Genomic DNA, 230686 nt, shown 5'->3' with positions numbered 1-230686 from the left:
CGCATCTCCGAATATGCTTACCTGTGTTTCTAACCCCTTATCAAATCTTGTACTTTCTGTAACTGTTGATTGAGATTCTATAGGAAGTGAAATATTTTTTTCTTTAAATACTTCATTTGCTTTTTCTAATGCAGCAAACACTCTCGGAAATCCTACATAAGGAGAACATTGATATAATGCTTCTTTTATCTCTATAGGACTAACTCCAATATTTAAAGCTGTTTCTACATGAGGTTTTATCATATCAGTACCTTGTGATGCTGTTAAAGATACTAATGTTACAAGCTCTCTTAATTTAGGATCTAATGTTCCATGATTATAAACTTCTCCATAAACAAAATTATTAAATATACTTTCTAAATCTGCATCATTAGTTTTAGTTATAGATGCATCTCTTTTGAGTAATTCATTGTATTTAGTTTTTGCTTTTTCTGTCATAGTTAAACTTTCTCCTTTGTTTTGTGAATTTGCTATGCATGAAAATACTATTACTAGAATAGATAAAGATAAAATAATTTTTAATGTTTTTTTCATTAATGACCTCCTTAATTTTTTAATATTTCAATTTTAATAATTGCTTTATAAAGTCAGCATCATCATTAAGAAATATGATGTTTTTATTATTATCCAAAGTTTTTATAATATTCATATCATTATCATCTAATGTGAAATCGAATATTTTTGAGTTTTCTATTATTCTATCTTTGTTTACACTCTTTGGAATAATTGGTATATTTCTTTGAGTAAGCCACCTTAAAATAACTTGAGCTATAGTCTTATTATATTTTTTGCCTATAGTTTTTAATATTTCATTATTGAAAATATTATTTTTTCCTTCTGCCAAAGGTCCCCAAGATTCTAATGTAATATTATATTCTTTCATTAAGTTTTGCTCTTCCCATCTTTGAAAAAATGCATGAGTTTCTATTTGATTAATTGCAGGTGTTATTTTAGTATGTGATGCAAAATCAATTAATCTATCTTTATAGAAGTTGCAGCAGCCTATAGCTCTTATATATCCAGCTTCATACAATTCTTCCATTGCCTTCCAAGCTGCATAATAATTACCAAAAGGCATATGTAGTAAATATAAATCTAAATAATCTAATCCTAATTTTTCCATAGACATTTCAAATGCTTTCTTTGCCTTATCATAATCTGCATCCTGTATCCATAATTTGGTAGTGATAAACATTTCTTTTCTGTTGATTCCGCTTTCTTTTATAGCATCTCCTACAGCTTTTTCATTAAGATATATTGATGCAGTGTCTATATGTCTGTATCCTGCTTCAATTGCATTTAGTACTGCTTTTTTGCATTCCTCATAATCTTCTACTCTGTATACTCCAAACCCTAGAATAGGCATTTCAACATTATTATTTAACTTTATACAATTCATAATGTCTCCATTTTTTATAAATATTATTCTGTTATTATTTTATTTCCTTTATCACTTTGGCAGGATTGCCTCCTACAATTGTACCACTTGGCACATCCTTATTTACAACAGCACCGGCAGCAACTATTGAGTTTTCTCCTATAGTAACTCCAGGAAGTATAATAGCAGCTGTTCCTATCCATACATTTTTCTTTATTGTGATTTGTTTTGGAATCAATATATTTCTGTTATTATAATCATGATTAGGAGTTATTATGCTTACATTATGTGCTATCTGTACATTGTCTTCTATAACTACCCCTCCAATATCCATAATGGTGCAATTCTTATTTATAAATACATTCTTTCCAAACTCAACATTTCCTATATCTATATGAAAGCTTGGCATTATAATTACAGATTCATCTAAATTAGTTTCAAATATTTTGTTTAATATATCTTTGTTATTTTTGTAGCTTTGAAAAGTGTTGTTATACTGCCATAATAATTTTTCTGTCTCTTGCATTTTGTTATATATAATCTGAAACTCTTCAGAAAACATATTTATCTCTTTTCCATTTTTATAATTTTCTAAAAACTCTTTAACGTTCATAAGTTATTATTCTCCTTTTTATTTTTTCAATTCATTTAATTAACCCTTTCAATGCGTATATCAAAATTGCCTTTTATATTTGAAAGCTTTTCTACATCTGAAGTATTTTCAAACTTGCCTAAATAAATTAAATTATTTGAGTATCTAAAATTTTTATAAAATATAGCAATGTTTCCCCAAGGAGCATAATAGGTGATATCGCCTGCTTTAGGGTTTATGCCGTCTGGTTCATTTTCTATATTTAATTTCTTGCTTAAATAAAATATTTTTTCTGTGCTGTTAAAATCTTCTGCTTTAACGCTTAAAGGAAGAAGAGATAAAAAATCATTTCCTGCTTTTGAATTTGTTATTACTGCATATATTTCATTGCCTTCAAAAGTTAATTTTATTCTTGTGTTTTGAGCAAATGCATTCATAGCGAATAATCCTATAAAAAAAGTTATAATAATTTTTCTCATATTCTAGCCTCCTATATAACCATCATGATTGATTTTATTTTAATTAGAAAGAGAAATATATCAAATACTTATGTCTTATAATTAATTATAACTAAAAAGCATAATATAGATTTTTTAATAATTAATCAAAATATAAGTATTCTATTAAATAAAAAATATAAAAAACTTTCTAAATCATTTGACATTGGAGCATACTCTAATGCTATAATATAATTAATAAAAATAAATAAGAGGTTATAAAATGAGTAAAAAAGTATTAATAATATCATCTAGCCCAAGAAGAGGAGGCAATTCTGATACATTATGCGATGAGTTTTTGAAAGGTGCTAAAGAAGCTGGACATAATGGAGAAAAGATATTTTTAAAAGACAAAAAAATTAATTACTGCGAAGACTGCGGAACTTGCTACAAAAATAATAAGCCTTGCGTACAAAAAGATGATATGAAAGACATTTTAGACAAAATGCTTGAGGCTGATGTAATAGTAATGGCTACACCTGTTTACTTTTATACAATGAATGCCCAGATGAAAACTTTTATAGACAGATGCGTTACTAAATATTTAGAGATTAAAAACAAAGATTTTTATTTTATTGCGACTGCTGCTACTGAAGATGAAAAAGAAATGGTTAGAACTATTGACGGCTTTAGAGGATTTTTGGATTGTTTAGAAGATGTGAGAGAGAAAGGAATTATATTAGCACATAGTGTTTGGAATAAAGGCGAAATTAATGATAAAAAATTTATGCAAGATGCATACAATATGGGTTTAAATGTCTGATTATTTTAATTTTATAAAATCATAAACAATTTCAATATAAAAATTGGTATATACTTAAAAAAGGTATGCCAATTTATTTTTTTAATATATTTTTTAAGTTTATTAATTTTTATATTCAATTCTCCATTCATTAAAAGTTATACTGATAAATATTTAACGCAACTATATTAAATATTTATGTCTTATAATAAATTATAACTAAAAAGCATTGATAAAAATATATAGTATGTTAGTATAAAAGTAAGGTAAATATATTTTATAAATTTATCTATTTTTATAGATGTATTATCAACTTTTTTGCCGCTCAAAAAAGTTGCAAAAAACGCAAATACTACTACATTATATTTTTTAAATATAGTACAATTCATAAAAATTCGGCTATATTTAAAAATTGATTTATAAAAATGCAGCCTTTTTGGTTCTTTGCGGCAGCAAAAGAACTGGGGGCGTGGGGGCAAAGCCACCACAAATAAAAAACTTAAAAATACATCTATAAATCTATGAGGTACTATAATGGACATAAAAGCTTTGAAATATTTTCTAATTTCGGCAAGAGAAGGTAGCATCACTAAAGCCGCAAACTCTCTTAATCTTACCCAGCCTAACCTATCAAGACAAATATCCAACTTAGAAAAAGAAATAGGAAAGAAATTGTTTATTAGAAGCAACTACACCATAAAACTTACAACCGACGGAATGCTTCTAAAAAAAAGAGCAGAAGAGATTATTGACTTGATGGAGAAAACTAAAAAAGAGTTTAAATCTTCTGATGATGTTATAGCAGGCGACATTCATATAGGAAGTGCTGAAACTTATTATGTTAAACTTATTGCTGATGTTATAAAAAATATGAGAGATGAATACCCTAATATAATTTATCATATACATAGCGGTGCATATTCAGAGATTACAGAAAAACTCGATAAAGGGCTTTTAGATTTCGGAGTTGTGATAGGCAATTTTGACTCTTCCAAATATGAATGCTTGGATATACCATACAAAGAAGTTTACGGTATACTAATGAAAAAAACTTCACCTCTATCGAAAAAGAAATTTATAGAAAAAAAAGATTTGCTTAATATACCTATAATGTGCCCTAAGATATTTTTTAACAATAAAATACAAACTTCAAAGTTCGATGAATGGATAGGAAAAGACTTTGACAAATTAAATATTATATTAACCTACAATCTTATTTACAATGCTGCCATTATGGCTGAAGCAGATATTGGATATATTTTAACTATGGATAAACTAGTAAACAATTCGGAAAGATTTTGTTTTGTTCCATTAAAGCCGAAATTGGAAATAGAATCAAGGGTGATATGGAAGAAAAACCAAATATTTTCAGAGGCATCAAAAGTGTTTTTGGGCAAGCTAAGAAATAGATTATAATTTAATTTATTTAAAAATAGAATATTTGTTAGGCTTTACCCAATATCACATTTGCACTTTTTGGTTCTTTTGACGAAGTCCGCACAGCGACTGAAAGGAGTACCTTTAGGTGCGAGCTGCTGGAAAAAGTTGAATAAAAAACTCATATAAAAATAGTTATTTAAGAATATACTTAAAATTTCAACTTTATTTATTTTTATTATTTGCAGGGACTAGCCCCCACAAACAATAAAATAAAAAATCTTATAAATATAAAAACTTATCTATTCTTTTTATAAGCATTATATTCTTCATCTGTAACATGCTCTAACCAAGTTACATTATTTCCGTCTTTATCGCCTGTTATAGCAATATGCTTCATTTTGCAATCCGGTGAAGCTCCATGCCAATGCTTTTTATCTTTAGGGCAGTATAATGCCTCTCCTTTGTGAAACTCTAAAACTTCTCCACCCTCTTCTTGTGTGAGCCCTATTCCTTCAACTACTATTAAGTGCTGACCGCAAGGGTGTGTATGCCATGCTGTTCTTGCACCTGGCTCAAATGTTACATAGGCTACAGAAAAATGCGAGTCTTCATTAGGCTCTGTGAGAATCTCTACTTCAACATCGCCTGTAAAATATTCTTTGGCTCCTTTAAACTTTTTGCCTTCTCCATTTTTTATGAATATAGTTTTTTCTGGTGATTTTTGATATTTATAATCTGGCATTTTATTTTCTCCTTTTTGTTATACTAAAAATTTTTAACTTTTTCAATCTTTTTCTTGTTCTTTTTCCCGCCGCAAAAAGAACCAAAAAGTGCAAATATAAAATTAGTATTAAACTGTACTAATAATGTTCAAAATATAGAATAAAACTATATATTTTAGCTAAAAAATAGCCTTTTTGCTTCTTTGTGGCAATACCGAAGGCACTTCCTACGGTCGCAAAAGAAGTGGGGTCTGGGGCAAAGCCCCAGTTATCAAAATAAAATATAACTTTAATTTTTAACAAATTATAATTGTTTAGGTATATTTTATTTTTACAAATATATCCTTAATCCATTTTCTTATTTCACTCTCAGAACTTGACGCAGAGCTTCCATATACGCTTAATATTTTACCTACTTGTTTAGACTTTGATTCTTTTTCTATATCTCTTTTAATGCTTCCACACCCTCCGCCTCCATGCGTACAGAAAGGCATTATTATTTTATTAGAAAAGTCAAAACTGTTCAAAAACGTATTTAACGGAGGAGCCATTGTGTTCCACCAATTAGGACTTCCTGCAAATATAATATCATAATCATCTATGCTCTTTATGGTGTTTTTTAATTTTGGTTTGTAACCGCTGTTTATATCTCTTTTAGCTTCGTTTAATACGGTGCTGTAGTTTGGCGAATATGCTTTTTCAGGCTCTGTATTAAAAAAGTCTATTTGTACATTTTGTGATTCTTCTTTTATAATTTTTGCTATTGTATCAGCAAGTTTTTTAGTGTTTGCTGAATGCGAATAATAAGCTATCAATATTTTCATCATGAGCTCCTGTTATTTTTTTATTTAATAGACTTACTTCAAAACTGCTTGATAAAATTATTTAATATTCAAAAAGTGTATAATTAATTATAATAAACATGCAGCCTTTTTGGTTCTTTGACAAAATCCGTAAAGCGTAGTTGAAGGAAAAGAACAATAATTTTTTGTTATTTGTGGTGGCGTTGCCCCCACACCCCCACTTCTTTTGGTGACCCAAAGAAGCAAAAGGACTGCATTTAATAAAGTATAGCTTTTTATGTATATACAAAATATAAATATTTATTAATCTGTTTTCAAATAAATCTAAAACTTATAAAATTATTTTCCTACTATCTCCATATGCTCCTTCGGATACCTGTCGCCCTCTATTGTTATTTGTGATATCGCTTCATTTATCTTATTTAATTCCTCCTTACTAAAATCCACATTAACAGAATATGCATTCTCTTTTAATCTCTCTATCTTGCTTGCTCCAAATATAGGCACTATAAAAGGCTTTTGATGAAGTACCCAAGCTAATGCTATTTGAGCCTTTGATACATTTTTGGCTTTAGCAATCTCTTCCAAAATATCAATCAATGATTTGTTTTTATCAAAGTTCTCTTTTTGAAATCTTGGTATAGAGCTTCTAAAATCATTCTTTGAAAACTCGCTGTTAAGCTTGCCTGTTAAAAAACCTTTGCCAAGCGGTGAAAAAGGCACAAAACCAATATTTAATTCTTCTAATAATGGTATAATCTCTTTTTCCGGCTCTCTCCAAATCATAGAATATTCGCTTTGTATGGCTGTGAGTTTGCATACTTCATTAGCTTTTTTTTATGCTGTTTGCTCCTGCCTCTGAAATGCCCCAATGTTTAATTTTACCTTCTTTTATTAATTCTTTCATTGTGTCTGCAGCTTCTTCAATAGGAGTGTTAGGGTCAACTCTATGAAGATAATACAAATCAATATAATCAGTTTTCAGTCTTTTTAATGAACCTTCTACTGATGATATTATAGTCTCTTTTCTGCCGTCTAACATAGGCTTTCCATTTACAGTTTTTATTCCGCACTTTGTAGCTATTACAACTTTATCTCTTATGCCCTCTAATGCTTCCCCTACAATCTCCTCGTTTTTGTATGGACCATAAGCTTCTGCTGTGTCAAAAAAATTAATGCCTAATTCTATAGCTTCATGTATAACGGATATTAATTGTTTTTTATCATAATTCTCATCATACACTACACCATAACCCATACACCCTAAACCAACGGCCGAAACTTCCAAATCTCCAAGTTTTCTTTTTTGCATATTAATAACTCCTTATTATTATTATTTGTTTACATAATTTTTATTAATACCAATCATACTTTTCATTGCGGTTAAGTTTTGATATTTTTCTCATCTCATCATCGCTCAATTCAAAATCATATAATTCTGTATTTTCTATTATATGAGCCCTATTGCTTGAACCGGGTATTACAATAACTCCCCTCTGTAAATGCCATCTTAATATAATTTGAGCAACTGACTTATTATGCTTTTTAGCTATCTCTTTTAATACACTATCATTTAAAAGCTCTCTTTGATGACCTCTTCCCCCCAATGGATACCATGCTTGAACAGCTATCCCCAAACTTTGAATATATTCTACAACTTCAGTATCCTGATAATATGGGTGTATCTCATTTTGAACCAAAGCAGGCATAATATTTATTTTTGGCAAGAACTCTTTTAATTCTTTTATATACCAATTAGAAAGACCAATAGATTTTATCTTTCCTTCTTTTACAGCTTTCTCTATTGCCTTATACGCTTCAACATCATTATTTCCCGGGTGATGAAGAAGCATCATATCAATATAGCCTAATTTTTTTAACGCTTCATTTATGGCATTTTCTGCATCATTATACTGATTAGGATATAGCTTTGTAATAACAAAAATATCTTTTCTATCAATCTTAGAATCTCTCACAGCTCTTGCAACCTCCTCTTCATTGCGGTATATATAAGCCGTGTCAATTAATCTTACCCCATTTTGTAAAGCATAAAGCACAGAGTTGTAGCAAACCTCATTTAATAAGCTGTATGTGCCTATTCCATTTAGAGGTATTTCATAACCATTATTTAGTGTAACAGTTTTTGTATTGAAGTTAAAATTGCCTTTCATATTATTAGCCTCTGCTTTTATGTTTATTGATGTTATAAAGATTAGTAATAAAGTTATAAAAGTATTTTTCATTATTAGTCCTTTTATAAACAATGCACTTATCATGCATAAAAATAAGATACAGTTATATTTTATATCTGGGGCTTTGCCCCAGACCCCACTTCTTTTGTTGCCACAAAGAAGCAAAAAGGCTATTTTTTTATTTAAAATAATTTATTCTATATTAAAATAATTAGTATGATTTAATACTTTTACTGAAGCTATTCAAGAATGAAATCAATATAATAATAAAAAATACTAAATCTTATAATTGCATAAATATTTCACTGTCTCAATATCTGTGTGCGATAAAAATAAACTCTGCTTAGTGTCTAGTTTGGAAATTTCTTTCATGTCATTATCGTCCAACTCAAAATCAAACACATTAAAGTTTTCTACAATCCTCTCTTTGTGTACGCTCTTAGGTATCACAACAACATCTCTCTTTATAAGCCAATTTAATATAACCTGAGCAACTGTTTTATTATGTTTACTTGCTATTTTTTTAAGAACCTCATTAGTAAACATATTATTCCTGCCCTCAGCAAATGGTCCCCAAGACTCTATTTGAATATTATACTCTTTCATAAGTTTATTGTCCTCTTCCCTTTGAAAGAATGGATGCGTTTCAATTTGATTAACCATAGGAGCTGTTTTATTATGCATAACAAAATCTAATAATCTATCAGGATAAAAATTGCAAACCCCTATAGCTTTAATCTTTCCTTCGTTATACAAATCTTCCATAGCCCTCCAAGAGCCGTAATAATCCCCAAAAGGCTGATGTATCAAATATAAATCCAAATAATCTAAATTAAGCTTATTCATAGAAACTTCAAAAGCCTTTTTAGCATTATCATAACCGCTGTCGCTTATCCATAATTTTGTAGTGATGAATAATTCTTTTCTATCAATTCCGCTTTCTTTTATGGCGTCTCCAACTGCCTTTTCATTGTTATATGCTGATGCTGTGTCTATTAATCTGTATCCTGCCTCAATTGCATCCAGTACCGACTTCTTACATTCCTCATAATCTGGTATTTGAAAAACACCAAAACCTAGTATAGGCATTTCAAGCCCATTACTTAATTTTACTTTTTTCATATAAAACTCCTTGAAAAATCCTCTTTTATGCATGAACTTATTTTATGAACTTAATTTTTTTTAAATTAAGTTTCAAAAACTAGTTCGCACTAAAAGTTATTTCTATGCTTCCCCTTCCAAGTGAATCTTTTAAGCCGTCTGTATTTTCTATATATCCAATTTTAGTGTAGCTGTATGATGTTGAAAAGCTTTCATAAAACAAAACCAAACAATTATTGCCGTATAACATAAAGTCGCCTCTTTTTATACTGCCTACCCTTTCACTTTTTGTTGTAAGTGCTGAACTTAAATTATAATATTTTTCATTGCTGTTTAAATCATTCATTGTAATAGTTAATGGAAGCATTTTTAGAAAATCTCTTGCCGTGTCATTATCATACAATATTAACTTGTATTCTTTGTTGTTTATTTTTAAATTAACATAATTATTTAAAGTGTTCATCATAGCAGAACTATCTCCATAAATAGAATTGCATGCTGTCATTATAAAAATTAAAAAGCTTAATAGTATTTTCATTTTTATCCTCTTTATTTATCATCTCTTTGATAATTTTATTTCACACTCTCTCATCTTTGTATCATAATTATTTATTTTGTAATTTAATTTTTCTAAAGTCTCTTTAAGCTCATTAATTTTACTTTCTATTATATCTCTTTGGTCTAATAATAATTGCTTTCTAGCCTCTATTGTAGCATCGCCTTTGTTGTAGAGTTTTATATATTCTATCAATGACTCTATACCCATGCCGGCACTTCGCATACATTTAGCAAACTCTATCCAGCCTATATCATAATCAGTATAATTTCGTATACCGCTTTCGGTTCTCTCCACTTCTGGTATAAGCCCTATTCTCTCATAATACCTCAAAGTGTCGGTTGATAAATCTGTCTTTTTGCTTACTTCAGCTATTGTCATAATTTAAGCCCCTAGTCTTTTTTGTTTTAATTATAGCATTAGAGTATGCTCCAATGTCAAGACTTATTAGTAGTTTAAATTATTATAGAATTATATCAAATACTTATGTTTTATAATTATTTATAACCAAAAGGCATGGAGGAGTATATCTTTTTTAGTTGTAATAAAATATAGATATTATTTTATATATTCCAAAAAGCTAAAACACTAGCACTTTCGCGAAGCGTACCCGAAGGGTAAGGCTCGCAGTTGACAAACTTCAATTTTTTTAGTATATATTAGTGATTATATTTTATTAATTTTTTTATTGTTCTTTTTCCCGCAGCTTACGCGGTGCGGACTTCGTCAAAGAACCAAAAAGTGCGAGCGTTTTTAGCTTTATATTTGGAATATATAAAATAATATCTATGTTTTCGTATACATAAAAAGCTATGTTTTATTAAATGCAGTTCTTTTGGTTCTTTTATACCAATACCGAAAGGTACCTACTTGGTAAAAGAACTGGGGTGCGGGGCAAAGCCCTGCAAAATAAAAATACTTTTAAAAGCTTAAAAATTTTTAGTATGTAGTTAAATAACTATATTTTGTTATGTAATTTTTTTTCAACTTTTTCCCGCCTTCGCTTTGCGGACTTCGTCAAAGTTGCAAAAAGTGCAAATGTTTTTTACTTTATATGTATGAATATCTATAAAATATAAAATAATATTTTTTGTTTATACCTAAAGGTTGATTGAATTAAATGCAGTTCTTCGCGAAGCGTACCAGAAGGGTAAGGCTCGCAGTTGACAAACTTCAATTTTTTCAGTATATATATAGCATATTTTTATGACAAAACGGAAAACTTCAATATGGAAAATATTAATGACGCTTTAGATTATCTATACTCTTTTATGAATAAAAAAAATCTTCATAAAAAAAATAATAATCATATAAGCAATGTAGAAAATATCTTAAATATATTAGGCTATAAACAAAACTTCAAAATAATACACATTACAGGCACAAAAGGAAAAGGCTCTGCTACTTTGAGTTTGGCTCATATGCTTAGTGCGTGCAATTACAAAACAGGTGCTTTTATATCTCCGCACATCATAAACGAAAGAGAGAGAATATCTATTAATGATGAATGGATTAGCGAGAATGATTTTATTTCTATAGTAAAAAAGATAAAGAATGTAATAGAAGAAAATAAACTTGATGAGAGTATAACCGTTTTTGAGTTTTTTACTATAATAGGGCTTTATTACTTTTTTATTAACAAAGTAGATTATGCTTGTATAGAGGTTGGCATCGGGGGGAGGTTTGACTGTACTAATATTGTAAACTCTTCTATTAGTATATTAACTTCTATCTCTTATGACCATGTTGATATATTAGGAAACACCATAGAAGAGATAACTTATCAAAAGGCTGGCATTATAAAAAATAATTCTATAGTAATATCAGCAATGCAAGAGAAAAACTCTATTGAAATAATAGAAAATGTGTCAAAAGAAAAAAATAGCACACTATATACATTTGGTAAAGATTTTTATTCTAATATCATAAAAAACACAAGTGAAATATTAGAGTTTGATTATATAGAAAAAGAAAATAAATATCATTTTACAACCACACTTTTAGGAGAACATCAAAGCGAAAATATAGCATTATCATTCAAAGCTTTTACACTATTAGAAAGCAAAAAAGAAAATATAAAAAAAGCAATAGACTCACTTCGTAATTTTAATATAAAGGCGAGATTAACTTTTATAGAGAGAAATCCAGACATTATAGTAGATGGTGCTCATAATGCTAAATCATTAAGCAGAATATTAAAGACTATTTATAAATGGTATGATAGTGTTGTGATATTATTTGCTCCTATAAGCGAAAAAGATGTAGGCGGAATGTGCGAGGTATTAAAAGAAAACAAAGATATTATTATAATAAGTTCTGCTAAGACAAAGTATAAAGATTCTGACAGTTTTAAGACTTATGAATATTTAAGAGAAAAAGAGAATGTGTATCATATAGAGAGTTTTGACTTGGCAGTAGAAGAGATGAAAAAGATATCTAAGGAGAAGAATATACCAGCATTGGTGATAGGTTCTCTTTACAGTGCTAGCGACTATATAATTTCGCAAGATGGGTGAAGTTATATTTTTTGATGTATACTAAAAATTTTTATGTTTTTTATTTGCAGGGCTTTGCCCTTAACGAAGCAGACACCGTGCAGCACCCAAGTTCTTTTGCCGACGCTCTGCGTGCCGTAGGCAAGGCACCTACTCGGTATTGGTATAAAAGAACCAAAATAACTGCATTTAATAAATTATAGCTTTTTACATATAACAAAATATATATTATTTTATATATTCAAAAAGATAAAGTTAGAACACTTACATTTTATTTAATAATAATTTTTTTAGTCGTCGAATTTCTGACCCATTAATTGACCATCTGCTGAAATATATAATTCCATCATATTATTGAGCTTTACTTTGTAATTACCCCACTCTTTCTCTATTTCTATGATTATAGATGAAGGATAAGTCTTCTCAACTACATTCGCTATATTGGCAGGAAGCACACTTTTAGGAACTCCCATATATTCACCGTCAATGCTCTTCCAATCGCCATTCATAAAAAAGTCTATAGAAACACCATTAGATAAATCCACCTCAAACTTTCCGTCATCACGCTCAACCTTCCATATTGTAACACCCGGATAGGCTGAAGCAATAAAGTCCTGTGCTTTTTTTGGCAATGCAGAAGCAGGAAGCATCCAATCATCGGCAAATAATACAGAAGATAGCATTACAAAAACGATAATTAGAAGTGAATATCTTTTAGCCATCAATAATAAACTCCCTAACTATAATATACAAAAATTATCAAGAAATGTCAATATTTATTTACATTTTTTTACTATTTGTTTACAGTTTACTCTATAAACTATACTTTTTATACTTAACAATTAAAAATCGTAATAAAACCATATTAATTATAATAAAAATTAGAAAAAAATTTACAAAAAATCATAAAATCCAGCAAATTAAGCTTATAAATCATTATAAAAATTGAATTTAGTATAAAGAAAATTTATTAGAGGTGTTTTTATAATGAATAATAATAATAATAATAATAATAAAGACAAAAAAAATTATTATGCCATAATACCCGCAAACGTTAGATACGATAAAAGATTAAGCCCTCTCACAAGACTAATATACGGAGAGATTACAGCCCTCAGCAATGAGAAAGGCTACTGTTTTGCCACAAATGCCTATTTTGCTAATTTGTATTCTATGAGCAATGTAAGCATATCGAGATGCATATCAGAACTAAAAGAGCATAATTATATAAGGGTTGTTTATGATATAAAAGAGAAGAACGTAGACAAGAGAAAGATATATATAAATAATCTTGAAAATAAAAAATTAGAAAGCGAAGAATTAAATAAAAAGAATGAAAAGTTAGAAAATGAAGAATTAAAAAACAATGAAGAAATCACTAACAATGAAGAAATTAATATAAACATTCAAGAGTATAAAGAAGATATTAATAAAAATAATAATACTAATAAAAATGATGATGCTTTCTCATTAGCAAAAATAAAATTAGTTAATAGAATTAAATTAAATGATGATACAGATTTATCAAATAATATAAAAGAGTATAATCAAAATTGCTTAGATGGTATTAAAGAAAAAGTTAAATATAATAATATAATTAATAATACAAATAATAATATAATTAATAGTAATTTTCTTCTCTCAGAGTTTGATTCTTTTGTATTAGAATTATGCCAAGTATTTAATAATTTTACTTACAACAATGCTTCCAAAATCTCTGAGTTATACGGTTTTAAGAGTAAAGAAAAACAAGAGCTATTATTAAAGATTTTTAACGAGAGAAAGTATGATTGGAGAGAGTGTATTAAATATGCCAAATTAAAAGCAAAAGATAAAAACAACATACCAACATTATGGCTTGATTTTTTAAGTTTTTTAAAAATCTATTTAAGAGAGGGAGACAAAGAAAAACTCATAAAGCCCTATTATACAGAAGAGCAATTATTAGAAAGAGCAAGAATACTACAGAAACAAAAAAGGGAGAGAGAAAAAGCATTGCTTGAAGAGAGTAAAAAGATGGAGGAATTAGAAAGAGAGTTAGGCAGAGAAAACATGACATTAGACGAGATAATAGAAGCAACCAAGGAGCAGTTTAAGCACTTAAAGAGGAAGTGAGAGTTATTGTATTTATTATATACTAAAGATTTTTATATTGTCTAAAATTCTAGTTTTTAATTATAAATTATTTGCAGGGCTTTGCCCCTGCGAAGCGTACCCTTAGGGTACGCACCCCACTTCTTTTACCAAGTAGGTACCTTTCGGTATTGGTATAAAAGAACCTTATATCCTTCGGATACGCTTCGCGAAGAACTGCATTTAATGAAGCCTAACTTTTTATGTATAGACAAAATATAAATATTGTTTTATATATTCCAAAATATAAAGCTAAAACACTTGCGTTTTTTGCAACTTTTTGACGAAGTCCGCACAGCGAGAGCGACAAAAAAGTTGATAACATTTATATAATATACATAAGTTAATAAAATACATTTGTTTTAGTGTATATTAAAAAATTGAAATTTGTCAAAATATTTTTTAGATTTTTTATTGTTTGCGGAGACTAGCCCCTTGCGAAGCACACACCGTGCAGTACCCCCAGTTCTTTTGCGACCGAAGGGAGTCCTTCAGGGCGACCGTAGGAAGTACCTTCGGTATTGGCACAAAGAACCAAAAAGACTGCAATTTAATAAAATATATCTTTTTAGGTAGATAGAAAAATATAAACATTATTTCAGATTTATATATTCAAAAAAATATTAGCTATAGTATATGCACTTTCGCGAAGCGTGCCCGAAGGGTAAAAACTTTGACGAAGTCCGCAAAGCGACCGTAGGAAGTGCCTTTGGTGCGAAGGCGGGAAAAAGTTGAATAGAAAACTTAAAAAATATTTTTGACAAAATATAAAATCTTTAGTATATTGAACTCTCTAATAAATTATTAACCGCATCACAAAAAAACATTAAAAAACTTTTAAGGAGATTTTTGAAAATGGAAAAGCTCATAAACAAAAGCGTGTTAGATTATATTAATGATGTAGATTCATCATTGCCTGCTCCTGGTGGCGGAAGCGTTACTGCTGTTGTTGCTAGCTTGGCTTGTGCTTTGGCTGGAATGGTCGCTCATCTCACCGTAAACAAAAAAAAGTTTAAAGAATTAGAAACAGAAAAACAAATTGCTTTCAATAATGCTGTAGAAAATATAAAACAAATAAAATCTCAGTTAATAGAAATTGTAGATAAAGATGCTGATATGTTTCAATTAATTATGGACGCATACAAATTGCCTAAAGATACCGATGAACAAAAAGAAATAAGAAAAAATGCTATCTCTGAGGCAGCAAAAAAAGCATTAGAGCCTCCTCTTCAAACGCTTAAAAGCTGTTATGAGTTATTAGAGCATTTTGAGATAATTCACAAATATGGCAATGAGGGCGTTATAAGCGATATAGTATGTGCATATACAATACTATATGCTGCGGCAAAATGTTCTATAGTAAATATTAATATAAATTTATCTTCTATAAACGATGAAAACTTTTTACATAATACCAAAAATACATGTTTATATTATTTGAGGGGTATGAAAAAAACATATAAGGAGGTAAATTTTGCATTATTGGACATATAAAATAGAATAATATTTCATATATTAGGGAACTAATTCTTTTTCATATTGATATTTTTTTATAATGTGTTATATTGTCCCCTTAAAATATGATATGAATTAAATGGTATTTTTATATTTTTCTTTGTGTTTTTATGTTATATGTATTTAAGTTAAAAAATAATTTTTAGCTTAAACAATATCTTTTTTAAAATTAGCTGTTTTAGTATTAAAATTGGAGGTTTAAAAAATGAGTATAACTACTAAACACATAATATCTTTAAAAGAGGAAGAAAAACAAAAGATTAAAGACTTTATTAAAAATGAAGGTAAATCTAAAAGGTTGATATCAAGAGCAAACATTATATTAGCTTTAGATGATAAAAAAAACACTGGGCTTACACATACTGATATCGCTAAACAATATAATGTAACATATCATACCGTAGTAAACATAATAAATGAATTCGTTGCTAAAGGATTAGATTCTACTCTTACTTATAAAAGAAATCCAAACAGCAACAGAAAAAAGAAAAAAGCTAATTAATAACTAAATAATAATTTTGTGTGTTAGGTATTTTCTCTCATTATCTTTAATACCTTAGCACATGAAATTATATCTGGTTCTATATTTCTAAACATCTCTTTTACATTCTTATAAATATTGCTTGTAAGATTTATACCGTAATTGATAGTGCTCTCAATCTTTCCTGTCATAACGAGGTCATCTGTAATAATCACCCCTTTAAAACCCATATCTTCCTCAAGTAACTTTCTATACTTTTCTGACATGCTAGCAGGAAGTGTATCATCTATATATTTATTTTTTATATGCGAAACTAAAACCATCTCAGCACCCAAATCTATAGCCTTTTGAAAAGGTATTAATTCTTTATTTTTAAGCTCTTCTAAAGTTTTATCTATAATAGGAAACTCACTATGCGAATTAACAGCAGTGTCCCCATGACCAGGAAAATGCTTAACAACGCTTATAATACCGGCATCTTTCTGAGCTTTTATTGTAGCTTCCACCATCTTTGAAACCATCTCAACATTTGTAGAAAAGCTTCTATTGTATATATAAGAATCTTTGTTGCTTGGCACATCGCATAACGGACCAAGTATCATATTAATACCCATATCTTTTAGAAACTTTGCTTTGTTATATGCTATGTTGTATGCATATTCAATGCTGTTGCTGTCGCCTATCATTTTGGCTGAAATGTCTTTGTATTTGTCGAAAGGTATTCTAAAGACTTCGCCTCCTTCTTCGTCTATAGAAATTAACATATTTTTGTTAACATATTTCTTTAAATCTGATGTGAGTTTTTTTAATTGTTCCTCGTCTACTATGTTGTAATTAAAAAGTATAACTCCAGAAACATGATTATCTTTTAATGTCTTTATGGTCTCTTTGCTTAATACTGTGTCAGTGATGCCCACCATAGTAAGAAGCCCTCTCCTCTCTTCAATGCTCATACTATTAACTTCATCTATATAGTTAGACAAATAAGAATATTTTTTTTTCAATTCCAAAATATATTTTTCATCTTCTGTGATGCTGTCTTTTTTTTGTGCAAGAATTAATAAGTAAGCCAATAATCATAACACTAAATAAAATTATAATCGATTTAACAACTTTGAAATTTTTACGCATAATTCACTATCCTCTGTTTTAATATTTTTTATCTTTAGCCTGTTTGCTTTATAAAACCTATAATCAATAACATTAAGCAAATTAGTATTTATAAGAGAATATTTATTAATATAATCACTCATTACAACGCCTTTAAAATGAAGGCTATTAAAAAGATAATCTCTGTATAATTTTTCATTTTTAATATGGCTCATCACAAAAAAGTCGCTTTCTATTGCCGACAAAAATGTTTGTTTTGAGTCGATTATATTTTCAACATTTTTTATATTATCTTCTATATATAACTCATCATTATAGTATTTTGGAAAATATTTTGCGGCGGTGAGAACGCCACTGTCTTTATACGCCTTAATTGTTTGAGATATTAACTTTGAAGCAATTTGTTTATCGCCGCTGAAGATATGCTCTTTTAGATGAGATTTTTCATTACAGAGAGTATTTACCACAGGAGATAAAAACATATTAACGCCAATATCTTTAAGAGTGGACGCTCTTTTTTTAGCAATATTGTAGGCATAAGTTTCGCTTTGCCTCTCACCAATATAGCTTTGATAAACCTTAAAGTGCTGGTTAAAAAATAAATTATGCGTAGGCTTATAATCTTCATCTAATGCTATGAATATTTTTTTGTTTAGATTTTCTTTTATATTTTTTATTAGTTTTTCAATTGTATTAATGTCAGCTATGTTAATTATTATTCCTTTAACATCATCATCTTTTATTATGTTAATTAAGTCATTATCATAAGTTTTAACAGCGAGCATTATTTGCAGATTATTATTTATTTTTTTAGTGTTATGTATTTTTATTTCATAATAGAGATAGCAGAAAAGGAGAGCTATAATAACAATAATCAAACTAACAAAAATATAAAACACTATGATTACTCAATTTTAATTTTTTTATTGTCAAATATTTGCAGGGCTTTGCCCCGCACCCCACTTCTTTTATTGGTATAAAAGAAGCAAAAGAACTGCATTTTATAAAATATAGCTTTTTATCTATAACAAAATATAAATATTATCTTACATTCATTTACACATATTAAACAACATACAACCGCTTATCCCTAAACTCAGTTGCTCTCCAAATACCTAAAAATATTCTTAGCAATATATAAAGCGTCCTCCTCTTTAAGTGTGCTGTATAATGGCAAAGTTACTTCATTCTTATACAAATTAAAAGCATTTATATAATCAGCATTTACATAATCTTTATAAACTTTGTGAAAAGGAAGAGGCAAATAATGCACATTAAGCACTATGCCAAGCTCTGCCATCTTCTCTATAAGCAAATCCCTATCAGCCTCCTCATAGTCTTTAATTCTTAATAAATACAAATGATAAGATGATTCAGCCTCATCGTCTTTGAATACAGGAAGTATAACTTTTTTGCTCGCACTCAAAACACTGTTATATATATTCACAATGTTTTTTCTGTTTTTAAGCATATCATCATATCTCTTTAATTGCGATAAACCAATAGCCGCATGAATATCACTCATATTGCATTTATAACCTGCAACCTCAATATCATATCTCCAGCTTCCTAATTTAGTTTTATCTAAAGCACTTTTGTTCTGCCCATTCAAAGCCCAAACAGACACTTCTCTATAAATCTCATCAGCGTTAATATTTCCAATATCATTAAAACTCAATCCCCCGCCCTCAGCAGTTGTAACATTCTTAACAGCATGAAATGAGAAAGAAGAAAAATCAGCCTGACTTCCTACCCTATTTCCTTTATAAAAAGCACCAATAGAATGAGCAGCATCAAGCAAAAACAAAGCCCTGTTTAATTGCTTTTGATATTTATTAGTTTCTAATGCAGTAAATAAATCTTTTTTCTTTTCTAGTATTTTTATAATGCCGTCATAATCGCAAGGCTTACCGCCAACATCAACAGCAATAACAGCTTTTGTTTTACTAGTAATAGCCTTTTCAAGTTTCTCCAAATCTATATTAAAGTCATTATCAGCCGCATCAATAAACACAACCTTAGCCCCCAAATGTATAGCCACATTAGCAGTAGAAGCATAAGTGTACGCAGGCACTATCACCTCATCACCCTCAGTAACTCCGAATATTTTTAAAGCTAGCTCCATAGCCATAGTAGCACTAGACAATAGCTTTACCCTTTTAACATTTATATATTTACAAAGCTCCTCTTCAAGCTCTTTGTTTACAGGTCCGCTAGTAATCCAGCCGGATTTTAAAACATTAACTACAGCCTCAATTTCATTGTCTGTAATATCAGGCGGCGAGAAAGGTATAATTTTGTTCATTGTGATTTTCCTTATTAATTTATTATATTACTATTTTATTATAATTTATTATATTTTATTATATAATTTCAAATAAATATGTTAATTAAATTATGTTTACTATTATAAGCCTAATAAACTATAAAATCAATTGCTATATAAAATTAGAAACTTATTTTTTATTATGAAGCAATATTGAATATACTATTTTTAGAGAAATTAATTTAACTTTACTTAAATAATATTTTTTAAAGAATGATTTTTAAAGAATAATTTTTTTTAATTGCATCACCTATTGCATACAGGCAAAAATCTACAACAAAACCTATATGCAATAGGCAAATACAAGTTTTACATATTAATATTTATAAACCTCAATGCCCTCTCGGAAGCATCTTCTATCAAATATTTAGAATTAGCAATTGCCTCCTCAAGCGGCATAGCCCTCTTTAAAGCAGGCATAATGGAATCTATACCCATCTCATAAACCGCCTCAGCACCCTCTCTTATATCTCCCACTATAGCAATAACAGGAATATCTTTATTTAATTTTTTAACCCTCCTTGCAACACCAACCGGCACCTTTCCTTTTTTGGTCTGTCCGTCAATAGCTCCTTCCCCTGTAATAACCAAAGAAGCACCCTCTAGCTCTCTCTCAAAATTAATTATATCAAGCATAGCATCAATTCCGCTTTTTATCTCAGCATTACAAAAACCAATAAGCCCGCCTCCTAAACCTCCGGCAGCACCAGCACCCTCTATAAAGTCAATCTCTTTTTTGTATTTTTCTTTTATTAAGCCTGCAATATTTTTAAGCCCATTGTCAAGCACATCAAAACTCTCTTTAGTAACTCCCTTCTGTTTGCCGTATATAGCAGTAGCTCCATCATCGCCATAAAGCACATTCTTAACATCAGAAGCTACATTTATTTTTATATCAAAAAGTCTTTTATCAACATTACTGTCATCTATGCTTTTTACTCTTATCATATTCTCAGCAATACTTTCAAGTTCTTCTCCTTTCTCATCTAAAAACCTATACCCCAAAGCATTAGCCATACCAATACCGCAATCATTAGTAGCACTGCCCCCAATTCCAATAAGTATCTCTTTTACTCCTCTATTAATAGCATCTCTTATAAGCTCTCCCGTTCCATAAGTAGAAGATTTTAATGGGTTTCTCTCTTTCTCATCAACCAAAGTAATACCCGAAGCCTCAGCCATCTCTATAACCGCCTGACTACTGTTAATTAATCCATACTTAGCACTTACAGTTTTTCCTAAAGGGTTTTTTACATCAACTTTTATAAACTCTCCGCCCGCAGCATAAATCACACTCTCAACCGTACCCTCACCGCCATCTGCTATAGGAATCTTTTTAATAACAGCATCTTTAACTGCCTTTAATACCCCTCTCTCTATACATTCAGCAACTTCTAAACTGCTCGCACTTCCCTTAAATGAATCTGGTATTATTATTATCTTCTTCATAAATAAAATATCCTAATATTAATTTTTTTATTATTCACATTGTAATTGCAATAACATATCTTTATAATACTCAAATTTTGTGTCTATATTATTTGTATCCGTAGTTATAGTTTGTATTACTAATCTGTTAGTATTAGAATCAAAAAATGATAATTGCAAAGAATCAAAAGTTTCATTATTTTTTAATATCCTAAAAATACTATGATTTGCTGTAATTCTTGACCAAGAAAAATACATATTATCATTTATTTTTTCTAATTCTAATAATTGGTATAAATCATTTTTATACTTCTTATTTTTAACATTAAACTGCCTTTTATATTCAGTTATATAGTCATCAATAGAATTAATCTTACAGCTTTTTATCCATCTTAAAACCATACTGGAATCATTTTTCTTTATGGCAGAAGAATCTATCTTTACAAAACCATTGTCAAATTTAAAAGGCATCTGATTATTAATAAATATATCCCAATTATTAGGATGTTTAATTTTTATACCATAAACACTAAAAGTCATTGTATTTTCAATATTTTTGTTCATAAATATACCGTAAGTTTATAATTAAAGAATAGATGCAATTTTTTTATATTTTTGCATCTATTCAATTTAATTACATATTATTTATTTACTATATTAGATAAAGAATCTTCTGTTATAGAAGAAGTTTCAGCACCAGAATATATAATAGAATCTAATCTATTATGGAACTTCACTACAACTTCCTCAGGACATTTAGTAACAAGACTAACTATTACAAATAAAATAGTATTAACAACTAAAGCCCATATAAGAGCAGAGAAACCTAAAGGCGGAGCTACAAAGAATGTAAATACTATGGCAGTTATTAATCCTCCTATAGTACCAATTATAGCACCCTCTTTAGTACTTCTTCTCCAGAATAAACCACCTACAGTTTCTGGAAGTATCTGAGCAAAGAAAGGTGAAGACAATTTATAAGCATAATCTGTAATAGAAGCAGGTCTTATAGCTACAATCACTAAAGTTATAATCATTAATCCAAATAATACTATTCTTCCAAAAGTTACAACATCTTTAGAAGAAGTAGTAACATCATTTTTAAATTTATGTAAATAAATATCCCTAGAAGCAATAGCAGAAGCAGATAACAATAAAGAGTCAGCAGTAGATACACCAAATGCAAACAAACATAATAAAGATATGAAAGATACAAGAGGCGGAGCATACTGTGTAGATAAAACAGCCACAACATTATCAGGTTTAGGGAAATTAGGACCTAATATAGCAGGAGCCAATATAGCACCTATAAGAACTATAGGAGTATAAACTAAAACATATGATAAAGGCATAGCCCAAGACATTTGTCTAAAATTATCTTTATTAGCAGCTACAAAAGTTCTCATAAATATATGCGGCCATACAACAGTAGCTATAGCTCCGGTTAAAGCATTACCTATCATACCTTGCCAATTAAAAGCACCTCTAGGTCCAGGCATAGATAATATAGAAGCAGTTTCAGGGTTTTCCATTATAATTTTTACAGCTTGAGCAAATCCTCCGTCAGGGAAATGTTTAATAGTAAGATATGAAATCAATACTATTAAAGTACCAAATCCTAATATCATATGGAAAGTATCCATCCAAGCTACACCGCCCATACCGCCGCCTATAATATGTAATGATACTACTATAGTACCAACAGCAACAGCTATTACATAAGGAACTAAACTATTAGTAGTTACAACTACAGCATCACCTATAGCTATTAATTGCATTGCTACATAAGGAACTATAAATATTATTAATACTAAAGCTATTAATATACCATAAAACTCAGAATAAAATCTAGACCTCAAGAAATCAACAGGAGTACTATAACCATACTCTTTACCCAATATCCATAGTCTATATCCAAGTATTACAAACATTAAACCAGCTACCATTCCGCCAGTATTAGAATAAAACCCTATACCGTCTCTATAAATTCCAGCAGGAGCTCCATAAAAAGCTAAAGCAGAAAATACAGATATAGAAGTAGTACATAATAATATAAATGGATTTAATCCTCTATTAGCAGTAAAGAAACTTTCAGAAGACTTGCTAGTAGTTTTAAAAGTTCTAAATCCATGGAAAACTATAAATACAGAATATATTAATATACCAATAGAAATAAGAATTGAATTTATCATAGTTTTTTATCTCCCAAATTATTATTTTTTTGAATAATTAACATGCTCTTGTGTTTTGAAGAATGCATTAAAATACAATCCCCAAACTATAGAAGCAGGCACAGGTAAAAATAACAATATACAAAGCTGAAGCGGCAACCACCCAAATAATATAGGATTAGGTATAATTGTTACTATTACATAGTCAAATAGAAAATAGCAAATATTAAATAGTATAAACAATATTTTTGTACTTTTTTTCATAATTATATCCTTGAATAATGTTTATTTATAATCATAAAATCCTTTCCCTGTTTTTCTTCCCAAATTACCAGATTCCACTTTTTTCACAAGAAGAGGACATGGTCTAAATTTAGAATCTTTAAACCCATCATATAATGTATTCATCACAGAAAGTACTGTATCAAGCCCGGCAAAATCTGCTAACTCTAAAGGTCCCATAGGTAAATTAGCTCCATATTTCATGGCATTATCTATATCTTTTGGGTCTATCCCTTCCATAACCAAAAACATAGCTTCATTCCACATAGGAACAAATATTCTATTAACAATAAAACCTGGAAAATCTTTAGCCGTTACCGAAATTTTATTTAGCTTATCAGACACCTCTTTAATAACATTTAAAGTTTCCAATGAAGTATTAATAGAAGGTATTATCTCAACCAATTTCATAACAGGTGCTGGAATAAAAAAATGCATACCAATAACTTTATCTGCTCTATTAGTTACAGATGCTAAAGAAGCTATAGATAAAGTAGAAGTATTAGAAGCAAGTATTGTTTTTTCATTACATATACTATCTAACTTTCTAAAAACTTCTTTTTTTATCTCCATATTTTCATTTACAGCCTCTACAACCAAATCACTATCTATAGCATCATCATAATTAGTAGAAATTTTAATTCTTGATAAAGCAGCATTTTTTTCATCAGCAGAACATTTATTTTTTTCTTACCATACGCTCTAATTGTTTTTCTATATTACTCAAAGCATTTTCTACAAAACTTTCTTTAATATCAATTAAAACAGTATTAAATCCAGAATATGCAAACACTTGAGCTATTCCGCTACCCATTAATCCTGAACCTATAACAGAAACTTTCTTTTCCATTATTTCTACTCCTAATAAGTATTATTATTGTAAATTTCTAAATATAGCAGAAATTCCTTGACCGCCGCCTATACACATAGTTACCAAACCCAACTCAGATTTTCTTCTCTTCATTTCATGCATCATTTTTACAGTTAATATACATCCAGTAGCACCAACAGGGTGTCCATGAGATATAGCTCCCCCATTAACATTAACTATACTTTCATCTAAACCAAGGTCTCTGATAACTGCTACACTCTGAGAAGCAAAAGCCTCATTTAATTCTACCAAATCAATATCTTTAATATTCATATTAAGTTTTTTCAATAATTTTTTAGTAGACAAAGCAGGACCAAAACCCATTAATTCAGCTTCATTACCAGCTACAGCATACCCCACAAACTCCATCAAAGGTTTAGCTCCCAATTCTTTAGCCATATCTTCAGTAGTTAATACAACAGCAGCAGCACCGTCATTTATACCAGATGAATTACCAGCTGTAACAGAACCATTCTCTCTAAAAGCAGCTTTTAATTTAGATAACTTTTCTAGAGTAAGACCTCTCTTAGGGTGCTCATCTGTATCTATAATCATAGTTTCTTTTTTTGTCTTTACTTCTACAGGTATTATTTCTTCTTTAAACTTACCTTCATCTTGTGCTTTTATCATCTTTTCCTGACTAGATAAAGCAAACTTATCTTGATCCTCTCTTGTTATTGAATACTTATCAGCAACATTCTCAGCAGTAGTACCGTTATGAAAAGGTCCTAAAGGCCAAGTTAATATATCTATAAGTCCATCTTCTAATTGCTGATGTCCCATTCTATAACCGCCTCTAACATTAGTTATATAATACGGAAGTCTTGACATATTCTCTGTACCGCATGCAACTACAACATTAGAATTTCCAGTCATTATTTCTAAAGCACCATCTACTATAGCCTGCAATCCGCTTCCGCATTGTCTATTAACGCTATATGCAGTAGTTTCTTTTTCTAATCCAGCCTTAAACATCGCAGCTCTTGCTATAAATCCGCTGTCAGCTATCTGTCCAACATTACCAACTATAACCTCATCTACTTTTTCTTTAGCTATTTTAGCTCTATTTACAGCCTCTTTAATAACAATACCCCCTAAATCTATTTGATTTATAGAGCTAAGGCCTCCCATAAACTCACCAATAGCAGTTCTTACCCCGCTAATTAATACTATCTTTTTATTCATAATAATAACTCCTTTTTATTTATATAAAAATTATAATATCATTCCACCGCTAACTTCTATTATCTGTCCATTTATATAAGAAGCCTCATCAGATGCCAAAAAAGCAACCATATTGCCAACATCTTCAGCACTTCCAGCTCTTCCTGCAGGTATCTTACTAATCATTATATCCCAAACTTTCTCTGGTACGCCTCTTGTCATATCTGTCTCTATAAAACCAGGACAAATAGCATTGCAAGTTATACCCTTAGAAGCCAATTCTCTAGCAGCAGTCTTAGTAACTCCAATAACTCCAGCCTTAGAAGCAGCATAATTAGCCTGACCAATATTACCAAGCCAACTCATAGAAGAAATATTAATAATTCTTCCATATCCCTTCTCTCTCATTATCTTAGCAGCCTCTCTAGTCATATAAAAAGTTCCTGTCAAATTAACTGCTATAACATTATCCCATTGTTCATCTGTCATCTTATGAAGCATAGCATCTTTATTAATACCCGCATTATTTACTACTATATCAACACTTCCATATTCTTTAATAGCAGCAGCATATATATTGCAAACATCTTCTAGCTTTGCAATATTACAAGCAACACATAAAGCCTCGCCTCCATCTCTTTTTATCTCTTCAACACACTCTTTAGCATTATCTATAATTACATCTGAAACTACAACCTTAGCACCTTTCTCTGCTAATTTCTTTGCTATTCCCTTTCCCAATCCTCTTCCAGAACCTGTAACTATAGCAACTTTACCTTCTAAAATCTTAGACATATCTAATTACCCCCTATTTTTTTATTAATAATTTTATCTTTTAAATTAGATTTACCTTCTATATTAAATAAATCTAAATCCATTACTTTTAAATTCTCAGCAATAATAGGCTTAAAATCCATAAGATCCAATATATCCTTTTGTAAATCTATACCCGGAGCTATCTCTGTAAGTACAACCCCCTCTTTTACAATCTCAAATACAGCCCTCTCAGTTACAAAAACAACCTTCTGTCCTTTAGCCCTAGCTATTTCTCCATTAAAAGATATCTGACCAACCTTAGAAACCATCTTTCTAATCTTGCCCTCTTTTACTATCTTTAATTTATTATTCTCAAATGAATACTCACAGCCAGAAGCAGTAAAAGTAGCACAAAATACTACCTTCTTAGCATTTTGAGTAATATCTATAAATCCGCCAGCTCCAGTACATCTGTCGCCCATCTTAGTAGAATTAACATTTCCATATTGATCCAATTCACCAGCACCCATAAATGTAACATCAACACCCGCTCCATTATAATAATCCATCTGTTCATGATGCGTAATCATTGCATATAAATTCTTTCCTATACCAAAATCTATACCGCTAGCTTGTACCCCGCCATATATTCCAGATTCTACCGTAATCATAATATCATCAGCAACTCCCTCTTCATTACATATCTTTCCTACAACATCATTAGGTATTCCAGTTCCTAAATTAATAATATCTCCAGCCTTTATTTCCATACAAGCCCTGCGTCCTATAAACTTCCTAACACTAAACTCTAATGGCTGAATATTGCTTTGAGGTGTTCTCAATTGACCGCAATAAGACGGATCAAAATACCAAGAAGATGTTTGTCTATGATCTTCAAAAGGATTATCACAAACTACTACATTATCTATAAATACTCCAGGTACTGTAACGCTCTTTGGATTTAATGTTCCTGTTTCTGCCACATGCTTAACTTGTGCTATTACCTTTCCTCCAAATCTCTTTGTAGCTAAAACAGCAGGTAATACTTCCAACTTCATTGCCTCTTCATCTGTTGTCAAGTTACCCATTTCATCGCATACAGTTCCTCGTATTATACAATAGTCTATAGGTATAGATTTGTACAATATATACTCTTCATTATCTATCATAATAATCTCAGACATCTCTTTATCAATTTTTTTAGTTCTGTCATTCATTTTTCCGCCCTCAACTCTAGGGTCAACAAATGTCTTTAAACCAACCTTAGATATCTTACCAGGCAAGCCACAAGCCATACTCCTATAAAGCTGTGCTATCTGTCCTTGAGGCATACAATAAGCATCTACTTTATTGTTAGCAATCATTTCCATCCATCTAGGCTGCAATCCCCAATGTGAACCAATAATTCTTGTAACAAAACCTTCATGAGCAAAATGTTGTATACCGTCTTTCCTATCACTCTGACCACAAGAATGTAATAAAGTAAGATTACTAGGGTGCTTAGTCTCTAAAAATCTCTTTTCTAAAGCTTTTAATATAGATTCGCTCGCACTTACTAATGTCATACCTATAGTACATATAGTTTTATTATCTTCAATTATTTCTGCCGCTTCTTGTGCTGTTATGAAATTATTTTTTAACATACAATCCTTTCCTTTTTATTTATTAAAAATTTTTTTATTTCTTTTTTGTCTACTTTACCATTCGCAGTTTTTGGCAACTCATCTGTAAATATAATATCAACAGGAACTTTATATTTAGCTAAATTCTTAATCAAAATATTATAAAAGTCCTCATAACTATAACTATATCCAGACATAAGTTTTACCATGGCAACAGGAACTTCCCCATATTTATCATCTAATCTTGCCACTACTGCTGATTCTAATACCCCCTCAATCTTAGATATCTCATTTTCAACATCAAAACTACAAATCTTCTCACCGCCCTTATTAATTAAATCTTTTTTCCTATCCACAACATATAAATAACCATCATCATTTAAATACCCTATATCCCCAGTCTTTAACCAGCCATCTACTATACTATCACTCTCTAAATTGTAATATCGCTCTAATACAACAGCTCCCCTAACACATATCTCACCAATCTCACCAACATTACATTCATTAAAATCTTCATCTGTTATCTTTATATCAAAACCAGGTATAGCTAGTCCAGATGAACCTATATATTTACTGTCTGCTGCCCCTATAGGAAATATAGTGCCTGGAGAAGATGTCTCTGTTAAACCATATACAGTGTGAAAATCTACTTGAGGAAGCCACTCTTTTATTTTTAAAATGTTATTTGGTGTCATATTGCTGCTTCCGCAAGCAAAACTTCTTAAGCTAGGAAGAGATGGAAAACTATCCATTAACTCTATAAGAAGGGCAAATACAGTAGGAGATGCATGTATAAATGTAATTTTTTTCTCCAATACAGTATCCAATACTTCTTTGGCATTGAATGTTTTTTTCAAAAATAAAAGACCGCCGGAATAAATAAAAAGTCCAAATAATGCTATGATACCTGTTATATGATAGATAGGTGTTGCTATTATAGATATGTCATTTTCTGTGATAGATAAAATCCTATTATAGCTGATAATCGCATGAACTAAATTATAATTCTTTAATAATACTGCCTTGCTCTTTGAAGTAGTTCCAGATGTGAACATTATAATAGCATCGTTATATAAATCTCTTGAAATTATATCCTCATTACAAAATGAAAAATTATCTTCATATATATAACTAAATCCATAATTATTATTACTGCCGCATACTACTTTCTGCAATTTATCTTCGTCAGAAAAATAATCTAAATATATATCCTCTACAATTAAACAATCTATACAAATCTTCTCATATAATGACTTAACTTCAGATGCCTTATATTTAGATGGAAATATCACAGAAATAGATGATAACTTAGATAATGCCATAATACTAATACAAAACTCTACCCTATTAGATAATAATATACCAACCTTATTTGCTCTGCCTATACCAATACTCTTATTTAAATAACAAGCAAACTCATCTACAAGATTTAATAATTGAATATAAGAATATTCATTACCAGAACTATCAACTATAGCTATTTTATCTCTATACTTATCAGCGCTATCTAATAATATATCATACATACTATTAGGAGCTTCTTTATATGTATATACTTTCCTATCGCCTATTGATATGTAGTCCATATCTCTTTTTATATTATCATCCCAAAATGATTCACCGGATATCATAAAATACCTCACATATACTTAAGGATAATTATATATAAATCAATTAGAATTCTAATTGATTTATATATAATATAGTCAAAAAATATTCTATTGTCAATAAAATATTGAATTTCATAAAATATTTTTTATTAATTTTAATTTATAGAAAAATTTATTTTGACAAATTAAATAATTTTTTATATAATTCAAAAAAAGATTTTAGGAAGTTTGTATATGAATACTAGTAATAGTTTAAAACTTGTTGTAATTTTATCTAAGGCTCATAACTCATACATAAAAAAAGTAAAAGCTAATATAAAATCTTTAGGTTTTTCAGGAAGCGAGTTCGGAGCTTTAGAATATTTATATAATAAAAAAAGTGTTGTAAATGTACAAGAACTATCCGAGAAAATATTGCTGACTACAGCAACAACAGCATATACAATTGACAAACTCATAAAAAGAGGATTCATATCTAAAAAAGAAGGGGAATTAGATAAAAGATTTGTAGAGATTTCTTTAACAAAAACCGGTAAAAAAATTATGCAAAATGTATTTCCTGTTCATGCTGATTTCTTAGAAAAAATTAAATCCTTTAACAGATAAAGAAAGTGAAGAATTAATCATTTTACTTAAAAAGCTAGGAAAAGCAAATAAATAAAAAATATTGAAAAACTATAAATAATATATTATTAACATAATTCCGATAAATTATAAATATAGTATATTGATTTTATATGGTTAATATAATATTATATTTGGAGTAGGAAAATTGAATTATGATAAAAAACAATATATTAATAATAGATGATGAAGAAGATATTTTAAATGCTTGTAAGAATGTATTAGAAGATGAAGGATATGATGTTGATATTGCTAAAAACTACGAAGAAGCTTTAAAAACATTTGAGAGTAAAAAAGTAGATTTAGTATTTTTAGATGTATGGCTTCCTAATGTAGATGGTTTGGATATATTATCAAACATAAAAGAGAAATATCCTGATACTGCTGTGATAATGATGAGCGGACATGCGGGGGTTGAAACTGCTGTAAGGGCTACTAAAATGGGGGCTTATGACTTTTTGGAAAAGCCTATTAGTGTAAGCAAATTATTATCTTCTTGCGATGAAATATTTAAAAAGAATGAAAACAGCATAGAAAATAATACATCAAACAACAACAATACACATCATCATAAAACTAATAATAAATATAAAGTAAAACAAAGAACTATTGCTAAAAGTATAGTAGTAAGCGGTTTTGCTCTAATGGAAGGAAGAAAAACAGCTCTTACTTTAGTACCTGCTGAAGTAAATACAGGCATAGTTTTTGTTGATATCAATACAAATACTCAAATAAAACTAGACCACACAAATATACTTTCAAAAGATAAATCAGGAGCGGTAAACTCTACTGCATTGGTGGCAGGAAACAGATATATAAAAACAACTGAGCATTTCTTAGCGGCACTTCATATGATGGGAATAACAAATTTAATAGTAAAATGCGACGGAGAAGTTCCTAATGTTGATGGTTCTGCTTTGGTATTTTGCGATGCTTTGAAAGAGGCTGGTTTTGTTGAGCAAGATGATTATATAGAGCCTATAGTGATAGATGAAACTCTTACTTATGGCAATGTTAATGATAATGAAACTTACATAATACTTTCTCCATATAATGGTCTTGAGGTGAGCTTGCGTATAGATTTTGCCGGCACTATTGGTGTTCAGGAGTATACATACAAGTTTGACAATTTCGAGCAGTTTACTGAGGAAGTAGGAAGGGCTAGGTCTTTTAACACTATAGACAATATTGATTATGCTCAGAAGATGGGTATGGCTGGAAGCGGTATGATAGGAAGCCATATACTGCTTTGCGACGGAAAGGTTATTAATACTAAACTTCATTTCGATAATGAGTTTGTAAGACATAAGATTTTAGATATAATAGGAGACTTGTATATATTAGGAAGACCTATAATAGGAAGGGTTGTGGCTAATAAATCTTCACATTCCTTTAACCATTCTGTAGTACATGACCTTGCTAATAGATATTTATAAAGGACAGCATAAAATTAATGCCAAATAGTAGAACAAAGAGTAATATAGAAGAAAATAATAATATATCCTTATATTTTGCAGATGCCAAGAGAGAGAAACTTCTTACTAGAGAAGAGGAAATAGAATTAACTCAAAGATTAAAAAAAGGCGATTCTCAAGCTAGGGCTAAACTTATAAGAAGCAATTTAAGGTTTGTAATAAGCATTGCCAAGCAGTATAAAAACAGCGGTTTACTTTTAGAGGATTTGATAGGCGAAGGCAATTTAGGTCTTATAATAGCTACAGACAGATTTGACCCAGACAAGGGATATCATTTTATTTCTTATGCTGTTTATTGGATAAGGCAGAGCATATTAAGGGCTATAAATGAAAAATCAAGACTAATAAGGCTTCCTTTGAATAAGGCTATGGATTTGGTGGATTTGGAGAGGGCTGTTCATCAATGCTACTACAAAACTGGTCATATGCCTGATGTTGAGGATTTGGCGGCTATATTAAAAAAAGAGCCTAGAGAAATTAGAAATATTATGTCTATGAATAATGAATATGTGTCGCTTGAAAAAGATTTTAATATGGACGGTGTTAAAGATAGATTGGCTGATGTAGTTGAAGATAAAAACAGCAAAACTGTAGAAGATATATTATCTGATAAAGAGCTTACTGAAGAATTAAAAATCGCTATGGAAGAGCTTTCTGATATAGAAAAAGAAATAATCAATGCAAGATACGGTCTTGACCAAGAGAAAAAAACATTAAAAGAAGTTGGAGAGAAGTATTCATTTACAAAAGAGCGTATAAGGCAGATAGAAAAAAAGGCTCTTAAAAAAATGCATTCCAAAAGATATAGCTCTCTTAAAGATTTCTTAAACTAATGTCAGGCCTCTACATTCATATACCCTTCTGTACATACAAATGCAGCTACTGCAATTTTTTTTCTGTTGTTAATATGAATGAAAAAGAAATATATAAAAACTATGCTGATGCATTAATTGAAGAATTAAAATTAAGAATAGATGATTATAATGAAGAGATAAATACAATATACTTTGGAGGAGGCACGCCTTCAGTATTAAACACTAATTTACTTAAATATTTATTAGACAACATATTAAACATTCTTAAAAATTATCAAGACATAAAACTAATAAAAGAAATAACAATAGAATCAAACATTAATGATATAAACAGTGAATATATTAATTTTTTAGAAAGTATAGACAATATAAGAATATCTCTAGGTCTTCAAACATTCAATGAAAAATCTTTGTCTCTTATAAACAGACATACAGAGTTAGAAGAAATAGTAAATGCTCTAAAAATAATAAATAATTCTACTATAGAAAATATATCCCTTGACTTTATATCAGGTCTCCCTCTAAATGATAAGCTTCAAACAAAAAAAGACATTCTAAAAGCATTAGAATTACTCCCCAAAACAAAACATATATCTCTTTACTATTTGGAGCTAACAAAATCACTTGAAGAGAAATGGAGAGATTATCTGCCTAAAGAAGATGAAAGTGTAGAATATTATGAAATATCTTCAAACACATTAAAAGATTTGGGCTTTATAAGATACGAAATATCAAACTACTCTATTAATAATTATGAGTCAATACATAACTCAAACTACTGGAAACTAAAAAATTATTTAGGCTTAGGAGCTTCTGCTGTAGGATACTACAACAGAGAAAGATACGAAAATATAAAAAATGTAAAAACATATATTGAACACATTAAACAAAATAAAAAACCTATTAAAGAAATAGAATATATAGACAGAGAAACACAAAAAAAAGAGTTTATATTTCTCTCTCTAAGAACAGTAAAAGGCATAAATATAAATAATTATAATAAAATGTTTAAAGAAGACTTTAAAGACAAATATTCATCAATTATAAAAAACAACAAAAATTATTTTCTTATAACAGATGAATATTTATCTATAAAAGAAAATTATTTTAATTATGCAGATGAGATTAGTTTATTATTTTTATGATTTGTTTAAGGATTCTTGAAACTCTTTATTGTTCATTAGGTATTTATCAACTATAACTGCCAAAGCACTATCTTGTTTTTTTAATTCTCTTGCCCCTCTTGTAATGGAACAGAGACTAGCATTCAGACTTTTTGCTATTTCATATTGAGGCATTTTCCTCCTGAGCAAGGTGACTATCCTTAGCCTTTGCTGAATCATATCCTGCTCATCTTTGGTAAAAAGTTCTGAAAGTAAGCTTTTAATAAACTTCTCATCATTTTCTGTTGCTAAAATATGTGCTAATAAGTCCATTGATACTCCTATATATATATTATTAATTATAATATTACTTTTTATGATATTTATATATAGTTAAGTATAGAACAAATATAATTTTTTGCAAGTGTAATTATGTTTTTATCTTAAAAATATGCTTTTTATTTTGGTATTCCTGGAAGTATATAGTCAAATAAAGTATAGCTTCCTTTAAATAAAGTATTCATATCTGAAGCATTTATTATATTAGGGTTTACAGCATTGTTTTTAATATATCTGTAAGAATCTATAACGCCATTATCAAAGTTCATATATAAATACTTCATAGCTGTATAATAATCGCCTGATAAATCTGTGCTGTATGTAAACATTAATTTATTGTTGCTTCTGTCGCTTAAATACTTAAATATATCAGCATTTCTAGCAGGAGAGAGGAATATATCTTCTTTATTGTAAGGCTTATTGTAGTTGGTGTCTATTCCTATATAGTGAGTGAGAGGCACTTTTCTTTTTCCATCAGCATAACCAACAGCTAAACTCTCTAATGATGTGTAAAAATTAGTTTGAGTGTTTAATTTAATATTAGCCTTACCTACATTAATAACGTCCATAGGCACGTACTTTAACTCTCTTATCTTTATAACATCAGCATTCTTAAAGTCATTAAAATAAGCAAAAGGTATAGTAAATAAATTAGGATAAGAGCCTGTAATATAAACAGTATTCACCCTTGATGCATTTTTGGATACATCTGAAGGAAGCATTTGGGACTCTATAGATTTTAATGCTTTCATTCTTTCATTAGCATTAGGAGCATTTGTAAATGCAGTTAAACTATCTCTTAATTTGTCAATAGATACAAGAGAAGATTTTTTTACTTCATTATCACCCACAACATAACTATAAGAAGTGTATTTATCATCTTCATAAGAATAGAATATAAACATAGTATTAGTGTTTTCATTACTAAATATGTTATATGCATTATAAATATTCTTTCTAAAATCGCTCTCAGGCACTCTTATTTTATTTAGAAGTCCGTATATATAACTTGGCTTATCCTTATAAAGCGAATAGAATAAATTAGCAAATGATGAAATAGTATTAGCTTCAAATATATACTGATTGCCGTAAATATAATCCATAGTTAAGAATATATTAGCTTCATTTGTAGTTTTATTATCTAATATTGTATTTGCAACTGTGAGTATTTGATTTGTATTTGTCATTAGAGTGAGTAAGTTTGTTACTTTATCTAAAGGAGTTTTAGCATATATCAAATCATAAAGCACTGCTATTTCTAATATTTTATTTTTATTTGTGCCTGTAGTTCTCTGTGCTATATAATTTACGTATCTTACATTATTTTCTACAGTTTCGCCTGATTTTAAGAATCTTGATAATGTGCGAGGAGTAAAGTATTCATCTATTAAATGATAATTTTCATTTGTGTATAGATACATAAAATGCAAAGCTCTTCTAGCACCCTTAACAGCCCCTTCATCTCCAAGTCTTCTATAAACAGGAAGCATTGCCTTCATAAAGTAGTATGCATTAGAATCGCTTATATTACTGTAGGAGGAAGCAAAATATTTATATCCGTCTTCAGAGAGATTGTATGCAGTGTTGGTGTCTTTTGCATTATATCTATCTTCTATAAAATAAGCATAATTGTCCATAACCTCATTAGGAGACTGTGAATAGCTTATAATATTAGAAATCATGCTAACAGAAGGCGTTTTTTGGTATGATGCAAGCAGACGGCTTTTGAAATTATAAGTTTCATTTGAAAGAGTTGTCATGCTGTTATCTGGCTTTCCGTATACTGTAAATAGATTGTTGTCATAGCCTTTCATGCTCTCTTCCAAAGAATTGCTTACAAGACTTTGGAAATAATTAGTATAAAACATTATTCTTGAATATGTATTAGAATTTCCTACTACTAATGCTATATTATTAACTTCTTTTAATACTTCTTTATTTTCATCAAAAGTTTTCTTGTCTGCATAAAGGATATAGAAATTCTTTTTCATTAAGTTTGATATATCAGAAGCCTTAGCATCTGTGATATCTACAACCAAAGGCACATAGGCATTAGTTAATAAATCATTAAAAGGCACAAACCTAAACTTTCTCACTCTATTAGTAGCTTGAACAGTGTTAGTAGCTTGAAGAGTATTAGTAGCTGCATTGTTTGTAATTATATTATTGGTATATATATTAGTGTCATCTTCATTATCTACATAATTAACCTGCATCACTCTTACATCATTTTTTATATAATCATTTTCTCTATAATCATTTGCATTATCTGCATAGTTTACATTATTTGTAAGAAGAGTGTTGCTTGCAGAAGAGGCAGTCATATCTATATTTTTTCTGTCATTTCTATTAACCTTATAAAAAGAAATTAATCTGTTATCAACATAGGCAACCTTTGGAGGAAGCATATATTCAGTAGAATCATAAAGCTCGCGTACAAAGGCATTATTATTACTCATAACAATAGGACTCTCACCAATATGAGTAACATAATCTTTTGTTTTTATTAAGTCATTAGTTTGATAATAGAAATAAGTCTTTTTGTTCTCCCTCACAAATCTATAACCCAAATAAGTATCCCATATTAGAGTTTCATCACTACGCATTGATTTATCTATATCAGTAGCCTTCACATCGCAAATTACTATATTTTTTATAGGCGTATTTTCAAAAGTTTTAATAGCCTCTTTTTCATATTCTGTAATTTCTTTTAGAGATGATTCTTCAAGCTTTTTGTCATAATTAGCTGTTACTGCAGACAAATATTTTTGATAAGCATAGAGAGCTTTTTCATATAGTTTATAATAATCTCTAAGATAATAATTATTCTCTCCGAGTGTATAGAGTCTTTTATCTAAAAACTTCCTACGCATGTCTATTGCATCAAACATAGCAAGTATATTAATGCTCGCATCAGGATAATTGCCTTCCAAAAACTCTATTACTTTATACCTTGCTTCTTGCAGTATGAGATTATTTTCTTCTACAAAAGTAATCATAAACACACTTTCTCTTAATCTCTGTAATATTCTAAACACATACATTACAGGCTCATCAAGACTGTCAGGATAAATATCTCTATACTTCTCACTAAAATCTATTAAAGTAGTAAGTATAGCAATCTCCTCAACTGCAAAAGCATTAACTTTAGCCTTAGAAAAAGCAGATATATATTCCCTCGCAGCCTCTTCAATATTTCCCGCAAGCTCATAGGCTTTAGCTAAATTGTATCGAATAATAATTTCAGTCTTTAAGTCCACAGGGAAGTTTGAGTTTGATGAGAGAATATATTTATATCTATCTATAGCATTTTTTAGCATATAAAGTCTTTGAACATTAACATCATGCATGCTCATATCCAAAGAGCCGTCATTATTTTTCTTTCTGTTAAGCATTAAATCATTAGCTTCAGAAGTAAGCTTCAAAGCCATTATATATTGAAAAGCTGCTATATGTGAATATAATAATAATCTGTCTTTAGAGCTTACGCTGTTATTTGTAGAAAGCACCTGAAGAGTTTTTGTAGTGTTAAAGAGCTCCATAAAAAACTCTCTTCTTATAGCAGTTAAATCATTTTGAGATAAATATCTTAAATAAAGCGATGATAAGCTCAAATAGTTTTTAGCATCATTTTGAGCATTTTCGTATATTAAACTAGGATTATTATTAAGGGCATTAGAGTTTATAGTTTTTCTGTATTCTTCTATAGACTTTCTAAAAGACATAATAGAATTAGAAACAGAGCCCTGCCTATAATATAAATAACCTTCATTGTTGTAGTAGGTAGCAAGCATTAAAGGCTGTATTGATTTTTTAGGCTTATCTTTAATAATATAATTTCTATAAGAAGATAAAGCATCTCTTGACTCTGAATATCTTCCCATCTTCTCATAAAGCTCTTGATATATAGAATAAAGCATCTGCTGTTTATCAACATTAAGAGGCTCACCCGGTATATATCCTCCAAAAGAAGCTAACCCTAAGTTTACAACATTGATATTAGCACCATATAAAGTAATACTTACATAATTTGGATTATATGAAGAAGAATCCAAACTATCTATTTTTGCCTTCACATTATCACAGTATTTTAATGCATTGTTATAATCTTCAAGTTTTAAGTAGCAAGCAGCAATAAGAAGTTCATTAAGTTCATTTTGCTCTACATTATTTGTAATTATAGTATTTCTTTCTAATAATGATTCTATAGCTTTAGTGTAGTCTTTTTGTTCAATGGCTGCAACTGAAGTATAGCCTACTATTTTGTATACTGCTTCACTGTCTCCAAGTCTTTCAAAAATCTCTCTGGCTTTATTATATTCTCTATAAGCTCCATTAATATCATTGTTCATCCACAAAGAATATCCATAGAAGAAATGATACCAAGCCTTACTCTTATCGCTTCCTACACTGTTTAATAAAACTTCAGCTTCTTTATATTCATTAGCCGCATCAGAGTATCTGCCGTTTATTAAGTAAGAGTTTGCAAGCATTATAGATACAACATTAGGCTTAGTTTTTATCTTGCTTTTAGCCATTATAAGAGAATCAATTATTTCGCTTTCTAAATTTGGTGTTTGAAGAGTTAATTGATTGTATCCTATATATTTATCATTATTTACATTATTGTCTTTATAGCTTGGCACTAATTCCATTATGCTTTTATATGTTTTATCGCTTTGAAGAACCTGCATCTTTAGAGCTTCTGCAAATGTAAGCATTTCAGCCTTTTTTATATAATAATTCTCTTCATCAGGATAAAGGAATATAGCAAAATCCATATAAGAGACTGCTTTATCTACTATAGTATTAAAAGACTTATTCAAATACAAATAAAATCCGTCTTCTCTTTTTTTCTCGCTAAGCACATACCTTTCGCTGTCATATTGTTTAGACATAGCTATGCCGTAATATCTATTAGCCAAATAATAATAAGCATTAGCAAGCTCTGCATGTGCTGCATGCTCTGAATATCTTGTAGATAAAAGAGTTCTCTCCCTCTCTGCTATGGTTTGTTCAAGTGATTCTATAGTGCTGTATGCCCTAAGTCCGCTTTCAATAATTCTTGAAGAAGCATTGGCATCATTAGGATTATAAACTAAAACTTCTTGATAATTGTCATAGGCAATATTGTATCTCTCTTCATTATAAGCATTATCCGCTAAAGTTCTATAATAGTTGGCAAGTATTCTTTTTGATTCTTTTGCTTCATAAGTAGGCTCAAAGTTTTTGCCTCCGCTTTTTACGGCATTTACTAATAATTGATAAGCTGCATCATCTTTTTTGTCTAATAATATTTTAGCATTAGCATAATAACCCAAAGCAAGCATTATATCATTTTTTGATTCCATATAGGGCTGAAATAAATTTGTAGCTTCATCATAATTTTTAGCAAGTATAAGTCCGTCTAAATATATAAGTCTGCTTGCTACAGATAATGGTGCATATGGGTGAGAGTTATCTATTATAGTTTGATAAGGAATCTTTGAATCTTTTATAAAATCTTTTGCTATTTCAAGTCTGTCTGCAAATATTAAATCTTTTCTTCTGTAAGGTTTATTATACAAGTCCTCATCTGCAGGATATTTATAATTATTATCTTCAAGCGAATGAGAATATAATTTTGATATTAATACATATAAATCTTTGCTGCTGTCATAGTCTATTATACTATTTAAAATTTCCAATGTTGAAGCATTTGTGTTATTTTTATTATATTTTTCATTAGCAGATATGTATCCTGCCCAAGATAAAGCATTTACTATATTTTCATTGCTTGTGATAATTGATTCATTTGTAGTATAATATGAAGCACTAAGCCAATTATCATTAGTGTCAAAATTTTCATCTATCTTTAAAGCCAAAAATCCGTAAAAAGTGTTAGTATATTCTGTTGTTAGAACATTTTTTGAAGTATTGTAAATATCTATGTTTTTATTAGTATAGGCCTGATACATTACATCAAAATAAGCCTTTGATACATTACCCCTATCTTCATCTGAAGGGAAATACTCTGAAAACTTCTCTATTACTTCAACTTTTCTATTGTAAGGCAAAGCAACAAAGGTATTATACATATCATTGGCATTAGCATCTTTAATGAAATATTCTTTAGTAGAGCCCATAGTTACTATACTAGTGCCTGAAGTGCTTAATACATAGCTTCCTACCAAAGCAGATTCATATGCTACATTAAATGTGCTTAAACTTGTATTTTCTTCTAATACATAATATTGTCCTGTAGACAAAGAATAAGACATTAATCTTCTTTTATCATTATATGTTAAATTGCCGTCTTTATCAGTATCATTTGCTATTTCAAAATAAATTATAGTGTCATTGTTGTAGAATGACGGATTAAACTTAAAGGTTTTAGTATCAGTTAAAATCATCAAATTGGTTTGAATATCATTTGTGATGTAGGAGTTAGCTTGCAAGTCTACTACTGCTAATTGAGAATAAGGCTCTCCTATTTTAGAAGTAATAAAAGCAATATGTCTATCATTAAAAGAGAATGTAGGAGAAGCGGCTTCTATATCTGCTCTTTTAATTATTTCCTTACCATTTGGCTTAACTGTGAAGAGTTTTTTAATATTATCTTCTCTGTCTGAAACAAAAGCTATCATATCGGCATTATGAGAGATTTCTGGGTCTGTATCATAGCCTTTATAATCTGTTATTCTTACTACACTTTGCTCTAGATTTTCTAAATTATTTTTTGAAGTTCTAATACCAAGATTAACTAGCTTGTATAAGTAAATATCAGAAAAAGCATCATCTCTAGTAGAAGAGAATACCAAATATTTTGATTTACTATCCACAGAAACAGAAGAATCTACTCCTGGGCTTCTTGTGAGTCTAAAAGTTTCAAGCGTATAAGAATCTACAGCAAATATATCTGTATTTCCTGCATTTTCTCTGGAATAGTATACCCAAGTTCCTTCTCTGTCTATAACAGAATCTAAAACAGGGTTACCCTCTCCGGAAGTTAGAGAGTATCTTTTATACTCTCTTAAGAAAGGTCTGCTATTAAAAATAGAATCTGCACTCTTTTGACTGGATGCACAGGATAATAAAATAAATAATGGTAATAATAATAGCTTTAATTTCATAAACCTTTTATATAAGTAATAATAATTACTACTTTACAAACAAAACATTCAAAATATTTTAGAATGTAGCTAAAGCATCATCAACGCTGTCAAAAACTTCAAATAAATCTTCTAAATCTACAGTTTTTAATATTTTCTTTATTACATCAGGTACTGAAGCTAAAACAAGTCTTCCGTTTTTATCTTTTATCTTTCTCATCATATTAATGAATACTCTAATTCCGCTTGAGCTTAAATATTCAACTTTAGATATTTCTAAAATCAAATTAATACTTCCAGACTCTATAAGAGCATCTAATTCGCTTTCTATAGATACAGATAAATTAACATCTAATTTACCTTCTAATTTTACAACTTTTGCTTTACCTTTATCTTCTATATTTAAACTCATAATATATTTTCTCCTTCAAAGACTTAATTAGAATATTATAACAAACATAATATTAAAGTCAATAATTAATAAAAATGCTAAATAATATTTATTATAATAGAAGTAAAATTTTATTATGTTTAAAACACCGCACGCACGGCGTAGAGGTTATAAAATATAATAAAACTGCATTATTAATTTATTTAAAAACATTGTTTAGCTTAGCGTGCGTTGTGCAAACTACAAATTTAAAAAAACTTGGGCGGGCAGCTAAAATAACAGTGTAAACAAAAAAGGAAAATCAACACATAAACAAAAGAAAAGACAAAAAGCCTAAAGGGCGGGAAAATGTAATTAAATTTTTATTTTAAATAATGCTTAATTTTCCGCACGGTAAAAAGATTTTGAAATATGATAAAAACTGCATTATTAATCGATTTACAAACCTTGCTTAGTTTAGCGTGCGTTGTGAGAACTATAAATTAAAAAAACTTGTGCGGGCAGCTAAAATAACAGTGTAAACAAAAAAGGAAAAACAACACATAAACAAAAGAAAAGGCAAAAAGCCTAAAGGGCGGGCAAGTGTAATTAAATTTTTATTTTAAATAATGGTTCATTTTCCGCACGGTAAACTTATTATTAAACATAACAAAAATTATATTATTAATTGGTTTATAAACCTTGCTTAGTTTAGCGTGCGTTATGTAAGCAACAAATTTAAAAAATCTTGGGCGGGCAGCTAAAATAACATAGTAAACAAAAAGGAAAAACAACACATAAACAAAAGAAAAGACAAAACGCCTAAAGGGCGGGAAAGTGTAATTAAATTTTTATTTTAAATAATGCTTCATTTTCCGCACGGTGAAAAGATTTTTTAATATAATAAAACTGCATTATTAATTGGTTTATAAACTTTGCTTAGTTTAGCGTGCGTTGTGCAAACTACAAATTTAAAAAAACTTGGGCGGGCAGCTAAAACAACAGTGTAAACAAAAAAGGAAAATCAACACATAAATAGAAGAAAAACAGAAAACCTAAAGGGCGGGGAAAGTTAATTAAATTTTTATTTTAAATAATGCTTCATTTTCCGCATGCTAAACTTATTATTAAACATAACAAAAATTATATTATTAATTGGTTTATAAACCTTGCTTAGTTTAGCGTGCGTTGTGCAAACTACAAATTTAAAAAAACTTGGGCGGGAGCTAAAACTAAAGCGAAAACAAAAAAGAAAAATAACACATAAATAAAAGAAAAGACAAAAAGCCTAAAGGGCGGGAAAATGTAATTAAATTTTTATTTTAAATAATGCTTCATTTTCCGCACGGTAAACTTATTATTAAACATAACAAAAATTATATTATTAATTGGTTTATAAACCTTGCTTAGTTTAGCGTGCGTTGTGCAAACTACAAATTTAAAAAACTTGGGCGGGCAGCTAAAACTAAAGCGAAAACAAAAAAGAAAAACAACACATAAATAAAAGAAAAAACAGAAAACCTAAAGGGCGGGCAAGTGTAATTAAATTTTAAAACTTTTATTACATTCCCCACCCATTATTTTTGATTGTTTTTATTTATAATTTTAACTTTTATTTTTTATTTGCTTAAACAGAATTCAAAAGCCCCACCCTAGCATCGTTTAAAATTATTGTATATATACCGCACGCAAAATAAGTTTTTAACCCTAAAATAAATTAATAATTTAAATTCAATTATATATAAAATTTCATTAACCGTGCGTAAAAAGAATTTTTAAATTATTTTTTAATTAATACACTTAAATTATTTTAATAAGAAAATTTTAATCTTTTATCCTCTTTAAAACTATTTCTTGAAGGATTGCCTTCCGCTCTATATATCTTTTTATCCCTTATAGAATATATACTTGACCAAATTGTATCAATATCATCTTTCTTATCATACTGACACATAAAACCATATTTGCCGGATAATAATTCTTTTGAAAAATATAAATTATATTTATAGTTTTTAAAAGCATTTTCTAATGTATTATATCTTTCATGAGAATGCACATCATCTTCCAAATCTGTTTGATAAACTCTCATACATTCACTTGCAAAATGATTGGAAGTAAATACATAATCATTTTTTATTATATGCTTTTTATCACAGTTACATTCAACTAATGCTATATTATAATTTCTATCTGCTATAATAATATTTTGTGATGATGATATAGGCACTTCTTCTAAAAAAGACAAAGCTTCATTTACATCATTGCATTTTTCTAATATATATCTCACAAGCATACCAGCATTAAAACCATAATTTATTTTTACAGGATATACAAAAGTCAAAGCACAGGCAAGACCATTTTCATTAATACCATCTTCCATTTCAATAAATGCTGTTGTGTTTGCTATAAATGAATAGGAGTCAATTAATTTATAATATACGCTATCACAATATTTTTTTATGCTTTTTATAAAATCACTGTTTTTTGCTAAAATAATATCATCATCAGTTTTAAAAGCAAAAGAAGAACATTTATTTTCAAATGTAAAAGCATATATTGTAAATAAAAAATCTGCTATATCTTTATAATTTGTTTTTATATTATTGCAGCTTAATCCATCAGCTATTCCTTTTATTTCTTCTATTATTTCAGGAAAAAATTCTTTATATATTGGCAGGCATTTGTCAGAAAAATCCTTACACTCTTTTGATATCTTTATTTTACTTAAAGGGTTTATATTATTTTTAGAAAGTATATTTCCATATTTGAAGCCAGCCTCATAATGACTTCCTTTAAATCTTGAATGATACATACTGCCTCCAAAAAATTAACTTTAAAAAGGCTAGCATAATAAAAATTTAAAGTAAATATGAATAAAAATTTTTTAAAATAGAAAATAAAAAAGTAGTTAATAACTATAAAATAAATTATTAACTACTCTATATTCTTTTACCTAATTACCGTGCGTATTAAATAAATTTACTCTCCAAAAATGCTTTTCACTATGCTGTAAATTGATGAAGCAAATCTTTTATTAACTTTTAGAGGATTAATCAAAGTCTCAATGCCGTCATCAATCTCATAAAACTCAATATCTCCAAAACTAACATCTTCATTAGCGTCCATTCCAAAATACATATAGTCAAATGAAATATGAACAGATATGTTAAGGTAAGTGTCTTTTAATATGTACTCAGAGAAACTTCCTCCGTCCATACTCTCACCTCTTGCCATATCGTATTTGCTTGCTAATGACATTAACACTCCTGCTTTTATTGTTTTTGAATTAAGAGAATTAATTCTATCTTCGGCAATGTCTTTTTCTGTAATCTCTTCATATTTTAAATTAAGCTGCTCTATCGGCTGAACTATCTCATAATCGGATAATTGAGTTTTCCATTTCTCTATAGTGTTAGAATCTAATTCTAAAGGGTGAACTAAAGTTATTAAGCTATCTTCTTTTAGAGTGTATTCTTCTTCATCGACTGTATTAAATGTGCCGTCTTCCATATACCTAAAACTTTCTATTAAATTGTTGTTTTCATCATAAGCACCCCAAATAAGTTTCAAAGCAAATATGTTCATTATTGGGTTTTCTACAAATACGGTTTTGAAATTGTTGTAAGTCCATTTTCTGCCGTTTAATAACACTTTTTGAAGCCTTATTTTCTGATTCTGTATCAAAGTCTTTATTTCTTTTTTGAGGGTAGTATATTCTTTTTTGGCACTGTCTGCTTCTGTTTTATCGTCTTTGCTGTTTGGGGCAGGAAGTGATTTTATTATCTTTTCTTTCTCATTGTCTGTAATTGTAAGTTCAAGATTATTGTTTATTGATAATGTGAATGTTCTTTTAGCTTCTCCGCCGTAGTTTAAAACTCTTTCACCCTTTTGATTAAATCCAAAATTAGGTATTATTCTATCTGAAAGCTCATCGGCGGTCATATCAAGCATATAAGCAGCATTCTCCATTGTCTCTATTGCTACTTCTTTTATTTTTGCAGTAGGAGCTTTTCTTGTAAGCCCGTCTACCAATATTAAGGCATAGTTTTTTCCGTTTAATGCCATACACTTTATAATAAATCCTGCCATAACAGTACGTGAGCCTTTTGCAAACTCTTTTATAAGCGGATAAACCTTATCTATTTTCAAATCATCAGAATATATCAAATAAGGTATTAATATATTTTTCTTTGCAGCTTCATAGTTAGAATCGCTCCAATAACTATAAAGACTCTCCAAAGCATCGGCAAATGAAGAATCATCAAGAATATCAACAAGCATGTCGCAGTCCTTTAATCTTGCAGGCTCCACTAAATTCATATACTCCATAATAATATATTTAAATACTCTCTCATCAGCCTCTTTGCCGTTTTTGTATAAAACTTTTGTAAACTTAACATCATCTAAAAACTTTATATTTTTCTCATAGTTTTTATTGTAGTAAGTGTCAATAAACTCCAAAGCCTCATCAATACTTTTGAAATTGTCGCCGTATTTTTTTAAGTTCCAATTCTTAATAATATTTTTTAAAGCTCCTTTAAGCTCTGAAGATTTTACTTTTTCAGACATCTTTTCAACATAATCCCTTGTAATAGCTTCATTGTTGGAAATAAGTTTTAAACAATATCTTTTAACCTCTGCCCTATTTGTGTTTTCAAGAACTTTGTAAACTATATTATAATCATTAATCTTATTATATATACTCTTCAATAAATCTAATGCCGCATTTTTGTTTGGTGCTATATTATCTTTTATAAACTTATCATCATTTAATATATTTAGCACTTCATCAAAATAGCTTTTAAATAATTCATCTTTCACACTGTTTATCACAACATTATTATTTTCATCTAAACATCTAAGCTCATGATAAAGCGTAGGCAAACTTCTTCCATCATTATAATAATATCCCGAAGCATCTCCCGCATAATCAAAATAATATGATAATAAAATTTCTTTTAATGTAATATTTAATTCTTTGTTGTTTAATAAACTGTCAATAACTTCTTTTAGAGTTTTATTTCCTATAGAGGCTTGAACTTCTATATATTTTCTTATTCCAATATGAATAGGCAAATATTTCAAAACATCAATAGCAAACTTTTTGTATTTTTTTGTTTTCATCACTGTCATAATTAAATAACGGATATATATAACAAAGCTCTGAATTAAGTCTTATTTCTGGAGCAGTATCCCATCTGCTGTAAAGCACATAAGCATTTTTTTTATCTGTATAATATTTAATAAGCTCATCAAAGTTTTTATTTTTATCTTTATCAAATATCTCTTCAATATTTTCTGTAGTAGAAAAAAGAGGAAGTTTCCTATAGCTGTCAGTATCCTCTTTTGTAAAATGATTCACTATTGTTTGTAATACAGCTGAAGCTTTTTTTAAATTATTATTGTCTATTTTTTTATCATTATGTTCTAATAAAACACCGCTAAGCACTAAAAATATTCTTTTGTTTCTATCATTATTTCTATTCTTATTATACCTATCACTATTTAAACTGTTTCCTACAAAATTATAAATTTTATAAAAATCTTCTTTATGATTCAAATATAAATCTCTTGCCCCATAAATAAACTCATAATGAAAATAATCTTCAAAATGCTGTGCTATAAAGGCAAAATCATTGGGATAATTTATTGCATTAAAGAATTTCTCTTTAGCTTTATAAGGATTTGTATAATCTAATGTTCTTAAATAATATCCAAGTATAATATTCATGTCAATGATATATTCTTCATTTTTATTAAGCACTTCTATAAATTTATTTTTTATATCTTCATTTTTATCCAAAAGAGCAGCAATTACATTTAGAGTATCATAAACATTAGGAAGAACATCGAATGATTTTATAGCCGCATCAATATATTTTTTATCACAGTCTTTATTATTTTTTATCACAGAACATATTGCAATCAATGGTATTACAGCATCTCTGTCCATTTTTTTTAATATTTTTTTATTATCATTGTTATTAATAATATCAACATATTTATCTGTGTATTCATAAAACTCTTTACTGAAGTATTTATTAAAATCTTCAAAAACTGTATATATTAAAGTTTCACCATTTAGAGTTCTTGAATACTCTTTATATTTTTTATCATATTCATAGGTAAGATATCTAAGCGACTTTTCAAAATCTCTATTAACTATATAATCAAAAATAACATATCTAGTTCCGCCTTCTCCTTCCTTATCTTTTCCATAAATAAGTATCTTCATAAAATGTTCGTATCTTTTTTTTAACTTCTCATCTTCTATAGAAAAATAATCTTTCAAAAACTCATTTTTATAATGAAAATAATCATAAGGACTCCTTCTTATTTTACTGAAATCATTTGTAGCTTCACATTTTGCCATATCATCTTCTATAGCAGAGCCTTGATAATATATTGCAAGTTTTTTTTCTAAGTCCATAGCATCCTCCATAATTTTTTATTATATACATTTTAAAAAATTATAAAATATAAAAAAATATATAAAATTATAAATTACTCTTTTAAAGAATAGCACTTTCTCTCTGTAACAATATCCAAATCGTTTACATTGCTTCCAAGAATAGGAGAGTTTGTAATATTACTTTTTTTGTTACTATTAGCATAACAGTAAATGCAATCAGATAAGCAAGTGTTGTAAGCCCCTATGTCAATACTTTCAATACAACCGCAATTAAGCCTTTGGTTTTTATCTTTCTTTGCTTTTATATTATACCCTACTATTTTTGATATGAGATTCTCATCAATGCATTTACTTTTAGAAATATTAGGCAAATCCTCACAACAAGCCTCTACAGTTATATTATAATATTTAGCAATATCGCTAATAAAAGAAGATAACTCAAAAATATGCTCATCATCTTTTTTAATATTTATATCTTTTATCTTGCTTTCTATTTTTTTATAGATATCAACAAAACTTATTATGCATTTTTTGGTATAGTTATGAAGCTCTTTTATTAAATATTCAAAATGTTTTTTATGATAATCAAGGCTATATTTATCGCTTAAAATAATAGGGTCATATCGCCACAAAACTTTTTCTTTTCCTATCTTCTCTGAAAGTCTTTTAAACGAATATATTATCTTCTCTTTTCTCTTTGAAATAACATTTTCTATATCTTCACCGTATGCATTAATTGTAAATTGAAAATAGTATTTATAGTCTTTAATCAAATATAATTTATCAATCATAGGAGAGACATCTTTAGTCCAAAACACTATACAATCAACAACATCAGTCGACAAATCTATCTTACTTACCTGATGACTGTTAAAAGGATTTCTTACTAAACAATACCCCTCTTTTATTCTATCAAAAAACCAATCACAGTAATAACAAGGAATATCAGTTCTTCTGCTTGCACTTATTATCATAATAATTATTGAGTTATTTTAATATATTCTATTAAAGCTTCTTTTGATGATTTGAAAGCTAATTTGTCAAAATCAATATTCTCTTTTTTTATAAATACCACTTCAGATGCATCATCAGAAGGTTTAACATCAGGAACATAATCTATTTTAGCATAAAAAAACATATCAGTAGTAACATACATCATACCCTCATAAATATACTCATTACTTCCGCTTATAAGAAAATGTATATTATCTATTTTTATATTAGTCTCTTCAAAAAGCTCCCTTCTAACGGCATCTTCTATTCTCTCATAAGGCTCGCAAAACCCGCCCGGCAAATCAATATAGCCCTTCTTAGGCTCAAACTTTCTTTCAACAAATACAATGCCTTTAGGTGTTTCAACAACCATTCCGCCCGCAGAAGCGGGATTGACAAAATAGCTCCTCCCGCACTTTGAACAGTTAAATATTTTCACGCCGTTATATATAAAAGAATCTTTCTCTCCGCAATAGGGACAGTATTTAAATTGATTTTTAATATGCTCTTTCATAACTTCTATTTATATAAAACAAACTAATATCTTTTACCTTGCTTATAAATATGTCAGACTCTGCCCATATTCCAAAAGGTGCTTTCCTAAAAAATAAATTATCTTTGTTTGATAAGTTTACGCTTTTATGATGATAATTGTTAGGGTCAACATTGTAATAGTCGTATATATAATAATACTCTATATCAAGCTCTTTCATTTTTTCTTCTATTACAGTTTCCATCTCTTCTATTGTGTTTGCTACTATATAATATGTAGAAACAAAAGATACAGTCTTACACTTTCCAAGACAGCGAACAGTAACATTCCACCATTTAGGCTCTTTATTTATGTTTTCATCATCATTAATCATCACAAAACCAAAACTATGCTTTAAATTATTAATAATATCATAATAATCAAATATATATTCATAAGTTTCGCTATAGCTCTCATAAGAAACTATAGAAGATAAAGAATAATGCCAGTGAACATCAGAACTAATAAAAACTGGAGTCTCATCTAAAAGATTAAAAGAATCTAATATTCTGTTAATCTTTTTAATATTTTTAAAAGGTGTGTTTATAATGATTTCTTTATCTAAATTAATAAAAATCTCAAAATCATTATATTCATCAATAATCCCAAAACCAACAAAACCGCATTCTACCCAAAGCTCATTATATTTTTTAAACACTCTTCTAATCTCGCTCAAAGATATATCAGGGTCGCTCATAAGCACGTCAAACTCTCTGTTTATATCCTCGCTTTTTCTTTCTATCACCATAGTAGCGTAATATGGGAATAGTTTTATTAATTTGAGAAATAAATCTGAAAGCCTATTTGCTGATATTGAAATACTGTAAGAATACATATCAGCACTGTCCTCAGAAGTTTTTAATTCTATACTCACGCCCTCTTTAGGTTTGGAAGATTCTATAGGCACTATACCTAAAGGAACATAAAAATCATTTATAATTATTCTTTTTTCTTTAATTTTATTTAATATACTTTTTCTCTTCTTATTTTTTTGAAAATAGCTAATCACAATATTCTCTCTCCATAAAAACTAATAAGCATAAAAAATATTTGTGATATGATAATAAAAAAACGTCTGTATGTCAAGTATTAATATTTATGTAAAAGAAGATAAAAAAAGAATATTTCTTGACACATATTTTTTTTGTTGTATACTTTTGGTGCAATAAGGGGAATGAGGGTGCAAATCCCACGCTGGCCCGCAACCGTAAAGCTTAGTTGTAAAAAACTAACGAAGTCGGAATGCCTTATTGTAATAATAAAACAATTGAGTCGAGTGCACTATATTATGAGTTTTATTCTTTTTTAAACTTATAAACTTTTTTATGTATTCGCTCCTAATTTTAAAGGAGTTTTTTTATGCAAAAATATTTTATTCTATTACTATCATTTATTATTTTTTTATTATCATGTACAAGCCCAAATAATCCAAATGAGCAAAACAACAACAACAATAACAATAATAACAATAATAATAATCAATCACAAAGAGGAGAATATAAACTTCTCACAGATAAAAATATTCTAAGCCTAAGCTGGAGCGATAAAAACAAGCAAGAATATTTTAGAACAAACTGGCTAAATACATTCACAAACCAAATAATAGTACCTGCAGGAGTAACAACTGCCACAAGGGAAACAGATGAAAAAGGCACGTATTTAGAAAATGGAGAAGTGTTAGGTAATTTTATATACGCTACAAATATAGAATGGAAAGGCACAAACTGGATAGGAGCATTATATGAAGACCCTAGAAGACAAGGTCAAGATTCAAGATGGATGCTATTTCATATAGATACAGATGGAAACTTTATGCTTGGTTCTGCTTTCGGTTCAGGTGCTACAGGTAAAGAGCCTCCTACAGAAGAATATTGGAAACAATTAATGGGAGAAGGCGGATACGGCTCATTTAAAACTGGAACTATAAAAGATTTTAATTATAATCAACAACAATAAATTATTATGAAACGTTTTATCATATATTTCCTTTTTGCTTCTATAAATATGCTTTATTCTCAAACATACCTTATAAGAGAGCTTAAAGGAGGTATATGGGTTACTTCAAAGGTAGAAATAACAAATAATACTCAAACAAATAATGAGTATCCAAATGTATCAAAAAAAATCCCTATAAATGTAAATAACAAAACCATCACCTCTGAAGAAATAGAGAGAATGGGCTACAACAATGCTAAAGAAATATTGGAAAATCAGGCTGGCTTTGTAAATAAGGGTAATTATATGGGTAATGAAGTAGTAGACCCTGCAGGAGGAAGTGCTGACAATATAAAAATATATATTAATGGTGTTTTGATGAATACTGCTAAAGGCAATGCCGATGCAGGTGTGGATTTAAGAAGAATACCTTCAAACCTCATAGAAAAAATAGAAATTATAGGCTCTTCAATTTATATCACAACAAAAACTCCAAAAGAAGATATTATACTTTTATCATTATCATACGGCTCATACAACACAATAGCCCCTTCAATACTCTTTTCAAAAAATATAGACGACAATCAAATATTTACCTTTACAGCAGATTCTTATTATAGTGATGCTAATTATTATTATAACTTCACAAACCTCGCAGGCAAATGGATTAAAGGAAACATTGAAGACAATAGACAATTTATAATAAACTCTTCTGCCAACTATAAATATATATTTAAAAATAAAAATTATATAAATGCATTTGCAAATATATCTTATTCAAGTTCAGCCTCACAGTACCAAATCCCCCCAATAAGCTATACAGATTCTTGGTTTAATTTTACAACTTTAGCTTCATCTATATCATACAACGGATTTTCTGAAGTGCTGGATTATAATATAAATCTCTCATATTTGTTTGACTCATTTGTAGACAGACCATATTTCAAAGAAGGTAAATTTGTATCAGACTATAAATCTCACGGACTAGCAATAAATACAACACTAAAAAGAATGGACGAGTTTATACCAAATACCATTACATTATACAATCAGCTAACCCCCGAATATAGATACGATATACTTACAGAAGAAAAAAATGCCTTAGAAACTAATTTTAATCATAACCCTCAAAGACATTCTCTAAATATAAAATATGAAATGCAGCTTTCCTTCGGATACTGGGATAATAATACTCCAATATTCACACTCATGCCAAGCATAAAATATGAATATCAAAATGAGTTTTTTACAAATCAAAAACATAATAATTATTTAGCATATAATGCAGGATTTAACCTAAACTTTTATAAAGGCTATAGTTTGTATTTTGCCTATATGAGCGATTATACAAGCCCAACATTTAATGATTTGTATTACGGCAATTTTAGTAACCCAAACTTAAAGCCAGAAACATATAATCAAATACTCACAAAAATATCATTAGAGCCTATAACAAACTTAAAAATAGAATCCTCATACACATACACTACCTACACAAATAAAATAATATGGTACAGCAGTATTCCAGAAAATGCAGACACTGCTATATCTCATATATTCTCTTCGAGCATAGGCTACGATATTTACTTTTTAACCTACAACAAAATAAAAGCAAAAATAGAATATTCTTATCAGCTTGCATATCTCAACGAAGAAAAACTTCCAAAAATAGGTTTGCCTAATAATGTTGTAACTGCACTGCTTGGGTATGATTTTGTTTCAGATGGTAAAATATTAAGCTCATTATCTTTTAATATTTATTATATATATTCAAGCCCAAGAGCAATGACATCAAATTATCCAATCTATTATTCAGAAGAGTTTCATAATTTGAATATATCATTTTATTCTATATGGTTTAAGCATTTAATATTTTCTATGCATTTTAAGAACATATTGAATAAGACGCCTATATTATCAGCCTATTCAGTAGCAAAGCCATTTACCTTTGAATTTGAAGTTGGATATAATTTTTAGTTTATATTGAATACTTGTGTTTTGTATTTTTTTTATTATTAGTGGTGGCTTTGCCCCCTGCGAAGCGTGCCCTTAGGGTACACACCCCCAGTTCTTTTGCGACCGAAGGAAGTGCCGGAGGCGTGCCACAAAGAACCAAAAAGGCTGCATCTTTTAGCTAAAATACATAATTAATATTATTTAGTATTATTTTCTTATTTGCACTTTTTGCAACTTTTTGCGGCGGGAAAAAGTTGAATAAAAATAAAAACATAAATTATAGTTGTTTAATATATACTAAAAAAATTATTTCTTGTTCTTGAAATAGTCGCAATACTGTGAAACCGTACATTCACTGCATAAAGGACTAATGGGCTTACACAAGTTCTGACCATAAACAACTAATGTATCATTATAAACACGCCAATATTCTTTTGGAAGCTTTTCTCTCAATGCAAACTCTGTCTCTTCCGGTGTCTTTGTGTGAACGTAGCCGAATCTATTTGATATTCTATGTACATGCGTGTCAACACATATGCCGTCTTTGTCAAAAGCCTCTGTAACTACTAAATTCGCAACCTTTCTGCCTACCCCTTTGAGTTTTAAAAGCTCATCTATCTCATCAGGTACTTCTCCATTATAATCATCAATAATCATATGAGAAACTTCAAGTATATTTTTTGCCTTTACATTATAAAAACCCACAGGGTAAATAAGCTTAGCAATCTCTTCTTCTGTAAGCTTTATCATCTCTTTGGCATTTCCTGCTTTTTCAAACAGCCTCATTGAAGCATCTCTTGTTGTAGGGTCTTTAGTTCTAAGAGAAAGCATAGTGGAAATTAATATTTTATAAGCATCTCTGTTTGTAATAAGCTTTATCTCTGTTACCACAGGCATAGGCATAGACTTGGTAACTTTTGTAAGCTCTTTCATTATAGGGTGTATATCTTTATCATTCATAAAACAACTCAACTATTCAAATAAATACATAAATACAGAATCTTCTTTTACAAAAGGCTTTAATTCAGAATATCTAAACTCTATTTCAATAATACCATGAGCATAATCGGATATCTTATAAGCAGGCCATATAAACTTTATACCTGTTGGAGTAATATCAAATGTATCGCTTAATGTAATACTATTAAAATCAAAGAAATCAGATTCTGACATATTCTCTGTAAGTTTTATACGCATTAAATTAATTAAATCAATATCTGCTACATCTTCTATTAGTTCCGATACACTTAAACCAACTCTTTTTCCATTGGATATTAAATATATATTAGGCTGAATATTATATATGCCATGAGCACCGCCTGCATAAGAATAATTATATAGAGAAAATGATATAATATTCTCATCTATAAATGATACTTCAATATTTCTTTGCATATTAAACTTATCATTAATGGCTTCTTTCCAAGTATTATATTGAGATGAAATTAAATTATTAAGCGTAGTTGTAATATTTTCTTCATCTATCGATTTGGTTTCATCAACATCTAAAGATATTCTATTTATTGCTTTTACTTTTTTCTCATTTGCTATAATAACCGCATCTCTGCTTGCTTCAAAAGTGCCATTATCTTCTTTAACATTTAAGCTTGCATTTATAAACCTAATTTTATTGATAGGATAATTATTGTCTATATAAAAAGAAAAACTAAAAGTATTATTTTTGTCAGCAGAAACCCAATTACCAGTAAAAACCATTTCACCGCTAATTTCACCGTCTAAAGAACCTATCACTCTATCATTAATGCTCTCTTCAAGATGAAAACTATTTCCGTTAATACTTCCCTTTATATTAATAATTTGTTTTATAGTATCATAATAATATTTACCTGAAAGATTATTATTATTATCTATATATAAATACATACTTATAGGAGTACTTCCGATATTTCCCTTAAGAAAATAAAAATCTTTTTTTGATATATCTATATTTTGACAAAAGAGCAAAGAAGAAAATAACAAAAAAACATAAATAACTTTTTTCATTTATAAACCCATAAATTATATTGTCACTATAATAATACAAATGAAAAAATAAAACAAGGGGGGACTTAATCCCCCCTAAGCAAATAAAAATTATTTAATAATTTACTTAGCTATATAATTAACTATTCTAGCGAACTTGTCAGCAACTAATGAAGCACCGCCAACTAAAGCACCATCTATATTAGGCATATTAAGCAAATCATCAGCATTTTTCTCATTAACGCTTCCGCCGTAAAGTATAATCATGCCTTCAGAAACACTCTCATTATAAATAGACTTTAATGTGTCTCTTATAGTTTTATGTACATCATCAGCATCTTGAGGAGTAGCAGTTTTACCAGTACCAATAGCCCAAACAGGTTCATAAGCTATTACAACCTTTTTAGCCTCAGCTTCACTTAAACCCTTGAAAGCCTCTTTTACTTGACTGCTTACTATATCAGAAGTAATGCCTTTTTCTCTCTCTTCTAAATGTTCGCCTACACATAAAACAGGTACCAAGTTTTTATCTAAAGCTCTTTTTACTTTTTTGTTTATAAGCTCATCTTTTTCACCAAATATATCACGGCATTCAGAGTGACCAACTATAACATATTCACAGCCTACAGACAAAAGCATATCAGCAGAAATCTGACCAGTAAAAGCACCCTTCTCTTCAAAATATAAATTCTGTGCTCCTAATTTTATATTGCTTCCTTTAATAGCATTATTAACATCGCTCAAGCAAGTAAAAGTAGGTGCTATCATAATATCTCTGTCTTTAACATCTTTTACTAAATCTTTTAACTGATTTACTAACTCCAAAGCCTCTTTGTTAGTATTATTCATTTTCCAGTTACCAGCTATAAGTTTTCTTCTCATAATAATTATTCTCCTTATTATAAAATATTACTGATTTTTTAATAAATTACTTAAATCTTTAAAATTAGGCACTTTTGAACCCTCTATAAATCCAAAAAGAACCATCTCTGTACTTATAATATTAGCCCCCAATTTCCTCATCTGTTCTAAACCAATTTGCTTATCATTATCAGTTCTAGAACCGCAAGCATCAGCAACCACATAAACATTATATCCATTTTGAAGCAAATGATAAACACTATAATATACGCATACATGTGTCTCAGCTCCAAATACTATAATATTCTTTTTATTTAAATTATTAAACTCCTCAACAAAATCTTCGCTAGCAAATACACTAAAATTAGTCTTAGCAAATAATTTATGATGTTTCGGAAGTATTACCCTCTCATCAGTAGGTCCTAAACCTTTAGGATACTGCTCAGTAACTAAAAGAGGTATATTGTATATCTCAGAAGTTTTAAGCAATACATTAGACTTTTTTATAAGTGTATCTAAATTATCTATTGCCGCCAATAATTTACCTTGCAAATCTATACAAATATATAAAGAATTATTTCTATCTAAAATAGGTTCATTCATTAATTTCATAAATAAATCCTTAAACAAGATTATATAAATATCAAAGAATACAAAGAACATAAATAAGGGGAAACAACATAAAATTTGCTTCCCCTTAAAAACTTTCAAAACTCGCTTAATTATTATTGAGCAGCAGTTTCTTGAGTTTGTGTATTTTGAGCTGCACCAGCATCTTGCTGAGCATCGCCGCCATTAATTCTTCTTTGTTCTAATTGTTGTAATTCAGCAGCTTCACGAACTCTAGCATTTTCAATAGCTTGTTTTCTTTCGTTTTCAGTTTTTAATAACTGCCAAGTAGCTTCATCGTCGATATCTTCTTCGAAATCAACAACTACTACGTCATATTCCATAGTTATATCTTTAACATAAGTAATGAAATCGCCGCCTTGAGTATCTTTAGTTCTATAGAAACCTAAAGAGTCTAATTTTACAGAAGGAATCATTTTAGGATAAAGAGGTTTTCTTACTAATACTCTGTCGCGAACATTAGCTAAATACTCTCTGTTTTCCCATTTTAATTGTCTCCAACCGCTGAAATAAACATTACCCATAGGATAAGATTTTAATTCACCTAATTCGTTTTGTAAGTTGATAAAGTAACTAACTAAATAATTACGTCCATATACCCAAGAACTAATAGATTTAATTTCACCAACGTTGTGTATTACACCTTTACCGTCTGTATATTTTGTACCATCAGTTCCACCATACATTTCAAGCTGAAAAGCAGGTTTTACTAAAGCATAGCTATTCCAAGATTGTAAAGGGAAATGTACTCTTATACCAAGAACTTTTCCTGCTTCCCAAGCACCGTTATTACCTTTACTATCTACGTTAGTAACATATGAATTTCTGCGATTTTCTGTTAATCTAGCAGATTCATTTAACCATACTACCCAGTTATCATTGTAAAGATTTTGTTGAACAGAAACTGCTTCATTTGTATCATCTCCTGCAGGCTGCAAGTTATCAGCATTACCTGTTATAGCAAAATCAATTAAAGTTGAATTTGTTACACCGTAAGCAGATGCAGCAACAAAAATAGAAGCTAATACTGCGAATAACTTTTTCATAATTTATTGCACTCCTTGTACTAATTAATAAGCATAATAATATTATTTTATACACTAAATTACCCAATTTGTCAAGTAGATTTAATAAAAATAGCTAAATCTATAAAAATAATGTGTAATTTTAGTTGACATAATCTTTAAATTAAAATACAAAATGGAACTTATTCAATAATCATATTTTTTATTAAATTTTATATAAAAAATTTTATTTAAAAAACTCCATAAATGGATTTTTTATATTAAATTTAAACTTCTTTTTATCTCCTGATTTTTTGGCATTAGGTATATTAACTTTAGTAGCCTCATCTAAACTCATCATAAGTATACCAATAACTGCTGAATAAGCAGGGTTATTAGCAATATCTGTAATGCCGTAAATATTATTAGGAACACCAATTCTCGCTGTTATAGGCATAGCTCCTTTTACTGTGCTTTGATATGCTTTAGCTAATTCCACCAAACCAGGAAGCAATGCTCCTCCTCCTGTAAATACCATGCCCGCAGATAATGAATCTATATATTTCATCTTCGATAACTCTTTGCCGCATAAACTAAGTATCTCTTCTACCCTAGCCTGTATAATTTCTGTTAAAAACTTCTTAGGTATAGCCTTAGTTTTACCATTTGTAGTAGGTACTTCAACTATCTCTCTATCTCCTACCATATCAACAAAAGCAAAACCATATTCACATTTTAATTTTTCTGCTGTAGGAATAGTTACTCTTAAACCTTCGGCTATGTCATTAGTAATATGCTGACTTCCTATAGGTATAACAGCAGTATGCCAAACAGAGCCTTCCAAAAACACCATTAATGATGTAGTAGAATGCCCTATATCAAACACAACTACTCCAAGCTCTTTTTCATCTTCTGTAAGACAAGCCTCAGCACTTCCGCGTACGCTAACTATAAAATCTTTACCGCTGAATTTCATTTTATTTAAAGTTCTTCTTAAGTTTTCACTTACATATTTAAGCCCAGTGATAAGATGAACCTTTGTTTCTAATCTTGTTCCAGACATTCCTATAGGGTTTTTTATTTCATCTTGACCGTCTAAAGAATATTCCTGCTCTATAGTCTCTATAATCTCTATATCTGAAGGCAAACGAACATTTTTAGCACTTTCTAATACTCTCTCTATTTCTAATGGAGTTATCTCTTTATCTTTTGTATTTACACCTATAACCCCTTTACTATTCATACCCTTTATATGGTCGCCGCCTATAGTAGCTATAACATCAGGAGCCTGAAGACCTGCCATATCTTCTGCTTTGTTGATAGATTTCTCTATAGCATCAGCAGCAGCATCTATATTTACTATAATACCCTTTCTAATGCCGTCACTCTCACTCTCCCCTATACCTATAATATCAAGTTTATCCTCATTAACCCTTGCTATTACAGTTTTTATTGATGAAGTGCCGATATCTACACCAGCTATTATTGGCTCTTTCAAGGTTAAACTCCTAAATATAATATTATGTTAATATTTTCGGAATATTATGATTTTCATTAATATTTTTTTAAATTAATACTTTTTATATAGATTTTTAATATATTGATGATTTAATTAATAAAGAGTTTATAAAAAAAATCAATTAATAACCCATTTATTATTTTCTTGCTCCATAACGAATGTCTGTCTCATATTGGCAGTGGATTTATTTACTCTATCATAAACAGAAGTGCCTACATCTATATAAGCATTTTTACCCTTTAACTCTATGCTGTAAACTTTATCTATCTTTGTTTCAAACTCAAAATCTAATGAAGGATTAGAAGCAACATACTCATCTGCATTTTTTACATTGCGTGTCTTAGCTAAAACCTCTTTATAGCTAGATGAATAAAAATTATCATAAGCCATCTTTACGCTCTCTTCATCATAAGGCAAAGACAAAAACTCTTCTAAAGATTTTAAGGCAGATGTTTTTAATGCCTCCTCATCATAATTTTTTATCTCAACAGCCTCTTTGTTTTCATTATCGCTTAAAACAATTTCTACTTTCTCACTCCCGCTACCGCAAGAAACAAATAATCCAAATAAACTAAATAAAACAAATAAAAAAATTAGTTAAAATATTATTCATAAAAATTAAAGCCCTTCCAATATCTCTTTTCTATTGTTTTGAGGAGGTATAGATTCTTTTTCTCTTATTCTAGTTTGAGAAGTAGTTGTAATATTATTCATATTTATATATTTAATAATACTAGGACGCTCTAATATAATCCTATTATCCCCATTCTGCCAAGAAACAGTTTCTGCATCCAAAAAAGCTCCCTTGCCGTATTTAGCAGACAGAGAAGATAACAACTCTAAAAAATCAACCTGATTGGGCTGAAAATATATAGTAATAGAATATAAAGAATCATCTTTAAAAATAAAATATCCGCTCTTATAAAACTTATTCTCTTCCAAAGACAAAAAAGTAGCACTCTCCTCAGAAGCCAAATCAACCCCATCAGTATTAAGCATATACTCTTTAGGAAGCATCATAGTATTATCTTCTAGTATTGCTTTAATTGTATCTTCTCTAGTAGAGCCTAATTTTATATTTTTAAATCCTGTAATAGGTATATTAATCACTGCAGGCTTTCTTCCAACTACAGCATCGTTAGTTATATAGCTTTCTTCTTCTGTTGCTGCTGTATTGTTGTTATTATTGTTTTGCGGAGGTGTATAGGCATCATTTGTCGCGTATTGGCTAAACAAATTGGCACAAACCAAAAACATAATTACTAATATATATCTCATAATACTTTACCTACTTTAAACTATAATATAATATCGACTATATTTTTAATTTAATTATTTTTTTTACATACACTTAAAAATATATATTATATTATTTATATAATAAAACCTGTAAAATTATCTATTATAAAATTATTTTAGTTATAAAAATAGTTTTATTATAATAATTATGTATACTAAAATTTGAAAATATTCTAAAATATATTATATTATAATATGAAATATTCTGTAAGAAATTTTTTTAATGTAGGTGGTTATGAAAAAAAATAATAGAGTAACTATAATATGCGGGCACTATGGAGCGGGGAAAACAACATTCTCTATTAACTATGCTATCTATTTAAGAAAACAAACAGAAAAGCCTATATATATAGCAGACTTGGACGTTGTAAATCCATATTTTCGCTCAAGAGAGCATGCTCAAAACCTAAAAGATAAAGATATAAAAATAATAGGAACATATCTTCCTCAATCTGGTTCAGATTTGCCTGCTGTATCTGCCGAAGTTTATTCTGTATTTAACAACAAAGATATTGTAGGAATAATAGATATGGGAGGAAACTCAGTTGGAAGTTTATCTTTTGCAACTTTTAGAGAATCTGTTCAGGCTGATGAAACTGATGTATTTTTTGTTTTGAATGCAAACAGAAAAGAAAACTCTACTTTTGAACTAGCTTTAGGTCATCTTATATCAATAGAAGCTACGCTTGCATTAAATGTTACTGGGATAGTAAATAATACTCATCTTATGAATGATACTACTTTAGAAGATATTATGAGAGGAGAAGAGATAGCTGAAAAAATCTCTAAAGAAAAAAATATAGAGGTTATATGCAGCTGTGTTAATAGTAATTTAATTAAACAAAACATAAAAACAAAATATGAATTATTTAATATAGAATATGATATAAAAAATATAGGAAACGTTATATAAGTTAATATATGGAATATTGTTATAGTAATAAAAAATTATATGAGTTAGCACCTTTGCTTTCTCCGAGTATATACGAAACTATATTTTATAATCAGTATGAGATAAGGGCTGATAAAAATGCTATTATATTAGATGATAAAGTTTTTGATGATGTTTATATAGATGAGAAAATATATAGAAACTTTATTTTATCAAACTCAAATAGGCTTGGAAAATCTTTAAACTATTTGGGGCTTAATCAGATGCATGGAGGCATTATTAAGAATATAGAAATAGATAATAATAATAAACTTACATTAACTCTTCTTGATACTGGCGTAGATAAATTAGCTAAAACTTTAATAGAGACAAAAGCTATTAATTTGGATATAAAACCATTTATAGTAAAAATAATATTTGAAGATGTTTATTATTATTCTAATCATACTATAGATGAAGAAGAGTTTATTATAAAAAATGATGACAATATAATAGAAAAAACATATATTCAAGACCAAATAACTTTAATAAATGATAATGAGATAGAGATTGTTATATCTATTCAAGATAAAGAAGAGAAATTAAGCTACTATATAATAAAATGTAAAAACATATCTGTTATAGATGAAGCGAGGGATACTTGGCTTAGCACTTTTTATGGGAATGATTTTGCTATGCTTTATGATTATTTTATTAATACTAGAAAGACCAATAAACTTGTTATGAATAGAAATGTATGTATTAGCATTATAGCTAAATATGAAGAGTTTATTTCGCAGCTGGATATATCTTAATGAAAGAAATAAAAAACTTATTAATACATGCTCCAAACTGGCTTGGTGATATAGTGATGTCTTTGCCTGCTATACATTTAATAAAAGAAGAATATAAAGACATAAAAATAACTGCATTAGCAAAGAAATCTATGTTTGGAATACTTACTGTAAGCGGATTAGTTGATGATGTAATAGAGGTAAAGAGATTTCCTGCTTTGAGAAAATATCATTTTGATGCTGCTTTACTTTTTCCTAATTCTTTTGAGAGTGCTTTTAGAGTATTTGGTCATGGAATAAAAAGGCGCATAGGGTATAAGGCAGATTATAGAAGTTTTATGCTTACAGAGAGAATTGAAAGAGAGCCTGTAAGGTGGTGGCATACTGCTGATTATTATGTTAATTTACTTAAGGCTATCAATATAAACAAACCCCGCCCTAATATAAAGCTTAATATAAAAGAAGATATTCTAAATAATGCTAAAGAATATATTAAAACTATAAACCCAGAAAATAAAAAAATATTTGCCTATGGCATAGGAGCTACCAATAGTTTTGGTAAGATTTGGAAAGAGGAATATTTTGCTGAAGTTATAAATTACTTATCAAATAAATATAATGCCATAACTTTATTTATAACAACTCCAAACGAAAAAGAAATATCTGATAAAATATCCTCTATCTTAAATGAAAAGCCAATTATACCATATACTTCATTAGACAATATAGCAGCTATTTTAAGTTTATGCGATGGTTTTATAGGCAATGATTCTGGAGCTATGCATGTTGCCTCTATAGTTGGGATACCTACTTTGGCCTTATATTTTGCAACACCCGCCGGTATAAACTCACCAATAGGAAGCAATAGTCATATAATAGAAAAAAAACCAGATAATAAAGCCTGCATCTGCGGCGGCAGAAAATGTTCGCTTAACACTTTTGAATGCAGAGAGGTGATAAAGCCTGATGAAGTGATAAAGAAAATTTGAAAGTATAATATATTGATAAAAAATATTATTATGCTATATTATTTTATATAAATTAATTAAATATAAACGGAGATATTATGATTACTTTTAAAACAATAGATGATAATGAAATGAAATATATTATAGAAAATAAAGAAGTAAGCAGCAATGTTAAAAATGTTTCAGAAAATGTGCTTGCCGTATTTACACAAGATTGGTGCGGAGATTGGAGAGGATTAAAAAGAGAATTAAATGCTAATGAACAAAACAGCGATGTAGATTTAACTGTATTTATATGTATATATAATGAAAGCGGTCTTTATGAAGAGTTTATGAGCTTCAAAGAAAAAGAATGGAAAAATGACCTTATTCCTTATTTGAGATATTATAAAAACGGCAATTTTATTAAAGATACTAATCATTTGCCATTTCAAAGAATTATGAATGTGTTTCAGCAATAATGATTTTGAAATAAAAAAAGCTCAATTAGAAGATTTAGAAGAAATCAGCAGTTTAGCTAAAAGAATATATCTTAAATACAATTCATCATTAGATACAGATGAAGGCATAAATAATATATTAACTTTTATTAATCATGATAATATATTAATAAGAACATATATTGACGGCTCTCTAATTCTTAAAGCTATTAAAAACAATACTATTATAGGCTTTATAGAAATAAGAAATTATAATCATATATCACTTTTATTTATTGATGATAAGTATTTTAGACTAGGCATAGCTAAAAAGCTTTTTGAACAAGTTAAAGATATGATGCCAAGCGACAAATACTCGGTTAACTCTAGCGATTATGCTATAGAGTTTTATAAGAAACTTGGATTTGTTGCTGTTTATGATAATATAAAAGTAGAAAACGGTGTTCATTTTCACCCGATGATTTTTTAAAATACCTACCATATGTATATTGACAAACAACTTTTTTTGTATATAATATTTATTATAAAAGGCATTTATATGTGAATATTAATAGATTTAATTGGTTCAATTATAAACTTTATAAAAAAGAAACTTCAAAAATAGACAAACATTAACCTAAATATTATTGCACAGGGGCTACTCCTCCCATGTGCAATAATGCTAATTATTTCTTCATTACCTGCACATACACCTTTCTATTTCTTGCCCCATCAAACTCAAAAAAATATATATCCTGCCAAACACCCAACACTATATCTCCATTTTCTATTATAACAGTTAAACTAGGTGAAACCAAAGAAGACAAAACATGTGCCTGAGAGTTGCCTTCAGCATGTCTGTAATTATCATGTTGAGCTACTACTTTATTAAAAGCATTCTTCATATCAAATAAAACATTGCTGTCTGCATTTTCATTAATACCAACACCCGCAGTAGTATGAGGCGTAAATATAACTGCTATTCCAGATTCTGCCTTCTCTTCCAAAACGCATCTTCTAACCTCTTCAGTAATATCTACAATGTCAAATCTTGAGTTAGTTTTTACATTAATAGTATGCATAAATAATCTCCTTAATTTTTTATTATATAACAAATCTTAAAGCTAATTCCATACCAATGCTAAGAGCACTAATATTATGATACTGATAATTAGGATTATTAACCCGCACAAACACATCATAAAGAACATAGCTTCCCAAATTAATATTTAAGTATTTATTGATAGGAAAAGAATAATCAAAAGTTAATTTAATAAAAGTAACAGGAGCAGCTTCACTGTAATATAAACTTGTATTGTAAATATTTTTATTATTAACTTTTTCTATATAATTTACTATTGTAGGCATCTTTACACCAATTCCAAAACCAATAGAAAAGTTATCAATTATAAACTTCGGCAAAACTCCAACAAGAATATTTTCAAAGTAATAAGAATAAGTAGTTTTCAAATCTTTAGACCTATAAGAATAACTGTCATGACTATATCCAAACTCAGCCAATATACTCAAAGCCATTCTCTCAGATATTAAATACATATATCCAAATTGTAAAGAAGCACCAATCTCAAAATCTACAAAACTCTTCATTCCTAAAACAGTAGGGTTATTAATAAGCTTGGAATCTGAAAAACCAATGCTCATTCCAAAAGGCACATTTAATAATACTTCAAATCTATTTTTTTGGGCAAATACATTAAAACTTAAACTAAAAACAAAAAATAATATTAAAAATACCTTTTTAAAAAAACACATTAAAAACACCTCGTTTTTTAATATTATAATATTTCTTATTATTTGCAAATATACAGATATATGATATAATAAGTAAATGCTGTATAACATCAATAATTTTATATCAACTTCAAATTGGCGTTATCTCTTTTATAGTCTTGATATAATACTCGTAGCAATATTATTTTACATTTTTTACATGCTTATGTATAATACTAGAGCATACAGCATAGCCCTAGGTTTTATAATACTTTTCTTTATCACATTAATAGCTAAAATCTTCGGCCTCACTACCCTCTCATGGTTATTCGATAAGTTTTTCCAAGTAGGTCTTATTGCAATAGTAGTACTCTTTCAGGCGGAAATAAAACATGGTCTAAGAATATTAGGCGGAAGGGCGTTATTTAAAAAATCATTCGGATACAATGAAGACCAGATACAAAAAATTATGAGTGCAACTTTTAATTTGTCTTATAAAGGTTATGGTGCTTTGATAGTCTTTCAGAGAAATATATCTCTGCATTCTTTAGTAGACAAGGCTGTTAGACTAAATGCCGACATATCTATAGAATTATTAGAATCTATATTTTTTAAAAATAACCCAATACACGATGGTGCTGCAATTATAATGGAAAACAGAATAGCTGCTGCAAGTGCATATTTACCGCTCACAGAAACAGAGCCTCAAATAAAAAATAGAAGATTAGGCACTAGGCATAGGGCGGCACTTGGTATATCTGAACAGACTGATGCTGTTGTAGTGGTGGTATCAGAAGAGACTCAATGCGTTTCTATTGTTCATGGCGGAATATTGGAATATAATTTAAGCAGAGATGAATTATATAAAAGACTTGGAGAGCTTTTAGAGGTAAAAGTAGATTAAAATGAAAGATATTATAATAAAAAAATTTAAACATAAAAAATTGTTATCCTATATAACAAATAGATTTTGGATTAAAGCTTTATGTTTAACTATGTCTTTTATGCTCTTTTTATATGTGAGATATCAGCAGGAATACAATAAAGAATATACTACAAAATTAAATATAAAAAACCTTCCAGCAAAACTTTTAATTGCTAATAACATTAAAGAAAATATAACAGTTAGTGTAAAAGGATTTAAAGATAATATATATGAACTTCCAAGAGATTTTTCTGCATATATAGATTTAACTAATGCACAAATTGGAAGCAATATGTATAAAATATATTTAGAAAATGATGCCGATTATTCATCACTTAATATAAGTATAAATCCAAATAAAATACCTGTAGTGTTAGACCAATTAGCATACAAAACCGTTCCTATAGAAGTGCAAACTGTAGGAAAAGCATCATTAGGACTTGAAATTGAAAATATTATTATTAATCCTTCAAATACTATAATATCTGGACCTAAAACCTTAATATCTCAAATAGATAAATTATATACAAGAACTATAGACCTTGATGATAAATATTTAGATTATAATACTAAGCTTAGTTTAAACATACCGCCAAATGTTAAATCTGATACTTCTAGAGTAGATGCTAGTATAATTTTTGATAAAGATATAGAAATAGTAACATTTGAAAATATAGAATTAAATATTAATAATTTAAATAGCAGATTTAATATAAAATATAATGAACCTTTAATTGTAAAAAAGATTGTATTAGAAATGAATAAAAACTTAATAGAAAACTTAAAAAAAGAAGATATACTCCTTTCATTAAATTTAATAAATATAACAAATGAAGGTATATACTCTAATATATCAATAGAAGCAAATATTCCAGATTATGCCAAATTATCATATATAGAGCCTTCATTTTTCAATATAGAAGTAGAAAAGATATGGACAAATCAATAATAAAAAATATTAGGTTCGGAGATATTATTATTATTTTAATTATAGTAATATCTATTATTTATTATGCCAAGAACTTAATGGAAAATAAAGGAAATAAAATTATAATAGATACTCCGTCAAAATCTTTAAGGTATGATTTAAATACAGACAGAGAAATAAAAATAGAAGGTCTTATTGGTGAGACTACTATTATTATAAAAGACAAAAAAGTAAAATTTGAATATTCTCCATGCCGGGATAAGCTTTGCATAAAAGCAGGAGAATTAAAAAATGCCCCTATAATATGCATGCCAAATGGGGTTTTAATAAGATTTGAAAAAAATACTGAAAACGATATAACAATAGATTCTGTTGTACAATAAATGTTATAAATAAAGGTTTTTAATATATGACACTTTTTGAAGAAATTAAAACACATACCGGAAAAAGAAGAGTTTATGATATAATATTTTTTGCTTTTTTATCTTCATTTATTGCGGCAATAGAGAATATGTTTCCGAGGCCTATACCATATTTTAGGATAGGATTTTCTTTTATTATTATATTAATGGTTTTAGATTCATTTAATTTCAAAGAGCTTCTTCTTATGATAGCTATAAAAAACATATCGGTTGCTATAGTATTTGCATATATTCTCACTCCTCCATTTTATCTTGGAATAACTGGGGGGATTATGTCTGTTATAGTAATGAAGTTAATGAGAAATTTTAGAAACATTTTTTCGCTTTTGGGTGTAAGTATTGCTGGAGCATTAGTAAGTAATTTATCACAGGCAATACTTTCTCAATATCTTTTTAATTTACCAGATATAAAATTTTTAATACTTCCTGTGTTAATAATATCATTAATAACGGGTAGCATAATAGGAATATTTACTATTATTTTTAACAGAGAATAAAAAATAATTTTATGTTTTTTTATTCTCGGGGGCTAGCCCCCCTGCGAAGCGTGCCATTAGGGTACGCACCCCTAGTTCTTTTATTGGTATAAAAGAACCAAAAGAACTGCATTTTTATGAATTATAGCCAAAAATATATAATATTATTTTACATATATGTTTATTATATATAATAAAACTGAAATATTTGCACTTTCGCTAAACGTAGATAAATAACTTAAATACTTGCACTTTTTGCGAAGCGTGCCCGAAGGGCGAAAACTTTGACGAAGTCCACACCGTGTAAGGCGGAAAAAAACAATAATTTTTTACAAAAAATTAGTTTTTATTTTTTGGGGACTAGTCCCCAACCCCCTACTTCTTTTGGTGACCCAAAGAAGCAAAAGAACTGCATTTCTATCAAGTATAGCCAAAAACATACGGTATTATCTTATATAAAACTTAAATATTTACTAATTTAATTTTTAACCAAACCCATTACAAAGTAGCAAACTTATAAATGGTTCTATGCTTAAACTCCCTGTCTGGATAAAGTATTATACTTGGAAAATGATTATAGTTTAGTGCCAAAGTAAAATATTGTGTTTCCAAACAAAAAGCCTCATGTTTATTTAATACTTGTCCTCTCACTTGTAAATTATTTAGAGAATTAGCAGTATATAGTAAAACTGAAGGCATGTCTGTAAACACTTCTAAAGATATTAAACTCTCTTCTGAAACAACTTTTACTCTAGATTTTTTTATATCATTATCATCAAATAGAAAACAGTTATCGCATCCGCCTTTAGATTTTATTATAGTGTCAATCTCTTTCATGTTTCTAAAATCATAAGGAGTGTTATCAACTTTAAAAATCTCTCCGGAGCTGTCTCCATTTTCATTTTCAGGTAAATAATAATTAGCATCTATTGATATTTTATGACTATTAATTTTACCCTTTCCATTCAAATTAAAATAAGAATGATTCATTATGTTTACTGGAGTTGGTTTATCAGTTGTTGCTTTATAATCAATTATAATTTCGTTGTTTTCTGTAAGTGTATATGTAACAGTTAAATCTAAATTACCAGGGTATCCTTCTTCGCCGTCTTTTGATAAATAATGAAACTCTATTTTGTTATCAGCAATTTGTTTTGAAGTAAAAAACACATAAGAAAGACCATCTACTCCGCCATGTGTATGATGAGGTGCTTTGTTTGGATTTAATTTATATTCTTTATCTCCTATTTTAAAACTAGAGTTCAAAGTTTTACCAGCCACTCTTCCAACAGTAGCACCCATATGACCATTTTTTGCCTTGGCACTGTAAAAGCTAACATCATCAGAACCAAAAGCTACTTCAATACTCTCTCCTTTTTTATTTTTAAAAAATATTCCTGTTATAGAAGCTCCAACATCTCCTAGTTTTAATTTTAAGCCGTTCTTGTTTTCTAATGTATATACAAATCCGTTTTCTCCAAACTTTTCTTTTGTCATAAAAAATTCTCCTAATATATTAAATATAATATTGCAAAAATTAAATATATAAGTTTTAATAATTATATTCATAAAAACTTATGTCTCTTTATTATATATCAACCAAATAAAACTGCAAAAATAGTTATTGATTATTTATATATATTATGTTAATATAATTATGTTAATATAATTATGATAACTAAAGATAACTACCTTAAAAATAACCTGATAGCCTATATCGGTAATAAAAGAAGACTTCTGCCCTTTATAGAAAATGCATTTCTAAATATTTTAGAAGAAGATAAAAATATAAAAACGGCATTAGACTTATTCGCTGGAAGCGGTAGTGTATCAAGACTTTTAAAAACTCTTAATCTTAAAGTATATTCAAATGATTGGGAGTATTATTCTTACATATTAAACTACGCACATATATGCATAAACGAAAAAGATGTAAAGAATATGTTTAAGCATACAGGAGGCGTTGAAAACACTATTAACATAATAAATAATATAGAAACTATCAACGATAAAGACAGATACATTTCAAAATATTATGCTCCTTTAGATGACAATAATCCAGATTTAAAAAACGAAAGATTATTCTACACTCAATATAATGCCACAAGAATAGATATAATAAGACACAACATAGAAGAACTTTACAAAAATAAAGCAATAAATAAAAAAGAATATTATTATCTATTAGCCTCTATAATATATGAAGGAGCAACACATACAAACACATCAGGCGTATTCAAAGCTTTTCACTCTGGTTTTGGCGGAAGAAATAAAGACGCTCTAAAAAGAATACTTTCACCAATCTCATTAAAAGAGCTTTCTCTATACGACGGAATTAAAGGCGAAGTAAGTATGCTTGATGCAAATGAATATGTATTAAAAAATAAAGATAAGCATTTTGATTTGGTATATTTAGACCCGCCTTACAATCAGCATCAATATGGAAGCAATTATCATTTATTAAACACAATAGCATTATGGGACAAACCTGAAATAAATAGAGAAATATATATAAACGGCAAAAAAACAGATAAAGGCGGTATAAGAAAAGATTGGGTTAAAACAAAATCTGATTACTGCTACAAAAAAACAGCCAAAGATGCATTTAAAAATCTAATAGATAATATAAATGCAAGTCATATAGTAATGAGTTATTCTACAGACGGCATAATAGACTATGATGATTTAATTTCAATATTAGAAAGTAAGGGCAAATTAAAAATAGTAACTTCAGAATATACAAAATATAGAGGAGCAAAACGCTCTGTAATAAATAAAACTAAAAATGTAGAATATTTATTTATAGTTGACACTAAAAAAAATAATACAAACAGCAAAAATAATAATATAAAATACATTGAAAATATAAGATTAAAATTAAATAACCCTGTAGACACAATAAAAGATAATTTAGTGTTTGAAAATAGAAAAGAAGGAAATATTATATTAAAATTAGAATATACAACACATATAATAAATCAAGAAGAAATATGCCAAACATTAAAAAATAAATCATTGGAATATATAAAATTGTTTTCAGAGTTTTTAAATAAGCATATAAAAGAAAATAATATAGAAGCTTTAAAAATATATTTATCGCACTTAAAAAATGCAATACTTATAAACGATAAAAAACTAATAAAATATTTTTCAAATCATATACTAACAATATATACAAGGCTATGTTCAAAGAGGTCTAATGAATATATAGTTGATATTACAAATGAAATATTAAACATCATATCATATTATAAACTTGATGATATAATATATATAGACAAAATAAAAAAGAGAATAGTTTATAATATATCACATTCAGAGATATCAGAAGAGAATAAAAACAACATATTAGTAAAATTATAATTATAGTGAAATTTTTAATTTTTGTGGGGACTAGCCCCTGCGAAGCGTGCCCTTAGGGTACACACCCCCACTTCTTTTGCCGATTAGGCACCTACTCGGTGGTGACCCAAAGAAGCAAAAAGACTATATTTTTAATCTCAAATTTAAGTTTCATAATATATTTAATACATATTCCTAAAATATTAGCTATAGTATGTGCGTTTTTTGCAACTTTTTTGAGCGACAAAAAAGTTGATAATATTTTTTCACAAATATAAAAATTGACAAAATATAGTTGTTTAGGTATACATATACACTTAGACAATTATATTTTGCCAATATATTAAATTAGAGTTTCAATTTCTTATGCTAAACTCGCATCCGCAGTAATGCTGTCTATAAAGTCCTGCCTCATTAGCTATTATATTAGTCTTTTTAAATCCGTCTTTTTTCTTGAAATCTATATGCAAATATTCTATATTATCATATTTAGAAGCAATGCTACTACCTATCATCTCTATAGCCTTGCTGTTTTTATGAGGGCTCACACTCATAACTGTAGTAACATATTTTGCATTAATACTATCGGCATATTCAAAAGCCTTAGCTATTCTATGCTTAAAACAAATATTGCACCTTGCCCCTTTTTCAGGCTCATTCTCAAAACCCTTTATATCATTATACCAATCTTTTATATACTCTTCATTTTCTTCTATATGTATCTCTATATTATTATCCTTAGTGAACTTTATAAACTCGTCTCTTCGTCTGTTATACTCCTCTATAGGATAAATATTCGGATTATAAAAATAAAAAATAGTGTCATAATCTTCAAGCAAAGTTCTAGGATAACACATACAAACAGCACAGCATGTATGAACAACTAATTTCTCTTTCATCAAACAACTCAATTATTTTTTTTATTATAATTTTTTATATAATACTTCTATCTTTTGTTGGCTTTTAAATTAATAGTCTTATCATCAAAACTGTTTATAATTATTTGATAGCCCATATTTTTAGCCTTAGCATTAATATCAACAGCTAAATCTCTGCTGCTTCCAACATACTGCACAACATATCTTGATGAATCTCCGCTTATACCTCTGTTATAAACACTTTTAAGATTTTCTATATTTTTCTTAAGAGCCTCTTCAAAACCTATAGAATCAGTAAAATCAAGACCTGTAACATATATAGTATATTCTGTACCATTTTGAACTTCGCTCTGCCATTTAGTTACTATTTGATTAATAAAATCTTCAGAAATAGAATCAGCTGATTTTACCAAAGCAATAGAATGAGCATCTTTTTCGCTTCCGCCTACCCCTCCAGCCTGATGAGTAGCACGAGCTATAGTACTGTAATCAGATACATTCACAGCAGTAATAGCAACATCGCTTCTAAAACTTTTTAAAGCAGTACCCTGTATAGTAGTAAAATAAGCAGCATCAGCCTTTCCAAGTATAGCAATCTGAGCACCTGTAGCTTCTGCTATTTTTTTTACAGTAGAAGATGAATTGTCAGAATAGCTAATATTTTCACTTCTTACAACACTTCTTAAAGAACTAGCACTTACAAATTTAAAACCCTTATCGCTCATATTTTTTTCAAGTTCCACATTAAATGCATCGCTTAATTCTCCATTATCATCAGTAACAAGCATAACTATCAAAGGCATATTTTTTCTGTCTAGCAATATACCCATAGCCTGCAAATTATCCTGAAGCATGTCAACTCCAACAACAGCCTCTATTTTTGCATACCATACAGATGAGCTTTTTGTAATAGAAAGCACTTTATAAGAAGAAATATATCCAGTAGTGTTTTCATATATTTTAGAGCTTATAAGTCTGCTATTTTCAACTAAAGTAGTACCATTAACTATAGAGCCAACAGCCTGCTCAACAGCATTTCTTTTAGCACTTTCTAAAGCCCTGTCTATAGCATTAGCCTCGCCTCTATTATCAGAAGAAGCAAACCCCTCAGCTACTATCTTTGTAGTTTTACCGCCTTTAAAATCTGGGTTCTTCCAATTATTAATAACACCTATCTCACCAGTATCCTCGCCTACAAGCACTCCGCTTTGTGTACTCTTTGAAGTGGTTGCACATGATATAAAAAACAAGATTAAAAACATTGCTAAAAATAATTTATATAATTTCTTCATAAAACTCATAAACCTAAAAAATATTTTCTAATAAATATATATTATAATCAAAGTCTTATTTTTTCAAGCAATAATAATTTATAAACATTTAAACATCATAATTATTAAATAATAAAATTTTAAAAAAAGTCAAATTAAACATTATTGACTAAAAAACTACTTAATTATACTATATAATAAAAGGGTCAATAAAAATGAATAGTAAAATAAAAAATATACCAACCTTCTGGAAACTATTTCCTCTTATTTTTATACTCATCACAGTTTTAATATTTACTATAAAATATGGAGTTCCAATAGAGTTTTTACTTACAATAGGAACATTAATAGCATGCATAATAGCATATTTTGCAGGATATAAATGGAAAGACATGGAAAATGCTTTCATTAAAAAAATTGTTGATACTTGGATTGGTGTTTTGATATTTATATTAATAGGCATAGTAGTAGGTTCTTGGATGTACTCAGGCACTGTACCTATGTTAATATATTACGGCATAAAACTTATTCACCCTTCATTTATACCTGTAACAGCTTTTATTGTAACATCATTTCTTTCTATATTTACTGGTACTTCTTGGGGTTCTGCTTCCACTGCTGGAGTTGCATTCATTGGTATTGCTCAGGCTACAAATACGCCTCTTCCTCTTATAGCCGGTGCTGTTATAAGCGGTGCATATCTTGGCGATAAAAACTCTCCAATATCAGACACCACTGTTTTGGCTGCTATCGGTGCAGGCACTACATTACAAAATCACATAAAAACTATGCTTGTAAACACTATTCCATCTGCAATACTTGCTGCTATAGTTTTTACAGTATTGGGTTTTAATGCTGCTCCAATGAATTCTGATATTCTAAACTTAAAAGAAGCAAGTGAGATATTAACTTCATTAGATAATATATTTAACTTCAATATATTATTACTAATTCCTCCAATATTTGTACTTATAGCAAGTGTAAGAGGTGTTAATCCTGTAATAACAATGTTTATAGGAAGTTTGATTGCTATAATATTAGGAAACATATTTCAAAACTTTGGTATTATAAATTCTATGAAATCATTTGTAACTGGTTTTAATATATCAATGTCTCCTACAATTAATGAAGCTGAAATACCATTAAATTTGCATTCATTATTAAACAGAGGCGGTATGATGAGTATGATGCCAAGTGTATTGTTTTTGATACTAGCACTTACCTACGGAGCTATGCTTGAACTTTTGGGTACTTTTGAAACATTGATAACATTATTAATAAAAATAACTAAAGGAAGAAGAAGTTTAATATTTATCACATGGCTTACAACATTCACTATAAACTCAGCATTAAGCAGCTTACAATTTACTTTCTTAACTTTAGGAAACGTACTTCAAACAGTATATGATAAATATAATATCAACAGAGGAGTCCTCTCAAGAACTATGGAAGAAGGAGGAACACTTACTGAAGTTTTACTCCCTTGGACAATCACAGGTGTTTATATGACTTCTATACTTGGAGTACACACTTTAGAATATATGCCTTATTCGTTTTTTAACCTTATAAGTATATGTATATCATTTATCTATATGCTTACACTCCCGAAATTCGCTGTGGGTATTAATAAAAATATATAAAACTATCTTATTGAAAAATACTCCCAATTAGTATATAATTATTTGTTATAATACTAAAACATTTTTTATTAAGGAGATATAAATGAAAAATATTACTATCAAAATTAAAGGAATGGGCTGTCAAAATTGCGTTAAAGCTGTTACTGAAGAGCTTACTGCTTTAGAGGGTATAAGCAAAGTTAATGTTAGTTTAGAAAATGCTTGTGCTGAAGTGGAATATGATGAAAGCAAAGTTACTACAGATAAAATGCTTGAAGTAATTAAAGAATTAGAATACGAGCCTAGTTTATAATAATATGTTTGCTTTTATAGAAGGTAAAGTTTGCACAATATCAGAGGGAATCATTGCTCTTTTATGTTCTAATGGGGTCGCTTACGAGATTATAGTATCAAAAAAGTTAAATGTTAATAATGATGATAATATAAGGCTATACACTCAATTAATACATAAAGAAGATTCTATGACGCTTTATGGTTTTAAAACAAGAGAAGAGAAAAAGATGTTTAATACTTTAATGTCTGCCTCTGGTGTTGGGGCAAAACTTGCAATGGAAGTTCTCTCCACATATTCAATAGATGAAATAATGCATATACTCTTTAATAAAGATATTAATATGCTTAAAAAAGTTCAGGGAATGGGCGTAAAAAAGGCTGAAAAACTTTTGTTTGAAATTAGAGATAAAATAGAAAAGATAGACATAAATATTTCTTCTTCTAAAATATCATATAATGAAAATGAAAGCGATGTAATAAAGGCTCTTATATCATTAGGCTTTTCAAATAATGAAGCTGTAAAAGCATTATCAAACATAGAAAATAAAGAAAATAAAACAACAGAAGATTTAATTAGCTTAGCATTAAGAAACTTAAGCAGCATATAAAAAGGATAATAAAAAATGCCTAATACTCTTTTTATAATAATGATACTATACTGGTTTTCTTTATACACTTATATACCTTTTCAAGTACCATATTTATATGCTTTAAATGTAACACCTTCCATAGTTGGTATAATACTTGGGCTTTACGGTGCTTCACAGATGATACTTAGATTTCCTTTCGGTATAATAAGTGATTATTTTGGAAAATATAAAATCTTTATAGTATTAGGTTCATTACTTTCTGCTGTTTCTTGTATTATAAAAATAGTTTATCCTAGTGCTAATGGATTTTTAGTCGGCAATATATTAACAGGTGTTGCTGCTTCTACTTGGCTTATGTATATGGTTTTATATTATTCTTATTTCGACAGAAGCAAAGAACATATGGCTGCTAGTAAATGTTTGGTTGCTAATGTTATAGGAATGTTTTTAGGATTTTTGTTTGCTACTATATTTTATCAAAAGTTTGGAATGAATCTTATGCTTATTGCTGCTGCTTTTGCTGCTTTTGCTGCAACTATATTGGCACTTTTCTTAAAAGAAGAGAAGAGAGAGAAAAAAAACAATATAAAAGATTTAATATTAGTTATAAAAAACAAAAGATTATTATTTTTCTCTGTATTAAGTATAATAGAACAAGGCATACATATGGCTGCATCAGTCTCTTTTACTCTAAACAGAATAAAAGAACTTGGAGGGGCATCATACCTTGTTGGAATAGCATCACTGCTTAATATGTTTTTTGCAATAGTGAGTGCATATATAGCAAGCACTTCATTTGCAAGCAAAAGAGGCTCTAAATTTTATGTTCCATTTTCTTTTGTGCTTTTAGGGTTATATTGTGTAGCTGTAATACTCACAAAAAATATATTTGTAATAGTAGCTTCTCAAATACTTTCAGGTTTATCAATAGGAATGCTTGCATCATATCTTACAAGCGAGGCACTCATAGAAATAGACAGAGATAAAAAATCTTCTGCTATGGGATTTTATCAAACTGCTTATTCAATAGGAATATTTATTTACCCTATAATAACAGGTAAAATAGTAGAGATGTATTCTATAGAGATGGCATATATATTTTTAACTGCCAGTGCTGTAATATGTGCATTTATAGCTTTATTATATTATAAGAAAGTTAAAGCCTAATTAAACTATACCAATATATTTATCTATAAACTCCATAGTCTTTTTACTAGCACCATTATTTTGTATAAGAAGCTCATAAGCACTATTTGCTAACTTTTCTCTAAGCTCTTTATTCTCATAAGCAAGTTTTATAACTTCCGGAAGATTTTCTTTTTCTTTACAATTAAATACACTCTCTTTCATATATTCGTAAATCTCTATAAAGTTATACATATACCTTCCAACTATCACAGCCTTTTTGAAATAAATAGCCTCAAGTATATTATGACCGCCCATATTTCCAATAAAAGTTCCACCCATTATAACAAGGTCAGAAAGTTTATACCAATTAAGAAGCTCTCCTATTGTGTTTATAATAATACCATCTTCAGAACTTCTATCATAATCAGTGTAAAGAGGCAAATTATATCCCAACTTTGAAGCTGTGTTTTTGATATCTTCTCCTCTCTCTATGTTTCTTGGCACTATTACAATATATATATCATCTTTTATGCCTATTTTATCTATAGCTTTTAATATTATTTCTTCTTCGTTACTATGAGTACTTCCTGCAACTATTACAAATTTATTTACAGGTATCATACTCTCTAAACTGTCTATCTTTTTTTCATCTACACTATAATTAATATCATATTTCAAATTACCAGTAACAGATATTAATTTTTTAGGCATACCTATAGTAATCATATTTTCCATATCAATACTACTTTGTGCAAGTATTTTTGCATACATATTAAAATAAGGCTTAAAGAAAAATTGAAAGTTTTTATATCCTTTAAGTTCTTTTTTGCCAATTCTACCATTGATTAAAAATATAGGTATAAGTCTCTTATGAAGCATATATATCATAGTAGGCCATATTTCAATTTCAGCTATCATCACATATTCCGGAGATATTAGATTTATAAGCTTGTTAATCATATGAGGATAATCTAAAGTTAAATAAAAAAGCTCTACTTTATCACCATAATTTTTTTTAGCAATATCATATCCGCCTACAGTAGTTGTAGATAAATAAACAGTATATCCTCTCTCAATTAAATTAAACACCATCTCTCTAACAGCAACTATCTCACCAACACTAACAGCATGAATCCATACAGCATTTTTATTATTTTCTTTAGGATAAATAAAACCTAATCTAGATAAAGCACCCTTTCTTATAGGTTTATTAAAAAACATCATAATAGAAAAAGCTATAAAAATAAAAGGATAAGCAATATACCCAAAAAGAAAATATATATAAAGAAGAAATAACTGCATTATAAAACTTTCCAACAATTAGAAAATAATAATCATCAGTGTAAATAATATTATTAAAACATATATAAGTAAAGAAATTACAGCCTTTACTATGGCATGCTGTTTTCTAGTACCCCAATCGCATCTTGCAGATACTGCTATAAAAGAAATAAAAATACCTATCTCTATAACATTTAATAAAATCAGCATTACTAAATTAAATCCAGAAGTGATATTCTTGTGTGCTAGTATTATAAATGCTGCTATAGGAAAAAGCATAAATATAGAAGCATTGATTATCTTATGTATAACAATATATTTACTCATAGCTAAAATTATAATATATATATGTATTATGTCAAATATTTTATATGGTTGTATTTTTATATAGATGTTATCAAATTTTTTTCGTGCATTCTCTACTGACTTCATCAAAAATTTTTACTCTATGGGTACGCTTAATGAAAAACACAAATATTGTAAGCCAATATTTAATATATACTGAAAATTTTTAAGTTTGTCAAAATTTAGTTTTTTAAATTTAAATTATTTGCAGGGCTTCGCCCCGCACCCCAGTTCTTTTTGTGACCAAAAGAACCAAAAAGACTGCATTTGACGAAGTCCATAGCGTGTAAGCTGAATTTATGTTTTATCCAACATTTAACACATATTTATAAAATATTAGCCATAGTATATGCACTTTTTGCAACTTTTTGCGGCGGGAAAAAGTTGAATAAAACAAAAACTTATATAACAAAATATAGTCGTTTATATACTAAATAAACAATACACACAATATTTTATGTAATTGTATTTTTTTTATTATAATGTAATATTAACATAATATATAAAAAGGATATTAATTTTGAGAACAATAAGATTAGATATAGAAACAAGAGAAAAAAGTTTTTTGTCGCCTGCAGCATCATTTTCTTCAAACAGTAAAGGCTGCCAACAACCAAGAGAAGAAGATGATATAAGAACTCTTTATATGCAAGACAGAGACAGAATCATACATAGCGAATATTTTAGAAGATTAAAAGACAAAGCACAAGTAATAATGCTTTCTGTTGGTGATTTTAGAACAAGACTCACACATACATTAGAAGTTATGCAAATAGCAAGAAGCATAGCAAGAGCATTGAGGCTTAATGAAGATTTAACAGAAGCAATAGCATTAGGACATGATTTGGGACATTCACCATTTGGACATGCCGGAGAGAGAGCTATATCAAAATATTTCAAAGGCTTTCATCATTCTGTGCAATCTTTAAGAGTAGTAGAACATTTAGAAAAAGGCAAAGGATTAAACCTTACATTTGAAGTAAGAGATGGTATATTAAAACACACTAAAGGAAAAACAGGAAAATTACTTACAGACTCATCAGGACCTTCCACTAATGAGGGTATGATTGTGAGAATTGCTGATACTATAGCCTATGCTAATCATGATGTTGATGATGCTATAAGATATGGACTTTTAAATTATCATGATATACCAAAAGATATAATAAATGTTCTTGGTAAGAGTTACGGAGAGAGGGCTGATACTATGATAATGGGTGTAATTAATGCTAGTATGGAGAAAATGGAAATAGATATAGATAAAGAAGTATTAAAGGCTATTAATGATTTAAGGGCTTTTATGTTTAAAAAGGTTTATGAAAGTAAAGAAATATTGGAAGATGTTGATAGGGTAAACAGAATAATATCTACTATATTTGAATATTTATTAAAACATTTAGAAATTATAGAAGAAGATAAATTATTTAAAAAAGCAGATATTCCTTATAACAGCGATGAAGAGTTGGTAAAAGATTATGTAGCACATCTTACAGACTCTGAAGCTATTAAACTTCATAAGTCTATTACCTACGGCAAACTTAATTCTATTTAAAAATAGTTATAAGGAAAGAAATATATTTTCTTGATTTTTTGTGAAATAACTATATTTTGACATATAAGTTTTTTATTCAACTTTTTCCCGCCGCAAAAAGTTGCAAAAAGTGCAAGTAAAAGAACAATGCTAATGATATTTACTATGTATTTTAGCCAAAAATGCAGTTCTTTTGCTTCTTTTATACCAATAAAAGAAGTGGGGTGCGGGGCAAAGCCCTGCAAATAAAAAATTAAAATATGTTTTTTGATGAACTAAAATTTCTTAGTATATAAATCAACAACTATATTACAGAAGTTTTGAACTCGCTAACAAATGTGGAGTCTTGATTGTCTTTTAAAATAACTTTTGAAGTGTATATTGAAGGAGGTAAATAATTACCGTTTTTGTCTATAGCAGACCATATTGCACTAGCTTCTTTTTTATCGGCAGATATAGTCATAGTTTTTTCATCTACCAAACTACCCTCTTGAGAATAAATATAAAGCTTAGCTTCTATTATCTCTCCAGTATCTATAGAAACTTTAAAAGTAGTATATGTTTCTTTAGGATTAAAAGGATTAGGATAATTAAAAAACTCTTTAATGTTAGAGCTAGGTTTATTTGCGGAACAAGATATATAAAGAATAGCTAAAGAAGTTATTAAAAATACCTTAGCTATTCTTTTAAAAATATTATTTTTCATTAATTAGTCAGTAGTGAATAATATTCTTCCGCAGTGGAAGCACATAATAATCTGATTCTGTCTTCTAACTTCATTAACAGTCATTTTAGGTATAGCTACATTACAAGCACTGCATTTATAATTTTCAATTTTTGCAAGAGCTTCACCTTTATTTTCTTTAATTCTCTTATAGTTTTCTAATACAGCAACATCAATTTTGCTAAGAATAGTATCTTTATATTTTTTGTACTCTTCTAAAACTAAATCTGATTTTTGCTGAGAGTGAGTAGAACTATAAAGTTCATAAGCTTTAATTTGTATTTCAGCTCTTTCAAGTTCTATAAGGAATTTAATTTGTTTTTCTGCTTCAAATTTTTCATCTAATTTTTTGAAAGATTCTAATACAGTTTCTAACTCTTCAAAATTCTTAGTAGCTATTATTTTATCTAATATTTCTTTTTGGTTAACTAAAAAGAATATTTGAGAAAGATTTAAAAGATAATCTTGAGGGTTTTCAAGATCAGAAAGTATAGCAAATACGAGTTTAACAGGACTCTTTTCATCAGAATCTGAGTCATAGTTTATCTCATTTTTTAGGAAACCTACAAATATGTCAGTTTTACCATAACCCTGAATTCTACCATGCGGAACTGCAACGCCATTACCAATATTAGTTGTGTACTCATCTTCTCTCTTTTTCAAAGCATCAAATATAGAATCAGTAGAAAGTGAAGAAACAGAAGCTATTTTTTCACTTAAAGCTTTGAAAAGAGAATCCTTATCTTTTGATTCTAAGCCTTCAAATACATGTTCTTTTTTTATTTTGTCAATAATCTTGAGCATATAATCTCCTAATTTATTATTAAAATATTATATTATAGTATATAAAAAATATCAACTTATATTTATATACATTTTAACCCTATTCAGCATTTCCAAGCAAAGCCTTACGCTCTTCAATAACCTTATCAGCCAAAGGACCAGTAAGCTCTTGATAATGTGAATGTTCCATCTCAAAAGTACCCCTTCCAGAAGTAGAAGCCTTCATTTCTATAGAATAAGTAAGCATCTCTGAAAGCGGAACTTCTGCCTTAATCATTTGTACAGTGTTTGATGCAGCCTCCATTCCTAAAATTTTGCCTCTTTTACCTGTAAGCTCATTCATTATAGAACCAGTAAACTCTTCAGGCACATAAACTGTAACCTTCATAACAGGTTCAAGCAACACAGGTGAAGCATTTTTAAAAGCCTCCTTAGCAGCCATAGATGCAGCTATTCTAAATGATAATTCATTAGAATCCACATCATGGTACTTACCATCATAAACTCTCACTTTAACATCTACCATAGGATATCTTCCTAAAGGTCCTTGTGCTAAAGCATCTTGTATACCCTTTTCTACACCAGGTATATATTGTTTAGGTATAGCACCTCCAAATATATCGTTTACAAATTCATAACCGCCATCACGTGGAAGTGGTGAAACCTCTAAATGAACCTCTCCAAATTGTCCGCTTCCGCCTGATTGTTTTTTATGTCTGTATTGTGCTTGTGCTTGTTTTCTTATTGTCTCTCTATATGCAACTCTTGGAACACTTTGCTCTATTTCTGCTTTTGTAAGAGCAATAACTCTATCTAATGCCAATTTTACTTGCAAATCTCCCATAGCTTTTATGATAGTTTCTTTTGTTTCGCTATCAAACTCTACGTGGAAAGTCAAATCTTCTTGGCTAATAGTATCTAATACCTCCAATGCTTTTACATCATTTTTAAGTATTTTAATTGCTGTAAAATATATTGGCTGAGGAACTTTAAGAGCTAAGAATTGGAAAGGTGAAGAAGGCACGCTTATAGTATCACCTGTTCTACAATCAGAAAGTTTTGCTAATACTCCAATATCACCTGCTGTGATTGTATCTGCCTCTATTTGTTTTTTTCCTCTTGCTATATATATGTGTGAAACTTTTTCTTTTTTGCCTGTTCTAGAATTATATATTTCATCTCCGCTTTTTATACTTCCAGAACGAACTTTAAAGAAAGAAATACGTCCTGCATATTGGTCTATTGTAGTTTTAAATACAAAAGCTGCAAATGGATTATTATCGCCTAATATAGACCTTGTAGCTGGCTCATTAGTTAAAAGGTCAGTACCGTCTGTAACAGGTACATAAGAAGGCGAAGGCATATATCTTATTATAGTATCAAGTACAGCACCCATTCCTATATCTCTAATAGATGTACCAAAAAGAATAGGTACTACCTTGTATTGAAGAATAGATTTTGTTAAAGCTTCTATATATTCTTCATCGGTAAACTTACCGCCATCTAAGAACTTTTCTGTTAGAGTATCATCTACTTCACATACAAGCTCTTTTAATCTGTCTCTTGTAGCTCTATATTCATCATAATATTCTTCTGGTATTTCTGCCTCTACTATTTTACCCTCTTCATCTCTAAAATAAGCCTTATGATAAATAACATCTATAATACCTTTGAAATCTTTACCATTACCCATAGGTATTTGTATAGGCACGACAGGAGGCTCTTTGAAGTTATTTTCTATCTTTTCTAATAAAGTCTTATGATCAACCATATCTTTATCAATTTTATTAATAAATACAATTCTTGGTCTTTTGAAATTATTAGCCATCTGCCAATGCTTTTCTGTTTCTATTTGTATGCCGAACTCAGCATCTATTACAACAATGCATGATTCTGCAACTCTTAAAGCTGGGTTAATATCGCCGCTAAAATCACCCGAACCAGGAATATCCAGCAAATTAATCTTATGGTCTTTCCACTCTATAAAGCTTATAGAAGTACGAATCGACATTTTCTGCTTAATTTCTTCGTCTGTATAATCGCTTACTGTAGTACCTCTTGCCACTTCTCCTTTTTTGTCAATACACTTGGCCCTAAAAAGAAGTGCTTCATTTAAAGAAGTTTTACCACTTCCAACATGCCCTAATAGGGCTACATTACGAATACTTTCTGGGTTGTAAATTTTTCCCATAAACATTCCTCCTTATGATGGCGGTTATTTTTATTATTAATGTTTTTATGATTTTCTATTGACTTGTGATTGCTTAGAAGATAAGCAGGTTCATAGAAAGCTAAATACTGCATGTTAACTCAAGTATAGTAAAAAAAATATCAAAAATCAAATTCTACTATATATTTTTAATGCAAAAATTAATATTTATTTATGAAACAACAATTATATTATTAGAATTTATTGATAAAATATTCATATTAATATATGATACGTATTATTTTTTGAGTGTATAGAGTGATATATTCATGAATTTGCTTAGAAAAATTAATTTTAAATTATTTATAGTTTTAATCATACAAGCTTTAATACCTTCTATTTATTCAACTTTTAGAATATATTTGTTAGACAGCTACCCTGATGCAAGTGCTATAAATATAGCATCACAACAAATGTGGCTTGGAATCATATACGAAGTCTTTGAAGAAGCAATAATAGCTCCACTGTTTTTCTTTTTAGGAAATATAAAAGATGATGATATTAATAATCATAAAGAAGTTTTTATAAATAAATTAAGAAGTTCTATTATAATAATAATTTTTATTTATATTATAATGGCTTTAATTATAAATATATTTGCAGGAAACCTAGTTACTGCAATGAAACAGCAAACTGATTTATATGCTCAAACAACAACATATATAAAATTAGAATCTTTTGCTAATATTGCTATAGTGTTATTTCATTTAATGATTGTAGCTCATACTTCTTTAGAAAATTATAAATCAATATTTGCAATAACTACAATAAAAATGTTTCTAACTATTATTCTTGATATACTCTTTGTTTCTCAATATAGCATATCATTAAACTTGGGTGTTAATGGCATAGCTTATAATAATATAATATCTAATTTAATAGCTGTTATAATTGCTATATTTCTATTGAATAAATGCGGATATAATATTTTATCTAAAACCAAATTAACTTTTCTATGGAATAAAAAAATTACTTCTCTAAATGTTATATCTGGGCTTGAATCTTTTTATAGAAACTTAATTTATAGTATAGTGCTTGTGAGAATGATAAATATTATAGGAGAGCAAGGAAATTATTGGATTGCTAATTCTTTTTACTGGGCTTGGCTATTAATACCAATAAATCAAATAGGCACACTCATAAAAACAGACCTATCAAAAAAGCATAATAGAAGCTTAAAACCTTATGTATTATTAACTACTATATTTGTGTTAATATGGATTGCTTTAATACCAACTTATAAATATTTTATAAAATATATAATGAATGCTCAAAATCTTGAATCGGTTATGAACTTGATTATGATACTTTTTCCTTTTTATATATGCTATGCATACTACACCATCATTTCAAGTTTATTATATGCAATAGGTCAAATAAAATATATGCTATTACAATCTTTTTTAGTTAATACTTTCTTTAATATTCCATATTTTATTTTATATTTAAAAGGTGTATATGAAATAACATTATTAAATATAACATTGATATTTGGCTTAGATATATTAATATCAACTGTGATAATATATCTAATTTATTTCACTATGATAAGAAAATTAAAGAATAATGAAATATAATTAAAAAAAGCGTAAGCATTAAAAAATACCTACGCTCTCTAAAACATTAAATAATATTATTTTAATATATCTAAAACCTGAGAAGGGAAATACCATTTAGATTCATTGTAAACAACTACACCGTCTAAAGTTTTTCTCTCTCCATTTACAATTATTATATTTCTATTTTTCATTATTTGAGCAGTTTTATCTCCAATATGCATAGTAAGTATATTACCGTCTGATGTTAATTCCACACCTGCCTTTTTTAATTCATCTTCACTCATAAATAATTTTTTTGTAGATTCATCTAAATTTATTTCCATAGCAGAGGCAATATTTTTAGCTATATCAGTATTATCTATAAGTCCTATAATTCTTTTGTTGTTTGGCAAATATGTATATAGAGGAACATCTTCTCCAGTATGACCATGTGTGCTGAAACCTAAATAAGCTCTTTTTGCTAATATTGGTCCTATAGCATAATGTAAATCATCGCCTGTTTTTCCTCTAAGAGAATTAACCTCTTCTTCTGTCATATCATCTATAGCATAATATTTTTGCATAGCTATTTTTATATCTTCTCCAGCTTCTATTTTTCTTGCCACATACTCAGCAGAACGAGAAGCTTTTTTTACAGGCTCTATAAAACTTTCTAATGTTCTTTTGTGATAATCTGAAGAAGTATCATAATTACCCATAGTAAAACCGCTGTTTCCATGGTCAGTTACAGCTATAACCATAGTATTATTATCTTTTTTAGCAAAATCTAATGCAGCTTTTACAGCATCAACATAAGCTAAAGTATCAGAAACTAATCCAACAGGGTCATTAGCATGAGCTGCCCAGTCAACTTTTGAAGCCTCTACAATCAAGAAGAAACCTTTGTCATTTTTAGAAAGTATATCTATAGCCTTTGAAGTCATTTGAGCTAATGAAGGCTGAGTTGTCTCTTCTCTGTCTATCTCATAAGCTAAATCTGCATCAGCAAAAAGTCCTACAACTTTATCACCTCTAAAAGAATCCAATTCATCTGAAGTTCTAATTAGAGAATAGCCTAAATTAGTTATTTCTGATATTAGATCTTTTCCGTCTTTTCTAGCCTCTTTAGTAAAAAACTTATACCCTCCTCCTAATATAACATCTATATCTTGAAACACTTGCTGTTCGCTTAAGTCGTCATAATCTTTTCTAGTGATGTCATGAGCAGAAAAAGCTGCAGGAGTGGCATGCATAATTTCTGAAGTAGAAATTACTCCTGTAGATTTACCAAGAAGCTGAGCTGCCTCCAACACATTTGCTATAGGAGCTCTTGCTTCTGTAGGTATTGATGAATTAGGAAGTATAGCTTCATCTGGAAGTATACCTATAAACTGCTGATAAGATGATTTATAGCCTGTAGCTAAAGCTGTACCTGCAGGTGCTGAATCGGCTATAGGAGAATCAGCATTATGAGTTCTCACTGCTCCGCTTAACATCTCATCTATTGCTAATGAATCGCCGCCTTTAAACCATCTTGAGTATGTGATTACATCAGAGCTTTGTCCGTCTGCAATTAGTACTATAACGTTTTTAGCTTTTGGGGTGTTTTCTAAATTAGTGTAAGGCTGTTGACCGCATCCGATAAAAAATGCGGATAAAAGAAGAATAGGTAATAATTGAATCATAGATTTCTCCAATCTTTATAATTTGGTAAAAATCTGATATCAAATTTTACGCGTATATTTTATATTATAACAAAATAAAAATCAACTATTTAAAAAATAATTTCCATACTTTTTTATAAAAAATCAAATTTATTTTTAGTTTTATCTATTCTAATCTTTATTATCGATTAAAAAAACAATGTAACCTCAATACCTAATTTACTTTCCATGCTTCTGTAGGCATATAATTGCCTAGAACGCATATACTCATATTTTAACCCTATGGTAAATCTATAAATTTCAACTCCAATACCTAAAACTATAGACGGATATAATTTATCATAGCTATCTAAAATATTATAACCATTTATTGTTCTTTCAACAGTATTGATTCTATCATAATCAAGACCCAAATAAAAACCAGTTATTAAACTTATCTCACCCCACAAAGGATATCTAAAGTCAGTACCATAATATATACTAAATAGATTTATAAAGTTTGATTCATAAAAACCTGTCATAGCAAAAGAAAATCCGCCATAAAAACTAAAATATCCATATTTATAGTTAAGAGAAAAATTCATAAGCTCTATACTAGAATCTCTAAACTCTTCTTTATCTCTATTATAAAGTTTATCATCTCCAAGTATATCTCCAGCTATATGAGTGCATATATGACGAACAGGAGTAAACCTAAATCTTAATGTATCATTATATATATAATCAAAATATAGCTCTACTTGCATATATGTACCAAAGAACAAACTCTCTCCATACAAAACACTGCTATAAGGTTTATAAACAGATAAAAAAAACTGTGTAAGAAAACCAACACCAATTCTAAATCTATGTTTATCTTTATAATTGAATGCTATTGGATATATTTCTGAACCTAAAGTAGGCTGATGAAAAAAAGCCATATTCTCAAAATGATAATTAGGGTTTTCATACATAGCCTCTATATTAAATATATCCCCCAACCAATATTTACTATTATAAACATAAGGGTCTAACCAACCATATAAATATTTATCAGTATCATAAAGCCTAAAAGGATTAAATGACCATTTAGATTTTACCTCCTTTGTATTTAAATCCATGGCTTCATTATCTTGAGTATACAAAGATAATGAAAGAAATAAAAATATTAAAAAAAGAATTTTAATCTCATAAAAAATATAACTCTTAAAAACTGAAATTAACACTATTTAGAGAATTTGCTATTCTAATTAAAGAATCTTCCAAATAGGAAACAGGAAACGTATAATTTAATATGAAATAATAGCCATTATTAGATTCAAAGATTATATAAAGTATGCTAGTAGCATTGTTCATGTTAATTTTAAACTGAATATTTTTTTTGCCATTAATAGTATAATATTCTTCTGTAAAATTATCTCCATTATTCATCTTTCTTATAAAAGAAATTAAAGAATTGATATTACCTCCTTCTTTTTTAGTATAGCCTGCTAAACATGTTATTTTTACTTTCTCATCTATAAACATACTATCAACATCAAAATAACCTTTTCCATAACCTGTTTTGGAGATTATATCATCTCTATCTTTATCTGTCAATTTAATAGAGTTTATTGGAGGAATAAAACTTACAGAAGCATTTGTAATAAAATATATTTCATTAGTAGAAATATCACTTCCTAACTCTAATTTCTTAAAATTAATTTCTTTGTTAGAAAAGAAATCTGCATCACTTACTGCATCATTATTATAAGACTCGTTTATATTCTCTTTTTTATTGCAGCTTAATAATAACAATATTAATAATAAATAAAAAATATTTTTTCTCATAAATACTTACCTAAATCAATAATTAGGACTATCATAATTTTTTTTATAATAGTCCATGAATAATTAAATTTTATTTAGTAACTGTTACTGTTCTGCTTTGGAAAGTAACTATACCTGTTAAAAGATTTAAGAAAAAGTCTCCAGCATTTTGTCTAGTATATATCTCATAATCTTTTGCATCGCCTGCCAATTCTTTAGTGTCTACAAAACCAACAGGAACTAATCCCCATAAAGCATACCACTGCTTTCTCTCTACTTTTACACCAGTTTGAGGTCCATTACCAACTACGTGTCTATGCTGTGATATACATGAAGTAGCAAATAATGCCACAACAAACATGAGAACAATAAACTTTTTCATTTTTTATCTCCTTAAAATAAAATTTATAAATAATAGGAATTTAGATTTTCCTAATATTATGCCAAAATAGATTTTTTAAAAAATAATATATTCACTTTCATACTTTAATCAACATAAATGATATATAAAGCACATATATCACTATGGTGAGGTATTAGTTTTATTTCCACTTATGATGCTGTAAAATTGTTTGGAGAATTTTTTCCTGTCAAAAGAATTATTGTCATAAGAATTGTATAAACTCAAAAGTATTAAAGATAATAACAATACACTTAATTCATCAGAATTTAAATTGCTGCTTTTATAATCATTTAATATAGTGTTTAAATACTTATCATTAAAAGTTTCTTTAAAATCATCATCATTAATGTTAAATATATTTTTTACTTCATTGCATATAGAACTTACTAATTCATCTTCTATATGTTTTATGTTTTTTACAATGTATTTCATCTTCATAAGCAGCTCCTTATTTTTTATTAATTTTGACAAGAAAAGTATTTCAAAAGATTTATTTTCAAAAACAACCTTTTCTATCTCTCTTATTTCAAGCCCATAAGATTTTAATTTCACTATTTCTTTTACAATATCAAGATGCTCCATTATGTAGTATCTGCTTTCTGTTCTAATCATTCCCCTCTCAACTCTATATGCAGGAAGAAGCTCTTTATTGTCCCATTCCCTAAGTAAATTAATACTCATATTTTTTATATTGTTATTTTCTAAAAGTTTTAAAAATTCTCCTATAGATATTAATCTTTTTTTGCTTTTCAAAATAAATGAATATTTTGGCAAAGCATATTTTTTATTCTTTATAAAATAATACACATCAAAAGCATTTATATTTCTTTTGGCATTTTTATCTATATTATTGTTTTCATCTCTTCTTGCCATTTTACACTTACCTTATTCGCACAAAATTAAAAAGTTATAATCATAGAACCATTAGCTGTTTTTTTATTTAGTTTGTACTCATATCCGAAATATTTATATTTTTCAGCTTGTCTTAAAATAACATATTTCAAAACAGGTCTTTTATTTTCACTGTGAAGCCCCCTTCCAAATACTATTTCTATATTAATGCTTAAATTATCACCAAATAATAGTTTTAATATACATAACATCATTAATAAACTTGTGAAATACCTTCTAGCTTCTTTTGCACTTTTTCTATGTAAATCAATAAATAAATTCATTATATAATCTCCTTATTATAAATATTAATTTTTCTTTTCACCTAACCATCATTACATATAAATTTTTTACATAATAATTTCTAAACTTTAAGCCGCCCCAAACTAATAAGTAATTTGAGGCAGCCTGAAGAAATAAATTTTACTTAATTATTTCTTCTGATTAGGGTTCATCTGTTTTCCTCTATTACCCTGATTTTTGTCATAAGTAATATTGGTTCCAGGTGTACCTTTGTTTGGATTTGAAATATCCGCATTATGATTTGGTTTTTTGCTCATATTTATACTCCTTTATATATCAGTATGGTTAGATAATAACACATGACAAATATTTAGCATTTGGAGTATAATTTTTATTTTAATACTTCAAAATTTTTTTAAATTTGCTGGACTTTAAGATTAATTTAATTGTTTTTATCATATGAAAGTTTTATATCTTCATTATAATAAAGTTTTGTAAAATTATATAGCTCTATATAATCTACTAAAACTCTATTAAAATTATTATCAGATGATACTTCAAATATTATATTCTCTTCATCTTCTTCTAAATATATATTATCTTTTTTTAAAGGCAAACTCATATATTCTAAATCTTTTATCTTTTTTCTTAAACCCAAAAAATCAGCCCTAGAAATATGTCCTAAAAAATATAAAAATACTATTATTTGACTGCTAAAAAAATCAGTATAATTTTTTAAATATCTTTTATATTCTATTTGATAATCTATAAGTTTATAATGTAAATTAATATACTCTTTAAAATCATAATCATATACAAAACCATCATATCTTTTCAATAAATCTATATCATAATAACTTTTTTTATTTTCTACTTCCTCATCATAATAAAAATATTTTTCATCTTCTTTTTTTATTAAAGATTCATATTCTTTTTTATAAATCTCTAAAAGTTTACAATAGTCTTTTTGGTTAATCTTTTTTTGTTTAAAATAATCATAGATAAAAAATGGCATATAATACAATTTATAATCATAATATATTTTATCATTATACTTTTTATTAATTTTTTTTATCTGTTTAACTAAAGCTTTAATTTTCTTCTCTATAAAATCAACATAATCTAAATCTATATCATACAATATCTCTCTTATATCTGTACCAAACTCAAGATTATCAACTAAAAAATCAAGTATATCCAATTCTTCAAGTATATAAAAATAAGAGTAATTATCATTTTCTTTACTCTTTAATTTATATGCAGGAAGTATTTTTTTTCTATAAGCTTTTTGCTTAAGATAGCCTTTTATTTTATTTATATCATTTTGTGTTTCTATCTTTTTATTTGTAGTAAAATTATAATATTCTATAAAAGCATCTAAACTCAAAAAATAAAATCCTTTAATATTTGAAATAGTATCGTAAATAGCTTTTTTATCTATTTTAGTTTCTTTTTTATTTGTATTTTTTATATCATAATCAAATGTATCTATATCTTTTAATAATATTTTTCTTATCTTATAATCTTTATTTTTTTCTTTTTCCCTTCCAGAAATACTTTCTACAATATAAATATTTTTATTACTATTTTTTATATTATCTAATGAAGGTATAATATTTTTTTATTGTATTTTAAACTATTATAACTAATATCTTTATTTTCAGATGCCATATCTTTGTAAATCCGTCAACATTTTTTTTATTATATAATATTCTCTTTTTTTATCTTTTATCATCATAAGTATACTTTTTAAAATATCCGTTAATTGCTTTTTTAATTTTTTATTATAATTTCCAATTTCATAAATATGATATAATGCTAAAACCTTATAATAATTATAATTAAAAGAGTTTTTATCAAATCTTTCAATATGCTCTAAAATTTCATTGCTAAAATTCTTCACACTCCCAAAATCGTTCTCTTTTTTATAAATAGAGATTAATTTTAAAATATTTTCTAAAAAGTCTATATCATCATAATTATTATCAATTTTATATTTACACACTGCAATATAATATTTTACTTTTTTGTAATTTTTGCAATTTTCATCTATTTTAGAAAAATATTTATAAGCCTCATCATATTTATTTAACTGAAGTTTTAATTTTGCTATGTTATAATAAGCTAAAGAATCATCTTTATAATCAACTTCTATATCATCAAAAAGAATATCCGTATTATTTAATTCATAATTACACCAAGCAATATAGTGGTCGCATTTTATTCTATCTACAACATCTGAAGAAGATTCTCTCATAAATATTTTTTTAGCTTCTTTAAAATCATTTAAAGCTTCATTATATTCTTTTAATCTGTATTTAAGTTTTGCCCTATTATAATAGCCATACGAATATTTACTTATTGAAATATTGAAATCTTCTAAAGCTTCATCATATATATTTAAATTGAATTTAATAAAACCTCTCAAATTATATAAATCATATTCCATATTATTGTTTGTTTCTATAAAATAATTATAATTTTCTATAATATCAGAATAATCATATTTAACTTTTTGATTATTAAAATCTATCATATAATCTTTTATCTCTTCAATATTTTTTAATATTAAAGTTTTTTTATTTTGATAATATAATGGATTTTTTAAGAAATTTTTTATTAAATTTTTTATTAAATAATTATTTGCAAGTTTTTTTAATTGAGCAATATCTGATTTTATTTCTTTTTTAATTTTAGAAACTTCTTTACCATTAATTTTCATTAATTTCTTTTTTGACTTAATTTTATAATAATATGATAATGGATAATATTTCTGAAGCTTTATAGATATATCAAAATACTTAATTGCTTGTTTTAATTTTTTTTTATTATTTTCTGACTTTATAAAAATAATATATCCTAATAAACAATATGCTTTATAAAAAGTTTTATCTCTCTTAATTAATTCTTCTAATAGTTTTAGTGTTAAATTATATGATTTATTTTTGAAAGAACTATTAACAAAATATATTAAATTATTTACATTATAATTTTTCATTATTACACAGCTAAACACTATTAAATTATAAAATATAATAATATAAAAATTAATAAATATCAATAAAAAGGTGCATGCATTTTTATTGCACACACCTTAAAACATTAAATCATTTTTTATAAAATTTTATATAGAGGGGATTAATTATCTACAAAATAAAGACTTATTTGTGCACCTATATCAAAAGCACCCAAAGACTTTTTGCTAAATCTATCATCTGCCTTAAATGAAGGACCAAAATCATATCCTGCATATATTCCAAGTCCGAATGCAGCTTCTTTATTAAAGAAAAATAAATAATCAACAGTAAGCTTTATATAAGGTATTACAAACATATCAAATTTATTTTTTGTACTATCAAAATTATATTTATTATTGGCATCTACTAATTGCTGAGTTTGTTCGTTATATGTTTTAGTAGTTTCACTCGAAGCAAGAGGAATCTTAACTCCTCCTCCAATCCCTATAAAAAATCTTGCTATATTAAACTTAGGAAGAAGTCCAATAGATATAGTATCAAAATTATAAGAAGTATTAACAGTAGAATAAGAATTATTTCCTGTAGCCACACTTTCTTTGTATGCAAAAACATCTCTATGATAAGCTAAATCTAATGCCAAAGAAAAGCCCATATAATCATCAAAATCCTTATAAAAACCAGGAGTAATACCAAGCCCCCATTCAAAAGCACCAGATGTACTTAAAGCACCATTTTTAGTATCAACACCCGCTTTATGAGTTATTGAACTTTGTGATATAGAAGCCCCAAGAGGAACTACTATACCAATTCCAAAATCGGCAGCAAAAATACTATATGAACCAATTAAAAATAATGAAAAAATTAGAAGAAATAGCTTTTTCATAAATAATCTCCTTTTTTTAATTATGTATATCAATGAAGGACATTATTTATTATAGCAAATTGTAAATTAAATGTCAAGTAAAAGTAAATATTTTTTACTAAAAACAAATAAAAGTAAAGTTTTTTTAATTTTATTTAGAAATATTGCTTAAAAACTCATATACTTCTAAATGACTCTTCCTCTTAGCAATATCTGAAGCAGTCTCTCCTGCCTTTGATTTGTAATTAATATCAGCACCAGAATCAACTAATATCTTAACAATATCCAAATTTCCTGCAGCAGAAGCCCCCATCAAAGCAGTATAACCCTCTTCTGTAACAGCATTAATATCAGCTTTGTATACTAAAAGCTCTTTTACTATATCAATATGATTTTCTATTGAAGCTATAATTAAAGCATTATATCCAGAATTGTTAGTTTTATTAACATCAGCTTTTTTTCTTAATAGTTCTTTTATTACATCAGTATATCCGTCTATAGAAGCAGCAATTAAAGGAGTAGTACCGTCAGAAGCAGCAACATTTACATCACTTTTACTTTTTATAAGCTCTTTTACTATGTCTAATCTTCCAAACCTAGAAGCATAAATTATAGCAGTAATTCCATTAGAACCTCTAAAATGAACATTAGCCCCAGCAGCAATTAACTTCCTCACAATATCAACATTTCCAGATATAGAAGCCATAAGTAAAGCATTATCTCCCAAACCATTTGCCTGATTCACATCAACTTTTAACATTATAAGCCTTTCAACAATCTCTATATAAGCAGAATCAGAAGCTATCATCAAAGGAGTATTACCATTCTTATCAGCAACATTAATATCAGCACCATATTCTATAAGCAAATTAAAAATATCAATATTCCCCCTCACAGAAGACCACATTAAAGCAGACCAGCCATCATTGTTTGTTGTATTAATGTTTGCTTTATTATCTAATAAAAGTTTAATTGTAGAATAATGCCCCTCAAGCACAGCACCCATCAAAGCAGTATTTCCAAAATTGTTAGTATTATTAATATTTACATTAGCATTAATAAGCTCTCTTACTATATCAACATTTCCATAAAGTGCCGCCCATATTAAAGGAGTATTGCCCTGCTCATCTCTAATCTCTAAATCTTCACCGCTATTTATAATATTTTTTAAAGTATTAATATCATCTTCAGCAATAGCCTTAATAATAGGAATATCTATAGGAGGATTTTGCTCTTCTTCATTATAGTCCTGAGAATATAAATTATTTAAACACAAAATATTTAAAGATAAAATTATAAATATTAATCTCTTTAACATAATTAATCCAAAATAAAATATTATTAATTATAACATATATAAAATATTATTATAGCCATTCATTTATAATTTTTTTTATTTTAATCATATATAAAAAGTCAAAAAATTATATTTTTCATATTGAAAATAATACGTATACATACTATATTTAAAATAAATAATTAATAGGAGATAGAAACTTGATTAATTTATTACAAAAAACTTTTTTCATTTTTTTAATGCTAGTTTTTTCAGTATTTGCTGCTGAGAAAACACCTATGGATTACCTAAATGACAACACACCCCTAAAACCTACTAAAGTATTCGATAATGTATACTGCATAGGAAGTGTAAGTGTTGTTGCTTGGGTAATTGAGACTTCTGACGGACTTATTTTAATAGATTCTATGTGGGACGACAGAGATGCTAAACTCATAGAAGAAGGTATTAAAGGCTTTGGCTTAGACCCTAAAGACTTAAAATATATAATATTAAGCCATGGACATGGAGACCATTACGGCGGAGCTAATTATTTAAGAAATAAATATGCTGCTAAAGTTGTACTAACAAAAACAGATACAGACTTGATGTACAACTTAAATACTGGAGCAAACTCTCCACGCTCTCCAAAAACAAAAGTTGATATATATTCAAAAGATAAAGATGTAATAAAACTTGGAGATACAAGCATAACCATATTAGAAACTCCGGGACACACTGCTGGATGCAGCTCTTTTATATTCCCTGTAAAATATAAAGGAAAAGAATACACTGCTGTACTTTGGGGCGGAACAGGACTTCCAAAAGAAAAAGAATTAGTAGCAAAATATAAAGAGTCAGCAGAGTATTTCAAAAAAGAAGCCCTCTCAAGAAATGCATTAGTATCATTAACAGCACATCTGTTTGCAGATAATGGATACGCTAATTTAGAAAAAGTTGCTAATCTAAAAGAAGGAGAAGCAAATCCATTTATTATGACAAAAGCACAAATGGAAAAATATTTGAACTCCCTAATAGAAAGAGCTAAATAATAAATTAAAGATATATACTAGATATTAACAAAAAATAAATTATATGCTATCATAGTCAAAAATTATGATAGCATTTTTTATTGTATAAGGAGTTTATTATTATTAATAACATAGGCTATGATATATGCTATACCGCAAGAAAAATATATCAGTATATAGGAAAACAAATAATTAATTTCGATATCACACCAGAGCAATTAATTGTATTAAAAGAACTTGCAAAAGAAGAAGGCATATCTCAAAAAGAATTATCTATAAGACTAGATAAAGACCAAAATACTGTAAAAGCTATGATAGATAAATTAGAAGTTAAATCATTTATAAAAAGAAAAGAAAATAAACTCGATAAAAGAGCTTTTTCATTATATCTCACAGAAAAGGCTAAAAAAGAATTACCTATTATAGAAAATTATGAAAATCAAGTTTTAGATACAATAGTAAAAGAACTCAATCCAAATGATGCTGAAATAATAAAAAATACATTAAAGAAAATTAGAAGCAATATATCAGAAATATAAGGCAAAAGATAAAATTATAAAAACTTTATCTCCTGCCATTAAATTATTACTGATTAAATAATACCGCCTTAAAGTTTTTAGCAATATTGCATGCTACTTCATAATAATGATTAGAAGGCTCTTCTTCAAATACTTCATCAAGACACTCTTTAAATAGATTAAGCCAAGTGTCAAATAAGTTCATATCGAAAGGCATAAGATTAATATGTGGCTGAACAGGGTTACCCATATAAAGTCTTTGATTTAAAAGCATAGTTTTCCAAAACTTAGCAATCTTTTCTTTATGTCTCTCCCAAGACTCATCATCAATTCCAACATGCTCATTAAATATAGGTCCCAATTCTTTATGCACCCTAATTTTAGCATAAAAAATATCCATCAACTTTTCTATACCTTCATTATTAATTTCACCATATTTCATAACTATATATATCCTTATTCTATAATATAAAAATAGTATACTATATTTTAAAATAAAAAAAAAGCGAAGAGATTAAAATTAACCCCTTCGCAAACAACAAACAAACTATATATTAATTATTTAGAATATTCATAGAAACCTTTACCAGTTTTTTGTCCGAGTAAACCGCCGCGAACCATTTTTCTAAGTAAAGCACTAGGTCTATATTTAGGGTCTCCAGTTTCTCTTTGAAGTACTTCCATAATAGCAAGTACAATATCAAGACCAATTAAATCACCTAAAGCTAAAGGACCCATAGGGTGATTAGCACCAAGTTTCATAGCATTATCTATACCCTCAACAGAAGCAACTCCCATAGAATATAACTCTATAGCTTCATTAATCATAGGTACTAATATACGGTTAACAACGAAACCAGCAGTCTCATTAACTTCAACAGGAGTTTTTCCAATTTCTTCAGATATTTTGATTATTTTTTCAACAACATCTCTAGGAGTATTGATACCAGAAATAACTTCAACCAATTTCATAACAGGAGCAGGGTTAAAGAAGTGCATACCAACAACAGGTCTTCCAATACCAACACCTATTTCAGTAATAGAAAGTGAAGAAGTGTTAGAAGAGAAAATACAATCAGGCTTACAAATTTCATGTAATTCTTTGAAAGTAGTTTTTTTAACTTCCATATTTTCAAAAGCAGCCTCAACGATTAAATCGCAGTCTTTACAAATATCTTTTAAACCAATAGATATTTTAGATAAAATTTTATCAGCATCAGCTTTTTCCATTTTACCCTTAGCAATTCTTCCGTCAAAACTTTTAGCAATTCTAGCCTTACCGCTAGCAGCAAATTCTTCTTTAATATCACATAAACAAACTTCATAACCTTCAGTTTGAGCAAAAGCTTGAGCAATACCAGAGCCCATAGCTCCAGCACCTATAACACCAACTTTCATTTTAATTTCTCCTTTTTATAAAAATTTTGTAGTTTTATTAAATTTAAATAAGAAAAATTTATTATCTATTAACAAATTTTTCAACTTTTCTCTTTTCTAAGAAAGCAGCCATACCCTCTCTCTGGTCTTCGCTTTCAAAACAATCCCCAAATAACTTTTCTTCTATAATAATAGCCATATCCATCTCAACATCAAGTCCCCTATTAATAGCCCTCTTACAATTACGAACAGCAATAGGAGCATTGTTAGCAATAGTTTGAGCTAATTTTTCAGCCTGAGGCATAAGTTCAGATTGAGTATAAACAGCATTAACCAAACCAATCCTATAAGCCTCATCAGCCTTAATGTTTTTAGCAGAATATATTAACTGTTTAGCCATACCAGCTCCCACTAATCTAGGAAGTCTCTGAGTACCGCCAAAACCAGGAGTAATACCAAGTCCAACTTCAGGCTGACCAAATATAGCATTATCAGAACAAATACGTATATCGCAGCTCATAGCTATTTCACAACCGCCCCCCAAAGCAAAACCATTAACAGCAGCAATAACAGGTATAGGGAAAGTTTCTATCTTTCTAAATACATCATTACCCTTTTTACCAAAAGCCTCTCCCTCTATCTTGCTTGCCTTACTCATCTCAGATATATCAGCACCAGCAACAAAAGATTTCTCTCCCGCACCAGTTAATATCAAACATCTAATATTATTTATATCAACAGCATCTAAAGTTTTATCAAGTTCATCTAAAACTTGAGAGTTAAGGGCATTAAGAGCTTTTTCTCTGCTGATAGTGATAACACCAATCATACCCTTCTCTTCATACTTTACAAAATCCATCAATTTCTCCTTAAATAAAATATCATTATCTTGTAATAAATTAAAAACAGGTTTAGAAAAATATACTCTCTAAACCTGCCGACAAAATTATTACATCTCTACAATGGTAGCACAACCCATACCACCACCGATACACAAAGTAGCAAGTCCTCTCTTAGCTCCTTTAGCATCCATCTCATGAAGTAAAGTAACAAGTATTCTACAACCAGAAGCACCTACTGGGTGACCTAAAGCTATAGCTCCGCCATTAGGGTTAAGTTGTCTTTCAACATCTATTCCAAGCTCTCTGCCCACAGCAATAGATTGAGCAGCAAAAGCTTCGTTAGATTCAATAATATCAAAATCTTTAATAGTTAAACCAGTACGAGCCAATACTTTTTTAGTAGCAGCAACAGGTCCTATACCCATGATTCTAGGTTCAACACCGCCTAAAGCACCAGTAACCCAAGTAGCCATAGGTTTAATTCCTAATTCTTTAGCCTTATCTTCGCTCATTACTACTACAGCAGCAGCACCGTCATTAATGCTAGAAGAATTACCAGCAGTAACTCTACCGCCATCTGGTTTGAAAGCAGGTTTTAATTTAGCCAAACTCTCAACTGTTGTACCAGCTCTAGGACCTTCATCTTTATCAAATACTACATCGTCCTTTTTTAGTTTTTATTGTAACAGGTACAATTTCTCTTGTAAAGTTACCTAAATCTTGAGCCTGAACAGCTTTTTGCTGAGATTTAGCAGCAAACTCATCTAATTCCTCACGAGTAATTTTCCAATCATCACAAATATTTTCTGCTGTAATACCCATATGATAGTTATGGAAAGCATCAGTTAAAGCATCGTTAACCATAGTATCTACAATAGTGTTATTTCCCATTCTATAACCATAACGAGCATTTTTTAAAGCATAAGGAGCCATACTCATGTTTTCGGTACCACCAGCAACAACTATATCAGCATTACCAGCAAGTATCATATTAGCAGCTATATTAACAGCATCAAGTCCAGAACCGCAAACAACATTAAGAGTCATAGCAGGAACTTCTACTGGCAAACCAGCTTTAATAGAACATTGACGAGCAACGTTTTGTCCTTGTGAAGCTTGTATTACACAACCCATATAAACCATATCAACTTGATTAGGTTCTACTTTAGCTCTTTTTAAAGCTTCTTTAATAACTACAGCTCCTAACTCTGCAGCAGGAACAGTACTTAATGAGCCGCCCATACTTCCTATAGCTGTACGGCAAGCACTAGCTATTACTACTTTCTTAGCCATAATAAAAAATCTCCCCAAAAAATAATTTATTTACATCTTATATATTTTAATTTTTTATAATATGCTTTTTAAGTATAGTACATTTTTATTCTTAATTCAATAAAATAAACAAAATTTTTATTATACCCTTATGTAGTATAATATTGTTTACAAAACATATATATTAATATAATTTTAAAATAATATTTATGTTAACATAATCAAAAATAATGTTAACATAACGAGATATAATGTCATTATAAAATAATAAAATATTATTAAATTTGTATTTTATTATTGACATATAAAATATTATTTATATATTATTAAAATATAAAATTAATAGTTCATTTGGGAGAAGTTTTATGATAATAGGAAAAGCACAATACGAAGAGTACATATCAAATTTTACAGACAAAAAAGTATTTTTTAGCATAAACGAAGGAGAAAATTATATAAAAAATACTAATGCTTCTTCTGTGGTATTATCATTAAAACTATGCAATCTATACGGAGCTCTAAACACATTAAAACAAAAAAAACTCAACTCATATCTAAAAGACTTTTACAGTAAATCATTGCCTATAATAAGCAATAAATACGGCGGAAAAGTTGATCAAATATCGGCTCAATATATAGTAGCAGTATTTTCAGACAATTTTAAATTTAGAAATACAACTTACAGCGATATCTTAAAAGATGCATATAGCTGTGCCAAAGAACTAATGTCAACATTAAAAGCTAATAGATACAGTGTAAGCATTTCTATAGCTATGGGAGATTTATGTTTCTGTCAGGTATCAAACACCGAAGTATTGTTTGATGAAGTAGTATGCATGGGAGAGCCTATGCTTCTTGCAAATGAATTAATAAATATGTCAACTGTTAATGAAATATTGATTCCAGAAAATATAAGCCATATGGTTTATGCTGATAAAGAATTAAGAGCTTCTTGGTCTATTGCCTCACAAACTTGCGATTTTCCTGGTATTGGAAATTGTTATATTAAGAAGTTAATAAAATTATAACTTATCATTAAAATATATATTTAAATGATAAGTTATAAAAAACAAAAAATCACATATAGAATATTTCAGGTTCAGCCCTTCTTTCGAACTGTTCTTCCAACTCATGTTGATGATATAAATAGCCCTCATCGTCATAATATCTGCATTTTTCTGGGCATTTTTTTGATGCAAGCACCACATTTTGTACATATACCAACATATTTGCTCACATCATTAAAATCAATAGACCCCATAGGGCAAACATGGGCACATATTTTACAATCAGTACATTTTGACAAATTGACTTTAGGTTTTACTTTCAATATATCAATAGCATGTTCATGTCTGTCTCTTGGTGTATAATAAGGACGAATAGGTTCATTTCCTCTCACTTTAATAGGTTCAGCAGGTATATTTTCCACAGTTCTTATTTTCTCTACTATTTTTTCTACGAAATCTGAAGCAATTTGCATATCCTTTTCATCAGGCCTATTAGCCCCCAAAGTATAAGAGAAAGCATGCTCCCCAACAAAACCAGCACCAGCTATAGTATGAAACCCATTATCTTCTAATATATTTCTAAGTTCAATTAAAGCATCATCAAAGTTTCTATTACCAAAAAGTACAACAGGTATAGCCAAAGCTCCATTACCTTTAATATTGTTTTTTAAATATGGAAGCATTATATTTGGCACTCTTCCGGCATAAGTAGGAGTTCCACATATTACTAAATCATTTTCTTTAAACTCAAGAACTTTTTCTCTTCTTTTAGGTAAGCTATAATTATATTTTTCGCATTCAACATTAAGTTTTTTAGCAACGTTTTCTGCTATAAAAGAAGCTATTTTTTGAGTAGTACCAGTAGCACTGTAATATACGGCATAGACTTTTTTTACTATCATAATATACCCCCCGTAGTACTTTTATCTATTATATAATAATTATGTAAATAAATATCTATAAGTCAAGTAAAAGATAAAAATAAAAAATAAAAATGTAGTTTTTGTGAAATAAAAAAATATAAAACAAACATAATATATATAGATAAATAAAATTTAAAAATAATATCTTGTAAATTTTGATTGACAATCAAAATTTATTTTACTATACTAGAGTATATCAAAAAATCATTTAAGTGGGAGAACTTATGGATTATAGTAAACTTTATAATCAAAAATTAACCTCACCATATGAAGCCGTTAAGGTTGTAAAATCTGGTGATTGGATAGATTATGGCTGGGTAACAGCTACTCCAATAGAGTTAGATAAAGCATTAGCAGAGAGAATGCCTGATTTAACAGATATAAACATCAGAGGCGGTATATTATGTTGGGAGCCTCAAATATTTAAAATTCTTAATCCAGAAAAACATTTTACTTGGAACTCTTGGCATATGTCTGGTATAGAAAGAAAAGCAATAGCAAGAGGATTTTGTTTTTATGACCCTATTCGTTATTCTGAAATGCCTAGATATTATAGAGACTTGCCTCGCGGTATAGATGTAGCAATGTTCCAAGTTGGACCTATGGACGAGAATGGTTATTTCAGTTTTGGTCCTAATGCTTCACATATGCAGGCTGTTATAGAAAGATCAAAATGTGTTATAGTTGAAGTAAATGAAAATATGCCTCGCTGTTTGGGTGCTGACCATATCGGCGGAGAATCTGTACATATTAATCAAGTTGATATGATAGTAGAGGGAGATAATCCTTCTATAGTAGAATTAGGAGGCGGCGGTGCTGCTACTGAGGTAGATAAAACTGTAGCTAAACTTATAGTAGAAGAAATACCTAATGGTGCTTGTATACAGTTAGGTATTGGAGGTATGCCTAATGCTGTAGGTTCTTTAATAGCAGAATCTGACCTTAAAGATTTAGGCGTACACACAGAGATGTATGTTGATGCTTTTGTTGATATATCATTAGCTGGTAAAATCACTGGAAATAAAAAGAATATAGACAGAGGAAGACAAACTTATGCTTTTGGTGCTGGTACTAAAAAGTTATATGATTTCCTTCATAATAACCCTCAATGTTTGTCTGCTCCTGTAGATTATACTAATGATGTAAGAGTAATATCTTCTATAGATAATTTTATGTCTATAAACAATGCTGTTGAAATAGATTTATTCGGTCAAGTAAGTGCTGAATCTACTGGTACTAAACATATAAGCGGTGCTGGCGGACAATTAGACTTTGTATTAGGTGCTTATCTTTCAAAAGGCGGTAAAAGCTTTATTTGTTTATCATCAACTGTAAAAGGTAAAGATGGTACATTACAATCAAGAATAGTTCCAAGTTTTGCTAATGGCACTATTATTACAGATACAAGAGCTAATACTCATTATGTTGTTACAGAGTATGGTAAAGTAAACTTAAAAGGTTTAAGCACTTGGCAAAGAGCTGAAGCTTTAATCTCTATAGCTCATCCAGACTTTAGAGAAGATTTAATCAAAAAAGCTCAAGAATGCAATATCTGGAGAAACAGTAATAAATAAGAAAGTTAGTTTAATTCATAATAAAACAAATTAATTAAAAAAGGAGAAGCAAATGTTTAAAACAACTGAACAACACGAAGAGTTTCGTGCTAAGGTCAGAGCTTGGGCTGAAGAAGTAGTAAAACCTATAGCTGTAGAGCTTGACCTTGATAATAAATTCCCAGATGAAGCTGTAAAAGAAATGGGTAAAAAGAAATTAGATATTATGGGTATACCATATGGTAAAGAATACGGCGGTGCTGGACTAGATGTTATTAGTTATGCTATAGCTGTAGAAGAGCTTTCAAGAGTTGATGGTGGTGTTGGTGTAATTTTATCAGCTCACACTTCTTTAGGTTCTTACCCTATCGCTGCTTTCGGTACTGAAGAACAAAAGAAAAAATATTTAACTCCTCTAGCTAAAGGAGAAAAAATAGGTGCTTTCGGTTTAACTGAGCCTGAAGCTGGTTCTGATGCAGGCGGTACAGAAACTACTGCTGTATTAAATGGTGACCACTACATATTAAACGGTGAAAAAATATTCATCACTAATGCTCCTAAAGCTGATACTTATGTAGTATTCGCTGTTACTACTCCTGGTATCGGTACTAAAGGTATTAGTGCTTTCATAGTAGAAAAAGGTTGGGAAGGTTTTGAGTTTGGTGAACATTATAACAAACTTGGTATACGTTCATCTTCTACTGCTCAATTACTTTTCTCTGACGTTAAAGTTCCTAAAGAAAACTTACTTGGTAAAGAAGGACAAGGTTTCAAAATTGCTATGCAAACTCTTGACGGCGGTCGTATAGGTATTGCTGCTCAAGCTTTAGGTATAGCTCAAGGAGCTTATGAGGCTGCTTTAGAATATGCTAAAGACAGAATACAGTTTGGTCGCCCTATCGCTCAACAACAAGCTATTGCTTTCAAACTTTCTGATATGGCTACTAAATTACGTGCTGCAAGATTACTTGTTTACAGTGCTGCTTATCTTAAAGAAAAACATGAACCTTATGGTATGGAAGCTGCTATGGCTAAACAGTATGCTTCTGATATAGGTTTGGAAGTTGTTAATGATGCTCTTCAAATCCATGGCGGTAACGGTTATATTAAAGGTGCTTACATGGTTGAGAGAGCTTACCGCGATGCTAAGATTTGTACAATCTATGAAGGTACTAACGAAATTCAGAGAGTTGTTATTTCTGCTGCTATACTTGGTAAAATGCCTAAATCTCCTGCAGCTGCTGTTGCTGGTCCTATGGCTAAAAAAGGTCCTATCACTGGTGAAAGAAGAAATATCATCTTCAAAGAAGGTTCTGCTCAAGACAAAGTTAATGCTCTTGTTGCTGCTTTACAGAAAGATGGAATCGACTTCTCTGTTGGTATTGACATTAATACTCCTATAGTTGATGCTGAAAGAGTTGTTTCTGCTGGTAAAGGTATTGGCGGTAAAGAAAATATGAAACTTGTTGAGAACTTAGCTAAAGCTGCTGGTGCTGCTATTGGTTGTTCTCGTCCTGTTGCTGAAGAATTGAGATACTTACCTATCAATAGATATGTTGGTATGTCTGGTCAAAAATTCAACGGTAACTTGTATATTGCTTGCGGTATTTCTGGTGCTAACCAACACTTGAAAGGTATTAAAAACGCTTCTATCATAGTTGCTATCAATATGAAAGCTTCTGCTAAAATATTCAAAAATGCTGACTATGGTATTGTTGGTGATGTTACTGAGATACTTCCTTTACTTACTGCTGCTTTAGGTGGCGATGCTGCTAAAAAACCTGCTGAAGTACCTTACAAGAAAATTAAAAGAATCGTACCTAAGAAAGTTATGGAAATGCCAAAAATATATGTTTGTTCTGGTTGTGGTTATGAGTATAATCCATTCGTTGGAGACCCAGAAGCTGAAATAGCTCCAGGTACAGACTTTACTGCTCTTCCAGAAGAGTGGGTATGTCCTGAATGTAGTGAAGAAAAAGCTAACTTCATTAAGGCATAAATAATAATTAAGTAAAATGCTTAATTTTGATAAACTAACAAAGGAGGAAATTTAATGCATTGCGTTAGAAAAGTTACTGAAGATTTATATTGGGTTGGAGCTAATGAACATCGTTTGGCTCTATTTGAAAATGTTCACCCTTTAACTAGAGGGGTTTCTTATAACTCTTATCTTTTATTAGATGAAAAAACTGTTCTTTTTGATACTGTTGATTGGGCAGTTTGCAGACAATTCTTAGATAATATAGAATATGTTTTAAACGGTAAAAAACTTGATTATATGATAATCAACCACATGGAACCTGACCATGCTGCTTCTATTGAAGAAGTATTGATTCGTCACCCTGAAACTCAAGTTATTGCTACTGAAAAAGCATTCATGTTTATGGATCAATTTGGTTTCACTATTACTGATGACAAAAAAATTCAAGTAAAAGAAGGTGATTCTAGAAAATTTGGTAAGCATGAAATTCACTTCATTGCTGCTCAAATGGTTCACTGGCCTGAAGCTATGGTTAGTTTCGATAGCACTAATGGTGTTTTATTCTCTGCTGATGCTTTCGGTTCTTTCATTGCTATAGACGGAAGATTGTTTGCTGATGAAGTTAACTTCGACAGAGAATGGCTTGATGAAGCTAGAAGATATTATACTAACATCGTTGGTAAATATGGTCCTCATGTACAGCATCTACTTAAAAAAGCTGGCGGTATAATAGACAAAATTAAAATGCTTTGTCCTTTACATGGACCAGTTTGGAGAAAAGATTTAGGTTACATTCTTGAAAAATACAACAAATGGAGCACTTATGAGCCTGAAACTAAAGGTGTATTAATCGTTTATGCTTCTATGTATGGTAATACTGAAGCTATGGCTGGTGTTGTTGCTTCTAAATTGGCTGAAAAAGGTGTTACTAACACTGTTATGTATGATGTTTCAAGCACTCATGTTTCTTATTTGATTTCTGAAACTTTCAAATATAGCCATGTTATTCTTGCTTCTGTTACTTACAACTTGAATATTTATCCTCCTATGCATAATTATTTAGATGATATGAGAGCTCTTAATGTTCAAAAACGTAAGTTCGCTATCATAGAAAATGGTTCTTGGGCTCCTAAATCTGGTGCTTTGATGCAAGAGTTCATTGAAAACAACTTAAAACAATGTGAAATCATCGACCCTCAAGTATCTGTTTCTTCTTCTATGAAAGATGCTAATATTGGTGAGATTGATTCTTTAGTTGATGCTATAGTTGAATCTATGAAATAAGATTAAAAACACTTAAAAAGCATATAAAGTCGGCCGTAATTATTGCGGTCGACTTTTTTATTGTTTACATATATAATGAAAAATAATTTAAACAAAAGAGATAATATAATATGACACTAAAAAATACTTTAAATGAAGCTATTAAATTATTAGAACTAAATAGAGAAATAATACTAATAAATATAATAAAATCTAGCGGTTCATCACCTAGAACTTCTGATGCTATGATGATTGCATATTTTGATGAAAACAATAATAAAAAAACTCTATCTACTATAGGAGGAGGAATATTAGAGTTTAAAGTTTTAAATGATGCTTTCACCCTACTAGAAACAAAATCAAATGACAAAAAAAATTATTCTCTCACTAATGAAGAATCTGGCGGAGTTGGCATGCTTTGCGGAGGAAATGTAGAAATTGATTTTAAATATATAAATAAAAATAACAAAGAAATTATAGAAAAATTAATAGAAGAAGAAAATAAAAAAAACAGTAATGTATATATATTTGGAGCTGGGCATGTCTCATTAGACTTAGTTGATATACTTAACAAGTTATCATTTAATTGTATTGTAATTGATGACAGAGAAGAGTTTGCAAATAAAGAGAGATTTTATAATGCATACAAAATTATAGTAGATGATTATGAGAATGTATTTAATAAAATAAATATCACAGAAAAAGATTATATAATTATAGTAACTAGAGGACATAGTTATGATTATATAGTAGAAAAAAATGCTCTAAAAACAAATGCTTATTATATTGGAATGATAGGAAGCAGTAAAAAAATAGCTGCACTACATAATAGATTAAAAGAAGAAGAAAAATATACAGATGAAATGATAAAAAAAGTTCATGCTCCAATAGGTATGCAAATAGGAGCAGAATCTACAGAAGAGATAGCTGTAAGCATAGCAGCAGAGCTAATATTAAAAAGAGCAATATTTGAAAATAGAAGGAAAATAAAAAAATAATATGCCTGAAATAATATTAGTATGCGGTGCTGGAGGAAAGACTACATATATAGAAAACTTATCAAAAAGTTGCAAAAAATAAAAAAGACAAAAAAGTTATTATAACAACCACAACAAAATTTATAAACCAAATGAATATACTGACAGTATTAATTCTCATTCATTTGACAAGAAAAATATAATAGTACTTGGTAAAGAATATGATGAAAAAAAGCTAATGTATGCTGGAGATGATGAATTAAATAATGCTATCAAATATGCTGACATAATATTAATAGAAGCTGATGGAGCAAAACATTATCCTATAAAAATACCTAATGAAAATGAGCCTGTTATACCTGATGTATTATTAGGACAAATTTCTAAAATAGTTATAATAATGGGGCTTCATGCTTTAAATAGAAAATTTTACGAAGTTTGTTTTAGATACAATTTATGCAAGGAAATAGATAAAAATAAAATTGTAGATATTGAAACTATCAAATTTATTGCAAACAAATACTACATTAACAAATTAAAAAATAAATGCAGTAATATTCAATTATACTTAAATGATTTTACACAAGATAAAAATATTAATTATAAAAAAACTGCATTTATAATTCTTGCTTCTGGAAATAGCAAACGTTTTAACGGCAACAAATTACTTCATAAATTTAATTCTCTTAATAATAAAACATTGTTTGAAAACACAATTGATAAAATATCTAATGTAGTAAAATTATTAAAAAAATATAAAAAGTTAAAAAACTTAGAAACTTCTATAATTGTTGTAAGCATATATGATGAAATAATAAATAAAGAGTTTGAAAATAAATATTATTCTGTTATCTATAATAACAATCATAATGCTGGAATAAGCTCATCAATAAAACTCGGACTTAAAGAAGCAATAAAAGAAGGCTCTGACAGTTTTGCTTTTTTTGTATGCGACATGCCTTTTTTAGGAAGTGATGATATATTTAATATGATAAAGTATTTTTATTTTAGTCAAAAAAATATAGGAGCTATGTTTACAAAAGACAGAGTTTCTAACCCTGCAATTTTTTCTTCTAAATATATTGATGATATTCTAAAACTAGAAAATGATGAAGGAGCATCAAAAATTATAAAGAAAAATATTAATGATACTTTTTTATATACAATAGATGAAATGAAGTTAATAGATATAGATAAAAGAGAAGATTTAAAATAAAAGACAATGGGCTTTAAATCCCATTGTCTAAAATTATATAATTATTTTTTTTCTTCTTTAGGAAGAATAACATTTAATATAATAGCAACACAAGTAGCTATAACAACAGGGCTGCTTCCAAATACAGTTTTAGCCCAAGCAGGGAAAGTATCTAAAGCTCCTCCAACTTGAACAGTACCCATACCTAAAGCAACAGCAAGACCTACTATTAAAGTATTTCTAGGACCCATATTTTCAGTAAATACCAATTTAATACCAGTCATAGCAATAGAAGCAAATACCATTATAGTAGCACCGCCAAGTACACAAGAAGGTATAGTAGTAAGTAAAGCTGAGAATTTAGGGAATAAACCAGCAACTAATATTATAATAGCAGCAATTAAAAATACTATTCTATTAACAACTTTAGTAGTAGCAACTATACCAACGTTTTGGCTGTAAGTAGCAGTTGGCAAACAACCAAATACAGAAGATAATATATTAGTAATACCATAAGCAGTGATACCGCATTTTAATTCTTTATCAGTAGGCATTCTTCCCATACCGCCTGAAGTAGTAGCAGAGAAGTCTCCAATAGCTTGAACAGAGTTAACAGCAAATAAAAGTGCTATAGCAATAGCAGCAGAAGGGTCAAACTCTATTCCAAAAGGTATAAGTTTAGGAGCTTGGAAAATACCAGCATTAATAACACTTGTAAAATTAATCATACCAAAGAAAAATGCTGCTATATAACCAATAATTAATCCCATAAGTATAGAAGCTAATTTTAAAAATCCTTTAGTAAATTGGTTGAAGAAAATAACAGCGATAAGAGTAATGAAAGCAACAGTCCAATACTGCCAAGAACCAAAAGGAACAACTTCACCGTTTATGCTATATAAAGTACTTCCGCCAGCCATATATCTAACAGCTGTAGGATATAATGAAAGACCAACTGTAAATACTACTGTACCAGCAATTAAAGGAGGAAATAGTTTTCTAATTTTTTCAACAGCTAAACCAAATATTATAGCTACAATACCGCCTACTACTTGAGCACCAAAAATGATTGCAAGACCTCTAACACCAAGACCAGTGCCTTCAGGACCTCTAGCAATAGACTGCATAGTAGATACATAAGCAAAACTAACTCCAATAATCATAGGAAGTCTAGCACCTATATGATAATTCTTAGTTATAGGTATAGGAAAAACCATAATTATTGTAGAAATAGCAGCAAATACTAATGAAGATTGAACTAATAATATTTGCTCTGGACTTCCGCTTTTAAGACCAGCTGCAGATGATACTATAAGAGCAGGAGTTACACAACCAACAATCATAGCAACTACGTGTTGAATAGCTAGCGGGAAAGCTTGAGTCATTTTTGGAACGCCTTCATATTCAAACAAGGCGCTTTGAGTTTTTTCATTCATACTCATATTTCTTCTCCATTTGTTAAATTGTTTTTATCTTTTAAATTAACAGATATTTTTTAGTGCTTCCTCCAAAAAATATTCTATTAAATTTAAAGCACATTTTTTTCTATATAAAGCAGTTGATCTTGCACTATCTCTTGGTTTCATAATAGAAGAATACGCTTCCTGTATATCTTTTATTTTATTTTTCCATTCACTGATATCTGAAACAGCAAACTTCTCTTCTATACTTTCATCTCTTGTAACTGTAATTCCTAAAGTACAAAAACTTATTTTAAATCTATATTTATTATTCTCTTTGCAAACTAAAGCACATATAGCAAGTTTAGATAATGCATTAGCTTTTCTTGTGCCTATTTTTTTGTAAAAAGAATATTCATAATTTTTTTTAGGTATTACAATATGAGTAAGTATTTCATCATCTTTTATTGTAGTTTTACTTACACCAGTGATAAAATCTTTTATTTTTACTTCTCTTTGTGAGTCTTTACTTTTTAATATTAAAACTGAATCCATTGCATAAAGCGAAGGCAAACTATCAGCAGAAGGCGAAGCATTGCAAATATTTCCTCCAATAGTAGCAATATTTCTAATAGGAGGTCCTGCTATACCCAAAGCACTATCTTTTAATACTTGAGGAATTAGAGGAGATTTTATTATTTCATCAAATGTAGTTAATGTCCCTATTATGATATTATTCTCATCTTCTTTTATGCCTTTTAATTCATCTATTTCATTTATGAATAACACAGGTCTTTCAAATTTAGCTATTAAATTGCTTCCTCTTAAATGCTCTACCATTAAATCAGTGCCGCCTGCAAAAATTATCGCATTATGCTTTAGTTTTAATTCCAAAGCCTCATTAATATTTTTAGCTGTCAAAGTATTTACCATAATTTTTTACCCTCCTTTGAAGCCATTTCAGAAGCTCTTAATACAGCATTAACTATATGGTCATAACCAGTACATCTGCATAAGTTTCCAGAAAGCCCTCTTCTAACTTCTTCTTCAGTAGGATTTCCTTTTGTATCATTCAAAATAGCCTCTGTTGACATCACCATTCCAGGAGTACAAAAACCGCATTGCACAGCGCCCTCATCAATAAAAGCTTTTGTTACTATTTTTCCTTTCTCTGTTTCTGTATAACCTTCTATAGTTAAAATTTCTTTTCCCTCGCATAAAGCTATAGGAATTAAACAAGAATTAACAACCTTGCCGTTCATCAAAACAGCACAAGCACCGCATTCACCCTCTCCGCAGCCTTCTTTAGTACCTGTAAGTTTTAATTCATCTCTCAAAAAATCTATTAATCTAGTAAGCGGATTTAATTCTGTATTAATTTTTTTATTATTAACAGTAAAACTTATAGCCATATCACAACACCTCCGCAATATTTTCTGGTAATATAGGTATGCTTGTAAAATGATGTTTCAAAGCATTTTCCATAGCAGAAGCATAAGCACTAGCAGCACCGTCAAAAGTTATCTCCCCTATTCCCTTAGCACCCAATGGTCCATATTGATAAGGTTCGCACATTATATAAGTTTTTATTTCAGGCAAATCCAAAGAAGTAGGTATCATATAATCTGACATCTTTACTTGAAGGAATTTTCCATCTTTATTTACTATCTTCTCTAAAGCTCCCCAGCCAAGTGCCTGAGCAACTCCTCCTTTTATCTGCCCCTCAACAATCTTTTCATCTATAGGATATCCGCAGTCAAATACCGCCCATACTCCTACAATCTTTACTTCTAATGTGTATTTATCTATTTCCACTTCAACAACATTTATTCCAAGTCCATAGCTCGGATAAGCATCTCCCCTTAAAGTATTAGTATCCCAATCTACTAAATGCGTAGGGTGTTTATAATCTTCTGTTATTTCTATTTCATCAGACTCGTTCCATCTTTCTTTTAATTTTTTAGAAGCCTCTTGTATCAAATATCCTACTATCATCACAGAACGTGAAGCTACAGTAGGACCAGTATTTGGAACAATGTCAGTATCATATTCAGCTATGTCAATATCTTCTAATGGAATATTTAAATTGTATGAAGCTATTTTTCTAAATGTAGTATGAAGACCCTGACCTATTTCTGTATTTGAAGTAAGTATTGTTACTTTATTTCCTTTTTTCTTTAATTTTAATTTAGCTTTTATTATATCTCTTTCACCGCTTCCAGTAAAAGCACATCCATGCAAGAAACAAGATATTCCTATTCCTTTATACATAGAGTTTTTATACTCTTTGGATTTTCTCTCATAATCAGATTCTTTTAAAGCTAAATCAAGCATTTTAGGAAGTATTATATTATCGTGGAATATACCTCCTGTTATTGTTGGGTCATTTTGTTTAACGAAATATTTCTTTTTAAGTTCTATAGGATCAACATTTATTTTTTTTGCAATATTATCCATAGTTCTTTCTATGGCAAATATAGCCTGAGGTCCGCCAAATCCTCTGAATGCACAGCTAGGTACATTGTTGGTAGCATATAATGTTCCTACAACTCTAACATTAGGAAAATGATATACATTGGCAGCAGTATAAGTACATCTTTGCATAATAACCCTTGAGCTTGATTCATAAGCACCAGCGTCCATGTCTGATACAACATCAAGAGCAGTAATATTATTATTTTCATCAAGAGCTATTTTTGTTTTTATTTGAGCAGGCTGTCTTTTTACACTATAAGCCATGTCAAATTGTCTGTCTAATATAAGTTTTACAGTTTTTTTGGCTTTGTTAGCAGCAACGGCAACTACTGAAGCTAAAACATCTGGATAATGTTCTTTTCCTCCAAATCCTCCCCCAATAGGCGGAGCTACTACCCTCACATCTTCAACGCCAAGCACAGGAGAAGCAGCCTTTTGTACATAATATGGACATTGTGTTGAAGAGTAAATTGATACTTTACCGTTTTCCCATACTCCAACAGCACCATTAACTTCCATATATAAGTGTTCTTGATATGGTGTATAATAAGTTTCTTCTATTATAGTCTTTGCTTTTTTAAATGCCTCATCAACATCACCATATCCCGCATTGAATGAAATAAATATGTTGTTATCACCGTATATTGCACCTCCAAGCAGTTTCTTGGAATCTTCAATATTCAATACAGGCTCTAAATCTTGATATTCTATTTTTACTTTTTCAGCTATATCATATACTATATTCTTGTCAGGCCCTACAATGAGAAGTATCGTCTCTCCAATATATCTTACAGTATCCTCAGCAAATGGTTTCCAGTCAGATATAATCATAGTAGCAGCATTTTTACCAGGAACATCTTTATAATCAACAGTAAAATAACCATCAGGAAGCTCTGGTATATTGATTTTTAATATTTTAGCTCTAGCCTTTGTGGAATGCACAATTTTGGCATATAGAACTTCATTTCCAAAATCAATATCATTTAAATATTTAGTCTTTCCTGTTATTTTATCTAATGCGTCTACCCTAGGAACAGATGTTTTTAATTCTTTAATAAAAGTTTTCATAAATAAAAATTATCCTTTAATAAAGAGTATTAACTATTTTTTTAAATAGCCTTTTATAGTATATAAAAAAAATTTTTCAATATCAAATTTATTTATAACAATCATATCAAAGGAAATCAAATTATTTAATTAAACTAGGTTACATATAATTAAATAAGAAACCTAGTTTAATTAACAAAAAAATTATTTTCTTACTCTAGTACCAGTTTTTCCATTAATAGCATCTTTAGCTTTTTCAAGCAAAGTAATCATAGCTTCTTTTCCAGTAGCTTCAACAAACTGCATACAAGCTTGTACTTTTGGAAGCATAGAACCAGGAGCAAATTGACCGTCATCGCAATGTTTTTTAGCTTCTTCTATAGTCATAGAATCAAGCCATTTAACATCAGGTTTACCAAAGTTAATAGCAACTTTTTCTACAGCTGTTAAAATGATAAGCATATCAGCATCAAGTTCTTTAGCAAGTACAGCAGAAGCAAAGTCTTTATCTATAACAGCAGCCATACCCTTTAAATGATTGCCTCTTTTTACAACAGGTATACCGCCTCCTCCGCAGCAAATTACTAAAGCCTTTTCATTAAGCATAGCTTTAATAGCAGTGCTTTCTGCAATTGCAACAGGTTTAGGAGAAGCAACAACTCTTCTGTATCCTCTTCCTGCATCTTCTTTTACTGTCCAGCCCAATTCTTTAGCCTTAGCCTCACCCTCTTCTTTAGTCATAAATTGACCTATAGGTTTTGTAGGGTTTTTGAAAGCAGGGTCATTCTCATCAACTACTACTTGTGTAATTAATGTAGCTATTGGCGGAACAGTAATATTTCTATTAGAAAACTCTTCCATAATAGCATTCTGTAAATCATAACCAATATAAGCCTGACTCATAGCAACACATACTGATAAAGGTATAGGATTTCCAGTATTATGATTATTAGTATATTCATTCATAGCATTATTGATAAATCCAACTTGAGGACCATTACCATGTGCTACTATTACTTCACAGCCATTTTCAACTAAATCTACTATGTTTTTAGCAGTTATTTTTACAGCTTCCATTTGCTCTGCAAGAGTATCTCCCAAAGCATTACCGCCTAAAGCAATAACTATTCTTTTTTTATTTTCCATTTTTATATCCTAAAAACAAAATTAATTTAATTTTAATATTATCAAAAAAGTTCCTTTTTTCACAATATTAAAGATATAAAATGGTAAGCACTATTATTTATAGACACTTACCATTATATTTTTTAATTATTAATAACCAAATACTCTTGGTTTGCCGTCAGAAGCTAATTTGCTTAATATAGCTTGAGGGTCTCTGAATTTAGATAAGAAAATCATAGCAGCTATAACATATGGTTTGTAGCTAGCTTGTTTGTAAAGAGGTACTCTATATCTGTCAAATACAGAAGCAGCAACCTCACCATCTTTACAGCTAACATCATTAATGTCAGCAGGTAAGCAGTGTAAGTATAATGCTTTTCCGTCTTTAGTTTTCTTCATTTTTTCTTCAGTACAGCACCAATCTTTATGTTTAGCATTTTGCTCTAATAATCTCTTTTCAAGAGCTTTTATTCCGTCAGTGTCGCCTTTACCATAAAGGTCTGTTCTCTCTTGCATAGCAGCAAATGGAGCCCAAGATTTAGGATAAACAACATCAGCATTTTCAAAAGCTTCGTCCATATCATTAGTGATAGTTAATTTAACGCCAGCAGCTTCAGCATTTTTCTTAGCAATAGCTTCAACTTCAGGCATAAGCTCATAACCTTTTGGATAAGCTAAAGCAACGTCCATACCTAATCTAGTGAATAAACCAGCAGCACCTTGAGGTACAGAAAGAGGTTTACCGTAAGAAGGTGAATAAGCCCAAGTCATAGCAACTTTTTTACCTCTTAAGTTTTCTAATCCGCCTAATTCGTGGATAAAGTGTAAAGAGTCAGCCATCATTTGAGTTGGGTGGTCTCTGTCACACTGTAAGTTAACTAGAGTAGGAATTTGCTCTAATATACCATCATTGTAACCTTGTCTTACAGACTCAGAAACTTCTTTCATATATTCATGACCTTTACCAATATACATATCATCTCTGATACCTATAACATCAGCCATGAAAGATACCATGTTAGCAGTTTCTCTAACAGTTTCACCATGAGCGATTTGGCTTTTACCTTCGTCTAAGTCTTGTACTTCTAAACCTAAAAGGTTACAAGCAGAAGCAAAAGAGAAACGAGTCCTAGTAGAGTTATCTCTGAATAAAGAAATACCTAAACCAGAATCAAAAACTTTAGTAGATATGTTGCTTTCTCTTAAAAATCTTAAAGCATCAGCAACAGTCCAAACAGCTTGTAATTCATCAAAAGTTTTGTCCCAAGTAAGGAAAAAGTCATTTTTATACATTTTTCCAAATTCAAGGCTATCGAGTTTTGAAATATATTTTTGTATACCCATATTTTTCTATCCTTTTATTTTTATTTTTATTTAATTAATATTTTTATTATTTATTAGCACAATATATAGTAGGTACAGCAGCATACATAGCAGCACATACAACTAAATCTTGTTTCCAAGTAATTTCATTAGGAGCATGAGCTTGAGCTTCAGCACCAGGACCAAAACCTATACAAGGTATTCCATTTCTTCCCATTATAGATACACCATTAGTAGAGAATGTCCATTTGTCAGTAAGCGGACGAGCTTTTCTTTCTTTTTCTATTTCTGGAGTAGGTCCAATTCTTTCAGTACCATAAAGACCTTTATAAGCCTCTTCTAAAGCTTTAGTTACAGCATGGTCTTCAGGTATTACCCAAGTTGGGAAGTAACATTCTATTGGATAAACTAAACCTTTCCAAGATGGTCTTTCATAATTATACATAGATACTTCAGCACCATATTTTTTTACATTAGGAAGGTTTCTTATTTCTTCTAAGCAGCTTTCCCAAGTTTCGCCAGCTGTCATTCTTCTGTCTAATGAAATAGAACAAGAGTCAGCAACAGCACATCTGCTTGGAGAAGTGTAGAATATTTGAGAAACAGTTACAGTACCTCTTCCTAAGAAGTTAGCTTCTTTGTATTGAGGATTGTATTTTTCTTCTAACATTTTTACTAAACCTTTGATAGGTGTAGAATCTTTAGCATCATTTTCGTTAAGGCTTCTGATGTCTTGAAGTATATCAGCCATTTTGTAAATAGCGTTATCTCCTCTCTCTGGAGCAGAACCGTGACAAGAAATACCTTTAACATCTACTCTAATTTCCATTCTACCTCTTTGACCTCTGTAGATACCGCCGTCAGTAGGCTCAGTAGAAATTACAAACTCAGGTTTAATTTTGCTTTCTTTACAGATGTATTCCCAGCATAAACCATCGCAGTCTTCTTCTTGTACAGTACCAACAACAACAACTTGATATTTGTCGCTTAAAAGACCTAAATCTTTCATTATTTTAGCACCGTAAACACCAGAAACTATACCGCCCTCTTGGTCAGAAGTTCCTCTACCGCCTATTTCGATATCGTTTTCATAACCTTGATAAGGGTCAAATTTCCAGTTGTCTTTGTTACCTATACCAACTGTGTCTATATGAGCATCTATACCTATTAAAGTTTTACCAGTACCCATATAACCTAAAACGTTACCCATAGGATCGATATCAACTTTGTCAAATCCTACTTTTTTCATTTCTTCAGCAATTCTTTCAATTACACCTTTTTCTTCACAAGATTCACTAGGAATTGCTACCAAATCTCTTAAAAACTTAGTCATATCAGCTTTATAGCCTTCTGCTTTTGCTTTTATTTGTTCAAATTGTTCTTTTGAAATAGCACTCATTTTTATTTCTCCCTAAAATTATATATATATAAAAAATTATTATCTCTCTTTTGCTTCCCAAATAATATTTTTCCATCTAATTGGGTCAGTATCGCCTTCTGTGCTGAATAATAATACTTTAGAATTAGAATCAAGTTTTAATTTTTTTCTTAATTCAGTATATTCATCATTAAGCATTATAGTAGCCAAAGCACCGAAAGGAGCAGCACCAGATTCACCAGATACCACTTGAGGGTCTCCTTTTAATGGAGCAGAAAGCATTCTCATACCTCTTGCAGCAACTACATCTTCAGCAGCTATAAAACAATCAGCATGATTTTTAAGTATATCCCAAGAAGTAATATTAGGCTCACCGCAAGCAAGTCCAGCCATAATAGTATTTAAATCGCCTTCAACTATTCTTATTTTTCCGTCTCCTGCTACAGCACCTTTATATAAACAAGCAGCAGCTTCAGCTTCTACTACAACCATTACAGGAGGATTATCTTTATATTTGTTAGCAAAATATCCAACCATAGCACCAGCTAAAGAACCAACACCAGCCTGTACAAATACATGTGTAGGTCTTTCGCCAAATTGCTCATCAGCTTCTAAAGCCATAGTACCATAACCTTGCATAATCCAAGCAGGTATCTCTTCATAGCCTTCCCAAGCAGTATCTTGTACAACTACTCCATTAGGAACCTTTGCAGCTTCTGCAGCAGCTTTTCTAACACATTCATCATAGTTATATTCTTCTATTGTAGCAGTAGCTCCTTCAGCTTGAATGTTTTTTAATCTTGTTTCTGTTGAGCCTTTAGGCATAAAAATTACTGATTTTTGTCCTAATTTATTAGCAGCCCAAGCAACTCCTCTACCATGGTTACCATCTGTAGCTGAGAAGAAAGTAGCTTGACCGAACTCATCTTTTAATTTTTTTGAAGTTAATACATCATAAGGGAATTCGCTTACATCTTTTCCCATTTTTTGAGCTATATATCTAGCCATAGAGTAAGAACCGCCTAATACTTTAAAAGCATTAAGACCAAATCTATATGACTCATCTTTTACTTTTATAGTTCCTAAACCTAAATATTTTGCCATTTCTTTTAATTCAGATAATGGTGTTTGTGTATATTGAGGGAAACTTTGATGAAAAGCTTTTGCCTTCTTTACTTCCTCAATAGACATTATTGGTAAATTTTTGTCATCTGACTTAGGCATTTTATTTTCTGCCCATTTAAGCTCACTCATTTACTTCCTCCTTTTTTGAATCTATATAATTATATAGAGTGAATTTACTTATTCCAAAATGATTTGATACTTTATCTCCGGATTTTGTTATTAAAAATACTCCAGAGTCATTTAAAAATTTTATAGCCTTTATTTTTTCATCTTTATTCATTATAGAAGCAGGTTTTCCTATCAATTCCTCACTTTTTAATATAAGCTTTTCCATTAATTCCTGAGCACTGTTTGGTATCTCTTCAAGCTTAGATTTATCTTCTGTTTGAAGCAATAAATCTAAATCACTCTTAAATGGAATAAAACTGCTTATATCAAAGTTTATAGAAAGTATATATCTATATTTTCCTTCCATATCTTTTATAAATACTGTTGAAGACTTTAATATTTTGCCATTTGATGCTTTTGTAAGATAAGATAAATGGTCAACTATAGGTTCTCCCTTTTTTATTTTCTCTATAGTCTTTAATACTACATTTGAAGCACCTTCGCCTACTTTTCTGCCTGTAATACCGCCATTAATGATAAAAAGAATTGTATGCTCTAAATCTTCCTCTTTCAATTCATGAATACAAACTTCGCAATTGTTGCCAAATTGCCTTGCTATACCATGTGCCACGCTTACTAAAGTCTCTAGTATTATATTAGAACTCATAAATATCCTATAAAAAGCTACTATATACTTAAAATCTATAACTTCATTAATTGATACGTTTATAGTATACTAATTTTTTTTAGATTTTCAACAAAAAATCTAAAAATTTTTGAATTTTTTATACAAATTCGTTGACAAATCAACTTTTTTTAATATCCTATTAAAATATAGATTATAAATTATAAAAATATGAAATTTTAGGGGGAATATATGCTATTAATAGGCGGAGGTAAATTAATAACTAGAGATTCTGCTAAACCATTTATAGAAGACGGTGCAGTTCTTTGTGATGGAAGATTAATTAAAGAAGTTGGCAAAACTTCAGATTTAAAAGCAAAATATAAAGATGCTGAGTTTATAGATGCTAAAGGAAGCATTATTATGCCTGCATTTATAAATGTTCATGAACATATTTACTCTGCTATGGCTAGAGGTTTCAGCATAAATGGTTATAACCCTAAAGGCTTTTTAGAAATATTAGACGGTATGTGGTGGACTATAGATAGAAATCTTACTTTAGAGCAAACTAAACAAAGTGCAATGGCTACTTATATAGAATCTATTAAAAATGGTGTTACTACAGTATTTGACCACCATGCTAGCTTTGGGCATATTGAAGGCTCATTGTTTGCTATAGAAGAAGCTGCTAAAACTATGGGAGTTCGTACTTCTTTATGTTATGAAGTTTCTGACAGAGACGGAGAGGCTAAATCTAAGGCTTCTATTAAAGAAAATCTTGACTTTATTAAGCATGCTATGGCTGATAAAACAGATATGATTAAAGGTATGATGGGAATGCATGCTTCTTTCACTATTTCTGACAAAACTATGGAAGCTTGTATGAAAGATTTACCAGATGGTATAGGCTGCCATATTCACGTTGCTGAGGGTATAGAAGATTTACATGCTTGTCTTAAAGACCATGGAAAAAGAGTGGTTGATAGATTGTTTGATTGGAAAGTGCTTGGTCCTCATACTTTACTTGTACATTGTATATATGTTAATCCTCATGAAATGGATTTAATAAAAGAAACTGACACTATGACTTCTCATAACCCTGAATCTAATATGGGTAATGCTTGCGGCTGTCCTCCTACTATGGAATTGATGAAAAAAGGCATATTAACAGGCTTAGGTACTGATGGATATACTCATGATATGATAGAATCATACAAAGTTGCTAATGTACTTCATAAACATCATTTATGCGACCCTAATGCTGCTTGGGGCGAATTACCTACAATGCTATTTGAAAATAATGCTAAAATAGCTAATAGATTCTTCGATACTCCTTTAGGCGTACTTAAAGAGGGAGCTGCTGCTGATGTTATTATTATGGATTATAAAAATTACACAGAATTAAGCGATAAAAACATAAACGGACATATATTATTTGGTATGAACGGAGGACATGTTAATACTACTGTTTGTAACGGTGAAGTATTGATGAGAGACAGAAAACTTACAAAAATTGATGAAGATGCTGCTTATGCTAAAATAAGAGAAGAGTCTGCTAAACTTTGGAAACAAATTAACAAATAATTTAAATATATTATATTTCAAGTAATGGGGTGTATTTTGCTCCATTACTCTAAATTTTTTAAAACAGTATTAATTAATATAATTGGAGGATTATAAATGAGTGATGTAATGACCCCTATTCCTTTTGGAAACCTTATGAACTGGGTTTTGGAAGAAAAAAAATCTGGTAAGGTATTTGGTATTTCAAGGGCATTCAAAGCTGATAAAGCTAAATATTATGAAATTTTTGGAAGAAAATTAGAAACTCCTATAGGACCTGCTGCAGGACCTCATACTCAGTTGGCTCAAAATATAATAGCTGCTTATTATACAGGAAGCAGATTCTTTGAACTTAAAACAGTACAAAAAATGGACGGTGAAGAATTAAGCAAATGTGTTGCTAAACCTTGTATCACTGCTAATGATGAATGTTATAACTGTGAATGGTCTACTGAGCTTTATGTACCTCAAGCTTTTGATGAATATGTTAAGGCTTGGGTTGCTTTAAAAGTAATTGCTAAAGAATGGGATTTAGGAGAGATGGACGGTTTTCAGTTTAATATGTCTGTTGGTTATGATTATGAAGGCATTAAAACTGAAAAAATTGATAACTTTATTGAAGGCATGAAAAATGCTTCAAACACTCCTATATTCAAAGAATGTAAAGAATGGCTTACTAATAATATAAGCAGATTTAAAAACTTCAAAAAAGAAGATATTGATAAAATTAATGCTGATATTTGTAATTCTGTTACATTATCTACTCTTCATGGCTGTCCTCCTACAGAAATAGAGAAAATAGCTTCTTATTTAATTACAGAAAAAAAATTGAACACATTCGTAAAATGTAACCCTACTCTTTTAGGTTATGATTATGCTAGAAAAACTTTAGATGAAATGGGTTATGATTATATATCATTTACTGATTTCCACTTTAATGATGACTTGCAGTATAGCGATGCTGTTCCTATGCTTCAAAGACTTCAAAAATTAGCTGAAGACAATTCACTCTCATTCGGTGTAAAAATTACTAATACATTCCCTGTAGATGTTAAGCAAAAAGAATTGCCATCTGAAGAGATGTATATGTCTGGTAAGTCTTTATTCCCTCTTTCTATGACAGTAGCTTCAAGATTAAGTAAAGATTTTGACGGAAAATTAAGAATATCATATTCTGGTGGTTGTGATTATTTTAATATTAATGATGTAATAGATGCAGGAATATGGCCTGTAACTATGGCTACTACTTTCTTAAAAACAGGCGGTTATCAAAGAGGAGAGCAAATAGCTAAAAACCTTAAAGACCCTAAGGCATTTACAAAAGTAGATGTTGCTAAGACAGAAAAAATTATTGAATGGGGTAAAAAAAGCAAGCATCATGTTAAGCCTATTAAACCTCTTGCAAGCAGAAAAGTTAATAAAAAAGTGCCTTTAGTTGATTGTTATATAGCTCCTTGTATGGAAACTTGTCCTATACATCAAGACTTAACTACTTATATAAGACTTAATTCTAAAGGACAATATGAAGAATCTTTCAAAGTAATAATAGAGAAAAATGCTCTTCCATTTGCTACTGGTATATTATGTCCTCATACTTGTATGGATAAATGTACTAGACAATTCTATGAAGAGCCTGTAAGTATTAGAGCTTGCAAATTGGAAGCTGCTAAAGCTGGATACAGCAAAGTAATTGGCACATTAAAAGCTGCTCCTTCTATAGGTAAAAAAGCTGGTGTTATAGGTGCTGGTCCTGCTGGTCTTTCTGCTGCTTTCTTCTTGGCTCGTGCTGGAGTGGAAGTTACAGTATTTGATAAGAGAGAAAAAGCTGGTGGTGTAGTTGCTAATATTATACCAAGATTTAGAATTACAGCTGAAGAGATTGGAAATGATATAAGTTTATGCAAACAAATGGGTGTTAAATTTGAACTTGGCAAAGAGATAAAAGATATAAAAGAGTTTGCTAAAAATTATGACTACACTATTGTTTGTATAGGTGCTCATAAAAATATGCCTTTAAAACTTGAAGCAGGTGAATCTATGAATGCTCTTAAATTCTTAGAAGAATTCAATAAAACTAATGGTAATGTTGAATTAGGTGAGAATGTAGTAGTAATCGGAGGCGGTAACACTGCTATGGACGCTGCTCGTGCTGCTAAGAAAAATAAGGGTGTAAAAAATGTTAGATTAGTTTATAGAAGAACTAAAAGATATATGCCTGCACATGAAGAAGAGTTAAAAGAAGCTTTAGAAGATGGTGTTGAGTTTATGGAACTACTTGCACCTGTTAAATTAGAAAACGGCAAACTTCTTTGTAAAAAAATGGAATTATCTGACTATGATGAAAAAGGCAGAAGAAACGTTGTTGAAACTAATGAAACAGTAGAAGTTCCTGCTAACACAGTAATAGCTTCTATTGGTGAGCAAATTGAATCTGACTTCTATAAATCTAACGGTATAGATGTTGATGATAAAGGCAAGCCAAAATGCAATGCTAATAATGAATCATCTATTAAAAATGTTTATGTTGCTGGTGATGGTTTATATGGTGCTGCTACTATAGTTGAGGCTATAAGAGATGCTAGAGTTGTTGCTGAATCTATTTTAGGAAAAGCAATTGCTCCTGATTTAGCTTCTGTTTCTACTGAAGAGATTTCTTACAGCAAAAAAGGTAACTTAAAAGAGGTATCAAAAGACCCTGAAGCTACTAGATGTTTAAGCTGTGATTATATATGTGAAAGCTGCACAGAGGTTTGTCCTAACAGAGCAAATGTATCAATTAAAGTTGAAGGCGGAGCTAAAATATCACAAATTATACACGTTGATTATATGTGTAATGAATGCGGTAACTGTGAAACATTCTGTCCTTATAGTTCTGCTCCTTATAAAGATAAGTTTACATTATTTGCTACTGCAGATGATATGAAAAACTCTAAAAATGATGGTTTCTTATTCTTAGATAAAGAAGGAAATGCTAAACTTAGAATTGACGGCAAAGAAGAATCTTATAAAGCTGGAAGTTCTAAAAACTTTAATGGAGTTTATAGCATAGTTGATAGCGTATTTAATAATTATAAATATTTAATATTAAAATAATTTAATTATTATATTTTATATATAACATAACAATGGATTTTTTTATAATTCATTGTTATGTTTATTTTGTTAATATATTATTAAAATTGGAGGTATAATAATGGGTGAAAGTGCCAAGATTATAATTAATGGCAAAGAAATGAGCTTTGACTCTGATAGAAAATTAATGGACGTTCTTAGGAATGATTGTAAATGTAAATCAGTAAAAGACGGCTGCTCTGAAGGAGCTTGCGGAACTTGTACTGTATTAATAGATGGAAAACCTACTAAAGCTTGTATACAAACTATAGGAAGACTTCAAGGAAAGACTGTTCAAACTATAGAAGGATTTACTCAAAGAGAAAAAGATGTTTATTCTCATGCTTTTGCAGTTGCTGGTGCTGTGCAATGCGGATTCTGTATACCTGGTATGGTGATATGTGCTAAGGGGTTAATTGATAAAAATAATAACCCTACAAGACTTGAAATTGTTGCTGCTATAAAAAACAATATTTGCAGATGTACTGGATACAAAAAAATCATTGATGCTATTGAATTAGCAGCTAAAATGATTAGAGAAAATATTGATGTTAAAGAATACAAAGGTAAAGTAAAATTAGGCGATAAAAACATTGTAAGAGTGGATGCTAAAGAAAAAGCACTTGGTATTGGTGAATATTGTGATGATGTTGAAATAGAAGGTATGCTTTATGGTGTTGCTGTTAGAACTAAATACCCTAGAGCTAAAATATTAAAAATAGATATTAGCGAAGCAAAAGCTTTAAAAGGCGTTGTTGATATAATCACTGCTAAAGATTTACCTGGAGCAAAAAAAGTTGGTCATATTTTCCATGACTGGGACGTGCTTATTGGAGAAGGCGAAACTACAAGATTTATTGCTGACGGTTTAGCTTTGATTGTTGCTGAAGATGAAGCTACTGCTAAAAAAGCTAGAGATTTAGTAAAAATAGAATATGAAGAGTTACCTCTTGTAAGAAACCCTGAAGAAGCTATGAAAGAAAATGCTCCTTTAGTTCATGAAGATAGAGAAAGCAATTTACTTACTCATGAAAGATTAGTTAAAGGCAATGCTGATGAAGTAATAGCTAAATCAAAATATAAAGTTACAAGACATTATGAACTTCCTTGGACAGAGCATGCATTTATGGAAGCAGAGGTTGCTGTTGCTATGCCTTTTAATGGTGACGGTATATTTGTATATTCAAGCGACCAGAGTGTTTATGATACAAAAAGAGAAGTAGCTATGGCTTTGGGAATAGACCCTGAAAAGGTTGTAGTAGAAAATAAGTATGTAGGCGGCGGTTTCGGCGGTAAAGAAGATATGAGCGTTCAGCACTATGCTGCAATAATGGCTTATAGAACAAAAAGACCTGTTAAATTTAAACTTACAAGACAAGAAAGTATTAACTGGCACCCTAAACGCCACCCTATGAGCATAGATATGACTACTGCTTGCGATGAAAACGGTATACTTACAGCTATGAAAGCTACTTTAATAACTGATGCCGGTGCTTATGCTTCATTATCCGGACCTGTACTTCAAAGAGCTTGTACTCATGCTGCTGGTCCTTATAATTATCATGTTATAGATATAGAGGGTAAATCTTTCTACACTAATAACCCTCCTACTGGACCATTCAGAGGTTTTGGTGTTCCTCAATCTTGTTTTGCTACAGAGATGAATATAAACTTGCTTGCTGAAATGTGCGGTTTAGACCCTTGGGAAATAAGATACAGAAATGCTATTCGTCCTGGTCAGGTACTTCCTAACTATCAAATAGCAGATGATTCTACTGGTCTTGTTGAAACATTAGAGGCTGTTAAAGATATATTCTACAACAACAAATATGTAGGTATAGCTTGTTCTTTGAAAAACTCTGGTGTGGGTGTTGGGCTTCCTGATACTGGAAGAGTTCGTTTATTAATAAAAGACTCAAAAGTTAATGTATATTCTGCTGCTTCTTGTATTGGTCAGGGTATTGCTACTGTACTTTATCAAATAGCAGGTGAAACTCTAAATTTAAATGATGATGAGATAATAGTTCATCAGCCTAATACTGCAACTTCTCCAGATTCTGGTACTACTTCAGGTTCTAGACAAACACTTATTACAGGTGAGGCTTGTAAGAGAGCTTGTGAAGAACTTAAAAAAGATTTAGATTCCGGCAAAACTTTAAAAGACTTGGAAGGAAAAGAGTATTACGGAGAATGGCTCACAATAACTGACAAAATGGGAGTGGATAAACCTAATCCTGTTTCTCACGTGGCTTATAGTTATGCTACTCAAGTATGTATACTTAATGAAGATGGTACAATACAAAAGGTAGTTGCTGCTCATGATATAGGAAAAGCGATTAACCCTATAGCTTTAGAAGGACAGATTGAGGGCGGAGTTGTAATGTCTTTAGGTTATGCTTTAACAGAAAAATTCCCGCTTGAAAATTGTGTTCCTAAAGTAAAATTCGGTACTTTGGGATTATTCAGAGCTGATAAGACACCTGATGTTGAATCTATTATTATAGAAAAAGAAGGTGTTCCTTATGGTTATGGTGCTACTGGTATAGGAGAGATTTCTAGTATACCTACTGCCCCTGCTGTTGCTTTGGCATATTATAAATTTAACGGCGAGTTCCAAACAGAATTGCCGCTTAAAAATACTCCTTATTCAAGATAATTTATGAGTTTAATTAATAATGAACTTGTAATTGTAAGAGGAGCTGGTGATTTAGCTACTGGTGTTGTGTACTCTCTATATAAGGCTCATTTCAAAGTTATTATATTAGAGACGCAGCACCCCTCTGCTATAAGAAGAAAGGTTGCATTATCTGAAGCTGTTTATGATGGTAAAACAAAAGTAGAAGATATTGAAGCTGTACTTGTAAAAAACTATGAAGAGGCTCTTAATATAATTGCAAATAAAGATTATAAAGAAATTCCTATTCTTATTGACCCTAACTGTGAAATATTAAATCATATAAAACCAACATTTTTAATTGATGCTATAATCGCTAAAAAAAATCTAGGCACTAATAAATCTATGGCAAAATATACTATAGTATTAGGACCTGGTTTTACTGCAGGCAAAGACTGCGATATTGTTATAGAAACTATGAGAGGCCACAATCTTGGAAGAATGTATTTAGAAGGCGAAGCTATACCAAACACAGGAATACCAGGAAACATTGGAGGCAAAGAAGCTGAAAGAGTAATACATGCAAGCTCTGACGGCATTATTGAAAACATAAAAAACATAGGCGATTTTGTGAGAGAAAAAGAAGTTATAGCATATATAAACAACGATAACAAAAAAATAGAAGTAATAGCACCTTTTGAAGGGCTTTTGCGAGGCATTATAAGAGATGGTTTTAAAGTACACAATGGATTAAAAATAGCAGATATTGACCCTAGAAAATCTGAATATGATAACTGTTTTACTATTTCAGACAAGGCAAGAAACTTGGGCGGAGCTGTGCTTACTGCTATGATCTATTTATATAATAGATAATTTATTTTTTAAATAAAAATTTTAAGTTTTTTATTTGTTGGTACTAGCCACCTGCAAAGCGTACCCATAAGGTACCACACTTCTTTTACCGACGCTCTGCGTGCCGTAGGCAAGGTACCTTTCAATATTGGTATAAAAGAGTTTATATCCATCGTATACACTTCATAAAAACTACATTTTATACAAAAAACATGTATTTATCTTAATTTAAAACATAATTAGTATTACTTAATACTATTTTTTTATTATGCTTGCTTAAAATTGTATTTAAAAATTTCATTTTATTCGTATGAACAAAATAGAAAACTACTTTGTTCATACGAATAAACTATAAACATTATTTTTTAAAAAAAGAGAATTTATTAAATTTTATTTTATTTAAGATGATATTTTTATTTATATAATTTATTAATGAAAATATATCTACATATATATGTTTTAAAAAGTATTATAAAAAATATGAAAAATATGAAAAAATTACAAATAAAATATTGACATAAAAATAAAAAAGTAATATTATATATTCATAATGAACAATATAAGAATATCTTCAAATATAACTGATAATCAGCAATCAGCAATCAGCAATCAGCAATCAGCAATCAGCAATCAGCAATCAGCAATCAGTATTCTTTAAATAATAAAAAATCTAAAAATATACTAACTATAATAAAACTGCAAACTCTTTTTGTGTTGCATAAATTAATTAATACACTAAGAAAAGTATATTATTACATAAATATCATTTTCACAAATATACTTAACATAATAAATCAATATTCTGATGTCAATTATTCAGCAATAAACATTATTATTAATGTTTATAATAAAAAAATTTATTAAAAGGAGTTCGTACTATGAACAAAAAGATTTTATCCATTTTTGTAATGGTAATGGCTTTATCATTACTCAGCATAAGCTGTAACAACAAAAAAACAACTGGTACTGGTGATATTGGAGGTGGAACTACAGAAAATACAGGCACTACAGAGGATACAGGCAATAAAAAACCTGAAGAAACTAAAACAATATTAAAAGCATCTGATTTAGAGGCTTGGTTAAAAAATATACCAGAAACTTCACCAGTAAATAACGCTATATTTACTTTTTCTAGCGGAAATTTTTCAGGCGATACATTATCTGTAGAAAGTACAGGTGCTTCTGGTAGAGTTTCTGCAGACAATGTAAAAACTGAAGTATTAAATAGCTTAAAGAGCCTAGATAAAAGTAAATTTAAAATCAAAACTACTATAGGTCGTTCAATATTTACAGGAGGTAATGCTAGTGGAAATTCACCATTAGTTGCAACATTTGAGATAGAGCCTGGAAATGATTCATATGTATTTGATAGTAATGTAGAAGCAATTAAATCTAAAATAAAACTATCACTTACAGTTAACGACAATTATATCTGGCAATAAAGGATTTAATTCATAATAGTTTTTTATTATTTATTATTTATTATAAAAGAGTATATATGGAAGGATTTTAATTCTCCTTCCTATATACCCTTCAACCAAACACATTATAAGCATAAAATATATTTTTACAACTAAAAATCTATTTATTTATTCAAGCTTATTATGAATTATCATAAAATTGGGCTTGATAAAATATAATGATTCCCCTTGTTTGAAATAAGCAGGGGGTTTTTATTTTTTAAATATGTTAATTAATTTAATATCTAATACTATTTATATTTTTCTATACTCAATTCTTTTAATTCACTGATAAGATTTAAATTAATATTTTTAACTATAGCTTTATTTTTTAACCTTATTAAATACCTAATCTTCTTTCTTCCTCAAGTATTATTTGTCATATAAATATACTTCTATTTTATCATATTCATTAATCTGTAAAAATTATTGTATCTTTTCTGTACTTCTATAAGTTTTTATTTTACTAAAATATAAAATTAGAAAATTAATTATAAAAATTTAGTTTCTATTTCTTTGAGCTCTTTGAGCTTTTTTTAAAATACTTACAATTTTTCTAAGTTTAAGATTCTCTGCTATATCTAAAGCAGTATCTCCATGGTTATCTTCTATATTTATATCGGCTCCTTTTTCTACTAGAAATTTAACATATGGTTCAGCAAACCTTGATCCTGATGATGCACAAGCCCACATTAAAGAAGTGTATCCATTATAATCTTTGGCATTAATATCTGCACCTTTTTCTAATAAAACTTCAGCTAATTTTATACGATATTCCTGAAAACTTTTATTATTAAAATTACCTTCACCCATACCAAGATATATAAAAGGAGTATATTCTCGTTTATTTTTTATGTTTACATCAGCACCTTGCTCTATTAAAAAATTAGCTATTTCAAAGTCTAATATATCAATACTGCCTTCATCTGAAGTATCAAGAGTTTTATTTAAAGCTGTGTCTCCTTTATTATCTTGTGCATTTATATTGGCATTTTTTGAAACTAAATATTTTATTACATCTATATTTCTTTCATGACTATACTCACATGCTGATATTAAAGCAGTACTTCCTCCTTTATAAAAGTTTACATCTGCACCGTTTTCAACTAATAATTTTACTGTTTCTAAATTATTTACACCATATATTAAGGCTGTATTTCCATAATTATTGAAAGCATTTATATCAGCACCTTTTTGTATTAGAAGTTCTATCACTTTTATATTATGAAGTTTGGAAGCATACATTAAAGGTGTCTCTCCATCCTCATTTGTTACATTTATATCAGCACCATTATTTATTAAATATTCTGCAACAGATGAATTTTCATCATATCTAGATTCAATATGTTCATAATCTAATGAGAGTAATAGAGGAGTTTCTACTGAGCTATATTCAGAATGTGTTTTGGCATTTACATCAGCACCTTTTTCAACTAAAAATTTAACCATATCATAGTCATTTATTGCAGCTGCTATCATTAAAGGAGTATAATCATAATCATCAGGAGAATGCTCCCCACCATCTATTCTTGATTCTAAGTCAAAACCATTTTCTACTAATACTTTAAACATTTCTCTATTTTGTACCAATGCTGTTGAAGCTCTATAAGATATATTAAGAAGTGATGCTCCATAATTGTTTTTAGTATTTACATCAGCACCATATTTTATTAATAAATTAAATATTTTTTTAGCATTTTCTAGTCTTTCTTCTTCTCCATAACCAGCATAGTAAATATTATAATATAATACAGTGTTTCCATCATTATCTTTAGTATTTATATTGGCACCATTTTCTAATAAAAATTTAACCATTTCATAGCTTCCTATCATAGCAGCTCTCATTAATGCTGTATAACCATATTCATCTTTTGTGTTTATATTGGCACCTTGTTGTATAAGTAATTTTGAAATATCAAAATTATTATTAGCAATAGCAATCATTAAAGCAGTTTTCTTTTCATTATTTGCTGTATTAGGATTGGCACCTTTATCAAGCAAATATTTAACCATATCATAATCTTTTTTATAAACAGCAATCATTAAAGGAGTATAATCATAATCAGATCTATCCGCCTTTATTCTTGACTCTAAATCAAAACCATTTTCAACTAATATTTTAAACATTTCTTTATTTTTATCAAAAGATTCTGAAATTCTATAGGATACATCAAGAAGAGATGTTCCTTTATCGTTTTTAGTATTTACATCAGCACCGTATTTTATTAATAAATTAAGTATTTTTATAGCATTTTCTGTTTCATTTTTTTGTCCGCGACTATTATGCTCAATACTATAATATAATGCAGTATCTCCTTCTGTATCTCTAATGTTTACATCAGCACCATTTTTTAATAAAAATTCAACCATTTCATAATTTGTATCTCTAGCAGTATACATTAATGCTGTAGCACCTGCTTTATCTCGAATATTGACATCAGTACCTTCTTCTATAAGCAATTTTGCTATATCATTATATCCACTTACAGAAGCATTCATTAAAGCTGTTCTATCATAAGAATCTAATGCATTACAGTTTGCACCTTGCTCTAAATATGATTGAACTTTTTTTATATTATTATCTTCTACAGCAGAAAATAACAATTCATCTAAAGTTTTAGAATACAAAAGAATATTAAACAAGAATAATATAACAAATACTTTTTTCATATATACCCCCATATATACAATTTGATTATATATTACAAAATATTCACAGTCAATATAATCATAATTCTTTAATTTCTATAATATATTAATTTATAAATTGATATTAATAAAATTTTTAGTATAATTAAATTGTTATTTTATTATAGGGAAGTGCTATGAAAATTATTATAAAAAATGGTACTATAGTTAATGCTTCAGAAACTTATAAAGCTGATATATTAATAGAAGATGAAAAAATATCTAAAATAGGTACTGATTTAAAATGCGAAGGAGCAGAAATAATTGATGCTTCAGGTAAGTATGTAATGCCTGGTGGAATTGATGTTCATACGCATATGGATATAGATGTAGGAATTGGCAGAGCTGTTGATGATTTTTATACTGGTACTGTTGCCGCTGCTTGCGGGGGCACTACCACTATAGTTGATCATATGGGCTTTGGACCTAAAGACTGCGATGTGTTTCATCAATTAAAATATTATCATACTCTTGCTGATAATAAGGCTGTTATTGATTATAGTTTTCACGGAGTTTTGCAGCATGTTGATGAAGATGTTCTTAATGGGCTTGAAGTATTAGCAAAAGAAGAAGGCTTACAAAGTACAAAATTGTATTTAACTTATAACTATAAAATAGAAGATGATAATGTTGTGCGTGTACTTAAAAAAATGAAAGAGCTTAATGGAGTTTCTGCTTTTCATGCTGAGAACCATTATGTAGTAGAATATTTAAAAAAGAAATTTGTTGAAGAGGGAAAAACTTCTGTACATTATCACCCTATAAGCAGACCTCCTGAAGCAGAAGCAGAGGCTGTTAATAGAATTATACATTTATCTGTTATAGCGGGAAATGCTCCTGTATATATAGTTCATACTTCTGCAGCAAAAAGTGTTGATGAAATAGTTAATGCTAGAGCTTTGGGACACAAAAATATTTTTTCAGAAACTTGTCCTCAGTATTTAGTTTTAACTGATAAAGAATATGACAGAGAAGACGGACTTAAATTTGTAATGTCTCCTCCATTAAGAAAACAGGAAGACTCTGACAGATTATGGAAAGCTATTGCAGACGGACATATTCAGGTAATAGCAACAGACCATTGTCCTTTTAATTATGAAACAGATAAAATAAAAGGAAAAGATAATTTTACTAAATGCCCTAATGGTGCAGGCGGAGTTGAGGAGAGATATCCTTTGATGTTCTCTGAAGGAGTTATGAAAGGAAGAATAAGTATTAATAAATTCGTTGAAACTTTATGCTATAACCCTGCTTTAATATATGGACTTTATCCAGAGAAAGGTGCTATTATTCCAAATGCCGATGCTGATATTACTATAATAGACCCTAATAAAAAATCAGTTATCACAAAAACAAATATGCATGGGGCTTGTGATTATACTGCTTATGAAGGAATTGAACTTTTATGTTCTATTGATACAGTTATATCAAGAGGAAAAATTGTATGTAAGGATAATAAGTTTGTAGGCACTAAAGGACATGGAAAATTTATAAAAAGAAAAACACTAGATAAATATGCAGATTTTAGTAATCATTTTAAATTAGGTGATTATGTGGATATTGATTGTAACTAAAAAATTGTAAATTAATAGCAGTTATTATTTTTTAATAGCTGCTTTTTTATATTAAAATTTTTTACAATATATTGAAACAATAATATTCTATAATTTTTTTATTGTTCTTTTCCCGTAGCTACGTTCTGAGGACTTCCTCAAAGAACAAAAAAGTGAAAATATTTTATTTTTGTATATTTAGAATATGTATAAAGTATAAGATAATAGTTTTATTTTAGATAAAAATGCAGCCCTTTTGCTTCTTTGTGGCAACAAAAGAAGTGGGGGCGTGGGGGCAAAGCCCCAACAAATAAAAACTAAAAAAATTTTATCGTATAAGTTTTTTATTCAACTTTTTCCCGCCTTCGCACCACGAGAACTTCCTTCAGTCGCCTTAAGGACTACCTTCGATCGTACCAAGTAGGTGCCTATCGCAAAATAACTGTGGAAAAACAACCGCAAATAAAAAACTATTTTTCTATCTTATAGCAATTATCATATTCTATATCATTTTCTTTTAATATATTAATTAACTTCTCTTCAAAAACAACTTCACTCTCCCAACACATGCCACACCCTGCAGATATTTCACTTGGTATAGATATAATATTCCCCAATACTTCATTGGTTTGAGCCATAACATTTTTGAAAGTCTTTTCTGCCCTCATAACATCTGTTGTGGTATTGAATGTTATTATTAATCTTTTTTCTTTATTATGTTCATTATTTTCTGCTATATTATTTTTTGTATTGTTAATTATTTTATTATTAGATTTTTTTTCAAATCCTATTATAGCAGCACCTATAGCACCAGCATACTGCCCTCTTTTATCTGTTATCACCTTTCCGCCTAAAGCTTTCTCTAAAGCCTTAACTAAATAATCAAACATGCATAATCCGCCAGTTAGAAAATAAGTATCATCTTTAAACTTTCCGCATAATGAAGAGACTTTATTTGCAACAGAGTTTACTATAGCATAAGCAATCTCTTTTTTTTCTTTTCCGCTAGCCTTAAGACCTATAACCTCAGTTTCAGCAAATACAGTACACATAGAGCTTATTACAACATCAGTGCTTTCACATTTTTGAGCCTCTTCAAGAAGTGTTGATATAGAACAACCCAAAGAATTAGCCATTAACTCTATAAATCTACCAGTGCCTGCAGAACATTTATCATTCATAATAAAATTGTCAACTTTACCGTTTTTTATGCTTATTATTTTTGTATCCTGCCCTCCTATGTCAATCAATGTGCCGTCTAAATTTGAAAATAAAAAATTAGCTCCTTTAGCATGACAAGTAATCTCTGTTATAGTTTTGTCAGCATATTCTATTGCAACCCTCCCATAACCAGTACCAACAAAATATGAATCTTCTTTTTTTATGTTTTTCTCTTCAAGCATTTTTAATATTTGTGAAGAAGCTTCCACTCCAGACCAACCAGTAGGAATCATAAACAGTTCTACAAAATCATTTTTTTTATCATCATAAACAGCAACCTTAGAAGCCGTTGAACCTATATCTATACCAATATAATACATTTCTATTTTCCTTTTAATTTTACTTTTTATTTAATTTCATTTTTGAATTTTAAAATTTTATTTAGTAGTTTTATAATATAATTTATAAACTTTTACCTATCTCCCTCACAGCATCAATTCCATTTTCTATCTCTTCAAATGTATTAAAATAAGAAAAGCTAAATCTCACAATGCCCTGCTTAACAGTACCCAAAGCCTCATGCATAAGAGGTGCACAATGCCCTCCAGACCTAGTTGCTATGTTATATTTGCTTGATAATATATCAGACACTTTGGCAGAATCCGTATCTCCAATATTTAAAGCTACTATAGAAGTTCTTTTTTTTGTATTATAATTTCCATAAAGCTTAATGTTTTCTATGTTTTTAATTCCATTATAAAAGCAATCAGCTAACTCTCTTTCTTTATCTCTGATTTTTTCTGTAGTTTCATTTTCTATAAACTCTAAAGCAGCATTAAGCCCGGCTATAGAATGACTATTTAATGTACCCGCTTCAAGTCTTGTAGGCATATTTTCTGGGTGTGTCTTTGAATAGGTTTTTATTCCAGAGCCTCCTGTTTTTAATGGCTTAATATCTACGCCTTTTTTTATGCATAATCCTCCAGTTCCTTGGGGACCCATCAAACCTTTATGACCAGTAAAACATACTACATCTATATTGTTTTTCTTCATATCTATATTAATACTTCCTGCTGTTTGAGAAGCATCGAGTATAAATAATATATTATGTTTAGTGCATAAATCGCCAATAAACTCAATATCCAAAATATCACCTACAACATTAGAAGCATGCGTACAAATAATTGCTTTAGTGTTTTGTTTTATGCTTTTTTCTATATCATTATAATTTAGTTCGCCTTTGTTATTTGATTTTATTATTGTAAGCTCTGTTCCAAGTTCTTGCATTTCATAAAGAGGTCTTAAAACGCTGTTATGTTCAAGAGAGGTGGTTATAACATGACTATTTTTATTTAATATGCCTTTTATTGCTGTGTTTAATGCTTCTGTAGAATTGCTTGTAAATGCAACATAATTAGGGCTATATCCATTAAAAAGTTTAACTATTTTCTCTCTTGTATCAAGCATAACTCTTTCACTATTTAATGATAATTCATAAGAGCCTCTTGAAGCATTTGCAAAACTGTTTATTGCATCAAAAACTGCCTTAGCAACTGTGTCTGGTTTTTTTAATGTAGTAGCTGCATTGTCAAAATATATCATTTTTAAATTCCATAACTTAAAATTTATTAATAAAAAAATAATATATTTATAGCATCTCAACAAAAGCTTCTAATCTAGTTCTAAGCTGAGCAGTATCACTATTAGAATAATTAGTCTCTATTTGTAAATATGACTTTCCGCATTCTTCTACAGTGCGTCTAATCTTTTCACCTTCAACAGCATAAGTATGGCAAGAACTTAAAATAACGTCAACTACACCATCTATTTTATATTCATCAATATATCTTTTTATAATCTCCATTCTTTCATTGTTAGGACTCATAACAGAACAAGGTATATTTAAATATCTCTCAGCAATAGCCTCTATAGGCTCTTTGTTCTCATCAACAAGCATCTCAAAATTCTTTGTGCCAACACAGCTTTCAAAACATACAACATTACCCCCAACCTCTTCAAGCTGTTTCACTATCTTTTCTACAAGCCCGCCAGTAGGACAGCCTGTAATAAGTATCCTTGGAGTATTTTTATTAAACGGAGATTCACCTTTTTTATATTTATCATTAAAAGTATCAACTAGATTTTTTATCTCTTCTATATAAAGCTTTCTATCAAATTTATAATTAGATGATTGCAAAGCCTCATGCATATCACTTCCCTTTATAGGAGAAGGCACTAATTTACCTAAATTAAAAAACTCTCTTATTACTTTTCTCTCTTCATTGCATAACTTTATAGCATCTTTTAATTTATCTTCTGTAATTTTTACATTAAATTTTTCTTCTAATTTTTTTATAAGTTCTTTAATCTCATTTTTCCAAAGAGCAACAGCAAATTCGTTTTTTGAATATGGAAGCTGCATAACATGTGTATCTTTTATCTCTCCCAAAAGCTCATACATTTTTTTCTTACCATCGCAAGTGGTCTCCCCTACTATAATGTCTGAAAAATACATATAAGGACATTTATCTGTAACAGCAAAACCATAACTAGATTTTATTAAAGGACATAAGTTCTTAGGCAAATATTTTTCTGCCTCTGGTATAGTTTCATCACTGGTAGAACATAATGATACCGCTATAGCATCAGCTGCATATATTACCTCTCTTGGCGTATATGTGCAAAAAGTACCAACTACTTTCTTTCCTTTATCCTTCTCTTCTTTCATTGTAATAAAGCCTTTTTTACGGGCATCATTAAAAGTTTCAAAAATTTCAGGCAAATAATTATTAGACATAGCATACACTCCTAATGTTTTTAATATGAAAAATAGAAATGGATTCTATAACCTATAGAATTTAAAAGATTACATTATATGTTTTGTATATTTTTTGGATAAGTAAGAAAAGACTACTATCAATTTGTTTACAGCAAAATCAATAATCATACCATGTAATTATAATAAAAATATGATAATTTGTCAATTAAAAAAGAAATATAATTAATTAATATAAATAAAATAAATATTATATGTACTCTATTATTAGTATAAAGTATATAACAAATAATTTTTTATATAAAAAAGCATTGGCAACAATAATGCTGCCAATGCTATTAATTCAACAAGAATTTATAATTTTAGCTCAAAAAAGCTTGGAAAGTGCTTCCAGCAGCATTACAAATAGGACATGTATCTGGAGAGCTTCCTTTTTCTATATATCCGCAAACAGGACATACATAATAACCTTCAGGTAATCCTTTTCCAGCAGCTAAATCTCTCATAGTTTTATCATATAACTGAGCATGAGTTTTTTCAACGCTTGCTATCATATTCATTAGATTAGCAACATCTTTATTTCCTTCAGCCATAGCTACTTTACTGAAAGCAGGATACATTTTAGTGTATTCATAAGTTTCGCCTTTTATTCCAGCTTTTAAATGTTCATTATCTGTAGATGTTTTAACAGGATCAATTTTAGCAGTTAAAGGCTTAGTAGTTAATTTATTAGATATAGCCATATCATTTAAAAGTTTAGCATGTATAGCCTCCGCAGCAGAAGCAGCTTTAAACATAGTTGCTACGCTTTTATTTTGTGATTTTTTAGCAAACTCTGCATACATAGATGAAGCATTCATCTCTCCATTATAAGACTGCATCATGCCGTCTAATGTAGATTTAGCTGTTTGAGCGTTTGCAAAACTAAAAAAGATAAACATTAATGAGATAAATAAAGAAATTTTTTTTAACATAGTTATTCCCCAAAATACTATTATTTTTTGTATGTATAAGAAACATACTGCATATAAAACCTCGTATATTTTTCACAGTAAAAACAATTCTTTAAAATAAATATAAATTTTATAATATTAATATAATTTACACATATATTTCTTTGCTAACAAAACATTTGAAACAAAATATTATAATAAATAAAAATATAAAATATTTGCTTATTATAAAAAAAGATATATAATTAATAATCAATAAAGATTTTAGGAGTATATTAATTATGGCAGAATTACGTTATAATCCTTTACTTGGTGATTATGTTATGATAGCAAGTCATAGGCAAGCTCGTCCGCAAATGCCTAAAGACTATTGTCCTTTTTGTCCTGGAAGTGGTAAGGTACCAGACAGTTATGATGTTCTCTGTTATGATAATGACTTTCCTGCACTATCTTTTGAACCACCTTATCCTGATGATGTTGATAATGGTAAACTTTTTAAAACTGCACCTTCTATAGGAAAATGCGAAGTAATTTTATACTCTCCTGACCATAATACTACTCTTCCAGAATTACCTGTTGAACATATATTAAAGCTCGTTAAATTATGGCAAGAGAGAATGGTAAAAATAGCTGAAAATAAAAAAATAAAATACATTATGCCTTTTGAAAACAAGGGTGAAGTTGTTGGTGTTACTATGCCGCATCCTCATGGACAGATATATGGTTATAGCTGGATACCTTTAAGAATTAAAAGAAAAATTGATATGGCTTCAAGCTATTATAATGTAAAAAATAGAAATCTATTTGCTGATATGCTTGAACAAGAAATTGAAGATGGAAGAAGAATAATATTTGAAAATGATGATTTTGTATGTTTTCTTCCTTTTGCTTCTGAATATCCTTATGGTATTATGATTATGCCTAAAAAAAATATTATAGCTATAAATGATTTTAATGAAAAAGAATCTCTATCATTGGCAGATATTCTAAAAAAAGCTACTACTACATTAGATACTTTATTTGACATGAAGTTTCCTTATATGATGTGTATGTATAGTGCTCCTGTAAATGATGGATTTAATTATAATGATATATGGCGTTATCATATAGAGTTCTTCCCTCCTATGAGAAGCAAAGAAAAACAGAAATTTAATGCTTCATCAGAAACAGGTGCTTGGGCTCCTTGCAATCCTACTAGCCCTGAGGAGATGGCTGCTAATTTAAGAACAGCTTATTTTAGAAATATTGGGATGTAAATATAAGTGTCATTAAAAGTTACTGTAATTATTCCTCATAGAATAGGTGAAAATATAGAAAGTACTTTAGTAGGAATTTATCTATCTGATTATAATAAAAATGATATAGAAATCTTTCAGGCTGAAGGCACTCACCCTACCGTGCAAAGAAATGAATGTTTAAAAAAAGCTTCTGGAGATATTATATATTTTATAGATAATGATTCTCTTGTAGACCCGCTTAATATAAAAAGAGCTGTAGAAATATTTGAAAGCAATGAAAAAGTAGCTATTGTAGGCGGACCTGCTATTCATATTATTTCAAATACAAAAGAAAGATATATTGATTCTTGTATGCGTTCTTATTATGCTGTGGGGCCTATAGCAAACAGATATAGTAAAAACTCTTCTACATATAGAGAAGGAACTGACAGAGATGTAATACTTTGTAATTTGTTTGTACGAAAAGATGTGATATTTGAAGCTGGGCTTTTTGATGAAAGTTTATACCCAAACGAAGAAAATGCATTAATTGATAAAATACTTTCTTTAGGATATAAACTAATGTATGACCCTGAAATAATAGTAAGAAGACCGCCTAGAGGAAATTTAAAATCATATATAAAAATGCTTCTTAATTATGGAAGAGGAAGATTTGAACAGCTTTATAAAAACTTTAATAAAAAAATCTAATATTTACATTGCCTGCTTTTTTTAGTGTTTATATTATATTATTACCAATAATATTAGCTATTTATTTACATACAAAAATTAATTATATAGCATTATATTTTATTCCATTTATTATATATTCAGTAATTACTATTTTGGCAGGAATAATTAAATCTATTAAAGATAAAGGAATTATAAATAAATTTGTAGGGATATTTATATACCCTTTTATGTTTTTTATAACTCATATGTTTTATGGACTTGGATTTTTTTATGGAATATTTAGAATTATAACCGGTTATAAAAGAGTAACAAAATTTAATATAAATAAATATAAATCATTCTCTTAAAAAATTATAAATTATGGTAAAATAGTTAAATGAAAAAAAGAGCATATGCTATAGTATATTCGGCATTGTCTATAATGCTTGGCGGTATTGGTATACAGAAATTTTATCTTGGGCAAACTAAAAGAGGAATACTGCATGTTTTATTTTTCTGGACTTTTATACCTACAATTCTTTGTGTTATAGATTTATTAAAGTTTACATTCATGACAGAAGAAGAGTTCGATGAGAAATACAATAAAATAGAACTTAATAATAATTTGTCTAATGGCAAAAAAGAAACTAATATTATTAAGCAGGCTTTAAAATATAATAAACTTATAAATACTGCCTCAATGAAAATTACAGATAATAAAATAAAAGAAAATATTAAAGAATTAAATGAAATATATAAAAATATAATAGATATCTCTGTAAAAGATACAACTAATAATAAAATAGCAGCAAAAGAATTAGAAAAACTTTTAGAATATAATATACCTACAATAGTAAAAATAATAAACACATATATAGATTTAGAAAAATCAAAAATAGAAGAAGATAATGATAAATTAAAAAATGATATAACGGATTCTATAATAGCAATGAAAGAAAACTTAAAAACAATATTAAATACAATATACAAAAGTAATATTATAGATATATCAAGTGATATAGAAGTAATAAAATCAACATTAAAAAAATAGTATAAGTATATTTTTTTGACAATTTACTTTTATTTATATATAATTGTTTTATTGTTTAAATAATATTTAAGGAAAACTGATGAAAGGTTCCATTGTAGCTATAATATTTGTAATAGTTAATGTTGTAGCTATTAGTATATTTATGATAGTAACTACTACTTCTATAAAAAAATCTATTCTCACTGAAGAGAAATTATCAAGAGAATATTTAAATAATATATTAGATATTTATTCAAAAAAAAGAGCAGCCTCTATACAATATTATAATGCAGTATCAAAAATACCAAGATTAGATGCATACACAATCTCTTCATTAAGTAATTATATAACAAGACTAAGTAAAATAGATATAGATGACAAATTAATAGAAAAACCCCTAACCTTTCAAGAGTTTCAATATATTCAAGCAAGAATACAAGAAAATATTAATAAAATAGATTATACAGCAAGAAACTACCCTGTTTTAAGAACAAATCAATTTTATATGGAAGCTTTAAGAACAATGAGACCTATCATACAGGAAGAGAGAAAAGCAATAGAAGCATATAATACACATGTAAATGAATATAATAGATTATCAACAATGCCTCCTTCAAATATAGTAGCTGGTATTATGGGAAAATTTCCTTTCTTAGCATTTGAAACAGGCACAAATATCATTTCTCAAACAGCACATATATTTCAATAATATCAATTTTTTATTTAAATTAATTTTTATAGGCATGCTATTTTTTTATAAAGTAAAATTCCATATTTCCGAGCATAATAAATGATATGATTTTTATTTTTTAAGAGGATTATGTTTATGATAAGCTCAGTTAGCAATGTATTATCTTTTAATGACAGCAATATATCTGCTAATAAAAATAATACAATTTATGATATACATGATGATAATAGTTTCGCTAAAATGTTAGACGAGGCAAAAAATAGCGAAGATATTTATTCTCAAAGTGCTACAAATAAATCTATAGAAAAAGAAGAAGATTATCAAGATAGTTTATATAAAAACAATAATATAACAGATGAAGATCCTCAAAACAATGTTGAAAATAGTGAAAATATAAGAAAAGAAAACATTGAAAATAACGCTGATGAAGCTCAAAGTAGTGAATTAAAAGAAAGTGTAAATAATGAAGAAAAAGAAGAAATATCAGAAAACAATAGCAAAGAAGATAAAAATATAGAAAACGCTGAAAATATAGATAACAATGAAATTAAAAAAGATATAATGTCTTCTAAAGAAAAAGCAAAAAAATTAATTGATAAAGCAGGCCTCATAATAGAAAATTACAAGGCTGATAAAAAAGCACAAATAGAAAAAAATGTTAATATAGACAGTAAAGTTAATGAAGAGAAATTATCTTCATTGATTAAAGATATTGATGATATCAAAGAAGAGCTAAAAAATATTAACTTAGAAGAATTAGATGAAAAAGATAAAAAAGAAATTACTGATTTAATAATAGCTTTAGAAAGTTTGGAAGAGATTGCTATATCATATCAAAATGATGATGATAATGTTGAAAAATTATCAGACATATTTGAATTAGTAGAAGTTGAAGATAATAGCATAGAAGAAACTTCTAAAAAATCACAAGATAATAATATAGAAAAAATAGATGCAAAAATAGAAGAAAATAATAATAATGAAATAGTTAACGATTCTGCAGAAACTTTTATAAGCAATGATGATAATAATGTTGCTGATAAAAGAGAGATGAGATTGCAAGAGGCTAAAGAAAATAATAACAGCAATTTAAATAACACTATATCCGATGAAAAAGGAAGCGAACTTACAATTATTAACATGAAAGATTCTTCTTCTAGTTTGAAAGGATATAATCACTACAACAATGTATCTAAAACACAAAATACTAACAGCCTTGCTGAGAATATGATTAGATTCCAAGATTTGATGTCAAAATTGGTAGAGAAGGCACAGGTTGCTGTTAATAATGGAAAGAGTGAAGTTTTAATGTCTCTTAATCCTGAGTATTTAGGTAAGGTGAGATTAAAAATAAGTATGGACGCTGATAACAATTTAGTAGGAAAAATATTTGTAGATAATGCTGAAATAAAAGACATATTTACAAAAAACCTAGATACTGTTATTAGCTCTTTAAATGAGATTGGAATAAATATTGAAGGTTTTGATGTAATGCTTAGACAGGACATGCCTAATGAAAATGGTGAGTTTGAGTTTGGAGGCAGCAACAATAATTTAAATGGCTTTGGAGCAGACAACATAGAAGAAGAGGTTGTAAGCGTACAAAATTACAATATAGTTCCAGAGAGAAAATTGAATTTATTAATATAAAAAATAATTAAATAAAAAATAACTTAGGAGATAAAAAATTATGATATCAGCAGAAGCATTAAGAATGAGTGATAAGGAAATAAGAATATTAAAGCAAGAAGTTGGAGCTTTTAACTTGCAGCATAATTTTGAAAGAGACCCTGCTAAAAACTCTTTAGGTAAAGATGACTTTTTAAAACTATTAACAGTGCAAATGAGCCATCAAGACCCATTGTCTCCTATGGATAACAGAGATATGATAGCACAGCTTGCACAGTTTTCTTCTGTAGAGCAAATGACTGAAGTTAATAAAAACTTAGAATCTATGAAAACATTTTATTCTAGTCAAAGCGGCTATTCTATGCTTGGTAAAAGTGTTGAGGTAATGGACGAGGCTGGAAATAGATTTTTAGGACCTGTTGAGATGGTTATGGAAAATGACACTGGAGTTGCTTTGGCTGTTAGAACTGCTAGCGGACTTATAACTGTTAGACCTGAAGATGTTATGATAGTGCACTCTAGCGGAGATTTAATGGCTTCAGAATCTGCTGCTACTGCTACAATTATGGAAAATCAAAGCGAAGATGAAGCTACAAAAATATTCAAATCATCATTAGCAGATAAAGCTCAAATAGTAAGACCTTCAGAAGATAATGGAAATGGTGATGCGGTTATTAATAATTCTGTTATGATGACAGCGAAAGAAGATAATAAACAGAACGAAGAAAAAGCTACTATAGGCAACAAAACTATTAAGAAATAATTAGTTTTGAATATAAAAATTATTGAATTGGTAAAAAATATTTTTTAAGTTTTTTATTTGTGGTGGCTTTGCCCCCACACCCCCAGTTCTTTTATTGGTATAAAAGAACCAAAAGAACTGAATTGTTTAGCTTGAAATGTTGGTATTACAATATAGTTTATACATATTCAAAAACATACAAAGCTATAGTATTTGCACTTTTTGGTTCTTTTGACGAAGTCCGCACCGCGACCGAAGGAAGTGCCTGCGACTGAAAGGAGTACCTTTAGGTATGGGTGCGAGCTGCGGGAAAAAGAACAATAAATATACTTGTTTAAATGTATTATAATTATAAAAACCTATTTAAATTATAAAATTTTAAATAGTTTTTTTAATATGATGCATTCTTTATATAAAAATCTAATTTAGAAACATTTATAAAAACTCTTTGTAAATTCTCTCTCGAATCTTCTAATTTATAATCTTTAATTGAGTTTATAAAATCGTTTAATAAATTACTAAGATTAGTTATTTTATTTTCCATAGCTTTTTTTTCAAGAAGCTCTATTTTTCCTACAAATGAACTGTCAACATTATCTATACCAGAAAATGCAATATCCGATAAAATAATCTCTAACTCTTTAACAATCTCTTTCAAAATCATAAACATTAATAAGCATTAGCTGTAGTTGTCTCTGTTGTTGTATTATTAGAACCTTCTACTATTGATTTTGCTTTATCTTTAATTTTCTTGTTTGCAGAAGAGTCCGCTAATTTTTTTATAGCATCAAACATCTCTCCTGTAGGCATAGAATCACTATAAAGATTTAATACCTCAAGAGTAATATTTTCAGAATTATCATTTTGAAGTCTATAAAGTAAAAGCTCCTGAATCTCTGGCTCTGTTTTATAATTATTCAAAGCCTTAATAGCATATATTCTCACTGATTCACTATCATTTTTACAAGCTTCAACAATATCTTTTTTAATATCCCCATAAGCACTGTACTCTGGAAGTATATAAATAACCCTCGCAGTAACTTCAGGTAAATCCTCTTTTAATATCTTCTGTAATATCTCATAATTTTCAGCACTAGGATAAGCCCCCATTGCCACTATTCCCATATATCTAACTAAAGCAGGCTCACCTGTATTTTGTGCAACATTTCTGCAAATAATTTCGCCTTTAATATCTTTTGTTTCAGAAAAATATCTTAATATCTCTATCTTTGTGCTAGAGCCAATAACATCATTAGTATATTTCTCAGCCAAATAATCTGAAGCTAAAGTAGATTTAATAGAACCTAAAGCATTTATCATACTGTCTAATATAAGTCCAGATTCATTGCTAATAGAAGACATAATACTTGACTCATATTTTATATCAGGATAAATAGAACATAAATAATAAGCCTCTTTTCTCACACTATCATCTTCATCTACTATAGCATAATCTATTATAGTTTTTCCTTTATCATTAACATTTTGTTTAAAGAAATTTATTATCTCTATTTTTATTTTATTATTTTTTTCATTAGGATAATATTCTACCATAGCAGATATATCATTTTCATTTTTAGTCTTTTTTATTCTGGAAATAGCTGATATTTTTTGAGAAGTAGTACCATATTTAAAAGTATCCATTAATTCACTGTTTATTATATAACCTTCACTTGAACTAGATGCTGTAGTAGCTGCATTAGTAGATGATGATAAAGATTGATTAGTATCTTCTGCAATTAAATTAAAAGAAATAATTAATAAAAACAAAATAACAAATTGTTTCATAAAACATAATACCTTTACTTAAATTTAGAAAACCTCCTAATTTCTTGTTACAGAAAGAAGGAGGTTTGATTTCTAATTATATACATAAAAATTAATTAATTTCCAGTATATACAGTTTCCTTTCTCACATCAAGAGTAGATACAAAACTATTATATTTATCCATATCTGCTTGATTTTCAATAATGATAAACTCATATCTTCTAAGATTAGCTTGAACATTAGACTCAGGCAATGCTTCGCCGAGCGGTTTTTCAATTAATCTATTAGCATCAACCCCATTATTAACCAAATAAGCTCTAGCATTTTTTACCCTATTAACAGATAAGTTGTAATTATAAGGGTAAGCTATTCCTTTATTGCTAGTATGTCCTTCTACTACTAATCTAACATTAGGATTCTTATCTAAAAACTCTATTACTTGAGCAAAAGCAACATTAGCATTTGCAGGCATAGTAGTTTTAGCAAATCCAAATATTATTTTAGGATTAGTCTCAAACACTCTTCCCCTTTGAGAATCTCTTATAGAAGTACCTTGAGGTAGATAGAGTTCACCAGTATTAGCAACAGCTTGCGGTTCTTCTTGTACAGCCAAAGCAACAGGTTCTGCATTTTCTGCAGGCGCCATTTCTGGAGTAGTACCGCAAGATATTACAAAAATAAATAAAGCAAAAACAAATAATAATTTTTTCATAGCCTTTACCAAAACCTTAGATATTAATTTTCTTTATTAACATCGACAGTTTTTGCAAAGTCATTATACTTTTTTAAATCTGCTTCATTCATTATTACTATAAATTCAGTTCTTCTATTAGCTTCTAAAGTAGGATATTCTGGAAGACCCTCACCAAAAGCATTTTTAAGAAGTCTGTTATTTTTAGTACCTAATTTTATTAAGTAATTATAGCTAGTATCAGATCTTCTTACAGACAAATTGTAGTTGTAAGGAGCTTTACCTTCTTTACTAGAATTACCTTCTACCATAATTCTTATTTCAGGATTATTGTTTAATATAGTATAAACTAAATTATAAGCTTGTTTATACTCTCCTATTTCTACAGCTTTGTCGAATTGGAATTTTACTTCATAAATTCCAGTTTGCTTACCAACATCGCTTTTAGCTTTAGGGTCATAAAGCTCTAATACCTTTCCTCTAGGAGTTTCTCTCACCCTAACACCATCTGGAAGATTTAATTCAGTATTAAAACCAGATGTGTTTTCTGGAGTAGTCGCCTTAGGTGTACTAGAACAAGCAACTACTGTAGTTAAAATAAATGATAGAACTAATATTATCTTTTTCATTTTTTCCCCAGTTATTTAAAATTATTCTTAAACAGTAAAACCATATTACAATAAATTAGTAAAATTATCAATAAAATATTAGCAATAATAATATAAATAGCTTGCTTTTTTTTATCTGTATGTTATAATAATTAAACTTTAATTGCGGGCGTCGTATAATGGTTATTACCTTAGACTTCCAATCTAAAGATGACGGTTCGATTCCGTTCGCCCGCTCCATTTTTTATTCATTTATTTCTTTTTATTCAAACGGCTTATCTTTTCTAAAATCTGGTAAATAATTCTCACTGCTTTCCATCTCTTGACCTAATATATTCTCAAAACCTAAATCTAATGCAAAGTTTAATACTTCATTATATTCTTTAACATATAGTTTTCTATTAATATTGTCATAATCTTTTGCCATAAACTCAGGACTATACTGCGACATTAAAGAAATATAACTATTTAAAAAACCCCTCTCTTTTAGCTCTATTAATATATCATAAGAATCAGATTCGTTGTTTGGCAAAACTAAATGCCTTATTATTATGCCGCTTTTTGCAATATCATTTTCATCTATAATTAAATCTCCAACCTGATTTTTCATTGTAGTTATAGCATTAATTGCAACATCAAAATAATTCTCTGCTCTGGAATATTTTATAGCTTTTTCATTATTAAAATATTTTAAATCAGGCAAATAAATATCAATTATTCCATTTAAGCAATCTAATAATTCATTGGTGTCATAACCATTTGTATTATAAACTATAGGCAAGTTTAAGCCATTTAGTAATGCAATTTTTAAAGCCTTTAATACAGAGTAAATCACATGCGTTGCACTTACAAGATTAATATTATTAGCTCCCTCTCTCTCTAAATCTAAAAAATAAGAAGCTAATTTATCTAAATCTATAATCTCCCCTATACCTTCGGAGCTTATTTGATGATTCTGACAAAAACACGCAAGATAAATTGCAATTAGAAAAAAATACAGTTCCGCTTCCATTATTTCCAACAAGCATAGGCTCTTCGCCAAAATGCAAAGTATGAGAAGCTACTTTTATATGATTAGTGTCTTCAAAAATCTTACATCTTCCTATTTTGTTATTATTTCTATCTGTTTTGCATAAATGTCCGCAGCATATACAGCTGTCATAAAGTATTTTGGCTTTTTCTATAGCACTGTCAATATAATATAAATGCTTTTCATTATAATTATTAAAATTTTTATCAAAAAACTTCATTTTCATCATTTCCTATAATACGCACTTCAGCATTTAACTTTATACCTATTTTATTATAAACTTCTTCTCTCACCTTTTTCATTAGTTCAAAAATATCTCTTCCTGTAGCATTATTATAATTAACAATAAAATTAGCATGATAAGGTGAAACCATAGCACCCCCTACCCTTGTGTTTCTCATATTAAGTGAATCTATTACCTTACCCGCTATCATATTAGTTTCATAATCATTCAAAAAAGTGCTTCCTGCTGATGGATATTTATATTGATTTTTATTTTTTCTGTCTCTTATATATTTGTTCATATCTTTTTTTATTATTTTTTTTAAGCCCTTATTTAATTTTAGCCTCACATCTATTATAATATATTTCTTATCTTGGAATATACTTTTTTTATAAGCATAATTACATTCATCTGCCTTTATATGCATATATTCAATATTGTCATCTATAATTCCAACACTATCTACAAACTCTGATATAGAATGTTCATAACAGCGGGCATTCATGTACGCCGCTCCCCCAATACTTCCAGGTAGCCCATATAAAAACTCTAAACCTGTAAAACTATTTCTATAAGCGTACTTTACAACATCTATAACATTAGCCCCAGAATAAGCTAAAATATTATTGCTAGTCTGCTCTATTCTTGTAAAAAATCCTGTATGTATTATAGGAACTTCTATTACCTTATCCAAAAAAAGTACATTGCTCCCGCCGCCTAAAATAATATATCTTTTATCAGCATCATTTAAATATTTAATTAAATCTATAAAGCCATTAATAGTTTCAGGCATATAAAAATGAAGAGCCTTAGCATTTACTCTAAAAGTATTATATTTTTTTAATGAACAATTTTGTTTATATAGAACACCATTAATTTTATACATATATTTATCCTAAAAAATTACTAAAAATAATATACCTGAATAAAGCCAAATTGTCAAAATATTTTAAAATTTATATATATTGAAAATTTTTAAGTTTATCAAAAATATTTTTTTTATTTTTTATTTTTTATTTGCGGGGACTAGCCCCCGCACCCCCCACTTCTTTTGGTGACCCAAAGAAGCAAAAAGACTATATTTTCAATAAAATTAAAACTTTATAATATACTATAATTTATATTCAATAAGAACTAACAAAATCTCATGCATTTTAATGTATAAAAATATTGACATTAGAGTGCACTTCAATGTTATAATAAATGCTATAATAAAACATATTTAATAATGAGGAGTATATATACATGTTATTAGAAAAAAACTTGGAAGAAGCTAATTCTGGAAAGAGAATAAATGCTAAAGGATATGCTGTTCATAGCAAAACTGATACATTTAAGCCTTTTGAGTTTTCAAGGCACTCTATGGGAGACAATGATATTTTAATAGAGATAATGTATGCAGGAATATGCCATAGTGATATACACTCTGCAAGAAGTGAGTGGCACGAAGGAATATATCCAATGGTGCCTGGTCACGAAATTGCTGGAAAGGTGGTAGCTGTTGGAAAAAATGTTACAAAATTTAAAGTTGGTGATTATGCAGGTGTAGGCTGTATGGTAAACTCTTGCGGAGAATGTGAGGCTTGCAAAAGAAGTCATGAACAATTTTGCGAAAGAGGTCAAACTGTACTTACTTATGACTGTAAAGACCATTTTCACAACGATGAGCCTACTTACGGCGGATATTCAAACAACATAGTAGTAAGTGAAAAGTTTGCTATCACAGTACCAAAAGATGCACCAATGGAAAAAGTTGCTCCGCTTTTATGTGCTGGTATTACAACATACTCACCTCTCAAATTCTCTGGCGTTAAAAAAGGCGATGTAGTAGGTGTTGCTGGTTTTGGCGGACTTGGTTCTATGGCTGTGAAATATGCTGTTAATATGGGAGCTGATGTTTATGTATTTGCTCGTAACGACAAAAAGAAAAAAGAAGCTTTAGAGATGGGAGCAAAAGATTTATTTACTTCTACAAAAGACATTCCTATTCGTTTTGATTTAATAATATCTACTATTCCTACAGGATATGATGTTAATAATTATGTTGACTTATTAAAATATGGCGGAGAGATGGCTATTGTTGGGCTTCCTCCTGCTGAATTAAAACAAAGCATAGATTTGGCAAGATTAATATTCTCAGGCGGAAAAAAAGTTTATGGTTCTATGATTGGCGGTATTAAAGAAACTCAAGAAATGCTTGATTTTTCTCTTAAACACAAAATATACCCAGAAACTGAAATTATTGCAGCTAACCAAATAGATGAAGCTTATCAAAAACTTACAAGCGGACAAGCTAAGTTCAGATATGTAATAGACATGAAAACATTATAATAATTTTTATTATAATATTGTTTGATTAGGTATTGGTATTTATATATACTGATACCTAATTTTTATTTTACTAATTAATTATTAAAAAAATTATAAAATATATACAAGAAAATAATTTATATATATAATTATGTAAAAGTAAAAAATAGGAATTATTAATATGCTTGCAGATTATCATGTACATACAGAGTTTAGCGATGACTCTAATTATCCATTAGAAGAAGTTATAAAAGATGCTATAAAACTAAATATAGATGATATTTGCATTACAGACCATGTAGATTATGGTATAAAAAAAGATTGGGACGAAATTAAAATAAAAGATAAAAACACTATCACCAATGTTAATTATCCTAAATATATAGAAGATATTAATAAAATAAAAGAGAAATACTCAAAAAAAATTAATATAAAAACAGGTCTTGAATGCGGAATACAAACTCATACTATTGATAAATATGAAGCTCTTTTAAAAAAATACGATTTTGATTTTATTATATTCTCTGTTCATCAGGTAGATAATAAAGAATTCTGGACACAAGATTTTCAAAGAGATAAAACTCAAAAAGAATATAATGAAGCATATTATAAAGAGATGCTTGAAGTTGTAAAAAGTTTTAAAAATTATTCAGTGTTAGGGCATTTAGATTTAATTATAAGATATGATAAAAAAGGAATATACCCATTTGAAAAAGTAAAACCTATTATAGAAGATATATTAAAAATAGTGATAGAAGACGGTAAAGGAATAGAGTTTAATACTTCTTATACAAGATATGGCTTAAAAGACACAACTCCTTCTATAGATATATTAAAATTATATTATAAATTAGGAGGAAACATTATAACCATAGGAAGCGACAGCCATCAGCCTAGTCATTTGGGATTTCATATAAACGAAGCAAAAGAAATTCTAAAAAATATAGGATTTAAACAATTTTGCACATACAATAAAATGATACCAGAGTTTCATAACTTATAAAAATATATAAAAATAACAAATATCCTTTCGAAATAAAGTTTTCAAGTAAAAAACTCTTTATCCGATAAAATATAATAATAAAAAAGATATAGCTATAGTAGTATATAAGGGTTAGAGTTATGAATAATGATAAAAAGCAAAAAATTATTAAAACACTTCTTAGTCTGATGATATCATTTTTAATGATTTTTATAGTTGCTATGTTTGCAAGAGTGGCAAGCAACACTGTATTGCCTCAAAACAGCAAAGTATCTGTATTAATTAATGATTATCTAGATATGATGATGGAAATGATGGATAAATTTGCTACTAACTTAAAAATAAAAAGAAATACAGTTTCAGAATACCAGGTAAACTTAATAACTCAATCTATATCAGATTATGTAGGTTATAGCATGTATCAAACAGCTGATATATTAAAAGATTATAACCCATACAAAAATTACTCTAAAACAGAATTAGAAAAATATAAAAATGATTATTATAAAATGACTTTGGAAAACCCTTATTTAAGAAGCATGACAGTCTTTTCTATAGACGGCAAAATGAGACTAAACTTGTATTCGGCTAATCATAAATCTTGGCCTATAGAATTACAGGATAATCTGTTAAAAGAAGTAAAAAATAAAGGCTCTTTGGTATTAAATGCTGAAAATGAAAATGCATTCTATATAATGGAATATATTAAAAATAAATATGGTGAAATTATTGTTACTACAAGAAATGATTATTCTTATGTTTCTGATATAGCTATGTATTATCAAGTGGCAGACAAAAGGCTTTATATAAGCGATTCTAGAGATTTAGTTTATAATGTAAGAGAGTCTATAGGAGAAAAATCTATAGAAAAAGTATCTAGCGTTATTAATAGATTTGCTTATTATAAAAAACAACCTAGTTTTATAGTTAATGATTCACTATCTGTATCTATGATAGGAAAAGAGTATCCTAATTATTTTGAATTAATAGTATTAGCTGTTACTGCTTTACTTATATTATTATTCCAATTAATATTAACTGGAATAATTAACTTCTTTAAATACTTGATGCAAATTAAAACTCATAGAGATTTTTTGGAGAGTGTTAAAGGAGAAAATGAATTATTTATAGATGAGAGCTTAGTAAAAGCAGATATACCTAAATCTACTGCAATAGATGATATGCCTCCTATAATAGAAAAACTTCATTATAAAATACCAGAAAAATATTTTGATAATAATAAAAAAGAAGAAGAAAATAAATTCAATATTGCAAAAGACATATCAAATATTGTAAGCATGATAAAGTTTAATAACTATGATCCTGCAAAAGATAATAATGAAGAGATAAATGCAGAAGAAAAAATAACAGAAGAGATAAAAGACATAAGTATAGAAAATGAAGATAATCTCAATAATATTTATTCATTAAGCTATATAGAAAATGAAGTTGATAAAGAATTAGAAAATGACAAAAATGAAGATTCAATAGAATTTGTAGAAGAAGAAAAAATAGATGATGAAATATTAGAATATAATGATAACAGTACATTAGAAGAAACTTACAAAACAGAAGAGTATGATGAATATAATAGCGAATATAATAATGATGAGTACAAAATAGAAAGTGTTCAAAATGATGAAGATGATATATATAATAATAATGATGAAGAAATAAAAGCTTTAGTTCAAGAATCTGAAGAAGAATATCAAAATTATCAAGAATCAGAAAATAATGATGAATACTATTCTTTAAATGCTGAATATTCTAATAATAATGAATATTTTAATAATGAAGATATAAGAGATAGAAAAATTATTAAAAGCGATTTACAATTATCATATAATGAATATAGTAACGAAAATATTTTTAATTCAAAAGAAGAAATAGAAAAGATAAATGATGATGTAGAAGAAATAGAAAACGTACAAGAAAAAATAGAAGAGGAAGAAGAAGTAAAAGAAAATATTAATATGGATATATATAATTCATATGGTATAGAAAATAATGATGAGGAAAAAATAAAAAATATAGATACTAAAAGAACAGAAGATGTATTTGCTGCTTTTGATAAGATGTTATCTTCAATAATAAGTAAAGCAGAAGAAGATGCTAGAAAAAGTATAACTAAAAAATAATATAGGTGGTTTTTTATGTTTGATAGACATAATAATATTTCTATTTTTGTATATATAGCTATTTTGCTTAATGCTATAATTATTGCTCTATTTATTACTTTTGTATTTGGATTAAAAAAAGATGCTTTTGATATAGATACTAAAAAGCTTGATAGAACATCTCTAATATGCCAAAATAATATATTAAGCCTTATAAATGATTATGATAATAGATTAGATAAAATAATAGAAAGTTATAATTTTCCTTCATTGCTTCAAAATGTTGTATTAAATGGAATGAATGAAGATGAAAAAAATAGAATTATATCTATTTTTAGAAGCGGTAATTATGCTTTTGATACTGTTGGGCTTTATTTTTCTGATGGACGTGCTGTATTTTCTTCTCCGGATAATAGAAAAAGCATAAACCTTAATGCATTAAAAATAAATGATAAAAAAGCTTTCTTTGACCAAGATTTTGATGGTGTTTATTTTATTAAACCAATTAAAAATGAAAAAGGATTAGAAGTTGGATATATTGTAGCAAGTGTATTTAAAAAGATTTTTGAAAATACTTCATACAATTTAAACTTCTTGCTTATACCAAATGGTGTAATATATTATAATCCTTCTATAAATATTAATAGTATTTCAAGAGATACATTATATCAATATATGAATAATCCTGGAGTAATAAATATAGGAGCTTATTCATATATATTACATTCAAGCAATGTTAAAGATATATATAATTTTAATGTAGGAATACTAGAGCTTGATGTGCCTATAATACAAAGATATTTAAAATATATTTTACTTATTATACTTTGTTCTTCATTAATATTTTTAATATCTAGTGCTTTATATGAAAGAAAAAAATTGCAAACAGAAAATGCTTCAGATATAGAAGACGATAGTATATATTCATCAGATGATAATATTCTAGAAGATGATGAATACAATAATTTTGATGATGATAATAATTTAGATGATTTTAATTATGATTTAAATACATTAAATGAAGATATAGAATATTTAAATAATATAGAATCAAAAAATAAAAAACACATTGATAAAAAAAGCAAATTAGAGCTGCCTAATTTAGATGATATAGAAAAAGCTGTAGATAATATAAGCAAAGAAGATTTATTAGCTATTGAAGACTTAGAAGATATAGAAGACAGCATTAATGATGAAGCTATTAAAGTTGACAATGTTGATGAAGTTGATAAACGATGAGCATTTGAATATAGAAAACATTGAAGACTTAGAAAAAATAGAAAGACAGCATTGATGATGAAGCTATTAAAGTTGACAATATTGATGAAGTTGATAACGATGAGCATTTGAATATAGAAAATATCGAAGACTTAGAAAAAATAGAAGACAGCATTGATGATGAAGCTATTAAAGTTGACAATCTTGATGAAGTTGATAATGATGAGCATTTGAATATAGAAAATATTGAAGACTTAGAAAAAATAGAAGACAGCATTGATGATGAAGCTATTAAAGTTGACAATCTTGATGAAGTTGATAATGATGAGCATTTAAATATAGAAAACATTGAAGACTTAGAAGATATAGAAGAGAGCATTGATGATGAAGCTATTAAAGTTGACAATGTTGATGAAGTTGATAATGATGAGCATTTGAATATAGAAAACATCGAAGACTTAGAAAAAATAGAAGACAGCATTGATGATGAAGCTATTAAAGTTGACAATATTGATGAAGTTGATAACGATGAGCATTTGAATATAGAAAATATCGAAGACTTAGAAAAAATAGAAGACAGCATTGATGATGAAACTATTAAAGTTGACAATCTTGATGAAGTTGATAATGATGAACATTTGAATATAGAAAATATTGAAGATTTAGAAGATATAGAAGATAGCATTGATGATGAAACTATTAAAATAGATAATATTGATGAAGATTTAGAAGAAGAGGTTGATGATAATTCAATACCAAATATAGATAATTTAGATAATAATATAAATACCGTATCTGAAGAAGATAAGGAATTAGATTATGTACCTACATTAGATAATGTATTAGATGAAAACGATGAAGATAAAAATATTTTAAGAGGTATAGATGATATTATTTCTGATAATGAGGAGGATATTTTGATAAGTCATGGCTCTATGATTGATAATGAAATTAGCAAAAAAGAAGATGATTATTTCTCTTCTCTAGATTCATTTAATCTTGCTCTTAATAAAGATTTTCTATTTGATGATGATAAAAACGAATTTGATAAATCACATAACTATGATAGCAATGAAGTAATAAAAAAAGCAAGTGAAGATGATGTGTTTGATACAGAAGATTTAATAGACAGTGAATTATATGACCCTGAAGAAAAAAGACCGCCTATGCCTGAAGATTATAAAGATGCAGAAGAAAAAGTAAAAGATAATATGACTTCAAATTGGAAAAATATTCTTAAAGCAATTAAAGGTGAGAAGTTTGTAAATAAAAGTTTAGATGAAATGCTAGAGTGGATAAAAGAAAAATCCGGACTTAATGTATTACATTCTGCAATGCTTACTAAAGATGAAAATGGAATATACAAAATATCAGATTCTAAAAACCTTACAGAAGATACTAAAAACAAATTAGAAATAGATGAAAATGAAGCTTTATTTAAAAAGATTTTATCATCTAGAAAAACATTATATGTGTCAGATCCTTTCTCTTCATTATCATTAAAAATTAAATTTGATGAAAAAGATAGAGAAAATATTTCTCATATGATATTTATACCTATACAAGATGAAGAAGCTCAATTAAAATCTTTCTTTATAGGGCTTTCTTCAAATTGATATTAATATATATATCAAAAATAAATAATAGAGGTAAAAATGGAATATTTGATAGTAGTAGCTGCTTTTATATTAATAGGAATAGTGATAAGCTTAATTTTTTATAATGTTTTGCATATAAAAGTATTCGGCGGCTGGGTTATGATGTTTATAATAGCTACTATTGGAGCTTTGCTTGGTTCATATTATTTGCCAAGATTAACTGAAATAGTAAGCTATATTAATATTAACCTATCGTCTGCTATTTTGGGTGCTATTATTTTGGTTATACTTCTAAGAATATTTACACCTAAATCATTAAAATAGTAAGGCAAAAAATAATGTTTATTAAAAGCAATACAACAGATATTGTAAAGCCTTCTATCAAAGATGAAAAAGCCATAGAAAATATTAAAAAAGCAGCTCAAATAGCACAAGAAGCTATAGACTTAGCTTTTGAATATTCTCTATCAGGAACAAGAGCTTCAAAAATAGATAAAGACGTTGAGAAATTTATAAAATCTAAAGGGGCATACCCTGCCAATTTAGAAGTGCCTGAATATGGTTTTTCTACAAGCATATCAATAGGAAATGAAATAGCACATGGCAGACCAACAAATAAAAAAATATTAGTGCAAGGCGATATTATATGCATTGATATAGGAGTTAAATATAACGGCTACTATGCTGACTGTGCTAGAACTATGGTTGTTAAAGGCAATCAATTAAGTTCAACAAACAAAAAAGCATATAAATTAATTAAAGCTTGTAAAGAATCTTTAGAACATGCTATATATAAATTAAGACCCAATATACTTTTAAGCACCTATGGAAGAGAAGTTGAAAAAAAAGTAAATGAATATGGATACAGCATAATAAAATCTCTTACAGGTCATGGTGTTGGATATGAGTATCATGAAGCTCCTTATATATATAATTTTTATCACCCAAATAATGATGTAAAACTAGAAGAGAATATGGTTTTGGCATTAGAATTAATGATAACTGAAGGCTCTGATAAATATATAATAGAAAATGATGGTTGGACTATATCTACAGCCGACTACTCTTTTGCCGCTCATTTTGAACATACTGTTTTAATTAAAAAAAATGGCGTTGAGATATTAGGAATAGATTAATTTATAACAACTCTGCTCTAAAACTTTTTATACATAAATAATTATATTTTATTATATGATTTTTATTTTATTCAACTTTTTCTCGTAGCAAAAAGTACAAATACTTTAGCTTTATATCTTATAAATATTTATAAAATAAATAATACAAATATTTTAGCCAAAAAATGCAGTTCTTTTGCTTCCTTTATATATACTTAAATGATAATATAAGAACTTTCTTTTGCAAAAGCCAATTGCAAATCTATATTTTCTTTTCTTAAAAAAGCTAAAAGTTTATTGTAAATCAATTTTATTTGTGCATCAGTTCTATCTTGATTATGATGGTGAATAATAACATAAGGCACTTCCGCATCAAGACCCACCTGTATAGCATCATTTAAAGTGGAATGCCCCCAGCCAACATGCCCATTAATATATTCGCTTTTTGTATACTCCCCTTCTATAATTAAAACATTAGCCCCTCTCACATAATCTATTAGCCTAGCATGAAGCAAATTAGCATTGTTATTATAATGGTCTAATGATGGGTGCTGTATATGGAGACGTTTTTTATAAGGTTCATGGTCTGTCAAATATACTAAAGTTTTATCATTAGAAGTGATTTTGTATGATAAAGTATAGCAAGGGTGATTAACCCATAATGCTTCTACTGTCATATTTCCATAATTTATTTTTTTACCTTCATAGAAGGGTTCAAATTTAATAGAAGCACCAAACTGCTCAAGATTGATAGGAAAATAATCTTTAGCTAATATATTATTAATTGTTTCATACATTTCCTCATGATTATCTTTAGGGCCGTATATTGTAAAGCTATATTTATTAGAATAAAATGGTGCGAAAAAAGGTATTCCTATAATATGGTCCCAATGGAAATGTGTTAATAAAATAATACTTTCTTTTTTTTCACTTTTAAGAGCATAATATCCAAGATTTTTTAATCCGCTTCCAGCATCAAGAATAATATAGTTTCCTTCATCATCTATAACTTGTATGCAAGACGTATTACCGCCGTATTCACTGAAACTAGTACCAGGGGTTGGTATAGAGCCTCTGCTTCCCAAAAATCTAACTTTCAAATTGTACTCTTAAATAAATTTTTATATATAAATCATACACTATAAAGTAAAAAAATCAATCTAATAATAATACAATTTATAATATTTTGATTATTGAAAAATAACAAAAAAAATATTATAATTTTTAGAAAATAAATTATTAATATATAATTTTTATAGTAATGGGAAAAAGTATATTTTTATTTGTTGGAGTAACAGCATTATCAATGTCTGCAATATTTGCAAGACTTGCTAATGCCCCTTCTTCAATAACAGCATTTTATAGATTATTATTTTCTTTTATAATAATTTTGCCTATACTTCTAATAAGAAATTTAGAAGAGTTAAAAAAAATAAGTAAAAAAGATTTTCTATTATCATTAGTATCAGGCATAGCATTGGCAGGTCATTATTCATTATGGTTCCAATCTTTAAAATATACTTCAGTTGCAAGCTCTACCGTAATAGTAACGCTTCAGCCATTATTTTCTATAGTAGCAGGTTATTTTATTTTTAAAGAGAGATATACCAAATTAGCAATACTTGGTTTTATTATAGCAATAATAGGTTCTGTTATAATAGGCTGGGGAGATTTTCAAGTAAGCACCACTGCATTAATTGGAGATGTTTTAGCATTTATATCAGCAGGGCTCATTAGTGCTAACTTTTTACTTGGGCAATATATAAGAAAAAGATTATCCGCTCTCACATACACAGGTTTAACATATTTTGCATCGGCTGTATTTTTATTTTTTGTAGTAATATTTACTAATACACCTCTTACTGGATATCCATTATATACTTGGATTAATATATTAGGTTTAACTCTCATATCTACAATGCTTGGGCATGTGGTGTTTATGTGGCTTTTAAAATGGTTTTCTGCTAGCGTTGTATCTATGACCATATTAGGAGAGGCTGTTGGTGCTTGTATATTAGGATATTTTATATTAAAAGAGAGTATCAGTATTAATCAGCTTATTGGTATAATAATAATTTTATTTGGAATAGGATTATTTTTAAAAGAGCATAAACAAAATTAAATGGAGAATATTTATGATTAGTGAAAAAGTATTAAAAGTTTTAAATGAACTTGGCATAGAACATAAAGAGTTTGAAGAGAAAGGAGCTACCAAAACAGTTGAAGATGCTGCTAAATCTTTAAATATTGAAAAAGGTCAGGTTGCAAAATCTATATTACTAAAACCGGTAAAGAAAGATTTTTTTATGTTAATAGCATCAGGTGATAAAAAAATATCTTCAAAAAAAACTAAAGAATATTTTGGATGCAAAACAAATTTTGCAAGTGCAGAAGACACTTATAATTTAACAGGTTTTACTTTTGGAGGAGTATGTCCTTTTGGAATAGATGAAAGAATTACCGTATTAGTTGATAAAAGCATGAAGAGATTTGATGATTTATATATAGCTTGCGGAAGTGACAGTTCTCTTGCAAAAATGAGTTACGATGAAATAATAAATAAAATTTCAAATATAGAAGTAGATTTAACAGAATAACTTTTTATATAAATAATTATTTTTTATTTTTAGCAATATATTTAAAAAATATAGATTTATCTAAATTTTTTGAAGTTACTGTATTAAGCACGAAATCATTTTCATCTGTATTAAAAGTTTCTCTTCCAAGCTCTTTTGTAACTCCTCCATATACAAAATAGGATATGCTATTGGATATACTTGTTAAAGAAGCTAGAGATGATAAAATAAGAAGAAATATTAAAATGTTTTTTCTAATACTTTTAATGTTAGCATTTTTATTTAAATAATCAACGACTAATACATAAATAAAAAATATTGCTGTTATATTAACTCTATGGAAATTCTGATCCGGTCCATACATTATAGAAGCAACAGCAAATAACATAAATATAGATACATAATATATATAATTATTCTTATTATTTTTAAATATTAAAAACAAATGAAGTCCAAATGCTAAAATATAAAAATACAAAAACTCTAAAGCATTATATTCTGATAATAGAAATCTTAAAGAAGATGATGAGCCTACACTATTTGAAGAAAAATAAAACATTAATAATGGAAATATAGTAATTGATGAAAAAATATTTTTTAAACTAAAAATATTTTTTATTGTTAGCAAAAGATTTTCTTTTAAATCTATTAAAGTTTTTACTATCATATATGGCAATATGCCTATAACAGCGTATGGAGAATATAATATAACAGATAACCCTAAAAAAGCAAAATTAGAAGAATTTCTTTGTACTAAAAATAAAGAACTCATTACCCAAATAGCTATTGCCTGATTAAACAATAATTGTAAATCCTGCAAATGTGAGCTGTAATAAGAAAGTATTCTACTGCTAAATGTATGAATTTCTGCAATTGGTGAAAAGAATATAAATAACAACAATGCAATTAATATATATCTGCTTCTATTAATATTTAGATAATATAAAACTAATATTATGGAAATAAATATTCCAATAGAACTCCATAAAACTAAAAACATATTTCCAACAGTAAGTCCAAAAAATTTACCAAATACAGCAGGTACAATCCAATGACCTATATAATACACAATAGCATATCCGCTTTTTGTATATATTACAGGCCAAGAAAAGTTAATTAAATCTCTAAAAATAGGATTTCTTCCCCTAAGCATATCTATAGACTGCTCAAATATTTCACCTATCCCAGATACTAATACAAACAATATTATAGACATTATCATTACAATAAAAACAATAATATTTATCTTGTAAACTTTATTATAATTAATAATACTATCTTTTATCATTAAATATAAAATATAAAAAATAATCATATTTACAGGTATAGATACTATATATCTAGTCCAAGAGAATACAAAAATAATAAATGGAATTATTAAATATAAATATCCTAATATAACAATAATATATATTTTTATTTCTACATCTTTATTAAATTTTTTTAATACAACATTAAAAATATTAGTATTAAAAATCATTAATATACCAATCATAATAATAAGTATAGAATAATATATTGGCTTAATTCTTAATTTATAATAAATATTATCTATTTTTTTATCATCTATAATTTTTGTGGAAATTAAATATCCAGCTCTCCTTCCTCCTGTTTGCATATTAATTGACTTAACATAATCAGGATTTTTATTTGAATCTATAATAAGACTAAATACATCACTATATCTAAATACCTTATCATAGAACTCCATTCTACAATCATAGTAATATTCATTTGCATTTATTTTAATAATATTGATTTTTTCATTTTCTTGTAGATTATTATATTTTTCAGATAAATTATTTATTTCTATTGTTTTATTTATATTTAAATTTATATTAAGATATCCAACTCTTGTTTTATTTGCTAAAATACTTCCTAATATTATAAATATTAATAATAAAGATAATATAAATAGATAAAATATAAATAATTTTTTTTCATTAAGGACTACTTAAATAAAATTATAAAAATAAGTTTTTATAATTATTGATATTTAAAATGTAATTTTCCGACAATTATATCATAATAAATACTAGTGTCAATTAATATATTAAACAAAAATACTATTTATAATCACTATTTATATCAATGGATATTGACATAAATTAAAATTTTGTTTATATTAATCTTGTAAAGATAATTTACAAGTATATAAAAAATATAGCAGTAAATTATAGAGGAGTTTAATATGATAAAAAAAATATTATCTTCATTAATAGTATTAGCAATTTTTTCTACATCAATTTTATTTGCTGATATGGTAGTTCCAGCTTCAGCGTTGCCTAAACAAGCTGTAACATTCATAAAAAAAATATACCCTAATGCTCAAATATGGAAAGTAGAAAGAGACGGCGGAAAATTCGATGTAAATCTATCAAATGGTGCTAGTATAGATTTTTTAACTAACGGCGACTGGGTAAATATAGACGGAGAATATAACGGTGTACCTTTCAGTGTATTGCCTCAAGCTGTTGCTAACACAGTAAAAAAGACATATCCTCAAGCTATGATTACAAGTGTAGAAAAAGAGTGGGGAAATTATAAAATAAAACTCAACAACATGATGGAAATGTTTATATCATCTGATGGATCATTAATGGGACAGCAATTTGATGATTAATTATATAAAAGGTTTATGAAAAGTATTATTTTTAAAAGGTGCTGCGAAATGTAGCATCTTTTTTTTATGTTCAAAAAGTTATTATTCTTTACAACATTTCAAGAAAGATTTTTATTTATCATTATTATCAATTAATTAAAACAATAATTTTTCTCATTATTTTTAGATTATAAAAATTAAATGCTAATAAAAAAATATTAAGCAAATTTTAATTATACCGAAAATATTATAAGAAAATAATAAATATTTAATAAATACAATAATAATTACTTTATGGAGGAATTCGCCTTATGATGCGTTCATTATTTGCAGGTGTATCTGGATTACAGAATCACCAAACTAGAATGGATGTTGTTGGTAATAACATATCCAATGTAAATACATACGGTTTTAAAAAAGGTAGAGTAACTTTCAAGGATATGATAAGCCAATCTTTGAGCGGAGCAGCTAAGCCGCAGGAAGATAGAGGCGGTATCAATCCTCAGCAGGTTGGTCTTGGTATGCAGGTAGCTACTATAGATACAATACATACACAAGGAGCTTTACAAGTTACTGGTGTAAATACAGATTTAGCTATTCAAGGAGAAGGTTTCTTTATTGAGAAGAAAGGAAATAGTTCTTACTATACAAGAAACGGAGCTTTCTCTATAGATAAAAATGGTTATTTAGTTAACCCTTCAAATGGTTATAAAGTACAAGGTTGGAATGCTGTACTTAATCCAGAAACAGGAATGATGGAATTAAATACTGCTGCCGGCGTAGAAGATTTAATTATACCAGTAGGTTCAAAAGACCCAGCACGTGCTACACAAAACACTAAGTTCTTCTGTAACCTACAAAAAAATAGTGATACTCACCAAGCAGATTTAACTATTTATGATTCTACAGGAATACCTCGTCAATTAAGAGCAACATTTAATAGAACAGATGTTAATAGATGGGATATGGTAATAGAAATACCAGAAGCAACAGAAGGAAGCGTAAGTGTTTCTGCCGGAGACCCTGTTGAAAATGGAGGAAATAATACTTTCCAATTAGTATTCAATGATGCTGGTTCTTTAATTTCTGTAAGCGATGGTACTAATACTCAAACTGAAGGCGTATTAATGCCTAATGTATCTTTCACTTATACAGGTACAGACGGAGAAGTAAATCAAACTATTAACCTTACTATGGGAGAAGTTGGTTTATTTAATGGTATTACACAATTTGAATCACCTTCTACAACTAAAGCTATAGAACAAGATGGTTATACTATGGGTATGCTTGAAGGATTCAGCTTTGATGACAGCGGTCAAATTACTGGCGTATTTACAAATGGAAATAGAAAAACTTTAGGACAGGTTGCTTTGGCTAAATTTGCAAATGCTGGCGGTTTAGAGAAAGCAGGAGACACTTTATTTGTAGAAAGCAATAACTCTGGTGCTGCTAATATTGGTGTTGCTGCTGCTGAAGGAAGAGGTTCTATTAAAGCTGGTACTTTAGAGATGTCTAACGTTGATTTAAGTGAACAATTTACTGATATGATAGTAACTCAAAGAGGTTTCCAAGCTAATGCTAGAACTATAACTACAGCTGACCAGTTGCTTCAAGAAGTTATAGCACTTAAGAGATAAATAAAATATTAGACTTTTTGTTTTTTTTTAGTATAATATAATGGTTAGGAGTTTCTTAATATTATGATATATGTAACTAGATTTGACGGAAGCGTTTTATATATTAATCCACATCAAATAGAGTTTATGGAGGAAACTCCTGATTTGGTAATCACTATGCTATCTGGAAGAAAAGTGCTAACTAAAGATAGTTATGAAACTGTATTAAATAGAATAGTGGAATATAGAACTAGAATAGTAAATGAAGATTCTACTAAAAAACCTTCTTTCTATGGTAATGAAGATTAGAAAGAAAATAAAAAATAAATAAAATATTAGAGAGTAAAAAATATGGATATTATAGTACCTTTAGGTTTTTTATTAGTTATAGGTATCAATTTATTTGGTATAATTTCAGGTGGTGGTAATGTTGGTCACATGGTGGACATTGCTTCGGCAGTTGTAACAGGTTTAGGAGGAACTACTTCTCTTTTTGTTGCAAATGACATAGGAACTATATTGGGCGTACCTAAAGCAATAAAAGTTCTTTTGAACAAACCTAACTATGATGAAGCACAAATAATTATTACTTTAATAAGCTTTTCTGAAAAGGCAAGAAGAGAAGGTTTGCTTGTACTTGAAGATGATATACAAGAAGTTTCAGACCCCTTTCTTAAAAAAGGTATGCAGCTTGTAGTAGACGGAACAGACCCAGAACTAGTAAAAAATATTTTGAATACAGAAATAGATAACGTAGAAGCAAGACACGATACAGTAAGAAAGGTATTTGAAGATGCTGCTTCATTATATCCTGCTTGGGGTATGATTGGTACATTAATTGGTCTTGTAATCATGCTTAGAAGTTTGGGCGGCGGCGGTGGTGTTGAAGCCATCGGTTCTGGTATGGCGGTAGCACTTATTACTACTTACTACGGTTCAGTTATCGCTAACGGTTTTGCTTTGCCTATAGCTGGTAGACTTGCTGCAAGACATGCTTCTGAGGCTATTGTACAGAGCATTATGCTTGAAGGTATATTATCTATACAGGCTGGTGATAACCCTAGAATTGTTAAAGATAAATTAGTATCTTTCTTACCTCCTCCTCAACGTCAAAAAGTTAATGAGCAGGTTGGAGACAGATAAATAATTTAAGGATATATAATGGCTACTATTAAATTTGGTAAAAAAGCTAAAAAAGCTGGTGATAAAGCACAAGTACCAGGTCCTTCTGCTCCATTATGGCTTCAAACATATGGAGACTTCGTTACTTTGGTACTTACGTTCTTCGTATTACTGCTTTCTACTATGTCTGAATCTATTAGTGATTCTACTATGCAATTATTAGCTACTGCTTTTCAGGGCTCTTTCGGTAATTTATCTGGAGGGGTTACTTTATCGCAGAGTAAATTAGTTGCTGGTGGTGCTAATGTAGATGCTTTGCCTGCTATGGACAGAGGATACTCTATGGGCAGAAGTGTGGATAAAGCAGTATCAGTATTAGAATCAGAAATAAAAAACAATAAAGTAAGAGTATCTGAAGATGAAAGAGGTTTTGTTATCACATTAGGAGCAGACCAATATTTTGAATCAGCTTCTACAAATATAGTAAACACTCAAAATAATACAGAAACTTTTATAAAAATAGCTTCAGTACTTAGCACATTACCAAATGATATTAGAATAGAAGGTCATACAGACTCTGGTGCAATATTAGAAGGAAGTATTACAGAACAATGGTTTGGAAACAACTGGGGGCTTTCTACTGCAAGAGCTATTGTTGTATTAGAAAAATTATTTGAAAGCGACCAAACAGGAAAGTTAGATATAAATAAATATTCTGTTGCGGGTTATGCTGATACTAGACCGGTTGCGTCTAATGATTTGCCAGATGGAAGAGCTTTAAATAGAAGAGTTGATATAGTTGTAGTTCGTAATGATGTAACTTACTATAATCAAAAATAATAGACTGTATGATTGTAGCAAGAGATTGGAAAGATTATAAAATTTTAGATGCTGGAAATGGCGAAAAATTTGAGAATATAGGAGGATTTTTAGTATCGCGTCCTGATTCTCAAATTATTTGGCAAAAACAATTAAATAAATGGAATAATTTAGATGCCATATATCATCGCTCTGATAAGGGAGGCGGTTATTGGCAATATATTAACAGTCCAAAAGAAAACTTTATCATAAAATATAAAGACTTATCATTTAAAATAGAGTTCACAAACTTCAAACATATTGGGCTTTTTCCTGAACAGGCTGTTAATTGGCAATTTATAATAGATAAAATCAAAGAAAAAAAATCATCTACTCATAAAAATAAAGAAATAAAAGCTCTTAATTTATTTGCATATACAGGAGGAGCTACTGTAGCTTGTGCTTATGCAGATTGTGATGAAATAGTGCATGTTGATGCTTACAAAAAAAATTGTTGGACATGCTAAAACAAATATCGAAATTAATAATTTTCAAAATAAAAAAGTAAGATTTATTATAGAAGATGTTATTAAATTTGTTTTAAGAGAAGTGAGAAGAGAGAGAAAATATGATGTTATTATAATGGACCCTCCAGTATACGGCAGAGGTCCTAATGGAGAGCTTTGGCAAATAGAGACAAGTTTAACAAGATTGGTAGAAGAATGCGTTAAACTATTATCTCCCTCCCCTATTCTATTTTTAATTAACTGCTATACTGCAAGTTTTTCTCATATATCTCTTAAAAACATTTTGCAAACTCAAATTAAAAATAATGGTTTTTTTGAAAGCGGAGAAATAGCTCTTCCTATAGAAAATACTGATTTGATACTTCCATCAGGAATATATGCTAGATTTTTTACATAAAATTATGATGTAACAACTATTGCTTTTTTTTATTTATAAGTTAAAGTTTTAAATGGGTTTGATATATATATTAATATTTTTTAAGGAAACAATGTGAACACTATAGAAGAATATACCCCCACCACTTCAAAGTATGAGTTATACACTCATTTAAGCGAACAAATAGTATCTGGAAAAATAAGAACTTTTTCAGAAATATTTACTTATGCTAGCAATGTTAATTTTGAGAAGATTAATGATCATAATAATATTTTAAAAGGATTATTTAATCTTATAAGAAAAATTAATTGGGGATTCTTTAATAACTTGGATAAAGAAATGTATCCAAAATTGTGGGATCAATTTGTTATAGAAAATCCTAAATATAGTTTTGCTGGAGATTTAAAACTTAGTTTAACTATAGCTGATATTTATATAGCAATGCTTGATATTCATGGATATACTAAATTTTGCGAAGAGAATAAAAACAACCTTTCTAAGATGCATGCTTTAGATGATTTGCTTCAAAATAAAATAAGCGAACTTACAAGATTTTATAATGTTATATCTCACAGAAAGCAGGGCGATGAAATAGTAATGATGTGCCCATCGGCAACTGATGCATTAAGTGCTACTATGGCTATTATTGGAGCTTTGAGCAAAAAAAGAATATTAACAGAATGTCCTGATATAGATACTTCAATATTTCCAGAGTTCAAAGTAAGTGCTGGTATAGCTGGAGGAATGAGCAATAATTCTCTTATTATCACAGAAGATGGAGATTTATCTGGTTTTCTTATTAACAATGCAGCAAGAATGCAAGCTAGAGCAAATATGTTATCTCCAAAAGATACTAAAATAATTGTTACAAAAAATTTGCAATTTAACTTCCTTAAAGAAAATAGCAAAGTAAAAAGTGAAATATTTGAAAAGAATATTATATCTTTCTATGATAATGGTATGATATCTTTTAAGGGAACTGAGATTCCTATAGTTGAAGCAATATTTAATCCTAATGAAAAATATAAAGAAGCTTTCTTTAATGAAATGGAAGAACTTGTAAAAAGTATAAAAGGAAATTTGTGGAAGCAGAGATTATTTACAAGCATATTAGATTTGATTTCAAAAGCAGTTAGCTCTATGCCTAAATTTCAAATCAACAAAAGAGTTAATGAATATATATCTGCTTATGATAATAAAACTATATATGATTTATGCAATAGTGCAAATGGAGCTTATGTAGTTAAAGAAAATTATAAAGAAGCTATAGATACTTTTGCTCTTATAATAAAACTATTGAAAACAATTCCTGACTTTGACCCTATGGTATTAGAATATGCCGAGAGTATATGCAATGGCTACGAAAAAGTTTTACCTATATATGATATAGTAATTAAAAAAGAAATAGAAATGAACTTAACAGAGATATTTCCTGCTAATCATGTTCCTATATTTCAAAATGTGCAAAAAGCAAATGAAACTTATAATAAATTAATGAAATATGCCTTAGATAGTAATGCTCTAAAAAGAAGAAAATCTATTTGGTATGGTATATTAGAAAAAGAACTTAATAATTTAGTGATAAATATGTATTCTGGTAAGAAATAAATATTTATAAAATAGCTTGCACTAATAATACATATATGATAAACTATTGCAACTATTAAGTTGTATTGTAAATTAAGGAGTATTTTTTATGTATATTAAAAAAGTATTTTTATCATTAATAGTTTTATCGATATTTTTTGTATCTTGTTCAAACACAAAAACTACTAACTCTTCAGATTCATTAGCTTATCTTCAAGGCGGTGAAGGTGAATGGGTTTTAAAAGTAGATGATTTTACAATAAATCAAACTAATTTTAATAAAGATTATAAAGTATTCTTAAACTCTATGAAAGCACAAGGAGCAACTCCTGAACAAATAGCTATGATAGAGAGCGATAATAGATATAAACAAAACTACGCAGAAGATTTAATTAACCAAATACTTTTGCTAAAAAAAGCAGAAACAGATAAATTCTTTGAAACAGAAGAAGCTAAATCTACAATAGATGCTACTATCAGAAATATTAAAGCTCAGTACTATTATCAAAAATTAATAGAACAAGCAGCAAGCAATGTACCAGCTCCAACTCCAGAGCAAGCTAAAGCATTCTTTGACCAAGCAAAAGACCAATTACAATTAGCTCAATATGGTATCACAGAATATAATACTCAAACAGCTCCATATATAGCTGATATTTATAAAAGAGTTTATGCAGAACAAAACGTTCAAAGAGAAATTATTGATTTAAAAGACAAAGCAGTAATAGAAAGAAACAATGCTGTATTAGGAGAACCAACTATAGTACCTCCTACTACTATGCCTAACACACAAGGACAAGTAACAAATAACTTATTACCTAGAGCAACAAATTAATAAATATAAATAAACACTTGTAAGATAATATATAATTTATCTTGCAAGTGAATACTTTAAAAAAGAAGGAAAATGATGCCTCAAATAAATGAGAGTAATGACAAAAATCAACAAAACTTATCTTCTGATAATAAACCTAAAAAAGTAATTATTAACAAAAAATCTAATAATTCTAATAATACTGAAGAAAGTCAAGCTAGTGCTACTGTTAAAAAGATAAAAAAAGTTGTAGTAAAAAAATTATTATACATAATAAAACAGAAAAACAAGACTCTGCAAAAACAGAAAATGTTCAAACTCCAGAGCAGAGAAAACCTTTTAATAATAATAAATTTAATAATAACAGAGATAATAGCAATAATAATAGAGAAAGAGATAATAAAGGTTTTAATAAAGAATCAAACAATAGAGATTTCTCTAGAGATAAGCAATATAAAAACACTCAAATTACTCCGCCTCCTGTAGAAGAGGTATCATTCAAAAAAGATAATAAGAAAGATAATAAAAAAAGAGATTATGAGAAGAAAGAAAAAGAGTACGATAAAAAGTCTTCTCAAAAAGATTCTAAAGCAGAAGCTGCTCAAAGACAAGAAAATAAAATATTTAATAAATTACAAGCTAAAAAACTTCAGCAGGAACAAAGACTTGCAAGTGTTGAAAAAGAAATCAGCATAATGGAAACTATCACTGTTGGAGATTTAGCTAAAAAGATGAACTTAAGAGCTTCAGACATAATATCTAAACTTATGGGTATGGGTACTATGGCTAGAGTTAATGATATAATTGACTCTGATACAGCTACAATTATTGCTGATGATTTTGGCTGTAAGGTTAATGTTATATCATTACAAGAAGAAGCTACTATAGAGATAAAAGAAGATAAACCAGAAGACTTAAAACCTCGTCCTCCTGTTGTAACAATTATGGGACACGTTGACCATGGTAAAACTTCGCTTCTTGATGCTATAAGACATAGTAATATAACTTCTAAAGAAAGCGGCGGTATTACTCAAAATATAGGTGCTTATAAAGTAAAAATTCCTAGCGGAGAGATAGCTTTTATTGATACTCCAGGTCACGCTGCATTTACTATGATGAGAGCAAGAGGTGCTAAAAGTACTGATATAGTAATACTTGTTGTTGCTTCAGATGACGGTGTTATGCCTCAAACTTTGGAAGCTTTAAACCATGCTAAAGAAGCTAATGTACCTATCATTGTTGCTGTTAATAAAATGGATTTACCTAATGCTTCTATGGATAAAGTAAAAGCTGCTTTATCTGAACATGGTCTTACTCCTGAAGAATGGGGAGGAGATACTCAATATATAGGTGTAAGTGCTTTAACTAAACAAGGAATTAATGACCTTTTGGAAGCTATAATACTTCAAGCTGAAATGCTAGAATTAAAAGCTAATCCTAATAGAGAAGCTATTGGTATAGTATTAGAGGCTTCGCTTGACCAGGGAAGAGGTCCTGTTGGTACTGTACTTGTACAAAATGGTACTTTAAAAATCGGAGACTATTTTGTTTGCGGACTTTCTGTTGGTAAAGTAAGAGCTATGGTTAATGATTTAGGTCAAAGAGTTACAAAGGCTTTACCTTCTACACCTGTTGAAGTTTTGGGTTTTGAAAAGACTCCTGAAGCTGGTGAATCTTTCAATGTTATGCTTGATGAAAAAGAGGCTAAAGCTATAGCTGATAAGAGAGTACAATTAAAACAGCAGGAAGCTTTGAAGGCTAATGTTAAAGTTACTTTAGAAAACCTTTATGAGAAAATAGCTTCAGATGCTATGAAAGAGTTTAAGGTTATAATTAAAGCAGATGTTCAAGGCAGTGCTGAGGCTTTAAGAGATGCTCTAAACAAAATACAAAGTGATAAGATAAGATTTGTTTCAATATATAGTGCATCAGGAGCTGTTACTGAGAGTGATGTAAACTTAGCACATGCTTCTAATGCTATAATAATCGCATACAGAGTTCGTCCTTCTGGAAAGGCTAGAGAACTTGCTGAGAAACTTGGAATACCTATAGAGAGATACGACATTATCTATGAAGCAATAGAATCTATACAAAATGCTATGAAAGGTTCTCTTGAAAGACTTAAAAAAGAAGTGGATATTGGTACTGTTGAGGTTAGAGATGTATTCCATGTACCTAGAGTTGGAACTATTGCCGGTTGTTATGTAACTAGCGGAAAAATAGAAAGAAATGCTGGTGTTAGAGTAATGAGAGATAACGTACTTATTTATACTAGTAAAATATCTAGCTTGAGACGTGTTAAAGATGATGTTAAAGAAGTTGCTACTGGATATGAATGCGGTGCTTCTATAGAAAACTTTAATGATATCAAAAAAGGTGATTTATTAGAGATATTTAAGATAGAAGAAATCACTCAAGAACTTTAATATTTATTATGAAATATCAAATGACTAAATACGCCTTTTATAGGTATTATTAATTTTGAATGTGTTTTATTATTGTCATTATATATTTCTAAATGTTTTGTAGGCTCAAGACCTATATTGTATAATCTAAGGTCGCATAAAGCTAAACCAAAACCGGCACTTTCAGTATTATCTAATTGTTCTAAGAAAAAACTCTCCACCATATCGTTATTATAATATTCTTTAAAAGTGAGTCTCTTACTATCTATTCTTGTTCTTCCTAGCATAATAAGAGGTGAATCATTAACTATATCAAACTCTACATTATTTTTTGTGATATGAATAAATAATTTTATAATAAATTTGCTTTTAGTGTTTTCATTTAATAATAAAACATCATTATAAAAATTATCTATATTATTGTTATTGTCAGATAGAAATTTATTTTCATTTTTTAATATATTTTTTAATTTTTCTCTGCTTTCATCATCTCTAAATATATCAGAATATTTTTTCATTATATCAGGATTACTATAATATTCATCTAAAGAATAATTAGGATACATTTCATTAAGTACTTTTAAACTAATTAAATGTAAATATCTAGCCTTAATAGCATTAGTAATAAGCTCCATTAATATATAAATAACATCTTCATAATATTTTTCTATTTTGTATTTTATTAATATCTTATTTACTAATAAAGCAATTTTATCTTTAGTGATTGAATCAACAAAAAGAATATCAAACTCTATATCAGTTTTTTTTATATATTCTTCTATATTATTAAAAAAATCATCGTCTATCATTTTTAATTAATAATCTCTTTTGCAACACGTTCTAATACATTTTTATCGCCAAGTAATTCTCTTACCCTAATTAAATTAGAACTAGTTTTATCATAATATTCTTTATCTGTTAAATATTTTATTATATGACTGCTAATAGCATTTGGATTGCAATCTCTCTGAAGAAGTTCAGGAGCAGCTTCCTCATTAAGCATAACATTAGGCATGCCAACATATTTTATATTAGTAAAAAACTTACCAAGCAAAAAAGTTAAATGAGATATCTTATAACATATAACCATAGGCTTTCCATAACAAGCTGCTATCAAACTAGCTGTACCGCTGGACATTATAAGAGCATCAGAATATATATAAACATCATCTTTATTTTCTATCACAGAATAACATATTCCATTTAACAAATCTTTATAATTATCAATAATATTCTCTATAGGCTCTCTATATTCAGGATAAGCAACAGGTATAATAAACCTTATATTTCCAAATAGCATATCATTAAGTATCTTCATAGATTTGATAAACACAGGAGCAAGTTTTTTAATTTCCTGATACCTGCTTCCAAATAATACACCAACAGTATATTCTTTTTTATCCATATTTAATGGAGATACTTCCCTATTATAATTAATATCAGCAAAAGGGTGCCCGCTGTAAACCACATTACAATTATACTTCTTATAAACATCATAATCAAATTGAAAAGGGGTAATTATTTTTTTAGCAGACAATAATCTTTTAGCATTCCATTCTCCCCATATACCAACATGAGGCGGAAAGTAATAAATATAAGGAATATTATTTTTTTTACAATATTTAGCCAATATAAGATTAACTCCCTGATTATCTACAAGAAGCATTACATCAACTTTATTATTTTTAAGATACTCTTTTAATATATTGAAAGCTCCAAGTTTTTTGAAAGCAAATTTTGGATTAATACCTTCAAATATACCCATAGTAGATAATGTTGACATATCAGATAAAATATTAACATTAGCCTTTTTCATCTCAACACCGCCAAATCCATCTATTATGGTTTGAGGTGCTAATTTTTTTATCTCATTTGCAATCAAGGCTCCCTGAATGTCGCCAGATACTTCTCCTGTAGCTATAAATATTCGCATATATATTTTATTTACTATCTTTTATACTGTTTTTCTTGGCGTTATGCCTCTTCTAGACTCTGATATAAAAACAACTATTTTTTTAGCTATATCATTTAAACTATTATCGTTTAAGTATGTGTCTAAAAACTCTTGCTTTGTTTTATTCCAATTATACCACATATCATAAGCCTCTTCAGCATGACTAATCTGTTCAGAAGTAAAACCAGCTCTTCTCATTCCAACTAAATTAAGTTTATATATAATAGCTTCACCAGCATGAGCAGTTAAAGCATATGGCAAAATATCCCTACCAACAGCAGACATTCCGCTAATCATAGCATATTCGCCTATAGAACAAAATTGATGCACAACACAGTTACCAGAAATAAAAGCTCCCTTTCCTACCTTTACATGTCCAGCAACCAAAGCGCCATTACATATAATAACATTATCATTAATCTCACAATCATGAGCAACATGCCCAGTAGCCATTATATAACAATTATTTTTTATTATAGTCTTTGCATTTTCTTTTGATGCTCTATGCAAATTGGCGAACTCTCTTATCTCATTATTATCACCAATCTCTAAAAATGTAACAGTATTCCTATCAAAATGTATATCCTGAGGCAAATCACCCAAAACAACATTATCATGAATTATATTGTTCTTACCTATATTAGTGTATTCTTTTATAACACTATGAGCACCTATTACAGTGTTCTCTCCTATAGTTACATTGCCTTCTATTACAGCATAAGGACCTATTTTTACATTATCCGCTATTTTAGCAGACTCTGAAATAATAGCAGTTTCATGTATATCTTTTTTCATCTTTTTGTTATCCAATTATTATTAATTATTTATTAATCTTCATAGCTTCTCTATCTACTAAAAATAATCCTAAATCAGCAGAACAAGCTAAACTATCCCCTACTCTAACTTCACCATGTGTTTTAAGTAAAGTTCCGTTAAAAGCCTCAACAGTAACAAACATATCCATTACGTCTCCTGGTATAACAGGATTTTTAAACTTAACATTATCTATTTTAGCAAAAAACATAAATTTATTGCCAATTTCTTCAGGTTTTAATAATTTCATATAGCAATATATTCCAGAAGTTTGTGCCAATGCCTCAACCATTAAAACACCAGGCATTATAGGACTTTCTGGAAAATGACCTGTAAATTGAGGTTCATTAAAAGTAACATTTTTTAGAGAATGTATTTTACCTTCTTCTATGCTTATTACTTTATCTACAAGTAAAAAAGGATATCTATGCGGAAGAAGCTCCATTATTTTAGTTATATTAATATTTTCCATTTATCATTACCTTTTAAAAAAAATTCTACTTATTATTATATATAGTATAATGATACCATAATATTAACTAAACTTCAAGCAATTTAAAACTTTCTTTTTAAAAATATAGCCTTATGCGGACATAATTCTTGACAACAGTAGCAAGTAATACATTTATCATAATAATATTCAGGAGGATAATTTTTACCTTTTTTATCAAAGTTTAAAGCTAAAGGAGTAACAGGGCAAACCTTAACACATACCCCGCATTTTACACATTTATTTTTATCTATAACAGGCTTAGGTATAATAAAAGAAAATATCTTTTTCACAATAGGAAAATTAGCAAACTTCATCAAACTTCTTCCTATGCCTATTCTTTTATGCGGCTTTTTAAAATCAACAACCTTAATACTTTCTATATCATCTCCCAAAACTTCTATATCATCTTTGTTAGAGAAATTATGCTTAAAACCCATTTTTATAGTAGGTATATTATTATAATCAAAAGATATAATCTGTGAAGCAATATAATCTAAAGCAACAGCATCAGTAGAAAATAATAATGCATTTACCTTTCTAGGATTACCGCTTCTTGGTCCGTTACCTTCCATAGCAAGTATAGCGTCCATTATATATAATTTTGGATTTACATATTTATTTAAATCCAAAAGCATAGTAGAAAAATCTTCAAAATCAGGAAGCTTCAAATGATATTCAGCCTTTCTAAAACCTGGTATGCATCCAAATTGGTTTTTTACAGCACCAGTCATCACAGTTAAAGCATGAGATTTTAATTTTGGCAAACTAATTATAACATCAGCCTCTGTAACAGGTTTAGCTACAGTAAAACTCTTCTCTTGAACACCCTCAGGGAAATTAACACCAACAGGCTCATCAAAATCAGCATATTCTACATTAAGCCTGCTTGCAACCTCATCAATACCAGCTTTCAAAGCAACACTGCTTCCCTTCCCAACTCCAGGTGAATCACCATAAGAAACTTTACAGCCCCTCTCTTGCAAAATTGATGCTATAGCCTCAAAAACTACAGGGTGAGTTGTTACAGATTTATCAGCTGTTTCCGCTGCTAATAAATTCGGTTTTAATAATACCTTATCATTACTTTGAACAAATAAATCTATACCGCCAAGTAAATCTATACCGCGATTAATTGCAGATTTAACCATATCCAAATCATAATTATCACATTTAATTATAACTACCTTACTCATCTAATCCCTTTATAATATAACGATTTTTTAATAAATATTAGAAATAAAAAATTATAAGCTTAAAAAAATTATTATAATTATTCAGAAACGCCGTACATTTTGCTGTCAAATTCTTTTTTAATTCTGTTAAACTTATCACGTGTTCTAGTTAATGCAGAATCCATTTTATTAATAGCTCTTTGATTTGCACTGTATAACCCCAATGACTTTCTTGCATAAGGTATCATCTCATTCTTACTTACAGAATCAGAATTAATAAGTCTTACTATAGAGCTATAATATCCTTCATTGCCTGCTATCATTCTATTTCTTTTCATCTCTAAAGCATAAATATCTTTTTCTCCATTATCTACATCTGTAAGAGATACTCTAGAAACTGAAGCTGCATCACTTTGAGAAATATCTTCCATAGCAGAAATTAAGCTTTCTATAGTAGAAGTAGAATCTAGTCTTGCATTTTCTTCGCCGTTATTCAAAAAAACTAAAGGGTCTGTATCACTGCCTTGTTTTACCACTCTATTATTACCATTAAATTCAGCTATATAAACCTCTCTAGGATTAACAATACGTTCATCATTATCAGCATAAACATTTACTTTAGTGTTAATAGGAATGACAATTGTAGAACCATCTTCAGAAAATGCCACCTCAATCTTTGCAGCAGCATTATTATATGTAACCATAGAAGAAACATTTGCTGTATGTACTTGATAATCATCTTCTATACTTACAGTAAAATATCCATGAAGTAAAGATAATGATATATAAGAATATTCATCTGAAATAGAAGAATTAACCATCATAATACTTTTTTCATTTAAAGACACACTTCCGATATTATTTCCGTCTTTTAATACAGTAATCTCTACTGTTGTATTACTTTTTGTGGTTAATTTATAGCCTTCATGTATTTCACTGCCTCTGAAAACTCTTAATGACTTATCAGATTTTTCTATGAAAGCTACCCCAGATATACCTGTAACTCTAAAGGTTATATCTTGAGAAAAAAGTGTATTACTGCTAAAGAGTATAAATATATTCAGTAAAATTAGTGTAATTATTTTCATACTCAAACTCCTCGGCGAAATTCAAAGCTCCGCCAAGTAATATAATTGTATACACTAGAATAAAAAAAGTCAATAGCATTAAAAATTAAACTACTATATAGAAATATCTATTTGAGGAAGAACAGGATAAGAAAACAACATATTAAGATTAAAATCATCTGTTGTTATTATCACATCTTTATTTTTCATATCAGAGCATAAACTTATTATATAAGAATCATCAAGAATAAATGTAGCAAAAAATAGATTATCAGCATTATATATAACTCTTTCATCTAAATCTATCTCTATAGAATCTTTTATATCAAAAATAACCTTACCAAATTTTTTTATATAAGCCTCTTTTAATGTCCATAAAGTAAAAAAATCTATTTCTAATTTCTTTGAAGACTTTAAAAATTTACGCTCTTTAAAAGAAAAATATTCGCCTGCAATATCAAAAAATTTTCTCTCTTTAATAAACTCAGCATCAAGACCTATAAGGCTGTCGGACATTCCAACACAAATTAAATCTTTACTATGCGAACCATTAAAAAATATATTATCTTCATTTTCAAAATAAGGCTTACCATTATTATTTCTTTTTATTATTAAACTATCTTTATTATAATGTTTGTTAGCCATCTCTTTTGATAAACTTTCTATATTGCCATTATATTCATTATTAAAAACATATTTTAAGTATATCATAATTACTCTTTCATGCTTAATATTTTATTTTTAAGTTCATTTTCAATATTGACTAATTCCATTTCAGCATTTTTTCTTTTTTCTCTGCCCTCATTTTGTATTTTTATCACTTCGTCCAATGTAGAAATTAATTGTTCATTTGTATGTTTTAATGTTTCAATATCAACTATAGCTCTTTCAGATTCTTTTGCTGTTTCTATAGTAGAAGTTTTTAGCATATCAGCATTTTTTCTAAGAAGTTCATTAGTAGTGTCAGTAACAGCTCTTTGTGCTTTTGCTGCCTCATTAGAATGATGAAGCCCTATAGCTAAAACCATTTGATTCTTCCACAAAGGTATAGTATTAACAAGTGTAGATTGTATCTTTTCGCTCATCACTACATTATTATTTTGAACCATTCTTATTTGCGGTATAGTTTGTATTGATACTGCTTTAGTTAGCTCTAAATCATGCAGTCTTTTTTCAAATCTATTAGCTAAATCTTTATAATCTCTTGCTGCTTGTGCATCTTCGGGTGTGTTAGTTTGTCTTGCTTTTTCTTCAAGTTCCAATATTTTTTTATTTATATCATTATTTAACTTTTCTTTTCCAGCTTTAATATATAATTCAAGCTCTTTTAAATAATCCAAATTATAATCATACATTTGGTCTAATATACTAATATCTTTTAATAATGTTCTTTGATGATTTTCTAATATCTTTATTATACCGTCAATATTAACTTCTACTTTAGAATATTTAGTTTTTAACTTGCTCAAATTATTAATACCCTTTCTAAAAAATCCAAATATCCCTTTAGACTCTTTTTCTATATCAAAACCTTTAAGCTCTACTATTAAATCACTAATAGTGTTTCCTATATCTCCCAAATCTTTATTCATCACAGTACTTAATGTATTTTCAGAAAATTGCACCATTTTATTTTGTGCCGCAGAGCCATAAGACATTATAGAAATAGAATCTTCTAAATTTATACTATCAGATAACTCTTTTATTTTGCTATTGTCATTCTCACTGATTTTAGAATCTATACTTTTTTGAATATCTAAACTTAAAGAATTATTATTATTTTCTTGCATAAATCAAAACCTCCAAAAAAAATTATATTAATCCATCTTTTTCAAGCATGTTTTTTAATACATCTATATCGCTATTTATATCAATTAATTTATTTTCATTCATTTCAAGAAGCATTTTTTTTAAAGCTTCATTTAATTTTATTATAGCATCTTCTATCTCTAAAGAAGTTTTTTCTATATTATCATTCTTTACAGGTAAATTACAAAAATCAATATAATACTTAAGCATTTTTATAGCAGTTGGAAGATGATATTCATTTATCTTTTGAAGTTTTTTTTCGCCTTCTTTGTTGGCCTTAGAATAAGCAACCATATTATCAAGTATAGAAATCATCTCTTCCAAAGCAGGATTAATATCAGCATCATTAATTTCTTTTGAATACTCTTTTATTTTTTCTATATTTCTTTTTGTTTCCAATATTACTAAACTTTCATCATTAGAATTATTAAAATTATTATTAGAATATTCTTTATCATTATCTATATGATTATCATTTTCTACAGGAAAGTTTCTGTCTAAATTTAATTTTAATTTTTCAAAAATATATTTATCTTCTTCCATTTTTCACCATTTTAAAATTAATATGTTAACTTTTATTATAAACAATAAAATGATTATTGCAATATATTATTTTACCTTTTGATATATACACTCAAATGTATCTCCAAGATTAAATTTTTGTGCGAGTTTTTTATATAATTTTTCTGATAGTTTAGAGTTTTTAAAAATCTTAAATACATCTGTAAATCTATTATAATAAATACTTTGATTTTCTAAATTAATTCTTTTAAGTGAATATTTAGCAAAAAACATATCCAAAGATTTAGGATTAGCCTCAAATGCATGGTCGCTTGGAACTATAGAATAATAATTTTTATTAAACCTTCCGCTTACCCCATAACCATTAGGCATAGCCAAAGCAAATATACCATCATCTTTTAGAGAATATAATATATTTTCAAAAATTTTATCAAAATTATAAATATGCTCTACAACATACCAAGCTGTAATTATATCATACTCTTTTTCTTTATAATTAAAATCAAGCAAAGAACAATTATGCACATTTAAGTTTAAAGTATTAACGCAGTAATTTGAAGCATACTCACTTATCTCTATACCTTCAGTGATATATCCATAATTAGAAGCCTCTTTAAGAAAAAAACCCATAGCACTTCCAATATCTAATACTTTTCCATTTGGTTTTATTTTTTTTATCTTTTCTATTCTTCTCTTTGCCAATCGGCTTAAATTATCAACATCTTCTTCATAAGTTTTGCCGTATTGTTTTTTATAATCTTCTACAAAATATTTTGATGAATAATCTGTAAAAGGCGATAAAAAATATTTTCTAAATAAAGTGTTACAATGACCACATTTATATAAATTAGATTCCAAATTTCTGTTTTTTCTCTCTATATTAGAGCTTTTACAAAATGGGCATTTTATATCTTTAAAATCTTTTATATTAGAAAAAATAGTCTTTAGTCTTTCTATAGATTCATCTGTATTTATTTGCTCGGCATTCTCTATTAAACTATCTTGCTTTTCTTTATCGTTTATAAAAGCTTCTATTTTTTTAGCACTTTCATCAATGTCAGCATCTTCAAAAAATCCCAAATTAAAAAATATATCATCGCATTTATTAGCCAATTCATCATGATACTTAGTAGGTGAAAATAAAATAGTAGGAATCTTTGACTCTATACATTCAAAAGCAGTAAGCCCAAAATATGTTATAACTCCAGAATATGAATTAGCAAATATATCCTTAGAAAAATCAATATACTCTATATTAGAAAACTCACTTTCTCTTTTAAAATCTATTACTACAAATTTTTTATTAGTTATCTTTGAAATTATTTGAATAGCTTTATCTTTTAGTTGTTTATTAAAACCTAAATAAACAAGTATTGGAGAGTCTTCATTATATATAGGTTTTATAGAATTATTTAATATTGTAGCAATAAATGGCTTAATATTTACTTCTTTAGAATTATCTAAATTTGGAAGCATCTCTATTACAATATCAGCCAACCTCCTCTCGCTTCCAACACTATCTACTATTATAACAGATGATATCTTTTTTAAATAACTTATATATTTCTCTTCAACCTCTCTTGAATCAACAATTATAATGTATGGCTTTATTTCTCCTATCTTATTAAACTCAATAGTTTTTATATCAGCTCTTTTATATAATTCGCTTCCATTATCTATAGAAGAAAAAGTAAAATCATATATATCAGCCAATCTATTAGCTATAAGATTCATACGTGTAAAATGTCCATAGCCATATATACCATTAATATCAGTTATTATACATATATTCTTTTTTATCTCGTTTAACATACAAACTCTAATATAATAAAATCAAAAAATTAATAAAATTATACAATAAAAATTTAGAATTACAAATATTATAATATATTGCTATTTAATAAAATATTGTTTATATTTATAGAATAATTTATTTTTGTTGTAGTTTTAGATTTATGGAAAATACTGAAATATCAAATCTCTTAATAGAAAAATTTATAAACAGCGAAGAATATAAATCTTTTGATTTAAACACTGTAAAAAATATATATGGCATAAAAGGCGGAGGAGATTCTCTTTTTTTTGCTGCTCTTTTTAAAGATAAAAACAAAAGTTTAATGATTATAAAAGACGATGAAAATGAAGCTATGCTCTTAAGTCAAGCTTTAAACTTTTATAATATTGAGAATTATTATTTTCCAGATTATGACAGTGTACCTTTTACTAAAATGTCTCCTATTACAGATATAGTGCAAGACAGATTAAGTATTTTATATAAACTAATTAATGAAGATAAATTTATTTTAATAACAACAATAAAAGCTATTTCAAGAAAACTTCCAAACAAAGAAACATTAAAAAATAATACAATTAATATAAAAGTTAATGATAAATTAAATATTGATTCTTTGAGGCTCAATTTATATGATTTAGGATATGTGATAGAGAGAGAAGTTTCTGAGGTTGGAACTTGTGCTGTGAGGGGCAGTATAATAGATATATATTCTATTCTTTATAATAATCCTATTAGAATAGAGTTGTTTGATGATGAAGTTGAGAGTATAAGATTTTTTGATATAGAAGATGGAAAGTCATATAAAAACGTTGAAGAGATTACAATATATCCTGTAAGAGAAGCTATTTACAAAGATTCACTTGTAGAAGAGTTTTTAAATAATGATAGTGAGTTAAAAGATGATATACAAAAAAGTAAATATTTTGCTGGAAGTGAAAACTTACTTGGAGTATTTAATAAAGATTTACAAACAATATTTGATTATACTAATGAAAATATTATATTTACAGATGATATATTAAAACTAAAAAATAAACTTATAAATGTTTTATCAACTACAGAAGAGAATTTCAATGATATAGACAATATATTTAAATCTTTTTATGATAATATAAACTCTCTTTATATAGATACAAATTATTTTGAAGAGATAGCAAAAAATACAATTAATTTAAGCCCTTTTATAGTGGATAATAATATTCATAAATTTAGTTTTGAAGAAGGAGTTTCTTTTAAATCAAAACTAACAGAGTTTTTGGATTATATTAAAGATTATAGAAAGAAAGATTATTTTATTATACTTTCTACAAGCCATTATGACCAGGCAAAAAGATTCTATAAAATAATGGATAATTTAGAGCCAAAATTAATTGCATCAGAAGAAAATGATAATAATGAAGAGAATAAAATAGCAGAAGAAAATAATATAATAGATAGCGAAGAAAAGCTTGATTTCTCTAATAACAAAAATAACTTCTATATAATAACAACTCAATCTGCATCGGGCTTTATTAAGGACGATATAAAAACAATATTTATAGCAGACTGGGAAGTATTTGGAAGAAAAAGAAAAAGAGTAAAAAAAATACCAAAAGTAAATAAAAATATAATAGAAACATTTGTTGATTTGAATATAGGCGACTATGCTGTTCATGTAAACTATGGTATAGGTAAATATTTAGGATTAACCCGTAAATTATCAAACGGAAAAGAAAAAGACTATCTAACATTAGAGTATGCCAAAGGAGATAAACTCTATATACCGGTAGAACAGATGAACTTTGTACAGAAATACATATCTGGAAGCGGAGAAGAGCCAAAATTAACAGCATTAGGCGGAAGTGCTTGGGATAAAATAAAAAGTAAGGCAAGAGAAGATGCTTTAGCTACAGCAAGAGACCTTATAAAAATATATGCTATTCGCTCTAATGTTCATGGAAATATTTACGGACCAGACACTCAATGGCAAGATGACTTCGAAGCTTCATTTAACTATGAGGAAACTGTTGATCAATTAAGAGCTATCAATGATATAAAGTCAGACATGGAAAGTGATAAGATGATGGACAGGCTTGTTTGTGGAGATGTAGGATTTGGAAAGACTGAGGTTGCTTTTAGAGCTATATTTAAAGCTGTTATGGCTGGTAAACAATGTGCAATACTCTGCCCTACTACAATACTCTCTCAGCAGCACTATAATAATGCCAAAAAAAGATTTGAAGATTTCCCTGTTCGTATAGAAGTATTAAATAGATTTATCTCATCAAGACAGGCTAAAAAAAATAAAGAGATGTTAGCAAATGGTTCTTGCGATATCATCATAGGTACGCATATGCTTTTATCTGATGATATTAAGTTTAAAAACTTAGGCTTAATAGTGATAGATGAAGAGCAGAGATTTGGTGTAAAACATAAAGAAGCGTTAAAAAAACTTAGATTTGAAACTGATGTGCTTACACTATCTGCAACACCAATACCAAGAACATTAAACATGGCATTAACAGGCATAAGAGATATAAGCATAATAGAAACGCCTCCATTAAACAGAATACCTGTAAAAACTTATGTAATGGAGTTTAACGAAAAGACTGTTGTAAACGCAATAGAGAGAGAATTAAAAAGAAATGGCCAAGTATTTTATTTGTATAACAGAATAGATACTATAGAATCATTTGCTTTGATGATAAAAAAACTATGCCCAAAAGCTTCAATATGTGTAGCACATGGAAGAATGACAGGTATTCAGTTAGAGAAAATTATGTCTGATTTTATTAATCATAAATATGACATATTAGTATCTACAACAATAATAGAAAATGGAATTGATATACCTAATGCAAACACTATATTAATAGATAGTGCTAATAAACTAGGTCTTTCTGAACTTTATCAATTAAGAGGAAGAGTTGGAAGGAGCGACAGAGAGGCTTATGCTTATATGTTTTATCCTGAAAACTTAGCATTAACAGAAGTAGCTTATAAAAGGCTTCAAGCCATATCAGAACATACTGACCTTGGTGCTGGTTTTAAGATAGCAATGAGGGATTTGGAAATAAGAGGAGCTGGCAATATATTAGGAAAAGAACAATCTGGTATGATTTATCAAGTTGGTTATGAGCTTTATACTCAAATGCTTGAAGAGGCTACCAATGAATATAAGGGTGAAATAAAAGAAGTTACTTTTGATACTGTTATAGATTTTAAACATAATTTGTTTATACCAGATGAATATATATCAGACCCAAAAGAGAAAATATCAGTATATAAATTAATAATGCGTTCTCAAAGTGATGAAGACATTGACACTGCCAAAGAATATATGATAGATAAATATGGAAAAATGCCTAAAGAAATGGAAGATATATTTAGTATAGCAAAATTGAAAGTGATACTAAAAAGAGTGAGAGTATTATCAGTGATAGAAGGACATTATAATATGTATATAAAACTTGATAAATACTCTAAAATAGATGCTAAGAAAGTTTCAAAATTAGTTTCTTTAGAAGGTTCTGGAGTTTATTTTGATAAAGAGAATCTCAATCAATTAATAATACCAGTAGTAGATGATAGTTTAATTTGGAAAATAAATAAGGTAAGTGAAGTAATATTAGAAATAGAAAGCGAAGAAGAAAATAAAGACAAAAGCAAAGAAAAAAGTTTGGCAGATGCTAATATAGAATCCCAAAGAAAAAATAAGCAAAATAATATAAGAAAAAGAAAAATAATAAAAATTAATAAAAGAGAGAATTAATCTTTATTATTATCATTCTTATCTTTTCTATTATTAACAATTCTTGTAGTGATAGCATAAATACAAAGAAGTACAAATCCTATAAGTAAGAGTTTATTTATCATAATTTCTCCATAATAAAAAATCTATATAAAAATAAAAGGTGAAGTAATAACACCCCACCTTTTATTATATCTAAAAGAATTCTAATTACCAAGTATCTCTTGGGTCATCAGCTTCTTTATAAGTTTCTAAATACATATCAGTTCTAGCTTCCAAGTTATCGAAGTAAATATAATATTTACCATAAGAATCTCTAGGATCAACTTTAACATTGATACCCATGAAGCTTATACCTTGTTCAGCTTGACCTCTAAAATCTTCTTGTTTAACTTTAGCAGGCACTTGTACAGTAATTTTTTTCCAACCCATAAAGTTAAGAGGTTCATTACCAATATTTTGAGGTTTACCATTAATATCATAAACGTAGAAGCTCATTCTATTGTTATGATTTCTTCCAGCTACCCAAACGCTAATTTCTTTAGTGAAACCAGGGATTTTTACAGGTCTAGGAGGAGTAACAGAAAACCAAGGATAACCAGTTTTGAAATACTCTACTTTAGCACCTAAAATATATTTATTAGCATCAGCATTTTCAGCAGTAACATCAGCAGGACCGCCTTCACGACGAATTATACTAATAACACCATAATCTCTAGGCATAGATGCTTGCCAAGTGTTAGCAAATTCAAAATCATCTATTAAGAAATTAGTATAAGATTCAGTAACGAAATTATTTCCTTCTTGACCATTATCTTGTGCTGCATCTTGTGCGAACAACAAAAATGCAACAGTCAAAATCAACATTGTTATCAAAATACTTAATCTTTTCATTGTATTTTTTCTCCTTATTAAACCTTATTGTTGCACTTCTTGTTGAGTAGTATCACCAGTAGTAGTAGTACCACCGTCTTCACCTACAACTTTTGCACCGCCTTCAGAATACTGCTCTGCAGAACTTCCGCCGATTTCTTGACCAAGAGTAGTTTCTATATCAGAACCGTCATAAGCTTCTCTAAATGTATCTGTAACTGTTTGGAAATAGTCTAATAATACAACGAAGTTATCAGCTCTTTCTTCAGGTGAAGCCCAGAAACGGAAATTCAAGAATCTTAAACCTTTAGCTCTAGGAACATAAGGCTCTTCCTGAGGTAAGAAAGCAGGAACTGATGTGCTTAAATTTTTCCAACCGATATATTTTAAAGAACCAATAGGCAATGTATAAGTATAACCGCGATAATCTTCAAATAACATTTCCATAGTGTAATCATAATTTCCACCCCATACCCATACATCAAAAGTCTGAGCTTTACCAGGGATAATTTTTTGTACTGTTGGTACTAAATCAAAGAAATTGTATCCTTTTCTAAAGAATGATACACTTACTGATAATGAATTAGTGGAATTGTAACCTTGATTACCCATACCAAAAGGTTTAGTTGCAAACAATCTCATATTTGGGTATTTCATTACAACACCATTTTCATTTGTTCTATCGCCTGTAAACATGAAACGACTTCCATTTGATATAGGCTGCCATTCATCTAATGTTTCAAAATTATAAAGCACTCTTGTTTCTAAATAAACACTAGTACTTTGTCCATAAACAGCAAATGAACCTAAGCATATGAATAGACAAATGATTATGAGGTAGCGAGAACTGTCTCGCATACTTCTATAGAATTTCATAGCGCACTCTCCTTAATATTTATAGCTAAGCAATTATATCCAATAACTTACACAATTATATTATTAATAATAAAAATTGTCAACTATAAAATATAAAATTATAACTTACAATAACTTAATATATCGTATTGCAATAACATAATATTTACAGCATTTGATTTAAATACATATTATGATAATATTATTTTTAATTTTTTAATGAAAGAAATAAGAAAATATGAGACTAAATAAATATATAGCCTCTCTAAACATAGCAAGCAGAAGAGAGGCAGACAATCTTATTAAAGACGGTAAAGTTAAAGTAAACGGTGAAATAATACTTAATCCTGCAACACAAGTATCTGAAACCGATAAAGTAGAATGCGATAAAGATGAAAAAAATAAAATATATATAAAACTAAACAAGCCTAGAGGATATGTTGTATCTACAAACAAAGATGAAGGCAAGACTATTTACGAACTATTAAATAATAAATTAAAAGGAGTTTATCCTGTAGGAAGATTAGATAAAGACAGCAATGGGCTTATACTGCTTACAAATGATGGTGTATTTGCTAAAAAAATAATAGGTGAAAACTCTAATTGCGAAAAAGAGTATTATGTTAAAGTAAATGATAATATACCAGATGGTGCATTAAAAAAGTTAGAATACGGAATATCTTTAGACGGAAAAAAATTAAAGCCTGCTAAAACAAAAAGAATAACAAAAAATTCATTTAACATAATTCTTACAGAAGGAAGAAATAGGCAAATAAGAAGAATGTGTGAGAAAGTTGGTTTTGAAGTAATTATATTAAAAAGACTAAGAATTAATGATATATTTTTAAATGAACTTAAAGAAGGAAAGTTTGAATATTTGACAAAAGAAGAAATAAATTGCATAATGGAAATATAATCTCCCATTATGCAATTAAATAATCATATTAATTAAAAAGTACTAAAACCATCATCAGTTACATTATCAGAACTAGAAAATGTTTCACCAAATTCTCTATCACTAGAGATACTTACATCTTTTTTAGCTGGTTTTGGTTGTATATTCACTTTTTTAATATCATCTTTTTTTGGAGGGATATCTGCTTTTTTATTAGGCTTATCTTCTTTTGATATCTTTATATCAGAACTACTTAATTTGAAAAAGCTAATAGCCTCTTGAAGACTTCTTGCCTGATTAAGCAAATCTTCAGAAGTATAAGCACTCTCTTGAACCAAAGAAGCATTATGCTGAGTAACAGTATCCATCTCTGAAACAGCAATATTAACCTGATCAACACCAGCCTGCTGCTCCATAGCTGTAGAACTAATATTTTGCATTATTTTAGCTGTATCATCTATTTTTTGCTGAATGTCAATAAATATTTCTTGCGATTGATGAGCTGTTTCTGTTGCTTTATTTATTTTCTCATTTGTATTATCTACCAAATCAGTAATATCTTTTACAGATGATTGAGTAGTTTGAGCCAAATTTCTAACCTCGCTCGCAACAACAGCAAAACCTTTACCCTGATCCCCTGCTCTTGCAGCTTCAACAGCAGCATTAAGTGCTAATATATTAGTTTGAAAAGCAATATCTTCTATTATCTTTGTAATATTTTTTATCTTTGTGCTAGCTTCGTATACTGCTTCTATATTCTTAGTTGTTTCTGTAATAATACTTCCGGCACTCTCTATAGCTTCTTTTGAAGAAACCATCATATTATTTCCTGTTATAGCATAATCAGTAGAAGATTTTATTGTAGAAGCCATCTCTTCCATAGAACTAGCAGTTTCCTCCAAGCTTGCCGCTTGAGATTCTGTTCTTCTTGATAAATCTGTATTACTGCTTGAAAGCTCTTTTGCCGCATTAACTATATTATTAGAAGCTTCATTAACTTCTGTTATAGTTTCTATTAATTTATTTCTCATACTAACAAAAGATTTTGATAAAATACCTATCTCATCTTTTCTAGATTTTATGCGCTGCTCTGAACGGCTTAAATCACCTTGTTCTATCTTTGATGCCTCTTCTACCACTATTTCTAATGGTTTAGTAATTGTTCTTATAAACAAATTAACAAGTATAGCCAAAATAACAATAGATATTATTCCTATTATACTTATAGCTATTATCAATTTCATGTTTTGTTCATATATCTCATAATTCATCATAGCAAGAGCTATTATCCAAGGCTGATTTTTTAATTTATGATATGCAGCAGTTCTTTTTTGTCCGCCAAGATTATATGTAAGGTTACCGCTTATATTACCGCTTTTAAAAGCTTCCTCATATATAGGATTTATTTTCATAACTGCTATATTCTCATATAAAGAATCCATTATATTATATAATTTGTCAGTAGTTATAAAAAGTCCTCCTGTTTTTCCCAAATCAATATTAGCAAAATGAGTTTGATGAAGCATATACCAATCTAGAAAAATATAAATATAACCTATTGTAACATTATATGAATCTTTAACTGGCTTTATAGCAGGCATAGCCCATTTAGAAGTAATTTCAGATTGAACTAGTTTATCAGCATATACAACTCCATCTGTATTTGAAGCAACAAATCTGTTCCAAGCATCTGGAATATAATCTTTAAGATTTTTACCTAAAGCAGAAGAAGACATTGAATCTAAAAATATATCTCCTTCAGAATCGGCTATACCAAAATTAATGAGATAAAGATTATTATTTTTGAATTTATTTATAGTCTCAGATAATAATTCTTCAGTAAAATTAACATCATTTTCTAAATATTTAACAACTGTAGGAGTAACTGAATATGTACTTATTATAGATGTCTGTAAATCAAACCAAGTATCTAAAACCGATGCATATCCAGCAATAGTGCTGTTAAAACCGCCTAATCTGCTCTTACTAATACCGCTGCTTGCTATATTAACAGAAGATATCAGCATTACTATTATAATCAAAACAACTATAGAACATATTACAAATGGTATTTTAAAACCTAAACTATTTACTTTCTTCATAATTCAACAACTCCTAATATTCTTATATTGTTTATTATATAAAAATAAGAAATATTATAAAATAATTATAATAAAAAAGCTATAGTATTAAATGAATGTAATACTATAGCTTTTAAATGTTTTTTAATAAAAAATATTATCTATAAGATTTTTCTAATATAGTTAATACTTCTTCATCTGTAAAGTTATGAGGATCACATTCAAACAATCCGCCCATAGCAAATCTAGCATTTTTAGCTATTTTTGGCAAGTCATCTTTGCTAATACCATAATCGGAAAGTTTTAGATTATCTACACCGCAAGCCTTCTGTAAATCAACCAAAGCTTCTACAAAATCCATAGCCTTAGAAGCATCTTTTTTACCTAAAGCCTTAGCCATATTAACCATTTTTTCATCGCAATCATGAGCATTTGCTATTGTAGTATAATATTCTTTACTTATTATAATAAGACCAGCACCATGCTCAAGCTTTGGATAATAAGCACTCAAAGCATGCTCCATAGAATGTTCTGATGTACAGCTTGAAGTACTTTCAACTATTCCAGATAAAGTATTAGCCATAGCAACATCTTCTCTTGCCTTCATGTTGTTTCCATCTTTAACAGCATCAGCCAAACTTTTGCCTATAAGCTCTATTGCTTTTAAAGCAAACAAATCACTCATATCGCTTGCAATTTTATTAATATATCCTTCTGTACTATGAAACAACGCATCAAAACCCTGATAAGCAGTAAGTTTAGGAGGAACTGTTTTCATAAGTTCTGGGTCTACTATAGAAAGATAAGGATAAGTTTTCTCATAACCGAAACCTATTTTTTCATTTCCATTAGTAATTACAGTCCAAGGGTCAGCCTCTGTACCTGTGCCTGCTGTTGTAGTTATTGCTACCACTGGAAGAGGGTCATTTGGAACTGCTTTACCTTTACCAGTACCGCCGAATATATAATCCCAATAATCTCCGTCATTAGCAGCCATTACAGCAATAGATTTTGAAGAGTCAATACTGCTTCCTCCGCCTATACCTATTACAAAATCACAATTTTCTTTTTTTGCCAAAGCAGCCCCTTCCATTACATGGTCTTTTATTGGATTTGGTAAAATTTTGTCAAATAAAACATAGCTTACATTTGCTTTTTTTAATTCTTCTTCTAATCTATTTAAATAACCATATTTCTTTATAGAAGTACCGCCTGTAACAATTAATGCTTTTTTGCCCGGAAGCTTTTGTTTATGCAGTTTATTTAGAGAACCTGTACCGAATATAACTTTACTTGGCATATAAAAATTAAAATCCATAATATAGCTCCTATTTTTTAATAAATAAAATAATGAATAATTAAAATTATACAACTGTGAAGTATTTAAATCAAATTAATAATAATTTTTATATTTTTGTTTGTGGGGACTAGCCCCCGTACCACCAGTTCTTTTGCGACCGTAGGAAGTGCCTTCGGTATTGGCACAAAGAAGCAAAAAGGCTGCATTTTTATATTATAAAACACTATAATTAATATTCACTAAATTACAAAAATTGACAAAATTTAAAATTTTTAGTTTATATTATTAATAAAAAATAAAAGGCTGAAAATATGATAAAAAATATAAATGAAGTAACTAAAACTTTAGGATTCAAAATAATAATAATAGTGGTATTAGGATTATTGCTTTTAATACCTATGACTTTTATAAATAGTGTTGTAAAAGATAGAATTCGTTATCAAAATGAGGCTATATCTTCTATAATAGAGCCTGTTGGTGATAGTGCCAATATTCAAGGTGTAGTTATTGCTATACCGTATTTGGAAAAGTTTATTGACAGCGATACTAAAGAAATAGGCTACACAAGAAAGTATATTTTTTATATGCCTAATGAATATAATGTTACTGGTGATGTTGAAGTGACAAGTTTAAGCAGAGGTATTTTTAAAGCTCCTATTTTTAATTCTAAGTTAAATATTACAGGAAGATTCGATAAATATAATGCTGAAATATATAATCTAGATGAAAATAACACTATTATACTTTATGATGAGGCTATGATTATATTAGGTATAGGAAACAAAAAAAATCTTATGAAGCTTCCTAATATATTAATTAATCAAAATGAAGAGCTTAAATATTATGAGAAAAATATTAATATAGATTTAAATATGTTTAACAATAAGTTTTTATACACTATTTCAAGAGATAGTATATTAAACGGTTTTGATTTTAATATTACAATGGATATTCAAGGAGGAAACTCTCTTATAATAACTCCATTAGCTTCTGAGAACACTTTTAAAATCTCTTCAAAATGGAAAGACCCTAGCTTTACAGGAGGATTTTTACCTACAAAAAGGGAAGTTAATAATAATGGATTTAATGCTGAATGGAACATAGCAAGCTTTAATACTTCATTTACAAAATATTGGACTAGCGATGAAAATTCTAATAGATTAAACAATATAGATAATAACCAATATTATAACAGTAATCAAGAATCTAATAATGTTTTAATATCATTTTTGCTTCTCAATGACAATTATCAGAAAACTTCAAGAAGCGTAAAATATGCTATATTGTTTATATTTATTCCGTTTTTTGTATTATTTTTATGCGAAGTGCTTTCAAAAAAACGTATACACCCTGTGCAGTATATACTCATAGGAATAGCTAATGCAATATTTTATCTTCTGCTTTTAGCAATATCTGAGCATATCAATTTTAATATTAGTTATTTTCTTAGTGCCTTAATGGTTACAGCTTTAACTTCTATATATATAGGATACATTATAAAATCTCCAAGATACACTATTTCAATGGCTATAGTAGAGTCTTTGATTTATATATTCTTGTTTGGAATACTTCAGCTTACTGACTATGCATTACTCATGGGTACATTAGGGCTATTTGCTGTTATTGCTCTTGCAATGTACTTTACACGAAATGTTGATTGGTATGGTGAAAACAATTAACAAATTTAAAAAATTATTACCGCACGGTGGAATAAACTTTTTATATAATAAAATTCAAATTATAAGTTTATTAATATAATAAATTTTATTCTGCGTGCGTATATACATTTTTTATCTTTTAAAAATTTAGGGCGGGTGCTAAAAATTCTATATAAATTGCAAAAATATTAAAAATAAAAAACTCAAATAAAACAGCAAATATATAGGGCGGGATTTGTAAATTAAGTTTTTTAATTAATTATTATTAATTCTATAAAATATATTTACAACAAATTTACAGCCTTTATAATGTATAAAATGTAGCTTATATACAACTTTAAATATAAAAAAATCTATATAAATATCAAAAATTCCTTTTTTTTATTGCTTGATATATTTTTTTATTTTGATATACTCTCTAATTTAACAATCTATAATAGGAGGTCGGACGTATGACAGATAAAAAAATCGAATTGTTTGAAAATTATCCTGTACACAAAGCTCTAATTACGCTAGCACTTCCAACAATATTAGGAATGTTAGTCAATGTTTTTTATAATATGGTAGATACTTTCTTTGTAGGACAAACAGGAGATCCTAATCAGGTTGCTGCTGTATCATTATGTATGCCTATATATTTACTTCTTATGGCTTTTGGTAATATATTTGGTATAGGAGGCGGTTCTTACATATCTAGAAAATTAGGTTCTAAGGACTATGAATCTAGTAAAAAAAATATCAGCATTTGCTTTTTATGCAAGCATTATAGTAGGATTTATTTCTATGGCTGTATACTTGATATTTATGAAAGACATATTAAAAATATCAGGGGCAAGCAGCAATACTTATCAATTTTCTAAGGACTATTTAATAATAGTAGCATTTGGAGCTCCTTTTGTAGTTAATCAGATGGCTATGGGTCAAATTGTAAGGGCTGAGGGTTCTTCAAAAGAAGCTATGATTGGTATGATGATTGGTACTGTGGTAAATATAGTATTAGACCCTATAATGATTCTTTATATGAATATGGGAGTTGCTGGTGCTGCTTTAGCTACAATAATTGGTAATGCTTGTTCTACTCTTTACTACATATACCATATTTTAAGAAAAAAATCTTTCTTATCAATAAACTTCAAAGATTTTTCTATGAAGTCTGATATACTTTCAAATGTATTTGCAATAGGTATACCTGTTTCTATTAACAACATACTTATGAGTGCTTCAAACATACTTATAAACAACTTGGCTGCTGGATATAGCGATAATGTAGTAGCTGGTTTGGGTGTAGCACAAAGAATATTCACTCTTGTAGTATTGGTATTTATTGGACTTGCTCAAGGGCTTCAGCCATTTGTAGGTTATAACTTTGCTTCTAGAAATTATAAGAGAATGAATGCTGCTATAAAGATATCTTGTCTTGTGAGTGTAGTAATAGGATTTTTACTTTTAATTTTATCTTTAATATTTGGAAGAGCTTCTGTTCAAGTATTTATTAATAATGAAGAAGTCATTGATTATGGAGTGAGATTTTTGGTAGCAAGTTATTCAATAGCTCCTATAATAGGCTTTCAATTTGTATTTATGTCCACATTCCAAGCATTAGGAAAATCAATTCCTTCTTTAATACTTTCTATAAGCAGACAGGGGATAGCATTTATACCTACTATATTAATAGGTACAAAATTATTCGGCATAAAAGGTATTATATGGGCACAGCCTATAGCCGATATAGTTACAGTTTTAATGGCAAGTATAATGTATATTTACATTTATCAGAAAATAAAAAGAAAGGCATTGGAAGAAGAAAAGAACAATAAAGAAGCTTCAACAGAAGCTGTTTATTCTAATGTATAATAATATATAAAAAACATAAGAGCTAATTATTTTGAAGGCGTGCATTTTATGATGCATGCCTTTTTTATTAAAATAAATACATATAAAATTAATTAGTATTATTTTATTTATTTGCGAGGACTAGCCCCCGCACCCCACTTCTTTTGGCGACCGTAGGAAGTGCCTGTGTGTATGACCCAAAGAAGCAAAAAGACTGCATTTATTATTAATTATTTTTATTATGTTCATAAGGCTTAATATTAATCTTAAAAAGCTCATTGTCATCTAAGTGAGCCTCATAAAGTTTAATTCTTTTATATTTTTTAGTATTTTTCTTTCTGTTCTTTTCATTTATAGACTTTACTAAACTGTATACAAGTTCTTTATCTTCTTTTGATGTCTGTACCCCAAAACAAATACTTTTTATTGGTAAATTAATAAGTGTTCCGTTTGGATTTTCATTTTTTTCATCATAAAAAAGTATACGGTATTCATCTTCATATTCCCATTCTTTTGATTTTACCATAAATAATTCTATAATATGATTTAATGGTTTATTATCTATTAAAGCATTACTAATAAAATTAGGACTGATTAAAAAACTATTTATATTTTTTGTGTCATATGATATTATTATATTTTTTATATTTTCTATAAAATTAAATGATATCGCTTTTTTATTATAACTAATTTTTTTTAAAATTATGTTAGTTTTATCCATAAGATTATTAATATCATATTCAATACATATACCTTGATGTTTATCAGAATAATGACTCCACATCAAAGTATTATCATTATGGGTAGTTAAACAAGCTATTTTTATTCTTTCAAGTAAATAATTATAAGATTTATCATAACTATTTTTTTTAATAAAAGGATCAACAGGATCATTAAAATTTTTCGTGTTACTGCACCACAAAGTATTATTCATTATACTTCTTAAAGTATCTTTATTAACTTTTGTATAATTATATAAACTATTACTTTTTATTTCGTAATAATATTCTTTATTAGAAAAATCATCTAGAATTAATTTATTTATAATTTCTTTATTATTGAATATAATTTTATTTTCATCAATATATATTTTATTTTTTATATATAATAAATCTCTTGTTATAGATGATGAAATATTAAATAAATCATAGGTATAAAAAATTCTTTCATTAAATATTTTTTTATATAATTCTAATATCACATTTTTATATAAATTAAAAATATCATTTTCTTTACTTTCTAATTTTAATAAAACCTCTATTTTTCTATTTTGTATACTTAATTTATTGTGAGAAGATTTAGAATATTTTTCTGATATATCATAATTTTTAATAGCTTCATTATAATTTTTTAAATGATAATAACATAAACCTTTATAATAGTAAGGTGAATCATTTTCTTTATTTATCTCAATTACTTTATTGAATTGATTTAAACATTTATCATAATATCCTAAAAGATAGTAAAACCCTCCCATTTTTGAAAGTATGAATTCGTCATTAGGTTTTAATTCTATAGCTTTATTAAAATCTTTTTCAAACATTTCATAATATTTATTGTAATTTTCATCTTTTTGTAAAGCCAAATTTACACAACATAGTCCTCTATTATAATAGCCAACTTCTGAATTTGGATTTGATTCTATAAAATTATTTATATTTTCTATTGCTTCTTCATAATTTTGTAAATTAAAATTTGATGAAAAAATATAATAATATAAAAATATATCATTAATATTAAGAGAAATAGCTTTGTCAAAATATTCCAAAGATTCTTTATATCTTTCTAATTGATTAAGAGATATACCTATTCTATAATATGCATCTGCATTCTTGTTATCAAATTTAATATATTCGTTTAAATTTATTAATGCTGTTTCAAAATGTGAATTATTATTCTCTAATAAACCTAATGAAATATATGCTAGCCCACTGCCATAATATATTTTATAATCATTAAAACCTAATTCCATAGCTTTATTATAATCATTAATAGCTAGTTGAAAATTATCAGCATTTATATTTTCTTCTATCAATGCTAAATTATAATAACAACATCCTCTATTATAATAATATTCTCCATTTGTTGAATTATACTCTATTGCAATATTAAAATTTTCTAAAGACTTTTCAAAATATTCTATATTATTATTTGAGTATAAAGCCAAATACATATATGCTAATCCTTTTCTATAATATGCATCTGTTTTATTATCATTGTCTAACTTAATTGAAAAGTCAAAATTATTTATAGCATTATTTAAATATTCTATAAAATTATCAGTTTTTACTGAACCTAAATTTAAATAAGAAGAACCTTTTAAGAAATAAATATTACTATCATTAAATCCTAATTGTTCTGCTTTATCTAAATCTTCTATTGCTGATTGAAAATTATTTATATCATTATTGTTTTTGACTGCTATATGATAATAACATCCACCTCTATTATAATAAACTCCTCCATTAATAAAGCCATATTCTATAGATTTATTAAAATATTCAAGAGCTTTATTATAATCAACTAAATACATATAAGATGAGCCTATATTATTATATATTTGTGCATATAAACTATATAACTTTAATTTTTCTAAATTATCTTTAATATTTTTTTCTGTTTCTGATAGTAATTTTATTACATCATTAAAATATTTTATTGCTCTATTATGATAATCTGAACTATTATTATATTCTCCTAAATTATGTAATGCTCCAGCTTTATACAAATGCAATCCAATATTTTTATTATCAATATTTAACCCTTCATCACATAACTCTATTATTTTATTATCATGTTTTCCATCATCATGTCTTTTTATTTCTTTGAATATTTTTTTTAATTGTTTTTCTTCATCATTATTCATAATTATTTCCTAAGCACTAATGAGTTATATTTTATAGTAAAAATAATTTGTTTTTTACTAACTTTTAACAAAAAGTTGATAAAAATAAAAAACTATAATTAGTTTATAAATATTTTATTATATAAAAATAAAAATGAAACCTTTTATAGTTGGCATATTGTTACAATTTTATAAAATAGTTTTTATCTTGTGTGTTTGCCACACCGCACGCAGAGCAAAATTAAAAATATAGATTTTTTTATAGTTCAAATTTCATCATATTAAAAATCAGGCTAACCGTGCGTTAAATAATTTGTTTAATATCAATCATAAATATAATTGACATTAAATAAAAATAGAAATAATATTTAAATATGAAACTTGTTATTGAATAAAGCTCCAGCAATATTTTTTTATTTATTGTTTGGGGCATACTAAAAAATATTATGCTATGGTTCTTTGTAGCTTTTTAATTTATTTAGTATGCATTTTATTTTTAATCTTTATTCAAGGAAAGTTTCATGTATTTAATAAAATTTTCGTTTATACTATTTATTTCAAATATACTACAATACTTATATAGTATTATAGATATAATATTTATTTCGCATATAGTTGGAGATTATGGAGTTGTAGCATTAGGAAATAGTGCTTCACTTATGTTTATTATAACTTCTGTATCTTTAGGATTATCAATAGGAGGCTCTATTATAATCTCTAAATATAAAGGAGCTAATGACTCTATAAAATATAAACAAAGTATTACAACCCTATTATTTTTATCAGCACTATTTTCTATAATAATTTTGGTATTAGGTATAATATTTTCTAAGCATATATTAATATTTATGAATGTACCGAAAGAGTCTTTTAATTATGCTTATAACTATATTAGAATAATTTTTTCTGGTGTGTTTTTTATATTCTTATACAGCTCTATATCATCAGTAATAAAATCAAGCGGAAAAGAGAAAGTATCATTATGTTTTATAATTATTGCTTCTATCACTAATATACTATTAGATTTTCTGTTTGTATATGTTTTTAAATTATCAGTAAAAGGTGCTGCTTTTGCTACTGTAATATCTCAAGCTTTAAGTTTTTTATTATCATTATATTTTATAAGAAAAGATATAGTTTTTAGTATAGATATAAAAATAATAAAAGAATTGATATATGTATCTTTTCCATGCATATTTCAAATGCTCATTATAAATATTTCTTTTTTTATTATTAATATAATGATGAATAAATATGATGTAATAACAGGTTTTACTATAGGGCTTAAAATTAATACTTTTATTGGTATGATATCATGGTCTATAGGAGAAGCTTTAAGTATATTAGTTTCAAAAAATATGGGAGAAAGAAATTATATTAAAATAAAAAACACTGTTATATTTGCTATGTTTTTTAATATTTCTATTACTATGACAGCTGTTATATTTATACATATATTTGCTAAAAACATTATATCTATATTTTATAATGGTGATGATAAAACAATAAATGATATTATATTTTATTTAAGAGTTTGTGCTTCATTTAATGGTATAGCATATGCTCTTATGTATGTGCTTGATAGTTTTTAATAGGTATTCAAAAATCATATTTGGCTTTTATTAATTCTTTTATAGATTCAATTATTTTTAAAGTAATATTATCTATGATATTAGAAATTAGTATTGGTTTTATTGGAATATATATTTCTATGGCTGTATCAAGTGTTGTACCATCTATTATAGGTATAATTTATTTTTTAATGTTCATCAAAACGTATAAATTAAATAAATATTAAAATTCTAATTAAAAAAGCGTATATGTTTTAATAGCATATACGCTGATACTTAATTTTTTATATATTCCATTAAAATTTTAATCACACTCCCCCCCTTTTTCACTTTTTAATATAATTTGTTATTTTTGCATAACATTTCTTTTTTAATCTGCTCTATAATTATAACACCCGCCCAAGATTTTTTTAATTTTATTAATCTTTCTCCGCACGTTAAATTTAATTTAATATATTATTTAATATGAATGAATAATTTAGCTTATATTTTTAGTTTTACTCTGCGTGCGGTTAATAAATTTTAAATAAATAATATTTTTCAATAATTACTAAATAATTGTTAACCTTATTTAATTTTAAGGTTGACAATCATAATAATTATGTTATCATGTTTAAATGATAAGCAACATAAAAGAGAATATAATATCAATATTAGAGTCAAATAAAGGATTATTTATATCAGGTGAAAAAATAGCCAATGATTTAAAAGTAAGCAGAACAGCTATATGGAAAGCAATAAAATCATTAAAAAATGATGGCTATAATATTCACTCCGTTTCAAATAAAGGATATGCCCTATCTAAAGAAACAGATATATTGTCATCAAAAGTTATAAAAAATAATATGCTGAAATACGCTGATAAATTTAATTTCATTATACATAAAACAGTAGCATCAACAAACATTATAGCAAGAGAATTAGCAATTAATGGAGCAGAAAGCGGAACTGTAGTAATTGCAGAAGAACAAACAAGCGGATACGGAAGAAACGGAAAATCTTTCTTCTCACCTTATGGTACAGGCATATATATGAGCATTATACTCAATCTAAAAAAAGAGAAAAAGATTTTTAATAGCTCATTTATCACTACTGCTGCAGCTATGGCTGTGTCAAAATCAATAGAAGAAATTTCAAATGAAAACACTCAGATTAAATGGGTTAATGATGTATTTATAAATGGTAAAAAAGTATGCGGAATACTTACTGAAGGAGCTTTCAGTTTTGAAGACGGTAAATTGGATTATGCTGTTATAGGAATAGGCGTTAATGTTAATTTCCCTAAAGATGGTTTTCCTAAAGAATTGAACAATATAGCAGCATCAATAAATTCTAAAAATAATGCTAATTCAAATACTAAAAGCGATATAAGAAATATTCTAGTAGCTAAAATATTAGAAAATTTATATGATTATTATTTTAATGATGTTAACTTTTATGAAGAATAATAAAAAACGCTCATTTTTAATAGGAAAAAAGTTTCTATTAATATAAATAATAAAGAACATATAGTAAAAGTACTAGATATAGATAAAACTTTTGCTCTTGTAGCGGAATTTCAGGACGGTAAAATAGACAAAATAGTTTCAGGAAGTATAAATAAGAGATTATCATAAATAGGAGATTATAATATATGAGTAATACAGATTTAAAAAAAGAAATATCTTTAGAAGAATTAAGAAATAAAATAATAAAAGGTTATGATATAACAAAAGAAGAAGCTATGCAATTAGTTGAAGCACCATTAGAAGATTTATGCTCTGCGGCTGATAGTATAAGAAAATATTTCTGCTCTAATATATTCGATATGTGTTCAATAATAAATGCTAAAAGCGGAAAATGCTCGGAAAACTGTAAATTCTGTGCACAGTCATCTCATTATGATACTAATTGCGAAGAATACGATATTCTAGATAAAGAAAAAATATTAGAACAAGGAAAAAGCGATTTTAATAAAGGAGTTTTAAGATATTCTATAGTAACATCAGGAAGAGCTTTATACGGAAAAGAGATTGATGAAGTTTATGATGCAATAGAAACACTCAATAAAGAAACTGAAGGATATGTATGTGCTTCTTTAGGTTTGCTTGATGAAGAAGGATTCAGCAAAATGAAAAAAGCAGGACTTAGAAGGGTGCATAATAATTTAGAAGCTTCAAGAAATTTCTTCAATAAAGTATGCACTACTCATACTTATGATGATAAAATCAATGCTATAAAGAGAGCTCAAAAAGCAGGAATGGTGGTATGCAGCGGCGGTATTATGGGAATGGGCGAAACTTGGGAAGATAGAATAGATATGGCAATAGAGCTTAGAGAACTTGGAATAATGTCAATACCTGTTAATATGCTTAATCCTATAGCAAGCACTCCTTTTGAAAATATTAAGCCTCTTACTGAAGATGACATGAGAAGAATAGTTGCAATATACAGATTAATTAACCCAAAAGCATTCATAAGACTTGCAGGCGGAAGAGGACTTATGAAAGATAAAGGAAAATCATGCTTTTTATCTGGAGCAAATGCTGCTATAACAGGAGACATGCTTACAACCGCAGGCATTTCAATAGAAACAGATAAAAAAATGGTTGAAGAATTAGGATATAAAATTCAATTAACAGAAGATTGATTATATAAAAAATAAAAGAGAAAATTATTATGGCTAAAACAATTTTTATAACAGCAACAGGTACTGATATAGGTAAAACTTATGTATCAGGATTAATTGCAAAACATATAAAAGATAAAGGTTTGAACATTGGATACTATAAAGCAGCATTAAGCGGAAGTAATGATATAAAAGACAGCGATGCTTGGTATGTAAAACAGCAGGCAGATTTACCAGATTCTTATGATGAAATGGTATCATACACTTATAAGCATGCCTATTCACCTCATTTGGCAGCACAAATTGAGGGTAATCCTCCAGATATAAAAATCATAAAAAATGCTTATAAAGATATATCTAAAAAACATGATTATATGATAGTAGAGGGAAGCGGCGGTATAATATGCCCTATTCGTTATGATAGTAATCAAAAAATATTTTTAGAAGATATCATAAAAGAATTAAATATACCTTCTCTTATAATAGCAGATGCAGGACTTGGAACAATCAATTCTACAGTTTTAACTATAGAATATATGAGAAGTAAAAATTTAAAAATTAATGGTGTGATATTAAATAGATTTGAAATGTCAAATAAAATGCATGAAGACAATAAAAAAATGATAGAAGAAATGACAGGAGTAAAAATTATAGGTGTTGTTATAGATGGTATATTAAAATTATATAAAGAAAATATAGAAACACTATTTGAATAATATTTTTTATTTTCAATATATGTACTTAATAAAGGACTAATTATGACATTAGAAGAAAAGGATTTAAAATATATTTGGCACCCATGCTCGCAGATGAAAGACTATGAGGAGCTTCCGCCTATAATAATAGACATAGGAAAAGGAATTTATTTATACGATAAAGACGGAAAAAAGTATATTGATATTGTAAGTTCTTGGTGGTGCAATTTACTTGGGCATTGCAATGAAAAAATAAATGCCAATATCAAAGCACAGCTTGACAGATTAGAGCATGTAATATTTGCAAACTTCTCTCATGAAGGAGCTATTAAATTATGCGAAGAGCTTATAAAAATAATTCCAAAAGGATTAACTAAATTTAATTTTTCTGATAATGGTTCTTCATCTGTAGAAGCTGCATTAAAAATGGCTTTTCAATATCAGCATCAAATAGGAAATACAAAAAGAACAAGATTCATGTGTTTTACTGACGGTTATCATGGTGAAACTATTGGGGCATTATCCGTTGGAAGTTTGGACTTGTATGCAAAAATATACAAGCCAATGCTCATGGACACTATACATATAGAAGCCCCTGACTGCTACAGATGTAAATACAATCAAAACAGAGATACTTGCAAATGCGAATGTTTTGAAGATGCCGAGAAAAAATTTGAAATGTATGGAGAAGAAACTTGTGCTGTTATAGTAGAGCCTTTGCTTCAGGCTTCTGCTGGAATGAGAATATATCCTCCTCTATACTTGAAAAAATTAAGAGAGCTTTGCGATAAATACAATGTAGTTTTTATTGTTGATGAGATAGCTACAAATTTTGGACGCACTGGAAAAATGTTTGCATGCGATCATGCCAATATCACACCAGATATAATGTGCATTTCAAAAGGTTTAACAGGCGGATACATGCCTATGGCAATAACAATAACAACAGACAAAATATACGATGCATTTTATGCTGACTACAATGAAGGAAAAGCTTTTATGCATAGTCACACCTATAGCGGAAATCCTTTAGGCTGTTCTGCTGCTTTAGCTGTACAAAAAGTTTTGAGAGAAGATGACATTATAAATAAAGCACAAGTAAGAGCAAAATATTTAAATAATAAATTAAAAGAAAAATTACTTAATCACCCTAATATAGGAGAGATTAGAAATATAGGGCTTATCAATGCTATGGAATTAGTCACTGATAAAAATACAAAAGAAGGATTTGACTCTAAACTTAGAATGGGTTATCAAATATATAAAAAGGCACTTCAAAGAGGACTTCTATTAAGACCTTTGGGAAATGTAATTTATTTTAATCCGCCTTTGATAATAAATGAAGAGGAAATAGATAAGGCTGTTGATTTATGTGTATCTTCTATAAATGATATACTAAATACTAATTAAAAAATTATAATGCAAATTTATTTAATCCTAAATCTATTGGGAACAAAAATATATTATAACCATAATAGAATTGTACTTTTATAAATTAATGCAAAGGAAAAACAAATGTTCAAAAAAATAATTACTGCTATTTTATTAATACTATTAATCATATCATGTTCAAAAAAAGAAATAATTACAAATAATGAAATTGTTATAAATCTTGCTCCTGAACCTCTAACTATGGACCCTACTTTAAACACAGATAATCTCACTATGATATATATTCTTCATGCTTTTGAGGGGCTTACAAAAAAAGATGCCAATAATAAAATAATAGGCGGAGTTGCTGAAACATGGGATATTAATAAAGAAGGAAATATTTATACTTTTCATTTGAGAACCAATGCTAAATGGAGCGACGGTAAAGAAGTTAAAGCAGAGGACTTTGTTTATACTTGGAGGCGTGCTGTTGATCCAAAAACTGCCAATAAATACAGCTATTATTTTGAAGTGATAAAAAATGCAAAAGAAGTTATAAGCGGTGAAAAGACTGTAGAAGAGCTTGGAGTTAAAGCAATAGATGATTATACATTTGAAGTAGAATTAAATAGCCCTACTGCATATTTTTTAGAGCTTGCTGCTTATCCTCCTTTTTATCCCGTTCGAGAAGATATAATAAATGAATATGGTGATAAATGGACTCTAAAGCCTGCAACATATATTGGAAATGGTGCTTTTAAAATGACTGAAAGAAATTTCGATAAAAGCATAATATTAGAAAGAAATACCAACTATTGGAATAATGAAAACACAAAGCCTAATAAATTAACTTTTCTTTTAATGGAAGAGCCTAATACTTCTCTTGCTGGTGTGCTTAATAATTCAATTCATTTTGCAAAGCCTTTTCCTAGAAACGATATTGAAAGCCTAAAGCAAAAAGGAATAGTTCATATTGTACCAGTGGCTGCATCATATTATTACAGATTTAATCTAAACAAAGAAGTTTTAAAAGATGAAAATGTAAGAAAAGCTATATCTTTAGCCATTGACAGAGACTATATAGTAAAATCAATTACAAGATGCGGAGAGCGACCTGCAGGAAGTTTAGTTCCTTATGGTATTAATGACATAGACGGAGATTTCAGAACTAAAGGAGGAGAATATATAATATCTTCAAACTATCAGAAAAACATAGAAGAAGCTAAAAAATTATTATCTCAAGCAGGATACGAAAACGGCAGAAATTTTCCTGTAATTGATTTGCTTATAGCTACAAGGGAGTTTGATATAAATATAGCCGATGCTGTTCAGAGTATGCTTAAAGAGAATTTAAACATTGATGTAAGAATAGTTAAGCATGAATGGGCTTCTTATCTTCAAAATATGTATGACAGAAACTTTGATTTGGCTGTTTATCTATGGTATGCCGATTATAATGACCCTATAAACTTTTTAAACATTTTTAAAAGTAATGCTCCTAACAATTACGGTTCATATTCAAACAAGGCTTTTGATGATTATATAGACATAGCCTCCACAAACAAAAATAATGATATAAGAATGCCTGCCCTTCATTCAGCAGAAAATATTTTTATGAATGACAATGCTATAATACCAATATATTTTTATTCTGAAGCATTATTAGTTTCACCAAAATTAAAAGGAGTAGAATACGATTCTCAGGGGTTATACAGATTTTTTAATGCTTATTTAGAGTAGTTTGATTATATTAAACGCACGCTTAGCTGATTTTATATATAATAAAAATAATATTAATTAATCAACTTATATTAAAAATTTCGTTTACCGTGCGTTAAAGAAATTTTTATTTTTGTGGTGGCTTTGCCACCTGCGAAGCGTGCCCGTATGGTAAAAACACCACTTCTTTTATTGGTATAAAAGAAGCAAAATAACTGCATTTAATAAAGTATAGCTTTTTATATATAACAAAATATAAATATTATTTTAGTTTTATATATTCCAAACATATAAAACTATACTACTCGCACTTTTTGGTTCTTGGCGAAGCCCGCCTGTGGTGTGCTGCGGGAAAAAGAACAATAAAAAATTCTATATAACCTTTGATGCAATAAAAAAGTGCAAACCTTAAATTAAGATATGCACTTTAATGTTTTTATTTATTTTTTAGTATTTTTTCTTTATAGAAGGAAGCTCATCATAAATCTCTTTGAATAAATACTCAAAGAAATCATTATCATATTTATTGATATCTTCTATAAATATCATATCTTTAGCATTTTCATAAGGCGGCTTTAATATATAATCTTTTATTAAAGTTTTTGCCTTATCAGTAGCCTTTATGAAAAGATGATTATCACATACATAAGCTATTATTTTTTTCTTATAATAGATTATGTATTCACCCATCATCTGTTTATAATTAATATTATCTAAAGAATCTAGTTTATTTAATACTATATTAAGAAATTCTTTAGATGATGGCATTAATTAACCTTTTCTATCTTGTCGAAACCAGTAAACGGTCTTAAAGCATCTGGAATTATTACGCTTCCGTCTGCCTGCTGATAATTTTCAAGTATAGCTATCCAAGTTCTTCCAACAGCAATACCAGAACCATTTAATGTGTGTACTAATTCAGTTTTGCCGTTTCTTCTAGTTCTCATCTGCATTCTTCTTGCCTGATAATCCCAACAGTTACTTACGCTTGAAATTTCTCTATACATGTTTTGTGAAGGAAGCCAAACTTCTATATCAAAAGTTTTGTATGCAGCATTTCCTATATCTCCAGAAGAAAGAACAACCACTCTGTATGGAAGCTCTAATGCCTGTAAAATACTTTCAGCATCTTTAAGCATTTTCTCATGCTCTTCTTTAGACTTGTCAGCAGCACATATTTTTACGAGTTCAACTTTGTCAAATTGGTGCTGTCTTATTAAACCTCTCATATCCTTACCATAAGAACCAGCCTCAGAACGGAAACATGGTGTATAAGCAGTACAATATAATGGAAGCATATTCTCTGGTATAATCTCTTCTCTGTATATGTTTGTAAGAGGAACTTCTGCAGTAGGTATGAGGTATAAAGCAGGGTCATCTGTAGTTTTAAATAAATCCTCTTCAAACTTTGGAAGCTGACCAGTACCTGTCATAGTTCTGCCATTAACAAGCATAGGAGGCACATATTCTGTATAACCATGCTCGCTTGTATGTTTCTTAAGCATAAAGTTAATCAATGCTCTCTCTAATGCCGCTCCTTTTCCTTTCATAAGTGAAAAACGAGTTCTAGCCATTCTTACAGCTCTTTCAATGTCAAGTATATCAAGCCCTACAGCTATATCCACATGGTCTTTTACTTCAAAATCAAACTTGCGAGGCTCTCCCCATCTTATTATTTCTTTGTTTGCTTTCTCATCATCACCATCAGGTACATCTTCAGAAAGCATATTTGGCAAATAAAGTATTTCGTTATTAACTGCCTCTTCTAATTCTGCTAATTTTTCTTCTTTTTTATTTAAGGATTCAGTAAATGTTTTCATCTCTTCTTTTATTTTTTCTGCCTCTTCTTTTTTGCCGGCTTTCATACATTCACCGACTTTTTTTGAAGATTCATTTTTTTTAGCTCTGTCTTGCTCTACTTCTTTTAAAAGGTCTAATCTCTCATGTTCTAAAGCTTTTAATTTGTCAAGAGAAACTTTACTCCTTCTCTTTCTTAAATTCTCTTCTACTAATTCAATGTTCTCTCTTATTAATTTTACATCTATCATAATAAAAATCCTTAAATAAAAATTTATGTTAATTATACTACTATTTTAAAAATAGTAAAATGTTTATTATTAATATTGTAAAAATTTTATTTAAATATTGACAAGCCTAGATATTTTGTTAGAATATACTAACAAATGAGGAGAATATTTAATAATGATAGATTTAATAGCAATACCCATAATAATACTAATAGCAATAATTATAATGTTTTTTTCATTAAGAAAGAAAATAGTAAAGAAAGAATGTAACTGTTCTGGAGAATCTAAGAAATGCTGCTATAAGAGAAACAAAAACGTATAAAATGTATAATTACAATTATTTAAGAGTTTTAGCAATATAGATATAGTAGGTATAGGTATATATCTGTTTATAATTATAACAAATATGCCTTTATATTAATTTTCAATAATTTTTCATTCAAATAAACCATACCGCCGTTATGTATATAAATATTCAAAACTAACTATTCTTCAATTTTATTTATAAATAAAAAATAATAAAAAAATTATTTTTTGTCTATGAATATTTATTTCAGTTATAAAATTTCTATACTATTAACTATGAAATATTAATATTTTTTTAATGGAGGATAATAATATGGATTTAAAGAACTCAAAAACTAGTGAAAATTTAAAGACGGCATTTATTGGAGAGGCAATGGCAAGATGCAAATATATATACTATGCTGAAAAAGCAAGAGAAGATGGAATGGAGAGTTTAGCATTAGCTTTTGAGAAGGCATCGAGAAATGAACAGGAACATGGAAAATTATGGTTTGAGCGTTATCATGGAATATTATCGAAAGAAGAAAATCTACAAGATGCAATTGCAGGAGAGACTTATGAATCTACAGAAATGTATTTAAACTTTGCAAAAACTGCAAAAGAAGAGGGATTTAATGACATAGCAATACTATTTGAGCATGTAGCAAAAATAGAAGAAGGTCATAAAAAGATGTTTGAAAGTTTTTTAGGTGATAAAGGTAAAGAGGCACCAAAATGGCAATGTCAAAAATGCGGATATATACACACAGAGAGTAAAGCACCAAAAAGATGCCCTGTATGCGAACAATATAGAGTTGGCGGAATAAATTAATAATAAATAATTACAAATTAAATTTATGGGGGTTATATATTATGTATACTAAAAAATCAGAATTTTTAGCAGAAATAATTGGCTCTATGTTTATAGCATTATTCGGATGCGGAGTTGTAGCATCTGTAGTTGTAGGAAACAATGGTGCTCCTATAAACATACATATTGCTTGGGGGCTTGCTGTAACATTTGGTATATATGCTTCCGGAAAAATAAGTGGGGCACATTTAAATCCTGCTGTTACTTTGGCATTAGCTGTTACAGGAAGATTTCAATGGTCTAAAGTTTGGTATTATATAGTAGCACAGATGATAGGCTTTTTTATAGGGGCTGCTATAGTATTTGCTGTTTATTATGGAAAATGGATAGAAGTTGATCCTAATTTTGAAAACACTGCGGGAGTTTTTGCAACTTTTCCAGCAGTTCCTGGTTTTTTATATGGATTTATAGACCAAGTTGTAGGAACATTTATATTGATATTTTTAATACTTACTACAGGAGATGCCAATAATACGCCAGCAGGTGCAAATTTAGGACCTATAATAGTAGGACTTATAATAGTTGCTATAGGTACATCATTTGGATTTATGCATGGTTATGCTATTAATCCTGCACGTGATTTAGGACCTAGACTTTTTGCAGTTTTAGTAGGTTTTAAAAATAACGGACTTACAGACGGCAGTAATGTTTGGATAGTTCCAATAATAGGACCTATAGTAGGAGGAATATTTGGAGCTATTGTTTATGATGTTACAATAGGAAATATATTTTCTAAAAAATAATAATTTTAAATAATTTATAAAAGGAGATTCATTATTATGTCAAAATATGTAGTTGCGATAGACCAAGGAACCACTAGCAGCAGAGCAATAGTATTTGATTATGAACAAAACATGGTATCAGTTGCTCAAAAAGAGTTTACACAAATTTATCCGCATGAAGGCTGGGTTGAACATAATGCTTCTGAAATATGGGCTACACAGTTTGGGGTATTACAGGAAGCTATACAAATTGCAGGAGTAAAACCAGAAGAAATAGCTGCAATTGGCATCACTAATCAAAGAGAAACTACAGTTGTTTGGGATAAGAACACAGGAGAGCCTATTTATAATGCTATAGTTTGGCAATGCAGAAGAACTGCTCCTATTTGTGATGAACTTAAGAAAAAAGGTCTTGATACATATATAAGAGAAAATACAGGTTTAGTTGTTGATGCTTATTTCTCAGGCACTAAAATTAAATGGATACTTGATAATGTTCCTGGTGCTAGAGAGAAGGCTAATAAAGGTGAATTATTATTCGGTACAATAGACACTTGGCTAGTATGGAAACTTACAGGCGGAAAGGTGCATGTTACAGATTATACTAATGCCTCAAGGACTATGATATATAACATAAAAGACTTAAAATGGGACGAGAATATTTTAAGAGAATTAGATATACCTATTAGTATGCTTCCAGAAGTAAAAGACTCTTCATGCGTTTACGGATATGCTAATATTAACGGAAAAGAAGTTCCTATAGCAGGAATAGCAGGAGACCAACAATCTGCATTATTCGGACAGGCTGGATTTAATAAGGGAGATACAAAAAATACTTATGGTACAGGAAGTTTTATTTTAATGAATATTGGAGAAAACTTCATTTTAAGTAAAAATGGACTAATCACCACTATAGGAATTGGATATAAAGGAAAAATTGAATATGCTTTAGAAGGTTCTGTATTTATAGCTGGTGCTGTTATACAGTGGGTACGTGATGAATTAAGACTTCTTCATGATGCAAAAGACACTGAATATTTTGCTACCAAAGTAAAAGATACAAACGGAGTTTATTTGGTGCCTGCATTTGTTGGGCTTGGTGCTCCTTACTGGGACATGTATGCTAGGGGTTGTTTGGTTGGTATTACAAGGGGTGTTAATAGAAGCCATATAATAAGAGCTGCAGAAGAGGCTATTGCTTATCAAAGTAAAGATGTAATTGATGCTATGGTAGCAGACAGTAAAGTAAAACTCTCTTCATTAAAGGTAGACGGCGGAGCTTGCAGAGATAATTTCTTGATGCAGTTTCAAGCTGATATTATTCACACAAAAGTGCTTCGTCCTCAAATTACAGAAACTACTGCTTTGGGTGCTGCTTATTTGGCAGGTCTTGCTGTAGGATTCTGGAAGGATAAAGATGAAATATCTAATAAGTGGAAATTAGAAAGAGAGTTTACTCCTTCACTTTCTGAAGAGGAAAGCAATAAAAAATATATGGGCTGGAAAAAGGCTGTTGAAAGAGCTAAAGGCTGGGCTTTATAATTTTTTATTATTTTATTTGCATATTTAGTAATAAATATGCAAATAATAATCATTTTTATTAATTATATTTTTTATTAATATGATTATTTATTAATTAATAGAGGAAATATATATTATGTATGATGTATTGATTATAGGTGCTGGTGTATCTGGTACTTCTGCGGCACGCGAGCTTTCAAGATATAAAGCTAATATATGTGTTGTTGAGAGAGGTGAAGATGTTTGCTCTGGTACTTCAAAATCTAATAGCGGAATAGTGCATGCTGGGTTTGATGCTGCTAATGGTTCACTTATGGCTAAGCTAAATGTATTAGGAAATAAGATGATGAAAAAAATAGCAGAAGACCTTGATGTGCCTTTCAAACAAAATGGTTCATTGGTAGTTTGTACTAATGAAGAGGATATGCCTAATTTACAGGCTATATATGAAAGAGGAATAAAAAATGGAGTTGAAGGACTTCAGATATTAAACAGAGAAGAGGTTCATAAAAAAGAGCCTAACTTAAATGATAATGTATGTGCGGCATTGTATGCTCCTACTGGAGGAATAGTTGATCCTTTTATATTAAATATTGCTTATGCTGAAAATGCCCATGCTAATGGAGTAGAGTTTAAGTTTTACACTGAAGTAATTAATATAAAAAAACTCTCTGACGGCACTTTTGAAGTAGAAACTAATAATGGCACTATAAAAGCAAAATATATTGTAAATGCGGCAGGTGTTTATGCTGATAAGTTTCATAATATGATGAGTAAAAATAAAATACATATAACTCCTAGAAGAGGCGATTATATTTTGTTAGACAAAGAAGTTGATAATCTTGTTACTTCTACAATATTTGCTCTTCCTACAAAACTAGGTAAAGGTATTTTAGTTACTCCTACAGCTCATGGCAATATAATGCTTGGACCTACTGCAATTGATATAGAAGATAAAGAGGGATTAAACACTACTGCTGAAGGACTTGCACAAATTATAGAGAAATCAAAAATGACAGTAAAAAATATTCCTTACAATAAAGTTATTACTTCTTTCTGCGGGCTTCGTCCTCATGAGGATAATCATGAGTTTATTATAAAAGAGATTGAAGACTGCGAAGGATTTTTTGACTGTGCTGGAATAGAATCTCCTGGACTTGTTTCTTCTCCTGCTATAGGAGTGATGGTTGCTGATATAGTAAGTAAAAAAGGAAACTTCGAGAAGAAAGAAAACTTTATAGAAAAGAGAAAAGGAATAACTCATTTTAATGCTCTTTCTAATAAAGAGAAAAATAAACTTATAAAAGAAAATCCTTTATATGGGCATATTATTTGCAGATGCGAGAAAGTAACAGAAGGTGAAATAGTAGAAGCTATAAAAAGCCCTATAGGAGCTAAATCTATTGACGGAGTTAAAAGGCGTGTACGTGCTGGACTTGGAAGATGCCAGGGAGGATTCTGTTCTCCTAAGATAATAGAGATATTAGCTAGAGAACTTAATGTTTCACCTATAACTATTACAAAATGCGGTAAAGGTTCTGAAATAGTTATTGGTTATGACAAGGAAACTTTTTAATAATTAGTATTTTGTATAATATAGTTTGATACTAATTTTATACTTGCACTTTCGCCGCGAGGCGTACTTCGTATGGTTCTTTTGACGAAGTCCGCACAGCGACCAACGGGAGTGCCTGTGGGTGCGAAGGCGGGAAAAAGAACAACAAAAAATTAATAAACTTAAAAATTTTTTGTATATAAAAAAATAAAAAATAAATGGAGTAAAAATGGAATCTTATGATGTTGTTGTTATAGGCGGAGGACCTGCCGGACTTGCCGCTGCCATTTCTGCTAAAGAAAATGGAATAGATAATTTACTTATGTTGGAAAGAGATGCCGTACTTGGAGGCATACTCAATCAATGCATACATAATGGTTTTGGACTTCATAGATTTGGTGAAGAGCTTACAGGACCTGAATATGCTTATAGATTTATAGAAAAAGTTTATAATTTAAATATCAATTATAAACTTAATACTATGGTTTTGGATATTGTACTCAATAATGACAAAACTAAAAAAATTACTTATATAAATAAAGAAGAAGGTTTAGTTGAAATTAATGCCAAAGCTGTAATACTTGCTATGGGCTGCCGTGAGCGTTCAAGAGGAGCTTTGAATATACCAGGATTTAGACCTGCGGGGATATTTTCTGCCGGTGCTGCTCAGCATTTAGTTAATATTGAAGGCTATATGCCTGGTAAAGAAGTTGTTATACTTGGTTCTGGTGATATAGGGCTTATTATGGCTAGGAGAATGACTTTTGAAGGAGCTAAAGTAAAAGTAGTAGCTGAGATACTTCCATTCTCTGGAGGACTTAAAAGAAATATTGTTCAATGTTTGGACGATTTTGGAATTCCTCTTAAACTTAGTCATACAGTTGTTGATATTAAAGGAAAAGAGAGGCTTGAAGGCGTTACTATAGCTAAAGTTGATGAGAATATGAAGCCTATTAAAGGCACTGAAGAATATTATTCTTGCGATACTTTACTTTTATCTGTTGGGCTTATTCCTGAAAATGAGCTTTCAAAAGAGATTGGTATTGAGATTAATCCTATCACTTCTGGAGCTATAGTTAATGAGAGTTTAGAAACTAATATTGACGGAGTATTCTCTTGCGGAAATGTTCTTCATGTTCATGACTTAGTGGATTTTGTATCTGAAGAGGCTGAAACTGCTGGAAGAAGTGCTGCTTCTTATGTTCTTAAAAACAAAAGGAGAGATGACAGTAACTCTATTTCTTTAAAAGGCTCTAGTGGAGTAAGATATACTGTTCCTTCTATGATTAATATTGATAATGTAGATGATCATGTTATGGTAAGATTTAGAGTAAGCAATATATTTCAAAATAAATTCTTAAATGTTTATTTTGACAGTGAGAGAGTAATACATAAAAAGCATTTGATATTTGCTCCTGGCGAAATGGAAACTGTAAAACTTGATAAATCTATGCTTTCAAAAGAAGGCTTAAAAAATATTGAGTTTAAAATAGAAGATAATTAAAGTTTTAAATAACAATTTTTATCATATATAATAAAAGCATTAAAAATATCAAAAAGAGGTTATTTATATATGAGTAAAACTATAAGATTGATTTATCCGCAGTGGCAGGGCGGTATTATTTCTCATTGGATACCTGAACTAAAGCCTGAAGATTCTTCAAGAGGTTATTATCTTGGGTCAAAATTACTAAGCATACTTGCTCCTCAAAATGATAATCATAAAACTTTAGAAGTTCCTGTTTCTTTAGATATAAAAAATAGAGAAATAAAAAATGGTATTATGGATTATGATTTTATAGTATCTCAAACTAAAAATGCATTAGATATTTTAAATAAAAATAATCCTGATAAAATAATAACTTTCGGAGGAGAGTGTTCTGTTAGTGTAGTGCCTTTCACATATCTAAATAAAAAATATGATAATAATGTTGCTTTAATTTGGATAGATGCTCACCCTGATATTACTTTGCCTGAAGATAATACTTATGCTGGATATCATGCTATGGCTGTTAGTGCTTGTATGGGTAATGTTGATAAAAATATAAGCTCTATACTTCCAAGCAAAATTTCATCTGATAGAATATTATTTGTAGGGCTTAGAGATTGGGAAAGAGATGATATAAAAAAACGTCAAGAAGAATACGGCATACCTCATTTTTCTCATGAAGAAGCTTCAAGCGAAAATATAATAAATTGGCTTAAAAAATCTAATGCTTCTAAGGTTTTGATACATTTTGATTTAGATGTGCTTGACCCTAATGAAATAATAGCTGCTGTCGGCGTTTCTCCAAATGGAATGAAGATAAACGAAACAGTAAGAATAATAAATGATATTGCCAAAGAAAGGGAAATTGTTGGCTTTACTATAGCAGAACATATGCCAAGAATTGAAATAATGCTTAAAAATATGATGGAAGATTTAGACTTATTTAAGTAACTATAAAATAACATAGAAAAATAATTTAAAAAATATATAAGGAAGTAATTAATTATGGAAAAAAAAGAATTAACTTGTATATGCTGTCCTATGGGCTGTGCTTTGTCTGTAGAATTAGAAGGAAGTAATGTTTTAACTGTAAAAGGAAATACTTGCAAAAGAGGCGACACTTATGCTAGAGATGAAGTTGTGCGTCCTGTAAGAATGGTTACTTCTATAGTAAAAGTAAAAAACGGACAATTAAAAATGCTTCCTGTAAAAACTAAAGAGCCTATAGACAAATCAAAAATTAAAGAATGTCTTGAGGCTTTAAAAAATATAGAAGTTCAAGCACCTATTCATATAGGAGATATTGTTGTTAAAAATGTTGTTGGGGTTGATATAGTTGCTTCTAGAAATATTGAAATTAAAAAATAATTTTTTATTAATATATATTTGACTTTTATTATTTTATCAATATAATGATTTCGTTTTATTAGTTTATAAAGTTGTAATAAGATAAAAATTGTATATACTATAAAGAATAAAAAGTAAAAAAGTTGGATAGCAATTAGTGAAAAAAATATTTACAAACATACCGCATGCAGTAAAAGAAATAGCTAGAATCTTACACATAGAAGGTTTCAAATGTTTCCTTGTAGGAGGTGCCGTTAGAGACTCTATAATGGGAATAACACCTCATGAATACGACATCACCACAGATGCAAAACCAGAAGATGTGCAGAGAATGTTTAAATACACCGTTCCAACAGGTATAAAACATGGAACTGTATTAGTAATAATAGAAGACATGCATGTAGAAATAACTACTTTTAGAAGCGACGGAAACTATAGCGATGGAAGACACCCAGATAAAGTAGAATATGCATCTAGTATAGAAGAAGATTTGCCTAGAAGAGATTTAACCATTAATGCTATGGCATATAATGTATTAGACGGCACACTTATAGATATGTTTGACGGAATGAAAGATATAAAAAGAAAAATTGTGCGTTCTGTTGGAAATCCTTATGAAAGATTTAGCGAAGATGGTCTTAGAATAATGAGGGCTATTAGATTTGCTACAAAGCTTAATTTTGATATAGAAAAAGAAACTTTTGAAGCTATATGTCATTCTACAGGTATGCTTGCTTCTATTGCATCTGAAAGAATAAGAGAAGAGTTTAATGGAATACTCTTATCAAATAACCCTTTTAGAGGTATAGAACTTCTTAGAAAAACAGGAGTTCTTCCTTTAATTATGCCGGAGCTAATGCAGGGCTTTGGTGTTAATCAAAATAAATTTCATAAATATGACGTTTATTATCATATACTTCATACTATACAGGCTGTAGAACCATTAGAAAATGACCAATTAACTTTATTAGTGAGACTTGCTGCATTATTCCATGATATTGCTAAGCCTATGGTTCAAAAGAAAGTATCAAAGCAAGATGACCCTGTTTATTATAATCATGAGGTTGTTGGTTCTTCTGTTGCTAAAAAAATAATGAAAAGATTAAAATATTCTAATGCTGAAATAGAGTTTGTTACACTTTTGGTAAGACAGCATATGTTTTATTATCAAGATGAGTGGACTGACGGAGCTGTTAGAAGGTTTATGCGTGCGGTGGGCGTTGAAAATATTAAGCCTTTATTAAAATTGAGAGAAGCTGACAGAATTGGAAGCGGTAATAGAAAAGATAAAGAAAGCAAGGCTATACCAAAACTTTTAGCTAGAATAGATAAAATTATAGAAGCAGAAAATGCTATTACTGTAAAAGATTTAAAAATTGACGGAAATGATTTAATTAGAGAGTTTAATTTGAAGCAAGGCCCTATGATAGGTAAAATACTTAATTATCTCTTAGATTTAATATTAGATGAACCTGATTTAAATGAAAAAGACATTTTAATAGAGAAAACTAGAATTTTTTTAGAAAGCAATAATATTAATAATGAGGCTTAGCTATGTATTTGATAGGAGATATTGGAAATACTAGAATAAAATCAGCTATATTTGATGATGACCATAATCCAATATATTTTAATGCTAATGAACATAATGCTTTGGGGCTATTTAAAACTTTAAGAGAGATAAAAGAAAATTTTGACGGAAAAATTGATAAAGTTTTTTACAGCAGTGTATCTTTTAAAGTAAATGATATGTTTGTTTCATCAGTTAAAGACATATTAAAAAAAGATGTATATAGAGTTACACACAAAGATATACAATTAAAAGACAATATGTATGAACCAAAAGATGCAGTTGGTATAGATAGAATACTCTCAACCTATGCTTCAATATGTTTAGAAGGCTCTAATGAAGAAAATAAATATGCCTCTGTTGTCATAGATATGGGTACAGCTACTACAATAAGTGTTATGCTTTCAGATTTTGTATTTTTAGGCGGTATGATTATGCCAGGTACTAAAACTAGTTCCTTTGCATTATCAAGAAAAACTTCTCTGCCATATTTTCAAATAGGAGAAATTACAGACCTTCCAAATCCTATTAATAATAATGTTCAAGATGCATTAGTGGCAGGTTCTATTTATAACACAATAGGTGCTGTAAATTATAGTGCTTCAGAAATAAAAAAAGCAATAAAAGAAAAATATAACATAAAAAGTAAAATATTTCTTACAGGCGGTATATCAAATTTGAAATTATTAAAATGTAAAATATACCCATACTTGGTATTACAAGGTATATATTTCAACATGATAGATACTCATTATGGAAGAAAATAATTTTTATGTTATAATACCCGCTTATTATATATAAATATAATACCTTTTTTGTACTAAAATATTTCTTATTTGACAAAACACAAAAAACTGCTATACTTTAATATAGAATAATGTAAAAAGGAGTTTATATGACTAAAGGCCAAGTTACTATACAAAATGAAACAGGTCTTCATGCAAGACCAGGTAATGAATTTGTTACATTTATAAAAACTTTAACTAATTGTAAAGTAGAAATAGAAAATGAAGCAGGTAAAAAGGTTAATGCTTCATCACTTTTAAAAGTATTATCACTAGGTGTAAAGAAAGGTTCTGTTTTAACTGTATATTGTGACGGAGAAAATGAACAAGAAGCTTTAAAGAAAATAGAAGAGTTTTTAGCTAATTTAAAAGATTAATATTATTTGGAAATAACTTATGGAAAAAAGAATAACTGGTATTGGGGTATCTCCCGGTATAGCAATAGGTAAAATTTATATATTTAACCCTAAAAAAATAGAGCTTAATAAATGTCCATGTAAAGATCCAGAGAAAGAAAAAATCAAACTCCTTGAGGCTAGAAATAAAACTAAAGAACAGCTTGAAAAGATAAGAGAAATAGCATCTAAAAAAGTTTCTGCAGAAAAGGCTAGCATATTTGATGCACATATTACTTTACTTGAGGACGAGGATTTATTAGAGGAAGTAAATGGTATTATTACTGATGATAAAGTTTCTGCTGATTATGCTTTATCAAAAGGGATAGAAGTATACAAACAAATTTTATCTGAAGTGGAAGATGAATACTTAAGAGAAAGAGCTAATGATTTAACTGATATAGCAGAAAGATGGATAAGAAATATTAGAGGCGAGAAAATTTTAGATTTATCTGCACTTCCTGAAAACTCAATAGTTGTAGCAAGAGATTTGACACCATCAGACACTGCTAATTTAGATTTAGATAATACATTAGGTTTTATTACAGAAATAGGCGGACGTACTTCTCATACTTCTATTATGGCTAGATCATTAGAGATTCCTGCTGTTGTTGGTATTGGTGAAATAATAAAAGATATAAAAAACGAAGATATTATCATATTAAATGGTAATACTGGCGGAGTAATTATAAATCCAACTGAAAAATCTATAGAAGATTCAGAAAAACTAAAAGAAGAGTTTGACAAAAAAAGAGCTTTATTAAAAGAATATGCTCATAGAGATGCTATATCAAAAGACGGCACAAAAATAAGAGTTTATGCTAATATCGGTTCTCCTGCAGATTTAGGCGGTGTATTAAAAAACGGCGCTGATGGTATTGGGCTTTATAGAACAGAGTTTCTTTTTATGGAAAACACAAACTTCCCTACAGAAGAAGAGCAATTCAAAGCATATAAAGAAGTTGCTGAGGCTATGAGCGGACATACTGTTACAATAAGAACTATGGATATTGGCGGAGATAAATATTTGCCTTATTTGGAAATGCCAAAAGAAGAAAACCCTGCTTTAGGTTGGAGAGCTTTGAGAATATGTTTGGATAAGCCTGCTATTATTAAAACTCAATTTAGGGCTTTACTTAGAGCTTCTGCTTTCGGTAAAATAAAAGTTATGCTTCCTATGATTGTATCTATAGAAGAATTAAGAAAGGCTAAAAATATATTCAATGAATGTAAATTAGAACTAATGAAGGAAAATATAGCATTTAATGAAGCTTTAGAGCTTGGAATGATGATAGAAACTCCTTCTGTAGTATTTAGAGCTGAAGCTTTTGCTAGAGAATCTGATTTCTTCTCTATAGGTACAAATGACTTAACTCAATATACTTTAGCTTCTGATAGAGGTAATGAAAAAATTGCTTCTATATGTGACCCTTACAACCCTTCTGTGCTTATTGCTATAAAAATGGCTATAGATGGTGCTCATGCTAATGGTATTATAATATCAATGTGCGGAGAGCTTGCCGGTGATTTACTTGCTGTACCTTTGCTATTTGGTTTAGGACTTGATGTATTTTCTATGTCAGCTATATCTGTACCTGAAGTTAAGAAAATGATTATATCTTTAGACAAAAGCGAATGTGCTATGCTTGCTAGAAGAGTTCTAACTTTATCTACAGCAGAAGAAGTAAAAGCTGAACTGCTTAGATTCTTAGAAGTTCATGAAAGAGGCGAAACTATAAGTTATTAATAATTATTAGAAAAATAAAAAGGAGTTTCAATATTAATTGAAGCTCCTTTTTTTATTGTATTTATTAATTTATTTTAATAATATATTTCTATATTTAGGTTTAGTATTACTTATTACTTCCAAATAAGAATTAGTTTGTGCTGATGATTTTGAACTCCTTAAAATAGAACTACTGCTTGAATTAAATGTAATATTTACAGCAGTAGGAGTATTACCAACATATGTGTCATTATTTAATAATATAAGTGAATTATTATTCTGTTTACTTTTTAAAAGAGAAATGCTGCTAGTATCAATATTTCCTACAACAAGTTGGTCAAAAACTAATAAAGCACCAGGAAATAAAGGTATATATGTATTAGCATAAGTCTTATCAATCTTATTAATTTTAGCCCCTGAAACAAGACCATTATTAACATCTTCTATCCATTGAATAAGCAAACTATCCCAAGATGAAGAAATTGTATTTACTGTAGATAAAACTCTTCTATATGCATTAACTTCTTTTGAAGCAGCAATATTCTTAAATATATTATCATTATAACCGCTTTTAATATATAGCCAATTCATAAAAACAGAAGCAGAAGGATAATTAGCAAATACATTTATAGGCAAATCCCAAGTATAAAAACAATAATAATTTATACTATTAAATTCTCTATTTCTGCTATTAACTGTTGTTTTATTAAACAAAACAGAAGTAGATTCTGATAAAGCCTCATTAAGCCATACCTCAATATCTCTTCCATTTCCTAATACATTAACATTATAATTTATTAAGTGCTGCAATTCATGTAATATTGTTCCAGCCATATAATATGGATTATTATTAAGTCCGCCTAAATCCATATAAAGCATATCAGCATTATTACCCTGATCATCTATTAAATCAGCAGGGTTAAAATATCCATTAAGTATAGAACCATTTCCAGATTCAGGATTTAAATCTAAAAATAAAATAATAATCTTACCATTATTATCAACATCTGTATGATTGCCGTAAATTGATTTTTCTTTTGCATAATGTTTTTCAAATTCATTACAAACTAAATCTAAACTGCTGGAATTATAACTCTCATCTTTTTCTACATATACAATTAAGTTTTCTGTTTCTTTTGCGATAGTTGCTTTTATAAAATCTGAAGATAATCCGCTTCCAGATGAAGAAGATCTATATACAGAAAAGCCCTCAGTATCTGTAAGAAAAAATGGACTATAACAAGAAATTAAAATTGAACTGATGAGTGTTATAAAAATTAATTTGAAATTCATAATATAAAGTATATCCTAATCTTTATTTATATTTTAACTATTTATTAGCAAAAGTCAAGCTGAGCTAATATGTAAAAATCTTAAATAATAATTAAACTTTAAATATTATATTTTTTTGTTATAATAAATAAAATTAAAAATATAAAGGCGTTTATAATATGAATAAAAATGCAATAATATATTATTTTTCTGGTACAGGTAATACAGAAAAAATTGTAAATGAATATAAAAAAAATTTTGAAGAAAATAATATAAATATCACTATATATAAAGTTACAGACAATTTTGATAATTTACCAAATCCAAATGATTATGATTATGTAGGATTAGCCTACCCTATTCATGGTTTTAATGCTCCATATCCAATTTTTGATTTAATAAAATTATTTCCTCAAAGTAAAGATAAAAAAATCTTTATATTAAAAACTTCCGGAGAACCTCTATCAATAAACAACATTTCATCAGAACCTTTAATGGCTAGATTAAATAAAAAAGGCTATATACTTACGAATGAGTATCATTATGTTATGCCTTATAATTTGGTATTTAGACATACTGATGAGATGGCTTCAAAGATGTGGAAAGCTGCCAAACAATTATGTGCTATAGATTTAAAAGAGATATTAGAAAATAAACAAGTATTTCTTAAAAAATTTCCATTTGGAAGATTTATTGCTTTTCTTTTTAGAATAGAGCACCCTGCTATGAAAGTTAATGGCAACCTTTTTAAAGTAAAAAACATATGTACTCATTGTAATTTATGCGTAAAAAAATGCCCTGTTAACAATATTTATAATGATGATAATGGAAACATTAAGTTTAAAAATAAATGTGTTATGTGTGCAAGCTGTGCTTTTAGATGTCCAGTAGATGCAATCAATATAGGAATACTTACCGCTTGGAAAGTAAACGGACCTTATAAATTTGAAAACCCTCCAACAAATCAAAAAAGCAAACATGAAAACTATTGTAAAAAAGCTTATGATAGATATTTTAAAAATGCTGAAGAAAAAATAAAAAATAATGAATTATAAAAATACATAATAATTTCATAAAATAATTGACAATATCATCATACAAAATATAATAAAAATTAATATAAAAAAATAGGAGAATAAAAATTATGAAACATTTAACTTTATTACTCTTATCTGTTTTAATGATTGTATCAATCTCTTGCGGCGGAAATAAAGCAGATGAAGGAGCAATATATATTAATGTAGGTCCAGAGCCTAAAACTATAGACCCTGCATTAAACTCTACAGTAGATGGAAGCATATATATTCAGCATGCTTTTGAAGGTTTAGCTACTAGAGATAAAGATAATAAAATAATACCAGGCGTTGCAGAAAGCTGGGATATAAGTGAAGACGGTTTAACTTACACATTCCATATAAGAGAAAATGCTAAATGGTCTGACGGTAAAAAGATTACAGCTGAAGACTTTGTTTATTCTTGGCAGAGAGCTGTTGATCCAATTACAGCTTCTGAATATGCTTATCAATTTGAGCCTGTATTAAATGCTATGGATATTAATTCTGGAAAAAAACCTGTTACAGATTTGGGTATTAAAGCTATAGATGAAAACACTCTTGAAGTAAAATTAAATGCACCTACTGCTTATTTTTTAGAACTTGCTGCTTTTCCTACATTCTACCCTGTTAGAAAAGATATAATAGAAGAAAATAAAGATAATTGGACTCTTTCACCAGATACATATATAGGCAATGGTCCTTTCACTTTGGTAGAAAGAAGAACTGACGACAGACTTGTAATGATAAAAAACACTAATTATTGGAATAGTGAAAATATTGTACCAGAAAAATTAGTATTTATACTTATGCAAAATGGTACTGCTGCTGTAGCTGGTATAAAAGAAGGTTCTATACATTTTGGAAACAACCCTCCTCTTCAGGATATAGAAACATTACAAAGCGAAGGTTTAATGCATATATCACCATATTTAGGTACATATTATTATTGTATTAATATTACAAATAGTGTATTAAAAGATGTGAGAGTAAGAAAGGCTTTAACTTTGGCAATAGATAGAAATTATTTAGTAGAGCAAGTTACAAGAGGCGGACAGCTTCCTGCAAGTGCTTGGGTTCCTAGCGGTGTTAATGATGTTAATGGAGATTTTAGAGAAGTTGGAGGCGATTATTACGGCATAAAAACTGAAGATTATAAAAAGAATGTAGAAGAGGCAAAAAGATTGCTTGCTGAAGCTGGTTATCCTAATGGTGATGGATTTCCTGTAATAGAGTTCAAATCAAATTCTGGTGAACATATACAGATATTTGAGGCAGTGCAGCAGATGTGGAAAGAGAATTTAAACATAGATTCTACTATAGCTCAAGAAGAATGGGCTACTTTCCAAGATACTAGACAAAATAAAAACTATATGATTGCTCGCCATGGTTGGATAGCTGATTATAATGACCCTATGAGTTTTCTTGGGGTATTCTTAAGCTATAGCGTACAAAACAATGGCGGTTATTCTAATAAAAATTATGATGATAAACTAAAACTTGCTATGTCTACTATAGACCAAGATGTTAGAATGAAAGCTATGCATGAAGCAGAAGATATACTTATGAATGATATGGGTTTAATTCCTCTTTATTTCTATACTGACCCTATTATGATTAGCAAAAAATTATCTGGTGTAATATTTGACCCGCTTGGTGCTCATAAGTTTTATTATGCTAAATTAGCTAAATAAATTTTGTAAATAATAAAATATGCAAATAAAAAAGAATAGGAGTTATATTATAATTCCTATTCTTTATTTTTTATATTTATTTTTGTAAATAAAAAAGTTTAATATTCTATTAAAACATTAACAGGATATTTGCCTATATCTTTTCTTCCATTTAATTCTTTTAATTCTATTAAAAAAGAAGAACCAACTATATTGCCTCCAAGTCTTTCAACCATTTTCATCATAGCTAAAGCAGTTCCTCCTGTAGCAATTAAATCATCTACTATAAGCACATTAGCTCCTTTATTTATAGCATCTTCATGCATATATAAAGAGTCTGTACCATACTCTAATGCATATTCTTCTGATATAGTTTTGCAAGGCAATTTACCTTTCTTTCTAACAGGCACAAATCCGCAGTTTAATCTATAAGCCAAAGCAGAACCTATTAAAAATCCTCTGCTCTCAGCTCCTACTATATAATCTATTTTTTTATCTTCAACTTGCTTAGCCATAGCATCTATTGCAAACTTAAAAGCATCTTTATCTTTTAATAAGGTTGTGATATCTCTAAATAATATACCCTCTTTAGGATAATCTTGTATGTTTCTTATGTAATTTTTTAAATCCATAAATTACTCCTAATTGTTTTAAAACTCACAGCATATAATTATATTAAGTTTTATAAAAAAATCAATTAGAAAATAAAAAAACAAATTGTTTAGGAGCCACAGATATTCCTATTGCAATATAATTTAATTTTATGTTTAATATATTATCAATAAAAATATCATTAACGCACGGTAAACTAACTTTTAATGATAGGTTAAATTTGATTTTATCAATCAATTATATATCTAATATTTACTATGCGTGCGGTTTGTAGATTTTAAGTTTAAATAACTATGTCTGTATTATCTTGTAAATTGTATTTTATAATATTTAATATTTTTAAATCAAAAAATGATATATTGAGGTAATGAAAAGAATTATATATTTTACATTGATAAAATAAATCTCTATTATATGTTATATTCTTATTCTTATTTGTACTATCAATATTTTCAGCTTTTAATAATTTATCATATATTAAATATAAATAAATATTTTCTATCTTTAATTCATTTAATAAAACAGATATTATTCTTAAATAAGCCCCAAAATATTGATCTGAAAATTTTGTTAATTTATCATCATGAATATCTTTTTTTAGTTCTATTATATGCAAATCTAAATTATTATTTTTATTTTTTCTTATGATAACAGCATCAGCACATTTTTTTATTTTTAAATGGTTAAATTTCTTTTCTCCTTCTATATCTTTTGAACATATAGATTTATATCTTAATTTAATATTTATTTCCATTTCAGAATTTTTATCTTTAATATTAAAAATATCATCTTTATTTAATAAAATAAATTTTCACATGTTATTATCAATAATATCATAAAGTTGTTCAAAATTTTCCATAACAATTAAATACCTTTTTAAATATTCTCAGTAATTTCATCATATTCATTTGAAGCTTCATTGATATAATCATGGAAAGTTTCTATATAAAAACCTGTTTCTTTATTTCCTTTTAATGGTATTATATTTGTTGTATTATCTTTATCTCTATTAAATTGATATATTCTTATTTTTTCAATATCTATAATATCATTTTCAGTGTAGGAATATTTTTTTAATAAATTATCTTTTTTATCTTTATCATTTATAAAATTAAGTTTGATCATATTATTTATATGTTCTAAAATAGTATCACTATGAGTTGATATCATAAGATTTATATTTTTATTTACCAAATTAATAATTATTCTAGCCATTTGTTTTTGAAGTTTAAGATGCAAAGACATTTCAGGTTCTTCAATAAAAAAAGTTCCTATATTTTTACCATATTTTAAAAATAAATATAATGGTGCTGTTTCTGTAATTACTGCCGAGTTTAAATACATTGGTATTTTTAAATCTGTATTATTAGGGTTATAATAATATCCTCCCGTTTCAGAATTAACTTCTATTTTTCCTTGAATCATATTATGAAATATTTCTATTATATTTGCATATCCTTCATTCGCTTTATACTCTTTTGATAAATCAATTAAATTATTTATAAAATCGATTATAGTTTTTTGAAACATTGTTTTTTCATTTCTAAATGTTTTTGGTGTTAGATTAGTATTATCATAAGATATTGTAAATTTTGATATTATTGATTGTCTAGCTAATTCTCTATAGGATAAGAAAAAACCAGTCCTTGAAGTTGGTAAAAAATTAGTTTTTTTATCATTACTTAATGAATATTTTATTAAATCAATATATATCATAATTAAAAAATCTTTAATGTTATCAATTATTGTTTCTCCATTTTTTGAATATATACCAAAATGTTTTTTACTAATTATATTTAAAGCAAATTCATTTATAAATAATATAATAAAATCATCAAAAGAGAAAGATAGATTTATATAATCTAAATTAATATAAGTATTTTCAGTATTAAATATTAATTGTAGTATTTTTTCTTTGAATTTGTTTAATAGTAAATTTAGTAAATTATTAATTGATTTTAAATCTTCTTTAGATAATATACTTTTATTGTCTAATTCTTTTTTTATTAAATTTATTTCATGAATATTTAAATATTTATCTGATAAATTTACTATATCAGTATAATTTTGCTCATTATATTTTACATTATTTATTATAATTGTTTCTATTTGTCTATATTCTTCTAAGCCATTCAAAAATTCTTCATCTTGAAATAAAATATTTAAAATTTCTTCTGAATAATTTGCAAATCCATATATTAGTGTCATCAAATAACTTTTACCGCTATTATTATCGCCTATAAATAAAACTAAATCGGAAAGTTCTATTTCTGCTTCTTTAATCTTTCCAAAATTTTTTACTGTGAGTTTTGAATATGACATTATTTTATTCCTTAAATAATAAATTATTTAAAATTATTATATCATATTTTTTAACAAAACAGTTAATAAAATAATAAATTTAATTAAAGCTTGGTCGGGTACTGAAATTTCTTAATTGGCTATAAAGATAGTTAATATAAAAATTCAAAATATATTTATAAAGAATAAAGAGTATGGTATGTAATTAAATTTTTAAAATTTAAATTAGACTTGCCAACCATATAGGCTTTTTATTTTTTAATTAGTCTTTTTGCAACTTTTGACAAAGTATGATTTAAATTATGATATTTCTGTATTATAATTTAATAAATTAATGAATACTTAGTCAATACCTTTTGTTCCCGTGCAAAATTAAAATTATTCATAAATATTTTTTCTATGACCAATATACAAAAATAATTAATTCATTATCAATAATTTTTAATTCTATAATCTTCAACTCTATAACGCCAATATTCTTTTTTGAATAGTTCTATCTAATTTTTCTAAAGATTTTTTAGCTGTTTTTATAATATTTATTTTATATTTAAATCTTTTTTTACTTCATCAATAGAATATAACTCTTCTCCATTTTTTAGTATATCTTCTGCTTCTAAAATAATTTTATAATCATAATAATCTTCTAAATATTCTATGATAGCATTTTCTATTAATTTATTTTCTGATATATTTTTTATTTATCAATATTTTCTATATTTTTTTTAATGTTGAAGGCAAATCTAATACCATATTTATCTCCTAGAAATTTAACTATTGAATTCAAACAATTTTATATTATAATAAAATCGTTATACAATAATTTTAAAATATAAATAATTCTAATTAATACAATAAAAAATTATAATTCTTTAAGGGGTAAATTATGAACTTAGAAGAAGCTAGAAAAAAAATAGAACAATTAACTGCAACTATTAACTATCACAATAAACTTTACTATACAGATGATAACCCTGAAATAGAAGACTATGAATATGATAAACTATTTAGAGAATTAGAAAATATTGAGAGAGAGTTTCCAGAGTTAAAAAAAGATGATAGCCCTACTAACAAGGTTGGAGGCACTATACTAGAAAAGTTTGAGAAATTTGAACACCCTATTGCAATGTACTCTCTTTCTAATGTTATGAATGAAGAAGAGTTTTTGGAATTCGACAACAGAATGCAAAAAGAACTCAATACTAGTAAAATCAAATATACTGTTGAAAATAAATTTGACGGTCTTGCTTTAGAGTTAATATACGAAAAAGGAAAACTTACTGTTGCTAGTACTAGAGGCGACGGACAGGTTGGAGAGAATGTTACCAATAATGTAAAGATGATGAATAATGTTCCAAAAAGCATAAAAGAGACAAAAAAACTCATTGTACGTGGAGAGGCACTAATAACAAAAAAAGATTTTGAAATCTTAAACAAAGAGAGAGAAGAACTCGAAGAGATACCTTTTGCTAATGCAAGAAATGCAGCATCAGGAGGATTAAGACAATTAGACAGTTCTGAAAGTAAAAAAAGAAGATTAAAATTCTTTGCTTATCAGATTGCTAATTATAAAGATTTCGATTTAACTAATGAATATAAATCAATGGAGTTTTTATCAGAATTAGGATTCACAGTAGAAGGCGTTCACCCAAATATTGATGCTAAAAAAGTATTAGAAACTTATTATGATATACAAGAAAAAAGAAGCAAAATGGATTATGAGATTGACGGACTTGTAATAAAAGTTGATGATGTTAAGTATCAGGAGAAATTAGGATTTTTATCACGAGCGCCAAGGTTTGCGGTTGCGTTTAAGTTTAAGCCAGAAGAGAAAGAAACTATTTTAAAAAACATAGAAGTACAAGTTGGACGCACTGGGGCATTAACACCTGTTGCTAAATTAGAGCCTGTTCAAGTTGGAGGGGTTACCGTTTCAAATGTTACGCTTCATAACCCTAACGAGATAAAATCAAAAGATATAAGAATAGGAGATACTGTTGTAGTTATACGTTCGGGAGATGTTATACCAAAAATTGTGAGAGTAGTATTAGAAAAAAGACCTTCAGACAGCAAAGTTTTTGAGTTTCCTAAAAAATGTCCTGTTTGTGGAGGAGAAACTGCTGTAACTGATGGAGATGTAATTGTAAGATGTATTAATGAAGAATGTTCAAGCAAGATTACAAGATATATAGAATATTTTGTTTCAAAGCCTGCTATGAATATGGAGAGAATAGGTAAAGAGTGGATTGCAGTATTTACAAAAAGCGGACTTGTTAAAACTCCAGCTGACCTCTATAAAATAACAAGAGATGATTTATTTAAGTTTGAAAGAATGGGAGAGAAATTAGCTTCTTATATGCTTGAATCTATTGAAAACAGTAAAAACACTACTTTAAAAAGATTTATATACGCATTAGGTATTCGTCAGGTGGGAGAGACTACTG

197 protein-coding genes, 1 tRNA gene and 7 pseudogenes (2 of these 205 cut by a window edge) are annotated in these 230686 nt (G+C 28.5%); 93 read left to right on the top strand and 112 right to left on the bottom strand.

Annotated features, from left to right (window positions below):
* The 4 genes in view from BPP43_RS11370 to BPP43_RS11355 are tightly spaced (at most 35 nt apart) and all read right to left on the bottom strand, a layout consistent with a single transcriptional unit that may run on beyond the window.
* Window positions 1–534 carry the 5' portion of a carboxymuconolactone decarboxylase family protein gene (locus BPP43_RS11370; protein ID WP_015275017.1) on the bottom strand. It extends 303 nt beyond the left edge of the window, so the window shows 534 of its 837 coding nt (coding positions 1–534); the start codon lies at window positions 532–534; the stop codon falls past the left edge of the window.
* Window positions 535–553: 19 nt separating this feature from the next.
* Window positions 554–1399: an aldo/keto reductase gene (locus BPP43_RS11365; RefSeq protein WP_015275016.1), complete on the bottom strand. Its 846-nt coding sequence runs from the start codon at window positions 1397–1399 to the stop codon at window positions 554–556.
* 34 nt (window positions 1400–1433) lie between these two features.
* A complete protein-coding gene (locus BPP43_RS11360; RefSeq protein WP_015275015.1) occupies window positions 1434–1991 on the bottom strand; it encodes a sugar O-acetyltransferase in 558 nt (185 codons plus the stop codon).
* A gap of 35 nt (window positions 1992–2026) precedes the next feature.
* Window positions 2027–2449 (bottom strand): cyclophilin-like fold protein, encoded by a 423-nt coding sequence (locus BPP43_RS11355; protein WP_015275014.1) that lies wholly within the window; start codon window positions 2447–2449, stop codon window positions 2027–2029.
* 241 nt (window positions 2450–2690) lie between these two features.
* Between BPP43_RS11355 and BPP43_RS11350 the strand changes: the two genes are divergently transcribed.
* The gene (locus BPP43_RS11350; protein ID WP_015275013.1) at window positions 2691–3230 is read left to right on the top strand and encodes a flavodoxin family protein; all 540 of its coding nucleotides are present in this window, start codon (window positions 2691–2693) and stop codon (window positions 3228–3230) included.
* 513 nt (window positions 3231–3743) lie between these two features.
* Complete coding sequence (locus BPP43_RS11340; RefSeq protein WP_013243569.1) at window positions 3744–4625, top strand: LysR family transcriptional regulator; 882 nt, start codon at window positions 3744–3746, stop codon at window positions 4623–4625.
* A gap of 259 nt (window positions 4626–4884) precedes the next feature.
* On the opposite strand, the gene BPP43_RS11335 is transcribed toward BPP43_RS11340, so the two are convergent.
* The 8 genes from BPP43_RS11335 to BPP43_RS11305 form a co-directional block, all read right to left on the bottom strand.
* On the bottom strand, window positions 4885–5331 hold the full coding sequence (locus BPP43_RS11335; protein WP_015275011.1) for a (R)-mandelonitrile lyase: 447 nt from the start codon (window positions 5329–5331) through the stop codon (window positions 4885–4887).
* A gap of 294 nt (window positions 5332–5625) precedes the next feature.
* Window positions 5626–6135, bottom strand: coding sequence for a flavodoxin (locus BPP43_RS11330; RefSeq protein WP_015275010.1), 510 nt, complete (start codon window positions 6133–6135; stop codon window positions 5626–5628).
* A gap of 318 nt (window positions 6136–6453) precedes the next feature.
* Window positions 6454–6900, bottom strand: a complete 447-nt coding sequence (locus BPP43_RS12795) for an aldo/keto reductase (RefSeq protein ID WP_252832334.1) — start codon at window positions 6898–6900, stop codon at window positions 6454–6456.
* A gap of 40 nt (window positions 6901–6940) precedes the next feature.
* A complete protein-coding gene (locus BPP43_RS12790; protein ID WP_252832333.1) occupies window positions 6941–7426 on the bottom strand; it encodes an aldo/keto reductase in 486 nt (161 codons plus the stop codon).
* A gap of 43 nt (window positions 7427–7469) precedes the next feature.
* Entirely contained in the window at window positions 7470–8357 is an 888-nt protein-coding gene (locus BPP43_RS11320) for an aldo/keto reductase (protein ID WP_015275009.1), read from the bottom strand.
* Between the two features lie 225 nt (window positions 8358–8582).
* Window positions 8583–9428: an aldo/keto reductase gene (locus BPP43_RS11315; RefSeq protein ID WP_015275008.1), complete on the bottom strand. Its 846-nt coding sequence runs from the start codon at window positions 9426–9428 to the stop codon at window positions 8583–8585.
* Between the two features lie 79 nt (window positions 9429–9507).
* A complete protein-coding gene (locus BPP43_RS11310) occupies window positions 9508–9945 on the bottom strand; it encodes a cyclophilin-like fold protein (RefSeq protein WP_015275007.1) in 438 nt (145 codons plus the stop codon).
* Between the two features lie 18 nt (window positions 9946–9963).
* A complete protein-coding gene (locus tag BPP43_RS11305) occupies window positions 9964–10344 on the bottom strand; it encodes a MerR family transcriptional regulator (protein WP_013243575.1) in 381 nt (126 codons plus the stop codon).
* Window positions 10345–11192: 848 nt separating this feature from the next.
* Here BPP43_RS11305 and BPP43_RS11300 point away from each other — a divergent pair.
* Entirely contained in the window at window positions 11193–12479 is a 1287-nt protein-coding gene (locus tag BPP43_RS11300; RefSeq protein ID WP_015275006.1) for a bifunctional folylpolyglutamate synthase/dihydrofolate synthase, read from the top strand.
* 269 nt (window positions 12480–12748) lie between these two features.
* Here BPP43_RS11300 and BPP43_RS11295 read toward each other — a convergent pair whose 3' ends face one another.
* Window positions 12749–13180, bottom strand: a complete 432-nt coding sequence (locus BPP43_RS11295; RefSeq protein ID WP_013243577.1) for a PepSY-like domain-containing protein — start codon at window positions 13178–13180, stop codon at window positions 12749–12751.
* A gap of 265 nt (window positions 13181–13445) precedes the next feature.
* On the opposite strand from BPP43_RS11295, the gene BPP43_RS11290 reads away from it, so the two are divergent.
* The 3 genes from BPP43_RS11290 to BPP43_RS11280 all read left to right on the top strand — a co-directional run bounded on the left by BPP43_RS11290 (window position 13446) and on the right by BPP43_RS11280 (window position 16608).
* Window positions 13446–14573: a helix-turn-helix domain-containing protein gene (locus BPP43_RS11290; RefSeq protein ID WP_015275004.1), complete on the top strand. Its 1128-nt coding sequence runs from the start codon at window positions 13446–13448 to the stop codon at window positions 14571–14573.
* An 873-nt stretch (window positions 14574–15446) separates the two neighbouring features.
* Window positions 15447–16085 (top strand): cyclodeaminase/cyclohydrolase family protein, encoded by a 639-nt coding sequence (locus BPP43_RS11285; protein ID WP_013243579.1) that lies wholly within the window; start codon window positions 15447–15449, stop codon window positions 16083–16085.
* 226 nt (window positions 16086–16311) lie between these two features.
* Window positions 16312–16608, top strand: a complete 297-nt coding sequence (locus BPP43_RS11280) for a helix-turn-helix domain-containing protein (protein ID WP_013243580.1) — start codon at window positions 16312–16314, stop codon at window positions 16606–16608.
* Window positions 16609–16631: 23 nt separating this feature from the next.
* Here BPP43_RS11280 and BPP43_RS11275 read toward each other — a convergent pair whose 3' ends face one another.
* The 13 genes from BPP43_RS11275 to BPP43_RS11220 all read right to left on the bottom strand — a co-directional run bounded on the left by BPP43_RS11275 (window position 16632) and on the right by BPP43_RS11220 (window position 29951).
* Complete coding sequence (locus BPP43_RS11275) at window positions 16632–17660, bottom strand: glycoside hydrolase family 3 N-terminal domain-containing protein (protein WP_015275003.1); 1029 nt, start codon at window positions 17658–17660, stop codon at window positions 16632–16634.
* Between the two features lie 21 nt (window positions 17661–17681).
* Window positions 17682–18596, bottom strand: a complete 915-nt coding sequence (locus tag BPP43_RS11270) for a glycoside hydrolase family 3 N-terminal domain-containing protein (protein WP_015275002.1) — start codon at window positions 18594–18596, stop codon at window positions 17682–17684.
* A gap of 197 nt (window positions 18597–18793) precedes the next feature.
* Window positions 18794–20002 (bottom strand): DegT/DnrJ/EryC1/StrS family aminotransferase, encoded by a 1209-nt coding sequence (locus BPP43_RS11265; protein ID WP_015275001.1) that lies wholly within the window; start codon window positions 20000–20002, stop codon window positions 18794–18796.
* A 330-nt stretch (window positions 20003–20332) separates the two neighbouring features.
* Complete coding sequence (locus tag BPP43_RS11260; protein WP_015275000.1) at window positions 20333–21472, bottom strand: glycerate kinase family protein; 1140 nt, start codon at window positions 21470–21472, stop codon at window positions 20333–20335.
* A 30-nt stretch (window positions 21473–21502) separates the two neighbouring features.
* On the bottom strand, window positions 21503–22015 hold the full coding sequence (locus tag BPP43_RS11255; protein WP_013243586.1) for a hypothetical protein: 513 nt from the start codon (window positions 22013–22015) through the stop codon (window positions 21503–21505).
* Between the two features lie 77 nt (window positions 22016–22092).
* Complete coding sequence (locus tag BPP43_RS11250; protein WP_013243587.1) at window positions 22093–23643, bottom strand: sodium:solute symporter family protein; 1551 nt, start codon at window positions 23641–23643, stop codon at window positions 22093–22095.
* A 21-nt stretch (window positions 23644–23664) separates the two neighbouring features.
* A complete protein-coding gene (locus BPP43_RS11245) occupies window positions 23665–23886 on the bottom strand; it encodes a hypothetical protein (RefSeq protein ID WP_015274999.1) in 222 nt (73 codons plus the stop codon).
* A 21-nt stretch (window positions 23887–23907) separates the two neighbouring features.
* Window positions 23908–24540 (bottom strand): 3-hydroxyacyl-CoA dehydrogenase family protein, encoded by a 633-nt coding sequence (locus tag BPP43_RS11240; protein ID WP_252832432.1) that lies wholly within the window; start codon window positions 24538–24540, stop codon window positions 23908–23910.
* Between the two features lie 43 nt (window positions 24541–24583).
* Window positions 24584–24754 carry a 3-hydroxyacyl-CoA dehydrogenase NAD-binding domain-containing protein gene (locus BPP43_RS11745; RefSeq protein WP_217284018.1) on the bottom strand — a complete coding sequence of 57 codons (171 nt, stop codon included), beginning with the start codon at window positions 24752–24754 and terminating at the stop codon, window positions 24584–24586.
* A 24-nt stretch (window positions 24755–24778) separates the two neighbouring features.
* A complete protein-coding gene (locus BPP43_RS11235) occupies window positions 24779–25960 on the bottom strand; it encodes a thiolase family protein (protein ID WP_015274998.1) in 1182 nt (393 codons plus the stop codon).
* Window positions 25961–25990: 30 nt separating this feature from the next.
* Window positions 25991–26734: a 3-oxoacyl-ACP reductase FabG gene (fabG, locus tag BPP43_RS11230; RefSeq protein WP_013243591.1), complete on the bottom strand. Its 744-nt coding sequence runs from the start codon at window positions 26732–26734 to the stop codon at window positions 25991–25993.
* Window positions 26735–26736: 2 nt separating this feature from the next.
* Entirely contained in the window at window positions 26737–28338 is a 1602-nt protein-coding gene (locus BPP43_RS11225) for a bifunctional acetyl-CoA--acetoacetyl-CoA transferase subunit alpha/beta (protein ID WP_015274997.1), read from the bottom strand.
* Complete coding sequence (locus BPP43_RS11220; RefSeq protein ID WP_015274996.1) at window positions 28332–29951, bottom strand: class I adenylate-forming enzyme family protein; 1620 nt, start codon at window positions 29949–29951, stop codon at window positions 28332–28334. The genes BPP43_RS11225 and BPP43_RS11220 overlap by 7 nt, the downstream gene beginning before the upstream one ends.
* 213 nt (window positions 29952–30164) lie before the next feature.
* Here BPP43_RS11220 and BPP43_RS11215 point away from each other — a divergent pair, with 213 nt between their 5' ends.
* From BPP43_RS11215 to hemW, 4 genes are all read left to right on the top strand, one after another.
* Complete coding sequence (locus tag BPP43_RS11215; RefSeq protein WP_015274995.1) at window positions 30165–30536, top strand: MarR family winged helix-turn-helix transcriptional regulator; 372 nt, start codon at window positions 30165–30167, stop codon at window positions 30534–30536.
* A 173-nt stretch (window positions 30537–30709) separates the two neighbouring features.
* Complete coding sequence (gene lpxC, locus BPP43_RS11210; RefSeq protein ID WP_015274994.1) at window positions 30710–31990, top strand: UDP-3-O-acyl-N-acetylglucosamine deacetylase; 1281 nt, start codon at window positions 30710–30712, stop codon at window positions 31988–31990.
* Window positions 31991–32007: 17 nt separating this feature from the next.
* A complete protein-coding gene (locus BPP43_RS11205; protein WP_013243596.1) occupies window positions 32008–32862 on the top strand; it encodes a sigma-70 family RNA polymerase sigma factor in 855 nt (284 codons plus the stop codon).
* Window positions 32862–33989 carry a radical SAM family heme chaperone HemW gene (gene hemW, locus BPP43_RS11200; RefSeq protein ID WP_041752848.1) on the top strand — a complete coding sequence of 376 codons (1128 nt, stop codon included), beginning with the start codon at window positions 32862–32864 and terminating at the stop codon, window positions 33987–33989. Before BPP43_RS11205 ends, hemW begins: the two co-directional genes overlap by 1 nt.
* Here the strand turns inward: hemW and BPP43_RS11195 are convergent.
* From BPP43_RS11195 to BPP43_RS11160, 8 genes and pseudogenes are all read right to left on the bottom strand, one after another.
* Window positions 33984–34280 carry a Trp family transcriptional regulator gene (locus BPP43_RS11195; RefSeq protein WP_014933589.1) on the bottom strand — a complete coding sequence of 99 codons (297 nt, stop codon included), beginning with the start codon at window positions 34278–34280 and terminating at the stop codon, window positions 33984–33986. The two genes, hemW and BPP43_RS11195, sit on opposite strands and share 6 nt — an antisense overlap.
* Window positions 34281–34405: 125 nt before the next feature.
* The gene (locus tag BPP43_RS11190; RefSeq protein ID WP_015274992.1) at window positions 34406–41398 is read right to left on the bottom strand and encodes a TolB-like translocation protein; all 6993 of its coding nucleotides are present in this window, start codon (window positions 41396–41398) and stop codon (window positions 34406–34408) included.
* 58 nt (window positions 41399–41456) lie between these two features.
* Window positions 41457–41789 (bottom strand): STAS domain-containing protein, encoded by a 333-nt coding sequence (locus tag BPP43_RS11185; RefSeq protein WP_013243600.1) that lies wholly within the window; start codon window positions 41787–41789, stop codon window positions 41457–41459.
* A gap of 1768 nt (window positions 41790–43557) precedes the next feature.
* Window positions 43558–44559, bottom strand: coding sequence for a C45 family autoproteolytic acyltransferase/hydrolase (locus BPP43_RS11180; protein WP_015274991.1), 1002 nt, complete (start codon window positions 44557–44559; stop codon window positions 43558–43560).
* Window positions 44560–44726: 167 nt separating this feature from the next.
* Window positions 44727–48177, bottom strand: a pseudogene (locus BPP43_RS11175) (DUF4132 domain-containing protein).
* Window positions 48178–48251: 74 nt separating this feature from the next.
* On the bottom strand, window positions 48252–49133 hold the full coding sequence (locus BPP43_RS11170) for a DUF1848 domain-containing protein (protein WP_015274990.1): 882 nt from the start codon (window positions 49131–49133) through the stop codon (window positions 48252–48254).
* 5 nt (window positions 49134–49138) lie between these two features.
* Window positions 49139–49525 carry an NUDIX hydrolase gene (locus BPP43_RS11165; RefSeq protein ID WP_252832332.1) on the bottom strand — a complete coding sequence of 129 codons (387 nt, stop codon included), beginning with the start codon at window positions 49523–49525 and terminating at the stop codon, window positions 49139–49141.
* A gap of 124 nt (window positions 49526–49649) precedes the next feature.
* Complete coding sequence (locus tag BPP43_RS11160; RefSeq protein WP_013243605.1) at window positions 49650–50693, bottom strand: hypothetical protein; 1044 nt, start codon at window positions 50691–50693, stop codon at window positions 49650–49652.
* A 350-nt stretch (window positions 50694–51043) separates the two neighbouring features.
* Between BPP43_RS11160 and BPP43_RS11155 the strand changes: the two genes are divergently transcribed.
* Together BPP43_RS11155 and BPP43_RS11150 are read left to right on the top strand one after the other, a co-directional pair.
* Window positions 51044–51640 (top strand): hypothetical protein, encoded by a 597-nt coding sequence (locus tag BPP43_RS11155; RefSeq protein ID WP_015274989.1) that lies wholly within the window; start codon window positions 51044–51046, stop codon window positions 51638–51640.
* A gap of 6 nt (window positions 51641–51646) precedes the next feature.
* The gene (locus BPP43_RS11150) at window positions 51647–53596 is read left to right on the top strand and encodes a TonB-dependent receptor plug domain-containing protein (protein WP_015274988.1); all 1950 of its coding nucleotides are present in this window, start codon (window positions 51647–51649) and stop codon (window positions 53594–53596) included.
* A gap of 285 nt (window positions 53597–53881) precedes the next feature.
* Here the strand turns inward: BPP43_RS11150 and BPP43_RS11145 are convergent, their stop codons facing one another.
* From BPP43_RS11145 to BPP43_RS11110, 8 genes are all read right to left on the bottom strand, one after another.
* On the bottom strand, window positions 53882–54535 hold the full coding sequence (locus tag BPP43_RS11145) for an endonuclease III domain-containing protein (RefSeq protein ID WP_014933614.1): 654 nt from the start codon (window positions 54533–54535) through the stop codon (window positions 53882–53884).
* A gap of 12 nt (window positions 54536–54547) precedes the next feature.
* Window positions 54548–55579: a PdaC/SigV domain-containing protein gene (locus BPP43_RS11140; protein WP_015274987.1), complete on the bottom strand. Its 1032-nt coding sequence runs from the start codon at window positions 55577–55579 to the stop codon at window positions 54548–54550.
* Between the two features lie 102 nt (window positions 55580–55681).
* Window positions 55682–56443, bottom strand: coding sequence for a triose-phosphate isomerase (tpiA, locus tag BPP43_RS11135; RefSeq protein ID WP_081445690.1), 762 nt, complete (start codon window positions 56441–56443; stop codon window positions 55682–55684).
* A gap of 24 nt (window positions 56444–56467) precedes the next feature.
* Window positions 56468–57031: a hydrolase gene (locus BPP43_RS11130; RefSeq protein ID WP_013243612.1), complete on the bottom strand. Its 564-nt coding sequence runs from the start codon at window positions 57029–57031 to the stop codon at window positions 56468–56470.
* A gap of 113 nt (window positions 57032–57144) precedes the next feature.
* Window positions 57145–58095 (bottom strand): flagellar filament outer layer protein FlaA, encoded by a 951-nt coding sequence (locus BPP43_RS11125; RefSeq protein WP_013243613.1) that lies wholly within the window; start codon window positions 58093–58095, stop codon window positions 57145–57147.
* Between the two features lie 205 nt (window positions 58096–58300).
* On the bottom strand, window positions 58301–59551 hold the full coding sequence (gene ftsA, locus BPP43_RS11120) for a cell division protein FtsA (RefSeq protein ID WP_013243614.1): 1251 nt from the start codon (window positions 59549–59551) through the stop codon (window positions 58301–58303).
* Between the two features lie 138 nt (window positions 59552–59689).
* The gene (locus tag BPP43_RS12490; protein WP_252832331.1) at window positions 59690–59995 is read right to left on the bottom strand and encodes a hypothetical protein; all 306 of its coding nucleotides are present in this window, start codon (window positions 59993–59995) and stop codon (window positions 59690–59692) included.
* Between the two features lie 195 nt (window positions 59996–60190).
* Window positions 60191–60850, bottom strand: coding sequence for a hypothetical protein (locus BPP43_RS11110; RefSeq protein WP_015274985.1), 660 nt, complete (start codon window positions 60848–60850; stop codon window positions 60191–60193).
* A gap of 256 nt (window positions 60851–61106) precedes the next feature.
* On the opposite strand from BPP43_RS11110, the gene BPP43_RS11105 reads away from it, so the two are divergent.
* The 5 genes from BPP43_RS11105 to BPP43_RS11085 all read left to right on the top strand — a co-directional run bounded on the left by BPP43_RS11105 (window position 61107) and on the right by BPP43_RS11085 (window position 64413).
* Window positions 61107–61784 (top strand): ATP/GTP-binding protein, encoded by a 678-nt coding sequence (locus tag BPP43_RS11105; protein ID WP_015274984.1) that lies wholly within the window; start codon window positions 61107–61109, stop codon window positions 61782–61784.
* Window positions 61785–61792: 8 nt separating this feature from the next.
* A complete protein-coding gene (locus BPP43_RS11100; protein WP_015274983.1) occupies window positions 61793–62557 on the top strand; it encodes a hypothetical protein in 765 nt (254 codons plus the stop codon).
* Window positions 62557–63525: a glycosyltransferase family 9 protein gene (locus BPP43_RS11095; RefSeq protein WP_015274982.1), complete on the top strand. Its 969-nt coding sequence runs from the start codon at window positions 62557–62559 to the stop codon at window positions 63523–63525. The genes BPP43_RS11100 and BPP43_RS11095 overlap by 1 nt, the downstream gene beginning before the upstream one ends.
* Window positions 63526–63602: 77 nt before the next feature.
* On the top strand, window positions 63603–63965 hold the full coding sequence (locus BPP43_RS11090; RefSeq protein ID WP_015274981.1) for a hypothetical protein: 363 nt from the start codon (window positions 63603–63605) through the stop codon (window positions 63963–63965).
* Window positions 63949–64413 carry a GNAT family N-acetyltransferase gene (locus BPP43_RS11085; protein WP_013243621.1) on the top strand — a complete coding sequence of 155 codons (465 nt, stop codon included), beginning with the start codon at window positions 63949–63951 and terminating at the stop codon, window positions 64411–64413. The genes BPP43_RS11090 and BPP43_RS11085 overlap by 17 nt, the downstream gene beginning before the upstream one ends.
* Window positions 64414–64609: 196 nt before the next feature.
* On the opposite strand, the gene BPP43_RS11080 is transcribed toward BPP43_RS11085, so the two are convergent.
* Together BPP43_RS11080 and BPP43_RS11075 are read right to left on the bottom strand one after the other, a co-directional pair.
* Window positions 64610–65005: a secondary thiamine-phosphate synthase enzyme YjbQ gene (locus tag BPP43_RS11080; RefSeq protein WP_013243622.1), complete on the bottom strand. Its 396-nt coding sequence runs from the start codon at window positions 65003–65005 to the stop codon at window positions 64610–64612.
* A 22-nt stretch (window positions 65006–65027) separates the two neighbouring features.
* A complete protein-coding gene (locus BPP43_RS11075) occupies window positions 65028–65696 on the bottom strand; it encodes a hypothetical protein (protein WP_014936494.1) in 669 nt (222 codons plus the stop codon).
* A gap of 76 nt (window positions 65697–65772) precedes the next feature.
* On the opposite strand from BPP43_RS11075, the gene cdaA reads away from it, so the two are divergent.
* From cdaA to BPP43_RS11055, 4 genes are read left to right on the top strand one after another with little or no spacing between them, the layout of a single operon-like run.
* On the top strand, window positions 65773–66558 hold the full coding sequence (cdaA, locus tag BPP43_RS11070) for a diadenylate cyclase CdaA (RefSeq protein WP_041747586.1): 786 nt from the start codon (window positions 65773–65775) through the stop codon (window positions 66556–66558).
* A 1-nt stretch (window position 66559) separates the two neighbouring features.
* A complete protein-coding gene (locus BPP43_RS11065; RefSeq protein ID WP_013243625.1) occupies window positions 66560–67528 on the top strand; it encodes a CdaR family protein in 969 nt (322 codons plus the stop codon).
* Entirely contained in the window at window positions 67513–67890 is a 378-nt protein-coding gene (locus BPP43_RS11060) for a NusG domain II-containing protein (protein ID WP_013243626.1), read from the top strand. The genes BPP43_RS11065 and BPP43_RS11060 overlap by 16 nt, the downstream gene beginning before the upstream one ends.
* 26 nt (window positions 67891–67916) lie before the next feature.
* On the top strand, window positions 67917–68426 hold the full coding sequence (locus tag BPP43_RS11055) for a Gx transporter family protein (protein ID WP_015274979.1): 510 nt from the start codon (window positions 67917–67919) through the stop codon (window positions 68424–68426).
* A gap of 477 nt (window positions 68427–68903) precedes the next feature.
* Here BPP43_RS11055 and BPP43_RS11050 read toward each other — a convergent pair whose 3' ends face one another.
* On the bottom strand, window positions 68904–69902 hold the full coding sequence (locus BPP43_RS11050; protein ID WP_041752890.1) for an aldose epimerase family protein: 999 nt from the start codon (window positions 69900–69902) through the stop codon (window positions 68904–68906).
* Between the two features lie 174 nt (window positions 69903–70076).
* On the opposite strand from BPP43_RS11050, the gene BPP43_RS11045 reads away from it, so the two are divergent.
* Window positions 70077–71768: a DNA adenine methylase gene (locus BPP43_RS11045; RefSeq protein WP_015274977.1), complete on the top strand. Its 1692-nt coding sequence runs from the start codon at window positions 70077–70079 to the stop codon at window positions 71766–71768.
* A 335-nt stretch (window positions 71769–72103) separates the two neighbouring features.
* On the opposite strand, the gene BPP43_RS11040 is transcribed toward BPP43_RS11045, so the two are convergent.
* Window positions 72104–72646 (bottom strand): epoxyqueuosine reductase QueH, encoded by a 543-nt coding sequence (locus tag BPP43_RS11040; RefSeq protein WP_015274976.1) that lies wholly within the window; start codon window positions 72644–72646, stop codon window positions 72104–72106.
* 47 nt (window positions 72647–72693) lie between these two features.
* On the bottom strand, window positions 72694–73917 hold the full coding sequence (locus tag BPP43_RS11035) for a hypothetical protein (protein ID WP_015274975.1): 1224 nt from the start codon (window positions 73915–73917) through the stop codon (window positions 72694–72696).
* A gap of 194 nt (window positions 73918–74111) precedes the next feature.
* Between BPP43_RS11035 and nhaC the strand changes: the two genes are divergently transcribed.
* From nhaC to BPP43_RS11015, 4 genes are all read left to right on the top strand, one after another.
* Entirely contained in the window at window positions 74112–75536 is a 1425-nt protein-coding gene (gene nhaC / locus BPP43_RS11030; RefSeq protein ID WP_041752846.1) for a Na+/H+ antiporter NhaC, read from the top strand.
* Between the two features lie 82 nt (window positions 75537–75618).
* On the top strand, window positions 75619–75828 hold the full coding sequence (locus BPP43_RS11025) for a cation transporter (protein ID WP_014933633.1): 210 nt from the start codon (window positions 75619–75621) through the stop codon (window positions 75826–75828).
* 4 nt (window positions 75829–75832) lie between these two features.
* Window positions 75833–76417: a Holliday junction branch migration protein RuvA gene (gene ruvA, locus BPP43_RS11020; RefSeq protein WP_013243636.1), complete on the top strand. Its 585-nt coding sequence runs from the start codon at window positions 75833–75835 to the stop codon at window positions 76415–76417.
* Window positions 76418–76432: 15 nt separating this feature from the next.
* Complete coding sequence (locus BPP43_RS11015) at window positions 76433–77566, top strand: MFS transporter (RefSeq protein WP_013243637.1); 1134 nt, start codon at window positions 76433–76435, stop codon at window positions 77564–77566.
* Here the strand turns inward: BPP43_RS11015 and BPP43_RS11010 are convergent, their stop codons facing one another.
* Complete coding sequence (locus BPP43_RS11010; protein WP_015274972.1) at window positions 77567–78829, bottom strand: 3-deoxy-D-manno-octulosonic acid transferase; 1263 nt, start codon at window positions 78827–78829, stop codon at window positions 77567–77569.
* An 18-nt stretch (window positions 78830–78847) separates the two neighbouring features.
* Window positions 78848–79135, bottom strand: coding sequence for a hypothetical protein (locus BPP43_RS11005; protein ID WP_013243639.1), 288 nt, complete (start codon window positions 79133–79135; stop codon window positions 78848–78850).
* Between the two features lie 538 nt (window positions 79136–79673).
* Between BPP43_RS11005 and BPP43_RS11000 the strand changes: the two genes are divergently transcribed.
* Window positions 79674–80705: a deoxyguanosinetriphosphate triphosphohydrolase gene (locus BPP43_RS11000; protein ID WP_013243640.1), complete on the top strand. Its 1032-nt coding sequence runs from the start codon at window positions 79674–79676 to the stop codon at window positions 80703–80705.
* 283 nt (window positions 80706–80988) lie between these two features.
* On the opposite strand, the gene BPP43_RS10995 is transcribed toward BPP43_RS11000, so the two are convergent.
* The 3 genes from BPP43_RS10995 to fusA all read right to left on the bottom strand — a co-directional run bounded on the left by BPP43_RS10995 (window position 80989) and on the right by fusA (window position 84382).
* On the bottom strand, window positions 80989–81390 hold the full coding sequence (locus BPP43_RS10995; RefSeq protein WP_013243642.1) for a hypothetical protein: 402 nt from the start codon (window positions 81388–81390) through the stop codon (window positions 80989–80991).
* A gap of 3 nt (window positions 81391–81393) precedes the next feature.
* The gene (locus BPP43_RS10990; protein WP_013243643.1) at window positions 81394–82212 is read right to left on the bottom strand and encodes a PTS sugar transporter subunit IIA; all 819 of its coding nucleotides are present in this window, start codon (window positions 82210–82212) and stop codon (window positions 81394–81396) included.
* Window positions 82213–82291: 79 nt separating this feature from the next.
* Window positions 82292–84382 (bottom strand): elongation factor G, encoded by a 2091-nt coding sequence (gene fusA, locus BPP43_RS10985; protein WP_013243644.1) that lies wholly within the window; start codon window positions 84380–84382, stop codon window positions 82292–82294.
* A gap of 287 nt (window positions 84383–84669) precedes the next feature.
* Here fusA and BPP43_RS10980 point away from each other — a divergent pair, with 287 nt between their 5' ends.
* Window positions 84670–85977, top strand: coding sequence for an MATE family Na+-driven efflux transporter (locus BPP43_RS10980; RefSeq protein ID WP_015274970.1), 1308 nt, complete (start codon window positions 84670–84672; stop codon window positions 85975–85977).
* 56 nt (window positions 85978–86033) lie between these two features.
* On the opposite strand, the gene BPP43_RS10975 is transcribed toward BPP43_RS10980, so the two are convergent.
* The 11 genes from BPP43_RS10975 to BPP43_RS10930 form a co-directional block, all read right to left on the bottom strand.
* Window positions 86034–87623 carry an alkaline phosphatase gene (locus BPP43_RS10975; RefSeq protein WP_015274969.1) on the bottom strand — a complete coding sequence of 530 codons (1590 nt, stop codon included), beginning with the start codon at window positions 87621–87623 and terminating at the stop codon, window positions 86034–86036.
* 167 nt (window positions 87624–87790) lie between these two features.
* A complete protein-coding gene (locus BPP43_RS10970) occupies window positions 87791–88702 on the bottom strand; it encodes a hypothetical protein (RefSeq protein ID WP_252832329.1) in 912 nt (303 codons plus the stop codon).
* 85 nt (window positions 88703–88787) lie between these two features.
* Window positions 88788–89411, bottom strand: a complete 624-nt coding sequence (locus BPP43_RS10965; protein ID WP_015274967.1) for a hypothetical protein — start codon at window positions 89409–89411, stop codon at window positions 88788–88790.
* 70 nt (window positions 89412–89481) lie between these two features.
* A complete protein-coding gene (locus tag BPP43_RS10960) occupies window positions 89482–89772 on the bottom strand; it encodes a Bor/Iss family lipoprotein (RefSeq protein ID WP_015274966.1) in 291 nt (96 codons plus the stop codon).
* 141 nt (window positions 89773–89913) lie between these two features.
* Window positions 89914–90666: a MerR family transcriptional regulator gene (locus BPP43_RS10955; protein WP_015274965.1), complete on the bottom strand. Its 753-nt coding sequence runs from the start codon at window positions 90664–90666 to the stop codon at window positions 89914–89916.
* Between the two features lie 26 nt (window positions 90667–90692).
* On the bottom strand, window positions 90693–90968 hold the full coding sequence (locus BPP43_RS10950; protein ID WP_015274964.1) for a Smr/MutS family protein: 276 nt from the start codon (window positions 90966–90968) through the stop codon (window positions 90693–90695).
* Between the two features lie 147 nt (window positions 90969–91115).
* Entirely contained in the window at window positions 91116–91244 is a 129-nt protein-coding gene (locus BPP43_RS12605; protein ID WP_014933647.1) for a hypothetical protein, read from the bottom strand.
* 125 nt (window positions 91245–91369) lie between these two features.
* Window positions 91370–92314 (bottom strand): hypothetical protein, encoded by a 945-nt coding sequence (locus BPP43_RS10945; protein WP_015274963.1) that lies wholly within the window; start codon window positions 92312–92314, stop codon window positions 91370–91372.
* Window positions 92315–92587: 273 nt separating this feature from the next.
* Window positions 92588–93925: a tetratricopeptide repeat protein gene (locus BPP43_RS10940; protein WP_015274962.1), complete on the bottom strand. Its 1338-nt coding sequence runs from the start codon at window positions 93923–93925 to the stop codon at window positions 92588–92590.
* A gap of 140 nt (window positions 93926–94065) precedes the next feature.
* Window positions 94066–94788, bottom strand: coding sequence for an outer membrane beta-barrel protein (locus BPP43_RS10935; RefSeq protein ID WP_015274961.1), 723 nt, complete (start codon window positions 94786–94788; stop codon window positions 94066–94068).
* A gap of 130 nt (window positions 94789–94918) precedes the next feature.
* Window positions 94919–96085 carry an ankyrin repeat domain-containing protein gene (locus BPP43_RS10930; protein ID WP_015274960.1) on the bottom strand — a complete coding sequence of 389 codons (1167 nt, stop codon included), beginning with the start codon at window positions 96083–96085 and terminating at the stop codon, window positions 94919–94921.
* Between the two features lie 179 nt (window positions 96086–96264).
* On the opposite strand from BPP43_RS10930, the gene BPP43_RS10925 reads away from it, so the two are divergent.
* Window positions 96265–97095, top strand: coding sequence for an MBL fold metallo-hydrolase (locus tag BPP43_RS10925; protein ID WP_015274959.1), 831 nt, complete (start codon window positions 96265–96267; stop codon window positions 97093–97095).
* 80 nt (window positions 97096–97175) lie between these two features.
* Complete coding sequence (locus BPP43_RS10920; protein ID WP_014933654.1) at window positions 97176–97613, top strand: MarR family winged helix-turn-helix transcriptional regulator; 438 nt, start codon at window positions 97176–97178, stop codon at window positions 97611–97613.
* Between the two features lie 46 nt (window positions 97614–97659).
* On the opposite strand, the gene BPP43_RS10915 is transcribed toward BPP43_RS10920, so the two are convergent.
* The 4 genes and pseudogenes from BPP43_RS10915 to BPP43_RS10900 all read right to left on the bottom strand — a co-directional run bounded on the left by BPP43_RS10915 (window position 97660) and on the right by BPP43_RS10900 (window position 101104).
* A complete protein-coding gene (locus BPP43_RS10915; protein ID WP_013243659.1) occupies window positions 97660–98034 on the bottom strand; it encodes a group III truncated hemoglobin in 375 nt (124 codons plus the stop codon).
* Between the two features lie 116 nt (window positions 98035–98150).
* Entirely contained in the window at window positions 98151–98990 is an 840-nt protein-coding gene (locus BPP43_RS10910; protein ID WP_013243660.1) for a 3-hydroxyacyl-CoA dehydrogenase family protein, read from the bottom strand.
* 61 nt (window positions 98991–99051) lie between these two features.
* On the bottom strand, window positions 99052–99828 hold the full coding sequence (locus tag BPP43_RS10905; protein ID WP_013243661.1) for an enoyl-CoA hydratase-related protein: 777 nt from the start codon (window positions 99826–99828) through the stop codon (window positions 99052–99054).
* Window positions 99829–99918: 90 nt separating this feature from the next.
* Window positions 99919–101104, bottom strand: a pseudogene (locus BPP43_RS10900) (acetyl-CoA C-acetyltransferase).
* Between the two features lie 344 nt (window positions 101105–101448).
* Between BPP43_RS10900 and BPP43_RS10895 the strand changes: the two are divergent.
* Complete coding sequence (locus tag BPP43_RS10895) at window positions 101449–102111, top strand: hypothetical protein (RefSeq protein ID WP_013243663.1); 663 nt, start codon at window positions 101449–101451, stop codon at window positions 102109–102111.
* 131 nt (window positions 102112–102242) lie between these two features.
* Here BPP43_RS10895 and BPP43_RS10890 read toward each other — a convergent pair whose 3' ends face one another.
* Window positions 102243–102992 carry an EFR1 family ferrodoxin gene (locus BPP43_RS10890; RefSeq protein ID WP_252832328.1) on the bottom strand — a complete coding sequence of 250 codons (750 nt, stop codon included), beginning with the start codon at window positions 102990–102992 and terminating at the stop codon, window positions 102243–102245.
* Between the two features lie 245 nt (window positions 102993–103237).
* Here BPP43_RS10890 and BPP43_RS10885 point away from each other — a divergent pair, with 245 nt between their 5' ends.
* From BPP43_RS10885 to yqeC, 5 genes are all read left to right on the top strand, one after another.
* Window positions 103238–104587, top strand: a complete 1350-nt coding sequence (locus tag BPP43_RS10885; protein WP_015274958.1) for a butyryl-CoA:acetate CoA-transferase — start codon at window positions 103238–103240, stop codon at window positions 104585–104587.
* A gap of 52 nt (window positions 104588–104639) precedes the next feature.
* The gene (locus tag BPP43_RS12785; protein WP_013243666.1) at window positions 104640–106565 is read left to right on the top strand and encodes an acyl-CoA dehydrogenase family protein; all 1926 of its coding nucleotides are present in this window, start codon (window positions 104640–104642) and stop codon (window positions 106563–106565) included.
* Between the two features lie 54 nt (window positions 106566–106619).
* Window positions 106620–107831, top strand: coding sequence for an FprA family A-type flavoprotein (locus tag BPP43_RS10875; RefSeq protein WP_015274957.1), 1212 nt, complete (start codon window positions 106620–106622; stop codon window positions 107829–107831).
* 110 nt (window positions 107832–107941) lie between these two features.
* A complete protein-coding gene (locus BPP43_RS10870) occupies window positions 107942–108808 on the top strand; it encodes an XdhC family protein (protein ID WP_015274956.1) in 867 nt (288 codons plus the stop codon).
* 118 nt (window positions 108809–108926) lie between these two features.
* Window positions 108927–110003: a selenium cofactor biosynthesis protein YqeC gene (gene yqeC / locus BPP43_RS10865; RefSeq protein ID WP_353933488.1), complete on the top strand. Its 1077-nt coding sequence runs from the start codon at window positions 108927–108929 to the stop codon at window positions 110001–110003.
* Window positions 110004–110044: 41 nt separating this feature from the next.
* Here the strand turns inward: yqeC and BPP43_RS10860 are convergent, their stop codons facing one another.
* The 9 genes from BPP43_RS10860 to BPP43_RS10820 all read right to left on the bottom strand — a co-directional run bounded on the left by BPP43_RS10860 (window position 110045) and on the right by BPP43_RS10820 (window position 120630).
* Window positions 110045–111424, bottom strand: coding sequence for a uracil-xanthine permease family protein (locus BPP43_RS10860; RefSeq protein ID WP_013243670.1), 1380 nt, complete (start codon window positions 111422–111424; stop codon window positions 110045–110047).
* 39 nt (window positions 111425–111463) lie between these two features.
* A complete protein-coding gene (locus BPP43_RS10855) occupies window positions 111464–112315 on the bottom strand; it encodes an FAD binding domain-containing protein (protein WP_015274953.1) in 852 nt (283 codons plus the stop codon).
* Window positions 112309–112794: a (2Fe-2S)-binding protein gene (locus BPP43_RS10850; protein ID WP_013243672.1), complete on the bottom strand. Its 486-nt coding sequence runs from the start codon at window positions 112792–112794 to the stop codon at window positions 112309–112311. The genes BPP43_RS10855 and BPP43_RS10850 overlap by 7 nt, the downstream gene beginning before the upstream one ends.
* A 1-nt stretch (window position 112795) precedes the next feature.
* Complete coding sequence (locus BPP43_RS10845; RefSeq protein WP_015274952.1) at window positions 112796–114925, bottom strand: xanthine dehydrogenase family protein molybdopterin-binding subunit; 2130 nt, start codon at window positions 114923–114925, stop codon at window positions 112796–112798.
* 183 nt (window positions 114926–115108) lie between these two features.
* Window positions 115109–116050: a carbamate kinase gene (gene arcC / locus BPP43_RS10840; RefSeq protein WP_013243674.1), complete on the bottom strand. Its 942-nt coding sequence runs from the start codon at window positions 116048–116050 to the stop codon at window positions 115109–115111.
* Window positions 116051–116179: 129 nt separating this feature from the next.
* Complete coding sequence (gene ygeW / locus BPP43_RS10835) at window positions 116180–117373, bottom strand: knotted carbamoyltransferase YgeW (protein WP_014933668.1); 1194 nt, start codon at window positions 117371–117373, stop codon at window positions 116180–116182.
* A 46-nt stretch (window positions 117374–117419) separates the two neighbouring features.
* Window positions 117420–118751, bottom strand: coding sequence for a YgeY family selenium metabolism-linked hydrolase (locus BPP43_RS10830; protein WP_013243676.1), 1332 nt, complete (start codon window positions 118749–118751; stop codon window positions 117420–117422).
* Between the two features lie 39 nt (window positions 118752–118790).
* The gene (gene dpaL, locus BPP43_RS10825; RefSeq protein WP_015274951.1) at window positions 118791–119984 is read right to left on the bottom strand and encodes a diaminopropionate ammonia-lyase; all 1194 of its coding nucleotides are present in this window, start codon (window positions 119982–119984) and stop codon (window positions 118791–118793) included.
* Window positions 119977–120630: a helix-turn-helix transcriptional regulator gene (locus BPP43_RS10820; RefSeq protein WP_013243678.1), complete on the bottom strand. Its 654-nt coding sequence runs from the start codon at window positions 120628–120630 to the stop codon at window positions 119977–119979. Before BPP43_RS10820 ends, dpaL begins: the two co-directional genes overlap by 8 nt.
* 210 nt (window positions 120631–120840) lie before the next feature.
* On the opposite strand from BPP43_RS10820, the gene ssnA reads away from it, so the two are divergent.
* The 5 genes from ssnA to BPP43_RS10795 all read left to right on the top strand — a co-directional run bounded on the left by ssnA (window position 120841) and on the right by BPP43_RS10795 (window position 130170).
* A complete protein-coding gene (ssnA, locus tag BPP43_RS10815) occupies window positions 120841–122172 on the top strand; it encodes a putative aminohydrolase SsnA (protein WP_013243679.1) in 1332 nt (443 codons plus the stop codon).
* A 96-nt stretch (window positions 122173–122268) separates the two neighbouring features.
* Complete coding sequence (ygfK, locus tag BPP43_RS10810) at window positions 122269–125244, top strand: putative selenate reductase subunit YgfK (protein WP_015274950.1); 2976 nt, start codon at window positions 122269–122271, stop codon at window positions 125242–125244.
* 100 nt (window positions 125245–125344) lie between these two features.
* Window positions 125345–127918: a selenium-dependent xanthine dehydrogenase gene (gene xdh, locus BPP43_RS10805; protein WP_015274949.1), complete on the top strand. Its 2574-nt coding sequence runs from the start codon at window positions 125345–125347 to the stop codon at window positions 127916–127918.
* Window positions 127919–127921: 3 nt separating this feature from the next.
* A complete protein-coding gene (gene yqeB, locus BPP43_RS10800) occupies window positions 127922–128749 on the top strand; it encodes a selenium-dependent molybdenum cofactor biosynthesis protein YqeB (RefSeq protein ID WP_015274948.1) in 828 nt (275 codons plus the stop codon).
* Between the two features lie 857 nt (window positions 128750–129606).
* Window positions 129607–130170: a hypothetical protein gene (locus tag BPP43_RS10795; RefSeq protein ID WP_015274947.1), complete on the top strand. Its 564-nt coding sequence runs from the start codon at window positions 129607–129609 to the stop codon at window positions 130168–130170.
* A 519-nt stretch (window positions 130171–130689) separates the two neighbouring features.
* Here the strand turns inward: BPP43_RS10795 and BPP43_RS10790 are convergent.
* Window positions 130690–132858: an ankyrin repeat domain-containing protein gene (locus tag BPP43_RS10790; RefSeq protein ID WP_015274946.1), complete on the bottom strand. Its 2169-nt coding sequence runs from the start codon at window positions 132856–132858 to the stop codon at window positions 130690–130692.
* 155 nt (window positions 132859–133013) lie between these two features.
* Here BPP43_RS10790 and hydA point away from each other — a divergent pair, with 155 nt between their 5' ends.
* Window positions 133014–134450, top strand: a complete 1437-nt coding sequence (hydA, locus tag BPP43_RS10785; protein WP_015274945.1) for a dihydropyrimidinase — start codon at window positions 133014–133016, stop codon at window positions 134448–134450.
* A 449-nt stretch (window positions 134451–134899) separates the two neighbouring features.
* Here the strand turns inward: hydA and BPP43_RS10780 are convergent, their stop codons facing one another.
* The 4 genes from BPP43_RS10780 to BPP43_RS10765 form a co-directional block, all read right to left on the bottom strand.
* The gene (locus tag BPP43_RS10780; protein ID WP_015274944.1) at window positions 134900–135970 is read right to left on the bottom strand and encodes an acyl-CoA dehydratase activase; all 1071 of its coding nucleotides are present in this window, start codon (window positions 135968–135970) and stop codon (window positions 134900–134902) included.
* A gap of 82 nt (window positions 135971–136052) precedes the next feature.
* Complete coding sequence (locus BPP43_RS10775) at window positions 136053–137192, bottom strand: aminotransferase class V-fold PLP-dependent enzyme (protein ID WP_015274943.1); 1140 nt, start codon at window positions 137190–137192, stop codon at window positions 136053–136055.
* Window positions 137193–137238: 46 nt separating this feature from the next.
* Window positions 137239–138387 carry a double-cubane-cluster-containing anaerobic reductase gene (locus tag BPP43_RS10770; protein WP_015274942.1) on the bottom strand — a complete coding sequence of 383 codons (1149 nt, stop codon included), beginning with the start codon at window positions 138385–138387 and terminating at the stop codon, window positions 137239–137241.
* Window positions 138388–138728: 341 nt separating this feature from the next.
* Complete coding sequence (locus tag BPP43_RS10765) at window positions 138729–139340, bottom strand: rubrerythrin family protein (protein WP_015274941.1); 612 nt, start codon at window positions 139338–139340, stop codon at window positions 138729–138731.
* Window positions 139341–139600: 260 nt separating this feature from the next.
* Here BPP43_RS10765 and galT point away from each other — a divergent pair, with 260 nt between their 5' ends.
* From galT to BPP43_RS10735, 6 genes are all read left to right on the top strand, one after another.
* Window positions 139601–140575, top strand: a complete 975-nt coding sequence (gene galT, locus BPP43_RS10760) for a galactose-1-phosphate uridylyltransferase (RefSeq protein WP_013243691.1) — start codon at window positions 139601–139603, stop codon at window positions 140573–140575.
* A 6-nt stretch (window positions 140576–140581) separates the two neighbouring features.
* A complete protein-coding gene (locus BPP43_RS10755) occupies window positions 140582–141247 on the top strand; it encodes a glycosyltransferase (protein ID WP_252832327.1) in 666 nt (221 codons plus the stop codon).
* A 358-nt stretch (window positions 141248–141605) separates the two neighbouring features.
* Window positions 141606–142259 (top strand): TM2 domain-containing protein, encoded by a 654-nt coding sequence (locus BPP43_RS10750; RefSeq protein WP_013243693.1) that lies wholly within the window; start codon window positions 141606–141608, stop codon window positions 142257–142259.
* A gap of 79 nt (window positions 142260–142338) precedes the next feature.
* The gene (locus BPP43_RS10745; RefSeq protein ID WP_015274940.1) at window positions 142339–142947 is read left to right on the top strand and encodes a LemA family protein; all 609 of its coding nucleotides are present in this window, start codon (window positions 142339–142341) and stop codon (window positions 142945–142947) included.
* Window positions 142948–143064: 117 nt separating this feature from the next.
* Window positions 143065–144579 carry a flagellar hook-length control protein FliK gene (locus tag BPP43_RS10740; RefSeq protein ID WP_015274939.1) on the top strand — a complete coding sequence of 505 codons (1515 nt, stop codon included), beginning with the start codon at window positions 143065–143067 and terminating at the stop codon, window positions 144577–144579.
* 40 nt (window positions 144580–144619) lie between these two features.
* Complete coding sequence (locus BPP43_RS10735) at window positions 144620–145321, top strand: flagellar hook assembly protein FlgD (protein WP_015274938.1); 702 nt, start codon at window positions 144620–144622, stop codon at window positions 145319–145321.
* A 370-nt stretch (window positions 145322–145691) separates the two neighbouring features.
* On the opposite strand, the gene BPP43_RS10730 is transcribed toward BPP43_RS10735, so the two are convergent.
* The 4 genes from BPP43_RS10730 to BPP43_RS10715 all read right to left on the bottom strand — a co-directional run bounded on the left by BPP43_RS10730 (window position 145692) and on the right by BPP43_RS10715 (window position 148388).
* Window positions 145692–145964 (bottom strand): hypothetical protein, encoded by a 273-nt coding sequence (locus BPP43_RS10730; protein ID WP_232470117.1) that lies wholly within the window; start codon window positions 145962–145964, stop codon window positions 145692–145694.
* Window positions 145965–145969: 5 nt separating this feature from the next.
* Window positions 145970–147088: a HEAT repeat domain-containing protein gene (locus tag BPP43_RS10725; protein ID WP_015274936.1), complete on the bottom strand. Its 1119-nt coding sequence runs from the start codon at window positions 147086–147088 to the stop codon at window positions 145970–145972.
* Between the two features lie 95 nt (window positions 147089–147183).
* Window positions 147184–147780: an OmpA family protein gene (locus BPP43_RS10720; RefSeq protein WP_014933688.1), complete on the bottom strand. Its 597-nt coding sequence runs from the start codon at window positions 147778–147780 to the stop codon at window positions 147184–147186.
* 23 nt (window positions 147781–147803) lie between these two features.
* Window positions 147804–148388 (bottom strand): OmpA family protein, encoded by a 585-nt coding sequence (locus BPP43_RS10715; protein WP_013243700.1) that lies wholly within the window; start codon window positions 148386–148388, stop codon window positions 147804–147806.
* 144 nt (window positions 148389–148532) lie between these two features.
* On the opposite strand from BPP43_RS10715, the gene BPP43_RS10710 reads away from it, so the two are divergent.
* Window positions 148533–148607: transfer RNA gene (locus tag BPP43_RS10710), tRNA-Gly, on the top strand.
* Between the two features lie 22 nt (window positions 148608–148629).
* On the opposite strand, the pseudogene BPP43_RS10705 reads toward BPP43_RS10710, so the two are convergent.
* Both BPP43_RS10705 and murB read right to left on the bottom strand, forming a co-directional pair.
* Window positions 148630–149617: pseudogene (locus tag BPP43_RS10705) on the bottom strand (radical SAM protein).
* A complete protein-coding gene (gene murB / locus BPP43_RS10700; protein WP_015274935.1) occupies window positions 149604–150506 on the bottom strand; it encodes a UDP-N-acetylmuramate dehydrogenase in 903 nt (300 codons plus the stop codon). The pseudogene BPP43_RS10705 and the gene murB overlap by 14 nt, the downstream one beginning before the upstream one ends.
* Window positions 150507–150865: 359 nt before the next feature.
* Here murB and BPP43_RS10695 point away from each other — a divergent pair, with 359 nt between their 5' ends.
* The 6 genes and pseudogenes from BPP43_RS10695 to map all read left to right on the top strand — a co-directional run bounded on the left by BPP43_RS10695 (window position 150866) and on the right by map (window position 158981).
* Entirely contained in the window at window positions 150866–151951 is a 1086-nt protein-coding gene (locus BPP43_RS10695; protein ID WP_013243703.1) for an NAD(P)-dependent alcohol dehydrogenase, read from the top strand.
* A gap of 160 nt (window positions 151952–152111) precedes the next feature.
* The gene (locus BPP43_RS10690; protein ID WP_015274934.1) at window positions 152112–152933 is read left to right on the top strand and encodes a histidinol-phosphatase HisJ family protein; all 822 of its coding nucleotides are present in this window, start codon (window positions 152112–152114) and stop codon (window positions 152931–152933) included.
* Between the two features lie 119 nt (window positions 152934–153052).
* Window positions 153053–155050, top strand: a complete 1998-nt coding sequence (locus tag BPP43_RS10685) for a hypothetical protein (protein WP_015274933.1) — start codon at window positions 153053–153055, stop codon at window positions 155048–155050.
* A gap of 15 nt (window positions 155051–155065) precedes the next feature.
* A pseudogene (locus tag BPP43_RS12780) lies at window positions 155066–157863 on the top strand (ligand-binding sensor domain-containing protein).
* Between the two features lie 39 nt (window positions 157864–157902).
* Window positions 157903–158169 carry a hypothetical protein gene (locus tag BPP43_RS10675; protein WP_013243707.1) on the top strand — a complete coding sequence of 89 codons (267 nt, stop codon included), beginning with the start codon at window positions 157903–157905 and terminating at the stop codon, window positions 158167–158169.
* A gap of 14 nt (window positions 158170–158183) precedes the next feature.
* Complete coding sequence (map, locus tag BPP43_RS10670) at window positions 158184–158981, top strand: type I methionyl aminopeptidase (RefSeq protein ID WP_013243708.1); 798 nt, start codon at window positions 158184–158186, stop codon at window positions 158979–158981.
* 194 nt (window positions 158982–159175) lie between these two features.
* Here the strand turns inward: map and BPP43_RS10665 are convergent, their stop codons facing one another.
* Entirely contained in the window at window positions 159176–160060 is an 885-nt protein-coding gene (locus BPP43_RS10665) for an MBL fold metallo-hydrolase (protein ID WP_015274932.1), read from the bottom strand.
* A gap of 161 nt (window positions 160061–160221) precedes the next feature.
* On the opposite strand from BPP43_RS10665, the gene BPP43_RS10660 reads away from it, so the two are divergent.
* Together BPP43_RS10660 and BPP43_RS10655 are read left to right on the top strand one after the other, a co-directional pair.
* Window positions 160222–161082, top strand: coding sequence for a DMT family transporter (locus tag BPP43_RS10660; RefSeq protein ID WP_014933695.1), 861 nt, complete (start codon window positions 160222–160224; stop codon window positions 161080–161082).
* A 13-nt stretch (window positions 161083–161095) separates the two neighbouring features.
* Window positions 161096–161557, top strand: coding sequence for a YbaK/EbsC family protein (locus BPP43_RS10655; protein WP_013243711.1), 462 nt, complete (start codon window positions 161096–161098; stop codon window positions 161555–161557).
* Between the two features lie 16 nt (window positions 161558–161573).
* Here BPP43_RS10655 and BPP43_RS10650 read toward each other — a convergent pair whose 3' ends face one another.
* Window positions 161574–163247, bottom strand: coding sequence for a hypothetical protein (locus tag BPP43_RS10650; protein WP_015274930.1), 1674 nt, complete (start codon window positions 163245–163247; stop codon window positions 161574–161576).
* Between the two features lie 480 nt (window positions 163248–163727).
* Here BPP43_RS10650 and BPP43_RS10645 point away from each other — a divergent pair, with 480 nt between their 5' ends.
* The 10 genes and pseudogenes from BPP43_RS10645 (at window position 163728) to infB (ending at window position 173404) form a co-directional block, all read left to right on the top strand.
* Window positions 163728–164159, top strand: coding sequence for a PepSY-like domain-containing protein (locus tag BPP43_RS10645; protein WP_015274928.1), 432 nt, complete (start codon window positions 163728–163730; stop codon window positions 164157–164159).
* A 290-nt stretch (window positions 164160–164449) separates the two neighbouring features.
* Window positions 164450–165775 (top strand): flagellar hook protein FlgE, encoded by a 1326-nt coding sequence (gene flgE / locus BPP43_RS10640; RefSeq protein WP_013243714.1) that lies wholly within the window; start codon window positions 164450–164452, stop codon window positions 165773–165775.
* Window positions 165776–165838: 63 nt separating this feature from the next.
* Window positions 165839–166063, top strand: coding sequence for a flagellar FlbD family protein (locus tag BPP43_RS10635; RefSeq protein ID WP_013243715.1), 225 nt, complete (start codon window positions 165839–165841; stop codon window positions 166061–166063).
* A 42-nt stretch (window positions 166064–166105) separates the two neighbouring features.
* Complete coding sequence (locus BPP43_RS10630; RefSeq protein ID WP_013243716.1) at window positions 166106–166897, top strand: motility protein A; 792 nt, start codon at window positions 166106–166108, stop codon at window positions 166895–166897.
* 18 nt (window positions 166898–166915) lie between these two features.
* The gene (locus tag BPP43_RS10625) at window positions 166916–167716 is read left to right on the top strand and encodes a flagellar motor protein MotB (protein ID WP_013243717.1); all 801 of its coding nucleotides are present in this window, start codon (window positions 166916–166918) and stop codon (window positions 167714–167716) included.
* Window positions 167717–167724: 8 nt separating this feature from the next.
* Window positions 167725–168201 carry a class I SAM-dependent methyltransferase gene (locus BPP43_RS12470; RefSeq protein WP_252832324.1) on the top strand — a complete coding sequence of 159 codons (477 nt, stop codon included), beginning with the start codon at window positions 167725–167727 and terminating at the stop codon, window positions 168199–168201.
* Window positions 168170–168598: a class I SAM-dependent rRNA methyltransferase gene (locus BPP43_RS12465; RefSeq protein ID WP_252832323.1), complete on the top strand. Its 429-nt coding sequence runs from the start codon at window positions 168170–168172 to the stop codon at window positions 168596–168598. The genes BPP43_RS12470 and BPP43_RS12465 overlap by 32 nt, the downstream gene beginning before the upstream one ends.
* A 93-nt stretch (window positions 168599–168691) precedes the next feature.
* The gene (locus BPP43_RS10615; RefSeq protein ID WP_013243719.1) at window positions 168692–170185 is read left to right on the top strand and encodes a nucleotidyl cyclase domain-containing protein; all 1494 of its coding nucleotides are present in this window, start codon (window positions 168692–168694) and stop codon (window positions 170183–170185) included.
* An 88-nt stretch (window positions 170186–170273) separates the two neighbouring features.
* A complete protein-coding gene (locus tag BPP43_RS10610; protein ID WP_013243720.1) occupies window positions 170274–170999 on the top strand; it encodes a SurA N-terminal domain-containing protein in 726 nt (241 codons plus the stop codon).
* Between the two features lie 75 nt (window positions 171000–171074).
* A pseudogene (gene infB / locus BPP43_RS10600) lies at window positions 171075–173404 on the top strand (translation initiation factor IF-2).
* Here the strand turns inward: infB and BPP43_RS10595 are convergent.
* The 10 genes from BPP43_RS10595 to BPP43_RS10550 form a co-directional block, all read right to left on the bottom strand.
* The gene (locus BPP43_RS10595) at window positions 173401–174192 is read right to left on the bottom strand and encodes a hypothetical protein (RefSeq protein ID WP_013243722.1); all 792 of its coding nucleotides are present in this window, start codon (window positions 174190–174192) and stop codon (window positions 173401–173403) included. The pseudogene infB and the gene BPP43_RS10595 overlap by 4 nt on opposite strands.
* A gap of 2 nt (window positions 174193–174194) precedes the next feature.
* Entirely contained in the window at window positions 174195–175316 is a 1122-nt protein-coding gene (lpxB, locus tag BPP43_RS10590; protein WP_015274925.1) for a lipid-A-disaccharide synthase, read from the bottom strand.
* Window positions 175317–175337: 21 nt separating this feature from the next.
* On the bottom strand, window positions 175338–176132 hold the full coding sequence (lpxA, locus tag BPP43_RS10585; RefSeq protein ID WP_015274924.1) for an acyl-ACP--UDP-N-acetylglucosamine O-acyltransferase: 795 nt from the start codon (window positions 176130–176132) through the stop codon (window positions 175338–175340).
* 25 nt (window positions 176133–176157) lie between these two features.
* Complete coding sequence (gene fabZ, locus BPP43_RS10580) at window positions 176158–176622, bottom strand: 3-hydroxyacyl-ACP dehydratase FabZ (protein ID WP_013243725.1); 465 nt, start codon at window positions 176620–176622, stop codon at window positions 176158–176160.
* A gap of 83 nt (window positions 176623–176705) precedes the next feature.
* Entirely contained in the window at window positions 176706–177836 is a 1131-nt protein-coding gene (locus BPP43_RS10575; RefSeq protein WP_015274923.1) for a DUF362 domain-containing protein, read from the bottom strand.
* Between the two features lie 77 nt (window positions 177837–177913).
* Window positions 177914–178903, bottom strand: a complete 990-nt coding sequence (locus BPP43_RS10570) for a hypothetical protein (protein ID WP_013243727.1) — start codon at window positions 178901–178903, stop codon at window positions 177914–177916.
* A 93-nt stretch (window positions 178904–178996) separates the two neighbouring features.
* Window positions 178997–179593 (bottom strand): 4'-phosphopantetheinyl transferase family protein, encoded by a 597-nt coding sequence (locus tag BPP43_RS10565; RefSeq protein ID WP_014936586.1) that lies wholly within the window; start codon window positions 179591–179593, stop codon window positions 178997–178999.
* Window positions 179594–179595: 2 nt separating this feature from the next.
* On the bottom strand, window positions 179596–180672 hold the full coding sequence (locus tag BPP43_RS10560; RefSeq protein ID WP_015274922.1) for a toxic anion resistance protein: 1077 nt from the start codon (window positions 180670–180672) through the stop codon (window positions 179596–179598).
* Between the two features lie 22 nt (window positions 180673–180694).
* Window positions 180695–181234, bottom strand: a complete 540-nt coding sequence (locus tag BPP43_RS10555; protein WP_013243730.1) for a 5-bromo-4-chloroindolyl phosphate hydrolysis family protein — start codon at window positions 181232–181234, stop codon at window positions 180695–180697.
* A 66-nt stretch (window positions 181235–181300) separates the two neighbouring features.
* Complete coding sequence (locus BPP43_RS10550) at window positions 181301–183025, bottom strand: class I SAM-dependent methyltransferase (protein ID WP_015274921.1); 1725 nt, start codon at window positions 183023–183025, stop codon at window positions 181301–181303.
* A 143-nt stretch (window positions 183026–183168) separates the two neighbouring features.
* On the opposite strand from BPP43_RS10550, the gene mfd reads away from it, so the two are divergent.
* Entirely contained in the window at window positions 183169–186759 is a 3591-nt protein-coding gene (gene mfd, locus BPP43_RS10545) for a transcription-repair coupling factor (protein ID WP_015274920.1), read from the top strand.
* Between the two features lie 189 nt (window positions 186760–186948).
* On the opposite strand, the gene BPP43_RS10540 is transcribed toward mfd, so the two are convergent.
* Window positions 186949–187632, bottom strand: a complete 684-nt coding sequence (locus BPP43_RS10540; protein WP_014933704.1) for a flagellar filament outer layer protein FlaA — start codon at window positions 187630–187632, stop codon at window positions 186949–186951.
* A gap of 24 nt (window positions 187633–187656) precedes the next feature.
* Window positions 187657–188487, bottom strand: a complete 831-nt coding sequence (locus BPP43_RS10535) for a flagellar filament outer layer protein FlaA (protein WP_014933705.1) — start codon at window positions 188485–188487, stop codon at window positions 187657–187659.
* A 217-nt stretch (window positions 188488–188704) separates the two neighbouring features.
* On the opposite strand from BPP43_RS10535, the gene BPP43_RS10530 reads away from it, so the two are divergent.
* Window positions 188705–189382, top strand: a complete 678-nt coding sequence (locus BPP43_RS10530; RefSeq protein WP_015274919.1) for a pseudouridine synthase — start codon at window positions 188705–188707, stop codon at window positions 189380–189382.
* A 32-nt stretch (window positions 189383–189414) separates the two neighbouring features.
* On the opposite strand, the gene BPP43_RS10525 is transcribed toward BPP43_RS10530, so the two are convergent.
* Both BPP43_RS10525 and BPP43_RS10520 read right to left on the bottom strand, forming a co-directional pair.
* Window positions 189415–191463 (bottom strand): methyl-accepting chemotaxis protein, encoded by a 2049-nt coding sequence (locus tag BPP43_RS10525; protein WP_015274918.1) that lies wholly within the window; start codon window positions 191461–191463, stop codon window positions 189415–189417.
* A 136-nt stretch (window positions 191464–191599) separates the two neighbouring features.
* On the bottom strand, window positions 191600–192760 hold the full coding sequence (locus BPP43_RS10520) for an iron-containing alcohol dehydrogenase (protein WP_013243738.1): 1161 nt from the start codon (window positions 192758–192760) through the stop codon (window positions 191600–191602).
* Between the two features lie 293 nt (window positions 192761–193053).
* Here BPP43_RS10520 and creD point away from each other — a divergent pair, with 293 nt between their 5' ends.
* Together creD and BPP43_RS10510 are read left to right on the top strand one after the other, a co-directional pair.
* Window positions 193054–194421: a cell envelope integrity protein CreD gene (gene creD, locus BPP43_RS10515; protein WP_015274917.1), complete on the top strand. Its 1368-nt coding sequence runs from the start codon at window positions 193054–193056 to the stop codon at window positions 194419–194421.
* Between the two features lie 431 nt (window positions 194422–194852).
* Window positions 194853–196254: pseudogene (locus BPP43_RS10510) on the top strand (MATE family efflux transporter).
* A gap of 205 nt (window positions 196255–196459) precedes the next feature.
* Here the strand turns inward: BPP43_RS10510 and BPP43_RS10505 are convergent.
* The gene (locus tag BPP43_RS10505; protein ID WP_015274916.1) at window positions 196460–199099 is read right to left on the bottom strand and encodes a DUF2971 domain-containing protein; all 2640 of its coding nucleotides are present in this window, start codon (window positions 199097–199099) and stop codon (window positions 196460–196462) included.
* Between the two features lie 500 nt (window positions 199100–199599).
* On the opposite strand from BPP43_RS10505, the gene BPP43_RS10500 reads away from it, so the two are divergent.
* The 7 genes and pseudogenes from BPP43_RS10500 (at window position 199600) to BPP43_RS10475 (ending at window position 207063) form a co-directional block, all read left to right on the top strand.
* Window positions 199600–200670 carry an MATE family efflux transporter gene (locus BPP43_RS10500; RefSeq protein WP_252832322.1) on the top strand — a complete coding sequence of 357 codons (1071 nt, stop codon included), beginning with the start codon at window positions 199600–199602 and terminating at the stop codon, window positions 200668–200670.
* 74 nt (window positions 200671–200744) lie between these two features.
* Entirely contained in the window at window positions 200745–200876 is a 132-nt protein-coding gene (locus tag BPP43_RS12595) for a hypothetical protein (protein ID WP_289844192.1), read from the top strand.
* A 390-nt stretch (window positions 200877–201266) separates the two neighbouring features.
* Window positions 201267–202265: pseudogene (locus BPP43_RS10495) on the top strand (biotin--[acetyl-CoA-carboxylase] ligase).
* Window positions 202266–202282: 17 nt separating this feature from the next.
* The gene (bioB, locus tag BPP43_RS10490; protein ID WP_015274914.1) at window positions 202283–203278 is read left to right on the top strand and encodes a biotin synthase BioB; all 996 of its coding nucleotides are present in this window, start codon (window positions 202283–202285) and stop codon (window positions 203276–203278) included.
* A gap of 29 nt (window positions 203279–203307) precedes the next feature.
* Window positions 203308–203973 (top strand): dethiobiotin synthase, encoded by a 666-nt coding sequence (gene bioD / locus BPP43_RS10485; protein WP_015274913.1) that lies wholly within the window; start codon window positions 203308–203310, stop codon window positions 203971–203973.
* Window positions 203974–204015: 42 nt separating this feature from the next.
* Window positions 204016–205362: an adenosylmethionine--8-amino-7-oxononanoate transaminase gene (gene bioA / locus BPP43_RS10480; RefSeq protein ID WP_015274912.1), complete on the top strand. Its 1347-nt coding sequence runs from the start codon at window positions 204016–204018 to the stop codon at window positions 205360–205362.
* A gap of 105 nt (window positions 205363–205467) precedes the next feature.
* The gene (locus BPP43_RS10475; protein ID WP_015274911.1) at window positions 205468–207063 is read left to right on the top strand and encodes a peptide ABC transporter substrate-binding protein; all 1596 of its coding nucleotides are present in this window, start codon (window positions 205468–205470) and stop codon (window positions 207061–207063) included.
* A 426-nt stretch (window positions 207064–207489) separates the two neighbouring features.
* Here BPP43_RS10475 and BPP43_RS10470 read toward each other — a convergent pair whose 3' ends face one another.
* Both BPP43_RS10470 and serS read right to left on the bottom strand, forming a co-directional pair.
* Complete coding sequence (locus BPP43_RS10470; protein ID WP_015274910.1) at window positions 207490–207810, bottom strand: TfoX/Sxy family protein; 321 nt, start codon at window positions 207808–207810, stop codon at window positions 207490–207492.
* On the bottom strand, window positions 207810–209090 hold the full coding sequence (gene serS, locus BPP43_RS10465; protein ID WP_013243749.1) for a serine--tRNA ligase: 1281 nt from the start codon (window positions 209088–209090) through the stop codon (window positions 207810–207812). The genes BPP43_RS10470 and serS overlap by 1 nt, the downstream gene beginning before the upstream one ends.
* A gap of 154 nt (window positions 209091–209244) precedes the next feature.
* On the opposite strand from serS, the gene BPP43_RS11725 reads away from it, so the two are divergent.
* The 12 genes from BPP43_RS11725 to ptsP all read left to right on the top strand — a co-directional run bounded on the left by BPP43_RS11725 (window position 209245) and on the right by ptsP (window position 221356).
* Window positions 209245–209391, top strand: a complete 147-nt coding sequence (locus tag BPP43_RS11725; protein WP_015274909.1) for a hypothetical protein — start codon at window positions 209245–209247, stop codon at window positions 209389–209391.
* 297 nt (window positions 209392–209688) lie between these two features.
* On the top strand, window positions 209689–210186 hold the full coding sequence (locus BPP43_RS10460; protein WP_014933721.1) for a rubrerythrin family protein: 498 nt from the start codon (window positions 209689–209691) through the stop codon (window positions 210184–210186).
* A gap of 41 nt (window positions 210187–210227) precedes the next feature.
* Window positions 210228–210968 carry an MIP/aquaporin family protein gene (locus BPP43_RS10455; protein WP_015274908.1) on the top strand — a complete coding sequence of 247 codons (741 nt, stop codon included), beginning with the start codon at window positions 210228–210230 and terminating at the stop codon, window positions 210966–210968.
* A gap of 36 nt (window positions 210969–211004) precedes the next feature.
* Entirely contained in the window at window positions 211005–212489 is a 1485-nt protein-coding gene (glpK, locus tag BPP43_RS10450) for a glycerol kinase GlpK (protein WP_013243752.1), read from the top strand.
* 115 nt (window positions 212490–212604) lie between these two features.
* The gene (locus tag BPP43_RS10445) at window positions 212605–214044 is read left to right on the top strand and encodes an NAD(P)/FAD-dependent oxidoreductase (RefSeq protein WP_015274907.1); all 1440 of its coding nucleotides are present in this window, start codon (window positions 212605–212607) and stop codon (window positions 214042–214044) included.
* A 208-nt stretch (window positions 214045–214252) separates the two neighbouring features.
* The gene (locus BPP43_RS10440; RefSeq protein WP_015274906.1) at window positions 214253–215527 is read left to right on the top strand and encodes an NAD(P)/FAD-dependent oxidoreductase; all 1275 of its coding nucleotides are present in this window, start codon (window positions 214253–214255) and stop codon (window positions 215525–215527) included.
* A 69-nt stretch (window positions 215528–215596) separates the two neighbouring features.
* The gene (locus BPP43_RS10435; protein WP_015274905.1) at window positions 215597–216463 is read left to right on the top strand and encodes an arginase family protein; all 867 of its coding nucleotides are present in this window, start codon (window positions 215597–215599) and stop codon (window positions 216461–216463) included.
* A gap of 54 nt (window positions 216464–216517) precedes the next feature.
* On the top strand, window positions 216518–216880 hold the full coding sequence (locus tag BPP43_RS10430) for a DUF1667 domain-containing protein (RefSeq protein ID WP_013243756.1): 363 nt from the start codon (window positions 216518–216520) through the stop codon (window positions 216878–216880).
* A 136-nt stretch (window positions 216881–217016) separates the two neighbouring features.
* On the top strand, window positions 217017–218411 hold the full coding sequence (locus tag BPP43_RS10425; RefSeq protein ID WP_013243757.1) for a CCA tRNA nucleotidyltransferase: 1395 nt from the start codon (window positions 217017–217019) through the stop codon (window positions 218409–218411).
* 2 nt (window positions 218412–218413) lie between these two features.
* A complete protein-coding gene (locus BPP43_RS10420; RefSeq protein ID WP_013243758.1) occupies window positions 218414–219196 on the top strand; it encodes a type III pantothenate kinase in 783 nt (260 codons plus the stop codon).
* Window positions 219197–219324: 128 nt separating this feature from the next.
* The gene (locus BPP43_RS10415) at window positions 219325–219591 is read left to right on the top strand and encodes an HPr family phosphocarrier protein (RefSeq protein ID WP_013243759.1); all 267 of its coding nucleotides are present in this window, start codon (window positions 219325–219327) and stop codon (window positions 219589–219591) included.
* 19 nt (window positions 219592–219610) lie between these two features.
* Window positions 219611–221356, top strand: coding sequence for a phosphoenolpyruvate--protein phosphotransferase (ptsP, locus tag BPP43_RS10410; RefSeq protein WP_013243760.1), 1746 nt, complete (start codon window positions 219611–219613; stop codon window positions 221354–221356).
* Window positions 221357–221425: 69 nt separating this feature from the next.
* Here the strand turns inward: ptsP and BPP43_RS10405 are convergent, their stop codons facing one another.
* Window positions 221426–222628, bottom strand: coding sequence for a hypothetical protein (locus tag BPP43_RS10405; protein ID WP_015274904.1), 1203 nt, complete (start codon window positions 222626–222628; stop codon window positions 221426–221428).
* 158 nt (window positions 222629–222786) lie between these two features.
* Here BPP43_RS10405 and BPP43_RS10400 point away from each other — a divergent pair, with 158 nt between their 5' ends.
* Window positions 222787–223662: an EFR1 family ferrodoxin gene (locus tag BPP43_RS10400; RefSeq protein ID WP_015274903.1), complete on the top strand. Its 876-nt coding sequence runs from the start codon at window positions 222787–222789 to the stop codon at window positions 223660–223662.
* Between the two features lie 89 nt (window positions 223663–223751).
* A complete protein-coding gene (locus BPP43_RS10395) occupies window positions 223752–225353 on the top strand; it encodes a peptide ABC transporter substrate-binding protein (RefSeq protein ID WP_015274902.1) in 1602 nt (533 codons plus the stop codon).
* A gap of 98 nt (window positions 225354–225451) precedes the next feature.
* On the opposite strand, the gene BPP43_RS10390 is transcribed toward BPP43_RS10395, so the two are convergent.
* The 4 genes from BPP43_RS10390 to BPP43_RS12460 all read right to left on the bottom strand — a co-directional run bounded on the left by BPP43_RS10390 (window position 225452) and on the right by BPP43_RS12460 (window position 228901).
* Window positions 225452–225964 carry an adenine phosphoribosyltransferase gene (locus tag BPP43_RS10390; protein WP_013243764.1) on the bottom strand — a complete coding sequence of 171 codons (513 nt, stop codon included), beginning with the start codon at window positions 225962–225964 and terminating at the stop codon, window positions 225452–225454.
* A gap of 263 nt (window positions 225965–226227) precedes the next feature.
* Window positions 226228–226698 (bottom strand): hypothetical protein, encoded by a 471-nt coding sequence (locus BPP43_RS10385; RefSeq protein WP_015274901.1) that lies wholly within the window; start codon window positions 226696–226698, stop codon window positions 226228–226230.
* A 122-nt stretch (window positions 226699–226820) separates the two neighbouring features.
* Window positions 226821–228266 carry an AAA family ATPase gene (locus BPP43_RS10380; protein ID WP_015274900.1) on the bottom strand — a complete coding sequence of 482 codons (1446 nt, stop codon included), beginning with the start codon at window positions 228264–228266 and terminating at the stop codon, window positions 226821–226823.
* A 515-nt stretch (window positions 228267–228781) separates the two neighbouring features.
* Window positions 228782–228901, bottom strand: a complete 120-nt coding sequence (locus tag BPP43_RS12460) for a hypothetical protein (RefSeq protein WP_252832430.1) — start codon at window positions 228899–228901, stop codon at window positions 228782–228784.
* 227 nt (window positions 228902–229128) lie between these two features.
* Here BPP43_RS12460 and ligA point away from each other — a divergent pair, with 227 nt between their 5' ends.
* Window positions 229129–230686 carry the 5' portion of an NAD-dependent DNA ligase LigA gene (ligA, locus tag BPP43_RS10375; protein WP_015274899.1) on the top strand. It continues 434 nt past the right edge of the window, so the window shows 1558 of its 1992 coding nt (coding positions 1–1558); the start codon lies at window positions 229129–229131; its stop codon lies off the right edge, out of view.

Source organism: Brachyspira pilosicoli P43/6/78 (genome assembly GCF_000325665.1).
In the GTDB taxonomy this organism is placed as follows: Bacteria; Spirochaetota; Brachyspiria; order Brachyspirales; family Brachyspiraceae; genus Brachyspira; species Brachyspira pilosicoli.
The sequence above is the reverse complement of the archived record's forward strand: the minus strand, read 5'-3'. Positions and strand labels throughout refer to the sequence as shown.

Coding starts and splice junctions, on each gene's coding strand:
- BPP43_RS11365 (WP_015275016.1), bottom strand. CDS start 1,399: ATGAATTGTATAAAGTTAAATAATAATGTTGAAATGCCTATTCTAGGG.
- BPP43_RS11360 (WP_015275015.1), bottom strand. CDS start 1,991: ATGAACGTTAAAGAGTTTTTAGAAAATTATAAAAATGGAAAAGAGATA.
- BPP43_RS11355 (WP_015275014.1), bottom strand. CDS start 2,449: ATGAGAAAAATTATTATAACTTTTTTTATAGGATTATTCGCTATGAAT.
- BPP43_RS11350 (WP_015275013.1), top strand. CDS start 2,691: ATGAGTAAAAAAGTATTAATAATATCATCTAGCCCAAGAAGAGGAGGC.
- BPP43_RS11340 (WP_013243569.1), top strand. CDS start 3,744: ATGGACATAAAAGCTTTGAAATATTTTCTAATTTCGGCAAGAGAAGGT.
- BPP43_RS11335 (WP_015275011.1), bottom strand. CDS start 5,331: ATGCCAGATTATAAATATCAAAAATCACCAGAAAAAACTATATTCATA.
- BPP43_RS11330 (WP_015275010.1), bottom strand. CDS start 6,135: ATGAAAATATTGATAGCTTATTATTCGCATTCAGCAAACACTAAAAAA.
- BPP43_RS12795 (WP_252832334.1), bottom strand. CDS start 6,900: ATGATTTGGAGAGAGCCGGAAAAAGAGATTATACCATTATTAGAAGAA.
- BPP43_RS12790 (WP_252832333.1), bottom strand. CDS start 7,426: ATGCAAAAAAGAAAACTTGGAGATTTGGAAGTTTCGGCCGTTGGTTTA.
- BPP43_RS11320 (WP_015275009.1), bottom strand. CDS start 8,357: ATGAAAAATACTTTTATAACTTTATTACTAATCTTTATAACATCAATA.
- BPP43_RS11315 (WP_015275008.1), bottom strand. CDS start 9,428: ATGAAAAAAGTAAAATTAAGTAATGGGCTTGAAATGCCTATACTAGGT.
- BPP43_RS11310 (WP_015275007.1), bottom strand. CDS start 9,945: ATGAAAATACTATTAAGCTTTTTAATTTTTATAATGACAGCATGCAAT.
- BPP43_RS11305 (WP_013243575.1), bottom strand. CDS start 10,344: ATGACAATAGCTGAAGTAAGCAAAAAGACAGATTTATCAACCGACACT.
- BPP43_RS11300 (WP_015275006.1), top strand. CDS start 11,193: ATGGAAAATATTAATGACGCTTTAGATTATCTATACTCTTTTATGAAT.
- BPP43_RS11295 (WP_013243577.1), bottom strand. CDS start 13,180: ATGGCTAAAAGATATTCACTTCTAATTATCGTTTTTGTAATGCTATCT.
- BPP43_RS11290 (WP_015275004.1), top strand. CDS start 13,446: ATGAATAATAATAATAATAATAATAATAAAGACAAAAAAAATTATTAT.
- BPP43_RS11285 (WP_013243579.1), top strand. CDS start 15,447: ATGGAAAAGCTCATAAACAAAAGCGTGTTAGATTATATTAATGATGTA.
- BPP43_RS11280 (WP_013243580.1), top strand. CDS start 16,312: ATGAGTATAACTACTAAACACATAATATCTTTAAAAGAGGAAGAAAAA.
- BPP43_RS11265 (WP_015275001.1), bottom strand. CDS start 20,002: ATGAACAAAATTATACCTTTCTCGCCGCCTGATATTACAGACAATGAA.
- BPP43_RS11260 (WP_015275000.1), bottom strand. CDS start 21,472: ATGAAGAAGATAATAATAATACCAGATTCATTTAAGGGAAGTGCGAGC.
- BPP43_RS11255 (WP_013243586.1), bottom strand. CDS start 22,015: ATGAACAAAAATATTGAAAATACAATGACTTTTAGTGTTTATGGTATA.
- BPP43_RS11250 (WP_013243587.1), bottom strand. CDS start 23,643: ATGATAAATTCAATTCTTATTTCTATTGGTATATTAATATATTCTGTA.
- BPP43_RS11245 (WP_015274999.1), bottom strand. CDS start 23,886: ATGAAAAAAAGTACAAAAATATTGTTTATACTATTTAATATTTGCTAT.
- BPP43_RS11745 (WP_217284018.1), bottom strand. CDS start 24,754: ATGGAAAAGAAAGTTTCTGTTATAGGTTCAGGATTAATGGGTAGCGGA.
- BPP43_RS11235 (WP_015274998.1), bottom strand. CDS start 25,960: ATGAATAAAAAGATAGTATTAATTAGCGGGGTAAGAACTGCTATTGGT.
- fabG (WP_013243591.1), bottom strand. CDS start 26,734: ATGTCTAAGATTTTAGAAGGTAAAGTTGCTATAGTTACAGGTTCTGGA.
- BPP43_RS11225 (WP_015274997.1), bottom strand. CDS start 28,338: ATGTTAAAAAATAATTTCATAACAGCACAAGAAGCGGCAGAAATAATT.
- BPP43_RS11220 (WP_015274996.1), bottom strand. CDS start 29,951: ATGATATCCGGTGAATCATTTTGGGATGATAATATAAAAAGAGATATG.
- BPP43_RS11215 (WP_015274995.1), top strand. CDS start 30,165: ATGAATACTAGTAATAGTTTAAAACTTGTTGTAATTTTATCTAAGGCT.
- lpxC (WP_015274994.1), top strand. CDS start 30,710: ATGATAAAAAACAATATATTAATAATAGATGATGAAGAAGATATTTTA.
- BPP43_RS11205 (WP_013243596.1), top strand. CDS start 32,008: ATGCCAAATAGTAGAACAAAGAGTAATATAGAAGAAAATAATAATATA.
- hemW (WP_041752848.1), top strand. CDS start 32,862: ATGTCAGGCCTCTACATTCATATACCCTTCTGTACATACAAATGCAGC.
- BPP43_RS11195 (WP_014933589.1), bottom strand. CDS start 34,280: ATGGACTTATTAGCACATATTTTAGCAACAGAAAATGATGAGAAGTTT.
- BPP43_RS11190 (WP_015274992.1), bottom strand. CDS start 41,398: ATGAAATTAAAGCTATTATTATTACCATTATTTATTTTATTATCCTGT.
- BPP43_RS11185 (WP_013243600.1), bottom strand. CDS start 41,789: ATGAGTTTAAATATAGAAGATAAAGGTAAAGCAAAAGTTGTAAAATTA.
- BPP43_RS11180 (WP_015274991.1), bottom strand. CDS start 44,559: ATGTATCATTCAAGATTTAAAGGAAGTCATTATGAGGCTGGCTTCAAA.
- BPP43_RS11170 (WP_015274990.1), bottom strand. CDS start 49,133: ATGATAATAAGTGCAAGCAGAAGAACTGATATTCCTTGTTATTACTGT.
- BPP43_RS11165 (WP_252832332.1), bottom strand. CDS start 49,525: ATGGTTGTTGAAACACCTAAAGGCATTGTATTTGTTGAAAGAAAGTTT.
- BPP43_RS11155 (WP_015274989.1), top strand. CDS start 51,044: ATGCAAAAATATTTTATTCTATTACTATCATTTATTATTTTTTTATTA.
- BPP43_RS11150 (WP_015274988.1), top strand. CDS start 51,647: ATGAAACGTTTTATCATATATTTCCTTTTTGCTTCTATAAATATGCTT.
- BPP43_RS11145 (WP_014933614.1), bottom strand. CDS start 54,535: ATGAATGATAAAGATATACACCCTATAATGAAAGAGCTTACAAAAGTT.
- BPP43_RS11140 (WP_015274987.1), bottom strand. CDS start 55,579: ATGAAAAAAGTTATTTATGTTTTTTTGTTATTTTCTTCTTTGCTCTTT.
- BPP43_RS11130 (WP_013243612.1), bottom strand. CDS start 57,031: ATGAAATTAATGAATGAACCTATTTTAGATAGAAATAATTCTTTATAT.
- BPP43_RS11125 (WP_013243613.1), bottom strand. CDS start 58,095: ATGAAAAAGTTATTCGCAGTATTAGCTTCTATTTTTGTTGCTGCATCT.
- BPP43_RS11110 (WP_015274985.1), bottom strand. CDS start 60,850: ATGAGATATATATTAGTAATTATGTTTTTGGTTTGTGCCAATTTGTTT.
- BPP43_RS11105 (WP_015274984.1), top strand. CDS start 61,107: ATGAAAAAAAATAATAGAGTAACTATAATATGCGGGCACTATGGAGCG.
- BPP43_RS11100 (WP_015274983.1), top strand. CDS start 61,793: ATGGAATATTGTTATAGTAATAAAAAATTATATGAGTTAGCACCTTTG.
- BPP43_RS11095 (WP_015274982.1), top strand. CDS start 62,557: ATGAAAGAAATAAAAAACTTATTAATACATGCTCCAAACTGGCTTGGT.
- BPP43_RS11090 (WP_015274981.1), top strand. CDS start 63,603: ATGATTACTTTTAAAACAATAGATGATAATGAAATGAAATATATTATA.
- BPP43_RS11085 (WP_013243621.1), top strand. CDS start 63,949: ATGTGTTTCAGCAATAATGATTTTGAAATAAAAAAAGCTCAATTAGAA.
- BPP43_RS11080 (WP_013243622.1), bottom strand. CDS start 65,005: ATGCATACTATTAATGTAAAAACTAACTCAAGATTTGACATTGTAGAT.
- BPP43_RS11075 (WP_014936494.1), bottom strand. CDS start 65,696: ATGTGTTTTTTTAAAAAGGTATTTTTAATATTATTTTTTGTTTTTAGT.
- cdaA (WP_041747586.1), top strand. CDS start 65,773: ATGCTGTATAACATCAATAATTTTATATCAACTTCAAATTGGCGTTAT.
- BPP43_RS11065 (WP_013243625.1), top strand. CDS start 66,560: ATGAAAGATATTATAATAAAAAAATTTAAACATAAAAAATTGTTATCC.
- BPP43_RS11060 (WP_013243626.1), top strand. CDS start 67,513: ATGGACAAATCAATAATAAAAAATATTAGGTTCGGAGATATTATTATT.
- BPP43_RS11055 (WP_015274979.1), top strand. CDS start 67,917: ATGACACTTTTTGAAGAAATTAAAACACATACCGGAAAAAGAAGAGTT.
- BPP43_RS11050 (WP_041752890.1), bottom strand. CDS start 69,902: ATGACAAAAGAAAAGTTTGGAGAAAACGGATTTGTATATACATTAGAA.
- BPP43_RS11045 (WP_015274977.1), top strand. CDS start 70,077: ATGATAACTAAAGATAACTACCTTAAAAATAACCTGATAGCCTATATC.
- BPP43_RS11040 (WP_015274976.1), bottom strand. CDS start 72,646: ATGAAAGAGAAATTAGTTGTTCATACATGCTGTGCTGTTTGTATGTGT.
- BPP43_RS11035 (WP_015274975.1), bottom strand. CDS start 73,917: ATGAAGAAATTATATAAATTATTTTTAGCAATGTTTTTAATCTTGTTT.
- nhaC (WP_041752846.1), top strand. CDS start 74,112: ATGAATAGTAAAATAAAAAATATACCAACCTTCTGGAAACTATTTCCT.
- BPP43_RS11025 (WP_014933633.1), top strand. CDS start 75,619: ATGAAAAATATTACTATCAAAATTAAAGGAATGGGCTGTCAAAATTGC.
- ruvA (WP_013243636.1), top strand. CDS start 75,833: ATGTTTGCTTTTATAGAAGGTAAAGTTTGCACAATATCAGAGGGAATC.
- BPP43_RS11015 (WP_013243637.1), top strand. CDS start 76,433: ATGCCTAATACTCTTTTTATAATAATGATACTATACTGGTTTTCTTTA.
- BPP43_RS11010 (WP_015274972.1), bottom strand. CDS start 78,829: ATGCAGTTATTTCTTCTTTATATATATTTTCTTTTTGGGTATATTGCT.
- BPP43_RS11005 (WP_013243639.1), bottom strand. CDS start 79,135: ATGAGTAAATATATTGTTATACATAAGATAATCAATGCTTCTATATTT.
- BPP43_RS10995 (WP_013243642.1), bottom strand. CDS start 81,390: ATGAAAAATAATATTTTTAAAAGAATAGCTAAGGTATTTTTAATAACT.
- BPP43_RS10990 (WP_013243643.1), bottom strand. CDS start 82,212: ATGCTCAAGATTATTGACAAAATAAAAAAAGAACATGTATTTGAAGGC.
- fusA (WP_013243644.1), bottom strand. CDS start 84,382: ATGGGAAAAATTTACAACCCAGAAAGTATTCGTAATGTAGCCCTATTA.
- BPP43_RS10980 (WP_015274970.1), top strand. CDS start 84,670: ATGAATTTGCTTAGAAAAATTAATTTTAAATTATTTATAGTTTTAATC.
- BPP43_RS10975 (WP_015274969.1), bottom strand. CDS start 87,623: ATGATTCAATTATTACCTATTCTTCTTTTATCCGCATTTTTTATCGGA.
- BPP43_RS10970 (WP_252832329.1), bottom strand. CDS start 88,702: ATGGATTTAAATACAAAGGAGGTAAAATCTAAATGGTCATTTAATCCT.
- BPP43_RS10965 (WP_015274967.1), bottom strand. CDS start 89,411: ATGAGAAAAAATATTTTTTATTTATTATTAATATTGTTATTATTAAGC.
- BPP43_RS10960 (WP_015274966.1), bottom strand. CDS start 89,772: ATGAAAAAGTTTATTGTTCTCATGTTTGTTGTGGCATTATTTGCTACT.
- BPP43_RS10955 (WP_015274965.1), bottom strand. CDS start 90,666: ATGGCAAGAAGAGATGAAAACAATAATATAGATAAAAATGCCAAAAGA.
- BPP43_RS10950 (WP_015274964.1), bottom strand. CDS start 90,968: ATGAATTTATTTATTGATTTACATAGAAAAAGTGCAAAAGAAGCTAGA.
- BPP43_RS12605 (WP_014933647.1), bottom strand. CDS start 91,244: ATGAGCAAAAAACCAAATCATAATGCGGATATTTCAAATCCAAACAAA.
- BPP43_RS10940 (WP_015274962.1), bottom strand. CDS start 93,925: ATGAAAAATTATAATGTAAATAATTTAATATATTTTGTTAATAGTTCT.
- BPP43_RS10935 (WP_015274961.1), bottom strand. CDS start 94,788: ATGAAAAAGCTATTTCTTCTAATTTTTTCATTATTTTTAATTGGTTCA.
- BPP43_RS10930 (WP_015274960.1), bottom strand. CDS start 96,085: ATGTTAAAGAGATTAATATTTATAATTTTATCTTTAAATATTTTGTGT.
- BPP43_RS10915 (WP_013243659.1), bottom strand. CDS start 98,034: ATGAAATATGGTGAAATTAATAATGAAGGTATAGAAAAGTTGATGGAT.
- BPP43_RS10910 (WP_013243660.1), bottom strand. CDS start 98,990: ATGAAAGTTGGTGTTATAGGTGCTGGAGCTATGGGCTCTGGTATTGCT.
- BPP43_RS10905 (WP_013243661.1), bottom strand. CDS start 99,828: ATGGATTTTGTAAAGTATGAAGAGAAGGGTATGATTGGTGTTATCACT.
- BPP43_RS10895 (WP_013243663.1), top strand. CDS start 101,449: ATGATAATAGGAAAAGCACAATACGAAGAGTACATATCAAATTTTACA.
- BPP43_RS10890 (WP_252832328.1), bottom strand. CDS start 102,992: ATGATAGTAAAAAAAGTCTATGCCGTATATTACAGTGCTACTGGTACT.
- BPP43_RS10885 (WP_015274958.1), top strand. CDS start 103,238: ATGGATTATAGTAAACTTTATAATCAAAAATTAACCTCACCATATGAA.
- BPP43_RS12785 (WP_013243666.1), top strand. CDS start 104,640: ATGTTTAAAACAACTGAACAACACGAAGAGTTTCGTGCTAAGGTCAGA.
- BPP43_RS10875 (WP_015274957.1), top strand. CDS start 106,620: ATGCATTGCGTTAGAAAAGTTACTGAAGATTTATATTGGGTTGGAGCT.
- BPP43_RS10870 (WP_015274956.1), top strand. CDS start 107,942: ATGACACTAAAAAATACTTTAAATGAAGCTATTAAATTATTAGAACTA.
- BPP43_RS10860 (WP_013243670.1), bottom strand. CDS start 111,424: ATGAGTATGAATGAAAAAACTCAAAGCGCCTTGTTTGAATATGAAGGC.
- BPP43_RS10855 (WP_015274953.1), bottom strand. CDS start 112,315: ATGGTAAATACTTTGACAGCTAAAAATATTAATGAGGCTTTGGAATTA.
- BPP43_RS10850 (WP_013243672.1), bottom strand. CDS start 112,794: ATGGCTATAAGTTTTACTGTTAATAATAAAAAAATTAATACAGAATTA.
- BPP43_RS10845 (WP_015274952.1), bottom strand. CDS start 114,925: ATGAAAACTTTTATTAAAGAATTAAAAACATCTGTTCCTAGGGTAGAC.
- arcC (WP_013243674.1), bottom strand. CDS start 116,050: ATGGAAAATAAAAAAAGAATAGTTATTGCTTTAGGCGGTAATGCTTTG.
- ygeW (WP_014933668.1), bottom strand. CDS start 117,373: ATGGGTATACAAAAATATATTTCAAAACTCGATAGCCTTGAATTTGGA.
- BPP43_RS10830 (WP_013243676.1), bottom strand. CDS start 118,751: ATGAGTGCTATTTCAAAAGAACAATTTGAACAAATAAAAGCAAAAGCA.
- dpaL (WP_015274951.1), bottom strand. CDS start 119,984: ATGAGTGAGCTTAAATGGGCAGAAAATAAAATGCCTAAGTCAGATGAC.
- BPP43_RS10820 (WP_013243678.1), bottom strand. CDS start 120,630: ATGAGTTCTAATATAATACTAGAGACTTTAGTAAGCGTGGCACATGGT.
- ssnA (WP_013243679.1), top strand. CDS start 120,841: ATGCTATTAATAGGCGGAGGTAAATTAATAACTAGAGATTCTGCTAAA.
- ygfK (WP_015274950.1), top strand. CDS start 122,269: ATGAGTGATGTAATGACCCCTATTCCTTTTGGAAACCTTATGAACTGG.
- xdh (WP_015274949.1), top strand. CDS start 125,345: ATGGGTGAAAGTGCCAAGATTATAATTAATGGCAAAGAAATGAGCTTT.
- yqeB (WP_015274948.1), top strand. CDS start 127,922: ATGAGTTTAATTAATAATGAACTTGTAATTGTAAGAGGAGCTGGTGAT.
- BPP43_RS10795 (WP_015274947.1), top strand. CDS start 129,607: ATGAACAAAAAGATTTTATCCATTTTTGTAATGGTAATGGCTTTATCA.
- BPP43_RS10790 (WP_015274946.1), bottom strand. CDS start 132,858: ATGAAAAAAGTATTTGTTATATTATTCTTGTTTAATATTCTTTTGTAT.
- hydA (WP_015274945.1), top strand. CDS start 133,014: ATGAAAATTATTATAAAAAATGGTACTATAGTTAATGCTTCAGAAACT.
- BPP43_RS10780 (WP_015274944.1), bottom strand. CDS start 135,970: ATGTATTATATTGGTATAGATATAGGTTCAACGGCTTCTAAGGTTGCT.
- BPP43_RS10775 (WP_015274943.1), bottom strand. CDS start 137,192: ATGATATATTTTGACAATGCAGCTACTACATTAAAAAAACCAGACACA.
- BPP43_RS10770 (WP_015274942.1), bottom strand. CDS start 138,387: ATGTCTAATAATTATTTGCCTGAAATTTTTGAAACTTTTAATGATGCC.
- BPP43_RS10765 (WP_015274941.1), bottom strand. CDS start 139,340: ATGTTAAAAAAAATTTCTTTATTTATCTCATTAATGTTTATCTTTTTT.
- galT (WP_013243691.1), top strand. CDS start 139,601: ATGGCAGAATTACGTTATAATCCTTTACTTGGTGATTATGTTATGATA.
- BPP43_RS10750 (WP_013243693.1), top strand. CDS start 141,606: ATGAAAAAAAGAGCATATGCTATAGTATATTCGGCATTGTCTATAATG.
- BPP43_RS10745 (WP_015274940.1), top strand. CDS start 142,339: ATGAAAGGTTCCATTGTAGCTATAATATTTGTAATAGTTAATGTTGTA.
- BPP43_RS10740 (WP_015274939.1), top strand. CDS start 143,065: ATGATAAGCTCAGTTAGCAATGTATTATCTTTTAATGACAGCAATATA.
- BPP43_RS10735 (WP_015274938.1), top strand. CDS start 144,620: ATGATATCAGCAGAAGCATTAAGAATGAGTGATAAGGAAATAAGAATA.
- BPP43_RS10730 (WP_232470117.1), bottom strand. CDS start 145,964: ATGATTTTGAAAGAGATTGTTAAAGAGTTAGAGATTATTTTATCGGAT.
- BPP43_RS10725 (WP_015274936.1), bottom strand. CDS start 147,088: ATGAAACAATTTGTTATTTTGTTTTTATTAATTATTTCTTTTAATTTA.
- BPP43_RS10720 (WP_014933688.1), bottom strand. CDS start 147,780: ATGAAAAAATTATTATTTGTTTTTGCTTTATTTATTTTTGTAATATCT.
- BPP43_RS10715 (WP_013243700.1), bottom strand. CDS start 148,388: ATGAAAAAGATAATATTAGTTCTATCATTTATTTTAACTACAGTAGTT.
- murB (WP_015274935.1), bottom strand. CDS start 150,506: ATGTATAAAATTAATGGTGTTCTATATAAACAAAATTGTTCATTAAAA.
- BPP43_RS10695 (WP_013243703.1), top strand. CDS start 150,866: ATGTTATTAGAAAAAAACTTGGAAGAAGCTAATTCTGGAAAGAGAATA.
- BPP43_RS10690 (WP_015274934.1), top strand. CDS start 152,112: ATGCTTGCAGATTATCATGTACATACAGAGTTTAGCGATGACTCTAAT.
- BPP43_RS10685 (WP_015274933.1), top strand. CDS start 153,053: ATGAATAATGATAAAAAGCAAAAAATTATTAAAACACTTCTTAGTCTG.
- BPP43_RS10675 (WP_013243707.1), top strand. CDS start 157,903: ATGGAATATTTGATAGTAGTAGCTGCTTTTATATTAATAGGAATAGTG.
- map (WP_013243708.1), top strand. CDS start 158,184: ATGTTTATTAAAAGCAATACAACAGATATTGTAAAGCCTTCTATCAAA.
- BPP43_RS10660 (WP_014933695.1), top strand. CDS start 160,222: ATGGGAAAAAGTATATTTTTATTTGTTGGAGTAACAGCATTATCAATG.
- BPP43_RS10655 (WP_013243711.1), top strand. CDS start 161,096: ATGATTAGTGAAAAAGTATTAAAAGTTTTAAATGAACTTGGCATAGAA.
- BPP43_RS10650 (WP_015274930.1), bottom strand. CDS start 163,247: ATGGAGTTCTATGATAAGGTATTTAGATATAGTGATGTATTTAGTCTT.
- BPP43_RS10645 (WP_015274928.1), top strand. CDS start 163,728: ATGATAAAAAAAATATTATCTTCATTAATAGTATTAGCAATTTTTTCT.
- flgE (WP_013243714.1), top strand. CDS start 164,450: ATGATGCGTTCATTATTTGCAGGTGTATCTGGATTACAGAATCACCAA.
- BPP43_RS10635 (WP_013243715.1), top strand. CDS start 165,839: ATGATATATGTAACTAGATTTGACGGAAGCGTTTTATATATTAATCCA.
- BPP43_RS10630 (WP_013243716.1), top strand. CDS start 166,106: ATGGATATTATAGTACCTTTAGGTTTTTTATTAGTTATAGGTATCAAT.
- BPP43_RS10625 (WP_013243717.1), top strand. CDS start 166,916: ATGGCTACTATTAAATTTGGTAAAAAAGCTAAAAAAGCTGGTGATAAA.
- BPP43_RS12470 (WP_252832324.1), top strand. CDS start 167,725: ATGATTGTAGCAAGAGATTGGAAAGATTATAAAATTTTAGATGCTGGA.
- BPP43_RS12465 (WP_252832323.1), top strand. CDS start 168,170: ATGCTTACAAAAAAAATTGTTGGACATGCTAAAACAAATATCGAAATT.
- BPP43_RS10610 (WP_013243720.1), top strand. CDS start 170,274: ATGTATATTAAAAAAGTATTTTTATCATTAATAGTTTTATCGATATTT.
- BPP43_RS10595 (WP_013243722.1), bottom strand. CDS start 174,192: ATGATAGACGATGATTTTTTTAATAATATAGAAGAATATATAAAAAAA.
- lpxB (WP_015274925.1), bottom strand. CDS start 175,316: ATGCGAATATTTATAGCTACAGGAGAAGTATCTGGCGACATTCAGGGA.
- lpxA (WP_015274924.1), bottom strand. CDS start 176,132: ATGAAAAAAGATATACATGAAACTGCTATTATTTCAGAGTCTGCTAAA.
- fabZ (WP_013243725.1), bottom strand. CDS start 176,622: ATGGAAAATATTAATATAACTAAAATAATGGAGCTTCTTCCGCATAGA.
- BPP43_RS10575 (WP_015274923.1), bottom strand. CDS start 177,836: ATGAGTAAGGTAGTTATAATTAAATGTGATAATTATGATTTGGATATG.
- BPP43_RS10570 (WP_013243727.1), bottom strand. CDS start 178,903: ATGAAAATAATTACACTAATTTTACTGAATATATTTATACTCTTTAGC.
- BPP43_RS10565 (WP_014936586.1), bottom strand. CDS start 179,593: ATGATATACTTAAAATATGTTTTTAATAATGAATATAATGGCAATATA.
- BPP43_RS10560 (WP_015274922.1), bottom strand. CDS start 180,672: ATGCAAGAAAATAATAATAATTCTTTAAGTTTAGATATTCAAAAAAGT.
- BPP43_RS10555 (WP_013243730.1), bottom strand. CDS start 181,234: ATGGAAGAAGATAAATATATTTTTGAAAAATTAAAATTAAATTTAGAC.
- BPP43_RS10550 (WP_015274921.1), bottom strand. CDS start 183,025: ATGTTAAACGAGATAAAAAAGAATATATGTATAATAACTGATATTAAT.
- mfd (WP_015274920.1), top strand. CDS start 183,169: ATGGAAAATACTGAAATATCAAATCTCTTAATAGAAAAATTTATAAAC.
- BPP43_RS10540 (WP_014933704.1), bottom strand. CDS start 187,632: ATGAAAAGATTAAGTATTTTGATAACAATGTTGATTTTGACTGTTGCA.
- BPP43_RS10535 (WP_014933705.1), bottom strand. CDS start 188,487: ATGAAATTCTATAGAAGTATGCGAGACAGTTCTCGCTACCTCATAATC.
- BPP43_RS10530 (WP_015274919.1), top strand. CDS start 188,705: ATGAGACTAAATAAATATATAGCCTCTCTAAACATAGCAAGCAGAAGA.
- BPP43_RS10525 (WP_015274918.1), bottom strand. CDS start 191,463: ATGAAGAAAGTAAATAGTTTAGGTTTTAAAATACCATTTGTAATATGT.
- BPP43_RS10520 (WP_013243738.1), bottom strand. CDS start 192,760: ATGGATTTTAATTTTTATATGCCAAGTAAAGTTATATTCGGTACAGGT.
- creD (WP_015274917.1), top strand. CDS start 193,054: ATGATAAAAAATATAAATGAAGTAACTAAAACTTTAGGATTCAAAATA.
- BPP43_RS10505 (WP_015274916.1), bottom strand. CDS start 199,099: ATGAATAATGATGAAGAAAAACAATTAAAAAAAATATTCAAAGAAATA.
- BPP43_RS10500 (WP_252832322.1), top strand. CDS start 199,600: ATGTATTTAATAAAATTTTCGTTTATACTATTTATTTCAAATATACTA.
- BPP43_RS12595 (WP_289844192.1), top strand. CDS start 200,745: ATGATATTAGAAATTAGTATTGGTTTTATTGGAATATATATTTCTATG.
- bioB (WP_015274914.1), top strand. CDS start 202,283: ATGAGTAATACAGATTTAAAAAAAGAAATATCTTTAGAAGAATTAAGA.
- bioD (WP_015274913.1), top strand. CDS start 203,308: ATGGCTAAAACAATTTTTATAACAGCAACAGGTACTGATATAGGTAAA.
- bioA (WP_015274912.1), top strand. CDS start 204,016: ATGACATTAGAAGAAAAGGATTTAAAATATATTTGGCACCCATGCTCG.
- BPP43_RS10475 (WP_015274911.1), top strand. CDS start 205,468: ATGTTCAAAAAAATAATTACTGCTATTTTATTAATACTATTAATCATA.
- BPP43_RS10470 (WP_015274910.1), bottom strand. CDS start 207,810: ATGCCATCATCTAAAGAATTTCTTAATATAGTATTAAATAAACTAGAT.
- serS (WP_013243749.1), bottom strand. CDS start 209,090: ATGATAGATGTAAAATTAATAAGAGAGAACATTGAATTAGTAGAAGAG.
- BPP43_RS11725 (WP_015274909.1), top strand. CDS start 209,245: ATGATAGATTTAATAGCAATACCCATAATAATACTAATAGCAATAATT.
- BPP43_RS10460 (WP_014933721.1), top strand. CDS start 209,689: ATGGATTTAAAGAACTCAAAAACTAGTGAAAATTTAAAGACGGCATTT.
- BPP43_RS10455 (WP_015274908.1), top strand. CDS start 210,228: ATGTATACTAAAAAATCAGAATTTTTAGCAGAAATAATTGGCTCTATG.
- glpK (WP_013243752.1), top strand. CDS start 211,005: ATGTCAAAATATGTAGTTGCGATAGACCAAGGAACCACTAGCAGCAGA.
- BPP43_RS10445 (WP_015274907.1), top strand. CDS start 212,605: ATGTATGATGTATTGATTATAGGTGCTGGTGTATCTGGTACTTCTGCG.
- BPP43_RS10440 (WP_015274906.1), top strand. CDS start 214,253: ATGGAATCTTATGATGTTGTTGTTATAGGCGGAGGACCTGCCGGACTT.
- BPP43_RS10435 (WP_015274905.1), top strand. CDS start 215,597: ATGAGTAAAACTATAAGATTGATTTATCCGCAGTGGCAGGGCGGTATT.
- BPP43_RS10430 (WP_013243756.1), top strand. CDS start 216,518: ATGGAAAAAAAAGAATTAACTTGTATATGCTGTCCTATGGGCTGTGCT.
- BPP43_RS10420 (WP_013243758.1), top strand. CDS start 218,414: ATGTATTTGATAGGAGATATTGGAAATACTAGAATAAAATCAGCTATA.
- BPP43_RS10415 (WP_013243759.1), top strand. CDS start 219,325: ATGACTAAAGGCCAAGTTACTATACAAAATGAAACAGGTCTTCATGCA.
- ptsP (WP_013243760.1), top strand. CDS start 219,611: ATGGAAAAAAGAATAACTGGTATTGGGGTATCTCCCGGTATAGCAATA.
- BPP43_RS10405 (WP_015274904.1), bottom strand. CDS start 222,628: ATGAATTTCAAATTAATTTTTATAACACTCATCAGTTCAATTTTAATT.
- BPP43_RS10400 (WP_015274903.1), top strand. CDS start 222,787: ATGAATAAAAATGCAATAATATATTATTTTTCTGGTACAGGTAATACA.
- BPP43_RS10395 (WP_015274902.1), top strand. CDS start 223,752: ATGAAACATTTAACTTTATTACTCTTATCTGTTTTAATGATTGTATCA.
- BPP43_RS10390 (WP_013243764.1), bottom strand. CDS start 225,964: ATGGATTTAAAAAATTACATAAGAAACATACAAGATTATCCTAAAGAG.
- BPP43_RS10385 (WP_015274901.1), bottom strand. CDS start 226,698: ATGGAAATAAATATTAAATTAAGATATAAATCTATATGTTCAAAAGAT.
- BPP43_RS10380 (WP_015274900.1), bottom strand. CDS start 228,266: ATGTCATATTCAAAACTCACAGTAAAAAATTTTGGAAAGATTAAAGAA.